Source organism: Bradyrhizobium sp. BRP22 (assembly GCF_020194175.1).
In the GTDB taxonomy this organism is placed as follows: Bacteria; Pseudomonadota; Alphaproteobacteria; order Rhizobiales; family Xanthobacteraceae; genus Bradyrhizobium.
The window spans coordinates 1-164,866 of record NZ_JADYVX010000015.1 but is presented as its reverse complement, the minus strand read 5'-3'; the positions used below and the strand labels follow the sequence as shown (position 1 = coordinate 164,866).

At 63.7% G+C, this 164,866-nt stretch carries 148 protein-coding genes, 12 pseudogenes and 2 riboswitches; of the genes and pseudogenes, 103 read left to right on the top strand and 57 right to left on the bottom strand.

Features of this window, described 5'->3' with window-relative positions:
- Positions 1 to 128: 128 nt before the first annotated feature.
- Positions 129 to 617, top strand: a pseudogene (locus I6F35_RS20280) (IS5/IS1182 family transposase); the annotation flags it as partial.
- Here I6F35_RS20280 and I6F35_RS20275 read toward each other — a convergent pair.
- The 3 genes from I6F35_RS20275 to I6F35_RS20265 all read right to left on the bottom strand — a co-directional run bounded on the left by I6F35_RS20275 (position 544) and on the right by I6F35_RS20265 (position 2,571).
- A complete protein-coding gene (locus I6F35_RS20275) occupies positions 544 to 1,050 on the bottom strand; it encodes an AAA family ATPase (RefSeq protein WP_225119437.1) in 507 nt (168 codons plus the stop codon). The pseudogene I6F35_RS20280 and the gene I6F35_RS20275 overlap by 74 nt on opposite strands.
- Before the next feature lie 319 nt (positions 1,051 to 1,369).
- Positions 1,370 to 2,047, bottom strand: a complete 678-nt coding sequence (locus I6F35_RS20270) for a hypothetical protein (RefSeq protein WP_225119431.1) — start codon at positions 2,045 to 2,047, stop codon at positions 1,370 to 1,372.
- 272 nt (positions 2,048 to 2,319) lie between these two features.
- Positions 2,320 to 2,571, bottom strand: coding sequence for a hypothetical protein (locus I6F35_RS20265; RefSeq protein ID WP_225119430.1), 252 nt, complete (start codon positions 2,569 to 2,571; stop codon positions 2,320 to 2,322).
- 323 nt (positions 2,572 to 2,894) lie between these two features.
- Between I6F35_RS20265 and I6F35_RS20260 the strand changes: the two genes are divergently transcribed.
- The 16 genes and pseudogenes from I6F35_RS20260 to I6F35_RS20185 all read left to right on the top strand — a co-directional run bounded on the left by I6F35_RS20260 (position 2,895) and on the right by I6F35_RS20185 (position 17,056).
- Complete coding sequence (locus I6F35_RS20260; protein ID WP_225119429.1) at positions 2,895 to 3,167, top strand: hypothetical protein; 273 nt, start codon at positions 2,895 to 2,897, stop codon at positions 3,165 to 3,167.
- A pseudogene (locus I6F35_RS20255) lies at positions 3,131 to 3,724 on the top strand (IS256 family transposase); the annotation flags it as partial. The gene I6F35_RS20260 and the pseudogene I6F35_RS20255, both read left to right, overlap by 37 nt.
- A 17-nt stretch (positions 3,725 to 3,741) precedes the next feature.
- On the top strand, positions 3,742 to 3,930 hold the full coding sequence (locus tag I6F35_RS20250; protein ID WP_225119428.1) for a hypothetical protein: 189 nt from the start codon (positions 3,742 to 3,744) through the stop codon (positions 3,928 to 3,930).
- A gap of 752 nt (positions 3,931 to 4,682) precedes the next feature.
- A pseudogene (locus I6F35_RS20245) lies at positions 4,683 to 5,859 on the top strand (cytochrome P450).
- 91 nt (positions 5,860 to 5,950) lie between these two features.
- Complete coding sequence (locus tag I6F35_RS20240; RefSeq protein WP_225119427.1) at positions 5,951 to 7,240, top strand: cytochrome P450; 1,290 nt, start codon at positions 5,951 to 5,953, stop codon at positions 7,238 to 7,240.
- Between the two features lies 1 nt (position 7,241).
- Positions 7,242 to 7,550: a ferredoxin gene (locus I6F35_RS20235; protein WP_225119426.1), complete on the top strand. Its 309-nt coding sequence runs from the start codon at positions 7,242 to 7,244 to the stop codon at positions 7,548 to 7,550.
- Positions 7,537 to 8,373 (top strand): SDR family oxidoreductase, encoded by an 837-nt coding sequence (locus I6F35_RS20230; protein WP_225119425.1) that lies wholly within the window; start codon positions 7,537 to 7,539, stop codon positions 8,371 to 8,373. The genes I6F35_RS20235 and I6F35_RS20230 overlap by 14 nt, the downstream gene beginning before the upstream one ends.
- A complete protein-coding gene (locus I6F35_RS20225; protein WP_225119424.1) occupies positions 8,373 to 9,716 on the top strand; it encodes a cytochrome P450 in 1,344 nt (447 codons plus the stop codon). The genes I6F35_RS20230 and I6F35_RS20225 overlap by 1 nt, the downstream gene beginning before the upstream one ends.
- A gap of 127 nt (positions 9,717 to 9,843) precedes the next feature.
- Positions 9,844 to 10,848: a polyprenyl synthetase family protein gene (locus I6F35_RS20220; RefSeq protein WP_225119423.1), complete on the top strand. Its 1,005-nt coding sequence runs from the start codon at positions 9,844 to 9,846 to the stop codon at positions 10,846 to 10,848.
- Positions 10,849 to 11,149: 301 nt separating this feature from the next.
- Positions 11,150 to 12,700, top strand: a complete 1,551-nt coding sequence (locus tag I6F35_RS20215; protein ID WP_225119422.1) for a hypothetical protein — start codon at positions 11,150 to 11,152, stop codon at positions 12,698 to 12,700.
- Positions 12,697 to 13,599 (top strand): hypothetical protein, encoded by a 903-nt coding sequence (locus I6F35_RS20210; RefSeq protein ID WP_225119421.1) that lies wholly within the window; start codon positions 12,697 to 12,699, stop codon positions 13,597 to 13,599. The genes I6F35_RS20215 and I6F35_RS20210 overlap by 4 nt, the downstream gene beginning before the upstream one ends.
- Positions 13,586 to 13,905: pseudogene (locus tag I6F35_RS20205) on the top strand (type 2 isopentenyl-diphosphate Delta-isomerase); the annotation flags it as partial. The gene I6F35_RS20210 and the pseudogene I6F35_RS20205, both read left to right, overlap by 14 nt.
- Before the next feature lie 65 nt (positions 13,906 to 13,970).
- Positions 13,971 to 14,714 (top strand): annotated as a pseudogene (locus I6F35_RS20200) (IS701 family transposase); the annotation flags it as partial.
- Between the two features lie 160 nt (positions 14,715 to 14,874).
- A pseudogene (locus I6F35_RS20195) lies at positions 14,875 to 15,282 on the top strand (TRAP transporter small permease subunit); the annotation flags it as partial.
- 63 nt (positions 15,283 to 15,345) lie between these two features.
- A pseudogene (locus I6F35_RS20190) lies at positions 15,346 to 16,037 on the top strand (integrase core domain-containing protein).
- 281 nt (positions 16,038 to 16,318) lie between these two features.
- Entirely contained in the window at positions 16,319 to 17,056 is a 738-nt protein-coding gene (locus I6F35_RS20185; RefSeq protein WP_225119420.1) for a carbonic anhydrase, read from the top strand.
- Positions 17,057 to 17,313: 257 nt separating this feature from the next.
- Here the strand turns inward: I6F35_RS20185 and bluB are convergent.
- Positions 17,314 to 17,943, bottom strand: a pseudogene (gene bluB, locus I6F35_RS20180) (5,6-dimethylbenzimidazole synthase).
- A gap of 1,439 nt (positions 17,944 to 19,382) precedes the next feature.
- A riboswitch (cobalamin riboswitch) is annotated at positions 19,383 to 19,600 on the top strand.
- Between the two features lie 93 nt (positions 19,601 to 19,693).
- Here bluB and I6F35_RS20175 point away from each other — a divergent pair.
- Together I6F35_RS20175 and cobJ are read left to right on the top strand one after the other, a co-directional pair.
- On the top strand, positions 19,694 to 20,260 hold the full coding sequence (locus tag I6F35_RS20175) for a hypothetical protein (RefSeq protein ID WP_225119418.1): 567 nt from the start codon (positions 19,694 to 19,696) through the stop codon (positions 20,258 to 20,260).
- Positions 20,257 to 20,991, top strand: a complete 735-nt coding sequence (gene cobJ, locus I6F35_RS20170) for a precorrin-3B C(17)-methyltransferase (protein WP_225119417.1) — start codon at positions 20,257 to 20,259, stop codon at positions 20,989 to 20,991. The genes I6F35_RS20175 and cobJ overlap by 4 nt, the downstream gene beginning before the upstream one ends.
- Here cobJ and I6F35_RS20165 read toward each other — a convergent pair.
- On the bottom strand, positions 20,967 to 21,713 hold the full coding sequence (locus tag I6F35_RS20165) for a cobalt-precorrin-6A reductase (protein ID WP_225119416.1): 747 nt from the start codon (positions 21,711 to 21,713) through the stop codon (positions 20,967 to 20,969). The genes cobJ and I6F35_RS20165 overlap by 25 nt on opposite strands.
- Between I6F35_RS20165 and cbiE the strand changes: the two genes are divergently transcribed.
- The 9 genes and pseudogenes from cbiE (at position 21,712) to I6F35_RS20115 (ending at position 34,186) form a co-directional block, all read left to right on the top strand.
- Positions 21,712 to 22,893: a precorrin-6y C5,15-methyltransferase (decarboxylating) subunit CbiE gene (gene cbiE / locus I6F35_RS20160; protein WP_225119415.1), complete on the top strand. Its 1,182-nt coding sequence runs from the start codon at positions 21,712 to 21,714 to the stop codon at positions 22,891 to 22,893. The genes I6F35_RS20165 and cbiE overlap by 2 nt on opposite strands.
- Positions 22,894 to 23,228: 335 nt before the next feature.
- Positions 23,229 to 24,011, top strand: a complete 783-nt coding sequence (gene cobM, locus I6F35_RS20155; protein WP_225119414.1) for a precorrin-4 C(11)-methyltransferase — start codon at positions 23,229 to 23,231, stop codon at positions 24,009 to 24,011.
- Positions 24,011 to 25,321, top strand: coding sequence for a cobyrinate a,c-diamide synthase (locus tag I6F35_RS20150; RefSeq protein WP_225119413.1), 1,311 nt, complete (start codon positions 24,011 to 24,013; stop codon positions 25,319 to 25,321). The genes cobM and I6F35_RS20150 overlap by 1 nt, the downstream gene beginning before the upstream one ends.
- 932 nt (positions 25,322 to 26,253) lie before the next feature.
- Positions 26,254 to 29,357: pseudogene (locus tag I6F35_RS20145) on the top strand (DEAD/DEAH box helicase).
- A gap of 759 nt (positions 29,358 to 30,116) precedes the next feature.
- Positions 30,117 to 30,635 (top strand): hypothetical protein, encoded by a 519-nt coding sequence (locus I6F35_RS20140; RefSeq protein ID WP_225119412.1) that lies wholly within the window; start codon positions 30,117 to 30,119, stop codon positions 30,633 to 30,635.
- A gap of 774 nt (positions 30,636 to 31,409) precedes the next feature.
- Positions 31,410 to 32,231, top strand: coding sequence for a helix-turn-helix transcriptional regulator (locus tag I6F35_RS20135; protein WP_225119411.1), 822 nt, complete (start codon positions 31,410 to 31,412; stop codon positions 32,229 to 32,231).
- Positions 32,232 to 32,291: 60 nt separating this feature from the next.
- The gene (locus I6F35_RS20130; protein WP_225119410.1) at positions 32,292 to 32,957 is read left to right on the top strand and encodes a DsbA family oxidoreductase; all 666 of its coding nucleotides are present in this window, start codon (positions 32,292 to 32,294) and stop codon (positions 32,955 to 32,957) included.
- A gap of 55 nt (positions 32,958 to 33,012) precedes the next feature.
- Positions 33,013 to 33,216, top strand: a complete 204-nt coding sequence (locus I6F35_RS20125) for a type II toxin-antitoxin system HicB family antitoxin (RefSeq protein ID WP_225119409.1) — start codon at positions 33,013 to 33,015, stop codon at positions 33,214 to 33,216.
- Positions 33,217 to 33,547: 331 nt separating this feature from the next.
- Positions 33,548 to 34,186 (top strand): NIPSNAP family protein, encoded by a 639-nt coding sequence (locus I6F35_RS20115; protein ID WP_225119407.1) that lies wholly within the window; start codon positions 33,548 to 33,550, stop codon positions 34,184 to 34,186.
- Between the two features lie 108 nt (positions 34,187 to 34,294).
- On the opposite strand, the gene I6F35_RS20110 is transcribed toward I6F35_RS20115, so the two are convergent.
- The 3 genes from I6F35_RS20110 to I6F35_RS20100 all read right to left on the bottom strand — a co-directional run bounded on the left by I6F35_RS20110 (position 34,295) and on the right by I6F35_RS20100 (position 36,625).
- Positions 34,295 to 35,518 carry a GNAT family N-acetyltransferase gene (locus I6F35_RS20110; RefSeq protein WP_225119406.1) on the bottom strand — a complete coding sequence of 408 codons (1,224 nt, stop codon included), beginning with the start codon at positions 35,516 to 35,518 and terminating at the stop codon, positions 34,295 to 34,297.
- A 201-nt stretch (positions 35,519 to 35,719) separates the two neighbouring features.
- Positions 35,720 to 36,052: a hypothetical protein gene (locus I6F35_RS20105; protein ID WP_225119405.1), complete on the bottom strand. Its 333-nt coding sequence runs from the start codon at positions 36,050 to 36,052 to the stop codon at positions 35,720 to 35,722.
- 189 nt (positions 36,053 to 36,241) lie between these two features.
- Positions 36,242 to 36,625: a hypothetical protein gene (locus I6F35_RS20100; RefSeq protein WP_225119404.1), complete on the bottom strand. Its 384-nt coding sequence runs from the start codon at positions 36,623 to 36,625 to the stop codon at positions 36,242 to 36,244.
- 177 nt (positions 36,626 to 36,802) lie between these two features.
- Here I6F35_RS20100 and I6F35_RS20095 point away from each other — a divergent pair, with 177 nt between their 5' ends.
- From I6F35_RS20095 to I6F35_RS20085, 3 genes are all read left to right on the top strand, one after another.
- Entirely contained in the window at positions 36,803 to 37,036 is a 234-nt protein-coding gene (locus I6F35_RS20095; protein WP_225119403.1) for a hypothetical protein, read from the top strand.
- 167 nt (positions 37,037 to 37,203) lie between these two features.
- Complete coding sequence (locus tag I6F35_RS20090; protein WP_225119402.1) at positions 37,204 to 38,661, top strand: caspase family protein; 1,458 nt, start codon at positions 37,204 to 37,206, stop codon at positions 38,659 to 38,661.
- 73 nt (positions 38,662 to 38,734) lie between these two features.
- On the top strand, positions 38,735 to 40,750 hold the full coding sequence (locus tag I6F35_RS20085; RefSeq protein WP_225119401.1) for a pyrroloquinoline quinone-dependent dehydrogenase: 2,016 nt from the start codon (positions 38,735 to 38,737) through the stop codon (positions 40,748 to 40,750).
- 3 nt (positions 40,751 to 40,753) lie between these two features.
- Here I6F35_RS20085 and I6F35_RS20080 read toward each other — a convergent pair whose 3' ends face one another.
- Entirely contained in the window at positions 40,754 to 41,215 is a 462-nt protein-coding gene (locus tag I6F35_RS20080) for a PaaI family thioesterase (protein ID WP_225119400.1), read from the bottom strand.
- 236 nt (positions 41,216 to 41,451) lie between these two features.
- On the opposite strand from I6F35_RS20080, the gene I6F35_RS20075 reads away from it, so the two are divergent.
- Positions 41,452 to 41,730, top strand: coding sequence for a hypothetical protein (locus I6F35_RS20075; RefSeq protein ID WP_225119399.1), 279 nt, complete (start codon positions 41,452 to 41,454; stop codon positions 41,728 to 41,730).
- A gap of 79 nt (positions 41,731 to 41,809) precedes the next feature.
- Positions 41,810 to 42,040, top strand: a complete 231-nt coding sequence (locus I6F35_RS20070) for a hypothetical protein (protein ID WP_225119398.1) — start codon at positions 41,810 to 41,812, stop codon at positions 42,038 to 42,040.
- Positions 42,041 to 42,157: 117 nt separating this feature from the next.
- On the opposite strand, the gene I6F35_RS20065 is transcribed toward I6F35_RS20070, so the two are convergent.
- The 4 genes from I6F35_RS20065 to I6F35_RS20050 all read right to left on the bottom strand — a co-directional run bounded on the left by I6F35_RS20065 (position 42,158) and on the right by I6F35_RS20050 (position 43,812).
- Positions 42,158 to 42,391, bottom strand: coding sequence for a hypothetical protein (locus I6F35_RS20065; protein WP_225119397.1), 234 nt, complete (start codon positions 42,389 to 42,391; stop codon positions 42,158 to 42,160).
- 106 nt (positions 42,392 to 42,497) lie between these two features.
- Positions 42,498 to 42,707, bottom strand: a complete 210-nt coding sequence (locus tag I6F35_RS20060) for a hypothetical protein (protein WP_225119396.1) — start codon at positions 42,705 to 42,707, stop codon at positions 42,498 to 42,500.
- 626 nt (positions 42,708 to 43,333) lie between these two features.
- Entirely contained in the window at positions 43,334 to 43,501 is a 168-nt protein-coding gene (locus I6F35_RS20055) for a hypothetical protein (protein WP_225119395.1), read from the bottom strand.
- A 131-nt stretch (positions 43,502 to 43,632) separates the two neighbouring features.
- Positions 43,633 to 43,812, bottom strand: coding sequence for a hypothetical protein (locus tag I6F35_RS20050; RefSeq protein WP_225119394.1), 180 nt, complete (start codon positions 43,810 to 43,812; stop codon positions 43,633 to 43,635).
- A 670-nt stretch (positions 43,813 to 44,482) separates the two neighbouring features.
- On the opposite strand from I6F35_RS20050, the gene recA reads away from it, so the two are divergent.
- Positions 44,483 to 45,571 (top strand): recombinase RecA, encoded by a 1,089-nt coding sequence (gene recA, locus I6F35_RS20045; protein ID WP_225119393.1) that lies wholly within the window; start codon positions 44,483 to 44,485, stop codon positions 45,569 to 45,571.
- Between the two features lie 218 nt (positions 45,572 to 45,789).
- Here recA and gcvP read toward each other — a convergent pair whose 3' ends face one another.
- The 3 genes from gcvP to gcvT form a co-directional block, all read right to left on the bottom strand.
- Positions 45,790 to 48,675: an aminomethyl-transferring glycine dehydrogenase gene (gene gcvP / locus I6F35_RS20040; RefSeq protein ID WP_225119392.1), complete on the bottom strand. Its 2,886-nt coding sequence runs from the start codon at positions 48,673 to 48,675 to the stop codon at positions 45,790 to 45,792.
- Between the two features lie 177 nt (positions 48,676 to 48,852).
- Complete coding sequence (gcvH, locus tag I6F35_RS20035; protein WP_225119391.1) at positions 48,853 to 49,218, bottom strand: glycine cleavage system protein GcvH; 366 nt, start codon at positions 49,216 to 49,218, stop codon at positions 48,853 to 48,855.
- Positions 49,219 to 49,230: 12 nt separating this feature from the next.
- Positions 49,231 to 50,376, bottom strand: a complete 1,146-nt coding sequence (gene gcvT, locus I6F35_RS20030) for a glycine cleavage system aminomethyltransferase GcvT (protein ID WP_225119390.1) — start codon at positions 50,374 to 50,376, stop codon at positions 49,231 to 49,233.
- A gap of 136 nt (positions 50,377 to 50,512) precedes the next feature.
- Positions 50,513 to 50,600, bottom strand: a riboswitch (glycine riboswitch).
- Positions 50,601 to 50,803: 203 nt separating this feature from the next.
- Between gcvT and alaS the strand changes: the two genes are divergently transcribed.
- From alaS to I6F35_RS19985, 9 genes are all read left to right on the top strand, one after another.
- The gene (gene alaS, locus I6F35_RS20025) at positions 50,804 to 53,476 is read left to right on the top strand and encodes an alanine--tRNA ligase (protein ID WP_225119389.1); all 2,673 of its coding nucleotides are present in this window, start codon (positions 50,804 to 50,806) and stop codon (positions 53,474 to 53,476) included.
- Between the two features lie 108 nt (positions 53,477 to 53,584).
- Entirely contained in the window at positions 53,585 to 54,844 is a 1,260-nt protein-coding gene (locus I6F35_RS20020; RefSeq protein ID WP_225119388.1) for a cyclic nucleotide-gated ion channel, read from the top strand.
- 355 nt (positions 54,845 to 55,199) lie between these two features.
- Positions 55,200 to 55,448: a DUF2933 domain-containing protein gene (locus I6F35_RS20015; RefSeq protein WP_225119387.1), complete on the top strand. Its 249-nt coding sequence runs from the start codon at positions 55,200 to 55,202 to the stop codon at positions 55,446 to 55,448.
- Complete coding sequence (locus I6F35_RS20010; protein ID WP_225119386.1) at positions 55,448 to 56,122, top strand: isoprenylcysteine carboxylmethyltransferase family protein; 675 nt, start codon at positions 55,448 to 55,450, stop codon at positions 56,120 to 56,122. The genes I6F35_RS20015 and I6F35_RS20010 overlap by 1 nt, the downstream gene beginning before the upstream one ends.
- Positions 56,115 to 56,591, top strand: coding sequence for a hypothetical protein (locus I6F35_RS20005; RefSeq protein WP_225119385.1), 477 nt, complete (start codon positions 56,115 to 56,117; stop codon positions 56,589 to 56,591). Before I6F35_RS20010 ends, I6F35_RS20005 begins: the two co-directional genes overlap by 8 nt.
- A 52-nt stretch (positions 56,592 to 56,643) precedes the next feature.
- The gene (locus I6F35_RS20000) at positions 56,644 to 57,351 is read left to right on the top strand and encodes an ABC transporter ATP-binding protein (RefSeq protein ID WP_225119384.1); all 708 of its coding nucleotides are present in this window, start codon (positions 56,644 to 56,646) and stop codon (positions 57,349 to 57,351) included.
- A gap of 3 nt (positions 57,352 to 57,354) precedes the next feature.
- Positions 57,355 to 59,718, top strand: coding sequence for an ABC transporter permease (locus tag I6F35_RS19995; protein WP_225119383.1), 2,364 nt, complete (start codon positions 57,355 to 57,357; stop codon positions 59,716 to 59,718).
- A 3-nt stretch (positions 59,719 to 59,721) separates the two neighbouring features.
- Complete coding sequence (locus I6F35_RS19990; protein ID WP_225119382.1) at positions 59,722 to 60,960, top strand: efflux RND transporter periplasmic adaptor subunit; 1,239 nt, start codon at positions 59,722 to 59,724, stop codon at positions 60,958 to 60,960.
- 404 nt (positions 60,961 to 61,364) lie between these two features.
- Positions 61,365 to 62,906, top strand: a complete 1,542-nt coding sequence (locus tag I6F35_RS19985; protein ID WP_225119381.1) for a L,D-transpeptidase — start codon at positions 61,365 to 61,367, stop codon at positions 62,904 to 62,906.
- A gap of 112 nt (positions 62,907 to 63,018) precedes the next feature.
- Here the strand turns inward: I6F35_RS19985 and I6F35_RS19980 are convergent, their stop codons facing one another.
- From I6F35_RS19980 to I6F35_RS19970, 3 genes are all read right to left on the bottom strand, one after another.
- Positions 63,019 to 64,134, bottom strand: coding sequence for an NADH:flavin oxidoreductase/NADH oxidase (locus I6F35_RS19980; protein ID WP_249792635.1), 1,116 nt, complete (start codon positions 64,132 to 64,134; stop codon positions 63,019 to 63,021).
- A gap of 897 nt (positions 64,135 to 65,031) precedes the next feature.
- Positions 65,032 to 65,538, bottom strand: a complete 507-nt coding sequence (locus I6F35_RS19975; RefSeq protein WP_225119379.1) for a DUF3455 domain-containing protein — start codon at positions 65,536 to 65,538, stop codon at positions 65,032 to 65,034.
- A 144-nt stretch (positions 65,539 to 65,682) separates the two neighbouring features.
- On the bottom strand, positions 65,683 to 66,894 hold the full coding sequence (locus I6F35_RS19970) for an NADP-dependent isocitrate dehydrogenase (RefSeq protein ID WP_225119378.1): 1,212 nt from the start codon (positions 66,892 to 66,894) through the stop codon (positions 65,683 to 65,685).
- 369 nt (positions 66,895 to 67,263) lie between these two features.
- On the opposite strand from I6F35_RS19970, the gene I6F35_RS19965 reads away from it, so the two are divergent.
- Positions 67,264 to 68,457: a TrmJ/YjtD family RNA methyltransferase gene (locus I6F35_RS19965; RefSeq protein ID WP_225119377.1), complete on the top strand. Its 1,194-nt coding sequence runs from the start codon at positions 67,264 to 67,266 to the stop codon at positions 68,455 to 68,457.
- A 16-nt stretch (positions 68,458 to 68,473) separates the two neighbouring features.
- Here I6F35_RS19965 and I6F35_RS19960 read toward each other — a convergent pair whose 3' ends face one another.
- Positions 68,474 to 70,396: a sigma 54-interacting transcriptional regulator gene (locus tag I6F35_RS19960; protein WP_225119376.1), complete on the bottom strand. Its 1,923-nt coding sequence runs from the start codon at positions 70,394 to 70,396 to the stop codon at positions 68,474 to 68,476.
- A gap of 172 nt (positions 70,397 to 70,568) precedes the next feature.
- On the opposite strand from I6F35_RS19960, the gene I6F35_RS19955 reads away from it, so the two are divergent.
- The 4 genes from I6F35_RS19955 (at position 70,569) to cynS (ending at position 74,361) form a co-directional block, all read left to right on the top strand.
- Positions 70,569 to 71,951, top strand: coding sequence for a CmpA/NrtA family ABC transporter substrate-binding protein (locus I6F35_RS19955; protein WP_225119375.1), 1,383 nt, complete (start codon positions 70,569 to 70,571; stop codon positions 71,949 to 71,951).
- A 145-nt stretch (positions 71,952 to 72,096) separates the two neighbouring features.
- Positions 72,097 to 72,936 carry a nitrate ABC transporter permease gene (gene ntrB / locus I6F35_RS19950; protein WP_225119374.1) on the top strand — a complete coding sequence of 280 codons (840 nt, stop codon included), beginning with the start codon at positions 72,097 to 72,099 and terminating at the stop codon, positions 72,934 to 72,936.
- A 4-nt stretch (positions 72,937 to 72,940) separates the two neighbouring features.
- Complete coding sequence (locus I6F35_RS19945; protein ID WP_225119373.1) at positions 72,941 to 73,852, top strand: ABC transporter ATP-binding protein; 912 nt, start codon at positions 72,941 to 72,943, stop codon at positions 73,850 to 73,852.
- Positions 73,853 to 73,872: 20 nt separating this feature from the next.
- The gene (gene cynS / locus I6F35_RS19940) at positions 73,873 to 74,361 is read left to right on the top strand and encodes a cyanase (RefSeq protein WP_225119372.1); all 489 of its coding nucleotides are present in this window, start codon (positions 73,873 to 73,875) and stop codon (positions 74,359 to 74,361) included.
- A gap of 117 nt (positions 74,362 to 74,478) precedes the next feature.
- Here the strand turns inward: cynS and I6F35_RS19935 are convergent, their stop codons facing one another.
- Positions 74,479 to 74,802 (bottom strand): DUF1476 domain-containing protein, encoded by a 324-nt coding sequence (locus I6F35_RS19935; RefSeq protein ID WP_225119371.1) that lies wholly within the window; start codon positions 74,800 to 74,802, stop codon positions 74,479 to 74,481.
- A gap of 333 nt (positions 74,803 to 75,135) precedes the next feature.
- Between I6F35_RS19935 and purC the strand changes: the two genes are divergently transcribed.
- The 6 genes from purC to I6F35_RS19905 all read left to right on the top strand — a co-directional run bounded on the left by purC (position 75,136) and on the right by I6F35_RS19905 (position 79,752).
- Positions 75,136 to 75,903, top strand: coding sequence for a phosphoribosylaminoimidazolesuccinocarboxamide synthase (purC, locus tag I6F35_RS19930; RefSeq protein ID WP_008974302.1), 768 nt, complete (start codon positions 75,136 to 75,138; stop codon positions 75,901 to 75,903).
- Positions 75,904 to 75,914: 11 nt separating this feature from the next.
- Positions 75,915 to 76,157: a phosphoribosylformylglycinamidine synthase subunit PurS gene (gene purS / locus I6F35_RS19925; protein ID WP_225119370.1), complete on the top strand. Its 243-nt coding sequence runs from the start codon at positions 75,915 to 75,917 to the stop codon at positions 76,155 to 76,157.
- 11 nt (positions 76,158 to 76,168) lie between these two features.
- Positions 76,169 to 76,402 (top strand): hypothetical protein, encoded by a 234-nt coding sequence (locus I6F35_RS19920; protein ID WP_225119369.1) that lies wholly within the window; start codon positions 76,169 to 76,171, stop codon positions 76,400 to 76,402.
- Entirely contained in the window at positions 76,399 to 77,100 is a 702-nt protein-coding gene (gene purQ, locus I6F35_RS19915) for a phosphoribosylformylglycinamidine synthase subunit PurQ (protein WP_225119368.1), read from the top strand. Before I6F35_RS19920 ends, purQ begins: the two co-directional genes overlap by 4 nt.
- Positions 77,097 to 78,062, top strand: a complete 966-nt coding sequence (locus I6F35_RS19910; RefSeq protein WP_225119367.1) for a tripartite tricarboxylate transporter substrate binding protein BugD — start codon at positions 77,097 to 77,099, stop codon at positions 78,060 to 78,062. The genes purQ and I6F35_RS19910 overlap by 4 nt, the downstream gene beginning before the upstream one ends.
- A gap of 85 nt (positions 78,063 to 78,147) precedes the next feature.
- Positions 78,148 to 79,752 carry an ABC transporter substrate-binding protein gene (locus tag I6F35_RS19905; protein WP_225119366.1) on the top strand — a complete coding sequence of 535 codons (1,605 nt, stop codon included), beginning with the start codon at positions 78,148 to 78,150 and terminating at the stop codon, positions 79,750 to 79,752.
- 13 nt (positions 79,753 to 79,765) lie between these two features.
- Here the strand turns inward: I6F35_RS19905 and I6F35_RS19900 are convergent, their stop codons facing one another.
- Positions 79,766 to 80,761 carry an EamA family transporter gene (locus I6F35_RS19900; protein ID WP_225119365.1) on the bottom strand — a complete coding sequence of 332 codons (996 nt, stop codon included), beginning with the start codon at positions 80,759 to 80,761 and terminating at the stop codon, positions 79,766 to 79,768.
- A gap of 72 nt (positions 80,762 to 80,833) precedes the next feature.
- Entirely contained in the window at positions 80,834 to 81,313 is a 480-nt protein-coding gene (locus I6F35_RS19895) for a PaaI family thioesterase (RefSeq protein ID WP_225119364.1), read from the bottom strand.
- Between the two features lie 159 nt (positions 81,314 to 81,472).
- On the opposite strand from I6F35_RS19895, the gene purL reads away from it, so the two are divergent.
- On the top strand, positions 81,473 to 83,680 hold the full coding sequence (gene purL, locus I6F35_RS19890) for a phosphoribosylformylglycinamidine synthase subunit PurL (protein ID WP_225119363.1): 2,208 nt from the start codon (positions 81,473 to 81,475) through the stop codon (positions 83,678 to 83,680).
- A 123-nt stretch (positions 83,681 to 83,803) separates the two neighbouring features.
- Here purL and I6F35_RS19885 read toward each other — a convergent pair whose 3' ends face one another.
- Entirely contained in the window at positions 83,804 to 84,988 is a 1,185-nt protein-coding gene (locus I6F35_RS19885) for an acyltransferase (protein ID WP_225119362.1), read from the bottom strand.
- 170 nt (positions 84,989 to 85,158) lie between these two features.
- Here I6F35_RS19885 and I6F35_RS19880 point away from each other — a divergent pair, with 170 nt between their 5' ends.
- Entirely contained in the window at positions 85,159 to 85,497 is a 339-nt protein-coding gene (locus I6F35_RS19880; protein WP_225119361.1) for a hypothetical protein, read from the top strand.
- Between the two features lie 104 nt (positions 85,498 to 85,601).
- Entirely contained in the window at positions 85,602 to 85,775 is a 174-nt protein-coding gene (locus I6F35_RS19875) for a DUF1328 domain-containing protein (RefSeq protein WP_027584884.1), read from the top strand.
- A 100-nt stretch (positions 85,776 to 85,875) separates the two neighbouring features.
- On the opposite strand, the gene I6F35_RS19870 is transcribed toward I6F35_RS19875, so the two are convergent.
- Positions 85,876 to 86,235, bottom strand: coding sequence for a DUF427 domain-containing protein (locus I6F35_RS19870; protein WP_225119360.1), 360 nt, complete (start codon positions 86,233 to 86,235; stop codon positions 85,876 to 85,878).
- A 172-nt stretch (positions 86,236 to 86,407) separates the two neighbouring features.
- On the opposite strand from I6F35_RS19870, the gene I6F35_RS19865 reads away from it, so the two are divergent.
- Together I6F35_RS19865 and I6F35_RS19860 are read left to right on the top strand one after the other, a co-directional pair.
- A complete protein-coding gene (locus I6F35_RS19865; protein WP_225119359.1) occupies positions 86,408 to 86,653 on the top strand; it encodes a BolA family transcriptional regulator in 246 nt (81 codons plus the stop codon).
- A gap of 20 nt (positions 86,654 to 86,673) precedes the next feature.
- On the top strand, positions 86,674 to 87,876 hold the full coding sequence (locus I6F35_RS19860; protein WP_225119358.1) for a low temperature requirement protein A: 1,203 nt from the start codon (positions 86,674 to 86,676) through the stop codon (positions 87,874 to 87,876).
- Here I6F35_RS19860 and egtD read toward each other — a convergent pair.
- Positions 87,852 to 88,823 carry an L-histidine N(alpha)-methyltransferase gene (egtD, locus tag I6F35_RS19855; RefSeq protein WP_225119357.1) on the bottom strand — a complete coding sequence of 324 codons (972 nt, stop codon included), beginning with the start codon at positions 88,821 to 88,823 and terminating at the stop codon, positions 87,852 to 87,854. The two genes, I6F35_RS19860 and egtD, sit on opposite strands and share 25 nt — an antisense overlap.
- Positions 88,824 to 88,933: 110 nt before the next feature.
- On the bottom strand, positions 88,934 to 90,187 hold the full coding sequence (egtB, locus tag I6F35_RS19850; protein ID WP_225119356.1) for an ergothioneine biosynthesis protein EgtB: 1,254 nt from the start codon (positions 90,185 to 90,187) through the stop codon (positions 88,934 to 88,936).
- 304 nt (positions 90,188 to 90,491) lie between these two features.
- On the opposite strand from egtB, the gene grxD reads away from it, so the two are divergent.
- From grxD to I6F35_RS19830, 4 genes and pseudogenes are all read left to right on the top strand, one after another.
- Complete coding sequence (grxD, locus tag I6F35_RS19845; RefSeq protein WP_225119355.1) at positions 90,492 to 90,824, top strand: Grx4 family monothiol glutaredoxin; 333 nt, start codon at positions 90,492 to 90,494, stop codon at positions 90,822 to 90,824.
- Positions 90,821 to 91,375, top strand: coding sequence for an O-acetyl-ADP-ribose deacetylase (locus I6F35_RS19840; protein ID WP_225119436.1), 555 nt, complete (start codon positions 90,821 to 90,823; stop codon positions 91,373 to 91,375). The genes grxD and I6F35_RS19840 overlap by 4 nt, the downstream gene beginning before the upstream one ends.
- Before the next feature lie 42 nt (positions 91,376 to 91,417).
- Positions 91,418 to 92,701 (top strand): serine hydrolase domain-containing protein, encoded by a 1,284-nt coding sequence (locus I6F35_RS19835; protein WP_225119354.1) that lies wholly within the window; start codon positions 91,418 to 91,420, stop codon positions 92,699 to 92,701.
- A pseudogene (locus tag I6F35_RS19830) lies at positions 92,682 to 93,970 on the top strand (serine hydrolase domain-containing protein). Before I6F35_RS19835 ends, I6F35_RS19830 begins: the two are co-directional and overlap by 20 nt.
- An 81-nt stretch (positions 93,971 to 94,051) precedes the next feature.
- On the opposite strand, the gene I6F35_RS19825 reads toward I6F35_RS19830, so the two are convergent.
- The 8 genes from I6F35_RS19825 to I6F35_RS19790 all read right to left on the bottom strand — a co-directional run bounded on the left by I6F35_RS19825 (position 94,052) and on the right by I6F35_RS19790 (position 102,794).
- Entirely contained in the window at positions 94,052 to 95,119 is a 1,068-nt protein-coding gene (locus I6F35_RS19825; RefSeq protein WP_225119353.1) for a threonine aldolase family protein, read from the bottom strand.
- 188 nt (positions 95,120 to 95,307) lie between these two features.
- On the bottom strand, positions 95,308 to 95,925 hold the full coding sequence (rpsD, locus tag I6F35_RS19820) for a 30S ribosomal protein S4 (protein WP_225119352.1): 618 nt from the start codon (positions 95,923 to 95,925) through the stop codon (positions 95,308 to 95,310).
- A gap of 312 nt (positions 95,926 to 96,237) precedes the next feature.
- Complete coding sequence (locus tag I6F35_RS19815; protein WP_225119351.1) at positions 96,238 to 97,011, bottom strand: acyltransferase; 774 nt, start codon at positions 97,009 to 97,011, stop codon at positions 96,238 to 96,240.
- 339 nt (positions 97,012 to 97,350) lie between these two features.
- A complete protein-coding gene (locus tag I6F35_RS19810) occupies positions 97,351 to 98,127 on the bottom strand; it encodes an aldolase/citrate lyase family protein (protein ID WP_225119350.1) in 777 nt (258 codons plus the stop codon).
- Positions 98,128 to 98,192: 65 nt separating this feature from the next.
- Entirely contained in the window at positions 98,193 to 98,978 is a 786-nt protein-coding gene (murI, locus tag I6F35_RS19805; RefSeq protein WP_225119349.1) for a glutamate racemase, read from the bottom strand.
- Positions 98,979 to 99,149: 171 nt separating this feature from the next.
- Positions 99,150 to 100,457, bottom strand: a complete 1,308-nt coding sequence (gene purB / locus I6F35_RS19800; RefSeq protein ID WP_225119348.1) for an adenylosuccinate lyase — start codon at positions 100,455 to 100,457, stop codon at positions 99,150 to 99,152.
- Between the two features lie 313 nt (positions 100,458 to 100,770).
- Entirely contained in the window at positions 100,771 to 101,424 is a 654-nt protein-coding gene (locus I6F35_RS19795; protein ID WP_225119347.1) for a response regulator transcription factor, read from the bottom strand.
- A complete protein-coding gene (locus tag I6F35_RS19790) occupies positions 101,424 to 102,794 on the bottom strand; it encodes a histidine kinase (RefSeq protein WP_225119346.1) in 1,371 nt (456 codons plus the stop codon). The genes I6F35_RS19795 and I6F35_RS19790 overlap by 1 nt, the downstream gene beginning before the upstream one ends.
- Before the next feature lie 262 nt (positions 102,795 to 103,056).
- On the opposite strand from I6F35_RS19790, the gene I6F35_RS19785 reads away from it, so the two are divergent.
- The 6 genes and pseudogenes from I6F35_RS19785 (at position 103,057) to I6F35_RS19760 (ending at position 108,338) form a co-directional block, all read left to right on the top strand.
- A complete protein-coding gene (locus I6F35_RS19785) occupies positions 103,057 to 103,818 on the top strand; it encodes a MotA/TolQ/ExbB proton channel family protein (protein WP_225119345.1) in 762 nt (253 codons plus the stop codon).
- Entirely contained in the window at positions 103,808 to 104,479 is a 672-nt protein-coding gene (locus I6F35_RS19780) for a hypothetical protein (protein ID WP_225119344.1), read from the top strand. The genes I6F35_RS19785 and I6F35_RS19780 overlap by 11 nt, the downstream gene beginning before the upstream one ends.
- A pseudogene (locus I6F35_RS19775) lies at positions 104,476 to 105,083 on the top strand (hypothetical protein). Before I6F35_RS19780 ends, I6F35_RS19775 begins: the two are co-directional and overlap by 4 nt.
- 423 nt (positions 105,084 to 105,506) lie before the next feature.
- Entirely contained in the window at positions 105,507 to 106,103 is a 597-nt protein-coding gene (locus I6F35_RS19770) for a TetR family transcriptional regulator (protein ID WP_225119343.1), read from the top strand.
- 92 nt (positions 106,104 to 106,195) lie between these two features.
- On the top strand, positions 106,196 to 106,936 hold the full coding sequence (locus tag I6F35_RS19765; protein WP_225119342.1) for a metallophosphoesterase family protein: 741 nt from the start codon (positions 106,196 to 106,198) through the stop codon (positions 106,934 to 106,936).
- A 4-nt stretch (positions 106,937 to 106,940) separates the two neighbouring features.
- Entirely contained in the window at positions 106,941 to 108,338 is a 1,398-nt protein-coding gene (locus I6F35_RS19760; protein WP_225119341.1) for a bifunctional serine/threonine-protein kinase/universal stress protein, read from the top strand.
- On the opposite strand, the gene rpe is transcribed toward I6F35_RS19760, so the two are convergent.
- Positions 108,335 to 109,036, bottom strand: a complete 702-nt coding sequence (gene rpe / locus I6F35_RS19755; protein ID WP_225119340.1) for a ribulose-phosphate 3-epimerase — start codon at positions 109,034 to 109,036, stop codon at positions 108,335 to 108,337. The genes I6F35_RS19760 and rpe overlap by 4 nt on opposite strands.
- Positions 109,037 to 109,291: 255 nt before the next feature.
- Here rpe and I6F35_RS19750 point away from each other — a divergent pair, with 255 nt between their 5' ends.
- Complete coding sequence (locus tag I6F35_RS19750; RefSeq protein ID WP_225119339.1) at positions 109,292 to 110,065, top strand: EF-hand domain-containing protein; 774 nt, start codon at positions 109,292 to 109,294, stop codon at positions 110,063 to 110,065.
- 10 nt (positions 110,066 to 110,075) lie between these two features.
- Here the strand turns inward: I6F35_RS19750 and I6F35_RS19745 are convergent, their stop codons facing one another.
- Genes I6F35_RS19745 through I6F35_RS19735 form a run of 3 tightly spaced genes read right to left on the bottom strand, consistent with a single transcriptional unit; the run spans position 110,076 to position 114,122 of the window.
- Complete coding sequence (locus I6F35_RS19745; RefSeq protein ID WP_225119338.1) at positions 110,076 to 110,282, bottom strand: KTSC domain-containing protein; 207 nt, start codon at positions 110,280 to 110,282, stop codon at positions 110,076 to 110,078.
- 54 nt (positions 110,283 to 110,336) lie between these two features.
- Positions 110,337 to 111,332, bottom strand: a complete 996-nt coding sequence (locus I6F35_RS19740; protein ID WP_225119337.1) for a P1 family peptidase — start codon at positions 111,330 to 111,332, stop codon at positions 110,337 to 110,339.
- 51 nt (positions 111,333 to 111,383) lie between these two features.
- Complete coding sequence (locus I6F35_RS19735; protein ID WP_225119435.1) at positions 111,384 to 114,122, bottom strand: PAS domain S-box protein; 2,739 nt, start codon at positions 114,120 to 114,122, stop codon at positions 111,384 to 111,386.
- Between the two features lie 389 nt (positions 114,123 to 114,511).
- On the opposite strand from I6F35_RS19735, the gene I6F35_RS19730 reads away from it, so the two are divergent.
- Complete coding sequence (locus I6F35_RS19730; protein ID WP_225119434.1) at positions 114,512 to 114,901, top strand: response regulator; 390 nt, start codon at positions 114,512 to 114,514, stop codon at positions 114,899 to 114,901.
- 621 nt (positions 114,902 to 115,522) lie between these two features.
- Here the strand turns inward: I6F35_RS19730 and I6F35_RS19725 are convergent.
- The 5 genes from I6F35_RS19725 to I6F35_RS19705 all read right to left on the bottom strand — a co-directional run bounded on the left by I6F35_RS19725 (position 115,523) and on the right by I6F35_RS19705 (position 120,619).
- On the bottom strand, positions 115,523 to 116,641 hold the full coding sequence (locus tag I6F35_RS19725; RefSeq protein WP_225119336.1) for a branched-chain amino acid ABC transporter substrate-binding protein: 1,119 nt from the start codon (positions 116,639 to 116,641) through the stop codon (positions 115,523 to 115,525).
- A 162-nt stretch (positions 116,642 to 116,803) separates the two neighbouring features.
- A complete protein-coding gene (locus tag I6F35_RS19720; protein WP_225119335.1) occupies positions 116,804 to 117,538 on the bottom strand; it encodes an ABC transporter ATP-binding protein in 735 nt (244 codons plus the stop codon).
- The gene (locus I6F35_RS19715) at positions 117,535 to 118,368 is read right to left on the bottom strand and encodes an ABC transporter ATP-binding protein (RefSeq protein WP_225119334.1); all 834 of its coding nucleotides are present in this window, start codon (positions 118,366 to 118,368) and stop codon (positions 117,535 to 117,537) included. Before I6F35_RS19715 ends, I6F35_RS19720 begins: the two co-directional genes overlap by 4 nt.
- On the bottom strand, positions 118,365 to 119,690 hold the full coding sequence (livM, locus tag I6F35_RS19710) for a high-affinity branched-chain amino acid ABC transporter permease LivM (RefSeq protein ID WP_225119333.1): 1,326 nt from the start codon (positions 119,688 to 119,690) through the stop codon (positions 118,365 to 118,367). The genes I6F35_RS19715 and livM overlap by 4 nt, the downstream gene beginning before the upstream one ends.
- A gap of 11 nt (positions 119,691 to 119,701) precedes the next feature.
- Positions 119,702 to 120,619, bottom strand: a complete 918-nt coding sequence (locus I6F35_RS19705; RefSeq protein WP_225119332.1) for a branched-chain amino acid ABC transporter permease LivH — start codon at positions 120,617 to 120,619, stop codon at positions 119,702 to 119,704.
- A gap of 370 nt (positions 120,620 to 120,989) precedes the next feature.
- Here I6F35_RS19705 and I6F35_RS19700 point away from each other — a divergent pair, with 370 nt between their 5' ends.
- Together I6F35_RS19700 and I6F35_RS19695 are read left to right on the top strand one after the other, a co-directional pair.
- The gene (locus I6F35_RS19700) at positions 120,990 to 121,151 is read left to right on the top strand and encodes a hypothetical protein (protein WP_225119331.1); all 162 of its coding nucleotides are present in this window, start codon (positions 120,990 to 120,992) and stop codon (positions 121,149 to 121,151) included.
- Positions 121,152 to 121,338: 187 nt separating this feature from the next.
- A complete protein-coding gene (locus I6F35_RS19695; RefSeq protein WP_225119330.1) occupies positions 121,339 to 121,866 on the top strand; it encodes a hypothetical protein in 528 nt (175 codons plus the stop codon).
- Here I6F35_RS19695 and I6F35_RS19690 read toward each other — a convergent pair.
- The 3 genes from I6F35_RS19690 to I6F35_RS19680 all read right to left on the bottom strand — a co-directional run bounded on the left by I6F35_RS19690 (position 121,846) and on the right by I6F35_RS19680 (position 124,628).
- On the bottom strand, positions 121,846 to 122,238 hold the full coding sequence (locus tag I6F35_RS19690; protein ID WP_225119329.1) for a carboxymuconolactone decarboxylase family protein: 393 nt from the start codon (positions 122,236 to 122,238) through the stop codon (positions 121,846 to 121,848). The genes I6F35_RS19695 and I6F35_RS19690 overlap by 21 nt on opposite strands.
- Before the next feature lie 110 nt (positions 122,239 to 122,348).
- Positions 122,349 to 123,131, bottom strand: a complete 783-nt coding sequence (gene pcaD / locus I6F35_RS19685; RefSeq protein WP_225119328.1) for a 3-oxoadipate enol-lactonase — start codon at positions 123,129 to 123,131, stop codon at positions 122,349 to 122,351.
- Positions 123,132 to 123,269: 138 nt separating this feature from the next.
- Entirely contained in the window at positions 123,270 to 124,628 is a 1,359-nt protein-coding gene (locus I6F35_RS19680) for a 3-carboxy-cis,cis-muconate cycloisomerase (RefSeq protein ID WP_225119327.1), read from the bottom strand.
- A gap of 190 nt (positions 124,629 to 124,818) precedes the next feature.
- Between I6F35_RS19680 and I6F35_RS19675 the strand changes: the two genes are divergently transcribed.
- The 16 genes from I6F35_RS19675 to I6F35_RS19600 all read left to right on the top strand — a co-directional run bounded on the left by I6F35_RS19675 (position 124,819) and on the right by I6F35_RS19600 (position 139,829).
- Positions 124,819 to 125,265 (top strand): carbon monoxide dehydrogenase subunit G, encoded by a 447-nt coding sequence (locus tag I6F35_RS19675; protein ID WP_027582821.1) that lies wholly within the window; start codon positions 124,819 to 124,821, stop codon positions 125,263 to 125,265.
- Between the two features lie 186 nt (positions 125,266 to 125,451).
- A complete protein-coding gene (locus tag I6F35_RS19670) occupies positions 125,452 to 125,937 on the top strand; it encodes a (2Fe-2S)-binding protein (protein ID WP_225119326.1) in 486 nt (161 codons plus the stop codon).
- Positions 125,938 to 125,988: 51 nt separating this feature from the next.
- The gene (locus I6F35_RS19665; protein ID WP_225119325.1) at positions 125,989 to 126,795 is read left to right on the top strand and encodes a xanthine dehydrogenase family protein subunit M; all 807 of its coding nucleotides are present in this window, start codon (positions 125,989 to 125,991) and stop codon (positions 126,793 to 126,795) included.
- A 37-nt stretch (positions 126,796 to 126,832) separates the two neighbouring features.
- Positions 126,833 to 127,741, top strand: a complete 909-nt coding sequence (locus I6F35_RS19660; protein WP_225119324.1) for a MoxR family ATPase — start codon at positions 126,833 to 126,835, stop codon at positions 127,739 to 127,741.
- A gap of 120 nt (positions 127,742 to 127,861) precedes the next feature.
- Positions 127,862 to 129,064 carry a VWA domain-containing protein gene (locus I6F35_RS19655; RefSeq protein ID WP_225119323.1) on the top strand — a complete coding sequence of 401 codons (1,203 nt, stop codon included), beginning with the start codon at positions 127,862 to 127,864 and terminating at the stop codon, positions 129,062 to 129,064.
- A 13-nt stretch (positions 129,065 to 129,077) separates the two neighbouring features.
- Entirely contained in the window at positions 129,078 to 129,401 is a 324-nt protein-coding gene (locus I6F35_RS19650) for an XdhC family protein (RefSeq protein WP_027582816.1), read from the top strand.
- A gap of 2 nt (positions 129,402 to 129,403) precedes the next feature.
- Entirely contained in the window at positions 129,404 to 130,105 is a 702-nt protein-coding gene (locus I6F35_RS19645; RefSeq protein ID WP_225119322.1) for an XdhC family protein, read from the top strand.
- Complete coding sequence (locus tag I6F35_RS19640; RefSeq protein WP_225119321.1) at positions 130,102 to 131,706, top strand: molybdopterin-binding/glycosyltransferase family 2 protein; 1,605 nt, start codon at positions 130,102 to 130,104, stop codon at positions 131,704 to 131,706. The genes I6F35_RS19645 and I6F35_RS19640 overlap by 4 nt, the downstream gene beginning before the upstream one ends.
- 258 nt (positions 131,707 to 131,964) lie before the next feature.
- Positions 131,965 to 132,357: a DUF4189 domain-containing protein gene (locus I6F35_RS19635; protein ID WP_225119320.1), complete on the top strand. Its 393-nt coding sequence runs from the start codon at positions 131,965 to 131,967 to the stop codon at positions 132,355 to 132,357.
- Positions 132,358 to 132,559: 202 nt separating this feature from the next.
- Positions 132,560 to 133,585: an alcohol dehydrogenase AdhP gene (gene adhP / locus I6F35_RS19630; protein WP_225119319.1), complete on the top strand. Its 1,026-nt coding sequence runs from the start codon at positions 132,560 to 132,562 to the stop codon at positions 133,583 to 133,585.
- Between the two features lie 433 nt (positions 133,586 to 134,018).
- Positions 134,019 to 134,660, top strand: a complete 642-nt coding sequence (locus tag I6F35_RS19625) for a TetR/AcrR family transcriptional regulator (RefSeq protein ID WP_225119318.1) — start codon at positions 134,019 to 134,021, stop codon at positions 134,658 to 134,660.
- Complete coding sequence (locus I6F35_RS19620; protein ID WP_225119317.1) at positions 134,657 to 135,442, top strand: efflux RND transporter periplasmic adaptor subunit; 786 nt, start codon at positions 134,657 to 134,659, stop codon at positions 135,440 to 135,442. Before I6F35_RS19625 ends, I6F35_RS19620 begins: the two co-directional genes overlap by 4 nt.
- A complete protein-coding gene (locus tag I6F35_RS19615) occupies positions 135,439 to 136,386 on the top strand; it encodes an ABC transporter ATP-binding protein (RefSeq protein WP_225119316.1) in 948 nt (315 codons plus the stop codon). The genes I6F35_RS19620 and I6F35_RS19615 overlap by 4 nt, the downstream gene beginning before the upstream one ends.
- 6 nt (positions 136,387 to 136,392) lie before the next feature.
- Positions 136,393 to 137,559, top strand: a complete 1,167-nt coding sequence (locus I6F35_RS19610; protein ID WP_225119315.1) for an ABC transporter permease — start codon at positions 136,393 to 136,395, stop codon at positions 137,557 to 137,559.
- A 32-nt stretch (positions 137,560 to 137,591) separates the two neighbouring features.
- Positions 137,592 to 138,905 (top strand): adenylate/guanylate cyclase domain-containing protein, encoded by a 1,314-nt coding sequence (locus I6F35_RS19605; RefSeq protein ID WP_225119314.1) that lies wholly within the window; start codon positions 137,592 to 137,594, stop codon positions 138,903 to 138,905.
- Positions 138,906 to 138,914: 9 nt separating this feature from the next.
- Positions 138,915 to 139,829: a PhzF family phenazine biosynthesis protein gene (locus I6F35_RS19600; protein WP_225119313.1), complete on the top strand. Its 915-nt coding sequence runs from the start codon at positions 138,915 to 138,917 to the stop codon at positions 139,827 to 139,829.
- A 230-nt stretch (positions 139,830 to 140,059) separates the two neighbouring features.
- Here the strand turns inward: I6F35_RS19600 and I6F35_RS19595 are convergent, their stop codons facing one another.
- Positions 140,060 to 140,521 carry a DUF488 domain-containing protein gene (locus I6F35_RS19595; protein WP_225119312.1) on the bottom strand — a complete coding sequence of 154 codons (462 nt, stop codon included), beginning with the start codon at positions 140,519 to 140,521 and terminating at the stop codon, positions 140,060 to 140,062.
- Positions 140,522 to 140,533: 12 nt separating this feature from the next.
- Positions 140,534 to 141,349: a DUF72 domain-containing protein gene (locus I6F35_RS19590; RefSeq protein ID WP_225119311.1), complete on the bottom strand. Its 816-nt coding sequence runs from the start codon at positions 141,347 to 141,349 to the stop codon at positions 140,534 to 140,536.
- A gap of 137 nt (positions 141,350 to 141,486) precedes the next feature.
- Between I6F35_RS19590 and I6F35_RS19585 the strand changes: the two genes are divergently transcribed.
- From I6F35_RS19585 to I6F35_RS19530, 12 genes and pseudogenes are all read left to right on the top strand, one after another.
- Positions 141,487 to 141,846, top strand: coding sequence for a hypothetical protein (locus I6F35_RS19585; protein ID WP_225119310.1), 360 nt, complete (start codon positions 141,487 to 141,489; stop codon positions 141,844 to 141,846).
- Positions 141,847 to 141,940: 94 nt separating this feature from the next.
- Positions 141,941 to 142,141: a hypothetical protein gene (locus I6F35_RS19580; RefSeq protein ID WP_225119309.1), complete on the top strand. Its 201-nt coding sequence runs from the start codon at positions 141,941 to 141,943 to the stop codon at positions 142,139 to 142,141.
- A 242-nt stretch (positions 142,142 to 142,383) separates the two neighbouring features.
- Positions 142,384 to 143,517: a glycosyltransferase family 2 protein gene (locus I6F35_RS19575; protein WP_225119433.1), complete on the top strand. Its 1,134-nt coding sequence runs from the start codon at positions 142,384 to 142,386 to the stop codon at positions 143,515 to 143,517.
- Between the two features lie 7 nt (positions 143,518 to 143,524).
- Entirely contained in the window at positions 143,525 to 145,027 is a 1,503-nt protein-coding gene (locus I6F35_RS19570; protein ID WP_225119308.1) for a glycosyltransferase family 39 protein, read from the top strand.
- A gap of 200 nt (positions 145,028 to 145,227) precedes the next feature.
- Complete coding sequence (locus I6F35_RS19565; protein ID WP_225119307.1) at positions 145,228 to 145,923, top strand: DUF899 family protein; 696 nt, start codon at positions 145,228 to 145,230, stop codon at positions 145,921 to 145,923.
- Positions 145,924 to 145,996: 73 nt separating this feature from the next.
- Positions 145,997 to 146,767, top strand: coding sequence for an RtcB family protein (locus I6F35_RS19560; RefSeq protein ID WP_225119306.1), 771 nt, complete (start codon positions 145,997 to 145,999; stop codon positions 146,765 to 146,767).
- Positions 146,768 to 147,133: 366 nt separating this feature from the next.
- Complete coding sequence (locus tag I6F35_RS19555; RefSeq protein WP_225119305.1) at positions 147,134 to 148,819, top strand: hypothetical protein; 1,686 nt, start codon at positions 147,134 to 147,136, stop codon at positions 148,817 to 148,819.
- A gap of 321 nt (positions 148,820 to 149,140) precedes the next feature.
- Complete coding sequence (locus I6F35_RS19550; protein WP_225119304.1) at positions 149,141 to 150,301, top strand: DUF2778 domain-containing protein; 1,161 nt, start codon at positions 149,141 to 149,143, stop codon at positions 150,299 to 150,301.
- Between the two features lie 241 nt (positions 150,302 to 150,542).
- Positions 150,543 to 150,776: pseudogene (locus I6F35_RS19545) on the top strand (SPFH domain-containing protein); the annotation flags it as partial.
- Between the two features lie 319 nt (positions 150,777 to 151,095).
- Positions 151,096 to 152,766, top strand: a complete 1,671-nt coding sequence (locus I6F35_RS19540) for a PQQ-binding-like beta-propeller repeat protein (protein ID WP_225119432.1) — start codon at positions 151,096 to 151,098, stop codon at positions 152,764 to 152,766.
- Positions 152,767 to 152,826: 60 nt separating this feature from the next.
- Positions 152,827 to 153,174, top strand: a complete 348-nt coding sequence (locus I6F35_RS19535; protein WP_225119303.1) for a cytochrome c — start codon at positions 152,827 to 152,829, stop codon at positions 153,172 to 153,174.
- Positions 153,171 to 153,947 carry a transporter substrate-binding domain-containing protein gene (locus tag I6F35_RS19530; protein ID WP_225119302.1) on the top strand — a complete coding sequence of 259 codons (777 nt, stop codon included), beginning with the start codon at positions 153,171 to 153,173 and terminating at the stop codon, positions 153,945 to 153,947. Before I6F35_RS19535 ends, I6F35_RS19530 begins: the two co-directional genes overlap by 4 nt.
- A 190-nt stretch (positions 153,948 to 154,137) precedes the next feature.
- Here I6F35_RS19530 and I6F35_RS19525 read toward each other — a convergent pair whose 3' ends face one another.
- From I6F35_RS19525 to groES, 5 genes are all read right to left on the bottom strand, one after another.
- On the bottom strand, positions 154,138 to 155,316 hold the full coding sequence (locus tag I6F35_RS19525) for a beta-propeller fold lactonase family protein (RefSeq protein WP_225119301.1): 1,179 nt from the start codon (positions 155,314 to 155,316) through the stop codon (positions 154,138 to 154,140).
- Positions 155,317 to 155,454: 138 nt separating this feature from the next.
- Positions 155,455 to 156,600, bottom strand: a complete 1,146-nt coding sequence (locus tag I6F35_RS19520; protein ID WP_225119300.1) for a fructose 1,6-bisphosphatase — start codon at positions 156,598 to 156,600, stop codon at positions 155,455 to 155,457.
- 180 nt (positions 156,601 to 156,780) lie between these two features.
- Positions 156,781 to 157,968 (bottom strand): 6-phosphofructokinase, encoded by a 1,188-nt coding sequence (locus tag I6F35_RS19515; RefSeq protein WP_225119299.1) that lies wholly within the window; start codon positions 157,966 to 157,968, stop codon positions 156,781 to 156,783.
- Positions 157,969 to 158,116: 148 nt separating this feature from the next.
- The gene (gene groL / locus I6F35_RS19510) at positions 158,117 to 159,757 is read right to left on the bottom strand and encodes a chaperonin GroEL (RefSeq protein ID WP_225119298.1); all 1,641 of its coding nucleotides are present in this window, start codon (positions 159,755 to 159,757) and stop codon (positions 158,117 to 158,119) included.
- 40 nt (positions 159,758 to 159,797) lie between these two features.
- Positions 159,798 to 160,112 (bottom strand): co-chaperone GroES, encoded by a 315-nt coding sequence (gene groES, locus I6F35_RS19505; protein ID WP_225119297.1) that lies wholly within the window; start codon positions 160,110 to 160,112, stop codon positions 159,798 to 159,800.
- Positions 160,113 to 160,499: 387 nt separating this feature from the next.
- On the opposite strand from groES, the gene I6F35_RS19500 reads away from it, so the two are divergent.
- The gene (locus tag I6F35_RS19500; RefSeq protein ID WP_225119296.1) at positions 160,500 to 160,790 is read left to right on the top strand and encodes an usg protein; all 291 of its coding nucleotides are present in this window, start codon (positions 160,500 to 160,502) and stop codon (positions 160,788 to 160,790) included.
- Positions 160,791 to 160,880: 90 nt separating this feature from the next.
- On the top strand, positions 160,881 to 161,414 hold the full coding sequence (locus I6F35_RS19495; protein WP_225119295.1) for a cupin domain-containing protein: 534 nt from the start codon (positions 160,881 to 160,883) through the stop codon (positions 161,412 to 161,414).
- 137 nt (positions 161,415 to 161,551) lie between these two features.
- Here the strand turns inward: I6F35_RS19495 and I6F35_RS19490 are convergent, their stop codons facing one another.
- The 3 genes from I6F35_RS19490 to I6F35_RS19480 all read right to left on the bottom strand — a co-directional run bounded on the left by I6F35_RS19490 (position 161,552) and on the right by I6F35_RS19480 (position 164,709).
- Positions 161,552 to 162,802 (bottom strand): nucleoside transporter C-terminal domain-containing protein, encoded by a 1,251-nt coding sequence (locus I6F35_RS19490; RefSeq protein ID WP_225119294.1) that lies wholly within the window; start codon positions 162,800 to 162,802, stop codon positions 161,552 to 161,554.
- 373 nt (positions 162,803 to 163,175) lie between these two features.
- Positions 163,176 to 163,934 carry an SDR family oxidoreductase gene (locus I6F35_RS19485; RefSeq protein ID WP_225119293.1) on the bottom strand — a complete coding sequence of 253 codons (759 nt, stop codon included), beginning with the start codon at positions 163,932 to 163,934 and terminating at the stop codon, positions 163,176 to 163,178.
- Positions 163,935 to 163,947: 13 nt separating this feature from the next.
- On the bottom strand, positions 163,948 to 164,709 hold the full coding sequence (locus I6F35_RS19480) for a proteasome-type protease (RefSeq protein WP_225119292.1): 762 nt from the start codon (positions 164,707 to 164,709) through the stop codon (positions 163,948 to 163,950).
- Positions 164,710 to 164,866: the final 157 nt, after the last annotated feature.

Here is a 164,866-nt window from a genome sequence, read left to right as displayed (position 1 = left end):
AGGACAGAAGTGAGCGGATATCCATGATGGCTCGGGGCAACAGCCCCAAATTGAAGCCGGATAGATTGGCGCAAACCGCTTCATCCCTTTGTCGATTCCTCTTGCAACGCGGGCGTGGTCCATAGATTGGCGTCAAGGTCTCCGTCGCCACCACGTTGGCGTATGCCAACGGCGGTCGGTTGGTCACCCATGTGAAGGCGCTGCCCGGCAATCCTTACGATGGCCACACGCTTGCAACCATCATCCCGGAGATGGAGGCCCTCGTCGGCAACATCATCGAGCGCCTCCTCGCTGACAAAGGCTACCGCGGCCACAATGCCCCGGCCGATTACAAGTTCCGGGTGTTCACCTCAGGGCAGAAGCGGCGGGTCACACCGAAGATCAAACGCGAGCTGCGCAGGCGTTCCGCCATCGAGCCGGTCATCGGCCACCTCAAGTCCGAACACCGGATGGGCCGCAATTACCTATGGCACCGCGAGGGCGATGCCACCAACGCTGTCCTCGCCGCCGTCGGTTATAACTTCCGCCGTCTCATTCGGTGGCTCAGCCTCTTGTTGCGCCAAATCCTGGCCAGCCTCTTCCCCGGTCCTCAAGGGTGGTCCGACCTCTCAGGCTAGCCTTTCCCTGGAACAGCTCGTGCAGGATTGCGAACTTCTTGTTCTTGTCGAACGACGAAATGGGGTCGTCCAGCACCACCAGGTCCGGGTTCTCGCTCAGCACTTGGTGCATGAAAAGAACCAGGGCGAAGGCGTTCTTTTCGCCGTAGCTCAGGTGCTTAGACGCAGTTTCCAGGTGACCGGCCAGATCCTGATGCACCAGCTTCATTTTGTAGGATTGCTCCTCCGGAACGATCTCGACGACGTACTTGTATCCGGCGGACTTCAGAAACGTGTTGATGCTGACTTGGTTGGCCTCTATTGCCTTTTTGATCTTGGCCTTGTGCTTGTTGACCTTTCCTGTCAGGTCGCCAACCTTCGTAAGCAAGTCTTCAAGTTGCGCATTGACAGAGTCTGTGATGCTCCGCGTCTCTGGCGAATCGAGCTTCTCCATGAGCGCTAGGTCGATCTTCAGCGGCGTGATCCTCTCAATGATCTGGTCCATGTCCCGCAGAGAGAAAAAGGAGATAGCCCGGAGACTTTCCAGCTGGGTGATCATGCCGTCGATCTCAGCCTTGAGCCCCGTGAGGAAACTTACCTCCGCAGCGGTCAGGTCAATCTTCGTTTTCGTTACCTTCTGGAGGCTTTCGCGGCATTTCTCGCTGAAATACCTCCCAAGCCTTTCGATGACCGCTTTGAGCGTGTTGAGGTGACCGACCGCCGTGGCGTCGAATTCCTTCTCGACCGCGAGCGCGGTGTCTTTCTGACCCTCTTCAACAAGTGGGGTGGCGCAATAGGGGCAATTGTCGCCCAGCTTCAGATACTCGTTGCCTTTGATCTGCCAGCCGATCCACTTGGATGGCTCTTGGCTCTTGGCTCTTGATGAAAGTCTCAAACGGCTTCAACGCCTCGGGAATATTCTCGGTCTTATTGCCGGTGCCGAACGCCTTATGAATCTTGCTGTTCTTCGGAATGTTGCCGGGCTTCGATTTGCCGAACGCATCCCGCAATTCCTTGAAATCGGAGATGGCCTGTTCGATTTCCGCATTGTTGGTGAGCGTCTGCTTCACCCCAGCTAGCAGAATGTCGATGGACTCCATCGTCGCGACATAGTCCGGCGTTTTGATGAAGATATCGAAGCTGTTCTTAAGGACTTCGTCTTTCTGGAAAACGAACTGCTGGACGTAGTCATCGTCGAAGACAAGGGCGGAACCCATACCGTCAATCCCCTGCACAGACGGCGGCGGTGCTTCCGCCTTGCCTCGGCTTTTGAATGGCATGAGGTCACCAAGAGTGCCGTCTCCGCGAATTTGGCTGACAATGGCTTTTGCCAAAGTACTTTTGCCAAGTCCGTTGGGGCCATGTTTGATATTCAGCGCGCCTTTCAGCACGCTGATTTCGGCGCGATCCACACTGTTACAGTTACTGATGACAACGGTTAGTTGGGTCATGCCAACGTCCTCTTGCTTCCAAGAAGGAGAGACTATGAACCTAAAGCTCCGGTTTGCACGCAGCAAGCAAGCTTAATCCCCAGGAAAACTGAAAGTTATCGACGGGTGGCTTGCTATGCGACGCTTTCGGCACTCGACGGCTGTTCAGCTGCACTCGAGAAGCACATCGGTATCGCGGGCAGTGACAAACACGACATCATCGGAATCATCGCCAAAGCAGCGCCAATCTTTACCTGCCGCCCGCACGGAAGCCCTCGATGAGCGGCATGCGCTTACGAGAATGATGCTGCGGCCTTGGCATGACCGCTCTTTCCATCGGCCGACAGGCGAATGAGACAGCCCTGGAGTAGTTCGCCAAAATCAGGGGAAGGTCTGCTTACCTGAGTCAGAATGCCGCGCTCGCGTGCGATTCTCAGCGTGGGCTGGCCGTGATTCAATGCGCCATCTATATACGCACTGCTCGCAGCCATCCATCGGCGCGGATAGGGGATAAGTGCGCGAAGAAATTCGGCGCGGCTCGCCACTATTATCTCCAAGAGCGCCTAACGCGGGAGTGGTAGCAATGCTTAGATCATTGAACATAGTCGTCACTATAGCAGTGACCCTCGTTGGATCATTGCCGTTTGCTGCATCTGGTCAAACATCGACAGGACGTGGTCCTCCCATCGTCTCTGGTCCGACCGTTCCTAATGGCGCGAAAGTTGAGAGTTTCCGTTCACGCCTCCAGGATCAGCAAAAGACGCTCGAATCCTATGGGGCAACGATAACCTTCAAGCGGACTGCGCTTGATGTAGCGGTGCGGAGGTCTCGTGCACCATCGCAGCATCGTCCGCAGTGCGCGAAAGGCGTGAAGCTGCTCACTTGGTACACCGGCCAACCTTCCAAGCTCACGCTCGATCGCCGCATCATCGAGATCAGCGAGCGTGCACTTGAACTGAAGACGGTTGAGGAGACGAAGCGTCTCAGATTTCGTGCGTTCAGCTTTGCCTTTGTAGTTTTCCTCAATGAACACGATCTTGGCTTGCTCGAACTCGATGCTGATTTCTTTCTCTCCGACGGGAGTCCCGAGAGCGACGAAGGCGCAATAGCCGCAACGGGACCAGCGCGAAGACGATCCTGACCGAGGATGGCGAGATCGAGATTGCCGTGCCGCGCGACCGGGCCGCAGCTTCGAGCCATTGTTGATCGCCAAGGGCCAGACCCGGTTCGATGGCTTCGACGACAAAATCCTGAGCCTCTACGCGCGCGGCATGACGGTGCGCGAGATCAAGGGGCATTTATCTGAACTACCGAGGTCTCGCCGGATTGGATCAGCCGGGTGACCGACGCGGTTGCCGACGAGGTCCGGGACTGGCAAACCCGTCCGCTGGACCCGGTCTATCCGGTCGTGTTTTTCGACGCGCTGCGGGTCAAGATTCGCGATGAAGGCATGGTCAAAAACAAGGCCGTCTATGTCGCGCTGGTGCTCAATCCGGACGGCGAGAAGGAGGTTCTGGGCCTGTGGATCGAGCAGACCGAAGGCGCCAAATTCTGGCTCAAGGTCATCACGAGCTGAAGACGCGTGCCGTCAACGATATCCTGATCGCGGTAGTCGATGTGCTCAAGGGCTTTCCCGAAGCGATCGCCTCGGTCTATCCGCAGACCGTGCTGCAGACGTGCATCGTGCACCTGATCCGAGCGTTTCGGCAGTTCTGTTGATTGGTATCGGCGGGTTCGGCAAATCCCGCATTCTCAAACAGGCGGTCGAGGCGTTCGAGACAGCCAACAAGAGTGTCGTCGTCCGCCACCTGTCGCGTAACACTGAGGTAACCAAGAAGAGCCTCGAGGATCTCGGCGACAAGGCAGGAAGCTGCTCACCCGCTGCAGTCAATTCGGATGCTTGAAATATCGCGTCAAGGCTGCGCCGCACATTCGGCGCGAGAGCGGGCCTTTTGTCGGGCACTTGCTGCGCCGGTTGTCGGCATTGAGACAATGCAAGAATCCTGACACTAGGAAGTGCCTGCTGAGCCTCCGATTCACTTCGGCACGCGATTTGCTCTGTTCACGGCATCATCACCATCGCAACGCGATTGGTCGTCGAGACGGAAACGGCGCCTTCGCTGTTCGCGTCTGGTCCGTTCCGACGGTTTGCGTGGCAATGACTTGGCGCTCGGTTGTGACCAAGAAAATGCAGGACGTGTTGGATGCGATCTAGAGTTCTTCTTTTGGGAGCCACAACAGTTGCGCTCGTCGCGTTGCAACCAAAGCGGCAGACCTTGAGCCAGGAGCGAACTGCGCATGGCGCTGTGGGCGTGGTCCGGAGGCTATATTGGCGGACAGGTCGGTGGCGGGTGGGTCGAGCCTCCTTCACCAATCCCTACGGTCAGTCGATCTATGGCAGCCGACGGGTTCGAGCCGCACGGCGGCATAACGCGCACCTGTCGTTCGGACAGGGGCCGCATTTCTGCCTTGCGCTGCGCTGGCGCGCCTGGAATTGCGCGATGCGCCTTCCCCGCTCTGTTAGTATGACTGGAGGATATCGTGCTGGCCATCGCCGCGGAGGAGGTCGTCTACATACCGTCTTACGCCCTTCGCTGGCCGCTGCGCGTGCCGGTCACCTTACGCCCTTCCATCGCTTAGAGAGTCAAGTGCCACTATGCCCGAACAACGCTTGCCGACGCTAACGATGTGGCGCATCGACCACATCGAGCCTTCGCCCGAGATGTTGGCACTACGCGCCGACAGTCCGATTCACCGCGTGCGCCTCCCGTCCGGGCACGAAGGTCGGTGGGTGACAGGCTACGACGAGAAGGCGGTGCTGTCCGACGCGGCGTTCCGGCCCGCGGGAATGCCGCCGGCGTCATTCACCCCGGATTCGGTGATTCTCGGTTCGCCGGGGTGGCTGGTGTCGCGCGAGGGGGTCGAGCATGCCCGGTTGCGCAACCGCAGGGTGAAGCTGCTCGCAAAGCAGGTTGAGGCGATCGCCGCGCGGTTATTCGAGACGCTGGCAGGTCAGCCCCAGCCCGCTGACCTGCGGCGCCACCTTTCCTTTCCGCTTCCGGCCATCGTCATCAGCGCGCTGATGGGCGTACCCCACGAGGATCACGCCTTTTTCGCCAACCTGTCCGACGAGGTGATGACGCACCAGCATGAAAAGCGGCCCGCGCAGCGCGTCGCGCTTGGCCTGGCAAGAACTGTGCGCCTACATCCGCCGGAAGATGCAGCACAAGCGCCAGGATCCAGGCGAGAACCTGCTGACGGATCTGCTCACGGCGGTCGATCAAGGCAAGGCGAGCGAGGAAGAGGCGATCGGCCTGGCGGCCGGCCTGCTGGTAGCGGGGCACGAGAGCACCGTTGCGCAGATCGAATTCGGCCTGCTGGCCACGTTTCGCCATCCGCAACAGCGCGAACGCCTGGTCGGCGATCCATCTCTGGCGGACAAGGCGCTGGAGGAAATCTTGCGCATGTACCCGCCGGGCGCGGGCTGGGACGACATCATGCGCTATCCAAGGACCGACGTGACGATCGCAGGGGTGCATATTCCCGCGGAGAGCAAGGTGTTGGTCGGCCTGCCGGCGACGTCGTTCGATCCGCGGCATTTCGACAACGCGGAAATCTTCGACATCGGACGCGACGAAAACCCGCACCTGGCATTCTCCTATGGGCCGCACTCCTGCATGGGCGGTCCACTGGCCAGGCTGGAACTCAAGGTGGTGTTCGGTTCAGTTTTCCAGCGCTTTCCCGCGATGCGCCTGGCGGTGGCGCCCGAAGAACTGAAGTTGTGCAAGGAGATCATTACTGGCGGCTTCGAGGAGTTTCCGGTGCTCTGGTGAGACCGCGGACGCCGCCGGCGAGCGATCTTTTCCGGAATCTGCCGCGCGCCTGGCCGCGCCGGTCAGATCAGCCAGCCATTGGGTAACCAAGATGAACGTGCAAGAAACCACGGCCGCATGCCCGGACGCCTTCGCCGAACTGGCGTCGCCAGCGTGCATCCACGACCCGTATCCGTTCATGCGGTGGTTGCGCGAGCACGATCCGGTGCATCGCGCGGCGTCGGGCCTCTTTCTGTTGAGCCGCCACGCCGACATCTCCTGGGCGTTCAAGGCCACGGGCGATGCGTTTCGGGCTCCGGCGCCGGGCGAACTGGCGCGCTATTTCCCGCGTGCGGCGACCAGCCTGTCGCTCAATCTGCTGGCGTCCTCGCTGGCGATGAAGGACCCACCGACGCATACGCGTCTGCGCCGGCTGATCTCGCGCGATTTCACCATGGGCCAGATCGACAACCTGCGGCCGAGCATCGCGCGCATCGTGGCAGCGCGCCTGGACGGCATGGCGCCCGCGCTGGAGCGCGGGGAGGCGGTGGACCTGCATCGGGAATTCGCGCTGGCCTTGCCCATGCTGGTCTTCTCCGAACTGTTCGGCATGCCCCAGGACGACATGTTCGGGCTCGCCGCCGGCATCGGCGCCATTCTGGAAGGCCTGCGCCCGCACGCCAGCAATCCCCAGCTCGCCGCGGCGGACGCGGCCAGCGCCAGGGTGCAGGCCTACTTCGGCGACCTCGTACAGCGCAAGCGCGCCGATCCCCGCCACGACATCGTGTCGATGCTGGTCGGCGCACACGGCGACGATGCCGACACGCTGTCGGATGCGGAGTTGATCAGCATGCTGTGGGGCATGCTGCTGGGCAGCTTCGCCACCACTGCTGCGACCATCGACCATGCGGTCCTGGCGATGCTGGCGTATCCCGAACAGCGGCACTGGCTACACAAAGACGCCGTGGGGGTGAAGGCATTCGTCGAAGAAGTCCTGCGCTGCGACGCGCCCGTCATGTTCAGCTCCATTCCGCGTATCGCCCAGCGCGACATCGAACTGGGCGGCGTGGTGATCCCGAAGAACGCGGACGTGCGCCTGCTGATCGCGGCCGGCAATCGCGACCCCGACGCCTTCGCCGATCCCGACCGCTTCGATCCGGCGCGGTTCTACGGCACCAGTCCTGGCATGTCGACCGACGGGAAGATCATGCTGAGCTTCGGCCACGGCATCCACTTCTGCCTCGGTGCGCAACTGGCCCGGGTGCAGTTGGCCGAGAGCCTGCCGCGAATCCAGGCGCGCTTCCCCACGCTGGCATTGGCCGAGGGGCCGACCCGGGAGCCCTCTGCGTTCCTTAGAACGTTCCGCGCCCTGCCGGTGCTGCTGCATGCGCAGGGGGGCTGAGATGCGCGTCGTGGTCGACCAGGATCTGTGCGGAACCAGTGGGCAGTGCGTGCTGACGCTACCGGGCACCTTTCGCCAGCGCGAACCGGACGGCGTGGCCGAAGTGTGCGTGACGATGGTCCCGCAGGCGCTGCACGCCGCCGTGCGGCTCGCGGCCAGCCAGTGCCCGGTCGCCGCCATTCGGGTCATCGAAAGCGATGCTGGCGATGACGAGCGCGCCGGCGCCGACCGCGCGCCTTCTGCGGCAGAGGCCGAGCGGCATCCCGCGAAAGACCAACGCAATCCAGGAGGACAGGATGGGACGGTTTGAAGGCAAGGCGGCCGTGGTGACCGGCGCCTGCGCCGGCATAGGCAAGGCATGCGCCCTCGCCATCGCGCGCGAGGGCGGCAGAGTGGTGGTGGCCGACATTGATGGCTCGGCGGCCATCGCCTGCACCGCGCAGATCGCGGCCGAAGCGGGCCACGCGCTGGCCCTGGCGATCGACATCGCCGATGCGCAGGCGGTGGCGGCACTGTTCGAGACGGCGGAGCGGCAGTTCGGTGGGGTCGACCTGCTGGTGAACAACGCGAGCGCCATGCATCTGACCCCGCGCGACCGCGCGATCCTCGACCTGGACTTGGCGGTCTGGGATCAGACCATGGCGACCAATCTGCGTGGCACGCTGCTCTGCTGCCGGCAGGCCATCCCACGGATGATCGCCCACGGCGGTGGCGCGATCGTCAACATGTCGTCGTGCCATGGGCTCAGCGGTGACACCGCGGCGACGTCCTACGCCGCGTCGAAGGCGGCGATGAACATGCTGTCGGCCTCGCTCGCCACCCAGTACGGTCATGCGCAGATCGGCTGCAACGCGGTTGCGCCGGGTCTCATCATGACCGAGCGTCTCCTCGCCAAGCTGGACGAGTGCATGCAAACCTATCTGCGCCGCCACCAGCTCCTGCCGCGCGTCGGCCGCCCCGAGGACGTGGCCGCGCTGGTGGCCTTCCTGCTCTCCGACGATGCTGCATTCATCACCGGCCAGGTCGTGTGCATCGATGGCGGCATGCTGGCGCATGTGCCGACATACGCCGACGGTGGCGCCGCGCGGCCTGCCGGCGACGCCGCCGAAGCGGCCGCGGCGCCGCGCCGCTGATGGACATGCTGCTCAACCCGCTGGACCGTCGGCACCGGCTTCGGCACGACATCCCGGTCGTGCCCGGCGCTTTCCCCCTCGTCGGGCATCTTCCCGCCATCGCCTGCGACCTGCCGCGCCTGCTGCGGCGCGCGGAACGGACGCTGGGTAGCTACTTCTGGCTGGATTTCGGCCCTGCCGGACACCTGATGACCTGCATGGATCCGGATGCGTTCGCACTGCTCCGACACAAGGACGTGTCCTCGGCGCTGATCGAAGAGATCGCGCCCGAATTGTTCCGCGGAACGTTGGTCGCACAGGACGGCGGCGCGCACCGGCGGGCGCGCGATGCGATCAGGGGGGCGTTCCTGCCAAAGGGGCTGAACGAGGCCGGCATCGGCGACCTGTTCGCGCCCATCATCGGGGCGCGGGTGCAGGCGTGGCGCGACCGCGGCGAGGTAACCATCCTGCGCGAGACCGGCGAGCTGATGCTCAAGCTCATCTTCAGCCTCATGGGAATCCCCGCGCACGACCTGCCGGCATGGCATCGCAAGTACCGGCAACTGCTGCTGTTGATCGTCGCGCCCCCGGTCGACCTGCCCGGACTGCCCTTGCGGCGCGGCCGCGCGGCCCGCGACTGGATCGACGCGCAGTTGCGCCAGTTCGTCCGCGACGCGCGCGCGCATGCGGCGCGCAGCGGGTTGATCAGCGACATGGTGAGCGCCTTCGATCGCAGCGACGATGCGCTCTGCGATGACGTCCTGGTCGCAAATATCCGCTTGCTGCTGCTTGGCGGTCACGACACCACCGCCTCGACGATGGCATGGATGGTGATCGAGCTGGCGCGGCAGCCTCTCCTGTGGGAAGCCCTGGTCGAGGAGGCGCAACGCGTGGGCGCGGTGCCGACCCGGCACGCGGATCTGGCGCAGTGTCCGCTCGCCGAGTCGCTGTTCCGCGAGACGCTGCGCGTGCATCCGCCGACCACGATCCTGCCGCGGCGCGCGCTGCAGGAATTGCAACTCGGGCGATGGCGTATTCCCGCGGGCACCGATCTGTGCATCCCGCTGCTGCATTTCTCGACCTCAGCGCTGCTGCACGAGGCGCCTGATCAGTTCCGCCTGGCGCGGTGGCTGCAACGCTCCGAGCCGATCCGGCCGATCGAGATGCTGCAGTTCGGTACCGGCCCACACGTCTGCATCGGCTACCACCTGGTATGGCTGGAACTGGTGCAGTTCAGCATCGCCTTGGCTCTGACCATGCGCAAGGCCGGGGTGCGGCCGCGGTTGCTGAGCGGAGTCGAAAAAGGCCAGCGCTATTACCCGACCGCGCACCCGTCGATGACAATCCGCATCGGATTCTCATGAGCTGGCATACGCAGCGACGCCGGCGACGCGCGGCATTGCTGCACTTGGCGCGCGCGGTCGGTGCGACGCCGGCAACACCGCGGCGGCTCGCCGCTCGCCGTGGTCGTCTCCTGTCAGGTACGAGGACATGAACAACAAGCAGATCGATTCCACGCTACAGGACGGCCGAACCGACGTTTCCGCCCTCCGCGCATTGGGCGCGCAGGCGCGCGGCGCATCCGACAAGCTAACGGAGATCTGGATGCAGGACGGAGCAAAACGGGTCGAACAGGCGCTGGCGCGTCTTCTCTGCGCCGAGGACGACGGTGAGACCGAGCTGATCGCGGCGATGCGCTACGCCACCTTGCATGGCGGGAAGCGCACCCGCGCCTTGCTCTGTCTGGCTGCCGGTGGGCTGGCCGACACGCCGGCGCACATGCTCGACGACGTCGGCGCCGCCATCGAGATGATGCATGCCTGTACCCTGGTCCACGACGACCTGCCCGCGATGGACGACGACGTGCTTCGCCGCGGCCTTCCGACCGTGCACGTCAAGTTCGGCGAAGCCACTGCGATCCTGGTCGGCGATGCGCTGCAGGCGCACGCCTTCCTGACCCTGGCGAGCCTGGATTCGCCGGCCGACAACCGTATCGCGCTCGTGCGCGAACTGGCGCAGGCGGTGTCCGCCGAGGGCGCCGCAGGCGGGCAGGCCATCGATCTGTCGCTGGTTGGCAAGCATGTCGAGCTGGATAGGATCCTGGCGATGCACCGGATGAAGAGCGGAGCGCTAGTGCGCGCCTCCGTTCGCATGGGCGCGCTATGCGCCATCGCGGAGGATGCCGCTCACGCTGCGCTGTACTGTGCGCTCGATCGCTACAGCACCTGCTTCGGGCTGGCGTTGCAGGTGATCGACGACATTCTCGACGCGACAGCGGATACCGCGACGCTGGGCAAGACCCCCGGCAAGGACGCGGCGGCGCGGAAGCCGACCTGCGCGTCGATCATAGGGCTGCAGGCAGCGCGCCAGTTCGCGGCGGATCTGTTGGGTGACGCCGGGCAGGCCATCGCCCCGCTGGGGCCCCGTGCGGAACACTTGGCGCAGATCCTGCAGCGGGCCGACGCGTATCTGTTCGAGCACGGGCCATGCGCATGAGCGCGCCCGTCCACGTGGAGTTGCCCTGTGCCGCTGCGATGGGCCGGCGGCAGCGGCGCATGCTGCATTGTGACCCCGGCGCCGATCGCCGCGGTCGCCCAGCATGGCTGCGGCACACGCGTCGCGCGGCGCGCAAGCCTATGCGGCGGACCGGCTCCAGCATCGGGGACCCGTCGCGGCGCCGGAGCAGGGCGGCCGTTCGGCGCTGCCCATGCGCCGGGCCGCGATGGGCCTGCGGCGACGTGCGCGGCGTCTGCCCGATCCTGGTTCTCGTCAACCGTTTGCAGAAGGAACATCCCGCGTGAACGCGCTGGCCGAACAAATCCTTTCCGAATTGCGCCACCTGCTGAGTCAGATGAGCGATGGCGGCAGCGTCGGTCCGTCTGTCTACGACACGGCGCGAGCTCTCCAGTTCCACGGCAACGTCAACAGTCGGCAGGACGCATACGCGTGGCTCATCGCGCAGCAACAGGCCGATGGCGGATGGGGAAGCACGGACTTCCCGCTGTTCCGCCATGCGCCTACATGGGCGGCGTTGCTGGCATTGCAGCGTGCCGATCCTCTTCCCGGCGCTGCAGACGCTGTCCGGGCTGCAACCCGGTTCCTCCAGCGCCAGCCCGATCCTTACGCGCATGCGGTGCCGGAAGACGCGCCGATCGGCGCGGAGCTGATCCTGCCGAAGTTTTGCGGCGAGGTCGCATCCTTGCTGGGCGGCGTGGCGTTTCCGCGCCACCCAGCGCTGTTGCCGTTGCGGCAAGCGTGCATGGTCAAGCTGGGGGCGGTGGCGACGTTGCCGAGCGGCCATCCGTTGCTGCACTCCTGGGAAGCGTGGGGGACGTCGCCGACCACCGCATGCCCAGATGACGACGGCAGCATCGGCATCAGTCCGGCAGCCACCGCCGCGTGGCGTGCGCACGCCGTGACCCAGGGGAGCACGCCGCGGGTGGGGCGGGCCGACGCGTATCTGCAGGCGGCATCGCGGGCGACGCGCAGCGGCATCGAAGGTGTCGTTCCCAACGTCTGGCCGATCAATGTGTTCGAGCCGTGCTGGTCGCTGTACACCCTGCATCTGGCCGGGCTGTTCGCGCATCCCGCGTTCGGCGAGGCGGTGCGCGCGATCGTGGCGCAGCTCGAGGCCCGCCTGGGCGTGCGCGGTCTGGGCCCGGCATTGCACTTCGCGGCCGATGCGGACGACACCGCCGTTGCGTTGTGCGTCCTGCGCCTTGCAGGCCGCGAGCCCGCGGTCGATGCTTTGCGCCATTTCGAAAGGGGCGAGCTGTTCGTCACCTTCCCCGGCGAGCGCAATGCCTCAGTGTCGACCAACATCCATGCCCTGCATGCGTTGCGACTGTTGGGAAAGCCCGCCGCCGGCACCAGCGCCTACGTCGAGGCCAATCGCAACCGGCATGGTCTATGGGATAACGAAAAATGGCACGTTTCGTGGCTGTATCCCACCGCGCATGCGGTCGCAGCGCTAGCGCAAGGCAAGCCCCAGTGGCGCGACGAGCGCGCGCTGGCGGCGCTGCTGCAGGCGCAGCGCGACGACGGCGGCTGGGGCGCCGGTCGCACGTCCACGTTCGAGGAAACCGCCTATGCGCTGTTCGCGTTGCACGTGATGGACGGGAGCGAAGAGCCGACAAGACGCCGGCGCATCGCGCACGCGGTGGTGCGTGCGCTGGAGTGGATGCTCGCCCGCCATACGGCGCATGCATTGCCGCAGACGCCGCTGTGGATCGGCAAGGAACTGTATTGCCCCAGCCGGGTCGTGCGCGTGGCCGAACTCGCCGGGTTGTGGCTGGCGCTTCGTTGGGGGCGGCGCGTCTTGGCCGAGGGAGCAGGAGCGGCGCCATGATCCAGACCGAACGCGCGCTGCAGCAGGTGCTGGAGTGGGGGCGTTCCCTGACCGGGTTCGCCGACGAGCATGCCGTGGAGGCGGTCAGGGGCGGCCAGTACATCCTGCAGCGCATTCGCCGGAGCCTGCGCGACATCAGCGCCCGCACCGGCCGCGATCCGCAGGACGAAACGCTAATCGTGGCGTTCTATCGCGAACTGGCGCTGCTGTTCTGGCTCGACGATTGCAACGACCTTGGCCTGATCGCGCCGGAGCAGCTCGCCGCGGTGGAGCAGGCGCTGGGGCAGGGCGTGCCGTGCGCGCTCCCCGGATTCGAGGGCTGCGCTGTGCTGCGCGCTTCGCTGGCCGCGCTCGCCTACGATCGGCGCGACTATGCTCAGCTTCTCGACGATACCCGGCGCTACTGCGCGGCGCTGCGCGCCGGACACGCGCAGGCGGCAGGGGCGGAACGCTGGTCCTACGCCGAGTACCTGCACAACGGTATCGATTCGATCGCCTACGCGAACGTGTTCTGTTGCCTGTCGTTGCTGTGGGGACTGGACATGGCGAGCTTGCGCGCGCGTCCGGCGTTTGCCCAGGTGCTGCGGCTCATCTCCGCGATAGGGCGCCTGCAGAACGATCTGCATGGACGCGACAAGGACGAGTCGGCCGGCGAGGCCGACAACGCGGCGATCCTGCTGCTGCAGCGCTATCCGGCTATGCCTGTGGTGGAGTTCCTCAACGACGAGCTGGCCGGCCATACGCGCATGCTGCACCGGCTGATGGCGGAAGAACGCTTTTCCGCGCCGTGGGGACCGTTAATCGAGGCCATGGCGGCCATCCGCGCGCAATACTACCAGAGCTCGACTACCCGCTACCGCAGCGACGGTGCGGAGAGAGGCCAGCATGCGCCGGCCTGAACGCGCGGGAGGCGGCGGGGTGCGCGCGGTGCCGTCGTTCCGACGCGACGGATGGAGCGAGCATGAACGACACCGCCCTGAGCCGGCGCAAGGAGGACCATCTGGACCTTGTGGATCGGCGAACGGCGCCGGTCACGGTCGCCGCCGGCTGGGAGTATATCCGATTTCGAACACTGCGCATTGCCGAGTTGGACCGGACGTAGATCGAGCTGCGCCTTGCTGCAGCAGAAGACCACGCGCGCGCCGCTTCTGATCAGCTCCATGACCGGCGGCATGCCACACGCCGAGGCCATCAACCGGTATCTAGCATTACAGTTGCATTGTGTTGAAGGTTCTGAATCCATGGGCGACCATGATTCGGGATCTGATGATTGGTGGTTGCGTCGGTTGAAGATACGCTGACGCTGTGGGCTTCGTCGTTGCGAGATGCCAAGCAACGCATCCGTCCGCTGTTTACGCAGGCGCGGGTCGCGGCCGCGGCGGGGCAGTTTCTCGACGGACTGTTGGGTAACGAGCCGCGCAAGACGGATTGGATGCGGGCGGAGGCGGCTGGCGATCCAGGCCCGTGGGCCAGCAGGCGATTCTGGGCCGAGGGCAGTGGGATGCCCACGCGCTGCGCGACATTGTGCGTCCGTACGCACTGGAGACGCTTGGCGATGAGGACGCGGTCCTGGTCATCGATGAGACCGGTTTTTTGAAACAAGGCCTCGTGCGGGGTGGCACGCCAGTACACTGGCTCGGGGGGCAAGATCACCAATTGCCAGATCGGAGTGTTCGCCTGCTCTGTGTCGCGGCATGGCCATGCCTTCATCGAGCGGGCGCTCTATCTGCCAAGGGAATGGACGGACGACCCCGCTCGCCGGAAGGCAGCGCATGTCCCGAGCGATATGAGCTTTGCGACGGAACCCAAGATTGCGCGTCGAATGATCGCGTCGCGCGATCGCCGCAAAGGAGCGTTCTCGTTCGTGGCGGCGGACAGCGTGTACGGCACGGGTGAGATCGAAACCCTGCTGCGCAAGGCGAGCAAAGGCTATGTTCTGGGTGTTGCGTCCAATCACGTGTTCCGTTCCTGGGGCAAGCAGCAGCCTGTCGCCGGCACCGCCGCCGCGATCGCGCAGAGCATCCGTCATCGGGCCAACACCGGGCCATCGCTCAAAAAAACGCGACCGCGGCCTCGACCGAAGCCTCGTTCTTGATCCGCTGGTCGATCCAGGAAATCCGCCGCATCGCCATGAAGCTTGCCCAGCTGCGCATCTCGCACGCCCACATCCTCGCATGGTCGTCCTGGCGCAGAGCCCATCAGGCCAACGCGCGCAAAGCCCATCTCAGGCAAAAATTGCAAGTGTAGGCCATGTCGTCGCGGTTCCGGCGGCATTGCTGGTGCTGGCCGAAATCGCGGTGCTCTCCGCCGGTATTGTGGGTCGATACGTCTTCCGCTCGCCCATCGTCTGGTCTGACGAGCTCGCCGGTATCCTCTTTCTCTGGCTTGCTATGTTCGGATCGGTCATCGCGTTCCAACGCGGTGAGCACATGCGGATGAAGGCCATAGTCGGTGTGCTCAGCGCCGAGGTTCGCGCGTTCCTGGACGTTCTTGCCGCGGCGGCGTCACTGGCATTTCTGGCGCTTATCGTCCGGCCCGCTTATGAATTTGCGGCGGACGAGGTGTTCGTCACCACGCCAGCCTGACCTGCCACTGCGTATTTCCTCCAGATCGAGTTAGAGTCCGGCCCGAACAAGGACGGACAGATGAAGCGAGCAAGGTTCACGGAAGAACAGATTATCGCGGTGCATGAGGCTGGGGCAAAGATGGCCGACCTGGCTCGCAAGCATGGAATCTCCGAGGCGACGATCTACAATTGGAAGGCCGAATTCGGCGGCATGGAGGTTTCCGACCAGTTCGCTAACGGGCGGCGCTTCCGCATCCTCAACATCGTCGATGACGTCACCAAGGAATGCCTGGGCGCCATTCCGGAGACCTCGATCTCGGGACGGCGCGTCGCCCGCGAACTCACGGCGATCGTCGCACGACGCGGCAAGCCAGGAATGATCGTGTCCGACCATGGCACCGAGTTCACCTGCAACGCCATGCTGGCTTGGTGCAAGGACGCAGACATCGACTGGCACTTCATCGCGCCGGGAAAGCCGATGCAGAACGGCTTCATCGAGAGTTTCAATGGCCGGATGCGCGATGAGCTGCTCAACGAGACCCTGTTCTACGATCTCGACGACGCCCGCGCCAAGATCGCCAATTGGGTGCCGACGACAATCTCGAGCGGCCTCACTCGTCGCTGAAATACCTGACCCCCGCGGCCTATGCCGCCCACCTCACCGCAACGGACGACCGGCTACGCAATCCCGACCAGCTCCGCCGATCGTCCGTTGCTCCACCCGCGCCACTTGGCGTACAAAACCCCGAGACTCTAACCGCGGCTGGATGAAAATTCAGCGGCAGGTCATCGACAAGCTTGCGCCTGAATGAGGGGCTGCCGATGGCGGACGGCGCATTTAGTTACACCGCAAAAAATCGCTTGAATCTCACGCCGCGTCAGGATGTAGGCATGCCGCTGCCTTGCTGCAAATCAACGCTCAAGGCCATTGCGGTGTGCCCGTATCAGAGCCGCCGTCGGCCCGAGCGCATGATAGAGGGTGGAGTGAACGGCAAGTGCGAGCGCATCTATCACTTGTACAGGGCGCAAAGGCGCGCGCTAAAAGGAAAGCCATGTGTGAAGACTGCCCCCCGAATCTGCCTCATCCGATCGCGCTGTCCCGCCGCTCCCTGATGCTCTTCGCTGCTTCGGCGGTCGGCACATTGCTTGGCGACAGGATTGCTGACGCCAAGGAGGCAAAAGCGCTGCCCAAGCCCGATAACCTGCTCTCGCCGGATGCTTCGCTGAAGCGACTAATGGAAGGCAATGCGCGCTATGTGCGCGGCATATCGCGATGCGACGATCTCAGGCCGGAGCGCAAAGCTTTGGTCGCTGGGCAAAATCCATATGCCGCGATCCTAAGCTGCGCCGATTCGCGTGTTGCACCCGAATATGTCTTCGACAGCGGACTTGGCGATCTGTTCGTCTGCCGGGTCGCAGGCAATTTCGCCAGTGATGAAACTATCGCTAGCATGGAATATGCGGTGGAGGTGCTAAACACTCCGCTGATTCTGGTGCTCGGCCATGAAAGCTGCGGCGCTGTCGAGGCCTCGATCAAATCGCTGAAAGACGACATGCCTCCGCCCGGGCATATTCCATCCCTCGTCGCCGCACTTGCTCCCGCGGTAAAAGCGTCTTCCCAGGAAAGCGGGGACGCGCTCGCGAACGCGACCCTGCAAAATGTGGCCGATAATGTCAGAAAGCTCAGATCAGCGAGCCCGTTTTTGAACGCGGCAGCTGAGCAAAAGAAACTGAAGGTCGTTGGGGGTTTTTATCGGCTCGACACCGGCGAGGTCGACCTGCTGAGCTGACGGCAACAACAGAGCGCGCCACGGATCGATGGTGGACAGTCCTGCCAACGCATGCCGATCTGCGTGCCCCGGCCGGTGGTTGGTGGCCTGCCTCGCTTCTTTCGAGGTATCCCTGGCTCTAACAGCAACCAAAGGGTAAGCCAGCGGCCAGAGCTAAGAAGCACACTACCACAAAGGATCCGGTGTTGGCCGGGATAGTAACGGCATCATCGAGCCGCGCGGGAATATCGTGGGGCACTTGTACGTTGTGCGACCCCTCAACGCCGGCTCGTGAATTCTCCATCCTCGGCGATATTCCCACTCAGCCCTTTCGAGCCACGGCTCATCGGACTCTGCCTCGGGGTACCCACGCAAAGGTAACTGATCAATCGCCAGGACTCCGGCACGTCGAGAATCTCGCGGATGCGGGTTGGGTTGAGGATTGATACCCAGCCAAGCCCAATGTTCTCGGCGCGCGCGGCGAGCCACATCGAACATATCGCCGCGACAACTGAATATTCGCTGGCTTCCGGCATCGTTACGCGCCCGAGCCCATGGCCCGTCTCGCAAGCCTTGTCCGCGAACAGGGCCAGATGACCCGGTGCGTCTTCGAGGCCAGAGAGCTTGAGGGCTGCGTACCGGGCGGCGCGTTCGCCGAAGTCGGATAGCAACGCATTGGTGTTGCAGGCCGCAAAATCCTCGGTGACCGCACGACGCCTCTCCTTGTCCTCGACCACGACAAAGCGCCAAGGCTGGCTAAGCCCGACGGATGGAGAGAGGCACGCCGTCTTGATCAGCCGCTCCATTATATCAGGGGGAAGCGGATCGGTGCGAAAGCGCCGCACATCGCCGCAGCACACAAACACCTTCTGCAATTGCCGGCGAAGCTTTTCGTCGAAAGAGACCATCTCGTCCAAACTCCTGAGTTGATCGGAGCTGCGGCAAGCAGCAAGACCGCAATCTCACTGATCTGCTCCAGCCCGAGTATATCGCTGCCTGTCCTCAGATAAGGCTTCTCGCGGCCCGGCTCTTGTAAGGCCGTTCAAACTCAGCAGAAGCAGTCCAACCATCGCTTCAAGACCGCGCGACAAGGAGCAGCGTAGGAGACCTGAGAGCAAGCAGCCTTGTCCTGGCGCTCGTCCAGCCGCAGCCGAAAGCGCCGATTGTGCCAGCCGGACGAACTGGTCAAGTGCCGGCGCGCCGGCGCGCGCCGAATGCTCACGAGAAGCCATCGCGACCGTTCATGGGTCGGCGATCGCCGCTGGCGCCCTTCCAGCAGCCTGAGACATAGGACCTTGTTCCGACAAGCTGCGCGATGATGTGCCGCCATTCATGCGGCCGACGAGCACAGCGGATATCGGTTTTGCGGCAAAGCGAAAGTAAGTTCGGCCTGGGCAGATCGACTTCGCACGAACTGGCCAGCGGCCTCTACGAGTAAACAGATCGGGGATATTTGAGCGCAAAACTCACGAGCAGCGGCTGCTGGCGAAGGGCTTCATCGCTGAGTACTCGCGCGTGCGCCGTTGCGATTCGCTTGCCCTGGACGATGATCCGCGCCCCGACATCGGTCTCCGGCTTCAGCTGCTCCGGATAGACATCGGTTGCGGCCCGAAACCAGCGCTTGCACGCCGGATCTCCCTGCCGTCGATGGTCGTTGTATCGACCCCTTCTCCGGCTTCACCGGAAGCACCCGCAGCCCCATCACGTTGCGGCGCGCAAGACTCGCGCTATGAGCGACTTGCCCGCAGCCTGGCCTGCGCCGCGCCATCGCGGTGTTCAGACTCGAGGCTGGCGGGCGCTCGATGGCGGCGTCCCGACCGAATACTTGATCTACGTCCATCTCTGTCACGAGGCCGGCGATTTCGATCAATTCCTCGTTGGCATTACGGTTGCGTGGCCGTGCGCAAGGCGGAATCGAGGATCAGTCGCTCGTTCCAGGCGGCCACTGCGGCGACAATGTCGCGAGCACGATCCTGCCTCTCCCCGGTCAACCTTCGCCGTAGCGCGAAATTGGCAGAGATCGCCGAAATGCCCTAGTGAGCAGGCGGGACTTGCCAGCCTGCCAAGTGCCCCTAATGGAATTGACTATGGAGAGCGAACGCCGTGCGCGGCAAGCGAGAATGATCGAGGGGAGGCTAATTTGCGTTTGCCATGCCAGCATGAACGATGACAGTTCTATTCACCGCTATCGCCATGATCTTGTCGCAAGCAATCTTTTTTCGCCGCTTTGCCCGTGTCGCAGGCCTCGATCTGGCTCTCGGGCGCCATCGTGTCCCCGTCTTCGGCGAGATCTGGTTCGGACATCATCCGGAGGAGTTCTTTGACTTGACAAGTTGCGGCTTAGAGCAAATGGTGGGTCGGCGCTGGTGCCTGTCCTACGACAGGCGAAGAGGGAATGCGAGAAGGCTTCAGCCAAACAGCTCAGCCTGAAAAGCTGCCGCCCCCGCGACCGTGACCGGAGAGATGCCCGAAGCCACTGATCCGCAAGAGGATCGGGAAGGTGGGATCGAAGGGAAAGACCCTGCTCCGCAAGCCGGGAGACCTGCCAACGCGCTGTTGAAGACCGGCGGACGGGGTGTTCCGCGACGGGGAAACGAACCCTCCTCAAGGACGGTTCGTGCCTCATCGCTTCCCGCTAGCGATATTCAGGAAGAGGCGATGGCCGTCACACTTCACGTCTGCATCAGTTGCCGGGCCGAACAGACGCTCGGAGAACGCCTACGCGCACCTGCAAGCCGCCGCGTGGAAGACGCGCCGCAATTCGACCGGTGCGCCACTGCCGGATGCTTCATGAGCGCGGTCGCACTTAACAGCTGGTGCCCCCGCTTACTGCGGCCGATGCCGCCAGGTGATCGCGTCGTGCTCCGCGTTCGTCCCTATGGCGGAAGCCTAGATCGGGTAGAGGCGGCAGGAGTGCCCAATCTGGCGGAGTGCTACGTCGACGAGCTGACCGACGTGACCAGCCGGGCCAACCTTCAGATCAGAGGCGTGAGCGATCGAGGTGCTATTGTCGACTGCTTCGCGCCATTGAATCTACTCGAGTGTGATCCGGAGAGCGAGTCGCGTCGCAAGATCGTCATGATGCCGAAGTGGGCTTCGAGCGAGCGCGGCACCATGGGAGGCGAACGTGTCACGCGGTCGGCCGATGGCAATGAGACCGACTGCCCCCATTTTGCGGCCGTGCTTGTGCACGGGAAGGGGCCACGCATGGATAGCATCGAATGACAGGCAGGCTAACGATCGCCGGACTTGGGCCGGGTGATGAGGCGCTAGTCACACCGGAAGTCAGGGCGGCAGTTGCTGCCGCGACCGATATTATCGGCTATGCACCCTACGTGGCGCTCATAGCTCCGCGCGAAGGACTCACGCTGCATCCATCAGACAACCGGATGGAGTTGCAGCGCGCAAGCGAGGCGTTGCGGCTGGCGTCCGAAGGACGCAACGTGGTCGTGGTGTCCTCCGGCGATCCCGGCGTCTTTGCGATGGCTTCCGCGGTATTCGAAGCGCTGGAACAAGCGCCGCAATGGCAGCAGTTGCCGATTCGGGTGCTGCCAGGCGTGACGGCAATGTTGGCGGCAGCTGCGCGCGCCGGCGCGCCGCTCGGACACGATTTCTGTGCCATCAATCTCTCCGACAATCTGAAATCGTGGACAACGATTGAGAAGCGCCTTCGGCTTGCTGCCGACGCCGATTTTGCAATCGCCATGTATAATCCGCGGTCGGCGAACCGGCTTGAGGGATTTGGACGTGCGCTTGCTCTATTGAAAGAGGCCGGCTGCGGCGAGCGGCTGGTGATTTTCGCTCGCGCGGTGAGTAGGCCAGATGAGCGGGTCGAAACGGTCAAACTGAGTGAGGCGATGCCGGAGATGGCTGACATGCGCACGGTTGTGATCGTCGGAAATTCGACGACGCGTCGCGTCGGCCGCTGGATCTATGCGCTCAGGTACGCCGAATGACCGAGCCATTGCATCACCTCGGCCACGTTCTCTACCCTCGGCCGCTCGGGCAAGCGCGGCCGCGAGATCATGATCAGCGGAAGGCCGAGCACACGCGCGACGTCGATCTTTGCGCGCGCGCTGTTGCCTCCGGAATTGCGAGCGACGATCCATTCGATGCCGCGCGTACGCACCATCTCAACCTCGCTTTCAAACGTGAACGGCCCACGCGACACAATGACCTCCGCATCGAATGGCAGCGTGCTCTCGGGCGGATCGACGAAGCGCAAAGTGTAGGCATGCTGCGGCCTCGCACCGAACGGCGCGATGTGCAGCCGTCCAATCGCGAGAAAGACGCGCGCGGGGTGCTCCGGCAGCACCGCCACGGCGGACGCAACATCCGCAACCTCGATCCAATCGTCACCGGACGCTTTCTCCCAGGGCGAACGTTCGAGCGCGATCAGCGGTGTTCCAGTTGCCGTGCAGGCCGCAACCGTCTTCCGACTCATCTCGGCCGCAAACGGATGAGTCGCATCCACGACGTGCGTAATGCCTTCGCAGCGGATGTAGTCGGCAAGTCCGCGCGCACCGCCGAACCCGCCGACACGGGTGGGCAGTGGCTGGTGGGCTGGACTGCGGGTGCGCCCGCCATAGGAATAGATCGCGGCGAGGCGTGCGCGCGCGAGTGTCACGGCGAGCAAATTGGCCTCAGTCGTTCCGCCAAGAATGAGGGCGCGCATCATGGCTGATCCCTGGTTGACCATCATCGGTATCGGCGAAGATGGCCTTGAAGCTCTCTCCGAAGCAAGCCGAAAGGCGCTCTTCGAAGCTGAAACGGTCTTTGGCGGGGCGCGCCATCTTGCGCTTGCACGAGTACTCGATCGGGGCAGGCCTTGGCCAGTGCCGTTCGACGTCGATGCTGTGCTGAGCTGCCGCGGGCACCGCACTGCGGTGCTCGCCTCGGGTGATCCGTTCTGGTATGGCGTCGGCGGCGTTCTTGCCGACAGGCTTAAGGCCGGCGAGTGGATAGTCTATCCCGCGCCTTCGACGTTCTCGCTCACCGCCGCGCGGCTCGGCTGGCGTCTGGAGTCCGTCATTTGTCTCGGACTGCATTGCGCGCCGTTCGAACGCCTCGTGCCGCATCTTGCGAGCGGCGCACAGATCATTTGCCTGATGCGCGACGGCAGGGCGGCTCCTGACCTTGCTGCGTGGCTGACGGAACACGGCTGGGGCTCATCTTCGTTCTGGACACTCACCGCGCTGGGCGGCCCGCGCGAAAGGATCGTGAAGCATCGCGCAGACAGCTATGCAGGTGATCTGGCCGACGGACTGCTCGCCATTGCGTTGGAGGCCAGCGGAGCACAGGGCATTCCCCGCAGCTCGGGTGTGTCGGACGATCTCTTCGCCCATGATGGCCAGATCACCAAGCGACCGGTCCGTGCACTGGCGCTATCGGCACTAGCGCCGCGTCCCGGCGAACGGCTGTGGGATATCGGCGCGGGCTCCGGCTCGATCGCAATTGAATGGGCGCTCTGTGGTGGGATGGCGATCGCTGTCGAGAGGCGAGAGGACCGCGCGGGCAACATCCGGCACAATGCGGCGAGCTTCGGGCTGTTGGATCGGATAGCCGTCGTTGCGAGGACGGCTCCCGAAGCTCTTGCTGCGCTCGAGATGCCGGACGCCGTGTTTATTGGCGGAGGCCTTGATGGCACGATGTTCGATGGCGTCTGGTCATGCATTGCGCCAGGCACGCGACTGGTGGCGCACGCCGTAACGCTCGAAACGGAAGTCCTTCTCGCCGAACTGCACCAGCATTATGGCGGCGAGTTGATGCGGGTCGAATTGTCGCATGCAAGGGCGCTCGGCCGGTTCCGTTGCTGGAACGCGACACGGCCTATCGTGCAATGGAATGTAATCAGATGAAGGTCGTTGGACTGGGCTTGAAGCATGAGGCCATCGATGCGCTCCGCGAGCCGCTCGTCGCGGGTGGCGGCCCCTCCGGCATCACGGCCCTGGCGGTGTTCAGTAGCGACGCGGAAACGGGCGCCCTTAAGTTGGACGCGCGAGACTGTCTCAGCACATCTGGCAGGCATCGCTACGCCGACCAAGTTGGAACTCATCATGACGAGATTCAATACGGGATCGGTCGCGCAGGGTGCAGTGCTCGCCGAGGCCCGTCCCCGTGCGAGGCCGATATTGCCGCGGGTGGTCTCTCAGGACCTGAGGGCTACGGCTGCGATCCCAGAAGGAGACGGCGAATGACTGTGCATTTTATCGGTGCAGGACCCGGTTCACCGGATCTTCTGACCTTACGCGGGCGCGATCTCATCGCCTCTTGTCCGGTCTGTCTCTACGCCGGGTCTTTGGTGCCTGAACGCGTCCTGGCGCATTGCCCGCAAGGCGCGCGGATCGTGAACACGGCGCTGCTCTCGCTCGACGAGATCATCTCCGAGTTCGTCGCTGCGCATGCGCAAGGCAAGGACGTGGCGCGGCTGCAATCCGGCGATGTCTCGATCTGGTCGGCGATGGGGGAGCAATTACGCCGCCTGCGCGCTCTCAGTATTCCCTATTCCGTGACGCCGGGCGTGCCGGCCTTCTCCGCTGCCGCAGCAGCCCTGGAGGTCGAGCTGACGTTGCCGGGACTTGCGCAATCCGTCATACTTACGCGCACGCCGGGTCGGGCCAGCGCAATGCCGGAAGGCGAGAAGCTTACTGCCTTCGCCGCGACCGGCGCGGTTCTCGCCATTCACCTGTCGATCCATTTGCTTGACAAGGTCATCGCCGAACTCACCCCGCATTACGGCGCAGACTGCCCAGTCGCAATCGTCTGGCGCGCGAGCTGGCCGGATCAGCGCGTTGTCCGTGCGACGCTCGCTACGATTGATGCCGCTGTTGGTGCCGAGTTCGAGCGCACCGCGCTCATCCTGGTGGGCAAGACATTGATCTCGGAGGAATTTGCCGAGAGTCGTCTCTATGCCGCTGACTATGATCGCCGTTACCGGCCGATCGGGCCGACGCCGCGCTTTCCGGAGGCGTCGTAATGACGGCGGGCCTCGTCATCTCTGCGCCGGCCTCGGGTGTCGGCAAGACTACGCTGACGCTCGCGCTCGCGCGCGCCTTTAGCGATCGCGGCTTGAAGGTGCAGTGCTTCAAAAATGGACCCGACTATATCGACCCCGCGTTTCACGTTGCCGCCACAGTGCGCGCCTCCGTCAACCTGGACAGTTGGGCCATGGATCGCCCGACCATAAAACAGCTCGTCGGCCGTGGTGCGGACGCTGATCTCGTCTTGGCCGAAGGTTCGATGGGCCTCTTTGATGGCGTCGCCGTGCGGGGTGTCTCGGGAACGGGCGCGACCGCCGATATTGCCGAGATGATGGGCTGGCCCGTGCTGCTCGTGATCGATCCGTCCGGACAAGCCCAGACCGCCGCAGCTGTGGCTGCGGGCCTGCGTGATTTCCGCGCGGGTGTGCGGGTTGCCGGTGTCGTGATAAACCGCGTCGGGAGCTCGCGCCACGAGCAGCTTCTGCGCCAAGCCTTCGCCGATTCTGGCATTGCCGTGTTCGGCGCTTTGCCGCGCCACGCCGAAATCAGTATGCCGAGGCGGCATCTCGGGTTGGTGCAAGCCGAGGAGCAAGCGCATATCGGCTGCCTTATCGGTGAGGCCGCGCGTTTGGTCAACGTCCATGTCGATCTCGACGCAGTGCTGCAAGCGGCCTCTCACGGGACGCCACAACCGTCTGTGCACGGGCTCAACGTCGATCCGCCCGGTCAACGCATTGCGCTTGCCCGCGACGGGGCGTTCTCCTTCGTATATCCGCACATACTGGACCGCTGGCGCGACGCCGGGGCCGAGATCGCGACCTTCTCGCCGCTTTCCGATGAAGGTCCTGACGAGAGCTCTGATGTGTGCTGGCTCCCCGGCGGCTATCCCGAACTGCATGCCGGCCGCCTCGCGGCCAATGCGCGGTTTCGCTCCGCTCTGCGCGCTTTTGCGGACACGCGAGCCGTGCACGGCGAGTGTGGGGGCTATATGGTGCTGGGCGCAGCTATGACGGATAGCAAAGGCGCGCGCCACGAGATGGTCGGTCTGCTTGGTCTTGAGACGAGCTTTGCGGAACGCCGCATGCATCTCGGCTATCGTCTTGCCGAGCTCTCAGCGCCTATACCGGGACATCGGCCTGGCGCGCGCCTGCGCGGCCACGAATTCCATTACTCCACGATCATCGCGCAGCCCGATCCGCCGCTCGCGGTTGTCCGTGATGCCACCGGCGCCATCGTCGAGGAGACCGGTTCGCGGCGCCGTCATGCGACAGGCACTTTCTTCCATCTAATTGCGGAGGAGAGGTGAGCGACTTAGTCTCTCGTCGCAGGCCGCTTTGAACATTCCGAGCTTTTTGAGGCTTAGGGGCGCCGCGCCGCTTGCACCAGACTCGCATTCTGCTTTATGACAATCTCGCATCAGGTCGATGCTCGACCTTGCTCCCGGCGCCAATCTCGTCCCGAGCGGAAAAGGCGCCCGCCGATCGACATCATCAACGGAAGCGCCGGAAAGGCTCTCAGGCCGAAGGAGATGGCCGCCGCCGCCAATCTCGTCGATGGAAACGCTTGAGACGAACGCGGCAGCGAACGCGAAAGCCTGAGCAGGTCCGGCAAGAAGCCGGGGAAGGCGGCGGTCGATCGAAGGAAATGCTGATGGCAAAGCAGAGCCTGGCGGAGAGACCGGCGGCCAGGGAGAGCAGAAGTTGTCGGCCTCACGGTGTGTAATGTCGCGTTTGCATGGTGCATCACGCGCGAGAATGGCTGGCCGCAATCATAATTTCGTGCAATCCCGATCTCCTGCTGCGTTTGCGCCGGCGTGAATGGTCCCGCACTTCGCATCCTATCTACAAAGGCTCATTGTGTCGCTAAAGAAGCCACGTGCGATCCGAGAGTCACAGTAGCATGATGAGAAAGGCGAAGCGAAACGTACCAGGCTGGGGACTGCGATCCGTCGGTCGGAGGCGGACGAGTGAGGGCCGCCTCTCAAGCGATATTTTCACGGGATGATCGAATCGAAAACGTGCGTCTGCGCCGAAATTCGCATATGTACGCAGCCCCAGGCGTAGCTCCTACATCAGAGCAGGCCTGGTCGAAGCAACAGTCGCCATCAGCCTCAGCTGGTCGCAAATCAACGACGGGTTCAACGTGGGCCGTTCCAGCAAAGCGCGCGCTGCCGCTAGGGCAACGAAGCGAAAGACGTCTTCATCCCGAACTGCGATCTCTTCTTCCTCGCCTATAGGCATGGTGGCCCTCCATCTGCTCGCACAGTGGAGGAAGTCCGGCCGTAACGGTGTTGTCTTTCTCTCAGAAAACGAGAACAGGGCCGAGCGGCTGGGTGCCGTCATTCATGCCCTCGATCGTTCGTGCGATGTGCTTGTTCTTCCAAGACTGAATACGCTGCCGTTCGATCAGCTGGAGCCGTCGCCGGAAGTCGCAGGTCGACGAAGCTCGGTCTTGAGGCGCCTTGCCAAACCCGAGAAACCGATCCTGCTCGTGTCCACGGCCGAGGCCGTGATGGAACGCCTGCCGCGGCCGGCGAGTTGGCCCCGCATCATCGTCCGGTTGAAGGTGGGCGCCGCGTTTTCTGAACGAGATCTCCGTTGCCGGCTTGAAGCCCTTGGATACGACCTTGGTGAGGAGGCGGACTATCCCGGCGGCGCGCTGTTTCACGGCAAGACATTCGAGATTTTTCCCGCCGGCGCACTTGGTCCGTTCAGAGTGGAGCATTCTGGCGCGGTGATACGTCGGATCGTGGCGTTCGACCCGATGGAGCATGACGTCGTTTTTGAGACGCAAGAGCTTCTCATAGATCCGATGTCGGAGCGGCTGGCTTTCGCAAAGACGCGCGGAAGACGCGCGAGCCTGTTCGACTATTGTGGTCGGTCCAAGTGGATAGCGGATGCGGTGGTTTCAGCGCACGCTGATAGCTGGCTCAGCACGATCGAGGAGGCGGCTGGTCGCACGGACAGAGAGCGCGCATACCTTGGGGGGCGAGAATGGAAGCAGGCCACCAAGCGTATGACCGTGTTGTCGCATAAGGCATCATTCGCTCCCACGCCGGACTTTTTGCAGGTCGTATCGCCCAGGAAGGCGCTGCGTGCATTCATCGACGAGACGCGACGCGCCGGTTCGCGCCTGGTTTTCGTCGCAGCGCAGGAGGACGACCTGCGGGTGATGGAGCGGATGAGCGGGGTCAAGGCGGAGCGCTTTCCGACTGGAGCAAAGCAACGGCCGGACGCCACCGCGACGCGGCGCTCCTGGCCGACTTCGATAGAGGGTTTATGCTACCTGGCCGGAAATCCCTTGCCGTCGTAACCGCTTCCGACGTGCTCGGCAGCAGGGCTCATCATCCGCAGCCCATGGCCAGAAGCTGGAGCGCGGCTTTCGACCACGCAGATGTGCCGGAACAGGGGACTGTGGTCGTGCATCTGCAGCGAGGCCTAGCCTTGCTCGACGGCTTGCAGACTGTGCCGACGGGGGGCGGGTCGTCGCGCGAAATGATCAGGCTCGTATTTGCGGGAGACGATGCCGCTCTCGTTCCGCCCGCCGACCTCGCCATGACCTGGCCATACGCGTCGGAACCTGGCGAGCTCAGCCTCGACAAGGCGGATGGAAGCACATGGTGGACTCGGCGTACCGAGGCGGAGCGCGAAATCCAATTTGCGGGCAAGCAGCTCGCCAAACATATCAGCCAGCGACGCCGCCGGCGAGCTGCGAAACTTGTACCTCCAGGTCCCATCTATGAGAGGTTCGTCGCGCGGTTTCCGTATTTCGCAACGATCGATCAAGCGAAAGCGATTCGGGACGTTTTGGATGACCTTGCGTCGGGGCACCCCATGGACAGGGTCATTTGCGGCGATGTCGGGTTCGGCAAGACCGAGGTGGCGTTGCGAGCCACGGCCGCCGTCGTATTGTCGGGGAAACAGGTGGCGATCGCGGTACCGACGACGGTCCTGGTACGACAGCATGTCGCGACCTTCCGCAAACGCTTCGCTCCGTTTGGCATCGAAGTGGGGAGTTTGTCGCGGACCAATTCAGGGGCGGAGACGAGAGAAGTGAAGGAGGGGCTGAAGAGTGGAAAATTGAAGGTGGTGGTCGGAACACAGGCTCTCGCTTCGAAGGATGTCAAATTCGCCGGGCTCGGCCTAGTCGTCATCGACGAGGAACAGCATTTTGGGGCGGCAGAGAAAGCGAGGCTTTCCGGGCTGGCCAAGAATGTTCATGCTCTTTGGATGAGCGCTACGCCAATTCCGCGGACTCTCGCGGCGGGTCTTGCCGGTTTCAGGGATCTCAGCGTCATTGCCTCTCCGCCCGTTCACCGGCTCCCGGTCGCCACCAGGATCGCTCCGCTTTCGGACGCCGCTATTGCTGCGGCATTGCTGCGCGAGCAAAGGCGCCACGGGCAAAGCTTCTTGATCTGTCCGCGTATTCAGGATCTCGGTCCGATGCTGACGCGCGTTCAGTCAGTGGCGCCGGATCTCCGCATCGTCTGTCTCCACGGCAAGTTGCCCGCCGATGAAATCGACGATCGAATGATGAGCTTCGTCGAAGGCGCCGCGGACGTGCTGCTGGCGACCAACATCGTGGAGAGCGGTCTCGATATCCCGCGTGCAAACACGATCGTGGTTTGTTGGCCTGAAAAGTTCGGTCTTGCGCAGCTTCATCAGCTCAGAGGAAGGGTAGGCCGCAGCGGGATACGCGCGTTTGCGCACTTGCTGACTGATTCGGACTCGGAGCGATCTGAGAAGCGATTGGCCGTTCTGGAAGAGTTCAACAGACCTGGCGCGGGTTTTGCGATCAGTGCGCGGGATCTCGACCTCAGGGGAGCGGGGGACCTGCTTTCTGAACGACAGTCGGGTCATGTGCAGGTGTTCGGACCCGTGCTCTACAGCCACCTTCTGAAATTGGCCTCGGAGAAGGCCGACGACAGAACAGCCGACTTGTGGGTGCCTGACCTGAATCTACCGGTCGGGGACATGTTGCCGGCAAGCTACGTGCAATCGGAGGCGGTTCGCCTGGAAATCTACGGCCGCACCGTCAGATGCCGAAGCGAAGATGAGCTGGACGACCTTGAGGAGGAGACTTCCCGCCGTTTCGGCCGATTGCCTCAGGCGGCCCGCGATTTCTTTGCCGCGGCAAGGCTCAGGATCGACTGCAGGCGAAGAGGAATCATAAGACTTGATGTCGGATCCGATGCCGTAGCCGCGACATTCTTGCCGGGACGACTTCGGAAATCCAAGGCGCGATCGCTGCAACGCGAAGGCGATCGCGTGGTCTGTACAAGCAACGGTCGGTTGCCGCCTCTCGCTAAGGTAGAGGAGCTCCTTGATCTTATGGACGATTGAAGCGAATATTTCGCTATATGGACAAATGAAAGCCGCTTGACCGCTCTCCGCCTCATAATGCGTTAGCCCGGGAGCCGAGACTCCCAGCAGCCGTATCGTTTGTGTTTGGCGGCATCAGGAGCTTCAGCAGGTCAAGAGCGACACTCGAAAGATCGCTCCGCAGTATCGATGATGCTGACGGGCCCGCTGCGGGTGACCAGTTCGAAATCGGAGAACTTCCAGGAGCGCTCTTCGGAGCTTTGTCGCGCACTGTCTCGCTCGGATGCCGCTGATCCCGCGAATACCCTGGCCATCATGCATTCCGTGGATACTGGTTGCCGCGGTCAGCTCGGCGACGTCCTTAGCTACACGATTGGGTAGAGCTACACGATTTGTAAGGAGCATGCGGGGCTTGTCAAAGCGGCACGGCGCTTAATGTCTTTCATCTCGTTGCGCCTTTGTGATGCGAGTATATGACAGGCTTGTAGTTCAGCACTGGATCCGTCACCAGGGCGCCACCTAGAACCCTCCTACCAGATCGCTTTGCAGTCAATCTTGTGATCCAGATCGGATTCCTATCCGCGCGCCACGGTCGCGGTGGAGAGCGGACTAACGCTACGAGTTAGCGCTTGTGCATTATCGTACAAGCCCTTTCATGCGAAGCTAACAACGCTTGGTTTCCTTCAGCCCTCACACTCCCTTTAATGCGGCAGCGGACCGCCGAACGCGTTTTGATCTTTTGCGAGAACCGAACTATATCGCGGGCTCGGAGGAGCTGCGATGTTCGGAAAAAATCGGAAGGAATTGCTGCGGAAGCATGAGACCCAGGAGGTCCAAGGGCGATTTGAGCGGAACGAGCGGGCAGGTAAGGACCTTTACGCCCGAATCTCAGATTTGAAGAACGTGCCGCGCGACAACCTGCCTGACGCGGTCTTCATGCTCTTCGTTGAGGCAAAACAGCAAAGCGAGTTGATTCGGAAATCGATCAAGGACCGTACCGGCTATGACTTCAATTTCGTCGGGCTCGTCGACGGCGATCATGCGACCTACTTCGCGGAGGAAGCGGCGCATGCGCTTCGAGATTATGTTGCCAAACCGCAGACATTCTTCCAGGTAATCTCTGAGCAATTTCCGGATGTGCACTTCACGATCCAACAGCAGGACGCCATTTCAATGGTTGCTGCGACGATCCGTATGCAGCGGCTGGAAGGCATCCTCGAAGGCTTGCGGCTTACCGGCGCACTGAACAAAGCGCCCAACCGCCGCCGTCACAATCCGGAGAAGGACGGATTACTTTAGCGGCTCCACTTCAACGGGGGGAGTACCGCGGACACCCTCGATTCGATCAGGTTCGCAGTTTTCTTGCCTCGTCTTTGATTTCGGCGTGCGACATGCCAGTGAAGCCTGTCCCTGCAAAACCAACGTTCCTCAAACCTCATCAGAGACGACGACTTCACTAACAATCCGTTTTGCTATTTGCGGTTCGGCTTCGAAGGAAGAAGCGGGTTCGAAGCCCATAAGGCGAGGGAGCTGCAGCGACCGTTAGCAGATGATGTGCCAAGCGTTGTCTCTGCGGCGACGAGAAGCGGACCGAATTGAAGGGTGAAGAGAAGGTGCCATTTTTATCTGGCGGAATCCTGGTGGTCATGGGGCGGTGATCATACGAGGTACGCGCAAAAGCTGGCGGCGATAGTCACTGTCACGACTGCATCGACGTTGGCGAAAGTTTTGGCCGTGCCCTCGGCCCGCGCGCCGCGATGCAAGGCAAGGGTAAACGTCGCAAGCCCAAGCTCGCGATCAGGCCGCCGACGCTAGCGCGCAGTCTGGTAGACGTGAGGACATCCCCATTCCCGACGTGCAACGCTTCTCGGCCGGCGTGGGCCCTGCGCGCCAGCGGCGTGAGGGGTGCGATCTATGATGGCCAATCGGCTGACTTCGAGGTGTTGGTATTTATGTTGGTATCGCAGCAGAAGCGGCCGAAAGAAAATCCCGGGATTACATAGATTTGCGTGTCAGAATCTATTACCTCGGACGTAATGGAATGGGCGAAAGCCGCGTGGTAGTTTTCCATCCATGAACGCACATGCATCCACGGCGCGGGCCGAACCAACGAGGCCGATCCATGTCGGCGAGCACTTGCGCGAATGGCGGCAGCGCCGCCATCTGAGCCAGCTCGATCTGGCAGTCGAAGCGGATATTTCAGCGCGCCATCTGAGTTTCGTGGAAACCGGCCGCGCGGCGCCATCGCGCGAGATGGTGCTGAAGCTGGCCGAACGGCTGGAGGTGCCCTTGCGTGAACGCAACGTGCTCTTGGTCGCTGCCGGTTTCGCACCGGCTTTCCCGCAGCGCTCGCTCGACGATCCCGCGCTGAAATCGGCGCGGCAGGCGATCGACCTGGTGTTGAAGGCGCATGAGCCGAATCCGGCGCTGGCCTATGACCGCCACTGGAATCTGGTCACCGCCAACCGCATGGTGGCGCCATTGCTTGAGGGCATTCCGCAGCGGCTGCTCGGCCAGCCCTTCAACATCCTCCGGCTTGCCTTTCATCCCGAGGGGCTGGCGGCGCGCACGGTGAATCTCGCCGAATGGACCGGGCACCTGCTGGAGCGGTTGCACCGGCAATGCGAGGCGACGGCCGATCCCGAATTGCTGAAGCTCTATCAGGACCTGAAGAGCTATCCGATCCCGGCGCGCTCGGGACCATTGCCGCCGGACAATGTCGCGATTCCGCTCAAGCTGCGCCACGATGGCGGGGTGTTGAGCTTCTTCTCCACCACCATGGTGTTCGGCACGCCTGTTGATATCACCCTGTCGGAACTCGCATTGGAGACCTTCTTTCCCGCCGACGATCAGACCGCCGAGCGGCTAAAGCAGATGGCTGAGGCCATGAAATAGCGGCTTGTCGGGCTGCTCCCCTCAGCCTATCTCTGCTGCTTTCCAGCGGAGGACCGCCCGATGAGCACCCTGAAGCCGCTTCGCCTCGACATCGTTTCCGACGTCGTCTGCCCCTGGTGCTATATCGGCAAGCGGCGGATCGAGAATGCGCTCGCGCTGGTGCCGGACGTGCCGGTCGACGTGCACTGGCGGCCGTTCTTCCTCAACGCCTGGGTGCCGCGCGAGGGCATCAGCCGCGACGAATATCTTACCGCGAAATTCGGCTCGGTCGAAGCCTACAAGGGCATCGCCGGGCGCGTGGTTACGGCGGCAGGCGAGGAGGGGCTGACCTACCGTCCTGATCTGGTGAAGCGCCAGCCCAACACCATCGATTGCCATCGCCTGATCCACTGGGCGGAAGCGAAAGGCAAGGCTGCCGAGATGAAGCAGCGGCTGATGGAGCTTTATTTCCGCGACGGCGGCGATCTCACCGACATCGACGTGCTGGTGCAAGCGGCGGCCGATGTCGGGCTCGATGCCGACGACGTGCGCAAGCGCCTTGCAACCGACGAGGATGTCGCCCTGATCTCGGCGCAGGCGCAGGAAGCGTCCGATAAGGGCATCTCCGGCGTGCCGACGTTTGTGTTCGCGCAGAAATACGCGGTCTCCGGCGCGCAGCCGGCCGAACAGCTCGCCCGCGCCATCCGCCAGGTTTCAGCCGAGATCAATGCCGAAGCGGCGGAGTAACAAGGCTTGAATTTGCCGATTGCGCGCGCGAATATCGACTGAAGACGGAGAGAAGGTGAAGATCAAGATCGTCGTGCATGAAGCCGAAGAAGGCGGCTACTGGGCTGAAGTCCCTGCTATTCCCGGCTGCGCCACCCAGGGTGAGAGCATGGATGAGCTCATGCTGAACCTTCGCGAGGCAATCGAGGGATGTCTGTCTATTGAAGTTGCTCCGCCGGAGCCGGGCGGCGTTGAACGGATGCTGGAATTGGCCGTATGAAATCTTTGTCCGGACGCGACTTCGCCCGGATCATTGAACGACGTGGTTGGACGTTACTGCGCGTCAATGGCAGCCATCATATCTACGGCAAGAGCAGCAGTGCAGTTCGACTGTCAGTTCCCATTCATGGCAACAAACCCTGAAGGTCGGATTGCTCAGGCACCTGGCGAAGCTTGCAGACCTATCGGATGAGGATTTCTAGTTCGTAGCCCGGGTGGAGCGCAGCGCAACCCGGGACACCTGCATCAGCGTCTGCGAGAGTCCCGGGTTACGCTGCGCTCCACCCGGGCTACGGGCCGCCAAAAACTTAAAAGAAAACTGGGAGAACGTCATGCTCTATGAGCTCCGGACCTACACGGTGAAGCCCGGGACCATCGGTGAAATGGTGAAAGCAGCGAGCACCGTGTCGCGCGACATCCGCAAGGATGACTACGGCAAGCTCGAGGGCTACTGGATGACCGAGATCGGTCCACTCAATCAGGTCATGCACCTCTGGAGCTATAAGGATTTCGACGAGCGGAGCAGGCTGCGCGCCGAACTCGCCGGCAATTCACGTTGGACCGGCGAGTATGTTCCGCTGATCCGGCCGCTGCTGCAGCGTCAGGATATCCGCCTGCTCAACGCGGTGAAACCACCGGTCGCTCCGGCATCGACGGGTAACATCTACGAATTGCGCAATTATCGCGCCAAGCCAGGCGGCGCCGTCAAGCAATGGCTCGAAGCGCTCACCGAAGCGCTCCCGGCGCGCGAGAAATACTCGAAGATCGTCGGCCTCTGGCAGACCGAGGCAGGTCAGCCGAACGAAATCTGCCACATCTGGGCGTATGCCAGCCTGAACGCGCGCGCTGAAGCCCGCGCGAGCGCCCTGAAGGATCCGGTGTGGCAGGAATTCCTCCGCAAAGGCGGCCCGCTGCTCGACGAAATGCATTCGACCATCATGCTGCCCGCGCCTCACTCGCCATTGCAATGAGGTACGTGACCCCTAGCCCGGTGGAGCGGAACGCGCAACCCGGGACGGCTGCTTCGCCAAGGCGAGCAGTCCCCGGGTTATGCTGGCGCTTCACCCGGGCTACGATTGCTAATGGGATTTGCCGCGGCTTCTGATGAACCGAACAGCGCCACGTGCGACCTCCTCCGCAAAGCTGTGTGCGGCCAGCGCGGTGTGGATCATTGGCACGAGCGGATCGTATCGCCGCAGCGGGATCAGCACGTCGCCAATGGCAAAGCGCCCGCGCCAGATCGGGTTGATCATGGGATGGTCGGGCGCCGCGGTCGAATCCGCCGATCGGATTGCCGGATCGCCGCAGAGATGGCGGGTGAGATCGAGCGTGAGCTGCACGCCCGGCGAATATTTGGCAAAGCGCTCGTCGATGCCGAGCTTGAAATAGAACGCGCGCTCACGATGCCGCAGCACGATCGCGCCTGCCACCGGCGCATCGCCTGCGCGCAGCGTCACGATCTCGCATTGAGCCGTCTCGGCCAGCCCCGCCGTGGCGCGGCGAATGAAAGCGGCGTCGCCTTGGTGCTGAACGAGCGCGGTGCCGCGCTTGCCTTTCCAGCCGCTGGCTTCGAGGACGAGGAAGGTTTCAAGCGCAGCCGTGACTTCGGCCGGCGTGCGCGCCACCTCGAAATGCACTGCGCCGTGCTCGGCGAGGCGATGACGCAGCCGGCGCAGCTCCTTCAGCTTCTTGGCTCCAAGCGCATCAGCCAACAATTCATCAGCGTCGCGCGTGGCGTCGAGGCAGGCGCGAAGGCATGACTGCATCAGCCGCGGACGCATGCCGTTCAGCCGCAGCACTTCGGTGAAGGCGCGCATCGCCTTGCCGTCCAGCGACATGTCGCGCAGCATCAGCGCATGCGCACCGGCCCTGCGTGCTTCCTGCATCAGGCGTTCTGCTGCGGCTTCCGCAAGGTCAGCGTCGAGCGGCGGCGTGCACAGTGTGCCATAGGGCTGTGCGCTCACCAGCGCGGGCAGGGGGATCCTGTAGGCGCGCCACAGCGACACCGCCGGCAACAGTCCGATCATCCGTGCCGGTCCGTCATACGCAAGCGGCGCATCGCTGAAGGCGCTGAGCGCCATCGCACCGACGCGGCCACGGGCGGAGGCACTCACGGCCAACGCCCATTCCGGCAGGTAATAGGCGTTGGGCTCGGCGACGCGCTCGGCGAGCGCGCGCCATTGGCAGACGGGAATATCGGCAAGCGGCGCGAGCACGGGATCGCCTTTCGCCGGCGCATGCGCGCTCGTGGCATCGTCGGTCGACGCGCGATGGACAACCGCTTTGTCGGCAATCTCGGCCACTTTCCCCGTTTCCCCGTGCGCGAGCGATGGAGGGACTATCAACGTCGCCTCTCGTGATCGCGTTCGCCTGCGAGGCTAGCGGAAGAAATGCAAAATAGGGTTGGCTCGGCGCTGCAATTCGAGCGGTAATGTTAATGGATTGTTCAGCAAGAGAGGGCCGCCGAAAGGCGTTCGGCGGCTCCCTTGTTCTCTTGTCAATGCTTACCAGCGATCAACGCCGACGCCCACGGTGCCGCCGGGCGTGCGAATGCCGACGCCCGCGCGCGGGCCGTCATCGTAGTAGTCGCGGTCGCGATATTCGCGGCGTTCGATGTAACGTTCGCGCGGCATGTAGTTGTAGGAATCGCGGATGATCACGCGCTTGCCGCCACGGGTGCGATAGCAGCGACCATCGTCGTCGCAGACCGTGCGAACCTGCTGCACGAGTTCCGGATTGCTGTATTCCGTGGTGCTGTAGATGTCGGTCGCCTTCGCAGCGCTACCGACAGACAGCGCGCCGACACCGGCCAGCAAAGCAATTGCAAATGTCTTCATGGTTCCGCCTCCGCATAGAAAACTGCCCTCGCGGCTGACAAAGCTGCGCGGCGGGTTTCGTTCCGAAGGAACTGGGTTGGCGGATGGAGTTCCGTTGCGCGGGTGACATGCTCCTTCGCGAACGCGCATTCTTCTCCGCTGCGCGGAGGTGGAACAATTCAGCTATTGGGAAACATTGGGAAACAAAGATCAGATCGGTTCGTAATTCTCAGTCGCGCAAGTATCCTCGCCTTCGGCACGGCGGCGGTCGGCGATGAGGCCGTCATTGATGAAGATGCGATAGGTCTGGGTACCCAGTGGCTGGCCCATGACCGATGTCAGTTCAGCGCGCACACAGGCGGTCCATCCCGGTCCGCGCGGATCGTGCAGCGGCTGCGAGACGCGGACATTGGCGGGACGCGAAGTCGATACGAATACGGCGTCCAGTTTTTCGCCGACCAGTCGCTTGATGTCGGGTGGTGCTTCAGGCGGCGGTGGCTCGGCCTCCTTGGCACGGAAGAACGCCGGCAGCGGCAGCGGTGAGCGGCTGTCCACGAAGCCACAACCCCCCAGCGTCACCGCCAGACTCATCATCAATACAATCCGAGCGCCGTCCCACCCCATTCGGTGTACTTACCCTGCGCAAACAAACTTGGCTGCCCCCGGATGGCGCGTTATCGATCAACTATTGCTGAAATTGAACCGGCCGCACGCTATGCTGCCGCTTTCCAGTACAAAGGTACCGGGACGGAAGGCAGGGAGAGACTGACGATGCGAAAATTCACAGTCGTCGCAGCGGTATTGGCGCTGATGGCGACGCCCGCCTACGCGCAGATGGGCGGTAAGCGGCATCGCGGCGACGGGCCCGCGACCAAGCAGGACAACACGCCGAAGGTCGACGAGAAAGCCTACAAGGCCGCGCTCGAGCGCATCCCCGAGCCGAAGCAAAAATACGATCCCTGGGGCGTGGCGCGACCGACCGAGCCTGCGAAAAACGCGAAATGATCTGACAGCAATCCGTTATCGAATAACGGCGCGCGTCCGCCGGTCTGCGACACTTCCGCCCCCTTGTCTGCGGCGTCCGGCGCCTTCGAGATCAATCGGCGGGGTTGAACCTTGCCGGGAAACCCTACGACCAATCGGCAAGTCATCGCATTGCCGGAGGTCGCCCGATGTCGCGCCGCTCGCTCGCCAGACTGCTCGTTTCCGCCGCTATGCTGCTCGGCGCTTCGCCCGCTTTTGCCGAGAACAGGCTGGCGCTGGTGATCGGACAATCCGCCTACAAGTCGGTGCCGGTGCTGCCCAACCCGGCCAATGACGCCAAGGCGATGGCGCAGCTTCTCAGCGATTCAGGCTTCCAGGTGGTGTCGGCATCCGACCTTTCGCAGAATGAATTGCGCGCCAAGGTCAGCGAATTCGCCGGCGAGATCGCGGCCAAGGGCGCCGATACAGTGGCGCTGGTGTTCTATGCCGGCCATGGCCTGCAGGTCGACGGCGAGAATTTCCTGGTTCCGACCGACGTCGATCCGAAGCGCGAGGCCGACATCCCGATCCAGGCGGTGCGCCTCAATGACGTCCTCAACACGCTGAATTCGGTACCGAGCAAGATGCGTATCCTCCTGCTCGACGCCTGCCGCAACAATCCGTTCCCGGAGCTCAAGAGCACCGGCCACGGGCTTGCCATTGTCGACGCCAAGACCGGCGCGCCCGGCACGTTCCTGTCGTTCTCGACTTCGCCCGGCGCGGAAGCCGAAGACGGCGACGGCAGCAACAGCCCCTATACGACGGCGCTGCTTGCGGCGGCGAAGGAAACGGCACCGATCGAGGAGACCTTCAAGCGCGTGCGCGTCGCCGTGAACAAGGCGACGGATGGACGGCAGACGCCGTGGGACAGCTCGTCGCTGACCGAAGATTTCCGCTTCGTGGCGGGACCGGCGGGCGCCGCTTCTGCGCCAAAACTCGCATCGACGAAGCGCACGGTCGAGGAATGGAAGCGGGCGCTGCAAGGCAAGCCCGTTGATGCCGCCAACGAGATCATCGTCGCCGACGGCACTGACGAGGCCTATGAAGCCTTCGCCGTGCTCTACGCCTCGACGCCGCGCGGCCTGCAAGCGCGTGACTGGCTCGATCGCCATCGCCGCATGGTGGCCTGGAATAACGCCGTCACGATTAACACCGCGGCCGGCTATCGCGCCTTCCTCGCGCAATATCCAGACGGCGATCTCACCGCCACAGCGCGCAGGCTCGAGGAGCGGCTGCGCAACCGCCCGAACATGGCGCTCGCACTCGCCGCGCCCATCAGCGTGCCCACGACCAACGCAGCGCTGACCTGCCCCTGCAACGCGCCGTCGCAGCGGGCTCCGATCAAGCGGGTCGATGCGCCCGCCAGGCAGCGCGCCGAGCCGGCGCCGCCCAAGCGCGCCAGCACGCCGCCGCGCCGCGTCGTCGAGGAGGAGGAAGTCGTGGTCGTGCGCCGGCCGCCGCCGCGCGAAATCTACGAACCCGCCGGACCGCCGGTCTCGATCGGAATCGGGATTGGCATCGGCGGTGGCTACGGCCGGCCCGGCAGCTACGGCGGATATGGCGGACGCGGCGGCGATAGCTGGACCGGCCGCAGGAGTGGATACTGACTCGGCAATGGCGTAATCCATGCGGCCAGGATGCGGCAGCCATTGTCGATGGCCGCATCGTCAGCGGGATGTCATGCGCCATCTGCTCCGCCTGCTTGCCGTGCTGTGTCTCGCGACGCCGGCCCTCGCATGGGAGCATTGGGGCGCTGATCCCGGCGGATCGCGCTTCTCATCGCTCAAAGAGATCACGCCAGACAATGTCGCCAATCTGATCCGCGCCTGGGAATTCCGGACCGGCGATCTCGCCCGGCGGCCGCCGGACGTAATGCGGCGGACGAAATTCCAGGCGACGCCACTGTTCGTCGAGGACAGCCTGGTGTTCTGCTCGCCGTTCAACGAGGTGATCGCGCTCGATCCCGGGACCGGTGCGCAGAAATGGCGCTTTGATCCCGGCATCAGCACCGGTCAGCGTCCCGCCAATCGTTACGTCTGCCGCGGCGTCACCTATTGGGTCGACGACAGCGCGCCTGCAGGCACCGTCTGCCGATCGCGGATCTTCATGGGCACCAATGACGCCCGGCTGATCGCGCTCGATGCGAAGAACGGGTCTCGTTGCGCCGGTTTCGGCCATGGTGGCCAGGTCAAGCTCGAGATCGGCATGGCACTGGAATGGCCGGGCGAGTTTCAGGTGACTTCGCCGCCGGTGATCAGCCGCGGCGTGATCGTGGTCGGCTCCGCGATCGGCGACAACCGCCGTGTCGATGCGCCGCGCGGCGTGGTGCGCGCCTTCGATGCGCGCAGCGGCGCGCCCCGCTGGAATTTTGATCCGCTGCGGCATGACGGCATCGAGGCAGGCCACGCCAACGTCTGGGCGCCGATGTCGGTAGATGAAAGGCGCGGCCTAGTGTTCCTGCCGACGTCGTCGCCGAGCCCGGATTTCTGGGGCGGCAGGCGCCCCGGCGACAATGAGCATGCCAACTCCGTCGTCGCGCTGCGCGTCGAGACGGGTGAACCGGTGTGGTCGTTCCAGACCGTGCATCACGATCTCTGGGATTACGACCTGCCGGCGCAGCCGACGCTGGCGCGGATCGATGTCAGCGAAGCCATGCGCGATGTCGTGATCCAGCCGACCAAGCAGGGTTTTGTGTTCGTGCTCGACCGCAATAGCGGCAAGCCGGTGTGGCCGGTCGAGGAACGCGCGGTGCCGCAAGCCGCAGCGGAGGGCGAACGGCCTTCGCCGACGCAGCCGTTCCCGACCCATGTCCCGACGCTGGTGCCGCAGAAGATTTCGGTCGACGACGCGTTCGATCCGTTTGCTCTTGTCGGCCGCGCCGCCTGCAAGGAGCAGTTCGCAGGCGCGCGCAGCGAGGGGCTGTACACGCCGCCATCGGTGCAGGGCACGCTGTTGTTTCCATTCACCGGCGGCGGCGTGAACTGGGGTGGCGTCGCGTTCGATCCGGTGCATCAGATCCTCTACGCCAATGTCAGCCGCGGCGTGCACCTCGTGAAACTGATCCCGCGCGAGCAGGCGGCCGGATTCAGTCCGCCGCCGGGCCATGATTTCGGCCGGCAGCAGGGTGCGCCGTTCGCGATGTCGCGCGCGTTGGTGACGTCACCACTCGGATTGTTGTGCAACAAGCCGCCCTGGGGCGAGATGGTCGCGGTCGATCTGAGAGGCGGCAAGGTTCTCTGGCGTTCGACAGTCGGCACGACGGAGGATCTCGCGCCGCTCGGCATCGCATTCTCCTGGGGCACGCCGCTGGTGAGTGGCGTCGTGGTCACCGCGGGCGGGCTCGTCTTCACCGGCGCGATGGATGCTTATCTGCGCGCGTTCGATGCCAGGAGTGGCCGGGAGTTGTGGCAGGGCCGGCTGCCGGTGCCAGGCGTCGCCAATCCCATGACCTATCTGTGGAAGGGCGAGCAATATGTCGTGATCGGCGCCGGCGGCCATTCGGAAGCGGGCACGACGATCGGCGACAGCGTGGTGGCTTTCCGTCTGCCGCGGCAGGGTGAGGCGCCCTCGCTGTGGTCGCGCACGATCGACCGTCCGGGCGGCCGCATCCTTGGCGGTGCGATTTCAGCGATGCTTGTTCTCGTGGTGATGACGGCTGTCGTATGGCGCTGGCGCCGTCGACGCGATGTGCACTGAGCGTCACAACATCGCGAACGCGCTCGACACCATCGCCACCGGCTTGTTGTCGGTGGCGGAGAGCAGCGTGACGCGGCCGAAACTCATGGTGCGGCCGAGGCGGACGACGCGTGCGTCCGCCAGCACGTCCGCGGCGTTCACCGCACGCATGAAATGCGTGGTCTGATCGACCGTGGTCATCGGCCGATAGCTGCGGTTGGCGGCGAGGTTGGCGATGACCATCGACGTATCCGCGAACGCCATCAGCGCCTGACCGCAGACGACGCCGCCGTTTCGGCACAGCCGTTCGGAGAACGGCATGCGCAAGATCGCTCCGGGCTGCCAATCGGGACCGGCCTCCCGCGGCGGCGCAACATCGAAGCGCTCGATCGAGAGATTGAGATCGAGCACCCAGGGCGCAAATACCTCGCCGAGCACCCGCCGTGCGTCATCGATGCCGAATTGCGTGACCTCTTCCTGCTGCATGGGCGCGTATTCCTCTCCCTGGACGATGATTGCGATGCATTCTAGAGGGCCTTTTCCGGAAGGGAACAGCAGGGCGGGCCGGCTTGAAATTGCCAGACTTTTGGCATCCGATGAGCGTTATCGCGGGGAGAGGGTCCAAGTCCTGCAGGCCGATCAGGTCCGGGCCTGCTTGGCGAGGCGGCCTCGGCGGGGTATACGCCAAGCCGATCCCCAGGGGAGTAGTACGGGAGCATCTCATGAGAATTCTGGGCGCCATGGCTGTCGTGGCGTTGCTGGCAACGCCGGCCTACGCGCAAATATCGACCCCCCATATCAACCTGCTTGCGGATGGACCGACGAAGACGCCGGACGAGCTCGAGCAGGACGCGGTCAGGGACAAGGCCTACAGGGAATCGCTGAAGAAGATTCCCGACGCCAAGACCTCATCCGATCCATGGGGGACCGTGCGGAGCGAGGCTCCCAAGGCAGCCACCCCGGCCAAGCCGAAGACCAAGACCGGCAGCGCGCAGCAGTAGCCGGCGGCATGCGGAGACTCGGATTCGGTCTCCGCTCGCCCTATATTTGGCCGGTCGTCACCTGGTTTGGAATTGCGACATGGCCTTGCGTCCGCGTGATCTTGCGAGCCGAATGGCCGCCCGGCGAAAGCAGGGCGACGGCTTCCTGCGCGAGACGTTCACCCTGCCGCGCGACGAGGCGCGGCTGAAGGCGCGTGATTTCCTGAACCGGTATCCCAAGGCCGCCTATATGAGCGCGGTGGAAAGCTGGCGCGAATTGCCCGGCGACAGGATCGAATTCACGATGCGGCGTCTTGCCAGCGCCGACTGAAGCGCCGGACCCAAAGCTGCGAACAGTGTTCTGATTGAAGCAGAACGGAAGCTCCAGATTCTTTACTTTGACGCATTTTCTTTGTGCGAGCCGGCGTTCACTTCGCTGGAAAACGCTTCAGTCCAGCGTTTTCGCGACCAGCCGAATCCGGAAAACCGGACTCTTGGTCTCGTCCAGCAGCTCTATCTGCCACTCCGCGTTTTCCTGAAGATGACGCGACACGCCGCTGATCATGTCGGCGCAGACGCGGGTCATTTCCTTCCAGGCCGCGTCCCGATCGGGAAACTCCGCGCCGTCATTGCAGACGCGGGCGCCGTCAGCGGTTCGGATGCGAAAGAAGAACAGCGGCATGAGACGGCACCGGCGCATCAAGGCCGCCGACGGGCAACCCACTGGGAGCGGGAAGTGGAGTCCTTGGCGTTGGAAAGATCAATCCCGGTTATTTACGGGAGTGCTGTCAGCGCAGTGACGAGTCTTCGGTGCCGCTCGCCTCACGGCTGACCTTCTTCAATTCGCGATCGATGCGTAGCTGGACCCGCCGGATTGCCAGCAATTGAAGCTTCGCCTCAGTCTTGCCGGTTTTGATTGTATCGCCGATCTGAAACTGCCACGTCCAGACTCCGGGGCTCGCCAATGTGACGGTATATTCCACGCCCTTATGGATCATCTGCAGGCTCCGCGCACACCCGGCGGCATTGCAGGCTGGACGAAAGGTTGCGCCACATTGGAATCCGCCGAAGGACGGTTGCCGCCTTGGCGCGCTCCGATCGCTCGCTCCGGTATTCCCGACCCTACCAATTCGCCGTCCCCGAGTTTAACGCAGGTTAACATCGGCCGACTCCGGCCGTTCCCGGCGGACTACATATTTCTCCCAAAGTTCGGGCAGTTCCGCTGGGGCGTGTTGCCGACGCTCAGCTTGGAGAAGCGCGCTGGCACGACCTTGTGCGATCAGAAGGCGTGGAGGGATACCGTCGACAGCGGGCCGTGCGAAAACCCCAGCATTGTCGGGCGGATGCACCAAATCGCGAACATTTTGACGGAACTTTGTTCTTACCCGGGGAACTACGGCGCCGGCGCAGGCGCAATCGGTATGACAGCACCTGATGCGCGCCTGTGGAGTTCAGTCACAGACCATCGCTGTCATCGCAGCGAAGCTATCGAGCTGATCGATGGAGACTTTAGGTTCTGCGCCAGCGGTTGCCGATTTGCTTGAGGGCGGAGAACCGATCGTGCTGCGACCATCGGTCCTTGGCGCGAATATTCGCGAGCGTTCTATAGCGGACCGGCGCGGCCTTAATGTTGCGACTGCCATTGCTCGGCGTAGATGGCCAGCCGATCATATTCTTCCGCGATCTTGAGCAATCTCTCGCGCGAACTACGATACGCAAACGACTCCGCTTTGCTGCGGGTCTCTTCCGCTCGCTCTCGCCAGTAGCTCGGGTCTTGCAGCGTGTTTGTCATGGCAGTTTCCCGCTCTGATCTGTCTGAAAGACAATTCCGGAACGGGATCGATGCTCCCTCACAAAGAGAGAAACCAGGATAGCCGCTAACTTGTATTGAGATCCAAAGGAACTTCGTTCCTGGTCGGAGAACTACGGGTTGTCGTCCTCTTTCGGGAACGGCTCAAAGGTTTGACGCCCCAGGAACGTGTCGGGCTTTCCGGTTTGCTTGAGGAGTTCGAAGGACTCCGCGATGATCTCGCGCGAGCGGGTGGTAATTACGTCATCCTGTGCCCGGTACGGACGAAGGATATAAGTGCGCGAACCAATCATCGCACGCGCTCCCGGATTTGCGCAGGCGGGAGCGCGATTGGTCTCTCAGCCACCGACGCCCACGGGGATAGATCCGCTGCCGGTGATGAACGGCAACTCGGGAGCGCGGGTTTGGTTCAAAGATGAACCGACGACGCGATCAACGCGCCCGTTTGCGAAAATGGGGTGATCTACTGGTTAGACGCTCGCGGCGGCAATTAGGACAACTAACGGACGAGCCTTCTCCCGATCGGGAAGCACTTGTACTCGGCGCCATGCTCCTGTCGGCACCTTGAGTACGCATCGGCCACAAAGAGGCCGGCTACCAAAACAACACCTATGAGGCAGGCTATCGCGATCTGAGGATTAGTCACTGTCCGACACGCGGCGAGGGGAAATAGGGACGGTGGAGTTGGCCGCTAAGAACCATCTGTGTGCCTGATCCCCCTTATGTTTTCCCATTGTCGTCTCCTTTCTGGAACGCCAGCAAGGAACCTGCATGGAAACAGTTCCTGCAAAAATCAGCATGGGACCGCTGATGGTTTAAATGCGGACACCACCCAATCTCCGAAAAGAACATATTGCGAACATGGAACAAAGGTGGTACAGAATTTTCCAACGCGATAGCCATCGAATCCTGATCTGCCCCGTATTTCCCGCTAGCGAATCCCCGTCATAAGGAGCACATCCAATGTCCGCCACTGCCCTGCGTATCGTTGAAGGATCCTCTATGGATAAGTCCAAGGCTCTGTCTGCCGCGCTATCCCAGATCGAGCGCCAGTTCGGCAAGGGTTCGGTGATGAAGCTCGGCAAGAACGACCGCTCGATGGATATCGAGACGGTATCGTCGGGGTCGCTCGGGCTCGACATCGCGCTCGGCGTCGGTGGCCTGCCGAAGGGGCGCATCGTCGAGATCTACGGGCCGGAATCCTCGGGCAAGACCACGCTGGCGCTGCATACGGTGGCGGAGGCCCAGAAGAAGGGCGGCATCTGCGCCTTCATCGACGCCGAACATGCGCTCGACCCGGTCTATGCGCGCAAGCTCGGCGTCAACATCGACGAGCTCCTGATTTCGCAGCCCGATACCGGCGAGCAGGCGCTGGAAATCTGCGACACGCTGGTGCGCTCGGGCGCGGTCGATGTGATGGTGGTCGATTCGGTGGCGGCGCTGGTGCCGAAGGCCGAGCTCGAGGGCGAGATGGGCGAATCGCTGCCCGGCCTGCAGGCGCGCCTGATGAGCCAGGCGCTGCGCAAGCTCACCGCCTCCATCAACAAGTCCAACACCATGGTGATCTTCATCAACCAGATCCGCATGAAGATCGGGGTGATGTACGGCTCGCCTGAGACCACCACCGGCGGCAATGCGCTGAAGTTTTATGCCTCCGTCCGTCTCGACATCCGCCGCATCGGCGCGATCAAGGAGCGCGACGAGGTGGTCGGCAACACCACGCGTGTGAAGGTGGTGAAGAACAAGCTGGCGCCGCCCTTCAAGCAGGTCGAATTCGACATCATGTATGGCGAGGGCGTCTCCAAGATGGGCGAGATCCTCGACCTCGGCGTCAAGGCCGGCATTGTCGAGAAGTCCGGCGCGTGGTTCTCCTATGACAGCCAGCGGCTCGGCCAGGGCCGCGAGAACGCCAAGGCGTTCCTCCGACAGAACCCCGACATCACCGGCAAGATCGAGCTTGCGATCCGGCAGAATTCCGGCCTGATCGCCGAGCAGATCCTCGCCGGCACCCCCGAGCGCGACGCCGACGGCGAGGAGCCGGCGGAGGAGTAAGTTTTTCGAAATATCCGATTTCTTCGCGGAAAGCGGGCGCTGGGGACGTTGAGTTGCCGACGTCTTCGGCGCCCGTTTTGTTTCTCAGTAGGAGCCGAGGGGACCAATGAAACGGCTGATCCTGACAAGTTCGTCCGGCTACGATCTCGTGCGTATGGACCTCGCTGCGCGACGGAAATGCGGATGCGCGCTTTTGTACACCCCGTGACCGCGTCACGTCACTCCGCGGCTTGCGCGTAATCGCTCACCGGCGGGCAGGAGCACACCAGGTTGCGGTCGCCGTAGGCGTTGTCGACGCGGCCGACCGGGCTCCAGTATTTGTCTGACCGCGAGACGCCGTTGGGGAAGCAGCCCTCGGTGCGGCTGTAGGCGCGATTCCATCCGTCATCGGCGATGTCGTGCACGGTGTGCGGCGCGTTGCGGAGTGGCGAGGCTTCGACCTTGAAGCGGCCGCTTTCGATCGCGGCGATCTCCTGGCGGATCGCGATCATGGCATCACAAAAACGGTCCAGCTCGGCCTTGGATTCCGATTCCGTCGGCTCGATCATCAGCGTGCCCGGCACCGGGAAGCTCATGGTCGGCGCGTGGAAGCCGTAGTCGATCAGGCGCTTTGCGATGTCGTCGACGGTGACGCCGGCCGAGGTCTTTAGCGGCCGCGGATCGACGATGCATTCATGCGCGACGCGGCCCTTGGCATTGCGGTACAGCACCGGGAAATGCGGGTTAAGGCGCGCCGCGATGTAGTTGGCATTGAGGATCGCGATCTCGGTGGCGCGCGTCAGGCCTTCGCCGCCCATCATCAGGATGTAGATGTAGGAGATGGTCAGGATCGACGCCGAGCCGAACGGCGCCGCCGACACCGGCCCGACCGGGTGCGGCGTGTCGCCGTCCGTCGCGGGATGGCCGGGCAGATAAGGCGCCAGATGCGCGCGCACGCCGATCGGGCCCATGCCTGGGCCGCCGCCGCCATGCGGGATGCAGAACGTCTTGTGCAGATTGAGATGGCTGACATCGGCGCCATAGTCGCCCGGCCGCGACAGCCCGACCTGCGCATTCATGTTGGCGCCGTCGAGATAGACCTGTCCGCCATGCTGATGCACGATGTCGCAGATCTCGCTGATGTGCTCCTCGAACACGCCATGCGTCGAGGGATAGGTGATCATCACGGCTGCGAGATTTGCCGAATGCTTCTCCGCCTTGGCGCGGAGATCATTGACATCGACGTCGCCGCGCGCGTCGCAGGCGACCACCACGACCTCCATGCCCACCATCGCGGCCGACGCCGGATTGGTACCGTGGGCGGAGGAGGGGATCAGGCAGATCCTGCGATGGTCCTCGCCGCGCGCGGCGTGATAGCCGCGGATCGCGAGCAGGCCGGCATATTCACCCTGCGCGCCCGAATTCGGCTGCAGCGACACCGCGTCATAGCCGGTGATGTCGCAGAGCCACTTTTCCAATCGCGCGAACAGCGCGTGATAACCCTTGGCCTGATCGGCCGGCGCGAACGGATGCAGGCTGCCGAAGGCGGGCCAGGTCAGCGGCACCATCTCCGTGGTCGCGTTCAGCTTCATGGTGCAGGAGCCGAGCGGGATCATCGCGCGGTCGAGCGCGAGGTCGCGATCACTGAGCTTGCGCATATACCGCAACAGTTCGGTCTCGGAGCGGTGCGCATGGAACACGGGATGGGTGAGGAACGCGGTGGTGCGCTTCAATTCCGTCGGCAGCGCCTCGCGCGCGCCGGTCTCGACGTCGGCGTAAGCGAGCTTGCCGCCGAATGCGCGCCACACCGCCTCGACGACCTCCGATGTCGTGGTCTCGTCGACGGCGATGCCGAGCGTGCCTTGATCGATCCCCTGGCCGACGCGCAGATTGATCTTCTCCGCGAGCGCACGAGCCACGATCTCGTTCTGCTTTGCGCCGACCTCCACGGTCAGCGTGTCGAAGAACGCCTCGCTCTTGGGCGCAAAGCCGAGCCTGCGCAATCCCGCCGCCAGCACGGCGGCGCGGCGATGCACATTGCGCGCGATATGAGTGAGGCCTTCGGGGCCGTGATAGACCGCATACATCGAGGCGATCACGGCGAGCAGCACCTGCGCGGTGCAGATGTTGGAGGTCGCCTTCTCGCGTCGGATATGCTGCTCGCGGGTCTGCAGCGCCAGGCGGTAGGCGGGCATCCCGCGCGTATCCACGGATAGCCCGACGATGCGGCCGGGCAGCGAGCGCTTCAGCGCATCGCGCACCGCCATGTAGGCGGCATGCGGGCCGCCATAGCCCATCGGCACGCCGAAGCGCTGCGCCGAGCCGATCGCGATGTCGGCGCCGAGTTCGCCCGGCGAAGCAAGCAGCGTCAGTGCCAAGAGGTCGGCGGCGACGATCGCGAGCGCGCCCTTGGCCCGCAGCGCGGCAATCGCAGGCCGCAGGTCGCGCACCGCGCCCGACGTAGCAGGATATTGCAGGACGGCGCCGAGCACATCGGCCTGGTCGAGGTCGGTAAGCGGATTGCCGACGATCAGGCTCCAGCCCAGCGGCTCGGCGCGGGTGCGCAGCACCGCCAGCGTCTGCGGATGGACTTCGTGATCGACGAAGAATGCTTTCGCCTTCACCTGCGAGTGCCGCTCCGCGAGCGCCATCGCTTCGGCCGCCGCAGTCGCCTCGTCGAGCAGCGAGGCGTTGGCGACGTCGAGCCCGGTGAGGTCGCAGATCATGGTCTGGAAGTTGAACAGCGCCTCCAGCCGGCCCTGGCTGATCTCGGGCTGGTAGGGCGTGTAGGCCGTGTACCAGGCCGGATTTTCCAGGATGTTGCGCTGGATCACCGCCGGCAGGATCGTGCCGGAATAGCCTTGGCCGATCAGCGAGGTGAACACCTGGTTTTGCGCGGCGAGCTCGTTCATGTGGCCCAGCGCCTCGGTCTCGCTCAGCGCGCGGCCGAGATCGAGCGGCGCCTTTTGCCGGATCGATGAGGGCAGCGTCTCGCCCATCAGCGCGGCAAGGCTTTTCGCGCCGACCGTCTCCAGCATCGCGTCGACGTCGCGCGGGGAGGGGCCGATGTGGCGGCGCACGAAGGTGGCGGCAGCTTCACTGGTCGGTTTGAACGGCGCGTTCATGGGCTGATCCTCATTATTCCCCGTCATGCCCCGCATTCCCCGTCATGCCCCGCGAAGGCGGGGCATCCAGCAATCACTGACGTCAGTGGTTGAACCGAGACGTCACGGCGTACTGGATCGTCCGCTTTCGCGGACGATGACGGAGTGTGTGCGGTTGCAGCGAGCCTCATCATCATTTCAGGCGGTGTGGGCTTTGTAGGCGGCTTCGTCCATCAGGCCGCCGAGTTCGCTCTTGTCGGCGATCTTGATCTTGAAGAACCAGGCCTTGCCGGCGGCGTCCGAGTTCACCAGCGCGGGCTCGGCCGTGAGCGCATCATTGACCTCGAGCACTTCGCCCGAGATCGGCGCATAGACATCGGAGGCCGCCTTCACGGATTCGACGACGGCGGCGGCTTCCGCCTTCTTCAGCGTGCGCCCGACCTTCGGCAGTTCGACGAACACGACGTCGCCAAGCTGCTGCTGCGCGTAGTCGGTGATGCCGATGGTGGCGACATCGCCTTCGATGCGGAGCCATTCGTGGTCGGACGTGTAGAGCGTCGTCATCAAAAGTGTCCTCTAGCGTTTATAGGTGTTGGGAACGAAAGGCGTCGCAGCGACCGCAAGCGGCAGGCGCTGGCCGCGCACCTCCGCAAAAACCGTGGTGCCGATGCCGGCGAGCGAAATGGGCAGATAGCCCATCGCGACCGGCGCATTGAGGCTCGGGCCAAAGCCGCCGGACGTGACCTTGCCGATCGCCTCACCCGAGGCGCTATCTGCAAACAGCGGCGCGCCCTCGCGCACCGGCGCGCGTCCCTGCGCCTTCAGGCCGACGCGGCGGCGCGGCGCGCCATGCTCGAACTGATCGAGGATCTTGTCCGCGCCCGGAAAGCCGGCAGGCCGCGCACCGCCCTTGCGGCGGCTTTTCTGTACCGACCATTCGAGCGCGGCTTCGACCGGTGTCGTCGTGGTGTCGATGTCATGGCCGTAGAGGCAGAGCCCGGCCTCCAGCCGCAGGCTGTCGCGCGCGCCGAGCCCGATTGGCAGCACGCCCGGATCGTCGAGCAGCCGCGTCACCAGCGCTTCGGCCTGCGCCGCGGGAACGGAGATCTCGAACCCGTCCTCGCCGGTGTAGCCGGAGCGGGAGACGAAGCAGTCGAAATCGCCGACGCGGCGCGGGCCAGCATCCATGAACTTCATCGATGCCGCGTCTGCACAAAATTTCGCCAGCGCCGTCTCGGCCTTCGGCCCCTGCAGCGCGATCAGCGCGCGGTCCGCCAGCGAATCGATCTCGCAGGCGTCGGACAAATGCTTTCGCAAGTGCGCCTCGTCCTCGGCCTTGCAGGCGGCATTCACCACCAGGAACAGGTGATCGCCGAAATTCGCCACCATGAGGTCGTCGAGGATGCCGCCCTCGTCGTTGGTGAACTGGGCGTAGCGCTGCCGTCCCGGCGCGATGCCAAGGATGTCCTGCGGCACCAGCCGTTCCAGCGCCAGCGCCGCGTCCGACACCTTGCCGGATTTCGGCCGCAGCGCGAGCTGGCCCATGTGGGAGACGTCGAACAGCCCGGCCGACGCGCGCGTATGAAGGTGTTCCTTCAGGACCCCCGCCGGATATTGCACAGGCATCTCGTAGCCCGCGAACGGCACCATCTTGCCCCCGCGGGCAAGGTGCAGCGCATGGAGGGGAGTGCGTTTGAGCTCGGATACGTCTCGCGCAAGCATTGCAGGGCCCTCGCGGTTCCCTCGGGGACCATCCCCCTGGAAACCCAAAAGCCCCATCTGTCGCTTTGCCTGAGAGTATTATCCCGTCGGCGGGCGCGGGCGGCTTGAAGCCTCACACGCCTCTTTCCAGATGTCAGTGGTCACGCGGTCCTTTTGCCTGAGAGTTTCCGGGGCGGTTGCTCCTTCGGCGCCGGCTCAAGGCCGGTCTCTCCCGACGTGACTGATAACAGATAGGAGGGAAACACGGCGCGGCCAAGGCTGTCAACGCGGCCGCGGCAACTATCAACGGCACTTTACGCGACCGCGGCAAGCCTATGATGTGCCTGCACAGTTTCTGGACACCGCCGTGCGCCTTGTCTAAAAGCGTTCGGCCGGAAGATTAACCCTTTTGTGGCGGTTTCCGGGCCCTTTTTCCGGTTGGATGGCTATGAGCAGCGTCAACGACATCAGGTCGACCTTTCTGAATTTCTTCGCCGCGAACGGCCACGAGATCGTGCCGTCCTCGCCGCTGGTTCCGCGCAACGACCCGACCTTGATGTTCACCAATGCCGGCATGGTGCAGTTCAAGAACGTCTTCACCGGGGTCGAGAAGCGGCCGTATCAGCGCGCCACCACCTCGCAGAAATGCGTGCGCGCCGGCGGCAAGCACAACGACCTCGACAATGTCGGCTACACCGCGCGCCATCACACCTTCTTCGAGATGCTCGGCAACTTCTCGTTCGGCGACTACTTCAAGGATCGCGCGATCGAGCTGGCCTGGAACCTGGTCACCAAGGAATTCGGCCTGCCCAAGGACAGGCTGACGGCGACCGTCTATATCGACGACGACGAGGCCTTCGATCTCTGGAAGAAGATCGCAGGCCTGCCGGAGTCGCGCATCATCCGCATCGCCGGGGCTGACAATTTCTGGCAGATGGGCGACACCGGCCCCTGCGGTCCGTGCTCGGAGATCTTCTACGACCATGGCGACAAGATCTGGGGCGGCCCGCCCGGCTCGGCCGAGCAGGACGGCGACCGTTTCATCGAGATCTGGAATCTCGTGTTCATGCAGTTCGAGCAGCTCGAGGGCGGCGCGCGCAATCCGCTGCCGAGGCCCTCGATCGACACCGGCGCCGGGCTGGAGCGCGTCGCCGCCGTGCTGCAGGGAGTCCACGACAATTACGACATCGACCTGTTCGTCTCGCTGATCCGGGCGATCGCCGACCTCACCGGCGCCAATCCCAAGGGCGAGCAGAAGGCCTCGCTGCGCGTGATCGCCGATCATCTGCGCGCCTCCTCGTTCCTGATCGCCGATGGCGTGCTGCCCTCCAATGAAGGTCGCGGTTACGTGCTGCGCCGCATCATGCGCCGCGCGATGCGCCATGCGCAGCTCCTCGGCGCGCGCGAGCCGTTGATGCATCGCCTGGTCTGGGCGCTGGTGCGCGAGATGGGCCAGGCCTATCCGGAACTGGTGCGCGCTGAGAAACTGATTGAAGAGACGCTGCGGCTGGAAGAGACTCGCTTCCGCAAGACCTTGGAGCGCGGTCTTGCCATTCTGGACGAGAAGAGCGCGGGCCTGAAGAAGGGCGACATGTTCGACGGCGACACCGCCTTCACGCTCTACGACACCTATGGTTTCCCGCTCGACCTCACCCAGGACGCGCTGAAGTCGCGCGGCATCAGCGTGGACCAGGCGTCGTTCACCGACGCGATGGAGCGGCAGCGCGACAAGGCGCGCGCGGCCTGGGCGGGAAGCGGCGAGGCCGCGACCGAGAGCATATGGTTCCCGCTGCGCGAGAAGCTCGGCGCGACCGAATTCCTCGGCTATGAGACCGAGCGTGCCGAGGGGGTGGTCGCTGCGCTGGTGAAGGACGGCCACGAGGTCGACGGCCTCAAGGTCGGCGAGAGCGGCGCTGTCGTTCTCAACCAGACGCCCTTCTACGCGGAGTCCGGCGGCCAGGTCGGCGACACCGGTGTCTTGACCGGCGAGGGCGTCACCTTCCGCGTCAACGACACCCAGAAGAAGGCCGGCGATCTCTTCGTCCACATCGGCACGGTGGAGCAGGGCACGCTGAAGGCGGGCGCTGCGCTGCAGCTCGACGTCGATCACGCCAGGCGTTCGGCGATCCGGCGCAACCACTCGGCGACGCACCTGATCCATGAGGCGCTGCGGCAGGTGCTCGGCGATCACATCGCCCAGCGCGGCTCGCTGGTCGCGCCCGATCGGCTGCGCTTCGACTTCGTGCATCCGAAGCCGATCACGGCCGAGGAACTCGCCCGGATCGAGGACATCGCCAACGACGTCGTGCTCGAGAATGACGAGGTCACCACCCGCATCATGGCAGTGGACGACGCCCGCGAAGCCGGCGCCCGCGCCTTGTTCGGCGAAAAGTATGGCGACGAGGTCCGCGTGGTTTCGATGGGCAAGGGCCCGCGCGAGCAGGGCCAGAATGCGCTCGGCTGGTCGGTCGAATTGTGCGGCGGCACCCATGTGCGGCGCACCGGCGACATCGGCCTGATCTCGGTGACCAACGAAAGCGCTGTCGCCTCCGGCGTCCGCCGCATCGAGGCGCTCACGGGCAGCTATGCCCGCAAGCACGCCAACGACACCATCGCGCTCGCCAAGGCCGCGGCGCAGGAGCTGAGGACGTCGATCGACGACGTGCCGGCGCGCATCGCTTCGCTGATGGAAGAGCGCAAGAAGCTCGAGCGCGACCTGTCGGATGCGCGCAAGAAGCTCGCGATGGGCGGCGGCGCCGCCTCGAACGGCGGGGGCGCGGGCGTCCGCGAGGTCGGCAACGTCAGGCTGCTGGCGCGCGCCGTCGAGGGCGTCGAGACCAAGGACCTGAAGAGCCTGGTCGATGACGGCAAGAAGCAGATCGGCTCCGGCGTGGTCGCGATCGTCGGCGTCACCGAGGACGGCAAGGCCGGCATCGTGGTCGGCGTCACCGCTGATCTGACCTCGCGCTTCAACGCCGTCGACCTGGTGCGCAAGGGATCGGAGGCGCTCGGCGGCAAGGGCGGCGGCGGCCGGCCCGACATGGCGCAGGCTGGAGGGCCTGACGGCGCCAAGGCCAATGCGGCGCTGTCGGCAATCGAACAAGCGCTCGCTGGCGTGTAGAAGCATGGTCCGGAAAAGTGGAAACCGGTTTTCCGAGGAGATCATGCTCAAACAGAGAGATGAGATCGTGATGCGATTCCGTCTGACCGCATCACGATCTAATTGACCATGCCGGGCAAGCGCGAGACCGGTGCCCCTGAGTTGCGGGACCGGCTCTACGAGCTGCTCGAGCACGACCATCTGCCGTATACGCGCGGCGCGCGCCTGGTCCGGGTGCTCGTTCTCATCATCGGGATCGACGTGGTGGCGGCGGTCCTGGCGTCGGTGCCGGAGCTCGACGCCAGGTTTGGGGCGTTGTTCACGTCCATCGAGATCGCCGCAATCATTGTCTTCGCGGTGGAATACGCGGTGCGGATCTGGAGCGCGGCCGGTCACTCCCTGCACGCCACGACCGCCGCACGGGCGCGGCTCGAATATGTGTTCTCGAGCTTCGGCATCATCGACTTCATCGCCTTCGTGCCATCGGCGATCGCGCTGATGCTGGGCGACAAGACCGCGGTGGTGCTATCGGGCATGCTGCCGTTCCTGAAGCTGGTGCGCTATTCGCCGGCGATGCGCTCGCTGCTGGCGGCGCTGCATGCGGAGCGGCGCACGCTGGTCGGCTGCGTCGTGATCCTGACCGGCGCGGTGCTGGTGTTCGCTTCGCTGCTCTATGCGATCGAGCACGATGTCCAGCCGGACAAGTTCGGCACCATCCCGAGCGCGATGTGGTGGGCAATCGTCACGCTCGGCACCGTCGGCTATGGCGACGTGATTCCGGTGACGCCGCTCGGCAAGATCGTCACGGTGTTCGCGATCGTGGTCGGCTTCGCCATGATCGCGCTGCCGGTCGCGATCGTCTCGACCGCTTTCGCCGACGAGGTACGCCGGCGCGACTTCGTCGTCACCTGGGGCATGCTGGCCCGGGTGCCGCTGTTCTCGCGTCTTCGCGCCGCCGAAATCGCCGACATCATGCGGCTGTTGCGCGCGCAGACCATCGAGCAGGGCGAGGTGCTGGTCCGCCGCGGCGAAGTCGCCTCCTCGATGTATTTCATCACCGCAGGCGAGGTGGAGATCGAGTTGCCGAACCAGCGGGTCAGGCTGTCCGACGGCACCTTCTTCGGCGAGATCGCCCTGCTCAAGCGCACCAATCGCTCCGGCACCGTGACGGCGATGCGCAAGACCCGGCTGCTCGCGCTCGACGCCCAGGATTTTCACGCCCTGCTCGAACGCCTGCCGGCCCTCGCGACGCATGTGAAGCAGACCGCGGAGGCGCGCATCGCCGACACGGTGGAGATCAGCAGGGGCGATATCGCCGCCGCCGAGATCGCACAGGCGGAGGCGGCTGAAACCGGCGGCAGAAACGACGATCAGGCCGTGAACCCGTGAATGACCATGGCCGCTGAGCCTCAAACAGCGGGCTAAGGGTAGACATCCCGGCGCCTCGTACCCGCGCGATCAAGGCAGCCCTTGCCGCTCTTGTCGGCATCCTATCTGACGAGCGGAAGCCCGCCGAAGAGCTTCTCGCCTCGCATCTGGGCATGATGCCCCTGGTGGCGGGAATGCAGAGCGGTCAGACGATGGGAATGGGGTGGATGAAGGAGGCAAAGCCGGCGCGGCGAGGCGCGAGCGTCGATCGCCTGGCGGCCTGCTCGTCGGGCGCCGGCGGATGCTGTTCCATTGACCTGCGTCAACATTGTCCCGTCGAGCCGCTCTAGCATTTGCTTCGGTTTGGGAGCTGTCCATGTCGATGCAGGATTACGTCGGGCATCGGGAACCAGCGCGGCCAAGGCCGTCGATGAGGGCGCGCGCCGGCATCGTGCTTCTCGCCTTTCTGGTCATGGCCTTCGCATTGCTGCTCACCGAGCATCGGGCCCATGTGCTGGGTCTTCTGGTCTGGCTGCCGCTGCTCGCCTGCCCGCTAATGCACCTCTTCATGCATCACGGCGGTCACGGTGGCCATGGTCAGCCGGACGACCAAAGGAGCGTGTGATGCACGATGCCGCGCCTTCCTACGGGCTCTGGAGCCTGGTGATCGTCAACTCGGCCGTCTTCATCCTCTTTGCATACAGCTTCTTCAAGCCGCAGACCACGCGCGATTGGCGCTCATTTTCCGCCTTCAGCGCGTTTCTCGTGGCACTGTTCGTTGAGATGTACGGCTTTCCGCTGACCATCTATCTTCTCTCGGGCTGGCTGCAGTCGCGCTACCCCAATGTCGACTGGTTCTCGCATGATGCCGGCCACCTTCTGGAGATGCTGTTCGGCTGGAAGGCCAATCCGCATGCCGGACCGTTCCACGTCCTGAGCTTCATCTTCATCGGTGCCGGCTTCTTGCTGATCGCTGCGGCCTGGAAAATCCTCTATCACGCACAGCAGACACGCAGGCTCGCGACGACCGGGCCCTACAGCTATGTGCGCCATCCGCAATATGTCGGCTTCATCCTGGTGATGTTTGGCTTTCTGTTGCAATGGCCCACGATCCTGACCTTGGCGATGTTTCCGGTGCTGACCGTGATGTATGTGCGGCTGGCGCGACGCGAGGAACAGGATGCGCGATCCGCCTTCGGCGATGCCTATGCGCGATATGCGGCCGACGTACCCGGCTTTATTCCAAAGCTGAGCCGGCTGCTCGGCAAGGCGCCCACTGGAGGTTACCGCCATGGCTAGCAAGCGTGCTTTGGCCGCCTGTCTCCTTGCGTTTAGCTTTCCCCTGATAGGTCCAGCCGTCACAGCCATTGCTGCGGAGACCGAGCTATCGAAAACGGCTGCCGGCGTGACGGTGTATCTCGGCCTCGTTCCGGCCGAGATCGTCAAGGGGCTTCCCGCAGGCAGCACCACGGAGCAGCCGATGCACGGCGGCCTTCCGAAGGGACCGCACGAATATCATCTTGTTGCGGCCGTGTTCGATGCCGCGAGTGGCGCCCGCGTTTCAGACGCCGTCGTAACTGCGGAAGTAGCGGGCCTCGGGTTGTCAGGCAGCAAGAGGAAGCTGGAACCGATGCAGATCGTGGGCACGACGTCCTACGGCGGCTTCGTCGATCTACCCGGGTTTGATCTCTACACCGTGAAGCTGACGATCGAGCGAAGCGGCGCAGCTCCAGCCGTGCTGCAATTCAAATACGACCATCGCCGGTAGCAACTGGACATGCACGCTTCGCCGGGCCCGGCGGCACAGAAAGCGGCAAACCATGACGCAGCCGATCTTCACAGCCTCGGCCCTGACCAAGACCTACGTCACCGGCGAGGTCGAGGTTCGTGCGCTCAATAATGTCGACCTTGAGATCGCAGAGCAGGAAGTGGCGGTGCTGCTCGGCCCTTCCGGCAGCGGCAAGACGACGCTGCTCAACATCATGGGCGGGCTCGATCACCCGACGAGCGGCAGGCTGTTCTTTCGCAACCTGGAGCTCACCCGCCTCAATGATCGCGGCCTGACCAGTTACCGGCGACAGCATGTCGGCTTCGTCTTTCAATTCTACAACCTTGTGCCGAGCCTGACAGCTTACGAGAACGTCGCGCTGGTGACGGAGATTGCGAGCGACCCGATGCGCCCGGATGAAGCGCTTGCGCTGGTGGGATTGCAGGAGCGCATGCATCACTTCCCGGCGCAATTGTCCGGCGGCGAGCAGCAGAGGGTCGCGATTGCGCGCGCGATCGCGAAGCGTCCGGCGGTGCTGCTCTGCGACGAGCCGACCGGCGCGCTCGACTCCAAGACCGGCATTCGCGTGATAGACGCCCTGCTCGGCGTCAATCGCCAGCTTGGGACCACGACGCTCATCATCACCCACAATGCCGGCATCCAGCAGGTCGCCGATCGCGTGTTGTTCTTTGCCGACGGGGGAATTTCAAGGATTCAGGAGAACGAGAGGCGCCGCGATGCGGCAGAGTTGAGCTGGTGAGACATGTCTGCACTCAATACTAAGCTTTTGCGAGACGTTCGCCGGCTGTGGGCGCAGTCGCTCGCCATCGCCTTCGTCGTGGCGGGAGGCGTCGCATCGCTGGTGATGGCGGTCGGTTCCTTGAATTCGCTCGAGGAAACGCGCATTGCCTACTATGAAAGGCTGCAGTTTGCCGACGTCTTCGCCCTGGCGAGGCGCGCCCCCAAGAATTTGCTGACTGAGATCGCCGAAATTCCGGGCGTTGCCTCCGCCGAAGGCCGCATCGCCAAGCTGGCGTTGCTTGATGTTCCCCAATTCGCCGCGCCAGCTACTGGCGAGTTCATCTCCTTGCCTGACGGCGGCCAGCCGCGCCTCAACCAGCTCTACCTGCGCAGCGGACGCCTGCCTCAGCCCACGAGCGAGCATGAGGTGGTGGTAACGGACGGCTTTGCCAAGGCCCACAGCTTCCAGCCGGGATCGCACTTCTCGGCAATTCTCAACGGACGCAAGCGCGATCTTGTGATCGTCGGCACGGCCTTGACCCCTGAATTCATCTATGCCCTGGGCCCGGGCGATCGGGTGCCCGATGATAGCCGTTTCGCCATAGTGTGGATGGCCGAAAAAGCTCTCGCCGCCGCCTACGATCTTGACGGTGCCTTTTCGTCAGTCGCCCTAAAGCTCCTACCCAATGCCTCAGAACCGGAGGTCATTAAGCGTCTCGACGCCTTGCTGGACCGTTATGGTGGCCAAGCCGCTTACGGCAGGCGGGATCAGTTCTCGGATGCATATATCAAGCACGGGATGGAAATGCTCCGGAACATGAGCCGGACCCTGCCGCCGATCTTTCTTCTCGTGGCGGCCTTTCTGATCAACCTGACCCTGACTCGTATTGTCGCCCTCGAGCGCGAGCAGATTGGTCTCTTCAAAGCGCTTGGCTATTCCAATCGCACCATCGGCCTGCACTACATCAAGTTCGTGGTCGTCATTGTGGCAATCGGCATTGTCGTGGGTACCGCCGCCGGCACTTGGCTCGGAGCCTACGTCACAAAGCTTTATCGCGATATCGTCCACTTCCCGTTCCTGATTTTTGCCGCTACGCCCGGCATCTACGTCATTGCTGGCGCCCTGAGTCTCGCTGCCGGCGTTGTAGGCGCGATCCGTGCACTGCGCAGCATCGTCGCCCTCCCGCCCGCAGTAGCGATGAAGCCACCGGCGCCGCCACGTTACCGTCGTGTCCTACCAGCAGCCTTGTCGGTCCGGCAGATTCTGTCGCAACCCGCCGTTATGATGGTGCGTAACATTTCCGGTCATCCCTTCAGGGCTACGTTCACGGTGGTCGGCCTTTCCCTGTCGACCGGTATCCTCGTCGCGTCGCTGTTTCTAAGCGGCACCATGGAAAACCTGATCGACGTCACATTTTTCATGGCGGGCCGGCAAGATGCCACGGTGAGCTTCGTTGAGCGGCGCAATGCCAACGTCATCTACCAGGTGGCCCGTCTGCCAGGAGTGGTCGCTGTCGAACCGTACCGCGAGGTTCCCGTACGTATCCGTAAGGGTCCCCTCGAACGACGCGTCATGTTGAATGCACGCCCGGCCGATGCTGATCTAAACCGGATCATCGACGTCGACCTGCGCCCGGTGGTGTTGCCGGAAGGCGGGCTGGCGATTTCGAGCTGGCTGGGGGACCTGATCGGCGCCAAAGCCGGTGACGTGGTCGAGATCGACCTGCTCGAAGGGCAGCGCCGCACTGTCTCACTGCCGATCACAGCCCTTGTCGAGGACTACTTTGGCATGCAGGGCATGATGGATGCCGCGATGCTGTCGCGCCTGATGCGCGAGGTGCCGACCGTCAACGCGGTGAATGTGAGCCTCGATATCTCGAGAACGGGCGAATTCTACGACACAATCAAGCGCCTGCCGAGCGTCGCAGGCCTGGCGCTACAACGGCTGTCGCTCGCCAATTTCCGCAAGGAGATGGCGGTGATTGTGACCACCATGGCCACGATCTACACCGGACTTGCGGCACTTATTGCGTTCGGCGTCGTCTACAACAGCGCCCGCATCTCGCTGTCGGAGCGTGCCCGCGAGATCGCCAGTCTGCGGGTCTTGGGCTTTACGCAGGCGGAGGTGTTCCGCATCTTGCTGTTTGAACTGGCGCTGTTGACGCTGCTGGCGCAACCTGCCGGATGGAGCATCGGCTACGCCCTTGCCTGGTTATTGAAGACCAGGATGGCAGCCGATGTCATGAGGACGCGCCTGGTCGTCGACACCCTGACCTATGCTCTGGCGAGCGGCATGGTGATGGCGGCGGCGCTGGCCTCCGCCCTGGCGATATGGCAGCGGCTCGCCCAGCTTGATCTTGTCAGCGTTCTCAAGACAAGGGACTGAGCCATGAGCGCGACCTGGTTGAAGCGGGGGAGTTGGACGGCAGCTTCAGTGGTGGTTGTAGCGGCGGGCTTTTGGCTGGCCTGGCCAGCTCCAGTTGGCGTGGACTTGGCGACCGTGACGCGGGGATCGATGGAGGTCACGGCCGAGGACGACGGTAGGACCCATGTACGGCACATCTATACGGTTTCCGCGCCCGTCGCCGGAAAGGTCTTGAGAATTTCTCATCCTACGGGTGAACGGAGCCCGTCGCTGCATGTCGGTGATGAAGTCATCGCCAACCAAAGCATTGTCGCGCTGATGCAGCCGACGCCGCCTAGCTTCATCGACGTACGATCGCGCGATCAGCTGCAGGCCGAGTTGATCGCGGCCGATGCATCTATCCAGCAGCAGGAAGCGGAAATCCGTCGCCTCGAAGCCGTGCTCGATTTCGCGCGAACTGAGTTCCAACGGGCGCAGGCCCTGTCGCGCACCCAGACCATCTCCGCACAGGCCTATGACAAGGCCAAGTTCGAAGTCGACAGCAATGAAGCCGCGCTTGCGAGTGCCAAGGCGCAACTCGAGATGCGGCGCAGCGCGCGGGCGAGCGCTGCGGCGCGCTTGATCGATCCGGCCACTCTGGCGCCGTCCACGGACAGGGCATGCTGTGTGAAGGTGTTCGCGCCGGCCAGCGGCAAGGTGCTGAAGATCATCCAGGACAGCGAGGCCGCGGTTCTGCCGGGCGCGCCCTTGGTCGATATCGGCAATCCGCTCGATCTCGAGGTCGTGGCGGACCTGCTCTCGACCGATGCCGTCCAGATCAAGGTGGGCGCACCCGTCCGGATCGACGGTTGGGGGGGACCATCCATCAGGGGCAAGGTGGTACGGGTGGACCCCGCCGGTTTCCTGAAGGTCTCGGCGCTCGGTATCGAGGAACAACGGGTCCGCGTGACCATCGACTTCGTGGACCCGCCGGATGTGTGGTCGCAGCTAGGTCACGACTACCGCGTCGTTGTCCACGTCACCACTTGGAGCAGTGCAGACGCCTTGACCATTCCCGTGAGCGCGCTGTTCCGAAAAGGTGATCAGTGGTTCGCTTTTGCCGATGAGAACGGCCGTGCCAGAAGTATTCCAGTCCAAGTCGGGCATCGCAACAATCGGCTGGTGGAAGTGATCTCCGGACTTGCGGCTGGCGATCGGGTCGTCCTGCATCCCAGTGACCGAATTGCTGACGGAACGCGTATAACGCAGCGGGGGGAGCGTTAGGTCTCGCATCGGACGTTGGAGCGAATATCTCGCTTCGTCGGCTCCGGTCAAAAACGGTCACTTTCGGATCGAGCCTTTTATTTAGGCCGTCAAACCATCGCGCAGGAAAAGCCGGTGTTGCTCCGGTTGACCTGTGGTCCTAGAGCATTTTCGGCTCTGATTGAATCAGAACCGAAGCTGTAGATTCTTGTTTTGACGCGTTTTCTTCACGCGAACCGGTCTCCACTTCGCTCGAAAACGCTCTAGCCCTCGTGCTTTTGTTGCACGGGTCCCACGGGTGCAACCGGCACCCGGCTTTCCCAGTCGACACCGGGTCGCTCTAGCCGTATCGGGGTGACTCAAATAAGCTGGTCGCCGATCTTGATGGACGCAGGCGCGGACAGGCATTTCAACCGGGACATGGCATGGTAAGTCGATTGATGACGGCGCAATCCACCGTGGAAACGCGGCGTTGGAGGCGACCCGCCATTGTGACGCTCGTGACGATGACCGCATTGGCGGCGCTGACTGTCGATGCCGCGGCGAGACAGGCGCGCCCCGCGCCGGCCACCGAGGCGACGGCCCCGCGCGATGCAGGCGAGCCGATCATGGCGATCGTGTCGATCAAGACCCAGCAGGTCACTTTTTACGACGCCGAGGGCTGGATCCTGCGCGCGCCGGTGTCGACCGGCACCAAGGGACGCGAGACGCCTGCCGGCGTCTTCGCCGTGGTCGATAAGGAAAAGGACCACCACTCGAACCTCTATGACGATGCCTGGATGCCGAACATGCAGCGCATCACCTGGAACGGCATCGCGCTGCACGGCGGGCCGCTGCCCGGGTATGCGGCCTCGCATGGCTGCGTGAGGATGCCCTACGACTTTGCGGAGAAGTTGTTCGACAAGACGCGGATCGGAATGCGGGTGATCATCTCGCCGAACGACGCGGTTCCGGTCGAGTTTTCCCACCCGGCGCTATTGGCGCCGAACGCGAAGGCCGTCGCAGCCGCTCCGGCGCGTGCCGAGACGCTCGCCCGCGAGGCCGAGGAGGCCGCCAGGGCAGCCGACGAGGCGAGGAAAGCCGCCGCGACAGCGGCGCGCGAGACAGCATCGCTGACGGCGTCGCTGCGCAAGCTGGAGGGGCTCAAGGCCCGCGCCGACGCCGAGCTCGCCTTCGCCGACAAGACGCTCGCCGCCGCAAAGACGGACCAGGCCAAGGCGCGGGCCACGGAGCAGAGGGAGAAGGCCGCCCTTAGGGCTGCGGAGGCGGGGACGCAACTCGACGCCGCCAAGACCGACGCGAAGTCGAAGCCGGCCGCCGCAGCCGCCGCAAAGGACGCCGCCAAAGCGGCCCAGACCAGGAAGGCCGACACCGCCAAGGCGGCGAATGAGGCGAAGCTCGCGCTCGAGCCGGCGTCGGTTTACATCAGCCGCGCGACGCAGAAGCTTTACGTACGGCGCAACACTCACAAGCAGTGGCCCGACGGCGGCGAGGTGTTCGATGCGACCATCGAGGTTCCGGTGACGATCCGCGATCCCGACAAGCCGATCGGCACGCATGTGTTCACGGCAATGGCGCGCAACGACGCCGGCCTGCACTGGACTGCGGTCACGATCGACGACGGGGACGACGCCAAGGACGCGCTCGACCGCATCACCATCCCGCAGGATGTGCTTGATCGCATCGCGCCGACTGCATTGCCGCGGTCCTCGATCATCGTCTCGGACGAGCCGCTCAGCCGCGAGACCAACTATCGCACCGAGTTCGTCGCGGTGCTAAGCAACCAGCCCCAGGGCGGCTTCAAGATGCGCCAGCCTACGATCGTCGATGTCCCCGTTGCGAGCGGCAACGACTGGGGCAACAACGGCTTCGGATTCTTTTTCCAGCCGAACTGGAATTCCCAACCTGGCAATCCGCGTCCGCGCGCCGGCCAGAACTACCAACCGATGCAACCGCGTTGGTGGTAAGACGCGGTCCGCCGAGCGCACGCCGCATGGTCCTCGACGCGTGGTGCGGCACTGCAATTCGCATTCTGGAGTTTGACGAGTTCGCCTGGTCCCACCTTGGCGCCCGAAAACTCTATGATTGATCGGCTCCATGCTCCGGGGAGGAACGTGTCACGCTGCCAGTCGGCGTGGCAAAGCCTTGCATCGTTCTGATCCGCTTCTCGAGCCACCACCCGTACTCCGGGGTCCAGTCCTCGAAGCGGCTGTTGATGCCGAGATCGTGAGACCAGTGATGGGCGATGTTGGGATTGTACTGCGACTGTCGCCCGACCGCGATGAGATCAGCCTGACCATTCTCAAGGATGGCTTCCGCCTGTTGCGCCTCGAGAATGAGACCGACTGCCATCGTGGCGATGTCTGCTTCCTTTCGAACTCTCTCGGCGAACGGGACCTGAAACCCAAGGCTGCGCGTGACCTGCGCCGCCGTTGCGGCCCCTGCAATCCCGCCCGACGAACAGTCGATCACGTCAACCCCGCGCGCCTTCAACTCGTGAGCAAGCGCCACCGTGTCATCCATGTTCCAGCCTTCCTTCGTGCCGTCCACGGATGAGACGCGCACGAACAGCGGCATGGAAGCCGGCATTTCGTGCCGCACGGCCTCGACGACCTCCAGCGGCAGGCGCATGCGTCCGGCGCGGTCGCCGCCATATTCATCGTTGCGCGTATTGGACACCGGCGAGAGAAAAGACGCGAGCAGATAGCCGTGCGCCATGTGGACCTCGATGACATCGAAGCCAGCTTTCACCGCATTGCGCGCGGCGTTGGCCCAGGTGGCGGGCATCGCCCGGCACTCGGCTGTCGTCAGCTGCCGCGGCGCCAGCCAGCCGGCTGCTACGGGCTCGGCTGTCGGCCCCACCGGCTGCCAGACCTTTGCACCCGCCTTGATATTTTCTTCGGTCAGCGGCCCCATGCCCTGCATGGCGGTCTGCGAGGATGACTTCCGTCCGCCATGGGCAAGCTGGATGCCGATCGCCGTGTTCTGGCGCCGCATGAACTCGATCAATGGTTTGAAACTTTCGGCCTGGGCCTCATTCCAGATACCAAGATCATTCTCGTTGATGAGACCGACATCTTCGACGGCTGTCGCCTCGACAAAGACCAGCCCGAAGCCGCCCAGCGCATAGCGTCCGAGATGCACAACGTGGAACGTGCCGCAGGTGTTGCCGGGGGCGCAGCGGTAATGGACCATCGGTGGCACGACGAGCCGGTTCTTCAAGGTAAGGGCCCGAATTGTCAGCGGCTGGAAAAGCCTTGGCCGCGCCGCGCCGCGGGTATCAAATCCAACCGTCACTGCAGTACCTCCCGTTATCGTTGTTTTGCCTATCAAAGCAGCTTATCGCCGCGTACGGAAGTCTTGCGCAAACTGTCGAGACCTCAGTAGCTCATCAGGCCCTATCCGGTTTTCGCTGTTGCCTGCTTCGCTTCGGACGCAACGACGATTTCGACGCTTGGCTGCGACAGAACGACCCGACGGGCAAATCAGGACGAAAGTCTGTCCATCCCTCGCGCAAAAAATATTCCACTTTCGCCGTCGGGCAAATCAGCACTATGACTCCGCACGTCTCACGGCGGATGAGGGGCGGCTCGCGATCGTCACGAACGTTGCGGTGAGATGCGGTGGACGCGGGTGTTGCGACTGACGAGCGTGACTATCCGTGGACGGCGAAGTCGTGTGGTTCTGGCGCCCCGACGCTGGCGCCAAGTTCGCGGAGATGATCTGTGGGCGACGGTGGCAAGAAAGCCCGGTCACCGGGAAGAGCGCGAAGTAAGCCGTAAAACCATCGCGCAGGGAAAGCCGGTGTTGCTCCGGTTGACCTGTGGTCCTACCCCCGTGCTTTTTGTTGCACGGGGCCCACGGGTGCAACCGGCACCCGGCTTTCCCTGCGCCCTCACTTGGATGAGGGTGAAACGAGATGCAAACCTCGGGCGAACAATGCCGCGAGAACGCGAACTCATATCCTCTCCACCGTCATGCCCGCGCAGGCGGGCATCCAGTATCCGGCGGGAAACCCACCGTCCCGCGGCTTGCTCCGAAGCTGATGGGTTTCGCTTGCGCTCTATCCATCCTACGGCACTGCGTTTGGCGTCAGTCCTTGCGGAGAAACACGTAGTCCGCGGAATAGGGCGCGCTATGGGTCGCGCCGGCCTTGTCGCACGCTCCTGCGAGGATGCCGCCCGCCGTGTTGATCCGCTGCACGGTCGTGACACTGGACAGCGTGCCGCTGCCGCGCCGGGAGATCACATCGAGCTTGAGCCAGGGGATATCCTTCGGCGTCGCGCCCGGCACGTTGCCGGACGTCCTGCCCAGCACGGCGCTGCCGTCGACATGTTCCCAGTTCGGTCCGGCATAGTGGCGGCCGACGGTCTTGCCGTCAGCCATCAGCGTTGCAATCGGTTCGCGAAAGGCCCAGGCAAGATTGCCATCGATGCCGGCCTTGCACTCATAGACCTGCGCGCCTTCGGCGTGAACGCTGAGCACGATCGCCTCTCCCGGCGCGGAGATGGCATCGGGAAGGCGGGTTTCGGCGGCGGAATTGGCGGTTGCCGAACCCGTAAGCAGGAGGGCAATCGCGGCAGTCTTAAGCGACGGCATGAGATGCCCTTGTTGGAGCGGCGCGTTCTCAGTTCCGTCCTTGCGAGGAGCGAAGCGACGAAGCAATCCATGGTGCCGCAAGGGGGTAGATGGATTGCTTCGCGCGCAATGACGGTGATGGAGCCTTGCGCGTGCGAAGGCGGCTTATGCCGCCGCCTTGGCGAGGTTCTCGGCGACCTTGTCGAGGAAGCCGGTGGTGGAGAGCCAGCGCTGGTCGGCGCCGACCAGGAGCGCGAGGTCCTTGGTCATGTAGCCGTCCTCGACGGTCTGCACGCAGACCTTCTCCAGCCTGTCGGCAAACTTCGCAAGCTCAGGGTTGTTGTCGAGCTTGGCGCGGTGGGCGAGGCCGCGCGTCCAGGCGAAGATCGAGGCGATCGAGTTGGTCGAGGTCTCCTTGCCCTTCTGGTGCTCGCGGTAGTGCCGGGTCACCGTGCCGTGCGCGGCCTCGGCTTCCACGGTCTTGCCGTCGGGGGTGAGCAGCACCGAGGTCATCAGGCCGAGCGAGCCATAGCCCTGCGCCACGGTGTCGGACTGGACGTCGCCGTCATAGTTCTTGCAGGCCCAGACGTAGCCGCCGGACCATTTCAGGGCCGAGGCCACCATGTCGTCGATCAGGCGGTGCTCGTAAGTCAGCCGCTTGGCCTCGAACTCCTTCTTGAACTCGCGGTCGTAGACGTCCTGGAAGATGTCCTTGAAGCGGCCGTCATAGACCTTGAGGATGGTGTTCTTGGTCGAGAGGTAGACCGGGTAGCCGCGCATCAGGCCGTAGTTGAAGGAGGCGCGGGCGAAGTCGATGATGGAGTCGTCGAGGTTGTACATCTGCATCGCGACGCCGGCGCCGGGCGTCTTGAACACTTCCCTCTCGATCACGGTGCCGTCCTCGCCGACGAATTTCATCGAGAGGGTGCCCTTGCCCGGGAACTTGATGTCGGTGGCGCGGTACTGATCGCCATAGGCGTGGCGGCCGATGATGATCGGCTTGGTCCAGCCCGGAACCAGCCGCGGCACGTTCTTGCAGATGATCGGCTCGCGGAAGATCACACCACCAAGGATGTTGCGGATGGTGCCGTTCGGCGACTTCCACATTTCCTTGAGGTTGAATTCCTTCACCCGGGCTTCATCCGGCGTGATGGTGGCACACTTGACGCCCACCCCGACCTTCTTGATCGCTTCCGCCGCGTCGATCGTGACCTGATCGTTGGTCTTGTCGCGATACTCGATGCCCAGGTCGTAATACAAAAGCTGAACATCAAGGAACGGGTGGATCAGCTTGTCCTTGATGTACTTCCAGATGATCCGGGTCATCTCGTCGCCATCGAGTTCGACGACGGGGTTGGTCACCTTGATTTTTGCCATGGGAATAGGGCCTCTTGGGGGAACAGCGCGCTTTCGGGCGCGACGAGCGGAATATCCCGGGGCTATAGCACCGCCAAAGCGCCGGAGGAAGCCAAGGGGTTATGCAGTTTCGGCTCATCCTTTAGCCGAGAATGCCGCCGTTATGCTCATGCTTCGAGGCGGCCTCGCGGGAAGCCCGGAGCCTTCCCGACGATTCGGGTCCAAGGTTTCGGAGGAGGATTCAAGAATCCCCGTAAGGTCATTATTCCGCTTGAGAAATTTGCGCCGGCGGGGCAATCCGGGCGCAACAGGAGACTTGGTCCTCTGATTCAACGCCTTCAGGACCTGAATCAGATTCTTCAGAAATTGAATCAGGAAGCGAAGTTCAGGATGTCCGGCACCGACAAGACCAAGACCGGGCACGACCTCAGGGGTCCCGTGGTGATCCTGGTCGAGCCGCAGCTTGGCGAGAACATCGGGATGGCGGCGCGCGCGATGGGCAATTTTGCGCTGTCGCGGCTTCGGCTGGTCAATCCCCGCGACGGCTGGCCGAATGTTGCTGCCCAGCGCGCGGCAGCCGGCGCCGATCATATCCTCGAGGGAGTCGAATTGTTCGACACGGTCGCAGAGGCCGTCGCCGACCTGGACCTTCTCTATGCCACCACCGCCCGCGCGCATGACCAGGCCAAGCCGGTGGTCGGGCCGGATGGCGCGGCCCGCGAAATCGTCGCGCATGTGGCCGGCGGAGGCGGGGCCGGGATCCTGTTCGGCCGCGAGCGCTGGGGACTGACCAACGAGGAGGTCGCGCTTGCCAACCGCATCGTCACCTTCCCGGTCAATCCGGGCTTTGCGTCGCTGAACCTGGCCCAGGCAGTGCTCCTGATGGGCTATGAGTGGTTCAAGCTCTCGACTGCGGGCGCGCTGCCATTCGCGATGCCCGAGCGGTCCGAGCGCGCCTCCCAGCACCAGGTCCAGGCCTTCTTCGACAATCTGGTCGCCGAGCTCGACAAGGTCGAGTTCCTGCGGCCGCGCGAGAAGCGCGACACCATGCTGGTCAACCTGCGCAACATCTTCACCCGGATGGAGCCGACCAAGCAGGATATGCATACGCTGCACGGCGTGGTGATGGCGATCGCCGAGGGACGCAAGGGGCCGGCCAAAGGCGGGGTGCTCGACGGCGAGCAGGCCACCCGGCTGCGGGCGCTGCTGGCCGAGCAGGGGCAGGGCGGCGCATCCGTCGATGCCAGCAGCACCGTGCGCGGGCTGGCGCGATTGCTCCGCCGCAACCCGACCGACGCCGAGCGCATCCTGTGGCAGGCGCTGACCAAGGATCGCCGCTTCGCCGGCCTGTTCAAGCGCCAGACTCCGGTCGGGCGCCATATCCCCGATTTCGTCTCCTTCATCCAGCGGATCGCGCTCGAGTTGGAAAACCCCGACGAGAGCGAAACGATCGCGGCTGACCGTGCCAAGCGCCGGGAATGGCTGGAGGAGCGGGGCTATCGCGTGCTCAACCTGCGCGCGGCGGATGTGGAGCGCGATCTGGCGGGCGAATTGGACCGGTTGCACGGCGCGATGACGGCGTAGGTCGAGCCGGGAAATGCTATCGAGTTGCACGGGGACGCGGCGCAATGCCCAGCGCCTTGATGCGCGAGGCCAGCGTGGTCGGCTTCATGTCGAGCATGTCGGCCGCGCCGCCCGGGCCGAACACCTTGCCGGCGCAAGCCTCGAGCGCCGCGATGATGTTGGCGCGCTCGTGCTCGCGCAGTTCCGCCGCCGTCATCACCGCGGGACGCGCGTCGGCCTTCACACGGGCCGAGCCCGCCGAGACCTGGCTGCCGGAGGCGTCGGGCAGGTCGATGCGCAGCCGGCCATTCTGGGCAAGGATTGCCGCGCGCTCGATCACGTTCTGCAGTTCGCGGACATTGCCCGGCCAATCGTAGCGCGCAAGGCGCCTGGCGTCGCCTTCCGACAGGCGCAGATCGGATTTCAGCGCCTTGCTTTCGCTCATCAGGAAATGCTGCGCGAGCAGCGGGATGTCCTCGCGCCGTTCGCGCAAGGGCACCGACTCGATCGGAAACACGTTGAGACGGAAATAGAGATCCTCGCGGAAGCGGCCGCGCTGCACCTCCTGCTTGAGATCGCGGTTGGTGGCAGCGATCAGCCGCACATCGACGGTGCGGGTGCGCTCCTCGCCGACCCGCTCGAAATTGCCCTCCTGCAGCACGCGCAACAGCTTACCCTGCAGCTCCAGCGGGATCTCGCCGACCTCGTCGAGAAACAGCGTGCCGCCGTCGGCCAGTTCGAACCGGCCGATGCGGTCACGCGTGGCGCCGGTGAAGGCGCCGCGGACGTGACCGAAGAACTCGCTCTCGAACAGTTCGCGCGGGATCGCGGCGCAATTGACGCGGATCAGCGGCCGGTCGGAGCGGCTGCTCGCCTCATGGATGGCGCGCGCGATCAGCTCCTTGCCGGTGCCGGACTCGCCCGTGATCATCACCGCCGCCGAAGTCGGCGCCACCAGCTTGACCTGGCGCAGCGTCTTCTGGATCGCCGCGCTCTGGCCGATGATGCCGCGCGGATTGGTCTCGATCCGGATTTCCTCCTGCAGATAGGCGTTCTCCAATTCCAGCCGCTCGCGCAACCGATCGACCTCGGCAAGTGCCGCGTGCAGCTTCTCGTCCGCCTCGCGCCGCTGGCTGACGTCACGAAACACCACGACGGCGCCGACCACCACGCTGCGGTCGCGGATCGGCGTCGAGGTGTATTCGACCCAGACCGGCGAGCCGTCCTTGCGCCAGAACACTTCGCCGTCGACCTGGTGCACGGCGCCGTCGCGGAACGCCGCATAGATCGGGCAGTCATGATCGGGATAGTGCCGCCCGTCATGATGGGTGTGATGGACGATCGGGTGGATCTCCTTCCCCACCAGCTCCTCGGCGGTCCAGCCCAGCATCCGCTCGGCGGCCGGGTTGACGAAGGTGGTCTTTCCTTCCGCGTTGACACCATAGATGCCTTCGCCGGCGGCGCGCAGGATCAATTGGTTCTCGCGCTCGATGTCCTGGAATACCCGCTCCACCCGCTGCCAGGTGGCAATGCCGCCGCGCATGTGGTCCTCGGCCGCGGCATCGACATAGCGCCGGCGGCGGGCGTCGAGATCGCTCATCGTCAGCAGCATCAGCGTGCGCCCGTCCTGCGGCACCACGCTGCCGGCATATTCGAGCCGGAGATTCTGTCCGGTCGCATGCCGCGGGGTCAGCGCGTCGGTCCAGTATGCGCCCTTGTCGAGCACCGCCTGGGTGAAGACGATCAGGGCCGGCAATTGGCCTGCATGCAGCGCGCTCACCTTGGTCTGGCGCAGCAGCGCGCGGTCGTAGCCGAGCAAGGCGCAGGCGGCGGGATTGGCGTCGAGGATCAGGTCGGCATGGGGATCGAGCAGCAGCGCCGGCTCGATCGAGCACTCGAAGGCAGCGGCGCGCAGGTTCGTGTCGTACGCGCTTGCGGTCGCGCTGAGAGCCAGGTCCATCGTGCAGGCCGCCCCGAAAAATCGTAGTCTGAATACGATTTTTCGTGTATCACGAGTTTTTGTAGTCGCCAAGGCGCGAACAAAAGCCTGCGACATCAATGCCATCGGCTCAAATAAGGGGCTGGCATGGACCTTGCGTAAATGAGCGGCAACGCCGCGCGCAGGAGGTCCGATGTCCATCTTCGACAACCCATTCGATCCCGACCGCAATCTTGGCAGCCGCTGCAGTTGCGGCCGTCATGTCAGCGAAGCCGAGCACCGGAATGCCGAGCCGGCGCTGCGCTGCGAGCCCGCAGAGACCGAGGACAAGCGTTACGAGGGCGTCGTCGCCTCAGCGGTGATGCGCGCGGTGTTTCCGCAGGATGCGACCCGGCGCGCCTTTCTGAAATCGGTCGGCGCCTCCACGGCGCTCGCGGCGCTGTCGCAATTCTTCCCGATCAAGACGGCGACCGAGGTATTCGCGCAAGGCGCCGCGCCCGAGAAGAAGGACCTCAAGGTCGGCTTCATCCCGATCACCTGCGCGACGCCGATCATCATGGCCGCGCCGATGGGCTTCTACGCCAAGCACGGATTGAACGTCGAGGTGATCAAGACCGCGGGCTGGGCCGTGATCCGCGACAAGACCATCAACAAGGAATACGACGCGGCGCACATGCTCTCGCCGATGCCGCTCGCCATCACCATGGGCGTCGGCTCGAACCCGCTGCCCTACACGATGCCTGCGGTCGAGAACATCAACGGCCAGGCCATCACGCTTGCGATCAAGCACAAGGACAAGCGGGACCCCAAGGATTGGAAGGGATTCAAGTTCGCCGTACCCTTCGACTATTCGATGCACAATTATCTGCTGCGCTACTATCTCGCGGAGCATGGCCTCGACCCCGACGTCGATGTGCAGATCCGCGCCGTGCCGCCGCCGGAGATGGTCGCCAATCTGCGCGCCGACAATATCGATGGTTTCCTCGGGCCCGATCCGATGAACCAGCGCGCCGTCTATGACGGTGTCGGTTTCATCCACATCCTCACCAAAGACATCTGGGAAGGCCATCCCTGCTGCGCCTTCGCCGCATCGAAGGAGTTCGTCACCTCGATGCCGAATACCTACGGCGCGCTGTTGAAATCGATCATCGAGGCCACCGCGTTCGCCCACAAGGCCGAGAACCGCAAGCAGATCGCGGAAGCGATCGCGCCGGCGAACTACCTGAACCAGCCGCAGATCGTGCTCGAGCAGATTCTGACGGGCACCTTCGCCGACGGCCTCGGCAATGTCGTCACGCAGCCCAATCGCGTCGATTTCGATCCGTTCCCCTGGCAGTCCTTTGCGGTCTGGATCATGACCCAGATGAAGCGCTGGGGCCAGATCAAGGGCGATGTCGAATACAAGGCGGTCGCCGAGCAGGTCTATCTCGCCACCGACACCGGCAAGCTGATGGCCGAGATGGGGCTCACGGCGCCGACAACGACGTACAAGTCGTTCGCGGTGATGGGCAAGACGTTCGATCCCGCCAAGCCCGACGATTACCTCGCGAGCTTCAAGATCAGGAAGGCCTCGTGATGAGAGTTTGCGCCCCTGTACCTCGCCCTGCTTGCGGGGAGAGGTCGACGCGCGGAGCGCGTCGGGTGAGGGGGACTCTCCACGAGCACAGTTTTTGGAGAGAGCCCCTCATCCCGACCTTCTCCCCGCAAGCGGGGAGAAGGAGATGACTTTCTCACTTCGCCTGCGCGCGGCGATCGTCTCGGTCGTGCTGTTCGCGGCCTTCATCGGTGTCTGGCATCTTGCGACCCGCAGCAGCGGTCCGGCCACCAACATGAGCCCGGAATATGCGAAGCTGATGGGGCTCACCGCCACGCAAGGCAAATCCGCGATGCCGGGGCCGCTCGATGTTGGCGCCAAGTTATGGGAGCATCTGAAGCGGCCGTTCTACGACAACGGGCCGAACGACAAGGGGCTTGGCATCCAGCTCGCTTATTCGATCGGCCGCGTCGGGCTCGGCTATCTCATCGCAGTCATCGTCGCGATCCCGCTCGGCTTCCTGATCGGCATGTCGCCATTGATCAGCAGGGCGCTCGATCCGTTCATCCAGGTGCTGAAGCCGATCTCGCCGCTGGCCTGGATGCCGCTCGCGCTCTACACCATCAAGGACTCATCGATTTCCGCGATCTTCGTGATCTTCATCTGCTCGGTGTGGCCGATGCTGCTCAACACGGCGTTCGGCGTCGCCAGCGTGCGCAAGGAATGGATCAACGTCGCGCGCACGCTCGAGGTCGGCACCGTCAGGCGCGCCTTCACGGTGATCCTGCCGGCCGCTGCGCCTACGATTCTGACGGGCATGCGGATCTCGATCGGTATCGCCTGGCTCGTGATCGTCGCCGCCGAGATGCTCGTCGGCGGCACCGGGATCGGCTACTTCGTCTGGAACGAGTGGAACAACCTTTCGATCACCAATGTCATCATCGCGATCCTCATGATCGGGATCGTCGGCATGCTGCTGGACCAGATCCTCGCGCGCTTCACGCGCATGGTCACCTTCCCGGAGTAGGGCGATGACCGACAAATTCATTTCCATCGAAGGTATCGCGCGGCGCTATCCGGGTGCGAGCGGCGGCACCACCACCGTGTTCGAGAACCTGTGGCTGTCGATGGCACGGGGCGAATTCGGCTGCGTGATCGGCCATTCCGGCTGCGGCAAGACCACAGTGCTCAACATCCTCGCCGGGCTCGACGAGCCGAGCGAGGGCGCCGTGATCGTCGACGGGCAGGCGATCGAAGGCACGAGCCTCGACCGTGCCGTGATCTTCCAGAGCCACGCGCTGCTTCCCTGGCGCACCGTGCTCGGCAACGTCGCTTATGCCGTCAGCTCGAAATGGCGCAAATGGGACCGCGCCCGGGTCAAGGCGCATGCGCAGAAGTTCATCGATCTCGTCGGCCTCACCGGCTCGGAGCACAAGCGTCCCTCCGAACTGTCCGGCGGCATGAAGCAGCGCGTCGGCATCGCGCGTGCGCTGTCGATCACGCCCAAGATCATGCTGATGGACGAGCCGTTCTCGGCGCTGGACGCGCTGACGCGCGGCACGCTGCAGGACGAGGTCCGGCGCATCTGTCTGGAGACCGGGCAGACCGCGTTCATGATCACCCACGATGTGGACGAGGCGATCTATCTCGCCGACAAGATCTTCCTGATGACGAATGGCCCCGGCGCGGTGCTGGCCGAGATCGTGGAAAATCCGCTGCCCAAGGATCGCGGCCGCATCGACCTGCACCGCCATCCCTATTACTACGCGCTCCGCAACCACATCATCGATTTCCTGGTCACCCGCAGCAAGAGCTTTACGGCTGACGTCACCAATCACGACCCGCGCAACGTGCCGACGGTGCGGCCGGGCTTGACCGAGCCAACCATCGTCTCGTCGCCACGGGCGATCGAGACCAGTCCCGTGCAGACTATCGCGCGCTAGCCTTGAGAGGAGACCCTGACATGAAACGTTCCGACGTCACCGAAAAGCTGCTCGACATCAAGCGCGAGAAGGGCTGGAGCTGGAAATATATCTGCGAGCAGATCGGCGGCTATTCCGAGGTGCTGATCGTCGGCGCGATCCTCGGCCAGATGAAACTGACCAAGCCGCAGGCCGCGAATGCCGGCGAACTGTTCGGCCTGTCCAAATCCGAAATCGCGATGCTGAACGAGACACCGATGCGCGGAGAGGGCGTGTCGATGCCGCCGACCGATCCCTTGATCTATCGCTTCTACGAGCTCGTGATGGTCAATGGCCCGGCCTGGAAGGCGCTGATCGAGGAGGAATTCGGCGACGGCATCATGTCGGCGATCGACTTCGACATGGTGATGGAGCGCCTGCCCAACCCCAAGGGCGACCGCGTCAAGATCACGATGTCCGGGAAATTCCTGCCGTACAAATACTACGGCGCCAGCGGCAACGTACCGGAGTACGGTTTCAAGGAGGGATAATCGTTTGTTGTCATTCCGGGGCGCGCATAGCGCGAACCCGGAATCCATCGGACCACTTGCACGGGCGGAGACATGGATTTCGGGCTCGTTCTTCGGACGCCCGGAATGACGGGATGGTTAACCGCCCGCCTTCACCTGAGCGACGGCCTGCACCAGCAGTTCGTCCATCTTGGCGCGGATTTGACCTTCCGTGATGGCCTCGCCCTTCGCGGTGAGGTCCTTCAGGACCTTCTGCAGCACGTCCTGGTCGCCGGCTTCCTCGAAGTCGGCGGCGACGACTTCCTTGGCGTAGGTGTTGGCGGCATCGCCTGTCAGGCCAAGCTTTTCCGCCGCCCAGATGCCCAGCAACTTGTTGCGGCGCGCCTCGGCCTTGAATTTCTGCTCCTCGTCGAGGGCGAATTTCTTCTCAAAACCTTCCTCGCGCTTATCGAATGTGGTCATGGGCGGTTCCAATTTCTGCTGACAGACGGATGGAGCTTGCGTTGCGGCAGCCCCGGCGGATGCCTAGATAGAGGGGGCGAATCGGCATGACAACAGGCCGTTAAGCCGCAGGCAGAATGGCAGATTTTGGGGACCTAATCCAAGGCGGATAAGTCCGCCAAAAGGGTCCGGGTCGATTGTGCTGGATGGGCCAATCGGATAGGTTGCCATACGGCTTGGTTCTTGTTCTGTTTGGGGTTCCAGGCTTTCCGCGGCAGCTCCGTCGTGGGTCGCAATCCCTTTCAACCGGAGCACACCAGATTCATGGATTTCAACAAAACACGGTACATCCCAATGAGCCGTCGACGCCGCATCTATGAGGGCAAGGCCAAGGTCCTTTACGAAGGTCCAGAGCCTGGAACCCTGATCCAGCATTTCAAGGACGACGCGACCGCGTTCAATGCCAAGAAACACCAGGTGATCGAGGGCAAGGGCGTCCTCAACAACCGGATTTCGGAGTACCTGTTTCAGCATCTCAACGACATCGGGGTGCCGACCCATTTCATCCGCCGCCTCAACATGCGCGAGCAGCTGATTCGCGAGGTCGAGATCGTGCCGCTGGAGGTGGTGGTGCGGAATGTCGCCGCCGGCTCGCTGTCGCAGCGGCTCGGCATCGAGGAAGGCACGCAACTGCCGCGCTCGATCATCGAATTCTACTACAAGAACGATCAGCTCAACGACCCCATGGTATCGGAAGAGCACATCACTGCCTTCGGCTGGGCGACGCCGCAGGAGATCGACGACATCATGGCGCTCGCCATCCGCGTCAACGACTTCCTGACCGGGCTTTTCCTGGGGATCGGCATCCGCCTGGTCGACTTCAAGATGGAATGCGGGCGGCTGTTCGAGAACGAGATGATGCGGATCATCGTCGCCGACGAGATCTCGCCGGATTCCTGCCGGCTGTGGGACATCAAGTCGAACGAGAAGCTCGACAAGGACCGTTTCCGCCGCGACCTCGGCGGGCTCCTGGAAGCCTATACCGAGGTGGCGAAGCGGCTCGGCATCCTCATGGAGAACGAGCGGCCGGCCGGCTCCGGCCCGGTGCTGGTGAAAAGCTAAGAGGGGCGGAAGTGAAGGCACGCGTCACCGTTACGTTGAAATCCGGCATCCTCGATCCGCAGGGCAAGGCGATCGAGGGCGCGCTGAAGTCGCTCGGCGTCGACGGCGTCGCCAGCGTCCGCCAGGGCAAGGTGTTCGACATCGAGCTTGCCGGCTCTGACCGCGCCAAGGCGGAAGCCGCGCTGAAGGAGGCGGCCGACAGGCTGCTTGCGAATACCGTGATCGAGAATTATGCGGTCGAGATGAAAGGCTGAGAAGGCGGGCGATGGCTGAGGTAAGCAACGAACTGCTCTTCGAGATTTTGAAGGTTCTCCAGCGGGACCTTAGTGAGACGAAGAGCAGTATCAATGAGGTCAAGACTGAATTGAATGCGATTCGGGGTCATATGATCTCGCTGCAACAGGACATTCATAACGTGTACGGAATTCTCGGCCGTTACGACGTACGGCTGGGACGTATTGAAAGTCGCCTCGAACTCCACGAAGCGCCGACGTTATGAAATCCGCCGTCCTCGTCTTTCCCGGCATCAATCGCGAGCGCGACATGGCGCGGGCGCTCAAGCTCATCTCGGGCAAGGAGCCGGCGATGGTCTGGCATGCCGAGACCTCGCTGCCTGAAGGTACCGACCTCGTCGTGGTGCCCGGCGGTTTCTCCTATGGCGACTATTTGCGTTGCGGCGCGATTGCGGCGCGGGCGCCGATCATGGATGCGGTGCGCGATTATGCCGGCAAGGGCGGCCTCGTGCTCGGCGTCTGCAACGGCTTTCAGATCCTCTGCGAGTCGGGCCTGTTGCCCGGCGTATTGATGCGCAATGCGGGACTGAAGTTCATCTGCCACGACGTGCATCTGCGCGTCGAGCGCTCCGATACGCCGTTCACCCGCGGCTACAATGCGGGCCAGGTGATTCGCGTGCCGGTCGCCCATGGCGAGGGCAATTACGAGGCGGATGAAGAGACGATCAAGCGGCTGGAAGGCGAGGGGCGGGTGCTCTATCGCTATTGCTCGCCGGAAGGCGCGGTCGATGAGCGCCACAACATCAACGGCGCCGCGCAGTCGATCGCAGGCATTGTCAACGACGGCGGCAACGTGCTCGGCATGATGCCGCATCCGGAAAATCACGTCGAAGACATCATGGGCTGCACCGACGGCCGCGGCTTGTTTGCCGGCCTGGTCCAGCATCTGGAAAAGGCTGCGTGAAGTCGCTCTGGAGGCTGGTCGCCGCGATCGCGGCGCTTCCGCTCGCGACGTTCGCTCAGGCGCAGGATTTCCCAAAACATCCCATCACGATGATCGTGCCGTTCGCGGCCGGCGGCACGTCGGATGTGATCGCGCGTGTTGTTGCCGAGCAGATGAGCGTGGCGCTGGGACAGCCGATCGTGATCGAGAATGTCGCCGGCGCCGGCGGCTCGACCGCGCTGGCCCGAGCCGCGCGTGCCGAGCCGGATGGCTACACGATCGCGATCGGCAACGCCGGCACCAGCGCCGCCACCTACACGATCTATCCGAAGCTTCCGTTCACGCCGGACTCCTTTGCGCCGGTCGCAATGGTCGCAAAGACCTTTGGCATCATCGCGTTACGCAAGGATTTTCCCGCCAAGGATCTGCAGGAGTTCATCGCCTACGCGAAGACGAATCCCGGCAAGATCAATCTCGGCCATGCCGGCGTCGGCTCCTCGAATTACCTGATCTGCAAGAGTTTTGTGAATGCTGCCGGGATCGACGTGACACTGGTCGGCTATCGCGGCGCCGCGCCGGCGCTGACGGATGCGATCGCGGGCCAGATCGACGGCGTCTGCGATGCGGCTGCCTCGGTATCGCAGGCAATCAACGAGAAGCTGGTCAAGGGGATCGTGGTCGGCTCGACCGTGCGGCTTGCGACGGTGCCCGATCTGCCGACTTCGGCGGAGGCGGGTCTGCCTGAATTCGAGGCGCAGGGCTGGAACGGCGTGTTCGCGCCGAAGGGTACGCCGCCTGCAATCATCGCGAAACTCAATGCCGCGGCCCGCACGGCGGTCGAGAGCGAGGCGGTGAAGAAGCGCTTTGCCGACCTCTCGACCGTTGCGCCTGACGCCAACGAGCACACGCCGGATGTGCTGCAACAGTTCGTCGCGCGCGACGTCGAGAAATATCGCAAGCTGCTCGCGGACGATGCGAAATAGCCGTTCGGCTCTGCTGGCCTGAAACTTGCCCGTAACCCCCCGATCCAGGCACGGATCTTTCCGATCGTCGGACGGGAGAGGTGTTATGCTCATTCGCAAGGCTTGCTGCACGTTCACGCTCACCGCTGCACTGCTTTTGTCGCATGCGGCAACGGCCGAAACTACGCTGCGCATCGGCATGACGGCATCCGATATCCCCACGGCTACCGGGCTGCCAAACAACGGCTTCGAAGGAATGCGCTTTCTCGGCTACCCAATCTTCGAGGGATTGGTGCTGTGGGATTTGACCAGGACCGACAAATTGGCCGGTTTGCGTCCAGGACTTGCGGAGAAATGGGAACAGGATCCCGAAGACAGCAAGATCTGGCTCTTCCATCTGCGCCGTGGCGTGAAATTCCACGATGGCACGGATTTCAATGCCGACGCCGTGATCTGGAATCTCGATCGCTACTTCAACAGCTCCAGCCCGCAATTCGAGCCCGCGAGTTCGGCGATGTCGCGAGCGCGCGTGCCCATTATGGGCAGCTACAAGAAGATCGATGACTTCACGGTCGCCATCACCACGACCAAGCCGGCGTCCTATTTCCCCTACATGGCGGTCTATCTGTTGTTCACGTCGCCGGCCTCATTCGAAAAGGCGGGCCGGGATTGGGCCAAGGTCGCGAGCCTGCCGGCCGCCGGCACTGGACCGTTCCGCATCACCAGGATCGTGCCGCGCCAGGAGGCGGATCTCGCACGCTGGAATGGATATTGGGACACGAGCAAGATGGCGAAGGTCGACAACGTCGTGCTCATGCCCATTCCTGAAGCCAACTCGCGGTTGGCCGCGCTTCGCTCCGGTCAGGTCGACTGGATCGAGGTCCCGCCGGCCGACGGCATCGCCTCGCTGAAATCAGCGGGCTTCACCATCACCACCGGCTCATATCCTCATGTCTGGCCGTGGTTCTACAATATCGGCGCGACCAACAGCCCCTTCAAGGACGTGAAGGTTCGCCAGGCGCTGAACTATTGCATCGACCGCGAAGGGCTCGTCGCACTGCTCAACGGGACCGCGGAGCCGTCGGTCGGCTGGCTCAAATCCAGCGACCCTGATTTTGGATCGCCGGTCAACCGCTACAAGTTCGACCCAGCTAAGGGCAAGGCGCTGCTCGCCGAGGCCGGATACACGGTAGCGAAGCCATTATCCTTCAAGGTGCTGATCTCGAATTCCGGCTCGGGCCAGATGCTGCCTTTGCCGATGAACGAATTCCTGCAGCAAAACCTGAAAGAGACGTGCGGTGTGAACGTGGCTTTCGACGTGATCGAATGGCAGGTTCTGTTGACCGCCGCGCGGGCGACGCCCGATAGCCCCACGTTGCAGGGTGCTACGGGGCTCAATATCTCTTCGCCATCCTCCGATGCCGGGGTCATGGCGCGCTATTTCTCATCCGAGAATTTCTCGCCGAACGGGTTCAATTTCGAGCAGTGGAAGGATGCTGAATTCGATGAAGCGCTCAAGACGATTTCCGAGGCCACCGATCCCAAGGTGATCTCGGCCGCCTATCGCAAGGCGCATGAACGCCTCGTCGACAACCCTCCCTGGCTCTATATCGTGCACGATCTCAACCCGCGTGCGATGAGCCCGAAGGTCAAGGGATTCGTCTCGCCGCAATCTTGGTTCGTCGATATGACCCTGGTGAGCCTGCAATAGAGGTCCGCGAGGCTCAGCCTCTTACTCGCGCCCGCAGCCAGCTCAGGGCCAGCTTGTAGCGGTCGCCGGGAACGGTCATCGCGGCCACGCCGGCCATCACCAGCACGAGCCCGAGCACCAGATTCGGTGGCACGGCTTCGCCGAGCAGCACGACCGACAGCCCGACGCCGATCGGGATGCGCAGGTAGCCTTGCGCATTGGTGGTCAGCGTGCCGAGCCTGGCGAGGCACATGTAGAACAGCATCAGGCCGATGGCGCTGGAGAAGATGCCCATGGTGGCGACGGCGGCGAGCGCCTGCGGCGTCGGATGCAAGGTCCAGGGATGGTCGATGACGATGGCCGCCGGCAGCAGCACGAGGCCGCCGAACAAAAGCGAGCCGGCCGCGACCACCATCGGGTCGTAATCGGACAGGCGCAGGCCGAAGATCGTGGCGCAGGCGAAGGAGATGGTGGCGAGCAGGATTGCGATCTCGGCGAAGAGCTCGCTGCCGAGGCCTCCGAGCGCATCGAGGCCGATGATGACGGCCGTGCCGATGAGGCCGAGGATCGCGCCGGCGAGTTTCAACAATGTCGCCGGCTCGTGACGCGTGATGGCCCAGGTGATCAGGAAGGCAAAGATCGGCGTGGTCGAGGCCAGCACCACGGTGGGAGCCGCCGCCACATATTGCTGCGCCCAAGTGATCACCAGGAACGGGACCGTCGAGTTGATGGTCTGCTGGAACGCGAACAGCTTCCAGGCCTTGGCGTCGGTCGGAATGCGAAGGCCGCGGATGCGCAGGATCGCCAGCAGGAACAGCGCCGCGATCAGCGAGCGTGCCGAGATGAAGGTGAGCGGCGGGATCGAGCCGAGGCCGATCTTGGTCAAGGGATAAGTTGAGCTCCAGCAGCAGGCAAGCGCGAGCAGCAGCGCGTAATCCTGCCAGCGATGGCGCGGCCGCTTCGGGGCTGATAGCGCAAGCGTTTCCACGGCAGCGGCGAGGCTACCCGTCCTTGATGTGCTCTTCGGCACTTGTTGCTCCCGGCGCATTGGCGCGCTGAGCGCCACTCTTAGCGTGGGAGCGCAAAAAGGAAAGGCGGGGAGCTATGCGCCGGCCTCAAGCGACGCCTTCCGCTTTACCCGCTTGATTGTCCCGGAGAAGGTGAACAACGGGCGCTCGGCTGATTTCAACAGGCCGCGCAGGAAGATCAGCGAGCCGCCGGCGCGGGTCACTTCGCCGGTGCATTCGACCAATTCGCCCTCGCGTGCCGCGTCGAGGAATTCGCAGGAGAAGGCCACCGTCACGCCCGGGCCTTCCAGCTCGGCCGAGGCGATCGCGAACAGGCAGTAATCCGCAAAAGCCATGAAGCAGCCGCCATGGACATTGCGCATGCCGTTGAGGTGCTTTTTCTCCACCCGGAAGGCGCAATGCACGCGACCGTTCTCATCCATCCGATGCCAGAATGGGCCGATATGGCTCTCGAAACTGTCCCGGATCCAGGTGCGCCAGCCCTTGAATTCGCCCTCGGTTGCGACATGCAGGTCGGGGCGGTGGAGGAATGCAGTCTTGGAGAGGTCGTTCACGCTGGCGGGCTTTCAAAATTGAGTTTCGGTCCTTAAATCCGATCCTGTGCTGCAGTGCAAATCCCGCGCCTGCGGCCCGCCGCCGCAAAGCTCTGGACAGCCCCGAAAAGCGCCATAAAAGGCCTTTGCCGCCGTGGCCGATCTACCTAAGAAGGACCCATGAACGAGCCCCAGATCACCCCCGAACTCGTCGCCGCCCACGGGCTCAAGCCGGACGAGTATGAGCGCATCCTGAAATTGATCGGGCGGGTGCCGACCTTCACGGAGCTCGGGATCTTCTCGGCGATGTGGAACGAGCACTGCTCGTACAAGTCCTCGCGCATCCATCTGCGCGGATTGCCCACGAAAGCGCCATGGGTGATCCAGGGGCCCGGCGAGAATGCCGGCGTGATCGACATCGGCGACGGCCAGGCGGTGGTCTTCAAGATGGAGAGCCACAACCATCCGAGCTATATCGAGCCCTACCAGGGCGCGACCACCGGTGTCGGCGGCATTTTACGCGATGTGTTCACGATGGGCGCGCGCCCCATTGCCTGCCTCAATGCGCTGAGCTTCGGCGCGCCGGAACATCCGAAGACGCGGCATCTGGTCTCGGGCGTGGTCGCCGGCGTCGGCGGCTACGGCAATTCCTTCGGTGTGCCGACGGTCGGCGGACAGGTCCGCTTCCACACTCGCTATGACGGCAACATCCTCGTCAACGCGATGGCGGTGGGTCTCGCCGACGCCGACAAGATCTTCTACGCGGCCGCGTCCGGCGTGAACATGCCGATCGTCTATCTGGGCTCGAAGACCGGCCGCGACGGCATTCATGGCGCCTCGATGGCCTCTGCCGAGTTCGACGACAATTCCGAGGAGAAGCGTCCGACGGTGCAGGTCGGCGATCCCTTCGCGGAGAAGCTCTTGCTCGAGGCCTGCCTCGAGATCATGGAAAAGGGCTGCGTGATCGCGATCCAGGACATGGGCGCGGCGGGGCTGACCTGTTCGGCGGTCGAGATGGGCGCCAAGGGCGACCTCGGCGTCGACCTCGACCTCAACGCGGTGCCGACCCGCGAGACCGGCATGAGCGCCTACGAGATGATGCTCTCGGAAAGCCAGGAGCGCATGCTCATGGTGCTCAAGCCCGAGAAGGAGCAGGAAGCCGAGGCGATCTTCCGCAAATGGGGCCTCGATTTCGCTGTTGTCGGCTACACCACGCCGACCAAGCGTTTCGTGGTCAAGCATGGTGGCGACGTCATGGCTGATCTGCCGATCAAGGAACTCGGCGACGAGGCGCCGGTATACGACCGTCCACATATGGCCTCTGCCGCGCAGCCGGTGGTCCATGCGCGCGACGTCGAGCCGCCGGTTGGTATTCCGCAGGCGCTGGAGAAGCTGATCGGCACGCCCGATCTCTGCTCGAAGCGCTGGGTCTGGGAGCAGTACGATCACGTCATCCTCGGCAATACCGTGCAGCGCCCCGGCGGCGATGCGGCCGTGGTCCGCGTGCAGGATGGACCGAAGGGCCTTGCGATGACGGTCGACGTGACGCCGCGCTATTGCGAGGCCGATCCGTTCGAGGGCGGCAAGCAGGCGGTGGCGGAAGCCTGGCGCAACATCACCGCGGTCGGTGGCAAGCCGCTCGCGATCACCGACAACTTGAATTTCGGCAATCCTGAAAGGCCCGAGATCATGGGCCAGTTCGTCGGCTGCCTGAAGGGCATTTCGGAAGCCTGCCGCGTGCTGGATTTCCCGGTCGTCTCCGGCAACGTTTCGCTCTACAACGAGACCAACGGCCGCGCCATTCTGCCGACGCCCTCGATCGGCGGCGTCGGCGTGCTCGACGATTTCACCAAATCCGCAACGCTCGCATTCAAGGCGGAAGGCGAGGCGATCCTCCTGATCGGCGAGACCCATGGCTGGCTAGGTCAGTCTGTCTATCTGCGCGAGATCTGCGGCCGCGAGGAAGGCGCGCCGCCGCCGGTCGATCTCGCCGCCGAGAAGCGCAACGGTGACGTCGTGCGCGGCATGATTCACGCAGGTACGGCGACTGCGGCGCATGACATTTCCGACGGTGGGCTGTTGATCGCGCTCGCCGAGATGGCGATCGCAAGCGGCATTGGCGCGCGGCTGCTCGCAGCGCCAACGGCGCTGGTGCCGCACGCCTACTGGTTCGGCGAGGATCAGGCGCGCTACATCGTTACTGTGCCCGAAGCGGAAGCCGGCCGCGTGCTCGCCAAGATGCGGGGTTGCGGCATGCCCTGTGCGCGCATCGGCACCACCGGCGGCGACGCCATCGCGATTGCGGGCGAGGCGCCGGTGACGATCACGACGCTGAACGAGGCGTTCGAACACTGGCTGCCGGCCTATATGAGCGGCAAGGCGGCGTAGGGGCGTCGCCTTCTATCCTCCGTCATTGCGAGGAGCGACAGCGACGAAGCAATCCATCTCTCCGCAAGCGGTGAAATGGATTGTTTCGCTTCGCTAGCAATGACGGCGGAGAAAGACGACGCTTCACAGCACTCTGTTCGCGCCCGGAATCCTCCGGAGCGCCGCCGTCGCCGCCCAGCTCAAGAGCACCGTCGCCACAAACGCGATGGCCGCCTTCACGATCGCCGGCCATCCGAGGTCAAGCATCCAGTATTGCAGCCAGAGCACGATCGGATAGTGCACCAGGAACATGCCATAGGCATCCGGCTGCATCGGATCGAGGATGCTCCAGCCGGATTGCTTGAATCTGAGGAAATAGGCCAGGATCACAAACATGATCGCCACGCTGAAGGAAGCGAAGAAGAGACCGTAGGTCGCCTCATACCAGTCCGGCAGCCGTACTGGATTGCCGAGGATTTCGCGCTTGATGTAGATCAGCACCCACATCAGGCAATACGGAACGAGTGCCGCAACCGCCCAGCCCCAACTGCTCTTCGCCAGCCGTCCGTCTGCCGCGAGGAGACCGCGGTCCAAATACATGGCGCCGATGCCGGCGCCGAAAAAGAAGTAGGTTGCATAGAGCAGCACCCGCCCGTGCTGCACCGAGAACGGTCCGAACTCGAACCAGCTGCCTGGCCCATAGTGAACACGCCCCGGAATGTAGAGCACGGCGGTGACCGCAAGCATGACCACGAAGAACAAGGTGGCCCGTTCATGCCCCTTGAGCGACAAGCGATTGATCGGCTCGATGATCTTGGGTGACAGCAGAAATAGCAGGCTCGCGACGAGGTCGAAGGCGAGCAAGACCCAGAGAAACCAGACCGGGCCGCTCGGCCATGGGCCCACGGTGATCGTTTTCCACCAGAAGTCGGAAAAGCTCAGATCCGGAGTTTCGCGCAGCGCGATGGCATAATAGGCGAGCGGAATGAGCGTGAACGCGCAGATCACGAAGGGTAGGCCAAGCCGAACCAGGCGATCGAGCAGATAGTGCACCGGCCCTTTCCGAGCGAGCCCCGGCCACACGAACAGTCCCGACAGGAAGAAGAACATCGCCATGAAGAAGCTGTCGGTGGCGAGCACGATCATGTCGAAACCGATCCACGATTTTGGATCGGTGTGTCCGAAATACGTGTAGGGGATCACGGCATGGTGCAACAGCACGACCAGCGTCAGGAAGGTGCGGGCGCGGTCCAGCGAGGCGTTGCGCGCTTTCACCTTCGGTGCCGCGTGCGCTTCCGCAGTCGCCATCGTGTGAGAGATCGAGCTCATAGACGTGCCCCGGCAGGTGATTGTCAGCGATGTTGCAACCCGGAATCGGATTGGGCAAGGCCCAATCATTGTACTCCAAAAACGTCGATGTGATCTCGCGGTCGCGAGAGCGGCGGAACGACGCGAGTCACGGCACGTTGGTGCGGCCGCATGCAACGTGGAGAATTATCATGCGACACAAATTGCATCTATCGGCCGTCATCGCGATGTCATTGATGACGGCATCATCAGCGGCTTTCGCGCAAGCTTCAGGTGGCGGCGCCGGCGGCGCGCCACCGGCTGCTGCTACGCCGACCAACCCGGGATCGGCGGGCATCTCGTCGGCGCCTGGCGGACAATCGAGCTCCACGACCGGAATGGGTAGCGGCGGAACGTCCACCACGCCCAATCCAAACCTCAACCAACCAGGCGCGCCCACGTCGCCAGGCACGAGCGGGACCGGCCAGTTGCCGAACACCATGCCGGATACGACCCCGCCCGGTTCTTCCGGCCGCATCGACGACAGGTGAAAACTCGCAGCGCCAGGCGGGCGGCGATCAATTCGCTGCCCGCGGTTTTGGAACTCGCGCTATCGCCAGAGGTTACCCTGGCGAAATAGCTGGAGACGAGGGCGATGACGTTACTTAAGTGGGCGCTGATTTTTCTTGTGGTGTCGATTGTTGCCGGTCTGCTCGGCTTTACCGGCATATCGGCAGCTTCCGCCGATATCGCGCGGGTATTGTTCTATATTTTCGTCGTGATCTTCCTGGTGCTCCTGATACTCGGGCTCACGATATTCAGGGCTTAGCGGCAACAGTCATTCCGGGGCGATGCGAAGCATCGAACCCGGAAGCTCGAGATTCCGGGTCTGGTGCTTGCTCACCATCCCGGAATGACAGTCTTTCGCTCTATGCCACTTCCTCGATCGTGACCTTGTCCGGATAGAACGCCAGGTGGCCTGCGATCTCGGTCATCGCCGGGAAGGGCGTCTCGTAGGTCCAGATCGAATTTTCAAGCGTCTTGCCATTGGCATTGATGCTGAAATAGTTGGCGTCGCCCTTGTAGGGGCAATGCGTGGTCCGCTCGGTCCGCGAGAGCAGGGCCATGTTGGCGTCCTCCCGCGGGATGTATTGCACGGCCGGATAGCTGGCTTCCTTCAAGGTCAGCGCATGGGTGGAGTCGGCGATGACCACATCGCCCGCCCGAACGCGGACGCGCTTAGGATTGGGGGTAATCGTGATCGGATGGTCGGGACCGGGAAGTTTCATGATTCTGCGCCTTTTTTGGTCAGTTCGTTGTGACCGATTGATGCAGCTAAAACGATTGGAAGCGGAATATAGTGCCTGATAGGATGACCTAGAAGGGCGCAACCGCTAGGTTTTGTTCCCAGCGGCCGCCCGTGTCGGCTGCGATTTGAACGTCGAATGGAGGTGTACTGGGATGCCGATGGACGCCCGCGATATCGAATCCATGATCAAGGCAGCTATTCCCGATGCCGTGGTGACGATCCGCGACCTGGCCGGTGACGGCGACCATTACGCGGCAACGGTCATCTCGGAATCCTTCCGCGGCAAGTCTCGCGTCCAGCAGCACCAGATCGTTTACCAGTCGCTCAAAGGACAGATGGGCGGCGTGTTGCACGCACTGGCGCTGCAAACCGGGGTGCCCGGCGGGCCCAAGGGCTGATCTTCTCGCAAGAGGCGCCGATGGCCGCGGACAACCGACACGGCGCGATGTTTCGCGTCGTCGTGCCACATCAGCATAGCCGCGTCACCTATGCCGAACTGTTCTACGACCTGGTCTTCGTGTTCGCGGTCACGCAGATCTCGCACGCGCTGCTTCATCATTTCACGCCGGTCGGCGCGGTCGAGGTCACGCTGCTGTTCCTCGCGGTGTGGTGGGTCTGGGTTTTCACGGCCTGGGTGACCAACTGGCTCAATCCAGAGCTGACCCCGGTCCGCATCCTGCTGTTCCTGATGATGCTCGGCGGCCTCGTGCTGTCGACCTCGATCCCGAAGGCCTTTGAAGACCGCGGCCTGTGGTTCGCCATCGCCTATGCGGTGATGCAGGTCGGGCGCACCGCGTTCTGGCTGGTATCGACGCCGCATCACTGGACGGCAGTGCGCCACAACGCCATCCGCATCCTGGCCTGGCTCTCTACATCAGCCGTATTCTGGATCCTCGGCGGCCTTGCCGAGGGTGAGACGAGGCTGTGGCTGTGGATCATCGCGCTCGTGATCGAATATGTCTCGCCGGCGGCGCGGTTCTGGGTCCCGGGGTTGGGGCCGTCATCGCTGGAGGCCTGGGCGGTCGAAGGCGGCCATATGGCCGAGCGCTGCGCCCTTTTCATCATCATTGCGCTCGGCGAGGCGATCGTCGTGAACGGTGCGACCTTTGCCGAACTGAGCTGGACCACCGAAAACATCCTCGCGTTCGTGTCCGCGCTGGTGGGCAGCATCGCGATGTGGTGGATCTATTTCCACAAGGGCGCCGAGGCCGGATCCGAAGTGATCTCGAAATCGGTCGAATCAGGGAAGCTGGCGCGCCTCGCCTACACCTACCTGCACATGCCGATCGTTGCCGGCGTCATTTTGACCGCGGTGTCGGATGAGCTGGTGCTGAAGCATCCCGGCGGCCATTCCGACCCCAAGACGATCGTGAGCGCGATCGGCGGGCCGCTTCTGTTCCTGGTCGGAACGATCCTGTTCAAGCTCTCGATCCGCGGCTTCCTGCAGCTCTCCCACATCGCGGGCATCGTCGCGCTGCTCGTGCTGAGCTGGTTCGCAAGCGAGCTGTCGCCGCTATGGCTCTCGATCGTCACGACCGCGATCCTGATCGTGGTGGCGGCCTGGGAATCGGTCTCGTTCGGCTCGGCTTCGGAATCTCATTCCGAAGCCACCAGTGCGTGAACCGAGAACATCTTTGCTGAGTCGGTCCAGGACTCCCGCACCGTCCAGCCCGAGTTTCGGGCCAGCTCCGCGAACCGCTCCAGCGAATATTTGTAGCTGTTCTCGGTGTGAATGCTCTCGCCGGGGCGGAACGAGTAGGTGTTGCCGAGAATCCGCACGCTCTGCGCCTTGCGGCTGATCAGGTGCATCTCGATGCGATGGCGGTCGCGGTTGTAAATCGAGCGGTGGGTGAACGCCGAGAGATCGAAATTGCCACCGAGCTCGCGGTTGATGCGCACCAGCACATTGAGGTTGAAACGCGCGGTGATGCCGGCCGAATCATTATAGGCGTTGTACAGCACGCGCTCGTCCTTCTCGAGGTCGACGCCGATGATCATCTGCGCGCCAGAACCCAGAATTTCGCGCGCGGTGCGCAGGAGATCGGCGGCCTCCTGCGGCTCGAAATTGCCGATCGTCGAGCCCGGGAAGAACCCCACTTTCGGCATTTCGGCGATTTCGGCCGGCAGCGCGAACGGCCTGGTGAAATCGGCTGCGACCGGATAGACGCGCAGACGCGGAAAGTCCTTGCGCAGGCCTTCGGCTTGCGCGTTCAGGAAGTCGCCGGAGATGTCGACGGGCACATAGGCGCCGAATTCGCAGTGATCGAGCAACAGGCGCACCTTGGTGGTCGCGCCCGCGCCGAACTCGACCAGCGCCGCGCCCGCAGGGATAATCGCAGCGATCTCGGCTCCGCGATCGCGCAAGATGCCGAGCTCGGTGCGGGTCGGATAGTATTCCGGCAACACCGTGATCTGCTCGAACAATTCCGAACCGGTCGCATCATAGAAATATTTCGGCGACAGGCGCTTGGGATGTTGCGCGAGATGTCCGATCACATCGTCGGCAAAGGCTGCGGTCTGTTCGTCGAAGGCATAGGCCTTGGCCAAAGCGCGGGCATGCACATTCATGATACTCTCCTGAACGCGCCTTCCCGCGCGCTATGATTTTTGGTTGTTTTTGCGCACGATCTTCTCGGAAAACCGGGAGCCGCTTTTCCGGATCATGCTTTCAGAACCGATCAGGCGTAGTCGGCGAGCCGTAATCCTGTAAATTGCCAGCGATGGTGCGGATAAAAGAAGTTGCGATAGGTGACACGGCTGTGACCGCTCGGAGTTGCAAGCGAGGAGCCGCGCAGCACCAATTGATTGACCATGAACTTGCCGTTGTACTCGCCGAGCGCACCCTCGATCGCGCGGTAGCCCGGATAGGGTGAATAGGAAGAACGGGTCCACTGCCAGACGACGCCGAAGGCATCGTTGAGCTGGCCGGCGCGCGCGGCGACCTCCCATTCCATCTCGGTTGGCAGGTGCTTGCCGGCCCAGCGGGCAAAAGCGTCGGCCTCGTAATAGCTGACATGACAGACCGGGGCTGCCGGATCGACCGGCTGCAGGCCGCCCAACGTCATGATCTGCCACTGGCCGTCGGCCTTGCGCCAATGGCCGGGCGCCTCCCAGCCTTCCTTTGCGACCGTCGCAAAACCGTCCATCAGCCACAGCGTCGCTGTCGAATAGCCGCCGTCCTGGATGAAGGCGAGCCAGTCGGCGTTGGTCACAAGGTTTCGCGCCAGCTTGACCGGCCCGACCAGGGCGCGATGCGCCGGTTTCTCATTGTCGAAATGAAAGCTGTCGTCCGCGTGGCCAATGCTGTGGATACCTTCGTTCAGCGTCACCCATTCCTCGCCGCCGCGGTGCGAGGCCGGAAAGCGCCACGCCCGATCGTAAGCCGGCGGAATGGGATTCTGCGCGAAGGCATGCAGGATGTCGGTCCACATCAGTTCCTGATGCTGCTGCTCGTGATTGAGCCCGACCTCGACCAGCGGGGCCAGCTTTGCCAGCTTCTCCTCACCCGCGGTCTCGAAGAATTTCACCACGGCATCGTCCACGTGCCGGCGATAGGCGGTGACCTCGTCGGCGCTCGGACGGGTCAGATGGCCGCGCTGGTGGCGGGCATGGCGAGGACCGGCGCTGACATAATAGGAATTGAAGAGATAGGCGTAATCCGGATGGAAGGGCTTGTAGCCCTCCTGGTGCTCCCCAAGCAGAAACTGCTCGAAGAACCAGGTGGTATGGGCACGGTGCCACTTCGCTGGGCTGGCGTCCGGCATGGACTGGATCAGCTGGTCCTCCGCCGACAGGGGCGCAGCCCGTCGCTCGGTTTCATCCCGCACCGCCAGAAAGACTTCCACCAGGGCCTGGGACAGGGGACCAGAATCAGAAGCGCGTGATGGGGAGGGGGTCGCGAGGGTGGCGGCAGCGAATGCTGGTTTCGTCACGGGTGTCTCCGAATGGGTGGAGAGAACGTTGCTCTGCCAAACTGGTTCCCTACGGGCAGTCCGTCCTAGATAGGGGCTTCCGTTCGGGAAAAAAGCCTCCCGCGGTCATGATATTAGCGTCGTCAGATTATGCGCCCGGAGCCGGACAGGCGCCCGAAAAGGGCCCCATGCATGCCAGCTCTCCGCCATTTTGCTTTGGATGCACAACGGTTTGGGCTACATATATGTCCAGTCGCGGGGCAAGCGGGTCGAGCCGGCCCACAAGCAAATGCCGCAGAGGGCGGAGCCCCAAAGGGAAACGAAAATGAGCATCGAGCAATTCATCGACAACGAAGTGAAGTCGAACGACGTCGTGCTGTTCATGAAGGGCACGCCGCAATTTCCGCAGTGCGGTTTCTCTGGTCAGGTGGTCCAGATCCTCGACCACATTGGCGTGGGCTATAAGGGCCTGAACGTGCTGGAGTCCGCCGAGCTGCGCAACGGCATCAAGGTCTATTCGAACTGGCCGACCATTCCCCAGCTCTACGTGAAGGGCGAGTTCGTCGGCGGCTGCGACATCATCCGCGAGATGTTCCAAGCCGGCGAGCTGCAGCAGCTTTTCGCCGACAAGGGCGTTCCGGTCGGCGCCGCCGCCTGAGCCTGATGGCGCGCCAGCTCGGCAACGCGCGCCTCGAAGTCATCGTTGCCGACATCACCACCTTGCGCGTTGACGCCATTGTCAACGCGGCCAATTCCTCTCTCCTGGGTGGAGGCGGTGTCGATGGCGCAATCCATCGCGCCGCCGGCCCCGAACTGCTCGCCGAGTGCCGCACGTTGCGCGGCTGCGCGACCGGCGATGCCAAGATCACGCAAGGTTATCGGCTTCCTGCCCGGCATGTCATCCACGCCGTCGGGCCGGTCTGGCACGGCGGCGATCAGGGCGAGGATGGATTGCTCGCCTCCTGCTATCGCCGCGCGCTCGCGCTCTGTCAGACAAATGGGCTCGCCTCGCTGGCATTTCCTGCCATTTCGACCGGTGTCTATCGCTTTCCCGCCGACCGCGCCGCCGGGATTTCGGTCGGGACGGTCGCGGAGGGACTTAGCCATGCGCCAGAGGTCAACCGGGTGATCTTCTGCTGCTTCTCTGACGCCAGCGCTCGGCTGCACGAGCAGGCTTTGGCCGGTGTCGACGGCCCTTGTGCTGACTGACGCGCCGCCGCTACACTCCCTGCCGAATTCGGGAGGGGTCCAATGAATTCAGTAAAATTGCTGCGCGTGCTGGCAACAGGCGCGTTGATGCTTTCTGCGTTGCCGGCCGCTGCCGCGGAAGGAACGTTCGATATTCCGGCAGGAGCGCATTTCAACCAGGACAAGCTTGCGAAGATCGGGACGTTCTTCAACAACGAGGTTGCGACCGGAAAAATCCCGGGCGCGATTGTCCTGATCCAGCAGCATGGCAAGCCGGTCTATCACCAGTCCTTTGGCGTGCAGGACGTGGCGAGCAAGGCGCCGATCACCGACAAGACGATCTTCCGCCTGTTTTCGATGACGAAGGCGATCACCGCCATCGTCTCGATGCAACTGCTCGAGGAGGGCAAGTTCAGGCTGGATGATCCCGTTGCGAAATACATCCCGTCCTTTGCCAATGTGAAAGTCGGCATTGAGAAGAAGAACGAGGACGGCAGCAAGACGCTTGAACTGGTGCCGCCGGACCGGCCGATGACCGTGCTCGACTTGATGCGCCACACCTCCGGCATCACCTACGGCTTCTATGGCGACAGCCTGGTTCGCAAGGCCTATGCATCCGCCAACCTCTATGCCGGCGATTTCGACCTTGCCGAATTTGCCGAGCGGCTTGCCAAGCTGCCGCTGCACAACCAGCCGGGCGCGCTCTGGCAATACGGCCACTCCACCGACGTGCTGGCGCGCATCATGGAGATTGTATCCGGCAAGTCCCTGCTCGCGATCGAGCGGGAGAAGCTGCTCGATCCGCTCGGCATGAACGATACCCGCTTCCTCGTCACCGATCCGGAGAAGCAGAAGCTTCTGGCGCTGCCGATGCCGAATGACAGCAATTTCAGGGTCGGCCGGGAGAACGATCCGACCGTTGTCAAGAAGATGGAGTTTGCCAGCGGCGGCATGGTCTCGACGATGGCCGACTTTTCGCGCTTTGCGCAGATGTTGCTGAACGGCGGCACGTTCGAGGGCAGGACCTACTTGAAGCCCGAGACCTTCAAGCTGATGACCACCGACCAGGTCGGCCCCGGTTCGGGAGTCGAGCGGGACTATTTCTATTTTCCCGGCGACGGCTTTGGCTTCGGGCTCGGACTCGCGGTTCGCACCGATCCGGGCAACGCAAAGCCGCCACCGCCGGGCTCGCTTGGCGAATTGAAGTGGGACGGCGCGAGCGGTTGTTACTTCGTGATCGACCGCAAGCAGGATATGTTCTTCGTGCTCCTGGAGCAGACACCGACCGAGCGGCAACGTATCCAGCGGACGCTGAAGCAGCTTGTCTATGAAGCGATGGAGAACTGAGGCTTTGTCGCGCCGCCTGGTTCTCGCAGCGGCATTCGCGCTTCTGGTTCTCGCAGGATATGGCGCCCAGGCGGAAGCTCCGGCCGGCGGCGCGCACCGTTTTTCCGCTGCCGGGCTCGCGCGCGTCAGCGATTACGTCAAGAACGAGATTGCGACCGGCAAGATTCCCGGCGCGATCCTTCTGATCCAGCAGCACGGCAAGCCGGTCTATTACGAGAATTTCGGGGTCCGCGACGTCGCCACTCAGTTCTCGATGAGTGCGGACACCATCTTCCGCCTCTATTCGATGTCGAAGCCGGTCACCTCGGTGGCCGCAATGATGCTGGTGGAGGACGGCAAGCTCGCGCTCGACGATCCCGTGTCGAAATACATCCCGGCATTCGCGGATGTGAAGGTCGGCATCGACCAGCGGGGTGAGGACGGAAGCACGACGCTCGTATTGCAGCCGCTCGAGCGCCCGATCACGATCGAGGACCTGCTGCGCCACACGTCCGGTTTGACCTACGGCTTCTCCGGCGACAATTCGGTGCGAAAGCTCTATGCGGACGCAAATCTCTTCAACGGCGACTGGACCAACGCCGAATTCGCCGCGCGGATCGCGAAACTGCCGCTGGCCGAGCAGCCCGGCACGTCTGGGATTACGGGCATTCCACCGACGTGCTCGGCCGTGTGATCGAGGTTGTCTCGGGAAAGACGCTGTACCAGTTCGAAAAGGAGCGGCTGCTCGATCCGCTCGGGATGAACGAGACCGCCTTCTACGTCGCCGATCCCGCCAAGCGCCCCCTGATCGCCCAGCCGATGCCCGATGATCGCGCGCTTGGCCCGGCCACGATGGTGAGCGATCCGATGCGGCCGCGCAAATGGGAATCAGGCGGCGCCGGCATGGTCGGCACCATCGGCGACTACGCCCGTTTCGCGCAGATGCTGCTCAGCGGCGGCACTTTCGAAGGCCGGCGCTATCTCAAGCCGGAGACCATCGCGCTGATGACGAAGGACCATATCGGCGCGGAAACGAAGATCGTGCGCGATGACCACTACTTCCCCGGCGCGAACAGCGGCTTCGGCCTCGGCTTTGCGGTGCGCACCTCGGTGCCGCCGAACACGTCGTGGCCGCTCGGCGAATACCGCTGGGACGGCGTCGCCGGCACCTTCTTCTTCATCGATCCCGAAGACGACATGTTCGCGATTGTGATGGTGCAGACGCCCTCGCAGCGCGGCCGCATCCAGCTGCAATTGAAGACGCTGATCTATCAGGCGATGGGGCGCTGAGGGAGGGGGCATAGCCCGGATGAGCGAAGCGTAATCCGGGGAAACTGTCCCGGATTGCTGCGCTCCATCCGGGCTACAAATCTATGTTCTGCGGACGATTTCCCGCACCAGCCCGACGGTTTCCTCGATCATGTCGGCGGTCACATCGAGATGCGTGCAGGCCCTGATCCGGCCGTCCATCATCGCGAGCAGCACGCCGCGCCTGCCGAGTTCGGCGACCATGTTCTCGCCAGCGACGCCCGCGTTATCGGGCTTGAAGAAGACCAGATTCGTCTCGGGCTGTTGCACCTCGATGCCGTCGATCTGCGACAGTCCTCGCGCCAGCGCCCTTGCATTGGCGTGATCGTCGGCGAGGCGGTCGACGTGATGGTCGAGCGCGTAGATGCAGGCGGCGGCGCAGATGCCGGCTTGGCGCATCGAGCCACCGAGGCGCTGCTTCCAGCGCCAGACCTCGTCGATGAACTCGCGCGAGCCGGCGATGACGCCGCCGATCGGCGCGCCCAGCCCTTTCGAGAAATCAATCCAGGCCGAATCCCAGCCCGCAGCCATGTCGCGCGCGGAAATGTCTGTGGCGACGCAGGCATTGAGCAGCCGCGCGCCGTCCATATGGGTGGCGAGCCCGTGGGCTTTCGCGATGCCGACGACCTCGTCCAGCGCGGCTTTTTTCCAGATCGTGCCGCCGCCGATATTGGCGGTCTGCTCGACACTGACGAGAACCTGCGGCGGCTGGTAGCGCGAGCGCGGATGCAGTGCTGCACGGAACGTCTCCGGCGCGAACTGGCCGTCGTCGCCGGGCAGCGGCGTGATCTGGAAGCCGCCGAGCGCGGCATGCGCGCCGCCTTCGCGGGCGATGATATGGGCGGTCGCATGCGCCAGGATCTCATCGCCCGGCCGGCAGTAAGCCAGCGTCGCGGCGACATTGCACATGGTGCCTGAGGGCATGAACACTGCGGCCTGCTTGCCGAGCAGATCGGCAACGCGCTCGCACAGCAGGTTCACGGTGGGATCATCGCCGATCTGCTCGTCGCCGACTTCCGCCTGCGCCATCGCCTCGCGCATCGCAGGCGTCGGGCGCGTCTGGGTGTCCGACAGCAGGTTGATGCGGACGGGCGGAGCTTTTGGATCGCGCGGGGTGGGGGTGTAGGACACGGACTTTCTCTTTGATTGACCGCTTCATGCCGGGGCGTTCCTGGCCATCCACGTTCTTCGTTGCGCGATGACCATAAGGTCATGGATGCCGGGGACAAGCCCGGCCATGACGAAAACGAAGCGACGTTAATCAAACAAAAAGGCCCCGGACAAACCGGGGCCTTCGATATCTCGAACTCTGCGTCCGATCAGCGCGAATAGAATTCGACGATCAGATGCGGTTCCATCTGCACCGGGAACGGCACATCGGACAGGCCCGGAACGCGGATGAATTTTGCGGTCATCTTGGAGTGATCGACTTCGATGAAGTCGGGCACGTCGCGCTCGGGAAGCTGCGAGGCTTCCAGCACGGTCACGAGCTGCTTGGAGGCTTCCTTGACCTCGATGACGTCGCCCACCTTCAGCATATAGCTGCCGATGTTGACGCGGCGGCCGTTCACCTTGATGTGGCCGTGGTTGATGAACTGGCGCGCGGCGAACATCGTGGGCACGAACTTGGCACGGTAGACCACGGTGTCGAGACGGCGCTCGAGCAGGCCGATCAGGTTCTCACCGGTGTCGCCCTTTAGCCGGCCGGCCTCGACATAGAAGGCGTGGAACTGGCGCTCGGAGATGTTGGCGTAGTAGCCCTTGAGCTTCTGCTTGGCGCGGAGCTGCACGCCGAAGTCGGAGAGCTTGCCCTTGCGGCGCTGGCCATGCTGGCCGGGGCCGTATTCCCTGCGGTTCACGGGGCTCTTCGGGCGGCCCCAGATATTCTGGCCCATGCGGCGATCGATCTTGTATTTCGCCTCACTGCGCTTTGTCATCGCGTCCTCTTCAGGTCAAAGTTGGGTTTGAGGAGACGCGCCCTCCTGTGTACCCGGCCTTGGGGCCCGGTACCGACAGATCCGCCTCGAAAGCTCGGGGACGAACCACGGGTCGCGAAACGCTTCGCGGGCCGAAACCGGCCCGCGAGCAGGGGGCTTTTAGGGGAAAGCGGGCCATTCTGTCAACGAAAGAGGTGGCTTTTCACAGCGTTTTCGGGCGACGTGGATACCGGCTCGCGTGAAGGAAACGTGTCAAAACGAGAATCCAGAGCTCGGGTTCTTGATTCAATCAGAACCGAAGCTCTGGCGCGGTCAGGTCGCAATCGCCCGGACTGGACGTTCGGCTTGCTCCCGATCGGCCCGCAATTCCGCGGCTATCTCGGTGTTCAGCACCTGTTCCAGCCGGCACAGCGTCCGGGCGATGAGGGCGGCGTCGGTAACTCGGTGGTCCCAGCGTAGCACCACGCTGATGGTCCCGTCGGCCTCCATGCCGTAGCTGAGAACGAACGGTCCTGGGGTCAGGGCGTGGAGTTCCCCCGGACCGATGGCCGCTACCGACGTCACGGAAAAGCTGCCGAAGTAATTGGCGCGCTGGCGTCCGTGATTCAGCCCGATCCACCAGATCAGGCGGCGCAGCGGCAGCGGCAGGCGGGTGGCCCGCAGCGCCTTTCTGAACGCCGCCACCTCCTCGACCGGCGCCTGTTTGGCGTGCTGGATCAGGGCGTCGATCTCGGCGAGCGGCTTGGCCTCCGGAGTGCTGATCTTTTGCGGCAGCACGCAACTCTCGCCCTCTACGACCCGGGCGATGGCGACGCTCGCGACGCTGCGCGGCAGCTCATAGAAACCCGGCGACGGCCATTTGACGTAGAGCGTGCGCAGCACCGGCTCGTCCTTCGCCACCAGCGCAAAGGCTTTCACGAAAGTCGCAGCCCAGCCGGGTGGCCGGGCAAGCGCCGCGCGGGCTTTCACCAGATCCTGGACGTTCAGGAGGCGCGTGAGCGACACGAAGGGGATGTCGAGCGACGCATGCATCAGGTCGGCGATGAAACAGCGCGGGACTGAGATTTTTCGAGCTGTTCCGCGCATTACTCCGCCGGATGGTCCTGCATTCAACAATCAGAGGGCTGGCCAGGCGGAATATCCGCTCGGCAGGCCTGAACCGAGCATGAACCAACGGCCTTGCCGCCGGTAGGTTCTGGCGCATGATCGCGAAAGATCGCGCGAAAACAAGGAACTAAAGCGAAACGACGATCTGGGATGTCATCGCGCTTCAGGATGCCGGCTTGGCCAGCGGCTCGCCTGTCTTCGTATCGCGGATGGCCCACGCAGCACATAGCCGGTTTCGGCGCCGGGATGGGTGTGGCGTCCCGCCGCACCGCCCGCCGGGAGGAACCTTGCAGTGTGCTCGCGGGACGCGAAGCAATGCTAGCGCTTGATGCCCGCAAAAGCCGCGGCGATGCCGCGCTGGAGCAGCGACCAGTCGAAGCCGAGGGCGAGCGCGACATAGCCGCGTTCGATCATGGCGTTGGCCTGCTCGGCGGACCGCGCTACCCCGCCGATCGGCACACCGCTCTTGAGGATACCTTCCTCGGCGCGCTGCATCAGCGCCTGCACTTCGGGATCGTCGGGGAGGCCGCGTTTGTTGATGGAGGTGGCAAGGTCGCCGGGGCCGATCACGGCGACGTCGATGCCGGGGGTGGCCATGATCTCGTCGATCCGCTCGACCGCCTCGACATGCTCGATCGTGATCATGCAGATCATGTCGTCATCGGCAGTGGCCATGTAATCCGCCATCGAGACGCCCCAGCGCAACGGCGCGTGGAACGGGCCCCACAGCCTGTCGCCCTTAGGCGGATAACGCACGCTGCGCGCGGCCTTCTCGGCCTCAGCGCCGCTGCAGATCATCGGGAAATTGATGCCGAGCGCGCCGATGTCCATCGGCGCCTTGGCGAGCCAGGGCTCGTTGGCCGCAATTCGCGCCATCGGCACGCATGATGTGCCCGAGGTTGCCACGATCATCGCATGCGCGGTGCCAAGATCGATCGGCCCATGCTCGAGGTCGACGATGATCCAGTCGAGCGACTGCGCCATGATCTGCACGGTCTGGATGCTCGGGATGGTGGCAATCGCGCCGAAGGTTGGGCGCTTCTCTCGCCATTGCTGTCGCAGCCGGTTGAGGGGAGTTGGCGTCGTGGAGGTCAATGCAGAACTCCGTTGAACGTGCGCGTGCCCGCCAAAACTATCAGCGCCGTATGGCGGCGGAAAGTTCAGGCCGGGATCCGGCCGCCGAAAAACGGCATCAGCGCGCGGCTCCGCAAATGCGGACGGTTGGAAGTGAAAAGCATTTCAGGGCCGGCCTCGTCTCTGACATCGCCGGGCGGGCCGAGCAGATCGGAAACGCGGCGCGCGATGGCGGGTGCCGGGTCGATCCAGTCGACCGGCCATGGCGCGAGCCTCACCAGCCGATCCAGCAGCAAGGGGTAGTGCGTGCAGGCGAGCACCACGGTGTCGGTGCGGGCCGCGCCGTCGACAAAACAGGGCTCGAGTTCAGCGGCGATCGCGGCGTCGCTGACCTCCTGGCCGCTCAGCGCCGCCTCCGCCAGCGAAGCGAGCTCGCCCGAGCCGACCAACGTCACCTCGCAGCCCTGCCCGAAATCATGGATCAGCTTGCGCGTATATTCGCGCTTGACCGTGCCCTTGGTGCCCAACACGGACACGCGCTTGGTCTTCGAACTGGCGCAGGCCGGCTTGATCGCGGGCACGGTCCCGACGAAAGGCAGGTCATAAGCGTCACGCAGGTGTGACATGACGAGCGTGGAGGCGGTATTGCAGGCGATCACGACCAGGTCGGGCGCGTGGCTCGTGATCAAGTCGCCGACCAGCGGCACCACGCGTGCGATGATCTCCGCCTCGCCGTGGTGGCCATAGGGAAAGAACGCGTCGTCGGCGACATAGACGAAATGCGCGTCGGGCCGGGCGCGCACGATCTCGCGCAACACCGTGAGCCCGCCAAGGCCGGAATCGAATACCAGAATGGTTGGGGGAGCTGCCACGGTTCCACCTTATCCCATTCCAGCGTTACGATTCAGTTGATTTGAGGGCGACGCCGGCGTTTGGGACGCGGGTGAAGGCCTTATAGTGATTGCCATCGCCTTCATCGGATCGGAGGGCCACCGGAGCAGCTCGCTGCAACGCGGCAAGCACCCGAGTGGACTCGCTGCCGCTCAGGCTTCGCCGAACACGCGCCTGAAGATCGTGTCGACGTGCTTGAGGTGATAGCCGAGGTCGAACTGCTCCTCGAGTTCGGCCTCGCTGAGATACTTCCTCACGTCCGCGTCTTTCTTCAGCAGCGTCAGGAAATCGCCTTCGCCGCGCCAGACCGGCATGGCGTTGCGCTGCACGAATTTGTAGGCGTCCTCGCGGCTGGCGCCCTTTTGCGTCAGCGCGATCAGAACCCGCTGCGAATGCACCAGACCGCCGAGCCGATCGAGATTCTTCTGCATGTTCTGCGGATAGACCAAGAGCTTCTCGATCAGGCCGGCGAGGCGGACCAGCGCGAAGTCGAGTGTCACGGTGGCGTCCGGGCCCATCATGCGCTCGGCGGAGGAATGCGAGATGTCGCGCTCGTGCCAGAGCACGACGTTCTCGAGCGCGGGCACTGCGTAGGCCCGCACCATCCGCGACAGGCCGGAGAGGTTCTCCGACAGCACCGGGTTGCGCTTGTGCGGCATCGCCGACGAACCCTTTTGCCCTTCCGAGAAGAACTCCTCGGCTTCCAGCACCTCGGTGCGCTGCAGGTGACGGATTTCGACCGCAAGGCGCTCGATGGAGGCGGCGATCACGGCCAGCGTCGCGAAATACATCGCATGGCGATCGCGCGGGATCACCTGGGTCGAGATCGGCTCCGGCTCGAGTCCCATCGCCTTCGCGACATGCTCTTCGACGCGCGGGTCGATCTGCGCAAAAGTGCCGACCGCGCCGGAGATCGCGCAGGTTGCGACGTCCTTGCGGGCGGCGACGAGCCGGGCGCGGGCACGGGAGAATTCCGCATAGGCGTAAGCGAGCTTGAGGCCGAAGGTCACGGGTTCGGCGTGGATGCCGTGGGAGCGGCCGATGGTCGGCGTCATCTTGTGCTCGAAGGCACGCTTCTTCAGCGCGGCCAGGACCTTGTCGATATCGGCGAGCAGGAGGTCCGCGGCGCGGGTGAGCTGCACGTTGAGGCAGGTGTCGAGTACGTCGGAGGACGTCATGCCCTGGTGCACGAAGCGCGCCTCGGGACCGACGATCTCGGCGAGGTGAGTGAGGAAGGCGATGACGTCGTGCTTGGTCTCGCGCTCGATCTCGTCGATCCGCGCGACGTCGAAGGTTGCGTCCCGGCCCTTGGCCCAGATCGTCTTTGCCGCCTCTTTCGGAATGACACCGAGTTCCGCCAGCGCGTCGGCCGCATGCGCCTCGATCTCGAACCAGATCTTGAAGCGGGTCTGCGGCTCCCAGATCGCGGCCATCTCGGGACGGGTATAGCGGGGGATCATCGAAAACTCCGGAACGTGCAGGGCGGGTTCGCCAAGCGACTCCCAGCCGGTTTGTTTTTACGCCGTGCTTTAGCAAATCGATCCCGTAGAGGCCACCGATTCCAGCCTTCCGGATGAGGAAAATGGGACTCTCGGCGTGCGAGCGGATGGATCTGATCCACGAAGTCCTGTCATTCCCCGCGAAGGCAGGAATCCAGTACGCCGCGGCCCCTTGGTTCAAGCACTGGCGTCTGTGGAATACTGGATCGCCCGGTCAAGCCAGGCGATGACGGCAGCCACCCATGCTCCCACATCGCGCGATAGATTGCCTGTTCTACAGGCTGGTCAATCCGCACTCGACGGCAAGGCGAACGAGTTGCGCATCGGTCCGCATCCCGGTCTTGGTCTTGATCAGATAGTGATAGTTTTGAACTGTCTTCGTGCTGAGATTGAGGTTTGCGGCAATCTCCTCCGTGGTCGAGCCGGCAGCCAGTTGCCGCAGGATCTCGATCTCCCGTTCTCCCAATTGGTCAAGGACGGACCCTGAAGGCGTCAGGCTTTCCATCGCCAGGACATGGGCGATGTCGTCGCTCATCGCATGTTCGCCGCGCGCAACGGAACGGATCGCCCCGATCAGCACGGTTGGTTCATTGCTCTTGGTGACATAGCCGCTCGCCCCGGCGCCGAAGGCCGCCTTCACCAGCGCCGCCTCGCTATGCATGCTGAAGACGAGAATGTGCGCGGTCGGGTCGCGCTGCCGGATGTTGCGGATCGCCTCGAGGCCGCTCGCTCCCGGCATCGATATATCCAGTACGACAACGTCAGGAGCGTATGCCTTGAATGCGCGATAGGCGTCGGCGGCATTGTCGGCTTCGGCGACGACGCGGAAGTCGCCTTGATGCTCCAGGACGCGCCGGTAGCCTTGCCGGACCACGGGATGGTCGTCGACAAGCAGGATCGAAATGCCGCTGGTCTGCGACGCCGGCATCAGGCGGCAAGCGGGATCATGGCGGCGACGCTCAGACCGCGCCTTGCGCGCGCGATCGACAGCGAGCCGCCAAGAGCGGTTACGCGCTCGCGTACTCCGATCAGGCCGAAGCCCGCAGACTGCGCCACCTTGGCGGCATCGCCGCCGCCGTCATCCTCGACGCGGACCAGCAGCGCATTCTCCACGCCCGTCCGCCGCTCGATCCGGAGCACGATCTCGCGCGCCGCACCGTGGCGCAACGAGTTGGTCAGGCATTCCTGGGCCACACGGTAGGCGGTTGCGGCGACGGTGCCTCGCACGTCGGCGAAATCGCCCTTGAGGTCGAGCTGGATCATCGGCTGCGTCGCATTCTGCGATCGCCAGCTATCAACCAGATTGATGAGGCTCGCCTCCAGCCCGAGTTCCTCGGCGGGCGGGTGGCGCAACCGGTTCAGGGTGCCGCGCAGGCAGGCCATGATGTGCAGCGTGGCCTGCGAGATCATCCGCGCATCCTGCGCGACATCGCCTCGGTCCTGCTGCTTCGCGCTGGCCGCTTCGATGGTGTTGGCGAAAGCGAGAATCGCCGACAGGTTCTGCCCGAACTCATCGTGCAGTTCGCGCGCGAGGACGCGCCGTTCGTCGCTGCGGATTTCAAGCAGCCGGCGGGTCAGGAGGGCCCGTTCTTCCCTGGCCTGCGCGAGGCGATCGCCGAGCTCGCTGACCGCTTGCCCGATCATGGCAAGTTCCATCGATCGGAAGCGCGGAAGCGATGTCCGGTATTGGCCATGCGCCATGCGCTGCAGTGCGGCAACGATCGATTGCGCGGGAGCCAGCGCATGCGCGATCGCGAGCGAGGCGAGCAAGGCGATGGCCACCGCCATCAGCAGCGCGACGTGGACGTTATCGAGGATGTGCTGCCAGGCGAGCGAGATCGCGGCGTCGGGATCGGCGATAGCCGAGACCGTGCCCGCAGTGACCGAGCGCGCACTGATCGGTCGGGCCACCGCGGCGTGGCCGCCAAGGAATGTCTCCACGGCGGCGGCAAACCAGTGTGGTGGCGATGCGCCGATCCCCTTGCTCTGGCCGCAGAGCGGATTCTCGAACTCGCCCTTCGGCTCAAACTGGACGCAGACGCCGGGCGAAATCAGGCTCATGGTCTGGGTGGTGCGCCATTCCGGCAAGGGCAAAAGGTGCTCGCGTGTCCTGTTGCCGCGCAGCAGCAATTCGCGCCAGTACAGCGCCTCCAGCGCCTGCGAGACGCGCTCGGCGGATGCAGCCGTGGCGCGGTCGACGCTCTGATAAGCGTCGATCGTCGCCCAAACGGTCGCGCCTCCCAGACACAAGATGACGATGACGAGCAGACGGGCGACGAGCTGGAGCACCAGGCGCATGCGATCACTCCGCGGCTTCCAAAGCGTTTTCCAGCGAAGTGGGTACCGGTTCGCGTCGAGAAAACGCGCCAAAACAAGAATCCAGCGTAACAGCACCGCTATTCGACGCCAATTGCAAGATGGCAGGCGGGGCGCAGCTCGGGAAATTTTCCCAATGAATCGCGGGCATATGTCTTTGGACGCAACCTGCCGCCTCGGATTAACAAGGCCGGGGGACCGTTTGCGGGCCGTCTCTCTTGGCCGCCCTCAGGGAGGGAGCTGCATGAGTGCCACGGTTGGCGCCGAGACTGTATTGCCCGGCAAGGACACTTCCGAGCGAAGCGTCCTGCTGTTGTGGATGATCTTCACCGGGCTCTCGATTTTTGCCGCCGTCTTGCTGTGGCGATACGGGTTGCTCCGTCTCATGGTCACCTCGGACCGCACCTATATTTCGACGCTGATCGCCGTCCTCTATGTCATCACCTGCTGCCACTGCTTCTGGCGGACGCGCGCGATCGCGCGCGAAGGCGAAGCGGCCAGGCGCTGCCGTGCGATCCTCTCGGCTCCCGGCGCCGCGAGGCGGCTCGACGACGATGCGCGGGTTTTGCCGGCCGGGCTTGTCAGCGATCACATCCGCAGCCTGGTGAAGAAGGCCGCAGCACAGGCCGCCGGACGCATCGATCAGACGTTGCTGCTGAGGTCGCTAGCGGACCGGTTGCGCGGCTCCAATGCCTTCGGCGCATTCGTTTCCGATACGCTGATGAAGCTCGGTCTGCTCGGGACCATCATCGGCTTCATCATCATGCTGGCGCCGATCGCGACCCTCGATGCGGCCGACAAGGTCGCGATGCGATCGTCGATGGGCCTGATGAGCGACGGCATGGCGGTGGCCATGTACACGACGCTGGCCGGCCTGATCGGCTCCATCCTGGTCAGGATCCAATACTACATGCTCGATGCCGCCACCCAGCGGGTGTTTTCCGATGCCGTCATGTTGACCGAGACGCACGTCACCCCGGCCTTGGAACACCATCATGATGGATGAGTTCGGCCTCTATCCGCGGGAGGAGCACTTCGATCCGCTCGGCGTGATGCTGTTCAAGGCGCTGCAGGTCATTGCCTTCCTGTTCTTCCTCGCGCTGCTTGCGGTCTCGCCGGAGTCGAAGGAGGGCAAGATCGACTCCAAGGCCGAATTCATCATCACGATGGACTGGCCGGACAATCACCCTGATGACCTCGATCTGTTCGTGCAGGATCCGGCGGGCAATATCGCCTGGTACCGTCGCCGCGAAGCCGGCTTCCTCACCCTCGACCGCGATGATCGCGGCGGCGCCAATGATTTCATCGTCGTCAACGGCAAGAAGATTGCGTCGCCGATCCGCGAAGAGATCGTCACGGTGCGTGGCATCATCCCCGGCGAATACACCGTCAACGTCTCGCATTTTCAGGCGACGACCGGGCAGCCGGTCACGGTGAGCGTGAAGGTGCAGAAACTCAATCCGACCGCCCAGGTGATCTTCGACAACAAGCTGATGCTCGATCACACGGGCGACGAAAAAACCGCGCTGCGCTTCTGGCTCGATGGCGAAGGCAAGGTGGTTGACGTCCAGCAGCGGCAGAAATCGCTGATGGAGACCTTCCGCAACGTTCGCGCGAACGGCGCGGATCTCGATCCGAAGACAGGCGTCAGGATGTCTCGCCCGTGAACAATCTGCAGTCCGTCATTCTTACGCTCTCGATCAGCTACGCGCTGATCGGCGCGCTGTTGCTGATCGTTTTGGTCTATGCCCGCTTGCCTTGGTCGGCCAAGGCCGTCGCCGTGGTCGTGACCAGCGCGTTCTACATTGCGAGCTTTATCGGCGTGCGCGGCCTGTTGGGCTGGGCGAGCATTGACAGGGTGCCGGCCTCGTTCAAGCTCTTGCAGGCACGCATCGTGGAGCCGCATTCGCTCGAGGGCGACCCGGGCTCGATCTATCTCTGGGTCGAGGCGCTTGACGACGGCAATCGGCCGAGCGGCATCCCCAGGGCGTACCGTATCCCATACAGCGACTCGCTGGCGCAGAAGACCGACAAGGCCATCAGCGAGATCGCCGCCGGACGCCCCCAGGGCGGGCGCGCCGCCGATTTCGGCAGCGGCGAGGGCGGCCTGATCGCGGCGGCGAGGGAGTACATCACCCCGAATGCCGTGATCGAGACGTCGGGCGGCGATCCCTCGACCGGCGGAGCGCTGATGGCCGCCCCGGGGCCGGGCGACGAGGTGTCGTTTACGCCACTGCTGCCGCCCGAATGCCGCCCAAGGACCAGCAATAGGTGTCATGATACCGGTATGACGGCCTCGGGATGGAATGCATCCAGATCACGGATTATTGAGTAACAGATATTGAAATCTGTCAGTCAGACTTGCTATATCCATTTTCGGACGCCGGGTGGGGCGCCCTGTGGCTCGCAGCCGCGAAAGGTCTGATCCGGGAGAGTTACGAGTACCGGTTTCAGGCAAGGCGAGGGCCACGGACTTGCCGGAGACTATGACAATGACAATCGAGATTTTACATTTGACCGAACAAATCCAGCGCTGGCTCAATCAGCAGGTGGCTCGCCACCTTGCTGCCCAGGCGGCAAAGCTGGCCCGCTAAACTGGAAACCAGGATTGCCTGAATGACCGGCCGGGCCGTTTCGTGAGTGCGCGTGACCGCCGGAATGGAAATGCCCAACAGGTGGGGATAGGGTGAAGCCATGAACGAAGCAGTCGTCTTGACTCCTGAGCGAATCCTGGAGGTCACCGAGGACGTCCTGCGGCGTTATGGGATTGCCAAAGCAACCGTGGTGGACGTTGCACGTGCGCTCGATGTGAGCCACGGCAGCGTCTATCGGCACTTCCCGAGCAAGGCTTCGCTGCGTGAGGCCGTGGCAAAGCGATGGCTCGACCGGGCCAAAGCCCCGTTGCAGGAGATCGCGGCGAGTAGCGGCCCTGCGAAAGCGCGGCTCGATCGCTGGCTGCGTACACTGTTCGCGACCAAACAAGCCCGCTTTGCCGACGATCCCGAGATGTTTCGCACCTATCTGACGCTGGCGCGCGAGGCCTGTGTCGTGGTCAAGGGGCACAAGGACTGCCTGGTGGACCAGATCGCGCAGATCCTGTCCGACGGTGTCGCGCAGGGTGTATTCGAGGTCGATGATCCCAAGGCAACGGCTCGCGCGATCTTCGAGGCGACGAGCCGCCTCCATCATCCGGCCCATTCCGACGAATGGGGCGAGCCGGAGCTGCAGGAGCGCACGGACGCGTTGCTGGCACTGTTGTTCCGCGGGCTCGAGGCCTGTCCCAAGCGCTAACTCCCAGTCTATTTGCGGGCGCCTTCCGCCCGTGTTGATATCCATCAAAACCAATGCGGTTGGGCCCGCCAGAATTGGCTGGGGAGGACGATGTGCGGCTCGCGCTGTTTGCGGACATCCACGGCAACCGGCAGGCGTTTAGTGCCTGTCTCGAGGCTGCGCGTGCGCAAGGCGCGGAAAGATTCATCCTGCTCGGCGATTTGGTCGGCTATGGCGCCGACCCCGAATGGGTCGTCGACACCGTCAAGGCGCTAGTCGAGGACCGCGCGGTCGCCGTGCGTGGCAATCACGACAGTGCCATCGGCATCGACAACGACGCGATGAACGCCGAAGCCCAGGCGGTGATCGAGTGGACCCGTGGCAGGCTCGGCGCGGCGCAGCGGCGCTTCCTCGCCGAACTGCCCCTGATGCATCAAGAGGACGACCGCCTCTACGTCCATTCCGAGGCGTCGAGCCCGACCAAATGGCGCTACGTGCGCGATGCTTCGGACGCCGCGCGCAGCATGATGGCTGCGGACGCCCAGATCACCTTTTGCGGTCATATCCACCGTCCCGCGCTCTATTCGATGTCGTCGACGGCGAAGATGACGAGTTTCGTGCCGACCACGGGCGTAGCCGTGCAACTCCTGGCCGGCCGGCGCTGGCTTGCGGTGCTCGGCTCGGTCGGCCAGCCCCGCGACGGCAACCCCGCAGCCGCTTTCGCCATGTTCGACACCGAGAGGCGGGAGATCACCTATCATCGCGCGCCCTACGATATCGAGGCGGCGGCGGGGCGGATCCGCGACAATGGCCTGCCGGACTGGCTTGCCGATCGCCTGTTTGCCGGCCGATAGCGCGATGGCGAAAATCTCCATGCAGCCGGGCACGATCCTCGATGGCTTCACCATCGGCGAGTGCGTGCATCGCGGCGGCATGGCGACGCTGTGGAGCGTCACCCATCCCGGCATCGACGTGCCGCTGCTGATGAAGGTGCCGCGGGTCTCGGAAGGCGAGGATCCCGCCGCCATCGTCAGCTTCGAGATGGAGCAGATGATCCTGCCGCGATTGTCGGGGCCGCATGTGCCGGCCTGCTTCGGCACCGGCGATTTCGCGCGCCAGGCCTATGTCGTGATGGAGCGCATCCCGGGCCAGACGCTCTACAAGCGGCTCGACGATCTGCCGATCGCTTACGAGGAGGCGAGGGGGCTCGGGATCAAGATCGCCTCGGCCCTGTCGGCGCTGCATAGGCAGAGCGTCATCCATCACGACGTCAAGCCGAGCAGCATCATGTTCCGCGAGAGCGGCGAGGCGGTGCTGATCGATTTTGGCCTGTCGCATCACGAACATCTGCCCGATCTCCTGCAGGAAGAATTTCGCCTGCCTTACGGCACCGCGCCCTATATGGCGCCGGAGCGGCTGCTCGGGGTGCGCGACGATCCGCGCAGCGATTTGTTTTCGCTCGGCGTGCTCCTGTATTTCTTCACCACCGGGGTGCGGCCGTTCGGTGAGAGCGAAACGCTGCGCGGCATGCGCCGGCGGCTGTGGCGCGATCCCTATCCGCCGCGCAAGCTCAGGGCCGACTATCCGCCCTGGCTGCAGGAGATCGTACTGCGATGTCTGGAGATCGAGCCCGCCTGGCGCTATCCGACCGCCTCGCAGCTCGCCTTCGATCTCGGCAACCCCGACCAGGTCAAGCTGACCGCGCGCGCCGAACGGCACGAGCGCGATCCGTTCGCGACGGTGATGCGCCGCCGCTTCAATCGCGGGGCGTGGCAGCCGAAGCCGAAGTCCGACGTTGCCGTGCAACTGGCGTCGAGCCCAATCCTGGTGGTTGCGATCGATACGACGGCGACGTCGGGCCCGCTGAACGAGGCCCTGCGCGTCACCACGGAGCGGATTCTCGCAACCCTGCCGCAAGCCCGGCTCGCTTGCGTCAACGTGCTCAAGCTGGGCCTCGTCACCATCGACCGGACGCTGGATGAGAAGGGCAACAACAAGCATGTCGACCGCCTGGTCGCGCTGCGGCACTGGGCGTCCTCGCTGAAGCTGGACGAGAACCGGCTGTCGGTGCATGTGCTGGAAGCGATCGATCCCGCCGCGGCCATCCTGGAATTCGCGGAGGCCAATCAGGTCGATCACATCGTGATCGGCGCGCGGCAGGATTCCATGCTGCGCACCTTGCTGGGCAGCGTCTCGGCGAAGGTGGCGGCGGAGGCGCCGTGCACGGTCACCGTGGTGCGCCCGCGTTCGAGCTAGATCGCTTCGCCGCGCGCCAGCGCCGCCGCATTGCGGATCGCGGCGATGTTGGCCTTGTACGCCTCCATCGTGCCGCCCTTGAATACGGCGGAGCCGGCGACAAACGCATTGGCGCCGGCCGCCGCCAGTTCTCCCGATACATCGGGCGCGACGCCGCCATCGACCTCGATGTCGATCGGCCGTCCCGCGGTCATCGCCCTGATGTCGCTGACCTTGCCGAGCACGGAGCGGATGAAGGCCTGGCCGCCGAACCCCGGATTGACCGTCATCACCAGCACCAGGTCGATCAGATCGAGCACATGCTCGATCGCACCGGCCGGCGTCGCCGGATTGATCGAGACGCCCGCCTTCTTGCCGAGCGCGCGGATCGCCTGCAGCGAACGATGCAAGTGCGGGCCGGCCTCCGCATGCACCGTGATGTGGTCGCATCCCGCCTTCGCGAACGCCTCGAGATAGGGGTCGCAGGGCGAGATCATCAGATGCGCGTCGAAGATCTTCCTGGTGTGCGGTCGCATCGCCTTGATGACATCGGGGCCGTAGGAAATGTTCGGCACGAAATGCCCGTCCATGACGTCGAGATGGATCCAGTCGGCGCCGGCCTGGTCGACGGCACGGACTTCTTCGCCGAGCTTCGAGAAATCCGACGCCAGGATCGACGGCGCGATCACCAGCGGACGTGGTGTGAAGGACTGGGACATGGACGTCTCCCAAGGCATCTCTGTAGCGAGCGGGATGGCTCCGCCTAACATGCATGCTGATGCCGGGCAATGCACAGGAGGGAAGTCGCGGGCAGGAAAAAACTGCCGGAGCGGCAGCAATTGCCGGCTTCCACGAAGGCGTTTGTGTGCGCGAAATGCCGATTTTAAAGGGCTTTTCGCCATGGCACGACGCTTGCTCGCCAGCCGCGCAGGTGTTGGGCCGCCGCTCACGCGGCATTGTCGGAGTTCCCTCTCATGCTGTTCGCCCTTGGCGCTGCGTCGTCGGCCATCGATCTCCTGAAGTCGCTGACGTCGTCGAAGACGTCGCAGGCAAAGCCCGCCGGCCAGACCCAGGACGCCGGCAAGATCTTCGATATTTCCGGCAGCGCGTCGGCTTCGACAGGCGCGGCCCCAAGTTCCGGATCGGCCGGCAGCTCTGCGCCGATCGCGCCGGAGACGATGAGCGCGCTGCTCGATGCGCAGAGCCAGGCTTCGACCGGCACGGGTGCCTCGACCAAGAGTCGCTCGGATGCGCTGAACGATTTGTTTGGGCAGATCGATGGCGACGGTGACGGCAACATCACGAAATCCGAATTCGAGGATGCGCTCGGCGCCGGCGGGACCAATCTGGCGAAGGCCGATGACGTGTTCTCCAAGCTGGATAAGGATGGCGACGGCAACGTCACGCTCGGCGAGATGTCTTCGGCATTGAGGGGTGGAGCCCGCCATCACTCCCATCACGCTGGCGGCGGCGGCGGCGGCAATGCCGATGCGCTGATGCAGGCGCTCGACGGCACCAGCACTTCGGTGACCAACAGCGATGGATCGGTCACGACCACCACGACCTATGCCGACGGATCGAAGGTGACGGCGACCTCGGCTGCGAACCCGTCCGCCGCGGGGGCTGCGACCTCGTCGTACAATTTCGTCGACCGGCTGGTGCAGCGGTACGCCGTCGACCAACTGGTGCAGCAGCAGGCCAAGCCGATCTCGGCGCAGGCCTGGGCCTCGCTCTCGGTCAATGCATGACAGATCGCGTTTAAGCCAATTGCTTGAGTTCGCGGTAACGGTAGCGATCACGTATCTCGTGGTTGAAGAACTGGCCCTTTGAGAATGCCTTGCCGAACGCCTGGGCCACAGCAGGCGGAACATCCTCATAGATGTAGCGGCGTCCAGTAACGAAGACGACCAACAACTCGCTTTTTTCGGCGTCGTAGCGGAAGAAGCGAATGACAGTGGATGGCATTGCGGCACCCGAGCTGGAACCCGCAGCCTCAACGCATGTCGCTGAATTCCGTTGCTAGCCAAAGCGATCCTGCCAGCTCGGCAATGCGCCGGGAAAGGGCAGCGTGGTCGCCGCGTAAACACCGCGCGCGATCGCACGGGCCACGGCGTTGGCGGCATGCATGCCGAGCTCGGTGAGGCCGAACAGCGGATCGATCGGCTTCTCGCCGGTCGCCGCCGCAAACACCACGTCGCCGTCGAGCGGCGCATGCACCGGATAGATCGCCCGCGCCATCCCGGTCTGCGCGATCATCGCCAGCCGCTTGGCCTGTGACTTCGTCAGCGCGGCATCGGTCACGACCACGACTAGCGTGGTGTTCTCGCCGGACGTCGCCGCAGGGCCGCCCTTCAGCCGCGCCTTCAGCATGTCAGGCGTGAACGTTGCAGGCAGACCGCGTCCGCCGAATTCCCCGTCGACCTCGAAGGGCGCGGCCCAGAACCACGGGCCGTCGCCAACGGTGACGGTGCCGACCGCGTTGACGACGGCAAGCGCGGCAACGATGACGCCGTTATCGGTTTGTATCGACGCCGAGCCTAACCCGCCCTTCAGATTGGGCGTGGTCGCGCCCATGCCGGCGCCGGCGCTGCCGAGCCGAAAATCGCCGCCGGCCGCCGCCGCCGCGGCATAGGCGAGATCGCGATAGGGCGGGAATCGTCCCCACGCCTTGTTGCCGCCGTTCAAGAGATCGAAGCAGATCGCCCCCGGCACGATCGGGATCACGGCCTCGCGAATGCGCAAGCCGCGGCCTTGCTCGGCAAGCCAGGCCTGCACGCCGCCGGCAGCATCGAGGCCGAGCGCCGAGCCGCCGGACAGCGCGATCGCGTCGACCGCATCGACGGTGTTGTGCGGCTGCAGCAGCGCATCATCGCGCGTGCCCGGGCCGCCGCCGCGCACGTCGATCGACGCCACGGCAGGTTTGTCAAAGATGATCGCAGTGACGCCGGAGGCGATCGCGGCGTCATCGGCGTGGCCGACGCGGACGCCTGCGATGTCGGTGAGGAGATTTTTCAATGTGCACGTCCTCTTGTCTTATTGATCGATATAGAAGCCGAACCGCAGGCATCAACCGCCAAGCGCGAGCCTGATCATCTTGGCAAGCTCGGACTTGCGATAGGGCTTTGCCAGCAAGAGTACGCCGGAATCGAGTCGCCCGTGATGCACGATCGCGTTCTCGGTATAGCCCGACGTGTACAGCGTCTTGAGTCCGGGCCGCCGCTTCAGCGCCTCGTCGACGAGTTGGCGTCCGTTCATGGCGCCGGGCATGATGACGTCGGTGAACAGCAGGTCGATCGGCGCGCCGGTATCGATGATGTTGAGCGCCTCGGCGGCGTTGGCGGCCTCGAGCGTCGAATAGCCAAGGCTTGTGATCTGGGTCACGACATATTTGCGCACCAGCGCGTCGTCCTCGACCACCAGGATGACTTCGTGTCCGCCGCGAACATCGGCGGCCTGCTGCACTTCCGCGACGGTCTGGCCGAGGCCGGTCGCGCGCGGCAAGTACATCTTCACCGAAGTGCCGTGGCGTTCCTCGCTGTAGATCTTGATGTGGCCGCCCGACTGCTTGATGAAGCCGAACACCATGGAAAGCCCAAGCCCGGTGCCCTTGCCGACTTCCTTGGTGGTGAAGAAGGGATCGAAGACTTTTTCCATCAGATGGGCGGGAATGCCGGTGCCGCTGTCGCTGACGGCCACCATGACGTAATGGCCGACGGTGACCTCGCTATGCATGCTGGCATAGCCCTCGTCGAGATAGACGTTGCGGCTTTCGAGCGCCAGCTTGCCGCCGCGGGGCATGGCATCGCGCGCGTTCAGCGCGAGATTGAGGATCGCCGTGGTGAGCTGGTTCGGATCGACCATCGCGGTCCAGGCGTCCTCGGCCAGCATGGGCGTGACCTCGATATGCTCGCCGAGCGTCGGGCGCAGCAGCTTCGCCGCTTCCAGGATCAGCGCGTTGATATCGACCTCGACCGGCTGCAGCGGCTGCTTGCGGGCGAAGGCGAGCAGATGCTTGGTCAGATTGGCGCCGCGCTCGGCGGCTTCGTCGATCAGCCGGGCGATGGCGACGAGGTCGGGCCGGTCGGCGACCGCTTCCTCCAGGATGCCGATGGTGCCCGTGATCACGGTCAGGATGTTGTTGAAGTCATGGGCGACGCCGCCGGTGAGCTGGCCGACCGCGTCCATCTTCTGCACCTGGCGGATCTGCGCTTCCGCGGCCTGCTTCTCGGTGAGGTCGCGGCCGATGAAGAAGTAGCGCTTGACCGTCTCGGAATAGGTCGCGGACCAGTTGAGCGAAACGATCTCGCCGTCCTTGCGGATCAGGCGCGTCTCGAAACTGCGCTTGCTCTGGCGGTGCCGCGCGGCGCGCATTTCGTCGCGGGTATTCTCGAGATCGTCAGGATGAATGAATTCGACCGCGGAACGACCGACCATCTCAGCGGGATCGTAGCCCAGAATGGTTCTGGCGCTCGGACTGACCTGGACGAAGTTGCCCTGCTTGTCCGTCACCGACAGGAAGTCCTGCGAAGCCTCGAAGATGTGCTGCCGCTCTTCGATCTCCTGGCTGAGCGCCTTCTGCGTCCGCCTGCTTTCGGTGATGTCGTGCGCGATCTTGGAGGCGCCGATGATCTCGCCCGTCGCAGAGCGCAGCGGCGAGACGCTGAGCGAGACGTCGATCGGCTTGCCGCTCCTGTGCAGGCGCTGCGTCTCATACTGCGCGAGCTTCTCGCCGCTCTGGACCCGCTTGAGGATGTCGTTGATTTCGCCGCGACGGTCGGGCGGCGTGATCATGTCGATATGCTGGCCGACCGCCGCGGCCGCCGGATAGCCGAACAGCCGCTCCGCTGCCGGATTCCAGCCGGTGATGGTGCCGTCGAGCGACTTGGTGATGATGGCGTCGTTGGAGGATTCCACGACGGCGCTGAACAGCCGCTCGCGCTCGGCGTGGTGGTCGCGCTCGGTGGCAGCCTGGCGGCGGACCACGCCCAAGAGCCGCGACATCTGCGCCTGCAGCGCGACGTTGTCGACCAACAGCACCGCGAGCACGAAGCTGGCGGCGCATAATCCGTAGACGCGTCCGGCATAGAAACCGAGATCGAATCTCGCCACGTTGAGCATCGCCGACAGCGCGATGTCGAACAGCCAGGCACACAGCACGACCATGAGCCAGACGTCGATGACGGAATGTGGTTTCCGGAACCATAGCGCGGCCAGCGCGGCGCCACAGAACAACAGCACCGTCGAGACCACGCCGATCATGACCGGCGTGTAGTGTCCGCCGCTCAACAGGACGGGTAGGCGGTCGTGCTGGGCGGTGACGATCCAGGCGAACACCGCCATCGTAATGACGACCGCCGCAACACTGCCAATGATCGCCGATATCGTCGAGCCGCGGATCCTGGCGCCGTCATGTCCTTTCGAAAGCGCATAGCCGAGCACCATCAGCGGGAAGAAGCCGTGCCAGACCATGTAGAGCCAGACCGTGGTCTGCGATCCGGCTCCGAACAGGCCCGTCGGCGCGAACAGGCCTGGAAAGGTCAGCGCGTGGGTGATCGCGGCCGCGGCCGTGAAGAGATAGCCGGTCGCGAGCAGCAGCATCGCGCGCGAGCGCAGGATGGCGAACTGCGAAAACAGCAGCACCGCGGTGATGAGATCGCTGATCGTCAGCGCAGACTGGTAGCTCGCCACGAAGGCCGGTACCGGCGTAAGCGGCATCCCGGCGAATGGTATCGCGATCGCGAACAGCACGGCCGAGACCACGACCACCGCCAGCGCCGCGTTGCGGTCGCCACGCGAGGCCGGCATGGTTGAAAGGAAGAAGCTGCGGTCGTTACCCTTGAGCACTTATGGTCTCCTGGAACCCGATATCGAACGCAAGAGAAGGGATCACGTCAAACCCGCGCGCCGACTGTCCACATAAAGTGGAACAAGCCGGTCCGTCCGCATTGGCAGGGGGAGGCTGTCTCCAACTGGCTTCCGGCAGGTAAGATTCAAAATCCGGTAATCCGCTATGCGTCGCTTTGGCGCAACAAAAGCTGCAATCAACCTCAGGTGGCCTGCTACCGCAGGAGATGAACGAGCCCGTATGCGGTTCAGGTAACCACCTCTTTACTGACAGGGCAGATAATTCGCCTGATTACCTACCGCATTGCGATTTCCACGATAGGCTTTTCGCGGCCGGTCTGGGGGTTTTCATGGCCCGTGTTCTCGTTGTCGATGACCAATCAGACGTGCGCGCGATGATTGCCATTGTGCTGCGCGTCAACCGCTTCGAGATCGTCGAGGCGGCGTCCGCCGCGGAGGGGATCAAGGCGTTCGAAGGGGGCAGGTTCGATCTCGCCATCGTCGACATCTTCCTGCAGGGCAAGAGCGGTCTCGACGTGATGTCGATGATGCGTGGCCGACAGGCGGATCTTCCCATCGTCGCGATCTCCGGCATGACGGCGCTGGATTTCGTGTCCGAAGCACCCGACCTGCCCAACGTGGTCTGCCTGCAGAAGCCGTTTCGTCCGAACGATCTGATGCGCGCGATCGAGAAGGCGCGGCAGGCGGTTGCTCCCGACGCGGTGCGCGCGGCGGTTTGATCGGGCGGTCTCTCTCTCCAGCGAGAATTGCTTCGGCGACTACCGATTCGTCCCTGCGAAAGCAGGGACCCATAACCACAGGCGGATGTTGTGGCGCGAGCAAGCGGTTGCAGCGGAGCACACGACAATGGCCCGTGGTTATGGGTCCCGGGTCCCGGCTACGCCCAAAGGGCTTCGCCGCGGCGCGCAAGCCCGGGACGACGTGGGGAGATACTGATTCAATTGTCAAACAGCCTTGCGGGGTCATCGTCCGGCTTGACCGGACGATCCAGTATTCCAGAGGCGGTCGTGCTTGACCCGAGAGGCCTGTGGTTACTGGATGCCCGCCTGCGCGGGCATGACGGTGGAGTGTGTGAGTCCGCATTCTCGCGGCGCATCGCGTCCGAGCTTTGCATCTCGTTCCGCCGCCCGTGGAGGCATGGATTGCTTCGTGGAGCCTGTCATCGGGCGCGCGTCGCGCGACCCGTTGGCTCGCAATGACGAGGAGAGGGCGCAACGAAACTGCAGAAGCCGCAGCGTGGGCAAAGACGCATCAGTGCCGTGCCCACCATCCAACATGGTGCTCGCGAAGATGGGCGCGCTGGCGCTTTGCCCAGCCTTCCGATTTGCAGGCGAAGGTTCTCACGATCCCTTCGGATTGACTTCGGTGTAGTTGCCCTTGGCGTCCCACTTGTAGACGACGTAGTCGATGGCCTTGATGTCGCCTTTGGCGTCGAAGGCCATTTTGCCGAGCACGGTGTCCCACTCGCCGGCCTTGATCGCATCCATCACTTTCTTCGGATCGGTGGAGCCGACCTTGGCTGCCGCCTGCGACCACACCTGCATCGCGGCGTAGGTGTAGAGCGTGTAGCCTTCGGGATCGATGTTCTTTGCCTTGAACTTCTCGACGATGGCTTTCGCGGTGGGCTTGTTGCGGGGATCCGGACCGAAGGTGAACAGCGTGCCTTCGGCGGCGGGTCCGGTGATCGTGGCGAATTCCTTGTCGTTCAGGGCGTCGCCCGCCATCAGTATGGTCTGCAGACCTTGGTCGCGCATCTGCCGCAGGATCAGGCCGGCTTCCTGGTGATAGCCGCCGACATAGACGAGGTCGATATTGTCGCGCTTCAACCGCGAGACGATGGAGTTAAAATCCTTGTCGCCCTTGTTATAGGACTCGAACAACTTCTCCTGGAAGCCGGCCTTGTTGAGCGCCTTCTTGGTCTCATCCGCCAGGCCTTTGCCATAGGTTGTCTTGTCGTTCAGGATCGCGACGTTCTTGCCCTTGAAATATTTGATGATGTATTCGGCGGCGACCAGGCCCTGCTGGTCGTCACGGCCGCAGACGCGCGCCACGTTCCAGAGCTTGCGCTCGGTGAACAGTGGATTGGTCGAAGCCGGCGTGATCTGCAGCGTGTTGCCGTCGGCATAGGCTTCGGAGGCCGGGATCGACGACGACGAGCAGAAATGACCGGCGACAAAGGGGATGCGCGCGCCGGAAAGCTTCTCGGCAATCGAGCGCGCCTGCTTGGGATCGCAGGCATCGTCGCCGACCTCGAGCTTGAGCTTCTTGCCGAGCACGCCACCCGCGGCGTTGAAATCCGCGACCGCCTGTTCGGCGCCGTTCTTCATCTGCCGGCCGAAAGCGGATTCGGAGCCCGTCATCGGGCCTGCGACTGCGATGGTGATGTCTTGCGCGAATGCGCTCGCCGACAATGCCAACGATGCGCCCAATGCCAGGCCGATCAGCTTGAGTGATTTCATGTGGAGTCCCCGTGGTCATCGCTTGAGGGATGCACCCGGCGGGCGGGCCGGATGCGAAACCGGCGGCATTGTCGACTGAATTTGCCGCCGAGTCATCGGCAATTTTCAGGCAAATGCACGGTCCATTCGCAGCATCTTGCCGCAGGGTTCGTCTCCGACAGATCAGCCCCGCCGTCCGCCTTCCAGATAGGCAGCGCGGATCTCCGGCCGCTGCAACAGCTCACTGCCGGTTCCGGACAGCGTGATCAGGCCGTTGACCATGACATAGCCGCGATGGGCGAGTTTCAGCGCGTGGTTGGCGTTCTGCTCGACGATCAGGACGGTCAGGCCGTCCTGGCGGTTCAGGGTGCGGATCGCGTCGAAGATCTGGCGCGCGATCAGCGGCGCGAGCCCGAGCGAAGGCTCGTCCAGCATCAACAGGCGCGGGCGGCTCATCAGTGCGCGGCCGATCGCCAGCATCTGCTGCTCGCCGCCGGAGAGCGTGCCGCCACGCTGGTTGATGCGTTCCTTCAGCCGCGGGAACAGCGCGAACACGCGTTCCAGCACCGCAGCACGTTCGGCTTCGCTGCATTCGGTGACGTCGGCGCCCATCTGCAGGTTTTCCGCGACGCTCATGCGCGGAAAGATCCGGCGTCCCTCCGGCGACTGCGCGATCCGCAGCCGCGCGATCTGATGCGTGGGCACGCCGGTGATGTCGTCCCCATCGAATTCGATCCGGCCGGCGCGGGCGCGCGGCTTGCCGAAGATCGTCATCATCAGCGTCGACTTGCCGGCACCATTGGCGCCGATCAGCGCGACGATCTCGCCGGCATTGATCTCGATATCGACGCCTTTCAGCGCCTCGATCTTTCCATACGCCGCGCGCAGGCCCCGGATCGCAAGGAGGGGAGGGGTCATGTGCCGCTCTCCATGACGGCGAGGGCTTCTTCCTCGTCGGCGCCGAGATAGGCGGCGATCACCTTGGGGTCGTCGCGGACGGATTGTGGCGTGCCTTCGGCGATCTTGACGCCGTAGTCCATCACCACGACGTGGTCGGAAATCTCCATCACCACGGACATGTCGTGCTCGATCAAGAGGATCGAGGTGCCGAGCTCGGTGCGGATCGAGAGCAATAGTTCGCTCAAGGCGGCGCTCTCGCGCGCGTTCAGGCCGGCGGCGGGCTCGTCGAGGCAGAGCAGGGCAGGCTCGGTGCACATCGCGCGCGCGATCTCGAGCCGCCGCTGGTCGCCGTAAGGCAGGTTGCCGGCGGCATCGTCGGCGCGCTCCAGCAGGCCGATGCGCGTCAGCCAGGTGCGCGCCAGATCGATCGCGCGTGTTTCGGCGCTACGCCAGGATGGAGCGCCGATCAGGCCGAGGAAGGTGAGGCCGGAGGCGCGCATCAGCGCGTTGTGCTGCGCCACCATCAGATTCTCCAGCGCCGTCATGCCGGGGAACAGGCGGATGTTCTGGAAGGTGCGCGCCACGCGCGCCTGCTTGGAGATGCGGAAATCGTTGAGACGTTCGAGCTGGATCGTCCTGCCGTCATCATGGGTGAGGGCGATGGAGCCGCCGCTCGGTCTGTAGAAGCCGGTGATGCAGTTGAAGACCGTGGTCTTGCCGGCGCCGTTCGGGCCGATCAGCGCCGTGATCTTGCGCCGCCCGGCATCGAAGGAGAGATCGTTCACGGCGACGATGCCGCCGAACCGCATCGACAGGCCATCGACGGAGAGGATGGTGTCGCCGCTCATCCGTGCCCCTCCTTGACGAGGTCGGAGGAGATCGCCTGGTTGCGTTCGAGATAGACGGTGGGCGCGCGGTGGCCGATCAGCCCGCGTGGCCGCCAGATCATGAGCAGCACCATCGCGATTCCGAACACCAGCATGCGGTACTGGTCGAGGCCACGGAACAATTCGAAGCCGCCGATCATGGCGAGCGCGGCCAGCGCCACGCCGAGCTGCGAGCCCATGCCGCCGAGCACGACGATCGCGAGCACCAGCGCCGATTCCTGGAAGGTGAAGGATTCCGGGCTGATGAAGCCCTGGCGCGTCGCGAAGAAGGCGCCGGCAAAGCCGCCGAACATCGCGCCGGTGGCAAAGGCCGTGAGCTTGGTCGTGGTGGTGTTGATGCCGAGCGCGCGGCAGGCGACTTCGTCCTCGCGCAGCGCCTCCCAGGCGCGGCCGATCGGCAGGCGGCGCAGGCGGATCGTCACCCAGTTGGTGAGCAGCGCCAGCGCCAGGATCAAATAGAACAGGAAGACGATGCGGTGCGTCGGCGAGAATTCGATGCCGAGCCGCGCCGCCAACCCGTCTTCTCCTGGTGTCAGCGGGATGCCGAACAGGGTCGGCCGCGGGATGCCGGAGATGCCGTTCGGCCCGCCGGTCAGGCTCTGCCAGTTGATGATGACGAGGCGGATGATCTCGCCGAAGGCCAGCGTCACGATCGCAAGATAATCGCCGCGCAGCCTGAGCACGGGAAAGCCGAGCAGCACGCCCCAGAACGCCGCCAGGATGCCGGCGAGCGGCAGGCAGACCCAGAACGACAGTCCGAAATTGGTGGCGAGCAGCGCGTAGGAGTAGGCGCCGACGGCATAGAACGCGACATAGCCGAGATCGAGCAGGCCGGCGAGGCCGACCACCACGTTCAATCCCCATCCGAGCATCACATAGGTGAGCACGAGGATGGCGAGATCGAGGATGTAGCGCTGGTCGTAGAAGATGACAGGCACCAGGAACGTGAAGATCAGCAGCGCCGGCGCGAGCAGGCGTCCGGCGAGCGACAGCGCATTCTGCACCACCGGTGGAACGACGCGGACCCTGTCGGCGGGTCCCCACCATTGCCGCAGCAGTTCGACGACGATGCTGCCGCCGAACACGGCGGCGACGATGGCGGCGAGATCGCCGAACCGGGTCCAGTAGATCAGCCCGCCCTGCGGGCCGGCCTCGGTGCGGACGCCGATCATCAGCGAGAACAGCACCAGCGCGACGAGGGCGCTGATCGTGGCCTTCTTGAGGATGAAGGCGGCGCCGCTTGCGCGCGGCGCCGGTTGCTTCTCGAGCGTTGACGCGGTCACGCGGCCGCCCGTCAGACTTTTTCGACTTCAGGCCGGCCGAGCAGGCCGGTCGGAAGGAAGATCAGGACCACGATCAGGATCGAGAAGGCGGCGACGTCCTTGTACTCGACCGAGAAATAGGCCGACCAGAACGTCTCGATCAGCCCGATCGCGAGTCCGCCCAGCATCGCGCCGGGCAGCGAGCCGATGCCGCCGAGCACGGCGGCGGTGAAGGCCTTGATGCCGGCGACGAAGCCCATGAAGAAATCGACCAGGCCGTAATAGAGCAGGTACATCATGCCGGCGACGGCGGCGAGCGCGGCGCCGATCACGAAGGTCATGGAGATGGTGCGATCGACGTCGACGCCGAGCAGCGCCGCCATGGTCTGGTCCTGCTCGCAGGCGCGCATGTCGCGCCCGAGCCGCGTGCTCGACACCAGCCAGGTGAACAGCGCCAGCAGCACCACGGTGGCCAACACCACGATGATCTGGATGTTGGAGAGCTGCACCACGAAACCGGCCGGGCCCTCATGCAGCGTGTAGCCGCCGGTGATGATCGGCGGCACCGGTTTCACGCGCGCGCCTTGCGCCACTTGAGAGAAATTCGTCAGGACAAAGGACATGCCGATCGCCGACAGCATCGGCGCCAGGCGGAACGAATGCCTGAGCGGCCGGTAGGCGATCCGCTCCACCGTCCAGCCGTAGAGCGCGGTGATCGCCATCGACACCAGGAGCACGACGAACAGCACCAGCGGGATCGCGGTGAGACCGAACGAGACCAGCACCAGGAACGAGATCAGCGCGATGAAACCGCCGATCATGAAGATGTCGCCATGGGCGAAATTGATCATGCCGACGATGCCATAGACCATGGTGTAGCCGATTGCGATCAGCCCATAGATCGAGCCGAGCACGAGGCCGTTGATGAGTTGTTGGGCGAAATAATCCATGCGCGGCCGTTTGGAGCTGGCTCGGTTCTGACCGGATCGGAACCCGACAAGCCCTGGTTTTGTTTGATGCGTTCCCTTCACGCGAACCGGTATCCACTTCGCTTGAAAACGCCATCCGAGGAGCGACGCGGCGAGGGCTCCCGGCAGCCTTGTCCGACGCGTCGTCTCATTTTCTAACAGTGGAACACCTTGGGCGGCAACAGCGGGAGGTGCGGCTTCAAGGGCTTGTACAGAGGTAGTTTTGCCGACGGTTCCCCATTCAATATCCTCCCACCGTGACGTGACGGTTCCCGCCGAAACGCCGTCCTTGTTCCCGCGTTGGCCTCTGCCTGGTCCGTCTGGACCGGGCCCAACCCCAGGGAGATTGCGAATGGCCAATCAGAACCAGAACGCGGGTCAGCAGAATCAAAATCCGGGCCAGAAGCCCGGCCAGCAGCAGGGCGGCGGCAGCAAGCCCGGCCAGCAGCAGCAGGACCCGAACCGTCAGGGCCAGACCCCCGGCCAAGGGCAGAACCCAGGCCAAGGGCGCTAGTTTCCCGTCCAAGTGAGAGCCGAAGGAAAGTCCTGCCGCAAGGCGGGACTTTCTTTTTGGACGCTGTCCACAGCGGCTGCCCCATTAAGGTTAACAAAGGGTTTAGATTGCCGCTTGATTTCCAACGAAGTTACCTCGCGTCAAATCCTTATGGCGGGACCGGCGAGCGGAACACGGGGAGCGGCAGATGTCGACGAACTGGCGGATCAGCTCATTCAGCGGCGCGCTGCTGGCGGCCTATTTCATCCCGGTCTGGACCAGCATCGCCTTCCAGATCATCGAGGCGCCGGTCCGCGGCCTCTACGACCGGCCGAGCGTGTCGATCGGCTTCTTCATCAGCGATCATCTGCATCTGTCGGGCATCGCGAGCGTGCGTATTGCCTGGCTGCTGGCGCTGGCGCGGATCACGACCGTTGCCTTTTTCGCGCTGTACCTGGTGCTGCTTTCGAGCCGCTCGGTCCGCGAGCGCGGCGGCGGCGATGAAACCCTCGGCATGGCGCTGGCGCTCGGCAGCGTGCTCAGCTTCGTCAGCATGCTGGCGGCCTCCGCGGTCGGCGAGGCCGAGGCGCTGCGGCTGCATGCGACCGAGCTGCTGATGCTGCTCGGCATCGGCATCGTGCTGCTGATCGAGGGCGCCGCGCCGCGGATGGCCGAGGTGCGGAACGAGGCCGATGCCGTCGTGCCCGCCGGCAATTTATCGCTTCAACAGCCCTAGCTCCGCAACGATCGCCGACGCTTCCTTCACCGCGTGATTGGCGGCCGGCACACCGCAATAGATCGCCTGCTGCAGCAGGATCTCCTTGATGTCATCAGGCGAGAAGCCGCCTTCGGTGAGCGCCGCGCGCACATGCAGGCGGAATTCATCCCACTGCCCGAGCGCGACCATTGTGCCGATGACAAGCACGCGCCGCGTACGATGGTCGAAATGCGGCCGCGTCCAGATTTCACCCCACGCATAGCGCGTGATCAGGTCCTGGAAATCGGTGTTGAAGGCATTGCGGTTGGCGATCGATTTGTCGACCCATTCATTGCCCAGCACTTTCCGGCGCTGGGTCATGCCCTCGTCGCGGCGCTTGTCGTCGTCCATGATGATCTCCTCCCGTCATTGCGAGGAGCGAAGCGACGAAGCAATCCATTGTATCCGCGGGCGCAATATCGATTGCTTCGCTTCGCTCGCAAATGACGACGTTGTTGGACCTAGCGTTGCGTCAGGAAGCCGACCACGGCTTCGGTGAAGGCGTGCGGCTGCTCGACATTGGAGATATGCGCGGCATCGAGGATCGTCATGCTGGCGCCGGGGATATGGCTGCGAATGTATTCCGCGGCCGAGACCGGGGTGCCCATATCGTGACGGCCGGCGATCACCAGCGTCGGATTCGTGATCTTCGGCAACAGATCGCGCTGGTCGAGCGTGCTCAAGACCTCGCAGCAGGCGATGTAAGCGTCGACAGGTGAAGCCAACAGCATCGCCTTCATCCGGGCTGTGATCTGCGGCTCACGCTCGCGGAAATCAGCCGTCAGCCAACCTGCGATCGCGGTGTCGGCGACCGCGGCGATGCCGCCTTCCTTCACCGCCTTGATACGGTTGTGCCAGTTGGTCGGATCCGGATAGTGGCAGGTGGTGTTGGCGAGGATGATCTTGCCGAAGCGTTCCGGCGCGTTGGCACCCAGCCATTGCCCGACCATGCCGCCCATCGACAGGCCGCACCAATGGGTCTTCTCGATATTGAGGTCGTCGAGGATCGCCAGCACGTCGCGGCCGAAACGCTCTATCGAATAGGGGCCGGGAGGGACCTGCGACTTGCCGTGGCCGCGCCGGTCGTAGCGGATGACGCGGAACACCTGCGTCAGCGCCTTCATCTGCGGCTCCCACATCTGCAGCGTGCAGCCCAGCGAATTCGACAGCATCAGCGTCGGTCCGCCGTCGCGGCCTTCCACCTGGACGTTGAGTAGGCATCCGTCGGCGTCGATCATCGGCATGGTCTGCGTTCCCCTATTTCTCTCGTCATTCCGGGGCGATGCGACAGCATCGAGCCCGGAATCCATTTCACCGCCTGTGTATGTGGCCCGATGGATTCCGGGCTCGTGCTCCGCGCGCCCCGGAATGACAGCGGTGTCTTACGACAAATCCTCGAGCGAGGCGAGCAGGCGGTCGATCAGCGCCTGCGAGGCGCCCTGATAGGCCATCGGCTCGAACAGTTTTTCGATTTTGTCCGCGGCAAGCTGCGCGGTGATCCCTGGATCGGCTTTCAGCACGTCGCGCAGGTGCCTCTGTTCGGCGACGGCCTTCTTGCTGGCGGCTTCGATGAGGTGATGCGCTTCGCTCTTGCCGAGCTTTTCGGCGAGCGCCATCGATACCGCTTCCGCCATGATCAGCCCGTTGGTCGCACCGAGGTTGACGCGCATCCGCGCGGCGTCGACGTCCAGGCCCTCGGCGAGTTCGACGACAGCGGCGAGCGCGCCCGAGGTGACCAGCATCAGCGTCGGCAAGGTCGGCCATTCCGCGTGCCAGGGGCCGGCGCTGCGCTCGTGGTCCTGCACCTGCGCGGCAAGGATCGTCGCGGCGAGATTGGGGGCCGTGGTGGCGGCAGCGAGCGCGGTTGCGGCGGCAACCGGATTGCGCTTGTGGGGCATGGTCGAGGAACCGCCGCGGCCTTCGCCGGAGGGCTCGAAGGCTTCGGCGACGTCGGTCTGCATCATCAAGGAGACGTCGCGGGCGATCTTGCCGCAGCTTCCCGCGATGATGGCGAGGGCGGATGCGATCTCCGCGATACGGTCGCGGTGGGTGTGCCAGGGTGCTTCCGGCAACGGCAGGTCGAGTTCTTGCGCCAGCTTTGCGGCCACGGCCATGCCGTTGTCGCCGAGCGCGGCGAGCGTGCCGGCGGCGCCGCCGAATTGCAGGGCCAGGGCCTCGCGGCGCAGGCGCAGCAGCCGCTTGCGCGAGCGGTGCAGGCTTGCGGCATATTCGGCGAGCTTGAGGCCGAACGGCATCGGCAGCGCGTGCTGCAGCCAGGTGCGCGCGACCACCGCGGTGTCGCGATGCTGGCGGGCCAGCTTTGCAAAGCCGGCGATGGCGCGATCGAGATCGACGAGCAGCGCGTCGATGCCGGCACGCAACGTGAGCATGGTTGCGGTGTCGATGACATCCTGGCTGGTCGCGCCCCAATGCACATAGCGCGCGGCCTCCTTGTCGGCTCTGGCGACCTCGGCGGTGAGCGCCTTGACCAGCGGAATCGCCAGGTTGCCCGAGCGGACAGCGGCGTCCGCGAGCGCCGCGGCATCGAATGATTCGGCCCGACAGGCCGCGCCGATCGCCCCCGCCGCGGCATTCGGAATCACGCCGACCGCTGCTTCGGAACGCGCCAGCGCTGCCTCGAAATCCAGCATATTCTGCAAGGTGGCGGCGTCGTCGCAGACCGCGCGCATCGCGGCGCTTGACAGCATCGGTGCCAGCAGCGGGGAGAGGGATGTGCTCATCGCGCGCGACCTAATCATTCCCGGCTGCCCCTGCCAATGGCCCTTCTTGATCCGGCCCGGCCCTGTCACAAGGGCGGTCTCCGTTTTGCTGCGCTGCGAATATGCATCGCTCGTCGTCAGATGTTGGTCTTTCCTTTGTGGCTGCTGTGCTTTAGTTGGGTGTTGGTTTGATGCGATCGGGGAGGCTCTCATGGCAATGACAATGAACGGCGAAGTCCAACTTGCGGCGCCGCGCGAGGCCGTGTGGGCCAAGCTCAACGATCCCGAGGTGCTGAAGGTCTGCATCCCCGGCTGCGAGGAGTTGGAGAAGACCGAGGACAACGGCTTTCGCGCGGTCGCCAAGATGAAGGTCGGCCCGGTCTCGGCGCGCTTCAAGGGCAAGGTCATGCTGTCCGATCTCGATCCGCCCAACGGCTACAAGATCTCGGGCGAAGGCGAGGGCGGGGTTGCCGGATTCGCCAAGGGCGGCGCGACCGTCGCGCTCGCCGACAAGGATGGCGGCACGCTCCTGAGCTATAACGTCGAGGCGCAGATCGGCGGCAAGCTCGCCCAACTCGGCCAGCGATTGATCAATGGCACGGCCAAGAAGCTGGCCGATGAATTCTTCGCGAATTTCGCCAAGGCTGTGCAGGGCTGACGCCAAGAAGCCCGCCTCCAAGCTAAAGACTAGCGGCGCTGCACAACGGCGCAAAAACGGCACGACGTCATCCGGCCATGCGAGGGGCGAGGTTGCCCATTGCGGTGATGGCCCATATTATGGCTTTGGAACGGTTATAAACGCCTGTTCTGTCGATGTGCGGCAGAGCAGATCAAGAGAGTGCTGATGGCCAAGATTTCCCTGATCGTGAACGGCAATCCCGTCACCGCCAATGTCGACCCCCGTACCCTTCTCGTCCAATTCCTGCGTGAAAACCTGCGGTTGACCGGCACCCATGTCGGCTGCGACACCTCGCAATGCGGCGCCTGCGTCGTGCATCTCGACGGCAAGGCCGTGAAGTCCTGCACCACGCTCGCGGTGATGGCCGACGGCCATGAGGTCAAGACCATCGAGGGATTGGCGCCGGACGGCGGGCCGCTGCATCCGATGCAGGAAGCGTTCCGCGAGAATCATGGTTTGCAGTGCGGCTTCTGCACGCCCGGCATGATCATGACCGCCGTCGATATGGTGCACCGCAAGGGCAATGATCTTTCCGACGAGGTGATCCGCGAGGAGCTCGAGGGCAATCTGTGCCGCTGCACCGGCTATCAGAACATCGTCGCCTCGATCGCCGCCGGCGCCAAGGCGATGGCGAAGTCCGATCTGGCTTGAACCTCAGCGCATTGCATCGCGATTGCGGTTTGAAATTTCCGGGACAATCCAATGTATGAATTCAAGTATCATCGTCCGGCGACCGTGCGACAGGCCGCCAACCTTCTGGTGAAGAACGACGACGCCAAGCTGATCGCCGGCGGTCACACGCTGGTGCCGGTCATGAAGCAGCGGCTCGCAAGCCCGCCGCATCTGGTCGACCTCTCCCACATCGAAGGCCTCGACACCATCGAAATGAAGGGCCGTGCGCTCGCGATCGGCGCCACCGCCAAGCATGCTGAGGTCGCCAACTCTGCCGTCGTGGGCGAGGCGATTCCCGCGCTCGCCGAGCTCGCGGCTGGAATCGGCGATCCTGCCGTGCGCCATCGCGGCACCATCGGTGGTTCGCTGGCGAACAATGACCCGACCGCGGACTATCCGGCCGCGGTGCTGGCACTGGGGGCGACCATCGTCACCAACAAGCGGCGGCTCAAGGCGGAAGAGTTCTTCCAGGGCCTGTTCTCGACCGCGCTCGAGGGCGACGAGATCATCACCAAGGTGCAGTTTCCGGTGCCGAAGAAGGCGGCCTATGTGAAGTTCCGCAACCAGGCCTCGCGCTATGCGCTGGTCGGCGTGTTTGTCGCGCGCCGTCCGTCGGATGTCCGCGTCGCCGTCACCGGCGCCGGCTCGGACGGCGTGTTCCGCGTCACCGCCTTCGAGGAAGCCCTGCAGAAGCGGTTCTCGCCCAAGGTGCTGGAGGGGCTCAGCGTATCGCCGGAGGGGCTTAACAGCGACCTGCACGGCAGCGCCGAATATCGCGCGCATTTGATCGGGGTGCTGGCGCGCCGGGCGGTCGAAGCTGCTAACGCTAAAGCGTGATAATACAGGCTCCCTTGGCTCCAACACCGGCGTTCCCATGACCGCATCGGCGCTACCGAAATCCGTCGATGCACTGCTCGAGCTCCTGACCTCGCGCGGCTATCTCGCCGAGCGGTCGCTTGCGACGGTGACCTATCTCGCCTTGCGCATGGGCCGGCCGTTGTTCCTTGAAGGCGAGGCCGGCGTCGGCAAGACCGAGATCGCCAAGGTGCTGTCGTCAGCGCTCGGGCGGACGCTGATCCGCCTGCAGTGTTACGAGGGCCTCGACGTCGCCTCCGCGGTCTATGAGTGGAATAGCGCCTCGCAGATGATCGCGATTCGCCTGGCTGAAGCCTCCGGCGACACCGACCGCGACCAGCTTGCGAGCGACATCTTTGCCGAGCGCTTCCTGATCAAGCGGCCGCTATTGCAGGCGCTGGAGCCTGACGTCGCCGGCCCGCCGGTGCTCCTGATCGACGAGCTCGACCGCGCCGATGAGGCGTTCGAGGCGTACCTGCTGGAGATCCTGTCGGACTTCCAGGTGACGATCCCCGAGCTCGGCACGGTGAAGGCGCCGGCGCCGCCGATCGTCATCATCACCTCCAACCGCACCCGCGAGATCCACGACGCGCTGAAGCGGCGCTGTCTCTATCACTGGGTCGACTATCCCGCAGCCGAGCGCGAGCTCGCGATCGTCAAGTCGCGGGTGCCGAACATTTCGGACAAGCTGTCGCAGCAGGTGGTGCGCTTCGTGCAAGCGCTGCGCGACCAGGATTTCTACAAGTCGCCCGGCGTCGCCGAGACCATCGACTGGGCCACCGCGCTCTCCGAGCTCGATGCGCGCTCGCTAACGCCGCAAGTGGTCGGCGACACCCTCGGTGCGCTCCTGAAGTACCAGGACGACATCGCGCGCATGCAGGGCGATACGCTGCAGAAGGTTTTGAAGGAAGCGACGAGCGAGACGTAGTTGCTCGCGTTCGCTTCGGTCGTTCCGGGGCGCGCGCAGCGCGAACCCGGAACCTCGCGCCGCAATCTCCAGATTCCGGGTTCACGCTTCGCGTGCCCCGGAATGACGAGGTGAGGATAGATGCCCATCAACCACCTTGCGCCGCCGACGGGCCACATGGCCGATAACGTGGTCGGCTTCGCCCGCGCGCTGCGGGCGGCCGGGCTGCCGGTCGGGCCGGGCTCGGTGATCGATGCGCTCAATGCGCTGCAGTTGATCGAAATCGGCAGCCGCGCCGACTTCTACGCCACGCTGGAAGCGATCTTCGTCAAGCGCCACGAGCATGCGCTGATCTTTGCCCAGGCTTTCGATCTGTTCTTCCGCGCCGCCGAGGAGTGGAAGAGCATGCTGGACTCGGTGCCGCTGCCCGACCACGCCAAGAAGAAGCCGCCGCCGGCCTCGCGCCGCGTGCAGGAGGCGCTGTCGCAGCCCGCGAGCCGCGAGGAGCGGCCGCAGGAGCAGGCGCAGGACCTCAAGCTCTCGGTCTCCGATCGCGAGATATTGCAGAAGAAAGACTTCGCGCAGATGAGCGCGGCCGAGATCGCCGAGGTCACCCGCGCCATCGCCAAGATGAGTCTGCCGCAGGCGGAGTTGGAGACGCGCCGCTACCGGCCGGACGCCCGCGGCCTGAAGCTCGACATCCGCCGCACCGTGCGCAACTCCTTGCGCACCGGCGGGGAGATCGTCGACATCCGCAAGCTCGGCCGCATCGACAAGCCGGCGCCGATCGTGGCGCTGCTCGACATCTCGGGTTCGATGAGCGAATATACCCGCCTGTTCCTGCATTTCCTGCATGCCATCACCGACGCCCGCAAACGCGTGTCAGTGTTCCTGTTTGGCACCCGGCTGACCAACGTGACGCGGGCGCTGCGCCAGCGCGATCCCGACGAGGCGCTGGCAAGCTGCTCCTCGAGCGTCGAGGACTGGGCCGGCGGCACCAGGATCGCGACCTCGCTGCACACCTTCAACAAGCTCTGGGCCCGGCGGGTGCTGGGGCAGGGCGCGATCGTGTTATTGATCTCCGACGGACTGGAACGCGAGGCGGACGCCAAGCTCGCCTTCGAGATGGACCGGCTGCACCGTTCCTGCCGTCGCCTGATCTGGCTCAATCCGCTGCTGCGCTACAGCGGCTTCGAGGCCAAGGCGCAGGGCATCAAAATGATGCTGCCCCACGTTGACGAATTCCGCCCGGTACATAATTTGAGCTCTATCCAGGGGCTGATCGACGCGCTTTCGGCCCCGCCACCACCGCATCATCGCAGCCTGATCCGCTCCGTAGCTTGAAGAGGGTTTTCAAATGCTCAATCGCGACGAAGACATCCTGAAGGCGGCTGAGGACTGGCAGAAGGCCGGACACGGGGTGGCGCTGGCCACCGTGGTGGAGACCTGGGGCTCGGCGCCGCGACCGGCGGGTTCGAGCCTCGTCATCAACGACGAGGGTACATTCCTGGGCTCGGTCTCAGGCGGCTGCGTCGAAGGCGCCGTGGTGACCGAGGCGCTCGACGTGATCTCGAGCGGCCAGCCCAGGATGCTCGAATTCGGCGTGGCTGACGAGACCGCCTGGAATGTCGGCCTGTCCTGCGGCGGCACCATCCGCGTCTTCGTCGAGAAGGTAGGCTAGCCGTGAAGCTCGAAACGCTGAAAGAGCTGAATGCCGAGCGCGCCGCGCGGCGCCCGGTGATTGTCGTCACCGATACCGCCAATGGCGAGCAACGGCTGGTGAAAGCCAAGGACTTTGCCGCCGATCCCCTGCATGCCGAGCTTGCCAAGGCATTGCGCATGGGCAAGAGCACCAATGTCGAGGTCGGCGGCAAGAAGCTGTTCCTCAACGTCTACGCGCCGACCGCAAAGCTCGTGATCATCGGCGCCGTCCATATCAGCCAGGCGCTGGCGCCGCTGGCGCGATCGCTGGATTATGACGTCACCGTCGTCGATCCGCGCACTGCTTTTGCCAGCCCGGAACGCTTTCCCGACGTGCCCCTGATCGCGGAATGGCCTGATGTCGCGCTGCCGCCGCTCAACGTCGATCACTACACCGCCTTCGTCGCGGTGACGCACGATCCGAAGATCGATGATCCCGCGCTGCTGCACGCCTTCGAGCGCGACTGCTTCTATATCGGAGCGCTGGGCTCGCGGAAGACGCATGCGAAGCGCGCGGAGCGGCTGCGCGCGCAAGGCGCGAAGGAGAGCGACATCGCGCGCATCCATGCGCCGATCGGGCTCGACATTGGTGCGGTATCGCCGTCCGAGATCGCGGTCGCCATCATGGGAGAGATCACCGCGACGCTGCGGCTGCCGCCGAAAGAGAAAGAAGTTGCGGCATGAAGTTTGGGCCTGCCAGTCCGCGTGACGCGATTGGCGGCGTCACCGTCCACACACTGCGGCAGGGGTCGCTGGTGCTGAAGAAGGGCACCACGATCGGCCCTGCCGAAGTGGAAGCCTTGACCAAGGCCGGGGTGAAGGAAATCGTCGTGGTGCGGCTGGAGGAGGGCGACGTCTCTGAAGACGCCGCCGCGGCCAGCATCGCGCAGGCCATTGCCGGCGATGGCGTCAATGTCGAGCGTGCCTTCACCGGCCGTGCCAATCTGTTCGCTGCACGCGCGGGCGTGCTGGTGATCGACCGTGCCGCGGTCGATCGCATCAACGGCGTCGATGAGGCGATCACGCTCGCCACGCTGACCGCGTTCAAGCCGGTGGTCGAAGGCGAGATGATCGCCACCGTCAAGCTTATTCCTTTTGGCGTCGAAGCGCGCTTGCGCGATGCGGCGGTCGCGGTGGCCAGCCGCGACACGCTGCAGGTTGCGCCTTACGTCATCAAGAAGGTCGGTATCGTCTCCACGATGCTGCCGGGGCTGTCGCCGAAGGTGATCGAGAAGACGCTGCGTGTCACCGCCGAGCGCCTCGCGCCCGCCGGGGCCAGCATCATTGCCGAGCGCCGCGTGCCGCATGAGGAGACCGCGCTGGCTGCATCGATCAAGGAATTGCTCGGGCTCGGCGCCGAGCTTGTGATCGTGTTCGGCGCTTCCGCGATCGCCGACCGGCGCGACGTGATCCCGGCGGCGATCACCGGGATCGGCGGCGCGATCGAGCATTTCGGCATGCCGGTCGATCCGGGCAATCTGCTCCTGATCGGCAGCGCGGCGAATGTGCCGGTGCTGGGTGCGCCCGGCTGCGCGCGCTCTCCGGTCGAGAATGGATTCGATTGGGTGCTGATGCGCCTGCTCGCGGGGATCAAGGTCACGCGCGCCGAGCTCACCGGCATGGGGGTCGGTGGGCTGTTGATGGAGATCGTGACGCGGCCGCAGCCGCGCACAGGCTCCGACACCGAAGGCAATCGCAAGCTCGCGGCCATCGTGCTCGCCGCCGGCCGCTCGACACGGATGGGTGGCCCCAACAAGCTGCTCGCGGAGATCGGCGGCAAGAAGCTGGTGCGTATTGCGACCGAGCAGGCGCTGGCGTCAAAGGCTTCGGAGGTGATTGTCGTCACCGGGCATCAGGCGGAGCTGGTCGAACAGGCGCTGCAGGGGCTGAAGGTGAAGTTCGTGCGCAATCCGGATTTCGCCGGCGGGCTTGCGAGTTCGGTAAAGGCCGGCATCTCCGCGGTGTCCGACAATGTCGACGGTGCCGTGATCTGCCTCGGTGACATGCCGTTGATCGGCGCGTCCTTGATCGACCGGCTCATCGATACCTTTGCACCCGACCGCGGCCATTTGATCGCGGTCCCCGTCAGCGAGGGCAGGCGCGGCAATCCCGTGCTGTGGTCGCGGCGCTTCTTCAAGGAATTGATGACGCTCGACGGCGACATCGGCGCGCGGCATTTGATCGCCAAGCATGCCGAAGCCGTGGCCGAAGTCCCCGTCGACGGCGAAAGCGCCTTCCTCGACATCGACACCCCGCAGGCGTTGGAAGCGGCGCGCGGGTCATAACCGTCGTCCCGGCCAAGCGAAGCGCGAGCCGGTACCCATAACCACGAATGCTCGTGATGTGTGAGCTGTGACCGCTCGCTCGCGCCACAACGAGCGCCTGTGGTTATGGGTCCCGCGTCAAGCGCGGGACGACGGATGATGGAATCGCGCCGCTCTCTTCCCACGTCATTGCGATTTGCGCGTCTCTCAATCTCCCGTTCACCAAGTGGAAACGTCCGGCGGCTAGAGTCCGCGCCGGCTGTCTGGGGGTTGGGGAAAGTGATCGTCTCGACAAGGCGTGCGCAACGCCGCGCGCTGTTCATTCTTGCGCTCACGCTAGCATTGGGCGCGACGCGCTTGATCACCGAGAGCTGGGCGGCGGGCGCCATTGCGGTCGGCAAATGCGGCGCTTATGGCCACGCCTATGACTATCCCGCCGAAGCGGCGGCCCGCGCTGCGGCGCTGAAGCAGTGCAAGGGCGAATGCACCACCATCACCATGAAGCGTGCCTGCGCCGCTTTATCCGTCGACATGGCCAATCCGTGCGGGGCGCACGGTTACGCCGTGGAGCCGAAGATCTCGCGCTCGCTGAACGCAGCGACCCGCAAATGCTATGAATATGGCGGCAAGGAATGCGTGATCCGCGCCTGGGCCTGCGACGCCAGAGGTTAGCGCAGCCCTCGTAACCCGGGTGGAGCGCGTAACCCGGGACCGCTCGCGCCGCTGATGCAGTTCCCCGGGTTGCGCTTCGCTTCACGAGGCGCGGTTGTCATTGCGATGTCACACGCGCACATTCGTCGCGTCCTTTGACACCGATCAAGAAACGAGAGGCGGCCGGCCGCTAGTCTGCTCTCCAAAGCGAAGGAGCAGACAGATGCCGACCATGAAAGCCGCTGTTGTCCGGAATTTTGGCAAGCCGCTCGAGATCGAGAATGTGCCGGTGCCCGAACCGGGTCCGGGCGAAGTCCTGGTCAAGGTGAAAGCCTGCGGCGTATGTCACACCGATCTGCATGCCGCGTCCGGAGACTGGCCGGTGAAGCCGGTTCCTCCCTTCATTCCGGGCCATGAGGCCGCCGGCATTGTCGCAGCGCTCGGCCCTGGTGTGACCAATCTCAGGGTTGGTGATGCCGTCGGCGTCGCCTGGCTGCATGACGCGTGCATGCGTTGCGAGTATTGCGAGACCGGTTGGGAAACCCTGTGCGAGCACCAGCACAATACCGGCTACAGCGTGAACGGCGGCTTCGCCGAATATGTCATCGCATCGGCGGCATTCGCCGCAAAATTGCCGGCGAATATTGACTTCGCAAAGGTGGCGCCGATCCTGTGCGCCGGCGTCACGACCTACAAGGGACTGAAGGAGACCGAAGCGCGGCCCGGCGAGTGGGTCGTCATCTCTGGCGTCGGCGGCCTCGGCCATGTCGCCATCCAATATGCGAAGGCGATGGGGCTCAAGGTGGCCGCGGTCGATATCGCCGAGGACAAGCTTGAGCTCGCGCGAAGCACCGGCGCCGATCTCGCCGTCAATGCGTTGTCGGAGACGGCGGTGGAGAAGGTGTTGGCATCGACCGGGGGAGGGGCGCATGGCGTGCTGGTGACCGCGGTGTCCACCGCTGCATTCGCGCAGGCGCTGAAGATGGTGCGGCGCAAGGGGACCGTCAGCCTCGTCGGCCTTCCGCCCGGCGAATTCCCGACGCCGATTTTTGATGTCGTCTTGAAGCGCATCACGGTGCGCGGCTCGATCGTCGGCACCCGCCGCGATCTCGACGAAGCGATCGCCTTTGCCACCGACGGCAAGGTGCACGCGGAGATCACCAAGGCGCCGCTGGAGAAGATCAACGACATCTTCGACCGGATGAAGTCCGGGAAGATCGACGGCCGCATGGTGCTGGATTTTGCGTAGGACGGCGAGCCGTTTCCACGCGGGAGCTGCGCGCCCTCTCCCGCTTGCGGGAGAGGGCGGGGTGAGGGTGTCTCCGCGGGGTTGGACCGACGTGATTGAGTCAGAGTCCCCCAGTGGAGAAAGCCCCCAGCCGGCGCTGCGCGCCGACCTCCCCCGCAAGCGGGAGAGGTTGAACTGAGCAAGCGGCAAGGCTGGTTTAGCAAATAATTCAGGGCCGTAGCCCGAGTGGAGCGAAGCGCAACCCGGGACAGCTTGCCACGCGGATGCAGATTTCCCGGGGTTACGCGTTTCGCTCCTACCCGGGCTACGGGCCGACAATTAACTTGACTATGACTGACCAGTCAGTCAAAATCATCGCATGAAACATCACGCCAAATCTTCCGTTCGCTCCAAGGCCCGGCGCCGGACCGCCAGCAGGGCGGCGCGGGCCAAGGTGTCAAAAGTGGTCTCGCCGAAGCTTGCCGGCGGCGGGCCGAACCGCGCCGAGCGCGCGGCGGAGCGGCGGGCGGCGATCGTGGAGGCGGCGATGGAGGAGTTCGTCGCACGCGGTTTCGCTGCAACCCGGCTCGACGACATCGCCAAGCGCGCCGGCGTCGCCAAGGGCACGATCTATCTGCATTTCAAGGACAAGGAATCGATGTTCGAGGAATTGATCCGGACCGCGCTGGTGCCGCTGATCGGCCGCATGGCCTCGCCGGCGCCGGCCGGCGGATCGGTCCGCGATGCAGTCGAGAGCTTTGCGGAGATGTTCATCCGCGAGATCGCCTCGACGCGCCGCGGCGACATTGTGCGGCTCATCATGGCCGAAGGGCCGCGCTTTCCGGCGATCGCCGATTTCTATTTCCGCGAAGTGGTGTCGCGCGGGATGGCCGGTATGCGCGCGCTGATCGAGGTTGCGATCGCGCGCGGCGAGATCCGCAACAAGGAACTGGTGCGCTTCCCGCAGATCATGGTCGCGCCCGCGCTGATCGCGGTGATCTGGCAGAGCATGTTCAGCAAGCATTCGCCATTGGATGCGATCGAGATGCTGCGCGTCCACCTCGACCTGATCTTCGGCGAACGGAGGACGACATGACCTCGTCGCGAACGATCAGGATGCTGGTCGCGGTAGCGCTGGCCGCAGTGCTCGCCGCCTGCCAGGAGCGCCGCGATCCCGGATTCCAGGGCTGGGTCGAAGCAGACATGATCTTTGTCAGCCCGGATGAATCCGGCCGCGTGGTCAAGCTCAACGTGCGCGAAGGCGACGAGGTGAAGGTCGGCGACCTGCTTTACTCCGTCGACGACGACCTGCAGCAGGCCGATCTCAACCAGAACAAGGCGACACTCGCCAATGCGCAGCAGACCTATGACCGCGCTGCGTCCCTGCGAGGGACGGGTGCGGGCACGCAGGCCAATCTTGACGCCGCGGTCTCGGCATTGCGCGTGGCCGAAGCCAAGGTCAACACGTCGGAGACGCGGCTGGCGCGGCGCAAGGGGTTTGCGCCGGTCGCCGGCACCATCCAGCAGATCTATTTCCGCGAGGGCGAGATGGTGGCGGCGCAGCGGCCGGTGCTCTCGATCATGCCGCCCGGCAACATGAAGCTGCGCTTCTTCGTGCCTGAAGCGGAACTGCCGAAGCTTTCGATCGGCGACCAGGTCCGCGTCGTCTGCGACAATTGCGCCGCCGATCTCACCGCGAAGATCTATTTCATCGCGACCACGGCGGAATACACCCCGCCCGTGATCTACAGCCTCGATGAGCGCAACAAGCTTGTCTATTTGATCCAGGCGCGGCCGAGCCGGCCCGATGCGTTGCGCGTGGGCCAGCCGATCAGCGTCTATCTCAATCCGAAGACGCCGGTGGCGGACCGGCAATGAGCACGGTCGCCAACCATACGCCTGACATCGCCATCGACGTCCATGGCCTCTCCAAATCGTTCGGCGGCCGCGAGGTCGTGCATGATCTGTCGATGCAGGTGCGGCGCGGCTCGATCTACGGCTTCCTCGGTCCCAACGGCAGCGGCAAGACCACGACCATCCGCATGCTCTGTGGCCTGCTCACGCCCGACAGCGGCAACGGCACCTGCCTCGGCTACGATATCCGCCGCGATGCCGACCGCATCAAGCGCCTGGTCGGCTACATGACCCAGCGCTTCAGCCTGTACCAGGACCTTTCGGTGCGCGAGAACCTGGAATTCGTCGCGCGGCTCTACGGCATGCCCGACGCGCGCGGCGCAGCGCGCGAGATGATCGCGCGCATCGGGCTGAGCGGCCGGGAGGAGCAGCTTGCCGGCAATCTCTCCGGAGGCTGGAAGCAGCGGCTTGCGCTCGGCGCCTGCACGCTGCCCAATCCGAAACTGCTGCTGCTCGACGAGCCGACCGCCGGCGTCGATCCCAAGGCGCGGCGCGACTTCTGGAACGAAATCCACACGCTTGCCGCCGAGGGCCTGACCGTGCTGGTCTCCACGCACTACATGGACGAGGCCGAGCGCTGCCACGAGATCGCGTACATCGCCTATGGCCATCTCTTGGCACATGGCACGGTGGAAGAGGTGATCGCAGGCTCGGCGCTCTCGACCTATACGGTGACCGGCGACGATCTCAACGGACTTGGCGACGAACTCGCCGGCAAGGCCGGCATCGACATGGTGGCGCCGTTCGGCACCAGCCTGCATGTCTCCGGCCGCGACAAGGCGGCGCTGGATGCGACGGTTGCCGCCTATCGCGGTGATCCGCGCTGGCACTGGCAGGACAGCGAGCCGTCGCTCGAAGACGTGTTCATCGATCTCATGGGCCGCTCCAAGGATAATTTCCAGGGATAAATTCCAATGAGCGCGATCGAGGCAATCCATCCCGCTATCGAGACGAGAGAGCCGGCGTTCGGCTTCTGGCGTCGCAGCTATGCGATGCTGGTGAAGGAATTCATCCAGCTTCGCCGCGACCGCGTCTCCTTCGCCATGATCGTGATGATCCCGGTGATGCAGCTCCTGCTGTTCGGCTATGCCATCAACACCACGCCTCGCCATTTGCCGACGGCGGTGCTGATCCAGGAGGACAGCGATCTCGGACGTTCGATCCTGAAGGCGATGGAGAACACCGCCTATTTCCGCTTCACCCGCGAGGTGCACGATGTCGCCGAGTTCGACGACCTCCTGAAATCCGGCAAGGTGCTGTTCGGCGTCGAGATCCCGCGCGGCTTCGAGCGCGCAGTGCGGCGCGGCGACAAGCCGGCGCTGCTGGTCGCCGCCGACGCCACCGATCCGATCGCAGCCGGCTCCGCGCTCGGCGCGCTCGGCGCCCTGGTGCAGACCGCGCTGGAGCACGATCTGCATGTCGGCGATCCCCCGGACATGCCGTTCGAGATCAGGACGCACGCCCGCTACAACCCGGCCGCCGAGTCGCGGCTCAACATCGTGCCGGGCCTGGTCGGCACCATCCTGACCATGACCATGCTGATCTTCACCGCACTGTCGGTGACGCGCGAGATCGAGCGCGGCACGATGGAGAGCCTGTTGTCGATGCCGATCAGGCCGGTGGAGGTGATGTTCGGCAAGATCATTCCTTATGTCATCGTCGGCTTCGTGCAGGCCTCACTGATCGTCGGCATCGGCGTGCTGTTGTTCGGCGTGCCGATCCTCGGCAGCGTGCTGCTCCTGGCAGCGCTGACCACGCTGTTTATCACCACCAATCTCTCGATCGGTTATACGTTCTCGACCATCGTGCAGAACCAGCTTCAGGCCATGCAGCTCTCGATGATGTTTTTCCTGCCGAGCATCCTGCTCTCAGGCTTCATGTTTCCGTTCGCGGGGATGCCGGTGTGGGCGCAGTATCTCGGCGAGGGCCTGCCGCTGACTCACTACGTCCGCATCGTCCGCGCCATCATGCTGAAGGGCGCCGGCGTTGCCAATCTGCAATATGACGCGATTGCACTCATTGTACTGATGCTGGTGGCGATGACGATCGCCGTAACGCGCTTCCGTCGCACGCTCGATTGAGGCATATAGTTGCCTGACGTCAGGGCAGCAGCATGGCCGGATTCTGGAGCAGGAAGAAAGACGCGCAAGGTTCGGCCGTATCGGCCGAATTCCACCGGATATTGATGCGCGAGGTGATGACGACCGAACTGCTCCGGATCAAGGCGCTGATCGGGACGACGGTTCTGCTCTCGCTGATCTCCGCGACGGTCTACTTCTTCGCCCCCGATGCAGTGAGCCGGGTCTGGCACGGCAATCTCAATCCGTTCTATCTCTACGCCATCCTGGTGCCGTTCATCCTGTTCGAGCTATGGGTGCATGGGGCGATCACCCGGCACATGCGCAAGGGCCGCGACCTGCCGGTAATCCGGCGCTATATCGGGGCGCTGATCGAGACCTCGCTGCCGACGGTGGCGCTGGGGCTGCAGATCAACAGCATGGGCTCGGAAGCGGCACTCGGCTTCGTCGGTCCGCTCACCTATTTCATCTTCATCATCCTCTCGACGCTGCGGTTGGATTTCTGGCTCTCGACCTTCACCGGCTTCGTCGCGGCGGCGCAGCTGTTCTGTGTGGCGATGTTCTACCATCCGGCGGGAGACAGCTCGCTGGAGCCCAATGTCTACTATCACGCTTCGCGCAGCCTGATCCTGTTGGTTTGCGGCATGCTGGCGGGCGCGGTCGGCATGCAGTTGCGGCGGCAGTTCGAGGCCAGCATCGCGGCGGCGACTGCGCGCGACCGCATCACCGACCTGTTCGGCCAGCACGTCTCGCCGCAGGTCGTCGAACGGCTGATGACGGAGGGCGCGTCGACTGACAGCGATATCCGTCGTGTCGCGGTGATGTTCGTCGATTTCCGCAGCTTCACCGCGGGCGCGCGGACGCGCTCGCCGCAGGAGGTAGTCGAGCGGCTCGACCGTGCCTTTGCCATGCTGGTCGATATCCTCGACCGCCATGGCGGCATCGTGAACAAGTTTCTCGGCGACGGCTTCCTCGCGCTGTTCGGCGCGCCGCTCGAAGCCGAGGACGCCGCGCAGCAGGCGGTGGCCGCAGCGCGCGAGATGCTCGCCGCCAATGAGCGGTTCAACGAGACCACGAGCTGGCCGCTGCGCATCGGCATCGGCATCCATATCGGCGAGGTCGTCGCCGGCAATGTCGGCTCGCCCCGGCGCAAGGAATACACCGTGATCGGCGACACCGTGAATTTCGCCGCGCGGCTGGAGGCGCTCAACAAGGAGCTCAACTCGCAGTTCCTGATCTCGTCCGAAGTGCGCGAGGCGCTCGGCGAGAATGCTCACGATGCGGTGCCGCGCGGCGAGGTGCCGATCCGCGGCTACGAGAAGCCGGTTGCGGTGTGGCAACTGGGCTAGGAGGAGACGATGCAGCGTCGCTACATCACCGTCGATGTCTTCACCGATCGTGCGTTCGGCGGCAATCCGCTTGCCGTGGTGCTCGATGCTGGCGGGCTGTCGACCGCGCAGATGCAGGCGATCGCGACCGAGTTCAACTATTCCGAGACGACCTTCGTGCTGCCGCCGCAGAATAGCGCAAACGACGCGCAGGTCCGCATCTTCACGGTGCGCTCGGAAATTCCCTTCGCCGGCCACCCGAATGTCGGCACCGCCTTCGTGCTGGCGACGCTCGCGCAACAGCCGCCGGCGCGGCTCATCTTCGAGGAAAAGGCAGGGCTCGTGCCTGTGGAGATCCTGACCGAGCAGGGCAGGGTTGTCGGCGCCGAGCTCACCGCGCCACAGCCGCTGCAGCGGCTGTCGCCCGTCGCCGCCGAACAAGCCGCGGCCTGCCTGTCGCTGTCGGCAAGTGATCTGAAGACCGACCGGCATCCGCCGCAGATCGTCTCGGTCGGGCTGCCGTTCCTGATGGTCGAGCTCACTTCGCGTGACGCATTGAAACGGGCGCGGCCCGATGCGGCTGCGTTCGCGCGGACGTTTCCGCGCGACGGCTCGGATGCGGTCTATTTCTACACGCGCGATGTCCCTGCAAGCGAGCAGCCGCTCGATCTGCAGGCGCGCATGTTCCATCCGGGCGCAAGCGGCCTCTCCGAGGACCCGGCGACCGGCAGCGCCACCGCGGCCGCCGCCGCATTGCTCGCCGATCTCGACGGAACGGGTGACGGCGAAGTGAGGCTGCGCATCGGCCAGGGTGTCGACATGGGCCGGCCGAGCCTGTTGGTCACTCGCGTCCGCAGGCAGGGCGGCACGGTCGCGTCCGTCCATGTCGGGGGCGGTTGCGTGAAGATGATGGAGGGGGCGTTGGTGCTGGAGGGAGAGGGGTAATCTGCACTCTTCCGTCATTCCGGGATGCGCCGAAGGCGCAGGCCCGGAATCCATTTCTCCACCTGCGTCCGTGGCCTGATGGATTCCGGGCTCGCGCTACGCGCCCCGGAATGACGGCTACTCCTTGCTCTGCCGTCATGCCCGGGCTTGACCCGGGCATCCACGTTCTTGGTCGCGAGAGGAGAGACGTGGATGGCCGGGACAAGCCCGGCCATGACGGGGGAGGCGGCCTACACCTGCGGCGGCGCCAGATTCTCCACTTTCACGCCGTCGCGGTCCTCGATGATCTCGGCGATCATCTGGCGGTGACAATGCGTGTGGTCGCGCTCGTAGCACAACAGGCAGACTGGTCCCGCCTTCTTCACGAGCGACGACAATTCGTCGAGTTCTTCCTTCGCCTGCGGCGTCTTCAGGTGTTTCGTATAGATGGTACGAAGCGCCCCGTATTGGCCGCTGCGCGCGGCAAGGCGTCCCTCCTTCGGGGTGCCGAGCGCCGCGAGATGGACATAGGCGATGCCGCGTTCGTCGAGCCCTGCCGCAAGCTGCTTCTTGGAAAAGCCCGGCCGGCGCGACGACGTCACCGCCCGGACATCGACCAGAAGCTTCACGCCCGCCTGCTCGAGCTCGTCGAGCACCGCCTTGGGCGGTGTCTGCTCATAGCCGATCGTGAACAGTTTCCTGGCTTTGGCCATCTGGCGCCCCGGTCACTTCACGCGTTCGATCAATTCCATCGCGCCGGCCGGCGCGCGCACCTTGCCCTCGTGGATCACATAAGCGAACACGTCGCGCGGCATTTTCTTCGGCTTGGTCTTGTCGACATGCGTCAGGTCATCGGGGTCGCCGCCTGAAGCCCATTCCTCGAACCGCTTGGCCCAGGCGTCGAGCTGCTTCGGCGGGTAACAAGTCTTGATCTCGTCGTTGCCCTTCTGCAGCCGCGCGTAAACGAAATCGCCGACGACATCTGCGATCGCCGGATATTTGCCGTGCTCGGCGAACACGACCGGGGTCTCGAATTCGCGCAGCAGCGCGACGAATTCGGGGACGCAGAAACTGTCGTGCCGCACTTCCACCACATGACGCAACGCGCGGCCGTCGAGCTTGCGCGGCAAGAGCTCGAGGAACTTGCCGAAATCGGCGCCGTCAAATTTCTTGGTCGGCGCGAATTGCCAGAGCACCGGCCCGAGCCGGTCGCCCAGTTCCAGCACGCCGGAGTCGTAGAACCGCTTGATGGAATCGCCGGCCTCCGCCAGCACCCGGCGGTTGGTCGCAAAGCGCGGGCCCTTCACGGAGAACACGAATCCGTCCGGGACTTCGCTCGCCCATTTGCGGAAGCTCTCCGGCTTCTGCGAGCCGTAATAGGTGCCGTTGATCTCGATCGAGGTCAGCTTCGATGCGGCATAGGACAGCTCCTTCGATTGCGCGAGCTTCTCTGGATAGAACACACCGCGCCACGGCTCGAAGGTCCAGCCGCCGATGCCGATGTAGATGCTTCCTGCAGTTTTCTTGGGAGCTTTGGCCACGAAGAGAACTCATCGTAAGGAGGGATCACCCGAGAGTAGTCAAATAAATCGTGATTGGCCAGTTCGCCGGCGGCAAGCCTTCCGCGCTTATCGATCCGGAGCATCCACGCTAGGATGGCGAGAAAAGGAGAACAACCATGCGCATGATGATCGCGGCCCTGCTTTGTTTCGTATCCTCCGCCGCGATCGCCGATGACGATCTCGACGATGCGCACAAGCTCGCCGTAATCGGCCGCGACGCCTACTGGAATTGCCTCGCCCGCGAATATCCCCGCGACAGCAACAAGACCATGTCGGACCAGGAGTTCGCGTCGCTGATGGCGAGCGCATGTCCCTCGGAGCGGCAGAACTTCCGGGCCTCGCTGATCGGCTTCCTCACCCAGCAATTCCCGAACGAGGACGCGAGCGCGCATCTTTCCACCGCCAACCGCGCCATCGAGCTTGCGCAGAAGGACATCGTCACCGCGTTCGTCCGGCGCAAGGCGGCGGCGAAGTAGTCGGGCCTATTCCTGGGCTGGCGTCTTTCATGATATCAGGAACCGTCATGGCGCGATCCGGCAGGTCGCGCTCCAGGTGCGGGGACAATCGGGTATGAAGTCTCAATCGGTCGGGGGCATTTTGGGCGCCATCGTCGCGGCCATCGTGCTGGGGGCGGCGGTCGTGTACGGGCCGATCGGTCAGTTGGGCAAGCCGGCAAAGCCGGCCGCAACGCAGCAGCCAGCGGCTGCGGCGCAACCGGCACCTGCTGAGCCGACGCCGAGGGGACCGGTGATTCGGGAGGTTCCGAACTAGCGTGAGCAGCCCCCTTGCGGAAGCGCACAACGGTTCCTATCTAGCTAACAACGGCGCCGTCGCAGCCTGAAAGGGCTCTGGCGCTGGGACGACCACGCAATAGCAAGGCAGCGCCGGATGTACGCGCGCCTGTTGTTCGTGGTCGTTGGCATTTTTGGACCCCTTCAGGCCTGTTTTCCCGCATTTCAGCCGGCGTTTAGGGCTTCCCGCAGCTTGGCGGCGCGGATATACGCTTGGCCGCCATGAATGACGCCATCAAACCGGGCCCCGAAATCCCGTCGCAGGCCGTTGGTTTGCCACTCCTTTCGGTTGTCGTCCCCACCTTCAACGAGCGCGACAACGTCACCGTCCTGTACCGGCGGCTGGAGACGACGCTCGCCGGCATCCCCTGGGAGGTCGTCTTCGTCGACGACAATTCCCCTGACGGAACCTGGGAGGTGGTGCGCGGCCTGGCGCGGCGGGATTCCCGCGTGCGCTGCATCCGCAGGGTCGGGCGGCGCGGACTTTCCGGCGCCTGCATCGAGGGCATCCTCGCCTCCAGCGCCCCCTATGCGGCGGTGATCGACGCCGACTTGCAGCATGACGAGACGCAACTGCCGAAGATGGTCGAATTGCTGCGGAGCGGGCAGGCCGATCTCGTGCTCGGCAGCCGCTATATCGAGGGTTACCGGGCCGAAGGGTTCAACAATCAGCGCGCTGGCGCCAGCGCCTTCGCCACCGAGATCGCACGCCGCCTGCTGCGGATCGATATCGCCGATCCCATGAGCGGCTTCTTCGCGATCCGCCGCGACCGCTTCGAGGAGCTGGCGCCAGACCTCTCCACGCAAGGCTTCAAGATCCTGCTCGACGTCGTCGCCACCGCGCAAGGCAAGCTGCGCACGGTGGAGATTCCCTACACCTTCGGCTCGCGGCAGCACGGCGAGAGCAAGCTCGATTCCATGGTCGCGCTGGATTTCCTCGGCCTGGTGCTCGCGAAGCTGACGCATGACGTCATCTCGCTCCGCTTCGTGCTGTTCGGCTTGGTCGGCTCTCTCGGCCTGCTCGTGCATCTCGCCGCGCTGTTCGTCACGCTGGAAGTCTTCGGGGCGCCGTTCGCGGAGGCGCAGGCGACCGGCGCGATCGTCGCGATGACCAGCAACTTCATCCTGAACAACTTCCTGACCTATCGCGACCAGCGGCTGAAGGGCTTCGCGATCCTGCGTGGGCTGTTGCTGTTCTATCTCGTCTGCAGCGTCGGCCTGCTTGCCAATGTCGGCGTCGCCTTCTCGGTCTACGACCAGGAGCCGATCTGGTGGCTTGCCGGCGCGGCCGGCGCGCTGATGGGCGTGGTCTGGAACTACGCGATGTCCGGACTGTTCGTCTGGCGCAAGCGATGATCGCGTCATGACTCCGAACGAGGCGAGTCTCGTCCGCACGACCGCCGTGACGGTCGTTATGCTCGTCCTGCTGCGGCTGCTCGCCGGCGCCTTCACGCCGATCACCTTCGACGAAGCCTATTACTGGATGTGGTCGAAGAGTCTCGCTGGCGGCTATTACGACCATCCGCCGATGGTTGCGCTGGTGATCCGCGCCGGCACGCTGATCGCCGGCGACACCGAGCTCGGCGTGCGGCTGGTCTCGATCCTGCTGGGATTGCCGATGAGCTGGGCGGTCTATCGTTCCGCCGAGATCCTGTTCGGCGGCGCGCGTGTGGCGGCGAGCGCGGTGATCCTGCTCAACGCCACCTTGCTGGCCGCGGTCGGCACCATGATCGTGACGCCGGATGCGCCGCTCTTGGTCTCGGCAAGCCTCTTGCTGTTCGCGCTCGCCAAGGTGCTTCAGACCGGGCAGGGCGCCTGGTGGCTTGCGGTCGGCGGCGCCGCCGGTGCGGCGCTCTTGTCAAAATACACCGCGCTGTTCTTCGGGCCGGCGATCCTGATCTGGCTTGCCGCGGTGCCCAAGCTGCGGCGCTGGTTGTTGTCGCCCTGGCTCTATCTCGGCGGCCTGGTCGCGCTGTTGATGTTTGCCCCTGTCATCCTCTGGAACGCGGATCACCAGTGGGTTTCCTTCATCAAGCAGATGGGGCGGGCGCGCATCGAGGACTTCAGGCCGGCCTTCATCGGTGAATTGATCCCCACCCAGATCGTGTTCGCGACGCCGCTGGTCTTCATCCTCGGCGCGATGGGGCTGCATGCGCTGGCGTTTCGGCGCACCGGCGCCTTCGCCTCGCGCCTGCTCGTCAATCTCCTGTTCTGGATCATCGTGGTCTATTTCGTCTGGCACTCGCTGCATGCGCGCGTTGAGGCCAACTGGTTCGCGCCGGTCTACCCGCCGTTCATGCTCGCGGCCGCAGTGGCGGCGACGATGGTGCCGTGGGAGGGACGCTGGCAGCGGCTTGCCGATTTCTGCCGGCGCTGGGCGGCGCCGACCGGGATCGTGATGTTCGTGCTGCTGATCGTGCAGGCGAATACCGGCCTGCTCTCGCTTTATCGGCGCGATGCCACCGTGCGCAGCGTCGGCGTCGGCTGGCGCGAGACGGCGGCGGAAATCGAGGCCGCGCGTGCGCGTGTCGGCGCGACCTGCGTGCTGGCACCGGATTACGGCACCACGAGTTGGCTCGTCTTCTATCTGCCGAAAGGCACCTGCGTCGCGCAGCCGACCCAGCGCATTCGCTGGGTCAACATGCCAGAGCCGAGCGCGGCGGAGCTGACCGGAAAGCTGCTCTATGTCCATGAATTCAGGCCCGACGATCCGCCGTTTTTGAAGGAGATGTTCGGCCATGTCGAACGGATCGCCGAGGTCCAGCGCAAGCGCGGTCCGCTCGTGATCGAGACCTATGCGCTCTATCTCCTGGAGAGACCGAAGGGCGACATCTTCGATCGGTCACCGCCGCCGGAACTGCAGTAGCACACGAAGACAGCGATGCCGTCATACCCGTGCATGCGGGGTATCCAGTACGCAACGGCGCCTCGGCTCCAATCACCGCTGCGGAATACTGGGTCACCCGCCTTCGCGGGTGACGACGAGCAGAATTTTTCAGCAAGCATGTCGTTTCCGCGCCTTCTGGAACGTCTTCTACGGAGATCGCCAACCAGCGAGGTTCCGTCATGACCAGTTCCATCCTGAAACCCGCCGCCGAGCTTGCTGCCACCAACACCGCGCGCCATCTCAATGAGAGCGCGGAATATCGTCGCGCGCGCCAGGCGCTGCTTGTCGAGGAGATCGAGTTGCGCCGCCAGATCGAGCGCATCGCCGAACTGCGCCGGGCGTTGCCGCCGGGCGGCGAGGTGACGAAGGCATACGAGTTCATCGGCGACAGCGGCAAGGTCAGCTTTCCCGACCTGTTCGGCAACAAGCAGACGCTCGTGATCTACAGCTACATGTTCGGGCCGCAGCGCGAGAAGCCGTGCCCGATGTGCACCTCGTTCATGGGCACCTGGGAATCCAAGCTGCCCGATGTCGAGCAGCGCATCGCCTTCGTGTTCGTGGCGCGCTCGCCGATCGAGCGCCTCGTCGCGGCGAAGAACGCGCGCGGCTGGACACAGCACAAGATTTTCTCCGACATGTCCGGCGACTACACACGTGACTATGTCAGCGCGGCCGATGCCGATGCGCCCGGCTACAATGTCTTCACGCGGCGCGACGGCACCATCCGTCATTTCTGGTCAGGCGAGATGGGACCGAAGATGGCCGACCCCGGCCAGGACCCGCGCGGCGCGCCCGACATCGATCCGCTCTGGACCATCCTCGACACCACGCCCGAAGGCCGCGGCACGGACTGGTATCCGAAGCTGAGCTACTGAGCGGGCGCTTGGCGGCGGGCCGTGCTCACACCCATTGCGTGCACGCGCTGCCGACGCGTGGCGCGAGTCCGACATGGGCGCGTACCGGCAGAAGGCGGTGTCGCAACTCGGCACCGTCGGCTCCGGCAACCATTATGTCGACCTCATGCGCGACGAGCAGGGCTTTGTCTGGATCGGCGTGCACTTCGGCAGCCGTGGCCTCGGGCATACCAGCGCGACCCGCTACCTCAAGGCGGCCGGTGGCAAGGACGGCATGAACGTGCCACCGGCCGTGATCGATGAGGACAGCGAGATCGGACGGCGCTACATCGCGGCTATGCAACTCGCCGGGCGCTATTCCTATGCCGGTCGTGAGTGGGTGATCGAGCGCGTGCGCAAGATCATCGGCGGCGAGGTCACTGACATGGTCCACAACCATCACAACTACGCTTGGCGCGAGAACCATGGCGGCAGGGATCTGTGGGTCGTCCGCAAGGGCGCGACGCCGGCGTTTCCGGGTCAGCGTGGCTTCATCGGTGGTTCGATGGGTGATGATGCCGTCATCGTCGAAGGCGTCGACAGTGAGGAGGCCAAGACTTCGCTCTATTCGACGGTGCATGGCGCGGGCCGGCTGTTTGGCCGTAAGGAAGCCAAGCGACGGTTCACGCGCACCGAGATGGACGCGTGGCTGAAGTCGCGCGGCGTGACCTTGATCGGCGCCGACCTTGACGAGAGTCCGATGGCCTATCGGCGGCTGCCGGAGGTGCTCGCCGAGCATGCCGGTTCGGTCAAGGTGCGGCACACGCTGCGACCGTTTGCGGTCGCCATGGCCGGCGAGAACGAGTTCGATCCGTTCAAGGATTGACTTGCTTCAGGTGACACGAAACGACGGAGACATCAGGCCATCGCGCCTGATGTCTCCATCGCTCTCCGAAGGGCGACGTCTTCGATCAGTCACCGCCACCGGAACTGCGGCAGCGGCTTGCAAGTAGTCGGGGATCCGAAGCATCCAGCCAGCCACGCGTGGTTGGCGCCAGGCGATGACGGATGTCCACACTTGTGCGATAAGTTGTGTAATCTTGGTAGAAATCGCTTTAGTTGTGTCCGTGTGAATGCCATCATTGCCGCAACCGCGGCCATATTGCGATGAAATTTGTCGCGACGCAGCACGTCGCGCCGAAGCACAAAACGGCGGCTGCGCAGTTGATCAAGACGGTTCAACCAGGCTCGATTGATCGAGATGACCCGCGTCGAGAATGCTGCTTCCGTCGGAATCGGCCGATCCCATGGCCGCGAAACTCTGTCTCGTGCCCGTGACTGCGAGGCCGATACAGCCCAGCGTTCACGCCTTAAGGACACGCTGAACCAGCATCGCGTCCTGATCACTACGTTCGCGGGCTTGGTGCTGGCCGCCGTGGCGCAGTGCATCTATGTCGTCGCCGATCTTATGCCAACGTGGCCGCTGATGTCCAATAACTCGGACGTGTTGTTCGTCGAAGACATCGCGCGCGATCTCAACGGCGGCGGCAGGTTGTTTGACTGGCGGCTCAGCCAGGTTACCTACATCTTTCCGGATATCCTCATCGCGCGGCTGCTCGCATATTTGGGCGCCGGTGCCACAAAGATATCGGTACTCTTTCAAGCTCTCTTTCCAGTGGTATTGCTACCGCTCGTCTTCGCCCTCGCGAAAGGGTGTCGTGCCGATGCGCGAGCAGCGACCATTTTCGCCGGCTTCATCTATCTGCTCACTTATACCGGGGAACTCGACCGCGACTTTATCGCCGTGCATTTCGGCCTGATCGGTTTCCACACTGGTGCATTGATCCCCGCAATTGCCGCTATTTGTTTTGCCGGACTGCTCGTTCGTGTCGATGGCCCGTCTTCGGTCGGAATTGCCGGAGTGTTCGTATCTCTGTTCCTCGGCCTGATCTCTGACAGCCTCGTTGGTGCCATTACGCTCCCGCCGCTGGCGATTTGGCTGCTGTTGCTCTGGCGGCGCCGTCCGGAGAAACGACGTCACGTCCTAGCAGCCGCGACAGCGATCCTGCTGGCGGTCATCTTTGGACGGATATTCAGTATTCTCAATCCCTTCCCGCAAGACCGTGAGTATCTCGCCGCTGCGTTTGCAGCGATGCCGCACTCGAGCTTTCAATCGATCAGGGTGTTCGTTACGGACCTCGCAACCTATACGGCCACCAGCAAGGTATCCGCAGCGCTTCTGCTTCTCACGCTGGCCTCGTTCGGACTATCCCTGCGGCATCTGCTGTTCTCGCGCGGCATCAACATGTCCACGTTACTTGCTCTCACCGTCGTTATTTCCACGCCGGCTGTCATCGCGCTCGATCTGATCCTCGGCATCTACGTCAGTATTGCATCCAGCCGTCATTGGGCGCCTGCGGTCTACCTCGCTATCGTTTCCGGCCCGATCATCCTGTCGATCGATCGGCGGTCTGCGCTGGTCCCGGCGGTCGTTCTGGCGTCCGGTCTTCTCCTGTCCGGCCAATTCGTGGTCGGGATGGCCGGCTCGCGTGGCAAGCTGCCTGCCGAGAATGTCTTTGCCGGGTTTGCTGCCTGCATGGAGCAGCAGCGGCTTCCACAGGGATGGCTGTACATCTCCGACTATTGGATGGCGCGTCCAGTGAGGATGCTCTCGCATGGCCGCTTCGGGCTGGTACCGTATTTGGACGGAGTATTCAGCAATCAGTCGAACCTGAGGTGGATACGATCGGCCACGCCGCGTTACGCGATCGCCGGTTTTGGCCTTGCAGAGAGCAACCTGGTCCACCGATATGGCCCGCCACGTGCGACCTTCTGCGACATGCAACTCGGAAACGGCGCGACCGTGAAGGTGCTCGACTATTCCGACAACGAGGACTTCAAGACCTCGATCAGAAGGGAAGTGGTCGCGGCCTATTAGGCCGGCACAGCCGCGCGCCACTCGTTGCGGCACGCCCCGTATTTGCCCGGAGAGAACATCGACCGAACAGGTGTCCGGGGCCGGAAAAAAGTCTGCCGCGAGACAAAATTCGAGGTCCCCAGTTCTCATTCTGCCCGCGAGCGATCTCAAAAATGCCTTAGATGACAGGCACTTCCGGGCTCTCCACGGCTGGGGTCCAGTTAATCGGCATTTAACTAAAAGTCGCCTTAATGATGCTCCGCGCCTCTGCGAGATGCTGCGCCGGAGATTGTCGCAACCTCAAAGAGGGGAAGTAGTGGAACTGTTCTGGACGCAAGGCGAATGAGTACGAGTACCGGTGCGTTTGGCTTTGCGGCGACCTCCCGCAAGAAATCTTCCCGGAAAGTCCTCCCTCACTATTTCTTCGGCAGCGCTGCGGTTGCGGGGCTCGTGCTTGGCTGCGCCTGGACCGTCTACACCAACATCTTCGCGGCGAACGTCTATCCCTCGATGGACAACGCCGCCTATGAGGCGCCCATGGTGAAGCGGGAGGTCGTGGCTACGCGGGCGACGCCAGCCTTCAACGACGTGTTTGCGTCGCTGCCGCCACCGCCGCCGGCATTGTCGAAGCCCGAACCCTCTTCGGCATCGATTATGTTTAACGAAAGGTTTGCGGCCGCCTCACCGGAAGGCGTCGCATCACGGGCTGCCGAGCCCGCGCCGCAGGCGGAAGCGCCGAAGATCGCGGACGCGTCGAAGCCGGCCGCCGCAGCGAAGCTCGCCGAAGCCAAGACGGGTGCTGCGCCGAAGGGAGTTGAAGCGGCGAAGAAGGAAGCCGCGGCCTCGCTGCAGGTCGCGCTCAACACGCCGAGCGCGCCCGTCGATACCAAGCCCGCGGCAAAATCGTCCGGCGGGTCCGTCCGCGACATGGCGGCGCGCGCCAAGGCGGCGGTGATGTCGATCGCGTCAGGCGAGAAGCAGTCGATCGTCGAAAAGCTGTGGGGCAAGCGCGAGTCCTCAGGCTCGCTGCTGTCGTTCGCCTCTGCCGACGCCAACGTCACCGCCAGCATTCCCTCGACGCTGAGTCAGAACCCGATGAACGGCGGCTCGCCGCCCTATGACCGCCAGACCGCGGTCTACGATATCGCTACCAGGACGGTGTATCTGCCCGACGGCACCAGGCTCGAGGCGCATTCCGGGCTCGGCTCCAAGATCGACGACGTCCGCTACGCCCATGTGCGCATGCAGGGCGTGACGCCGCCGCACATCTACGAGCTCAAGCCGCGCGAAGCGCTGTTTCATGGCGTGCCCGCCCTGCGCCTGACGCCGATCGGCGGCGAGGACAAGATCTACGGCCGCTCCGGCCTGCTCGCCCACACCTACATGCTCGGACCCAACGGCGATTCCAACGGCTGCGTCTCCTTCAAGAACTACTACGCGTTCCTGGACGCGTACCGGAATAAGGGGATTCGGCGACTCGCAGTGGTGGCGAAGGTGCAGTGACGCGAGGCGCCGTCAATCCACTCGGATTCTTTTCCTCGACGAGCCGAACCTTCCAGTCCCTTCGCCACTTCTTCAATTCTTTCTCGCGTGTGATGGCCGCAGTCGGGTCATCGTAAATTTCGAACCAGACCAGCCTGTCAACCGCATATCGCTTGTGAAACCGGGACGGCTGCGCGTCTACCGGAAGGTCGCAACCGCAGTCGATGTCGAGCGCATCGACGTTGCGTCCGATCCTCGTGTCGAGGTGCTGGCGGCGAAGGCGGTGCTCGATGCGGAGCTTCGAGACTACGTCCGCGACCGGGTCGCGGAGTCCGGTGTCGAGGTGACGGAACTCGGCGTGAAGGACGTGATCCTGCCCGGCGAGATCCGCGAGCTCGTCAACAAGGTGGTGGAGGCGGAGCGGGTCGCGAAGGCGAACCTGATCCGCCAGCAGGAGGAGACCGCGGTGACGCGTTCGCTCCTGAATACCGCCCGGAGGGGAACACAACAGGCCGCGCCGAGATGTCGCGTTGAAGCTTGACAGTTCGAGAGGGAATTCTAGGCTGATTTCCATCTACGAGTGCGCTTCGACATTCTCCGCCGAAAAGGAGAGCTATGCACGCGCCGCCGCGACAAATCGGCAACAAGACAAATCGGCAATAGCAAGAGGGAGGACGGAACCGCTGCAAGAAGCAGGCGGGAATGCAATTCCGGTGACATGACATCAAAATGAAAATCAAAACGAACGGGGAGGAAATCCAATGGCAATCGGTATCAAGTACCTTACTTGCTGTGCCGCACTCGCGCTGGGCGCCATGGCTGTTGCACCACCCGCATCGGCGATCGATGCTTCGCGCCTGCATGCGGCCGAGCAAAACCCAAACGACTGGCTGACCTACCACGGCGGCTACAAGTCGTATCACTACAGCGCGCTCGATCAGATCAACGCGGACAACGTCAAGAACCTTCAGGTCGCCTGGATCCATTTGCCCGGGCGATCGACGCGCGGGCTGCAGGCGATGCCGCTCGCGGCCGATGGCGTGCTGTACTATTCGGGCTCCTACAGTCGCGTCTACGCGCTCGACGGCGCGACCGGAAAGTTGATCTGGTCATATTTCCCGGAGCTCGACGAAGAACTGGTGTCGATGCAAACGCACTCGCCGTATAATCGCGGCGTCGCGCTCGGCGATGGCAAGGTTTTCGTCGGCACCGTCGACGGTCGTCTCATCGCGCTCGATATGAAGACCGGCAAGCCAGAGTGGGACACGCGGCTGGTCGATTCCAAGAAGCTCACCGTCGGCTTCACCGGCGCGCCGCTGGTGGTGAAGGACACCGTCATCATCGGCAGCCAGGGCGGCGAGTGGACCTCGCGCGGGCCGCTGTTCGGGGTCGATATCAAGACCGGCCAGAAGAAATGGGAATTCCTCACCGTCGCCGGCACCGAGGATGCCAAGGCGACCTGGGGCAACGAGTCCTGGCGCACCGGCGGCGGCGGCGCCTGGATGCCGGGCGGCTACGATCCGGAGAGTAACACCATCTGGTGGGGGACGGCCAATCCCGCACCGCTCTACGACTGGGCTGGCGCGGATTGGCAGAAGAGCGGGCCGCGACCGGGCACCAACCTCTACACCACGTCCGTCATCGCACTCGATCCCGATAACGGAAAGCTGAAGTTCTATCACCAGGAACTGCCGCACGATGCCTGGGACTTCGATTCGGCGGTCGGTGAATTCCTGATGATCGACCGCGACGGCCGCAAGCTCGTCGTGCATCCGAACAAGGGCGGGTTCGTCTTCGTCTATGATCGCGCCAATGCGAAGGTGCAGAACGTGTGGCGGCTCGCCAAGAACATCAACTTCGTGAAGGATATCGATCCGAAGACCGGTGAATTGATCGGTCGGCGCGATCTGCAGCTCGGCCAAGCGAGCTCGCCGCTCTGCCCGGCGATCGCCGGCGGCATCAGCTGGAACGCGGGCTCCTACAGCCCGAAGACCGGCCTGTGGTACAAGATCGGACAGGAATGGTGCCAGGAGATCGAAGTGGTGAAGACCACGCCGATCACCGAGCCGATGGCGCAGCTCAACATCGGCGCCAACTTCAAGCTCGTCCCGCCGCCGGACGGTCCCGCGCGCGGCCATCTCAGCGCCCGCGACCCCGTCACCGGCGACAAGAAATGGGAGGTCACCTTCAGCGAGCCGCCGCTCGCAAGCGTGCTCGCCACCGGCGGCAATCTGGTGTTCGTGCCGGACTCGCGCGGCGTGTTGCACGCCTACAATGCCGAGACCGGGTCGGAACTGTGGTCGCATTATAATGGCGTCGGCCACAATGGCGGCATCATGAGCTACACCGCCGGCGGCAAGCAGTACATCGCAGTGCCGGCCGGATGGGGTGGCATGGTGGCCGATGAATTCCCGGCGCTGTTCGGCGAACCCTACAAGAGCATGCCGAAGGATGCCGGCGCGCTCGTCGTCTTTGCGCTGAAGTAACAACAATAACGGGGAGGCGGTGGGGCGCTGTCGCGTCCCGCCGCTGCAATCCTGATGCGAATGTCGAAAGCAATCATTCTCGCCACCGGCATGGCGCTGTTGTTGCCGTCCCTGTGGCCCTTGGGCGTCTGCGCGCAGCAGAGCCAGGCTCAGAGTCAAGACCAGTCGGCCAAAGAGAGCGACATCGAGGGCGGCACCATGTTCGCGACCTCATGCGGCTTCTGCCATCAGAACGGCGGTCGCACCGCCGGCAAGGGACCGAAGCTCGCCGGCACGACCCGCGACGACAATTTTCTCGCGGAGCGGATCAGGAAGGGCAAGCCCGGCGTCATGCCCGCCTTCGGTGGCGCCTTTTCGGAGAGCCAGATCATGGCGATCGTGGCCTACATCCGGGCGCTCGAAGAATGACGCCGGCGATGCGCGGTGTCGTTATCACCGGTTTGCTGGCCTTGTGCGGCGCCGCCGATGCGACGGCGCGTTCGCTTGAAGCGGTCCGCCAGCGCGGTGCGCTCACGTTGTGCGCCCACCCCAACGCGCTGCCGTTTGCCAGCAGGCGTGGGGACGTGCCGGGGTTCCAGGTCGAGATCGCCAGGGAGCTGGCAAAACGGCTCGAGGTTACGCTGGAGCAGCACTGGGTGATCAACAGCTTTCAGTACCGTCGCGCCGACTGCGACGTCATCCTCGATGCGATCGCGGACCGCGCGGTGCTGGCAGAGGTGGGCCTGCGCATGTCGCGGCCCTATCACCGCAGCGGAGTTGCGCTGGCGGTGAGGCCCGCCTCCAACGTAGCGTCGCTCGCTGAGTTGGGATCTGGGCAGCGGGTCGGCGTGCAGGTCGGCTCGGTCGTGTCCATGATGCTCGGCAAGCGCGGCGTCAAGACGTCGCCATTCGCGTTCGAGGACGACATCATGGAGGCGCTCGCCAGGGGTGAGATCGATGCGGCGGCAGTCACGCCTGCCGCCATCGGCTGGTTCAATCAAACGCATCCCAACGCACGCGTCCGCCGCATCCCGGCCTTCGAAGATGAGCCGGACCTGAACTGGAATGTCGCTGTCGGGATGGTCAGTCCGGACGGCAAGCTGCGAGAAGGGATCGACGCGGCGCTGGAGGCATTGCTGGCCGACGGCACGCTCAAGCGGATCTACGCGCGCTACGAGATCGAACTGCAGCCGCCGAAATAAGGTCACGGGTGGCATCCTCAAAAAACAAAAACCCCGACATTGCTGCCGAGGTTTTGCATCTTGTGGATCGCTTAGGGTAAGCGCCCCCTAGAGCGTTTTCGAGCGAAGTGGAGACCGGTTCGCGTGAAGAAAACGCGTCAAAACAAGAATCTAGAGCTTCGGTTCTGATTCAATCAAAACCGAAAATGCTCTAGTTGGGTCCAATTCTCGCCGATGCCGGATGCCCCGGCACCTGGAAGCGCTTGCCGATGTCGGTGACGTTGGTCCCATCGACCTTCAGGATAGAGAAGTCCTGAGTGATGTAGTTGCCGACCAGGAGATATTTTCCGTCAGGCGTGAAGATGGCTGCCTCCGGCAGCCCGCCGACCTCGATATCGCCGATCCTGGTCACCTTCTTACCGTCGATCTTCAGGACCGAAATGCTGCCGTTCCTCTCATGGAAGAATGCATTCTTCATGTTCGAGCCGCGCAGGATCACCGACACAGCGAGATCCCCCTTTGGATTGATGGCAAGCCCCTCGGGTCCATCGCCGACAATGACGCGATCGATGATGCGCGGCGGGTTGGCTTCGAGATCGATGACGCTGGCCGTGTCGACGCTGCCGTCCGAGGCGCCCGCGGCGCCATTGTCCGACGTCAACGCGATCTTGCTGTTCGGCGTCACCGCGACGTTGTAAGGCCATTGGCCGGTCGGCAGATCCACCTTGTTGTAACTGACCTTTTCGCCGGCGATGTCGAGCACCGATACCTTATGGCCGGGAAAACGCACGGCCAGCGCGCGTTTGCCGTCGGGCGTGAACGTGACATGCGCGACGCTGTCCGGCAGCGATACCGTGTCAGTGATCTTGACGTCGGTGCCGTTGACCGAAAGGACGCTGACCGAATTGTCCCCGCGGTTGGCAACCAGTGCCATCTTGCCGTCGGGGCTGAAGCTGAGCCCTGATGGCTGCTTTCCGCCGGTGATGGTTGCCGCCAGCTTGGGCGGGGTCGACTTGAGATCGATCACATGGATCTTGTTGTCCGGCACCTGCTTCAGCGTATCGCCTTCCTTCACAACATCGACCGAATCCGCGACCAGCGCCACTGTGCCGGTCGGATCGATATCAAGATTGACCGGCGGGCCGACCACCGAGTTCTTCAATGGCAGGGAAGCCACGGTCTTTGGATTCTCGGGATCGCCGAGATCGACGATCAGCACTTGATCCTTGCCGGGCGCCGCCAGCACTGGCTTGCCGTCGGCGTCCCATAGGAGCTTCTCATCGAGGCCGACAATCATGAACGGCTTGGCGCGAGCGGAGTTGAATGTGGCAGCACCCAGAAGGATTACGGCTGCCAGAGCTGATGCGGTGGCGCGTGAGGCAAGGATCATGGCGTTCTCCCAAAAGCACGCGGCCTCTCACGGACCGCTGCCCGCCACAATACTCGATTTTCGATCGATGCGCACTTTGAGCATGGCTTGCCGTGCGACGCTTGCCATCGCAGCACGACCTTTATAGTCCAGCACTCTCTATTCGGCCGCCTCCGGCTTGCGCTCCTTGCGTAGGCGGAAACGCTCCAACAGCGCGGACACGGTGTCGCGGAAGCCGCCATACTCCAGCTCGGAGTAGGGCAGCATCGCGGCGCCCGACCAGCCTTGGCTGCGCATCTCGATAGCCTTGCGCTGGGCTTGCCGGCGGACCTCGTCCCACGCCGGATTATCGAAGAAATCGGTATAAGATTCGGAAAATCGACCTGCCTTGTCGATCGAGAAGCCGACGCAAGAAACAATCGGCAGGCAGTACATACCCGTCACCGCTGTGTTAAGCGGCACGGGCATCAACGGCATCACGTGCGAGCCGCGTGCATCGCCGCCTACGAAGTGCGCCTTGGCGAAAGGCGAGACGATTTCTTCCGGGGCCGGGAAAATCCCTTGATTCCTGATGATCGCAACCGGGTCGTCCTTGCCGGTGTACTTGCCTGCGATCGAGTGAAGACGCTGCGCCGAGACGGCCGCAGCGACCTCGCCATGCGTTCGAGAAACGATGCGATCAATGCCAAAGCGCTCGTTGTCGCGGAGCAGCGCGGCGATATGATAGCCGTCCGCGGGCGCGTCGAGTTCAATGATGCTGTCGCCAGCCGTGTGGTCCATGTCGATCACATGGAAACGGAATCCCTTGATCATCGGGGGCAGCATCAGCCCGGCGCAATACATGGGATCGGCAAAGGCGAGGTAAAGCGGCAGGTTGTAAGCACCGGGGCCGCATTTATCGGCGGCGAACACCATGAAGGACTCCGCGGGTCTTACGCCCGAGAGGCTGTGGTCGAAACTGAGCTCCGCGACGGCCGGGCCGGCGCCGCGAACGTTTCCGGAAGGTGCGTCGACGAGAAGATCCTGGCCGGCGCCGTAAAGCCCGGAGGTCTTCGCGACCGCGGTGGCGGCGAGAAAGGTCTTCCAGGCGAATTGATGGACCTCGGGGCTTCCTTCACCCCGCACATGCGACATGATGATCGCAATGTCGTCGCCGGTGTGGCGGACGAAACCGTCGATCAAGAGATCTTTGTCGATCGCCTTTGCGACCTCGTCCTCGACTTTCGCCATCATGCGTGCAGACGGTTTGGTATGCCCGCCGACGGAGCCTATGTCAGCCTTGATGACCGAAAGGGTGAGTCTCATGAGCATTTCTCCCCGCGCAACGCAGCGCCTCCGCCTCGGCGCTTGCTGCGCCGGGGCGACGGCGCTGCTCATTGGGCGGAAAGAACGTCCGATGTTGCGTTAGGTTCCAAGGAAAGCCCGTGCCGCTTGCGACGCACCGCAGCAGACGGCTATGCCGGCGATGGGGCCACCACTTGCCAGCTATGACGCGCGGTTGAGAAAGATCGGCAGCCCGCGCTTGTTTGCGTAGATGGGACGATAACGCTCGGTGTTGTATGTGCTGGCGACGTCCAGCTTGCGTGGCCCGAGCTTGGCATCGGGTATCGGTACGAGGTCGTAGCGGCCCTCCACCAGCGCGGACATGAGGCCGGTCTTATTTTCCAGGATGGCATCGTAAGCCATGTTGCCGAACGTCAGGGCTACGAGCTTGTCCATGAAGTCCGGATCGCCCGAACGCAGATCGTAAGTGAGGTCGGAGGTGATGGTTTCCTCGCCGACGCGCCGCTTGATCTCGTCAGCGAGCGATTCCGCCACGCTGGCTTTCTTGCGGTGACCGTAGGCGTCAGGCTCGCCGTATTCCTGCACCTTGTAGCCCTCCCACGCGGCGCCCTCGCTGAGCACGACCAGTGCGTAATTGCTTGGGTTGGTGCGCTTCTCCTCGACCAGCAACCGGATCAGCTTGTCGAGATCGACCTTGTACTCCGGGATGACGCACCGTATCGAGGTGGCGTATGCGGTGAAGAGCGCCGTGAATCCGGCATCGCGGCCAAAGACGCGGAAAATGCCGATGCGCTCGTGCGAGCCGACCGTTGTGCGCTGCCGCTGGATGGCGTCGCTGGCGCGGGTGATGGCGGTCGAGAAGCCGATACAATACTCGGTGTTGCGAACATCATTGTCCATCGTCTTCGGAATGGCGATGATCTTGACGCCGAGGTCGTTGAGCATGCCCGCGTAACTGAGCGTGTCGTCGCCGCCGATCGCGATCAGGTGTTCGATGCCGAGCCCCGAGAGGTTCGCCAGCACCTGGCCGGTGAGGTCCCACGTCTTGGTTGCGATGCCTCCCTTGGTACTCTGGGAGACCGGAAAGTCGCCGCCGACCAGATGGTCGGGCAGCTTTTTCATTTTGGACGGATTGGTACGGCTCGAATGCAGCACGGTGCCGCCGCGTCGGTCGATAATGCGGGTGTTTTCACGGTTCAGCGGGATGATGTAGTGCGACCTGCTGGCCGGGTCGTCGAGGTTCAGGTGCGTGAGGGCCTCCCAACCACGGCGGAGACCGGCGACCTCGATGTCGTCCTCACTGCCGCGATAAGTCACACTCTTGATCACCGCGTTGAGGCCGGGGACGTCGCCGCCGCCGGTGAGAATGCCGATGCGTTTTTTGACCATGCCCATCTCCAGCATTGGCGTGTCGTAACAACGCCTGCGCCACGCCGTAAGTTTCCACAAGAGTGTCCATGACTATATGCCAAAACAAAAACCCCGGCATTGCTGCCGGGGTTTTGCATCTCGTAGATCGCTTGAAGCGACGCGGACCTTAGAAGTCCATGCCGCCCATGCCGCCGCCAGGGGGCATTGCGGGGCCGGCTGCGTTCTTCTTCGGCAGCTCGGCGACCATCGCTTCGGTGGTGATCAGGAGCGCCGCCACCGACGCCGCATTCTGGATCGCGGTGCGCACGACCTTGGTCGGGTCGATGATGCCCTTCTTGACCAGGTCGGTGTATTCGCCGGTCTGCGAGTCGAAGCCGTAAGCGTAGGCCTTGTTCTCGAGGATCTTGCCGACGATCACCGAACCGTCTTCACCGGCGTTGATCGCGATCTGGCGGGCGGGAGCCGACAGCGCCTTGCGCACGATCTCGACGCCGGTCTTCTGGTCGTCGTTCTTGGTGCGCAGGCCCTTGAGCTGCTCGGAAGCACGGAGCAGGGCGACGCCGCCGCCCGGAACGATGCCTTCCTCGACCGCCGCGCGGGTCGCGTGCATCGCGTCATCAACGCGATCCTTGCGCTCCTTCACCTCGATCTCGGTCGCGCCGCCGACGCGGATCACCGCGACGCCGCCGGCGAGCTTGGCCAGACGCTCCTGCAGCTTCTCACGGTCGTAGTCCGAGGTGGTCTCCTCGATCTGCGCCTTGATCTGCGCCACGCGCGCCTCGATGTCGGCCTTCTTGCCGGCGCCGTTGACGATCGTGGTGTTCTCCTTGTCGATCATCACCTTCTTGGCGCGACCGAGCATCTGCAGCGTGACGTTCTCGAGCTTGATGCCGAGGTCTTCCGAGATCGCCTGGCCGCCGGTCAGGATCGCGATGTCCTGCAGCATGGCCTTGCGGCGATCGCCGAAGCCGGGCGCCTTGACGGCCGCGACCTTCAGGCCGCCACGCAGGCGGTTGACGACCAGGGTGGCGAGGGCTTCGCCTTCGACATCTTCAGCGACGATGACGAGCGGCTTGCCGGTCTGCACCACGGCCTCGAGCAGCGGCAGCAGCTCGTTCAGCGAGGAGAGCTTCTTCTCGTTGATCAGGATGTAGGCGTCGTCCATCTCAACGCGCATCTTGTCGGCGTTGGTGACGAAGTAGGGCGAGATGTAGCCGCGGTCGAACTGCATGCCCTCGACGACATCGAGCTCGGTCTCCAGCGACTTGGCTTCCTCGACCGTGATCACGCCCTCGTTGCCGACCTTCTTCATGGCGTCGGAGAGGAACTTGCCGATCTCGGCGTCGCCGTTGGCGGAGATGGTGCCAACCTGGGCGATCTCGTCGTTGGAGGTGACCTTCTTGGAGTTCTTCTGCAGGTCCGCAACCACAGCCTCGACCGCGAGGTCGATGCCGCGCTTCAGGTCCATCGGGTTCATGCCGGCGGCGACCGACTTGGCGCCTTCCTTCACGATCGCCTGGGCGAGCACGGTCGCGGTGGTGGTACCGTCGCCGGCCGCGTCAGCGGACTTGGAGGCGACTTCGCGCACCATCTGCGCGCCCATGTTCTCGAACTTGTCGTCGAGCTCGATCTCCTTGGCGACGGTGACGCCGTCCTTGGTGATGCGGGGAGCGCCGAACGACTTGTCGAGCACGACATTGCGCCCCTTCGGGCCGAGGGTGACCTTCACCGCATTGGCGAGGATGTCGACGCCGCGCAGCATCTTGTCGCGCGCCTCGACGGAGAATTTGACTTCTTTAGCTGCCATGTGAGTTTTTCCTTGAGGGATTTATCCGGGAGGGAGAGCCTTAGGCGGCCTTCTTCTTGGAAGCGGTGACGTCGAGGACGCCCATGATGTCGCTTTCCTTCATGATCAGGAGCTCCTGGCCGTCGATCTTGACCTCGGTGCCCGACCACTTGCCGAACAGCACGCGATCGCCAACCTTGAGGTCGATCGGGACCAGCTTGCCGGCCTCGTCGCGGCCACCGGGGCCGACGGCGACGACTTCGCCCTGGGAGGGCTTTTCCTTGGCAGTGTCTGGGATGATGATGCCGCCTGCAGTCTTCTCTTCGGCGTCGATGCGCTTGACCACGACGCGGTCGTGAAGCGGACGGAAACTCATGCAGTCCTCCTAAGCTATTCTGGATGCTGTAGAATTCTGGAGTGTTAGCAGTCTGATCCAGCGAGTGCCAGACCAGCCGCGATGGAAATAGGCCAGACTTTGCTTGGGGGCAAGGGCTTGTAGCAGAAAAATTGGCAGTCGAAATCGCCGCCTGCCGGTATCGATTATCATCATTAATCTGGCTCGGGGCGGCCGGCGAGGTCCGTATTAGCAGGTGCGCTAAGTTGCTGCTAGCGCACGATTTTTCAACAGCCCACTAAACATTTAGGCTTGTGATACGTTGATCGCATGCGTCACATTTCTCTCATGTGAGCGCATCTCCGCCGGGGTGGCTCCGGCAGGAAAGCCATCCCGTGAATGCGCTCCTTCGCAAAAGGAGGTTGGCATATGGTCTCGCGGGTTGGTGGGGTTGCTTCCGACGATTTCCGGAAGCAGATGCTGGGTTACGGGCTGACGACGGCACAGATCCTCTACCGAATGCCGGACCACCCTTCGCTGCTGCAGACCTATGTCTGGCAGAACTATGATCTCTTCCCGAAATTCCCGGCGCTGCAGGATTTCCTCGCGTTCTGGCAGGAGAAGCTCGAGGGGCCGCTGCATTCGGTGACCGTCGCGCATTCCAAGCTGATCAAGCCGGCGGAGCTGCGCGCCGTCGACGGCGTCTTCCGGTTGCACTGAGACGCCAAGACCGATTGCCGGCGGGTGGAACAGTGGTAACGTTTCCCGGACGCGTCCGCGTCGCGGGCGTCTGCAACAGGGAGGCAGGCCATGGCCAAGCAGAAGGCGGCATCAAGACCGGCAGCCAAGTTGGCAGTCCGGAAGAAGTGGACGGGCCACAAGACCGCCGCCAAATCCACTGCCCGCAAGGCGATCAAGTCGAAGGGCCGCGTGTCCAAGGCGGCGCACAAGGCGCGGCCGAAGCAGCGCATCGCTGTCAGCCATCATCGCGAAGAAGATTTCAAGGCCGACGGCTTGCGCGCCTACGCCAAGTATCGCGATCTCGGCATTGCCGACGCCACGCATGGCCTCGCGCAGGCGCATGTGATCCGGCTGGTCGGACCGTGCAATCCGGAGGACGTCTCGAAGCTGCATTACCATGACATTGAGTTCCAGATGGTCTATGTGCTCAAGGGCTGGGTGAAGACCTACATGGAAGGGCAGGGCGAGACGCTGATGCAGCAGGGCAGCGCCTGGACGCAGCCACCGAAGATCAAGCACATGATCCTCGACTATTCCGACGACGTCGAGCTGCTCGAGATCATCCTGCCGGCCGAGTTCAAGACGGTGGAGTTGACGACGTAATCCTCGCTGTCATTCCGGGGCGCGCGTAGCGCGTGGTTCGCCGTCATTGCGAGGAGCGAAAGCGACGAAGCAATCCATGTCTCCGCAAGCCGCGAAATGGATTGCTTCGCTACGCTCGCAATGACGGGTGGGGTGATCTACGTCAACACCCCCACGATCGCGCCCATCAGGCAGGTCGTCAGCGTGCCCGATACGATCGACTTCAGCCCGAGTGCATTGATCTCCTCGCGCCGCGTCGGCGCCATCGTGTTGAGGCCGCCGATCATGATGCCGAGGCTGGCGAAATTGGCGAAGCCGCACATCGCGTAGAGCATGATCAGGCGCGAACGCGGATCGAGCGCGTCGGCCGGAAGTTTCGACAGATCGACATAGGCGATCAATTCGTTCAGCACGGTCTTGGTGCCCATCAGGCTGCCGGCAGTGAGGGCCTGCGACCACGGCAGGCCCATCAGCCAGCACACCGGCGCCATGACGTAGCCAAGCAGCCGCTGCAAGGAGATCCTGGCGCCGCCGATCTCCGGCAGGATCCCCAGGATCGCATTGACGAGATAGACCAGGGCCACCAGCACGAGCAGCATCGCGACGATGTTGAGCAGCAGTTCGAGCCCGGCCGCGGTACCCTTGACGATGGCATCCATCGTCGAGGACGCGTGCATCTCGGGATCGGCCAGCAGGCCGCCGGTGCGCTGCTCTGATGTCTCCGGCACCATGATCAGGCTGACCAGAATCGCCGCCGGCGCCCCGAGGACGGAGGCGATGACAAAATGCGCCGCTGCATCCGGGATCAGCGGCGCCAGCAGCGTGGCGTAGAGCACCAGCACGGTGCCGGCGATTCCGGCCATGCCGCCCGTCATCACCAGGAACAGTTCGGCGCGGGTGAGCTTGGCAAGATAGGGCCGGATGAACAGCGGCGCTTCCACCATGCCGAGGAAGATGTTGGCGGCGGTGGAGAGCCCGACTGCGCCGCCGACGCCGAGCGTCCGCTCCAGCAGCCAGGCCATGCCGCGCACGATCGGCGGCAGCACGCGCCAATGGAACAGCAGCGTGGTCAGCACGCTCATGACCAGCACGATCGGCAGCGCCTGGAAGGCGAGGATGAAGTCCGCGCCCGGTGCCTTGAGATCGAACGGCAGCGGCGCGCCGCCGAGATAGCCGAACACGAAGGAAGTGCCGGCGCGCGAGGCGGCGGCGATGACGCCGACGGCCTCGTTGATCGCGCCGAACGCGCTGGCGACCAGCGGCACCTTGATCAGCACCAGCGCCGTGACGACGGTAACCGCAAGTCCGACGATCGCCTGCCGGATCGATACGGCGCCGTGTTTCTCGCTGAACGCCCAGGCGATCGCCAGTAGCGCCACCACGCCGAACGCCGATTGCAGTTGTAACATTCCACAAAACTCCCGAACGATTATGGCAGCACGATCTGCAAGTGCAATGCCGGTTCGTTCGGGGCGGTGAACTTCTTCTGTTGTGGATCTGTCGATCTCCGCGCACTCAACCTCATCCTGAGGAGCCGCACTTGCGCGGCGTCTCGAAGGATGGGCTGCGGGCGAGATCGGGGCCTCATGGTTCGAGACGCCGCTGCGCGGCTCCTCACCATGAGGGTTTGGCAAAGCCAGCCCGTTCACCGCCCCATCCTGAGGAGCTTGGGCAGCAAGCGTCTCGAAGGATGGGCCGCGGGCGAGATTAGGGCCTCATGGTTCGAGACGGCGCTGCGCGCCTCCTCACCATGAGGGTCTGGGAGCGGTGCGCGGGGAAGAATTAGCCCCGTCCCACGAACGGCATCTTGCTGGCCATGACAGTCATGAACAGCACGTTGGCATCGAGCGGCAGGCCAGCCATGTAGGCCACAGCGTCGCCGACCGCCTTCGCATCCATCCGCGGCTCCGGCATCTTGCGGCCGTCGGGCTGCAGCACGCCGTCGACCATGCGATCAGTCATCGGGGTTGCGGCATTGCCGATGTCGATCTGGCCGACCGCGATGTCGTACATGCGGCCGTCGAGATTGGACGCCTTGGTGAGGCCGGTGATCGCGTGCTTGGTCGCGGTGTAGGCGGCGGAGAACGGCCGCGGCGCGTGCGCCGAGATCGAGCCGTTGTTGATGATGCGCCCGCCGCGCGGGGTCTGGTCCTTCATGATGCGGAACGCGTGCTGGGTGCACAGGAAGGGGCCGGTGAGGTTGGTGTTCACCACCGCCTGCCATTGCGCCAGCGGCAAATCCTCGAAATTCACCGGCGGCGCGCCCATGCCGGCATTGTTGAAGAGCAGGTCGAGCCGGCCATAGGTGTCCGTCACCTTGGCGAACAGGGCCGCGATCGAGCCGGGATCGGTCATGTCGGCCTGGACGCAAAGGCTCTTGCTGGCGTCGCCGCCGAGCTTCTGCGTCTCCTGCAGCAGTTCCAGCCGGCGGCCGACAAGCACCACGGTGAAGCCGGCATTGATCAGCGCCAGCGATGCGGCGCGCCCGACGCCGGTGCCGGCGCCGGTGACCACAGCTATTCTCTTTCCTGCCTCGGCCATTGTTTCCTTGTCCTTATTGCTTCTTGGTTTCGGTTTCGGTCTTGTAGGGCGGTCTCGGGATGTTCTGATGCGCCGCGCGGAGCGCCGCCGACCAGCGCGAGCGAAGATCGTGGAAATACGGTTCGCCCGCCTCGATCCGGTGATTGAGATCGGCCTCGCAGGCATCGTTGCGCACCACCAGCACATCGATCGGCAGGCCGACGCCGAGATTGGAGCGCATCGTCGAATCCATCGAGATCAGCCCGGTCTTCAGCGCCTCGTAGAGCTCGACGTCGTAATGCATGGCGCGGTCGAGCACCGGCTTGCCGTATTTGTGCTCGCCGATCTGCAGGTAGGGCGTGTCGGTGGTGCATTCGATGAAGTTGCCGGCGGTGTAGATCATGAACAACCGCATCCGGGAGCCCTTGATCTGGCCGCCGAACAGGAATGAAACGTCGAAAGAGACATCTTCCGACTTCAATGCCTCGCCTTCGGTCGCGTGCACCGCGCGAATGGCGCGGCCGATGCGTTGCGCGGCCTGGAACATGGTCGGCGCGTTCAGGAGCGTCTCGACGTCCCCGGTTTCAGGGTCTTCCATGCCCTCCGTCAGCGTCGACAGCACCGACTGGCTGATCGCGAGATTGCCGGCACTGGCGACCGCCATGATCCGCTCGCCCGGCTGGGAGAAGATGTGCAATTTGCGGAAGGTCGAGACATTGTCGAGACCGGCATTGGTGCGGGTGTCGGCGATCATGACGAGCCCGTCGCGCACCAGGATTCCGCAGCAATAAGTCATTTCCGTCCCCGAAAGTCCGAACGTCTCGGCGCCAAACTAGTAGCCAATTTCGAGGTGTCATCCAACCCCAATTCCCGGGGGGGGGCATGGCATCCGCAATGGACGCTGCGCTCCCTCTCCCGCTTGCTTGCGGGGGAGGGTGCGCAGCGTCCATTGC

What these genes read in the sequence shown, in the direction of transcription:
- purB (WP_225119348.1), bottom strand. Translation starts at nt 100,457, where the DNA reads ATGATCCCCCGCTATACCCGTCCCGAGATGGCCGCGATCTGGGAGCCG.
- I6F35_RS19970 (WP_225119378.1), bottom strand. Translation starts at nt 66,894, where the DNA reads ATGGCAAAAATCAAGGTGACCAACCCCGTCGTCGAACTCGATGGCGAC.
- gcvT (WP_225119390.1), bottom strand. Translation starts at nt 50,376, where the DNA reads ATGCTTGCGCGAGACGTATCCGAGCTCAAACGCACTCCCCTCCATGCG.
- I6F35_RS19515 (WP_225119299.1), bottom strand. Translation starts at nt 157,968, where the DNA reads ATGGTCAAAAAACGCATCGGCATTCTCACCGGCGGCGGCGACGTCCCC.
- I6F35_RS19575 (WP_225119433.1), top strand. Translation starts at nt 142,384, where the DNA reads ATGAATGACGCCATCAAACCGGGCCCCGAAATCCCGTCGCAGGCCGTT.
- I6F35_RS19595 (WP_225119312.1), bottom strand. Translation starts at nt 140,521, where the DNA reads ATGGCCAAAGCCAGGAAACTGTTCACGATCGGCTATGAGCAGACACCG.
- I6F35_RS19560 (WP_225119306.1), top strand. Translation starts at nt 145,997, where the DNA reads ATGGGCGCGTACCGGCAGAAGGCGGTGTCGCAACTCGGCACCGTCGGC.
- I6F35_RS19730 (WP_225119434.1), top strand. Translation starts at nt 114,512, where the DNA reads ATGGCCCGTGTTCTCGTTGTCGATGACCAATCAGACGTGCGCGCGATG.
- I6F35_RS19690 (WP_225119329.1), bottom strand. Translation starts at nt 122,238, where the DNA reads ATGGACGACGACAAGCGCCGCGACGAGGGCATGACCCAGCGCCGGAAA.
- I6F35_RS19670 (WP_225119326.1), top strand. Translation starts at nt 125,452, where the DNA reads ATGGCCAAGATTTCCCTGATCGTGAACGGCAATCCCGTCACCGCCAAT.
- I6F35_RS20235 (WP_225119426.1), top strand. Translation starts at nt 7,242, where the DNA reads ATGCGCGTCGTGGTCGACCAGGATCTGTGCGGAACCAGTGGGCAGTGC.
- I6F35_RS19680 (WP_225119327.1), bottom strand. Translation starts at nt 124,628, where the DNA reads ATGAGCACATCCCTCTCCCCGCTGCTGGCACCGATGCTGTCAAGCGCC.
- I6F35_RS20150 (WP_225119413.1), top strand. Translation starts at nt 24,011, where the DNA reads ATGACGGCGGGCCTCGTCATCTCTGCGCCGGCCTCGGGTGTCGGCAAG.
- I6F35_RS19960 (WP_225119376.1), bottom strand. Translation starts at nt 70,396, where the DNA reads ATGGACCTGGCTCTCAGCGCGACCGCAAGCGCGTACGACACGAACCTG.
- purL (WP_225119363.1), top strand. Translation starts at nt 81,473, where the DNA reads ATGAACGAGCCCCAGATCACCCCCGAACTCGTCGCCGCCCACGGGCTC.
- I6F35_RS19995 (WP_225119383.1), top strand. Translation starts at nt 57,355, where the DNA reads ATGTCTGCACTCAATACTAAGCTTTTGCGAGACGTTCGCCGGCTGTGG.
- recA (WP_225119393.1), top strand. Translation starts at nt 44,483, where the DNA reads ATGTCCGCCACTGCCCTGCGTATCGTTGAAGGATCCTCTATGGATAAG.
- purQ (WP_225119368.1), top strand. Translation starts at nt 76,399, where the DNA reads ATGAAATCCGCCGTCCTCGTCTTTCCCGGCATCAATCGCGAGCGCGAC.
- I6F35_RS20000 (WP_225119384.1), top strand. Translation starts at nt 56,644, where the DNA reads ATGACGCAGCCGATCTTCACAGCCTCGGCCCTGACCAAGACCTACGTC.
- I6F35_RS19565 (WP_225119307.1), top strand. Translation starts at nt 145,228, where the DNA reads ATGACCAGTTCCATCCTGAAACCCGCCGCCGAGCTTGCTGCCACCAAC.
- I6F35_RS20140 (WP_225119412.1), top strand. Translation starts at nt 30,117, where the DNA reads ATGTTCGGAAAAAATCGGAAGGAATTGCTGCGGAAGCATGAGACCCAG.
- I6F35_RS20090 (WP_225119402.1), top strand. Translation starts at nt 37,204, where the DNA reads ATGTCGCGCCGCTCGCTCGCCAGACTGCTCGTTTCCGCCGCTATGCTG.
- I6F35_RS19695 (WP_225119330.1), top strand. Translation starts at nt 121,339, where the DNA reads ATGTCGACGAACTGGCGGATCAGCTCATTCAGCGGCGCGCTGCTGGCG.
- I6F35_RS19525 (WP_225119301.1), bottom strand. Translation starts at nt 155,316, where the DNA reads ATGATCCTTGCCTCACGCGCCACCGCATCAGCTCTGGCAGCCGTAATC.
- I6F35_RS19570 (WP_225119308.1), top strand. Translation starts at nt 143,525, where the DNA reads ATGACTCCGAACGAGGCGAGTCTCGTCCGCACGACCGCCGTGACGGTC.
- I6F35_RS19490 (WP_225119294.1), bottom strand. Translation starts at nt 162,802, where the DNA reads ATGTTACAACTGCAATCGGCGTTCGGCGTGGTGGCGCTACTGGCGATC.
- egtD (WP_225119357.1), bottom strand. Translation starts at nt 88,823, where the DNA reads ATGAATGTGCATGCCCGCGCTTTGGCCAAGGCCTATGCCTTCGACGAA.
- I6F35_RS20095 (WP_225119403.1), top strand. Translation starts at nt 36,803, where the DNA reads ATGCGAAAATTCACAGTCGTCGCAGCGGTATTGGCGCTGATGGCGACG.
- cobM (WP_225119414.1), top strand. Translation starts at nt 23,229, where the DNA reads ATGACTGTGCATTTTATCGGTGCAGGACCCGGTTCACCGGATCTTCTG.
- I6F35_RS19610 (WP_225119315.1), top strand. Translation starts at nt 136,393, where the DNA reads ATGAGCGCGATCGAGGCAATCCATCCCGCTATCGAGACGAGAGAGCCG.
- I6F35_RS19945 (WP_225119373.1), top strand. Translation starts at nt 72,941, where the DNA reads ATGACCGACAAATTCATTTCCATCGAAGGTATCGCGCGGCGCTATCCG.
- I6F35_RS20275 (WP_225119437.1), bottom strand. Translation starts at nt 1,050, where the DNA reads ATGGAGAAGCTCGATTCGCCAGAGACGCGGAGCATCACAGACTCTGTC.
- I6F35_RS19920 (WP_225119369.1), top strand. Translation starts at nt 76,169, where the DNA reads ATGGCTGAGGTAAGCAACGAACTGCTCTTCGAGATTTTGAAGGTTCTC.
- I6F35_RS19760 (WP_225119341.1), top strand. Translation starts at nt 106,941, where the DNA reads ATGGCGAAAATCTCCATGCAGCCGGGCACGATCCTCGATGGCTTCACC.
- I6F35_RS20135 (WP_225119411.1), top strand. Translation starts at nt 31,410, where the DNA reads ATGAACGCACATGCATCCACGGCGCGGGCCGAACCAACGAGGCCGATC.
- I6F35_RS20080 (WP_225119400.1), bottom strand. Translation starts at nt 41,215, where the DNA reads ATGCAGCAGGAAGAGGTCACGCAATTCGGCATCGATGACGCACGGCGG.
- I6F35_RS19530 (WP_225119302.1), top strand. Translation starts at nt 153,171, where the DNA reads ATGACGCCGGCGATGCGCGGTGTCGTTATCACCGGTTTGCTGGCCTTG.
- I6F35_RS19935 (WP_225119371.1), bottom strand. Translation starts at nt 74,802, where the DNA reads ATGACCACATTCGATAAGCGCGAGGAAGGTTTTGAGAAGAAATTCGCC.
- I6F35_RS20015 (WP_225119387.1), top strand. Translation starts at nt 55,200, where the DNA reads ATGTCGATGCAGGATTACGTCGGGCATCGGGAACCAGCGCGGCCAAGG.
- gcvH (WP_225119391.1), bottom strand. Translation starts at nt 49,218, where the DNA reads ATGACGACGCTCTACACGTCCGACCACGAATGGCTCCGCATCGAAGGC.
- I6F35_RS19675 (WP_027582821.1), top strand. Translation starts at nt 124,819, where the DNA reads ATGGCAATGACAATGAACGGCGAAGTCCAACTTGCGGCGCCGCGCGAG.
- I6F35_RS19715 (WP_225119334.1), bottom strand. Translation starts at nt 118,368, where the DNA reads ATGAGCGGCGACACCATCCTCTCCGTCGATGGCCTGTCGATGCGGTTC.
- I6F35_RS19870 (WP_225119360.1), bottom strand. Translation starts at nt 86,235, where the DNA reads ATGAAACTTCCCGGTCCCGACCATCCGATCACGATTACCCCCAATCCT.
- I6F35_RS19985 (WP_225119381.1), top strand. Translation starts at nt 61,365, where the DNA reads ATGGTAAGTCGATTGATGACGGCGCAATCCACCGTGGAAACGCGGCGT.
- I6F35_RS19550 (WP_225119304.1), top strand. Translation starts at nt 149,141, where the DNA reads ATGAGTACGAGTACCGGTGCGTTTGGCTTTGCGGCGACCTCCCGCAAG.
- I6F35_RS19480 (WP_225119292.1), bottom strand. Translation starts at nt 164,709, where the DNA reads ATGACTTATTGCTGCGGAATCCTGGTGCGCGACGGGCTCGTCATGATC.
- groL (WP_225119298.1), bottom strand. Translation starts at nt 159,757, where the DNA reads ATGGCAGCTAAAGAAGTCAAATTCTCCGTCGAGGCGCGCGACAAGATG.
- I6F35_RS20100 (WP_225119404.1), bottom strand. Translation starts at nt 36,625, where the DNA reads ATGATGAGTCTGGCGGTGACGCTGGGGGGTTGTGGCTTCGTGGACAGC.
- I6F35_RS20220 (WP_225119423.1), top strand. Translation starts at nt 9,844, where the DNA reads ATGAACAACAAGCAGATCGATTCCACGCTACAGGACGGCCGAACCGAC.
- I6F35_RS19955 (WP_225119375.1), top strand. Translation starts at nt 70,569, where the DNA reads ATGTCCATCTTCGACAACCCATTCGATCCCGACCGCAATCTTGGCAGC.
- I6F35_RS20050 (WP_225119394.1), bottom strand. Translation starts at nt 43,812, where the DNA reads ATGATTGGTTCGCGCACTTATATCCTTCGTCCGTACCGGGCACAGGAT.
- I6F35_RS19750 (WP_225119339.1), top strand. Translation starts at nt 109,292, where the DNA reads ATGCTGTTCGCCCTTGGCGCTGCGTCGTCGGCCATCGATCTCCTGAAG.
- I6F35_RS19700 (WP_225119331.1), top strand. Translation starts at nt 120,990, where the DNA reads ATGGCCAATCAGAACCAGAACGCGGGTCAGCAGAATCAAAATCCGGGC.
- cobJ (WP_225119417.1), top strand. Translation starts at nt 20,257, where the DNA reads ATGACAGGCAGGCTAACGATCGCCGGACTTGGGCCGGGTGATGAGGCG.
- I6F35_RS19990 (WP_225119382.1), top strand. Translation starts at nt 59,722, where the DNA reads ATGAGCGCGACCTGGTTGAAGCGGGGGAGTTGGACGGCAGCTTCAGTG.
- I6F35_RS19500 (WP_225119296.1), top strand. Translation starts at nt 160,500, where the DNA reads ATGGTCTCGCGGGTTGGTGGGGTTGCTTCCGACGATTTCCGGAAGCAG.
- rpe (WP_225119340.1), bottom strand. Translation starts at nt 109,036, where the DNA reads ATGTCCCAGTCCTTCACACCACGTCCGCTGGTGATCGCGCCGTCGATC.
- gcvP (WP_225119392.1), bottom strand. Translation starts at nt 48,675, where the DNA reads ATGAACGCGCCGTTCAAACCGACCAGTGAAGCTGCCGCCACCTTCGTG.
- I6F35_RS19965 (WP_225119377.1), top strand. Translation starts at nt 67,264, where the DNA reads ATGTCCGGCACCGACAAGACCAAGACCGGGCACGACCTCAGGGGTCCC.
- I6F35_RS19790 (WP_225119346.1), bottom strand. Translation starts at nt 102,794, where the DNA reads ATGCGCCTGGTGCTCCAGCTCGTCGCCCGTCTGCTCGTCATCGTCATC.
- I6F35_RS19875 (WP_027584884.1), top strand. Translation starts at nt 85,602, where the DNA reads ATGACGTTACTTAAGTGGGCGCTGATTTTTCTTGTGGTGTCGATTGTT.
- I6F35_RS19725 (WP_225119336.1), bottom strand. Translation starts at nt 116,641, where the DNA reads ATGAAATCACTCAAGCTGATCGGCCTGGCATTGGGCGCATCGTTGGCA.
- I6F35_RS19615 (WP_225119316.1), top strand. Translation starts at nt 135,439, where the DNA reads ATGAGCACGGTCGCCAACCATACGCCTGACATCGCCATCGACGTCCAT.
- I6F35_RS19495 (WP_225119295.1), top strand. Translation starts at nt 160,881, where the DNA reads ATGGCCAAGCAGAAGGCGGCATCAAGACCGGCAGCCAAGTTGGCAGTC.
- I6F35_RS19795 (WP_225119347.1), bottom strand. Translation starts at nt 101,424, where the DNA reads ATGCCGGCGTCGCAGACCAGCGGCATTTCGATCCTGCTTGTCGACGAC.
- I6F35_RS20020 (WP_225119388.1), top strand. Translation starts at nt 53,585, where the DNA reads ATGCCGGGCAAGCGCGAGACCGGTGCCCCTGAGTTGCGGGACCGGCTC.
- groES (WP_225119297.1), bottom strand. Translation starts at nt 160,112, where the DNA reads ATGAGTTTCCGTCCGCTTCACGACCGCGTCGTGGTCAAGCGCATCGAC.
- I6F35_RS19975 (WP_225119379.1), bottom strand. Translation starts at nt 65,538, where the DNA reads ATGCCGTCGCTTAAGACTGCCGCGATTGCCCTCCTGCTTACGGGTTCG.
- adhP (WP_225119319.1), top strand. Translation starts at nt 132,560, where the DNA reads ATGCCGACCATGAAAGCCGCTGTTGTCCGGAATTTTGGCAAGCCGCTC.
- pcaD (WP_225119328.1), bottom strand. Translation starts at nt 123,131, where the DNA reads ATGCCGATGATCGACGCCGACGGATGCCTACTCAACGTCCAGGTGGAA.
- alaS (WP_225119389.1), top strand. Translation starts at nt 50,804, where the DNA reads ATGAGCAGCGTCAACGACATCAGGTCGACCTTTCTGAATTTCTTCGCC.
- I6F35_RS19665 (WP_225119325.1), top strand. Translation starts at nt 125,989, where the DNA reads ATGTATGAATTCAAGTATCATCGTCCGGCGACCGTGCGACAGGCCGCC.
- I6F35_RS20055 (WP_225119395.1), bottom strand. Translation starts at nt 43,501, where the DNA reads ATGACAAACACGCTGCAAGACCCGAGCTACTGGCGAGAGCGAGCGGAA.
- grxD (WP_225119355.1), top strand. Translation starts at nt 90,492, where the DNA reads ATGAGCATCGAGCAATTCATCGACAACGAAGTGAAGTCGAACGACGTC.
- I6F35_RS19640 (WP_225119321.1), top strand. Translation starts at nt 130,102, where the DNA reads ATGAAGTTTGGGCCTGCCAGTCCGCGTGACGCGATTGGCGGCGTCACC.
- I6F35_RS20075 (WP_225119399.1), top strand. Translation starts at nt 41,452, where the DNA reads ATGAGAATTCTGGGCGCCATGGCTGTCGTGGCGTTGCTGGCAACGCCG.
- I6F35_RS20060 (WP_225119396.1), bottom strand. Translation starts at nt 42,707, where the DNA reads ATGATCCATAAGGGCGTGGAATATACCGTCACATTGGCGAGCCCCGGA.
- I6F35_RS19655 (WP_225119323.1), top strand. Translation starts at nt 127,862, where the DNA reads ATGCCCATCAACCACCTTGCGCCGCCGACGGGCCACATGGCCGATAAC.
- I6F35_RS20240 (WP_225119427.1), top strand. Translation starts at nt 5,951, where the DNA reads ATGAACGTGCAAGAAACCACGGCCGCATGCCCGGACGCCTTCGCCGAA.
- I6F35_RS20085 (WP_225119401.1), top strand. Translation starts at nt 38,735, where the DNA reads ATGCGCCATCTGCTCCGCCTGCTTGCCGTGCTGTGTCTCGCGACGCCG.
- I6F35_RS19660 (WP_225119324.1), top strand. Translation starts at nt 126,833, where the DNA reads ATGACCGCATCGGCGCTACCGAAATCCGTCGATGCACTGCTCGAGCTC.
- I6F35_RS20115 (WP_225119407.1), top strand. Translation starts at nt 33,548, where the DNA reads ATGCTCTATGAGCTCCGGACCTACACGGTGAAGCCCGGGACCATCGGT.
- I6F35_RS19905 (WP_225119366.1), top strand. Translation starts at nt 78,148, where the DNA reads ATGCTCATTCGCAAGGCTTGCTGCACGTTCACGCTCACCGCTGCACTG.
- I6F35_RS20005 (WP_225119385.1), top strand. Translation starts at nt 56,115, where the DNA reads ATGGCTAGCAAGCGTGCTTTGGCCGCCTGTCTCCTTGCGTTTAGCTTT.
- I6F35_RS19860 (WP_225119358.1), top strand. Translation starts at nt 86,674, where the DNA reads ATGGCCGCGGACAACCGACACGGCGCGATGTTTCGCGTCGTCGTGCCA.
- I6F35_RS19650 (WP_027582816.1), top strand. Translation starts at nt 129,078, where the DNA reads ATGCTCAATCGCGACGAAGACATCCTGAAGGCGGCTGAGGACTGGCAG.
- I6F35_RS19535 (WP_225119303.1), top strand. Translation starts at nt 152,827, where the DNA reads ATGTCGAAAGCAATCATTCTCGCCACCGGCATGGCGCTGTTGTTGCCG.
- I6F35_RS19865 (WP_225119359.1), top strand. Translation starts at nt 86,408, where the DNA reads ATGCCGATGGACGCCCGCGATATCGAATCCATGATCAAGGCAGCTATT.
- cynS (WP_225119372.1), top strand. Translation starts at nt 73,873, where the DNA reads ATGAAACGTTCCGACGTCACCGAAAAGCTGCTCGACATCAAGCGCGAG.
- I6F35_RS20210 (WP_225119421.1), top strand. Translation starts at nt 12,697, where the DNA reads ATGATCCAGACCGAACGCGCGCTGCAGCAGGTGCTGGAGTGGGGGCGT.
- I6F35_RS19885 (WP_225119362.1), bottom strand. Translation starts at nt 84,988, where the DNA reads ATGAGCTCGATCTCTCACACGATGGCGACTGCGGAAGCGCACGCGGCA.
- I6F35_RS19780 (WP_225119344.1), top strand. Translation starts at nt 103,808, where the DNA reads ATGATGGATGAGTTCGGCCTCTATCCGCGGGAGGAGCACTTCGATCCG.
- I6F35_RS19980 (WP_249792635.1), bottom strand. Translation starts at nt 64,134, where the DNA reads ATGGTCCATTACCGCTGCGCCCCCGGCAACACCTGCGGCACGTTCCAC.
- I6F35_RS19605 (WP_225119314.1), top strand. Translation starts at nt 137,592, where the DNA reads ATGGCCGGATTCTGGAGCAGGAAGAAAGACGCGCAAGGTTCGGCCGTA.
- I6F35_RS20175 (WP_225119418.1), top strand. Translation starts at nt 19,694, where the DNA reads ATGGCCGTCACACTTCACGTCTGCATCAGTTGCCGGGCCGAACAGACG.
- I6F35_RS19520 (WP_225119300.1), bottom strand. Translation starts at nt 156,600, where the DNA reads ATGAGACTCACCCTTTCGGTCATCAAGGCTGACATAGGCTCCGTCGGC.
- rpsD (WP_225119352.1), bottom strand. Translation starts at nt 95,925, where the DNA reads ATGACAAAGCGCAGTGAGGCGAAATACAAGATCGATCGCCGCATGGGC.
- I6F35_RS20225 (WP_225119424.1), top strand. Translation starts at nt 8,373, where the DNA reads ATGGACATGCTGCTCAACCCGCTGGACCGTCGGCACCGGCTTCGGCAC.
- I6F35_RS19600 (WP_225119313.1), top strand. Translation starts at nt 138,915, where the DNA reads ATGCAGCGTCGCTACATCACCGTCGATGTCTTCACCGATCGTGCGTTC.
- I6F35_RS20230 (WP_225119425.1), top strand. Translation starts at nt 7,537, where the DNA reads ATGGGACGGTTTGAAGGCAAGGCGGCCGTGGTGACCGGCGCCTGCGCC.
- I6F35_RS19540 (WP_225119432.1), top strand. Translation starts at nt 151,096, where the DNA reads ATGGCTGTTGCACCACCCGCATCGGCGATCGATGCTTCGCGCCTGCAT.
- I6F35_RS20130 (WP_225119410.1), top strand. Translation starts at nt 32,292, where the DNA reads ATGAGCACCCTGAAGCCGCTTCGCCTCGACATCGTTTCCGACGTCGTC.
- I6F35_RS20105 (WP_225119405.1), bottom strand. Translation starts at nt 36,052, where the DNA reads ATGAAGACATTTGCAATTGCTTTGCTGGCCGGTGTCGGCGCGCTGTCT.
- I6F35_RS19485 (WP_225119293.1), bottom strand. Translation starts at nt 163,934, where the DNA reads ATGGCCGAGGCAGGAAAGAGAATAGCTGTGGTCACCGGCGCCGGCACC.
- I6F35_RS19580 (WP_225119309.1), top strand. Translation starts at nt 141,941, where the DNA reads ATGAAGTCTCAATCGGTCGGGGGCATTTTGGGCGCCATCGTCGCGGCC.
- I6F35_RS19770 (WP_225119343.1), top strand. Translation starts at nt 105,507, where the DNA reads ATGAACGAAGCAGTCGTCTTGACTCCTGAGCGAATCCTGGAGGTCACC.
- I6F35_RS20065 (WP_225119397.1), bottom strand. Translation starts at nt 42,391, where the DNA reads ATGCCGCTGTTCTTCTTTCGCATCCGAACCGCTGACGGCGCCCGCGTC.
- I6F35_RS19745 (WP_225119338.1), bottom strand. Translation starts at nt 110,282, where the DNA reads ATGCCATCCACTGTCATTCGCTTCTTCCGCTACGACGCCGAAAAAAGC.
- I6F35_RS19620 (WP_225119317.1), top strand. Translation starts at nt 134,657, where the DNA reads ATGACCTCGTCGCGAACGATCAGGATGCTGGTCGCGGTAGCGCTGGCC.
- I6F35_RS20070 (WP_225119398.1), top strand. Translation starts at nt 41,810, where the DNA reads ATGGCCTTGCGTCCGCGTGATCTTGCGAGCCGAATGGCCGCCCGGCGA.
- ntrB (WP_225119374.1), top strand. Translation starts at nt 72,097, where the DNA reads ATGACTTTCTCACTTCGCCTGCGCGCGGCGATCGTCTCGGTCGTGCTG.
- I6F35_RS19880 (WP_225119361.1), top strand. Translation starts at nt 85,159, where the DNA reads ATGCGACACAAATTGCATCTATCGGCCGTCATCGCGATGTCATTGATG.
- I6F35_RS20270 (WP_225119431.1), bottom strand. Translation starts at nt 2,047, where the DNA reads ATGACCCAACTAACCGTTGTCATCAGTAACTGTAACAGTGTGGATCGC.
- I6F35_RS19705 (WP_225119332.1), bottom strand. Translation starts at nt 120,619, where the DNA reads ATGGATTATTTCGCCCAACAACTCATCAACGGCCTCGTGCTCGGCTCG.
- I6F35_RS19735 (WP_225119435.1), bottom strand. Translation starts at nt 114,122, where the DNA reads ATGCCGGCCTCGCGTGGCGACCGCAACGCGGCGCTGGCGGTGGTCGTG.
- I6F35_RS20185 (WP_225119420.1), top strand. Translation starts at nt 16,319, where the DNA reads ATGTGTGAAGACTGCCCCCCGAATCTGCCTCATCCGATCGCGCTGTCC.
- I6F35_RS20010 (WP_225119386.1), top strand. Translation starts at nt 55,448, where the DNA reads ATGCACGATGCCGCGCCTTCCTACGGGCTCTGGAGCCTGGTGATCGTC.
- I6F35_RS19585 (WP_225119310.1), top strand. Translation starts at nt 141,487, where the DNA reads ATGCGCATGATGATCGCGGCCCTGCTTTGTTTCGTATCCTCCGCCGCG.
- I6F35_RS19785 (WP_225119345.1), top strand. Translation starts at nt 103,057, where the DNA reads ATGAGTGCCACGGTTGGCGCCGAGACTGTATTGCCCGGCAAGGACACT.
- cbiE (WP_225119415.1), top strand. Translation starts at nt 21,712, where the DNA reads ATGGCTGATCCCTGGTTGACCATCATCGGTATCGGCGAAGATGGCCTT.
- I6F35_RS19835 (WP_225119354.1), top strand. Translation starts at nt 91,418, where the DNA reads ATGAATTCAGTAAAATTGCTGCGCGTGCTGGCAACAGGCGCGTTGATG.
- I6F35_RS19815 (WP_225119351.1), bottom strand. Translation starts at nt 97,011, where the DNA reads ATGCGCGGAACAGCTCGAAAAATCTCAGTCCCGCGCTGTTTCATCGCC.
- I6F35_RS19720 (WP_225119335.1), bottom strand. Translation starts at nt 117,538, where the DNA reads ATGACCCCTCCCCTCCTTGCGATCCGGGGCCTGCGCGCGGCGTATGGA.
- I6F35_RS20165 (WP_225119416.1), bottom strand. Translation starts at nt 21,713, where the DNA reads ATGATGCGCGCCCTCATTCTTGGCGGAACGACTGAGGCCAATTTGCTC.
- purC (WP_008974302.1), top strand. Translation starts at nt 75,136, where the DNA reads ATGAGCCGTCGACGCCGCATCTATGAGGGCAAGGCCAAGGTCCTTTAC.